This window comes from Corynebacterium sp. CMW7794 (assembly GCF_001563605.1).
Lineage (GTDB): Bacteria > Actinomycetota > Actinomycetes > Mycobacteriales > Mycobacteriaceae > Corynebacterium > Corynebacterium phoceense.
The window spans coordinates 1-224254 of record NZ_KQ961714.1; the positions used below are offsets into that span (position 1 = coordinate 1).

At 64.3% G+C, this 224254-nt stretch carries 214 protein-coding genes, 7 tRNA genes, 2 pseudogenes and 1 riboswitch (1 of these 224 cut by a window edge); of the genes and pseudogenes, 100 read left to right on the forward strand and 123 right to left on the reverse strand.

Features of this window, described 5'->3' with window-relative positions; translation table 11 throughout:
- Positions 1-574: 574 nt before the first annotated feature.
- Positions 575-2191 carry a sensor histidine kinase gene (locus HMPREF3227_RS01645; RefSeq protein ID WP_070593616.1) on the reverse strand — a complete coding sequence of 539 codons (1617 nt, stop codon included), beginning with the start codon at positions 2189-2191 and terminating at the stop codon, positions 575-577.
- A gap of 21 nt (positions 2192-2212) precedes the next feature.
- Complete coding sequence (locus HMPREF3227_RS01650; RefSeq protein WP_066490173.1) at positions 2213-2923, reverse strand: response regulator transcription factor; 711 nt, start codon at positions 2921-2923, stop codon at positions 2213-2215.
- Between the two features lie 183 nt (positions 2924-3106).
- Between HMPREF3227_RS01650 and HMPREF3227_RS01655 the strand changes: the two genes are divergently transcribed.
- Positions 3107-4456: an MFS transporter gene (locus HMPREF3227_RS01655; protein ID WP_066490165.1), complete on the forward strand. Its 1350-nt coding sequence runs from the start codon at positions 3107-3109 to the stop codon at positions 4454-4456.
- 38 nt (positions 4457-4494) lie between these two features.
- Here HMPREF3227_RS01655 and HMPREF3227_RS01660 read toward each other — a convergent pair whose 3' ends face one another.
- Positions 4495-6231, reverse strand: coding sequence for a pyruvate dehydrogenase (locus HMPREF3227_RS01660; protein ID WP_066490158.1), 1737 nt, complete (start codon positions 6229-6231; stop codon positions 4495-4497).
- Positions 6232-6414: 183 nt separating this feature from the next.
- Here HMPREF3227_RS01660 and HMPREF3227_RS01665 point away from each other — a divergent pair, with 183 nt between their 5' ends.
- Entirely contained in the window at positions 6415-7983 is a 1569-nt protein-coding gene (locus HMPREF3227_RS01665) for an MFS transporter (RefSeq protein WP_255356872.1), read from the forward strand.
- A complete protein-coding gene (locus HMPREF3227_RS01670) occupies positions 7967-8512 on the forward strand; it encodes a TetR/AcrR family transcriptional regulator (protein WP_066490155.1) in 546 nt (181 codons plus the stop codon). The genes HMPREF3227_RS01665 and HMPREF3227_RS01670 overlap by 17 nt, the downstream gene beginning before the upstream one ends.
- 192 nt (positions 8513-8704) lie before the next feature.
- Here HMPREF3227_RS01670 and HMPREF3227_RS01675 read toward each other — a convergent pair.
- Positions 8705-8780: transfer RNA gene (locus HMPREF3227_RS01675), tRNA-Thr, on the reverse strand.
- Between the two features lie 292 nt (positions 8781-9072).
- Between HMPREF3227_RS01675 and HMPREF3227_RS01680 the strand changes: the two genes are divergently transcribed.
- From HMPREF3227_RS01680 to otsB, 5 genes are all read left to right on the forward strand, one after another.
- Complete coding sequence (locus tag HMPREF3227_RS01680) at positions 9073-10830, forward strand: threonine/serine exporter ThrE (protein ID WP_231732307.1); 1758 nt, start codon at positions 9073-9075, stop codon at positions 10828-10830.
- Positions 10831-10898: 68 nt separating this feature from the next.
- Positions 10899-11234: a hypothetical protein gene (locus tag HMPREF3227_RS01685; protein WP_066490152.1), complete on the forward strand. Its 336-nt coding sequence runs from the start codon at positions 10899-10901 to the stop codon at positions 11232-11234.
- Between the two features lie 9 nt (positions 11235-11243).
- Complete coding sequence (locus HMPREF3227_RS01690) at positions 11244-12659, forward strand: alpha,alpha-trehalose-phosphate synthase (UDP-forming) (RefSeq protein WP_066509690.1); 1416 nt, start codon at positions 11244-11246, stop codon at positions 12657-12659.
- Positions 12656-13147 carry an META domain-containing protein gene (locus tag HMPREF3227_RS01695; protein WP_066490145.1) on the forward strand — a complete coding sequence of 164 codons (492 nt, stop codon included), beginning with the start codon at positions 12656-12658 and terminating at the stop codon, positions 13145-13147. The genes HMPREF3227_RS01690 and HMPREF3227_RS01695 overlap by 4 nt, the downstream gene beginning before the upstream one ends.
- 21 nt (positions 13148-13168) lie before the next feature.
- The gene (otsB, locus tag HMPREF3227_RS01700) at positions 13169-13939 is read left to right on the forward strand and encodes a trehalose-phosphatase (RefSeq protein ID WP_066509692.1); all 771 of its coding nucleotides are present in this window, start codon (positions 13169-13171) and stop codon (positions 13937-13939) included.
- Positions 13940-14013: 74 nt separating this feature from the next.
- On the opposite strand, the gene HMPREF3227_RS01705 is transcribed toward otsB, so the two are convergent.
- Positions 14014-15105 (reverse strand): LacI family DNA-binding transcriptional regulator, encoded by a 1092-nt coding sequence (locus HMPREF3227_RS01705; protein ID WP_066490138.1) that lies wholly within the window; start codon positions 15103-15105, stop codon positions 14014-14016.
- A 96-nt stretch (positions 15106-15201) separates the two neighbouring features.
- Between HMPREF3227_RS01705 and HMPREF3227_RS01710 the strand changes: the two genes are divergently transcribed.
- From HMPREF3227_RS01710 to HMPREF3227_RS01725, 4 genes are read left to right on the forward strand one after another with little or no spacing between them, the layout of a single operon-like run.
- Positions 15202-16122 (forward strand): metal ABC transporter solute-binding protein, Zn/Mn family, encoded by a 921-nt coding sequence (locus tag HMPREF3227_RS01710; RefSeq protein ID WP_066509695.1) that lies wholly within the window; start codon positions 15202-15204, stop codon positions 16120-16122.
- On the forward strand, positions 16112-16825 hold the full coding sequence (locus HMPREF3227_RS01715; protein WP_066490127.1) for a metal ABC transporter ATP-binding protein: 714 nt from the start codon (positions 16112-16114) through the stop codon (positions 16823-16825). The genes HMPREF3227_RS01710 and HMPREF3227_RS01715 overlap by 11 nt, the downstream gene beginning before the upstream one ends.
- A 14-nt stretch (positions 16826-16839) precedes the next feature.
- On the forward strand, positions 16840-17787 hold the full coding sequence (locus tag HMPREF3227_RS01720) for a metal ABC transporter permease (RefSeq protein WP_066509697.1): 948 nt from the start codon (positions 16840-16842) through the stop codon (positions 17785-17787).
- 9 nt (positions 17788-17796) lie between these two features.
- Positions 17797-18633, forward strand: a complete 837-nt coding sequence (locus HMPREF3227_RS01725; RefSeq protein ID WP_066509699.1) for a CE1 family esterase — start codon at positions 17797-17799, stop codon at positions 18631-18633.
- On the opposite strand, the gene HMPREF3227_RS01730 is transcribed toward HMPREF3227_RS01725, so the two are convergent.
- The 7 genes from HMPREF3227_RS01730 to HMPREF3227_RS01760 all read right to left on the reverse strand — a co-directional run bounded on the left by HMPREF3227_RS01730 (position 18630) and on the right by HMPREF3227_RS01760 (position 24445).
- Positions 18630-19274, reverse strand: coding sequence for an AAA family ATPase (locus HMPREF3227_RS01730; protein WP_066490112.1), 645 nt, complete (start codon positions 19272-19274; stop codon positions 18630-18632). The two genes, HMPREF3227_RS01725 and HMPREF3227_RS01730, sit on opposite strands and share 4 nt — an antisense overlap.
- Positions 19271-20005 carry an AAA family ATPase gene (locus HMPREF3227_RS01735; RefSeq protein WP_066490103.1) on the reverse strand — a complete coding sequence of 245 codons (735 nt, stop codon included), beginning with the start codon at positions 20003-20005 and terminating at the stop codon, positions 19271-19273. The genes HMPREF3227_RS01730 and HMPREF3227_RS01735 overlap by 4 nt, the downstream gene beginning before the upstream one ends.
- Positions 20006-20023: 18 nt before the next feature.
- Positions 20024-20974 (reverse strand): 23S rRNA (guanosine(2251)-2'-O)-methyltransferase RlmB, encoded by a 951-nt coding sequence (gene rlmB, locus HMPREF3227_RS01740; RefSeq protein WP_066490093.1) that lies wholly within the window; start codon positions 20972-20974, stop codon positions 20024-20026.
- 38 nt (positions 20975-21012) lie between these two features.
- A complete protein-coding gene (gene cysS, locus HMPREF3227_RS01745) occupies positions 21013-22473 on the reverse strand; it encodes a cysteine--tRNA ligase (RefSeq protein WP_066490085.1) in 1461 nt (486 codons plus the stop codon).
- A gap of 98 nt (positions 22474-22571) precedes the next feature.
- Positions 22572-23060, reverse strand: a complete 489-nt coding sequence (gene ispF / locus HMPREF3227_RS01750) for a 2-C-methyl-D-erythritol 2,4-cyclodiphosphate synthase (protein ID WP_066490082.1) — start codon at positions 23058-23060, stop codon at positions 22572-22574.
- Between the two features lie 14 nt (positions 23061-23074).
- Positions 23075-23851 carry a 2-C-methyl-D-erythritol 4-phosphate cytidylyltransferase gene (gene ispD / locus HMPREF3227_RS01755; RefSeq protein WP_066509702.1) on the reverse strand — a complete coding sequence of 259 codons (777 nt, stop codon included), beginning with the start codon at positions 23849-23851 and terminating at the stop codon, positions 23075-23077.
- Between the two features lie 3 nt (positions 23852-23854).
- A complete protein-coding gene (locus HMPREF3227_RS01760) occupies positions 23855-24445 on the reverse strand; it encodes a CarD family transcriptional regulator (protein WP_066490076.1) in 591 nt (196 codons plus the stop codon).
- A 247-nt stretch (positions 24446-24692) separates the two neighbouring features.
- On the opposite strand from HMPREF3227_RS01760, the gene HMPREF3227_RS01765 reads away from it, so the two are divergent.
- Both HMPREF3227_RS01765 and radA read left to right on the forward strand, forming a co-directional pair.
- Positions 24693-25286 carry a hypothetical protein gene (locus HMPREF3227_RS01765; RefSeq protein ID WP_066490073.1) on the forward strand — a complete coding sequence of 198 codons (594 nt, stop codon included), beginning with the start codon at positions 24693-24695 and terminating at the stop codon, positions 25284-25286.
- Positions 25287-25398: 112 nt separating this feature from the next.
- Complete coding sequence (gene radA / locus HMPREF3227_RS01770) at positions 25399-26802, forward strand: DNA repair protein RadA (protein WP_066509711.1); 1404 nt, start codon at positions 25399-25401, stop codon at positions 26800-26802.
- Positions 26803-26886: 84 nt separating this feature from the next.
- Here radA and HMPREF3227_RS01775 read toward each other — a convergent pair whose 3' ends face one another.
- A complete protein-coding gene (locus HMPREF3227_RS01775; RefSeq protein ID WP_066509717.1) occupies positions 26887-27609 on the reverse strand; it encodes a hypothetical protein in 723 nt (240 codons plus the stop codon).
- A gap of 54 nt (positions 27610-27663) precedes the next feature.
- On the reverse strand, positions 27664-28290 hold the full coding sequence (locus HMPREF3227_RS01780; protein WP_066509721.1) for a carbonic anhydrase: 627 nt from the start codon (positions 28288-28290) through the stop codon (positions 27664-27666).
- Between the two features lie 25 nt (positions 28291-28315).
- Here HMPREF3227_RS01780 and HMPREF3227_RS01785 point away from each other — a divergent pair, with 25 nt between their 5' ends.
- Positions 28316-29185, forward strand: coding sequence for an HhH-GPD family protein (locus HMPREF3227_RS01785; RefSeq protein ID WP_066509727.1), 870 nt, complete (start codon positions 28316-28318; stop codon positions 29183-29185).
- On the opposite strand, the gene HMPREF3227_RS01790 is transcribed toward HMPREF3227_RS01785, so the two are convergent.
- Together HMPREF3227_RS01790 and HMPREF3227_RS13140 are read right to left on the reverse strand one after the other, a co-directional pair.
- Positions 29182-30459: a threonine/serine exporter family protein gene (locus tag HMPREF3227_RS01790; protein ID WP_156452954.1), complete on the reverse strand. Its 1278-nt coding sequence runs from the start codon at positions 30457-30459 to the stop codon at positions 29182-29184. The two genes, HMPREF3227_RS01785 and HMPREF3227_RS01790, sit on opposite strands and share 4 nt — an antisense overlap.
- 78 nt (positions 30460-30537) lie before the next feature.
- The gene (locus tag HMPREF3227_RS13140; RefSeq protein ID WP_156452948.1) at positions 30538-30708 is read right to left on the reverse strand and encodes a DUF4236 domain-containing protein; all 171 of its coding nucleotides are present in this window, start codon (positions 30706-30708) and stop codon (positions 30538-30540) included.
- 39 nt (positions 30709-30747) lie between these two features.
- Between HMPREF3227_RS13140 and HMPREF3227_RS01795 the strand changes: the two genes are divergently transcribed.
- Genes HMPREF3227_RS01795 through HMPREF3227_RS13145 form a run of 3 tightly spaced genes read left to right on the forward strand, consistent with a single transcriptional unit; the run spans position 30748 to position 33548 of the window.
- Positions 30748-31968: a lipase family protein gene (locus tag HMPREF3227_RS01795; RefSeq protein WP_066509731.1), complete on the forward strand. Its 1221-nt coding sequence runs from the start codon at positions 30748-30750 to the stop codon at positions 31966-31968.
- 48 nt (positions 31969-32016) lie between these two features.
- Entirely contained in the window at positions 32017-33330 is a 1314-nt protein-coding gene (locus tag HMPREF3227_RS01800; protein ID WP_066490043.1) for a lipase family protein, read from the forward strand.
- A 59-nt stretch (positions 33331-33389) separates the two neighbouring features.
- A complete protein-coding gene (locus HMPREF3227_RS13145; protein WP_154666885.1) occupies positions 33390-33548 on the forward strand; it encodes a hypothetical protein in 159 nt (52 codons plus the stop codon).
- 54 nt (positions 33549-33602) lie between these two features.
- On the opposite strand, the gene HMPREF3227_RS13150 is transcribed toward HMPREF3227_RS13145, so the two are convergent.
- The gene (locus tag HMPREF3227_RS13150; protein WP_156452949.1) at positions 33603-33914 is read right to left on the reverse strand and encodes a hypothetical protein; all 312 of its coding nucleotides are present in this window, start codon (positions 33912-33914) and stop codon (positions 33603-33605) included.
- Here HMPREF3227_RS13150 and HMPREF3227_RS13155 point away from each other — a divergent pair.
- Complete coding sequence (locus HMPREF3227_RS13155) at positions 33913-34260, forward strand: hypothetical protein (RefSeq protein ID WP_156452950.1); 348 nt, start codon at positions 33913-33915, stop codon at positions 34258-34260. The genes HMPREF3227_RS13150 and HMPREF3227_RS13155 overlap by 2 nt on opposite strands.
- 125 nt (positions 34261-34385) lie before the next feature.
- Here the strand turns inward: HMPREF3227_RS13155 and HMPREF3227_RS01810 are convergent, their stop codons facing one another.
- From HMPREF3227_RS01810 to lysS, 5 genes and pseudogenes are all read right to left on the reverse strand, one after another.
- Entirely contained in the window at positions 34386-37091 is a 2706-nt protein-coding gene (locus HMPREF3227_RS01810) for an ATP-dependent Clp protease ATP-binding subunit (RefSeq protein WP_066509964.1), read from the reverse strand.
- Positions 37092-37463: 372 nt separating this feature from the next.
- Entirely contained in the window at positions 37464-38870 is a 1407-nt protein-coding gene (locus tag HMPREF3227_RS01815; protein ID WP_066509738.1) for an MDR family MFS transporter, read from the reverse strand.
- A gap of 371 nt (positions 38871-39241) precedes the next feature.
- On the reverse strand, positions 39242-40138 hold the full coding sequence (locus HMPREF3227_RS01820) for a hypothetical protein (protein WP_066490036.1): 897 nt from the start codon (positions 40136-40138) through the stop codon (positions 39242-39244).
- Positions 40135-40332, reverse strand: a pseudogene (locus HMPREF3227_RS01825) (hypothetical protein); the annotation flags it as partial. The pseudogene HMPREF3227_RS01825 and the gene HMPREF3227_RS01820, both read right to left, overlap by 4 nt.
- A 109-nt stretch (positions 40333-40441) precedes the next feature.
- Positions 40442-42037 (reverse strand): lysine--tRNA ligase, encoded by a 1596-nt coding sequence (gene lysS / locus HMPREF3227_RS01830; protein WP_066490021.1) that lies wholly within the window; start codon positions 42035-42037, stop codon positions 40442-40444.
- A 381-nt stretch (positions 42038-42418) separates the two neighbouring features.
- On the opposite strand from lysS, the gene HMPREF3227_RS01835 reads away from it, so the two are divergent.
- On the forward strand, positions 42419-44515 hold the full coding sequence (locus HMPREF3227_RS01835) for a PhoX family protein (RefSeq protein WP_066490009.1): 2097 nt from the start codon (positions 42419-42421) through the stop codon (positions 44513-44515).
- A 137-nt stretch (positions 44516-44652) separates the two neighbouring features.
- Here HMPREF3227_RS01835 and HMPREF3227_RS01840 read toward each other — a convergent pair whose 3' ends face one another.
- Together HMPREF3227_RS01840 and HMPREF3227_RS01845 are read right to left on the reverse strand one after the other, a co-directional pair.
- A complete protein-coding gene (locus tag HMPREF3227_RS01840) occupies positions 44653-45543 on the reverse strand; it encodes a DMT family transporter (protein ID WP_066509742.1) in 891 nt (296 codons plus the stop codon).
- A 3-nt stretch (positions 45544-45546) separates the two neighbouring features.
- A complete protein-coding gene (locus HMPREF3227_RS01845; protein WP_066509966.1) occupies positions 45547-45972 on the reverse strand; it encodes an OsmC family protein in 426 nt (141 codons plus the stop codon).
- 32 nt (positions 45973-46004) lie between these two features.
- Between HMPREF3227_RS01845 and HMPREF3227_RS01850 the strand changes: the two genes are divergently transcribed.
- The 3 genes from HMPREF3227_RS01850 to HMPREF3227_RS01860 are packed head-to-tail and all read left to right on the forward strand — an operon-like array spanning position 46005 to position 49206.
- Positions 46005-47333, forward strand: a complete 1329-nt coding sequence (locus tag HMPREF3227_RS01850) for a C1 family peptidase (protein WP_066509745.1) — start codon at positions 46005-46007, stop codon at positions 47331-47333.
- A 12-nt stretch (positions 47334-47345) separates the two neighbouring features.
- Entirely contained in the window at positions 47346-48659 is a 1314-nt protein-coding gene (locus HMPREF3227_RS01855) for a C1 family peptidase (protein ID WP_066509747.1), read from the forward strand.
- Positions 48660-48663: 4 nt separating this feature from the next.
- The gene (locus HMPREF3227_RS01860) at positions 48664-49206 is read left to right on the forward strand and encodes a GNAT family N-acetyltransferase (protein WP_066489968.1); all 543 of its coding nucleotides are present in this window, start codon (positions 48664-48666) and stop codon (positions 49204-49206) included.
- Positions 49207-49454: 248 nt separating this feature from the next.
- Here HMPREF3227_RS01860 and rplL read toward each other — a convergent pair whose 3' ends face one another.
- Positions 49455-49841, reverse strand: a complete 387-nt coding sequence (gene rplL / locus HMPREF3227_RS01865; RefSeq protein WP_066490407.1) for a 50S ribosomal protein L7/L12 — start codon at positions 49839-49841, stop codon at positions 49455-49457.
- A 79-nt stretch (positions 49842-49920) separates the two neighbouring features.
- Positions 49921-50442: a 50S ribosomal protein L10 gene (gene rplJ / locus HMPREF3227_RS01870; protein ID WP_066509750.1), complete on the reverse strand. Its 522-nt coding sequence runs from the start codon at positions 50440-50442 to the stop codon at positions 49921-49923.
- Positions 50443-50817: 375 nt separating this feature from the next.
- Here rplJ and HMPREF3227_RS01875 point away from each other — a divergent pair, with 375 nt between their 5' ends.
- From HMPREF3227_RS01875 to HMPREF3227_RS13160, 5 genes are all read left to right on the forward strand, one after another.
- Positions 50818-51102, forward strand: coding sequence for a hypothetical protein (locus HMPREF3227_RS01875; protein ID WP_066509753.1), 285 nt, complete (start codon positions 50818-50820; stop codon positions 51100-51102).
- Between the two features lie 177 nt (positions 51103-51279).
- Complete coding sequence (locus HMPREF3227_RS01880) at positions 51280-51507, forward strand: YgaP family membrane protein (RefSeq protein ID WP_231725098.1); 228 nt, start codon at positions 51280-51282, stop codon at positions 51505-51507.
- Between the two features lie 28 nt (positions 51508-51535).
- Complete coding sequence (locus tag HMPREF3227_RS01885; protein ID WP_066489961.1) at positions 51536-51781, forward strand: hypothetical protein; 246 nt, start codon at positions 51536-51538, stop codon at positions 51779-51781.
- 75 nt (positions 51782-51856) lie between these two features.
- Positions 51857-52324, forward strand: coding sequence for a hypothetical protein (locus tag HMPREF3227_RS01890; RefSeq protein WP_141681457.1), 468 nt, complete (start codon positions 51857-51859; stop codon positions 52322-52324).
- A gap of 12 nt (positions 52325-52336) precedes the next feature.
- Positions 52337-52675, forward strand: coding sequence for a hypothetical protein (locus HMPREF3227_RS13160; protein ID WP_141628538.1), 339 nt, complete (start codon positions 52337-52339; stop codon positions 52673-52675).
- A gap of 27 nt (positions 52676-52702) precedes the next feature.
- Here the strand turns inward: HMPREF3227_RS13160 and HMPREF3227_RS01900 are convergent, their stop codons facing one another.
- Both HMPREF3227_RS01900 and HMPREF3227_RS13965 read right to left on the reverse strand, forming a co-directional pair.
- Entirely contained in the window at positions 52703-53224 is a 522-nt protein-coding gene (locus HMPREF3227_RS01900) for a DUF1990 domain-containing protein (protein WP_231732305.1), read from the reverse strand.
- 80 nt (positions 53225-53304) lie between these two features.
- Positions 53305-53589, reverse strand: coding sequence for a type I restriction-modification enzyme R subunit C-terminal domain-containing protein (locus HMPREF3227_RS13965; protein ID WP_353935760.1), 285 nt, complete (start codon positions 53587-53589; stop codon positions 53305-53307).
- A gap of 476 nt (positions 53590-54065) precedes the next feature.
- Between HMPREF3227_RS13965 and HMPREF3227_RS01905 the strand changes: the two genes are divergently transcribed.
- Entirely contained in the window at positions 54066-55838 is a 1773-nt protein-coding gene (locus tag HMPREF3227_RS01905; protein ID WP_066509762.1) for an RNA-binding domain-containing protein, read from the forward strand.
- A 162-nt stretch (positions 55839-56000) separates the two neighbouring features.
- Here the strand turns inward: HMPREF3227_RS01905 and rplA are convergent, their stop codons facing one another.
- The 7 genes from rplA to HMPREF3227_RS01940 all read right to left on the reverse strand — a co-directional run bounded on the left by rplA (position 56001) and on the right by HMPREF3227_RS01940 (position 59269).
- Positions 56001-56705, reverse strand: a complete 705-nt coding sequence (gene rplA / locus HMPREF3227_RS01910; RefSeq protein ID WP_066509765.1) for a 50S ribosomal protein L1 — start codon at positions 56703-56705, stop codon at positions 56001-56003.
- An 80-nt stretch (positions 56706-56785) separates the two neighbouring features.
- Complete coding sequence (rplK, locus tag HMPREF3227_RS01915) at positions 56786-57238, reverse strand: 50S ribosomal protein L11 (protein ID WP_066489931.1); 453 nt, start codon at positions 57236-57238, stop codon at positions 56786-56788.
- 222 nt (positions 57239-57460) lie between these two features.
- The gene (gene nusG, locus HMPREF3227_RS01920; protein WP_066509767.1) at positions 57461-58357 is read right to left on the reverse strand and encodes a transcription termination/antitermination protein NusG; all 897 of its coding nucleotides are present in this window, start codon (positions 58355-58357) and stop codon (positions 57461-57463) included.
- Between the two features lie 108 nt (positions 58358-58465).
- A complete protein-coding gene (secE, locus tag HMPREF3227_RS01925; RefSeq protein ID WP_066489927.1) occupies positions 58466-58795 on the reverse strand; it encodes a preprotein translocase subunit SecE in 330 nt (109 codons plus the stop codon).
- A 133-nt stretch (positions 58796-58928) separates the two neighbouring features.
- Positions 58929-59001, reverse strand: a tRNA-Trp gene (locus HMPREF3227_RS01930).
- A gap of 69 nt (positions 59002-59070) precedes the next feature.
- Positions 59071-59142: transfer RNA gene (locus tag HMPREF3227_RS01935), tRNA-Met, on the reverse strand.
- A gap of 51 nt (positions 59143-59193) precedes the next feature.
- Positions 59194-59269, reverse strand: a tRNA-Thr gene (locus tag HMPREF3227_RS01940).
- Between the two features lie 154 nt (positions 59270-59423).
- On the opposite strand from HMPREF3227_RS01940, the gene HMPREF3227_RS01945 reads away from it, so the two are divergent.
- The 6 genes from HMPREF3227_RS01945 (at position 59424) to HMPREF3227_RS01970 (ending at position 65857) form a co-directional block, all read left to right on the forward strand.
- Positions 59424-60356, forward strand: a complete 933-nt coding sequence (locus tag HMPREF3227_RS01945; RefSeq protein WP_066489924.1) for a sugar-binding transcriptional regulator — start codon at positions 59424-59426, stop codon at positions 60354-60356.
- 116 nt (positions 60357-60472) lie between these two features.
- Positions 60473-61210 (forward strand): purine-nucleoside phosphorylase, encoded by a 738-nt coding sequence (gene deoD / locus HMPREF3227_RS01950; protein WP_066489921.1) that lies wholly within the window; start codon positions 60473-60475, stop codon positions 61208-61210.
- A gap of 23 nt (positions 61211-61233) precedes the next feature.
- Positions 61234-62592, forward strand: coding sequence for an MFS transporter (locus HMPREF3227_RS01955; RefSeq protein WP_066489918.1), 1359 nt, complete (start codon positions 61234-61236; stop codon positions 62590-62592).
- Positions 62585-63250 (forward strand): deoxyribose-phosphate aldolase, encoded by a 666-nt coding sequence (deoC, locus tag HMPREF3227_RS01960; RefSeq protein ID WP_066489917.1) that lies wholly within the window; start codon positions 62585-62587, stop codon positions 63248-63250. The genes HMPREF3227_RS01955 and deoC overlap by 8 nt, the downstream gene beginning before the upstream one ends.
- 1 nt (position 63251) lies before the next feature.
- Entirely contained in the window at positions 63252-64841 is a 1590-nt protein-coding gene (locus HMPREF3227_RS01965; protein WP_066509770.1) for a phospho-sugar mutase, read from the forward strand.
- A gap of 314 nt (positions 64842-65155) precedes the next feature.
- The gene (locus HMPREF3227_RS01970; protein ID WP_082750215.1) at positions 65156-65857 is read left to right on the forward strand and encodes a DUF1648 domain-containing protein; all 702 of its coding nucleotides are present in this window, start codon (positions 65156-65158) and stop codon (positions 65855-65857) included.
- 53 nt (positions 65858-65910) lie between these two features.
- Here HMPREF3227_RS01970 and HMPREF3227_RS01975 read toward each other — a convergent pair.
- Positions 65911-65992, reverse strand: a tRNA-Tyr gene (locus tag HMPREF3227_RS01975).
- Between the two features lie 104 nt (positions 65993-66096).
- Positions 66097-67092 (reverse strand): polyprenyl synthetase family protein, encoded by a 996-nt coding sequence (locus HMPREF3227_RS01980; RefSeq protein WP_066489904.1) that lies wholly within the window; start codon positions 67090-67092, stop codon positions 66097-66099.
- A 112-nt stretch (positions 67093-67204) separates the two neighbouring features.
- Between HMPREF3227_RS01980 and HMPREF3227_RS01985 the strand changes: the two genes are divergently transcribed.
- A complete protein-coding gene (locus HMPREF3227_RS01985) occupies positions 67205-68440 on the forward strand; it encodes a geranylgeranyl reductase family protein (RefSeq protein WP_082750221.1) in 1236 nt (411 codons plus the stop codon).
- A 70-nt stretch (positions 68441-68510) separates the two neighbouring features.
- Here HMPREF3227_RS01985 and HMPREF3227_RS01990 read toward each other — a convergent pair whose 3' ends face one another.
- From HMPREF3227_RS01990 to HMPREF3227_RS02010, 5 genes are read right to left on the reverse strand one after another with little or no spacing between them, the layout of a single operon-like run.
- Complete coding sequence (locus HMPREF3227_RS01990) at positions 68511-69212, reverse strand: demethylmenaquinone methyltransferase (protein ID WP_255357120.1); 702 nt, start codon at positions 69210-69212, stop codon at positions 68511-68513.
- 11 nt (positions 69213-69223) lie between these two features.
- A complete protein-coding gene (locus HMPREF3227_RS01995) occupies positions 69224-70423 on the reverse strand; it encodes a glycosyltransferase family 4 protein (protein ID WP_066509777.1) in 1200 nt (399 codons plus the stop codon).
- A 46-nt stretch (positions 70424-70469) separates the two neighbouring features.
- Positions 70470-70895 carry a hypothetical protein gene (locus HMPREF3227_RS02000; RefSeq protein ID WP_066489884.1) on the reverse strand — a complete coding sequence of 142 codons (426 nt, stop codon included), beginning with the start codon at positions 70893-70895 and terminating at the stop codon, positions 70470-70472.
- On the reverse strand, positions 70864-72504 hold the full coding sequence (gene menD / locus HMPREF3227_RS02005) for a 2-succinyl-5-enolpyruvyl-6-hydroxy-3-cyclohexene-1-carboxylic-acid synthase (protein ID WP_066509779.1): 1641 nt from the start codon (positions 72502-72504) through the stop codon (positions 70864-70866). Before menD ends, HMPREF3227_RS02000 begins: the two co-directional genes overlap by 32 nt.
- 23 nt (positions 72505-72527) lie before the next feature.
- Positions 72528-73040, reverse strand: a complete 513-nt coding sequence (locus tag HMPREF3227_RS02010; RefSeq protein ID WP_066489855.1) for a hypothetical protein — start codon at positions 73038-73040, stop codon at positions 72528-72530.
- A gap of 402 nt (positions 73041-73442) precedes the next feature.
- On the opposite strand from HMPREF3227_RS02010, the gene HMPREF3227_RS02015 reads away from it, so the two are divergent.
- Entirely contained in the window at positions 73443-74333 is an 891-nt protein-coding gene (locus tag HMPREF3227_RS02015) for a hypothetical protein (protein WP_066489852.1), read from the forward strand.
- On the opposite strand, the gene HMPREF3227_RS02020 is transcribed toward HMPREF3227_RS02015, so the two are convergent.
- Entirely contained in the window at positions 74330-75346 is a 1017-nt protein-coding gene (locus HMPREF3227_RS02020; protein ID WP_066490401.1) for an o-succinylbenzoate synthase, read from the reverse strand. The genes HMPREF3227_RS02015 and HMPREF3227_RS02020 overlap by 4 nt on opposite strands.
- Positions 75347-75517: 171 nt before the next feature.
- On the opposite strand from HMPREF3227_RS02020, the gene dcuC reads away from it, so the two are divergent.
- The 11 genes from dcuC (at position 75518) to HMPREF3227_RS02070 (ending at position 85030) form a co-directional block, all read left to right on the forward strand.
- Complete coding sequence (dcuC, locus tag HMPREF3227_RS02025; RefSeq protein ID WP_066489849.1) at positions 75518-76933, forward strand: C4-dicarboxylate transporter DcuC; 1416 nt, start codon at positions 75518-75520, stop codon at positions 76931-76933.
- Between the two features lie 61 nt (positions 76934-76994).
- Positions 76995-77450, forward strand: coding sequence for a DIP1984 family protein (locus HMPREF3227_RS02030; RefSeq protein ID WP_066489845.1), 456 nt, complete (start codon positions 76995-76997; stop codon positions 77448-77450).
- Positions 77451-77846: 396 nt separating this feature from the next.
- Positions 77847-78788 (forward strand): metal ABC transporter substrate-binding protein, encoded by a 942-nt coding sequence (locus HMPREF3227_RS02035; RefSeq protein ID WP_141628533.1) that lies wholly within the window; start codon positions 77847-77849, stop codon positions 78786-78788.
- Positions 78785-79465, forward strand: coding sequence for a metal ABC transporter ATP-binding protein (locus HMPREF3227_RS02040; protein WP_066509783.1), 681 nt, complete (start codon positions 78785-78787; stop codon positions 79463-79465). The genes HMPREF3227_RS02035 and HMPREF3227_RS02040 overlap by 4 nt, the downstream gene beginning before the upstream one ends.
- The gene (locus HMPREF3227_RS02045; protein ID WP_066509788.1) at positions 79462-80325 is read left to right on the forward strand and encodes a metal ABC transporter permease; all 864 of its coding nucleotides are present in this window, start codon (positions 79462-79464) and stop codon (positions 80323-80325) included. Before HMPREF3227_RS02040 ends, HMPREF3227_RS02045 begins: the two co-directional genes overlap by 4 nt.
- Positions 80322-81206 carry a metal ABC transporter permease gene (locus tag HMPREF3227_RS02050; protein ID WP_066509790.1) on the forward strand — a complete coding sequence of 295 codons (885 nt, stop codon included), beginning with the start codon at positions 80322-80324 and terminating at the stop codon, positions 81204-81206. The genes HMPREF3227_RS02045 and HMPREF3227_RS02050 overlap by 4 nt, the downstream gene beginning before the upstream one ends.
- Positions 81148-82095, forward strand: coding sequence for a 1,4-dihydroxy-2-naphthoyl-CoA synthase (locus tag HMPREF3227_RS02055; RefSeq protein WP_066509793.1), 948 nt, complete (start codon positions 81148-81150; stop codon positions 82093-82095). The genes HMPREF3227_RS02050 and HMPREF3227_RS02055 overlap by 59 nt, the downstream gene beginning before the upstream one ends.
- Before the next feature lie 19 nt (positions 82096-82114).
- Positions 82115-82264 carry a hypothetical protein gene (locus HMPREF3227_RS13460; RefSeq protein WP_168164068.1) on the forward strand — a complete coding sequence of 50 codons (150 nt, stop codon included), beginning with the start codon at positions 82115-82117 and terminating at the stop codon, positions 82262-82264.
- A gap of 84 nt (positions 82265-82348) precedes the next feature.
- Positions 82349-82792 carry a DoxX family protein gene (locus HMPREF3227_RS02060; RefSeq protein ID WP_082750217.1) on the forward strand — a complete coding sequence of 148 codons (444 nt, stop codon included), beginning with the start codon at positions 82349-82351 and terminating at the stop codon, positions 82790-82792.
- A 30-nt stretch (positions 82793-82822) separates the two neighbouring features.
- Positions 82823-83956, forward strand: coding sequence for an o-succinylbenzoate--CoA ligase (gene menE / locus HMPREF3227_RS02065; RefSeq protein ID WP_066509795.1), 1134 nt, complete (start codon positions 82823-82825; stop codon positions 83954-83956).
- A gap of 72 nt (positions 83957-84028) precedes the next feature.
- The gene (locus HMPREF3227_RS02070; protein WP_082750218.1) at positions 84029-85030 is read left to right on the forward strand and encodes a CE1 family esterase; all 1002 of its coding nucleotides are present in this window, start codon (positions 84029-84031) and stop codon (positions 85028-85030) included.
- Here HMPREF3227_RS02070 and HMPREF3227_RS02075 read toward each other — a convergent pair.
- Together HMPREF3227_RS02075 and HMPREF3227_RS02080 are read right to left on the reverse strand one after the other, a co-directional pair.
- The gene (locus HMPREF3227_RS02075; RefSeq protein WP_066509798.1) at positions 84945-86252 is read right to left on the reverse strand and encodes a PepSY-associated TM helix domain-containing protein; all 1308 of its coding nucleotides are present in this window, start codon (positions 86250-86252) and stop codon (positions 84945-84947) included. The genes HMPREF3227_RS02070 and HMPREF3227_RS02075 overlap by 86 nt on opposite strands.
- A 171-nt stretch (positions 86253-86423) precedes the next feature.
- The gene (locus HMPREF3227_RS02080; RefSeq protein ID WP_066489795.1) at positions 86424-87101 is read right to left on the reverse strand and encodes a metal-dependent transcriptional regulator; all 678 of its coding nucleotides are present in this window, start codon (positions 87099-87101) and stop codon (positions 86424-86426) included.
- A 61-nt stretch (positions 87102-87162) separates the two neighbouring features.
- Here HMPREF3227_RS02080 and HMPREF3227_RS02085 point away from each other — a divergent pair, with 61 nt between their 5' ends.
- Together HMPREF3227_RS02085 and HMPREF3227_RS02090 are read left to right on the forward strand one after the other, a co-directional pair.
- Positions 87163-88059, forward strand: coding sequence for a 1,4-dihydroxy-2-naphthoate polyprenyltransferase (locus tag HMPREF3227_RS02085; protein WP_066489790.1), 897 nt, complete (start codon positions 87163-87165; stop codon positions 88057-88059).
- A gap of 3 nt (positions 88060-88062) precedes the next feature.
- Positions 88063-88962, forward strand: coding sequence for an AEC family transporter (locus HMPREF3227_RS02090; RefSeq protein WP_066509801.1), 900 nt, complete (start codon positions 88063-88065; stop codon positions 88960-88962).
- Between the two features lie 135 nt (positions 88963-89097).
- Here HMPREF3227_RS02090 and HMPREF3227_RS02095 read toward each other — a convergent pair whose 3' ends face one another.
- On the reverse strand, positions 89098-89421 hold the full coding sequence (locus HMPREF3227_RS02095; RefSeq protein ID WP_066489773.1) for a DUF4229 domain-containing protein: 324 nt from the start codon (positions 89419-89421) through the stop codon (positions 89098-89100).
- Positions 89422-89473: 52 nt separating this feature from the next.
- Here HMPREF3227_RS02095 and HMPREF3227_RS02100 point away from each other — a divergent pair, with 52 nt between their 5' ends.
- Entirely contained in the window at positions 89474-89704 is a 231-nt protein-coding gene (locus HMPREF3227_RS02100) for a hypothetical protein (protein WP_066489764.1), read from the forward strand.
- Positions 89705-89713: 9 nt separating this feature from the next.
- Here the strand turns inward: HMPREF3227_RS02100 and HMPREF3227_RS02105 are convergent, their stop codons facing one another.
- The 7 genes from HMPREF3227_RS02105 to hemL all read right to left on the reverse strand — a co-directional run bounded on the left by HMPREF3227_RS02105 (position 89714) and on the right by hemL (position 96026).
- The gene (locus tag HMPREF3227_RS02105) at positions 89714-89977 is read right to left on the reverse strand and encodes a helix-turn-helix domain-containing protein (protein WP_066489756.1); all 264 of its coding nucleotides are present in this window, start codon (positions 89975-89977) and stop codon (positions 89714-89716) included.
- Between the two features lie 23 nt (positions 89978-90000).
- Positions 90001-90987 carry a c-type cytochrome biogenesis protein CcsB gene (gene ccsB / locus HMPREF3227_RS02110; RefSeq protein ID WP_066509803.1) on the reverse strand — a complete coding sequence of 329 codons (987 nt, stop codon included), beginning with the start codon at positions 90985-90987 and terminating at the stop codon, positions 90001-90003.
- 90 nt (positions 90988-91077) lie between these two features.
- The gene (locus tag HMPREF3227_RS02115) at positions 91078-92709 is read right to left on the reverse strand and encodes a cytochrome c biogenesis protein ResB (RefSeq protein ID WP_066509807.1); all 1632 of its coding nucleotides are present in this window, start codon (positions 92707-92709) and stop codon (positions 91078-91080) included.
- Between the two features lie 26 nt (positions 92710-92735).
- Positions 92736-93515, reverse strand: coding sequence for a cytochrome c biogenesis CcdA family protein (locus HMPREF3227_RS13465; protein WP_066509810.1), 780 nt, complete (start codon positions 93513-93515; stop codon positions 92736-92738).
- Complete coding sequence (locus HMPREF3227_RS13470) at positions 93516-94103, reverse strand: TlpA disulfide reductase family protein (protein ID WP_066489734.1); 588 nt, start codon at positions 94101-94103, stop codon at positions 93516-93518.
- The gene (locus tag HMPREF3227_RS02130; RefSeq protein ID WP_066489722.1) at positions 94093-94701 is read right to left on the reverse strand and encodes a histidine phosphatase family protein; all 609 of its coding nucleotides are present in this window, start codon (positions 94699-94701) and stop codon (positions 94093-94095) included. The genes HMPREF3227_RS13470 and HMPREF3227_RS02130 overlap by 11 nt, the downstream gene beginning before the upstream one ends.
- A 14-nt stretch (positions 94702-94715) precedes the next feature.
- Complete coding sequence (gene hemL / locus HMPREF3227_RS02135; protein ID WP_369799430.1) at positions 94716-96026, reverse strand: glutamate-1-semialdehyde 2,1-aminomutase; 1311 nt, start codon at positions 96024-96026, stop codon at positions 94716-94718.
- A gap of 712 nt (positions 96027-96738) precedes the next feature.
- Between hemL and HMPREF3227_RS02145 the strand changes: the two genes are divergently transcribed.
- On the forward strand, positions 96739-97977 hold the full coding sequence (locus tag HMPREF3227_RS02145) for an HNH endonuclease signature motif containing protein (RefSeq protein WP_066509816.1): 1239 nt from the start codon (positions 96739-96741) through the stop codon (positions 97975-97977).
- Between the two features lie 6 nt (positions 97978-97983).
- Here the strand turns inward: HMPREF3227_RS02145 and HMPREF3227_RS02150 are convergent, their stop codons facing one another.
- Entirely contained in the window at positions 97984-98298 is a 315-nt protein-coding gene (locus HMPREF3227_RS02150) for a DMT family transporter (RefSeq protein ID WP_066489701.1), read from the reverse strand.
- A gap of 9 nt (positions 98299-98307) precedes the next feature.
- A riboswitch (guanidine-III (ykkC-III) riboswitch) is annotated at positions 98308-98372 on the reverse strand.
- Positions 98373-98399: 27 nt separating this feature from the next.
- On the opposite strand from HMPREF3227_RS02150, the gene HMPREF3227_RS02155 reads away from it, so the two are divergent.
- From HMPREF3227_RS02155 to HMPREF3227_RS02165, 3 genes are all read left to right on the forward strand, one after another.
- Entirely contained in the window at positions 98400-99233 is an 834-nt protein-coding gene (locus tag HMPREF3227_RS02155) for an NAD(P)-dependent oxidoreductase (RefSeq protein WP_066509980.1), read from the forward strand.
- Positions 99234-99592: 359 nt separating this feature from the next.
- Complete coding sequence (locus HMPREF3227_RS02160; RefSeq protein ID WP_066509819.1) at positions 99593-99970, forward strand: GntR family transcriptional regulator; 378 nt, start codon at positions 99593-99595, stop codon at positions 99968-99970.
- Positions 99961-101028, forward strand: a complete 1068-nt coding sequence (locus HMPREF3227_RS02165) for a DUF1648 domain-containing protein (protein WP_141681460.1) — start codon at positions 99961-99963, stop codon at positions 101026-101028. Before HMPREF3227_RS02160 ends, HMPREF3227_RS02165 begins: the two co-directional genes overlap by 10 nt.
- Here HMPREF3227_RS02165 and HMPREF3227_RS02170 read toward each other — a convergent pair.
- From HMPREF3227_RS02170 to HMPREF3227_RS02210, 9 genes are all read right to left on the reverse strand, one after another.
- A complete protein-coding gene (locus HMPREF3227_RS02170; RefSeq protein ID WP_066509829.1) occupies positions 100985-102349 on the reverse strand; it encodes a protoporphyrinogen oxidase in 1365 nt (454 codons plus the stop codon). The two genes, HMPREF3227_RS02165 and HMPREF3227_RS02170, sit on opposite strands and share 44 nt — an antisense overlap.
- Positions 102350-102364: 15 nt before the next feature.
- Positions 102365-103387 (reverse strand): uroporphyrinogen decarboxylase, encoded by a 1023-nt coding sequence (gene hemE / locus HMPREF3227_RS02175; protein ID WP_066489692.1) that lies wholly within the window; start codon positions 103385-103387, stop codon positions 102365-102367.
- A gap of 28 nt (positions 103388-103415) precedes the next feature.
- Positions 103416-103892, reverse strand: coding sequence for a hypothetical protein (locus HMPREF3227_RS02180; protein ID WP_066489686.1), 477 nt, complete (start codon positions 103890-103892; stop codon positions 103416-103418).
- Positions 103889-104548, reverse strand: coding sequence for a hypothetical protein (locus HMPREF3227_RS02185; protein WP_066489676.1), 660 nt, complete (start codon positions 104546-104548; stop codon positions 103889-103891). The genes HMPREF3227_RS02180 and HMPREF3227_RS02185 overlap by 4 nt, the downstream gene beginning before the upstream one ends.
- Before the next feature lie 4 nt (positions 104549-104552).
- On the reverse strand, positions 104553-105539 hold the full coding sequence (gene hemB, locus HMPREF3227_RS02190) for a porphobilinogen synthase (RefSeq protein WP_066489668.1): 987 nt from the start codon (positions 105537-105539) through the stop codon (positions 104553-104555).
- A gap of 35 nt (positions 105540-105574) precedes the next feature.
- Entirely contained in the window at positions 105575-107245 is a 1671-nt protein-coding gene (locus HMPREF3227_RS02195) for a bifunctional uroporphyrinogen-III C-methyltransferase/uroporphyrinogen-III synthase (RefSeq protein WP_231725093.1), read from the reverse strand.
- Between the two features lie 139 nt (positions 107246-107384).
- The gene (gene hemC, locus HMPREF3227_RS02200) at positions 107385-108263 is read right to left on the reverse strand and encodes a hydroxymethylbilane synthase (protein ID WP_066489653.1); all 879 of its coding nucleotides are present in this window, start codon (positions 108261-108263) and stop codon (positions 107385-107387) included.
- Between the two features lie 12 nt (positions 108264-108275).
- A complete protein-coding gene (locus tag HMPREF3227_RS02205) occupies positions 108276-109592 on the reverse strand; it encodes a glutamyl-tRNA reductase (RefSeq protein WP_066509831.1) in 1317 nt (438 codons plus the stop codon).
- Between the two features lie 85 nt (positions 109593-109677).
- On the reverse strand, positions 109678-109917 hold the full coding sequence (locus HMPREF3227_RS02210; protein ID WP_066509834.1) for a glutaredoxin family protein: 240 nt from the start codon (positions 109915-109917) through the stop codon (positions 109678-109680).
- Positions 109918-110016: 99 nt separating this feature from the next.
- Here HMPREF3227_RS02210 and HMPREF3227_RS02215 point away from each other — a divergent pair, with 99 nt between their 5' ends.
- On the forward strand, positions 110017-111030 hold the full coding sequence (locus tag HMPREF3227_RS02215; RefSeq protein ID WP_066489644.1) for an HAD family hydrolase: 1014 nt from the start codon (positions 110017-110019) through the stop codon (positions 111028-111030).
- Positions 111031-111126: 96 nt separating this feature from the next.
- Here the strand turns inward: HMPREF3227_RS02215 and HMPREF3227_RS12740 are convergent, their stop codons facing one another.
- From HMPREF3227_RS12740 to HMPREF3227_RS02235, 5 genes are all read right to left on the reverse strand, one after another.
- On the reverse strand, positions 111127-111228 hold the full coding sequence (locus tag HMPREF3227_RS12740; RefSeq protein WP_003855542.1) for a 30S ribosomal protein bS22: 102 nt from the start codon (positions 111226-111228) through the stop codon (positions 111127-111129).
- A gap of 321 nt (positions 111229-111549) precedes the next feature.
- The gene (locus HMPREF3227_RS02220) at positions 111550-111738 is read right to left on the reverse strand and encodes a helix-turn-helix domain-containing protein (RefSeq protein ID WP_005527601.1); all 189 of its coding nucleotides are present in this window, start codon (positions 111736-111738) and stop codon (positions 111550-111552) included.
- A gap of 219 nt (positions 111739-111957) precedes the next feature.
- Positions 111958-112773: a pyrroline-5-carboxylate reductase gene (gene proC, locus HMPREF3227_RS02225; RefSeq protein WP_066489642.1), complete on the reverse strand. Its 816-nt coding sequence runs from the start codon at positions 112771-112773 to the stop codon at positions 111958-111960.
- A gap of 86 nt (positions 112774-112859) precedes the next feature.
- Positions 112860-113750: a hypothetical protein gene (locus HMPREF3227_RS02230; protein WP_066489640.1), complete on the reverse strand. Its 891-nt coding sequence runs from the start codon at positions 113748-113750 to the stop codon at positions 112860-112862.
- Positions 113751-113756: 6 nt separating this feature from the next.
- Positions 113757-114710 (reverse strand): Ppx/GppA family phosphatase, encoded by a 954-nt coding sequence (locus HMPREF3227_RS02235; RefSeq protein ID WP_077210017.1) that lies wholly within the window; start codon positions 114708-114710, stop codon positions 113757-113759.
- A gap of 33 nt (positions 114711-114743) precedes the next feature.
- Here HMPREF3227_RS02235 and HMPREF3227_RS02240 point away from each other — a divergent pair, with 33 nt between their 5' ends.
- Complete coding sequence (locus HMPREF3227_RS02240) at positions 114744-115634, forward strand: DUF3109 family protein (protein WP_141628522.1); 891 nt, start codon at positions 114744-114746, stop codon at positions 115632-115634.
- Here HMPREF3227_RS02240 and HMPREF3227_RS02245 read toward each other — a convergent pair.
- The 3 genes from HMPREF3227_RS02245 to HMPREF3227_RS02255 form a co-directional block, all read right to left on the reverse strand.
- Complete coding sequence (locus HMPREF3227_RS02245) at positions 115631-116326, reverse strand: response regulator transcription factor (RefSeq protein ID WP_066509839.1); 696 nt, start codon at positions 116324-116326, stop codon at positions 115631-115633. The genes HMPREF3227_RS02240 and HMPREF3227_RS02245 overlap by 4 nt on opposite strands.
- 12 nt (positions 116327-116338) lie before the next feature.
- The gene (locus HMPREF3227_RS02250) at positions 116339-117571 is read right to left on the reverse strand and encodes a sensor histidine kinase (RefSeq protein WP_369799429.1); all 1233 of its coding nucleotides are present in this window, start codon (positions 117569-117571) and stop codon (positions 116339-116341) included.
- Between the two features lie 110 nt (positions 117572-117681).
- The gene (locus tag HMPREF3227_RS02255) at positions 117682-118428 is read right to left on the reverse strand and encodes a phosphoglyceromutase (protein ID WP_066490385.1); all 747 of its coding nucleotides are present in this window, start codon (positions 118426-118428) and stop codon (positions 117682-117684) included.
- Positions 118429-118530: 102 nt separating this feature from the next.
- On the opposite strand from HMPREF3227_RS02255, the gene HMPREF3227_RS13835 reads away from it, so the two are divergent.
- Positions 118531-118659, forward strand: coding sequence for a hypothetical protein (locus tag HMPREF3227_RS13835; protein WP_255356869.1), 129 nt, complete (start codon positions 118531-118533; stop codon positions 118657-118659).
- A gap of 24 nt (positions 118660-118683) precedes the next feature.
- The gene (locus tag HMPREF3227_RS02260) at positions 118684-119217 is read left to right on the forward strand and encodes a GNAT family N-acetyltransferase (protein ID WP_066509842.1); all 534 of its coding nucleotides are present in this window, start codon (positions 118684-118686) and stop codon (positions 119215-119217) included.
- Here the strand turns inward: HMPREF3227_RS02260 and mshA are convergent.
- Entirely contained in the window at positions 119214-120479 is a 1266-nt protein-coding gene (gene mshA / locus HMPREF3227_RS02265; protein ID WP_066509844.1) for a D-inositol-3-phosphate glycosyltransferase, read from the reverse strand. The genes HMPREF3227_RS02260 and mshA overlap by 4 nt on opposite strands.
- A gap of 87 nt (positions 120480-120566) precedes the next feature.
- On the opposite strand from mshA, the gene HMPREF3227_RS02270 reads away from it, so the two are divergent.
- From HMPREF3227_RS02270 to HMPREF3227_RS02280, 3 genes are all read left to right on the forward strand, one after another.
- Positions 120567-122276 (forward strand): long-chain-fatty-acid--CoA ligase, encoded by a 1710-nt coding sequence (locus HMPREF3227_RS02270; protein ID WP_066489616.1) that lies wholly within the window; start codon positions 120567-120569, stop codon positions 122274-122276.
- A gap of 115 nt (positions 122277-122391) precedes the next feature.
- On the forward strand, positions 122392-124107 hold the full coding sequence (locus HMPREF3227_RS02275) for a long-chain-fatty-acid--CoA ligase (RefSeq protein ID WP_066509846.1): 1716 nt from the start codon (positions 122392-122394) through the stop codon (positions 124105-124107).
- 207 nt (positions 124108-124314) lie between these two features.
- Positions 124315-125829: an AMP-binding protein gene (locus HMPREF3227_RS02280; protein ID WP_066509848.1), complete on the forward strand. Its 1515-nt coding sequence runs from the start codon at positions 124315-124317 to the stop codon at positions 125827-125829.
- A 285-nt stretch (positions 125830-126114) separates the two neighbouring features.
- Here HMPREF3227_RS02280 and HMPREF3227_RS02285 read toward each other — a convergent pair whose 3' ends face one another.
- Complete coding sequence (locus HMPREF3227_RS02285; protein ID WP_066509850.1) at positions 126115-126654, reverse strand: NADPH-dependent FMN reductase; 540 nt, start codon at positions 126652-126654, stop codon at positions 126115-126117.
- Positions 126655-126922: 268 nt separating this feature from the next.
- On the opposite strand from HMPREF3227_RS02285, the gene HMPREF3227_RS02290 reads away from it, so the two are divergent.
- Complete coding sequence (locus HMPREF3227_RS02290) at positions 126923-135916, forward strand: type I polyketide synthase (protein WP_066509853.1); 8994 nt, start codon at positions 126923-126925, stop codon at positions 135914-135916.
- A 460-nt stretch (positions 135917-136376) separates the two neighbouring features.
- On the opposite strand, the gene HMPREF3227_RS02295 is transcribed toward HMPREF3227_RS02290, so the two are convergent.
- Positions 136377-137537, reverse strand: a complete 1161-nt coding sequence (locus tag HMPREF3227_RS02295) for an RtcB family protein (protein ID WP_066509860.1) — start codon at positions 137535-137537, stop codon at positions 136377-136379.
- 408 nt (positions 137538-137945) lie between these two features.
- Complete coding sequence (locus HMPREF3227_RS02300) at positions 137946-138254, reverse strand: SDR family oxidoreductase (protein WP_066509864.1); 309 nt, start codon at positions 138252-138254, stop codon at positions 137946-137948.
- Between the two features lie 74 nt (positions 138255-138328).
- Between HMPREF3227_RS02300 and HMPREF3227_RS02305 the strand changes: the two genes are divergently transcribed.
- Entirely contained in the window at positions 138329-138715 is a 387-nt protein-coding gene (locus HMPREF3227_RS02305) for a hypothetical protein (RefSeq protein WP_066489590.1), read from the forward strand.
- A gap of 55 nt (positions 138716-138770) precedes the next feature.
- A complete protein-coding gene (locus tag HMPREF3227_RS02310) occupies positions 138771-142025 on the forward strand; it encodes a DEAD/DEAH box helicase (protein ID WP_066509867.1) in 3255 nt (1084 codons plus the stop codon).
- Here the strand turns inward: HMPREF3227_RS02310 and HMPREF3227_RS02315 are convergent.
- Positions 142022-143236, reverse strand: a complete 1215-nt coding sequence (locus HMPREF3227_RS02315; RefSeq protein WP_066509869.1) for an ATP-binding protein — start codon at positions 143234-143236, stop codon at positions 142022-142024. The two genes, HMPREF3227_RS02310 and HMPREF3227_RS02315, sit on opposite strands and share 4 nt — an antisense overlap.
- Positions 143237-143390: 154 nt before the next feature.
- Between HMPREF3227_RS02315 and HMPREF3227_RS02320 the strand changes: the two genes are divergently transcribed.
- Together HMPREF3227_RS02320 and HMPREF3227_RS02325 are read left to right on the forward strand one after the other, a co-directional pair.
- The gene (locus tag HMPREF3227_RS02320) at positions 143391-144473 is read left to right on the forward strand and encodes an alpha/beta hydrolase (RefSeq protein ID WP_066489576.1); all 1083 of its coding nucleotides are present in this window, start codon (positions 143391-143393) and stop codon (positions 144471-144473) included.
- A gap of 38 nt (positions 144474-144511) precedes the next feature.
- The gene (locus tag HMPREF3227_RS02325; protein WP_066489573.1) at positions 144512-144970 is read left to right on the forward strand and encodes an S-ribosylhomocysteine lyase; all 459 of its coding nucleotides are present in this window, start codon (positions 144512-144514) and stop codon (positions 144968-144970) included.
- A 104-nt stretch (positions 144971-145074) separates the two neighbouring features.
- On the opposite strand, the gene HMPREF3227_RS02330 is transcribed toward HMPREF3227_RS02325, so the two are convergent.
- Entirely contained in the window at positions 145075-146190 is a 1116-nt protein-coding gene (locus tag HMPREF3227_RS02330; protein WP_066509872.1) for a UDP-N-acetylmuramate dehydrogenase, read from the reverse strand.
- A gap of 24 nt (positions 146191-146214) precedes the next feature.
- Between HMPREF3227_RS02330 and HMPREF3227_RS02335 the strand changes: the two genes are divergently transcribed.
- Genes HMPREF3227_RS02335 through HMPREF3227_RS02345 form a run of 3 tightly spaced genes read left to right on the forward strand, consistent with a single transcriptional unit; the run spans position 146215 to position 148388 of the window.
- Positions 146215-146709 (forward strand): DUF2505 domain-containing protein, encoded by a 495-nt coding sequence (locus HMPREF3227_RS02335; RefSeq protein WP_066489565.1) that lies wholly within the window; start codon positions 146215-146217, stop codon positions 146707-146709.
- 15 nt (positions 146710-146724) lie between these two features.
- Positions 146725-147555 carry a class I SAM-dependent methyltransferase gene (locus HMPREF3227_RS02340; protein ID WP_066489554.1) on the forward strand — a complete coding sequence of 277 codons (831 nt, stop codon included), beginning with the start codon at positions 146725-146727 and terminating at the stop codon, positions 147553-147555.
- A gap of 20 nt (positions 147556-147575) precedes the next feature.
- On the forward strand, positions 147576-148388 hold the full coding sequence (locus HMPREF3227_RS02345; RefSeq protein ID WP_068801376.1) for an LmeA family phospholipid-binding protein: 813 nt from the start codon (positions 147576-147578) through the stop codon (positions 148386-148388).
- On the opposite strand, the gene HMPREF3227_RS02350 is transcribed toward HMPREF3227_RS02345, so the two are convergent.
- The 8 genes from HMPREF3227_RS02350 to HMPREF3227_RS02385 form a co-directional block, all read right to left on the reverse strand.
- The gene (locus HMPREF3227_RS02350) at positions 148385-148924 is read right to left on the reverse strand and encodes a deoxyribose-phosphate aldolase (protein ID WP_141628512.1); all 540 of its coding nucleotides are present in this window, start codon (positions 148922-148924) and stop codon (positions 148385-148387) included. The genes HMPREF3227_RS02345 and HMPREF3227_RS02350 overlap by 4 nt on opposite strands.
- Complete coding sequence (locus HMPREF3227_RS02355; RefSeq protein WP_068801377.1) at positions 148918-149229, reverse strand: DUF2516 family protein; 312 nt, start codon at positions 149227-149229, stop codon at positions 148918-148920. The genes HMPREF3227_RS02350 and HMPREF3227_RS02355 overlap by 7 nt, the downstream gene beginning before the upstream one ends.
- A gap of 25 nt (positions 149230-149254) precedes the next feature.
- Entirely contained in the window at positions 149255-149650 is a 396-nt protein-coding gene (locus tag HMPREF3227_RS02360) for a hypothetical protein (protein WP_066489551.1), read from the reverse strand.
- 84 nt (positions 149651-149734) lie between these two features.
- Positions 149735-151042: a DUF445 domain-containing protein gene (locus HMPREF3227_RS02365; RefSeq protein ID WP_066509879.1), complete on the reverse strand. Its 1308-nt coding sequence runs from the start codon at positions 151040-151042 to the stop codon at positions 149735-149737.
- A 128-nt stretch (positions 151043-151170) separates the two neighbouring features.
- Positions 151171-151545: a hypothetical protein gene (locus HMPREF3227_RS02370; RefSeq protein ID WP_066489539.1), complete on the reverse strand. Its 375-nt coding sequence runs from the start codon at positions 151543-151545 to the stop codon at positions 151171-151173.
- Between the two features lie 85 nt (positions 151546-151630).
- Positions 151631-152380 (reverse strand): succinate dehydrogenase/fumarate reductase iron-sulfur subunit, encoded by a 750-nt coding sequence (locus HMPREF3227_RS02375; RefSeq protein ID WP_066489533.1) that lies wholly within the window; start codon positions 152378-152380, stop codon positions 151631-151633.
- Positions 152380-154395 (reverse strand): fumarate reductase/succinate dehydrogenase flavoprotein subunit, encoded by a 2016-nt coding sequence (locus HMPREF3227_RS02380; protein ID WP_066509886.1) that lies wholly within the window; start codon positions 154393-154395, stop codon positions 152380-152382. The genes HMPREF3227_RS02375 and HMPREF3227_RS02380 overlap by 1 nt, the downstream gene beginning before the upstream one ends.
- Positions 154396-154412: 17 nt before the next feature.
- A complete protein-coding gene (locus HMPREF3227_RS02385; protein WP_066489516.1) occupies positions 154413-155168 on the reverse strand; it encodes a succinate dehydrogenase cytochrome b subunit in 756 nt (251 codons plus the stop codon).
- Positions 155169-155537: 369 nt separating this feature from the next.
- Between HMPREF3227_RS02385 and ramB the strand changes: the two are divergent.
- Positions 155538-156943: pseudogene (gene ramB, locus HMPREF3227_RS02390) on the forward strand (acetate metabolism transcriptional regulator RamB).
- Between the two features lie 162 nt (positions 156944-157105).
- On the opposite strand, the gene lpdA reads toward ramB, so the two are convergent.
- Positions 157106-158518 (reverse strand): dihydrolipoyl dehydrogenase, encoded by a 1413-nt coding sequence (gene lpdA, locus HMPREF3227_RS02395; RefSeq protein ID WP_066489500.1) that lies wholly within the window; start codon positions 158516-158518, stop codon positions 157106-157108.
- A 280-nt stretch (positions 158519-158798) separates the two neighbouring features.
- On the reverse strand, positions 158799-158957 hold the full coding sequence (locus HMPREF3227_RS13165) for a hypothetical protein (RefSeq protein ID WP_154666887.1): 159 nt from the start codon (positions 158955-158957) through the stop codon (positions 158799-158801).
- Between the two features lie 332 nt (positions 158958-159289).
- Between HMPREF3227_RS13165 and HMPREF3227_RS02400 the strand changes: the two genes are divergently transcribed.
- The 6 genes from HMPREF3227_RS02400 (at position 159290) to HMPREF3227_RS02425 (ending at position 164812) form a co-directional block, all read left to right on the forward strand.
- Positions 159290-160924 carry an alpha/beta hydrolase gene (locus HMPREF3227_RS02400; protein ID WP_066509889.1) on the forward strand — a complete coding sequence of 545 codons (1635 nt, stop codon included), beginning with the start codon at positions 159290-159292 and terminating at the stop codon, positions 160922-160924.
- A gap of 29 nt (positions 160925-160953) precedes the next feature.
- Positions 160954-162042 carry an alpha/beta hydrolase gene (locus HMPREF3227_RS02405; protein ID WP_066489491.1) on the forward strand — a complete coding sequence of 363 codons (1089 nt, stop codon included), beginning with the start codon at positions 160954-160956 and terminating at the stop codon, positions 162040-162042.
- Positions 162043-162104: 62 nt separating this feature from the next.
- Positions 162105-163457 (forward strand): M1 family metallopeptidase, encoded by a 1353-nt coding sequence (locus HMPREF3227_RS02410; RefSeq protein ID WP_066509892.1) that lies wholly within the window; start codon positions 162105-162107, stop codon positions 163455-163457.
- 40 nt (positions 163458-163497) lie between these two features.
- Positions 163498-163764 carry a hypothetical protein gene (locus HMPREF3227_RS02415; RefSeq protein WP_066509895.1) on the forward strand — a complete coding sequence of 89 codons (267 nt, stop codon included), beginning with the start codon at positions 163498-163500 and terminating at the stop codon, positions 163762-163764.
- 33 nt (positions 163765-163797) lie between these two features.
- Positions 163798-164061, forward strand: coding sequence for a hypothetical protein (locus tag HMPREF3227_RS02420; protein ID WP_066509896.1), 264 nt, complete (start codon positions 163798-163800; stop codon positions 164059-164061).
- 37 nt (positions 164062-164098) lie between these two features.
- On the forward strand, positions 164099-164812 hold the full coding sequence (locus tag HMPREF3227_RS02425; RefSeq protein WP_066509898.1) for a hypothetical protein: 714 nt from the start codon (positions 164099-164101) through the stop codon (positions 164810-164812).
- A gap of 98 nt (positions 164813-164910) precedes the next feature.
- Here HMPREF3227_RS02425 and HMPREF3227_RS02430 read toward each other — a convergent pair whose 3' ends face one another.
- From HMPREF3227_RS02430 to HMPREF3227_RS02440, 3 genes are all read right to left on the reverse strand, one after another.
- The gene (locus tag HMPREF3227_RS02430; RefSeq protein WP_066489472.1) at positions 164911-165390 is read right to left on the reverse strand and encodes a hypothetical protein; all 480 of its coding nucleotides are present in this window, start codon (positions 165388-165390) and stop codon (positions 164911-164913) included.
- Positions 165390-165596: a helix-turn-helix transcriptional regulator gene (locus HMPREF3227_RS02435; RefSeq protein ID WP_066490372.1), complete on the reverse strand. Its 207-nt coding sequence runs from the start codon at positions 165594-165596 to the stop codon at positions 165390-165392. The genes HMPREF3227_RS02430 and HMPREF3227_RS02435 overlap by 1 nt, the downstream gene beginning before the upstream one ends.
- 708 nt (positions 165597-166304) lie before the next feature.
- Complete coding sequence (locus HMPREF3227_RS02440) at positions 166305-167528, reverse strand: glycosyltransferase (RefSeq protein WP_066509900.1); 1224 nt, start codon at positions 167526-167528, stop codon at positions 166305-166307.
- 180 nt (positions 167529-167708) lie between these two features.
- Between HMPREF3227_RS02440 and rfbB the strand changes: the two genes are divergently transcribed.
- Positions 167709-168710, forward strand: coding sequence for a dTDP-glucose 4,6-dehydratase (rfbB, locus tag HMPREF3227_RS02445; protein ID WP_066509902.1), 1002 nt, complete (start codon positions 167709-167711; stop codon positions 168708-168710).
- The gene (gene rfbD / locus HMPREF3227_RS02450) at positions 168711-170084 is read left to right on the forward strand and encodes a dTDP-4-dehydrorhamnose reductase (protein WP_066509905.1); all 1374 of its coding nucleotides are present in this window, start codon (positions 168711-168713) and stop codon (positions 170082-170084) included.
- Positions 170085-170382: 298 nt separating this feature from the next.
- Here rfbD and HMPREF3227_RS02455 read toward each other — a convergent pair whose 3' ends face one another.
- Together HMPREF3227_RS02455 and HMPREF3227_RS02460 are read right to left on the reverse strand one after the other, a co-directional pair.
- A complete protein-coding gene (locus HMPREF3227_RS02455) occupies positions 170383-171003 on the reverse strand; it encodes an MBL fold metallo-hydrolase (RefSeq protein WP_066509908.1) in 621 nt (206 codons plus the stop codon).
- Between the two features lie 45 nt (positions 171004-171048).
- The gene (locus HMPREF3227_RS02460) at positions 171049-172143 is read right to left on the reverse strand and encodes an S-(hydroxymethyl)mycothiol dehydrogenase (protein ID WP_066509915.1); all 1095 of its coding nucleotides are present in this window, start codon (positions 172141-172143) and stop codon (positions 171049-171051) included.
- A gap of 103 nt (positions 172144-172246) precedes the next feature.
- Here HMPREF3227_RS02460 and rfbA point away from each other — a divergent pair, with 103 nt between their 5' ends.
- Complete coding sequence (gene rfbA / locus HMPREF3227_RS02465; RefSeq protein ID WP_066509918.1) at positions 172247-173113, forward strand: glucose-1-phosphate thymidylyltransferase RfbA; 867 nt, start codon at positions 172247-172249, stop codon at positions 173111-173113.
- A gap of 145 nt (positions 173114-173258) precedes the next feature.
- Here the strand turns inward: rfbA and HMPREF3227_RS02470 are convergent, their stop codons facing one another.
- Positions 173259-174089 (reverse strand): GDSL-type esterase/lipase family protein, encoded by an 831-nt coding sequence (locus tag HMPREF3227_RS02470; RefSeq protein WP_066489441.1) that lies wholly within the window; start codon positions 174087-174089, stop codon positions 173259-173261.
- Between the two features lie 178 nt (positions 174090-174267).
- On the opposite strand from HMPREF3227_RS02470, the gene HMPREF3227_RS02475 reads away from it, so the two are divergent.
- Positions 174268-175911 (forward strand): AMP-binding protein, encoded by a 1644-nt coding sequence (locus HMPREF3227_RS02475; protein ID WP_066509920.1) that lies wholly within the window; start codon positions 174268-174270, stop codon positions 175909-175911.
- A 130-nt stretch (positions 175912-176041) separates the two neighbouring features.
- Here the strand turns inward: HMPREF3227_RS02475 and HMPREF3227_RS02480 are convergent.
- Together HMPREF3227_RS02480 and HMPREF3227_RS02485 are read right to left on the reverse strand one after the other, a co-directional pair.
- A tRNA-Thr gene (locus tag HMPREF3227_RS02480) sits at positions 176042-176117 on the reverse strand.
- Between the two features lie 64 nt (positions 176118-176181).
- Positions 176182-177399 (reverse strand): DNA polymerase III subunit delta', encoded by a 1218-nt coding sequence (locus tag HMPREF3227_RS02485; protein WP_231725074.1) that lies wholly within the window; start codon positions 177397-177399, stop codon positions 176182-176184.
- 28 nt (positions 177400-177427) lie between these two features.
- Here HMPREF3227_RS02485 and HMPREF3227_RS02490 point away from each other — a divergent pair, with 28 nt between their 5' ends.
- Positions 177428-178942 (forward strand): adenylate/guanylate cyclase domain-containing protein, encoded by a 1515-nt coding sequence (locus HMPREF3227_RS02490; protein WP_066509924.1) that lies wholly within the window; start codon positions 177428-177430, stop codon positions 178940-178942.
- A gap of 104 nt (positions 178943-179046) precedes the next feature.
- On the forward strand, positions 179047-180279 hold the full coding sequence (locus HMPREF3227_RS02495) for a DUF418 domain-containing protein (protein WP_230384090.1): 1233 nt from the start codon (positions 179047-179049) through the stop codon (positions 180277-180279).
- Here HMPREF3227_RS02495 and HMPREF3227_RS02500 read toward each other — a convergent pair.
- The 4 genes from HMPREF3227_RS02500 to HMPREF3227_RS02510 form a co-directional block, all read right to left on the reverse strand.
- Positions 180257-180982, reverse strand: a complete 726-nt coding sequence (locus HMPREF3227_RS02500) for a hypothetical protein (RefSeq protein ID WP_066509926.1) — start codon at positions 180980-180982, stop codon at positions 180257-180259. The two genes, HMPREF3227_RS02495 and HMPREF3227_RS02500, sit on opposite strands and share 23 nt — an antisense overlap.
- Positions 180983-181225: 243 nt before the next feature.
- The gene (locus HMPREF3227_RS12745; RefSeq protein ID WP_197418392.1) at positions 181226-181498 is read right to left on the reverse strand and encodes a hypothetical protein; all 273 of its coding nucleotides are present in this window, start codon (positions 181496-181498) and stop codon (positions 181226-181228) included.
- A 33-nt stretch (positions 181499-181531) separates the two neighbouring features.
- The gene (gene topA, locus HMPREF3227_RS02505) at positions 181532-184492 is read right to left on the reverse strand and encodes a type I DNA topoisomerase (RefSeq protein ID WP_066509928.1); all 2961 of its coding nucleotides are present in this window, start codon (positions 184490-184492) and stop codon (positions 181532-181534) included.
- 124 nt (positions 184493-184616) lie between these two features.
- On the reverse strand, positions 184617-185105 hold the full coding sequence (locus tag HMPREF3227_RS02510; protein WP_181734564.1) for a trypsin-like serine protease: 489 nt from the start codon (positions 185103-185105) through the stop codon (positions 184617-184619).
- On the opposite strand from HMPREF3227_RS02510, the gene HMPREF3227_RS02515 reads away from it, so the two are divergent.
- The gene (locus HMPREF3227_RS02515) at positions 185089-185718 is read left to right on the forward strand and encodes a DedA family protein (RefSeq protein WP_066489423.1); all 630 of its coding nucleotides are present in this window, start codon (positions 185089-185091) and stop codon (positions 185716-185718) included. The two genes, HMPREF3227_RS02510 and HMPREF3227_RS02515, sit on opposite strands and share 17 nt — an antisense overlap.
- A 50-nt stretch (positions 185719-185768) precedes the next feature.
- On the opposite strand, the gene HMPREF3227_RS02520 is transcribed toward HMPREF3227_RS02515, so the two are convergent.
- A complete protein-coding gene (locus tag HMPREF3227_RS02520) occupies positions 185769-185972 on the reverse strand; it encodes a transcription antiterminator/RNA stability regulator CspE (RefSeq protein ID WP_066489419.1) in 204 nt (67 codons plus the stop codon).
- 202 nt (positions 185973-186174) lie between these two features.
- Here HMPREF3227_RS02520 and HMPREF3227_RS02525 point away from each other — a divergent pair, with 202 nt between their 5' ends.
- A complete protein-coding gene (locus HMPREF3227_RS02525; RefSeq protein ID WP_066489416.1) occupies positions 186175-188580 on the forward strand; it encodes a DEAD/DEAH box helicase in 2406 nt (801 codons plus the stop codon).
- A gap of 15 nt (positions 188581-188595) precedes the next feature.
- Here the strand turns inward: HMPREF3227_RS02525 and HMPREF3227_RS02530 are convergent, their stop codons facing one another.
- From HMPREF3227_RS02530 to ssd, 7 genes are read right to left on the reverse strand one after another with little or no spacing between them, the layout of a single operon-like run.
- Entirely contained in the window at positions 188596-188925 is a 330-nt protein-coding gene (locus HMPREF3227_RS02530; RefSeq protein WP_066489413.1) for an Rv3654c family TadE-like protein, read from the reverse strand.
- Complete coding sequence (locus HMPREF3227_RS02535; protein WP_066489411.1) at positions 188922-189254, reverse strand: hypothetical protein; 333 nt, start codon at positions 189252-189254, stop codon at positions 188922-188924. The genes HMPREF3227_RS02530 and HMPREF3227_RS02535 overlap by 4 nt, the downstream gene beginning before the upstream one ends.
- On the reverse strand, positions 189254-189469 hold the full coding sequence (locus tag HMPREF3227_RS02540; RefSeq protein ID WP_066489406.1) for a DUF4244 domain-containing protein: 216 nt from the start codon (positions 189467-189469) through the stop codon (positions 189254-189256). Before HMPREF3227_RS02540 ends, HMPREF3227_RS02535 begins: the two co-directional genes overlap by 1 nt.
- 45 nt (positions 189470-189514) lie before the next feature.
- Entirely contained in the window at positions 189515-190078 is a 564-nt protein-coding gene (locus HMPREF3227_RS02545; protein ID WP_070539261.1) for a type II secretion system F family protein, read from the reverse strand.
- Positions 190075-190851 carry a type II secretion system F family protein gene (locus HMPREF3227_RS02550; protein WP_066489398.1) on the reverse strand — a complete coding sequence of 259 codons (777 nt, stop codon included), beginning with the start codon at positions 190849-190851 and terminating at the stop codon, positions 190075-190077. Before HMPREF3227_RS02550 ends, HMPREF3227_RS02545 begins: the two co-directional genes overlap by 4 nt.
- Positions 190848-192011, reverse strand: a complete 1164-nt coding sequence (locus HMPREF3227_RS02555) for a TadA family conjugal transfer-associated ATPase (RefSeq protein WP_066490359.1) — start codon at positions 192009-192011, stop codon at positions 190848-190850. The genes HMPREF3227_RS02550 and HMPREF3227_RS02555 overlap by 4 nt, the downstream gene beginning before the upstream one ends.
- 59 nt (positions 192012-192070) lie before the next feature.
- Positions 192071-193147 (reverse strand): septum site-determining protein Ssd, encoded by a 1077-nt coding sequence (gene ssd, locus HMPREF3227_RS02560; RefSeq protein WP_066489396.1) that lies wholly within the window; start codon positions 193145-193147, stop codon positions 192071-192073.
- Between the two features lie 245 nt (positions 193148-193392).
- Between ssd and HMPREF3227_RS02565 the strand changes: the two genes are divergently transcribed.
- From HMPREF3227_RS02565 to HMPREF3227_RS02575, 3 genes are all read left to right on the forward strand, one after another.
- A complete protein-coding gene (locus tag HMPREF3227_RS02565; RefSeq protein ID WP_066489393.1) occupies positions 193393-194229 on the forward strand; it encodes an HAD family hydrolase in 837 nt (278 codons plus the stop codon).
- Positions 194230-194362: 133 nt separating this feature from the next.
- Positions 194363-194863, forward strand: a complete 501-nt coding sequence (locus tag HMPREF3227_RS02570; protein ID WP_066509930.1) for a phage holin family protein — start codon at positions 194363-194365, stop codon at positions 194861-194863.
- 79 nt (positions 194864-194942) lie between these two features.
- A complete protein-coding gene (locus HMPREF3227_RS02575) occupies positions 194943-195842 on the forward strand; it encodes an alpha/beta fold hydrolase (RefSeq protein WP_066509933.1) in 900 nt (299 codons plus the stop codon).
- 39 nt (positions 195843-195881) lie between these two features.
- Here the strand turns inward: HMPREF3227_RS02575 and HMPREF3227_RS02580 are convergent, their stop codons facing one another.
- From HMPREF3227_RS02580 to nth, 4 genes are read right to left on the reverse strand one after another with little or no spacing between them, the layout of a single operon-like run.
- The gene (locus HMPREF3227_RS02580) at positions 195882-197075 is read right to left on the reverse strand and encodes a MarP family serine protease (RefSeq protein WP_066489382.1); all 1194 of its coding nucleotides are present in this window, start codon (positions 197073-197075) and stop codon (positions 195882-195884) included.
- A 36-nt stretch (positions 197076-197111) separates the two neighbouring features.
- Positions 197112-197777 carry an NUDIX hydrolase gene (locus tag HMPREF3227_RS02585; RefSeq protein ID WP_066489377.1) on the reverse strand — a complete coding sequence of 222 codons (666 nt, stop codon included), beginning with the start codon at positions 197775-197777 and terminating at the stop codon, positions 197112-197114.
- Entirely contained in the window at positions 197774-198361 is a 588-nt protein-coding gene (locus tag HMPREF3227_RS02590; protein WP_066489371.1) for a TlpA family protein disulfide reductase, read from the reverse strand. The genes HMPREF3227_RS02585 and HMPREF3227_RS02590 overlap by 4 nt, the downstream gene beginning before the upstream one ends.
- Positions 198354-199010, reverse strand: coding sequence for an endonuclease III (gene nth, locus HMPREF3227_RS02595; protein ID WP_066509936.1), 657 nt, complete (start codon positions 199008-199010; stop codon positions 198354-198356). The genes HMPREF3227_RS02590 and nth overlap by 8 nt, the downstream gene beginning before the upstream one ends.
- A 373-nt stretch (positions 199011-199383) precedes the next feature.
- Between nth and glxR the strand changes: the two genes are divergently transcribed.
- Complete coding sequence (gene glxR, locus HMPREF3227_RS02600) at positions 199384-200067, forward strand: CRP-like cAMP-activated global transcriptional regulator GlxR (RefSeq protein ID WP_066489355.1); 684 nt, start codon at positions 199384-199386, stop codon at positions 200065-200067.
- 172 nt (positions 200068-200239) lie between these two features.
- On the opposite strand, the gene HMPREF3227_RS02605 is transcribed toward glxR, so the two are convergent.
- The 4 genes from HMPREF3227_RS02605 to HMPREF3227_RS02615 are packed head-to-tail and all read right to left on the reverse strand — an operon-like array spanning position 200240 to position 202053.
- Complete coding sequence (locus HMPREF3227_RS02605) at positions 200240-201046, reverse strand: MBL fold metallo-hydrolase (protein ID WP_066489350.1); 807 nt, start codon at positions 201044-201046, stop codon at positions 200240-200242.
- 30 nt (positions 201047-201076) lie between these two features.
- Entirely contained in the window at positions 201077-201535 is a 459-nt protein-coding gene (locus HMPREF3227_RS02610; protein WP_066489347.1) for a RidA family protein, read from the reverse strand.
- Complete coding sequence (locus HMPREF3227_RS13170; RefSeq protein ID WP_181734563.1) at positions 201536-201697, reverse strand: DUF4177 domain-containing protein; 162 nt, start codon at positions 201695-201697, stop codon at positions 201536-201538.
- A 38-nt stretch (positions 201698-201735) separates the two neighbouring features.
- Complete coding sequence (locus HMPREF3227_RS02615) at positions 201736-202053, reverse strand: WhiB family transcriptional regulator (RefSeq protein ID WP_066489344.1); 318 nt, start codon at positions 202051-202053, stop codon at positions 201736-201738.
- A gap of 203 nt (positions 202054-202256) precedes the next feature.
- On the opposite strand from HMPREF3227_RS02615, the gene HMPREF3227_RS02620 reads away from it, so the two are divergent.
- Positions 202257-204683 carry a transglycosylase domain-containing protein gene (locus HMPREF3227_RS02620; protein ID WP_181734562.1) on the forward strand — a complete coding sequence of 809 codons (2427 nt, stop codon included), beginning with the start codon at positions 202257-202259 and terminating at the stop codon, positions 204681-204683.
- A gap of 252 nt (positions 204684-204935) precedes the next feature.
- Here the strand turns inward: HMPREF3227_RS02620 and HMPREF3227_RS02625 are convergent, their stop codons facing one another.
- Complete coding sequence (locus tag HMPREF3227_RS02625; RefSeq protein ID WP_066489328.1) at positions 204936-205403, reverse strand: GatB/YqeY domain-containing protein; 468 nt, start codon at positions 205401-205403, stop codon at positions 204936-204938.
- A 60-nt stretch (positions 205404-205463) separates the two neighbouring features.
- Between HMPREF3227_RS02625 and HMPREF3227_RS02630 the strand changes: the two genes are divergently transcribed.
- Positions 205464-206360, forward strand: coding sequence for a metallophosphoesterase (locus HMPREF3227_RS02630; protein ID WP_231725103.1), 897 nt, complete (start codon positions 205464-205466; stop codon positions 206358-206360).
- A gap of 66 nt (positions 206361-206426) precedes the next feature.
- Positions 206427-206503: transfer RNA gene (locus HMPREF3227_RS02635), tRNA-Pro, on the forward strand.
- Positions 206504-206536: 33 nt separating this feature from the next.
- Here HMPREF3227_RS02635 and HMPREF3227_RS13645 read toward each other — a convergent pair.
- From HMPREF3227_RS13645 to HMPREF3227_RS02650, 4 genes are all read right to left on the reverse strand, one after another.
- Positions 206537-206821, reverse strand: coding sequence for a DUF1801 domain-containing protein (locus tag HMPREF3227_RS13645; protein ID WP_066489324.1), 285 nt, complete (start codon positions 206819-206821; stop codon positions 206537-206539).
- A 30-nt stretch (positions 206822-206851) separates the two neighbouring features.
- Positions 206852-207013 (reverse strand): hypothetical protein, encoded by a 162-nt coding sequence (locus HMPREF3227_RS13650; RefSeq protein WP_168164063.1) that lies wholly within the window; start codon positions 207011-207013, stop codon positions 206852-206854.
- Between the two features lie 206 nt (positions 207014-207219).
- A complete protein-coding gene (locus HMPREF3227_RS02645; RefSeq protein WP_066489316.1) occupies positions 207220-208623 on the reverse strand; it encodes a hypothetical protein in 1404 nt (467 codons plus the stop codon).
- Positions 208624-208671: 48 nt separating this feature from the next.
- Complete coding sequence (locus tag HMPREF3227_RS02650) at positions 208672-210219, reverse strand: catalase (protein WP_066489310.1); 1548 nt, start codon at positions 210217-210219, stop codon at positions 208672-208674.
- A gap of 151 nt (positions 210220-210370) precedes the next feature.
- On the opposite strand from HMPREF3227_RS02650, the gene HMPREF3227_RS02655 reads away from it, so the two are divergent.
- A complete protein-coding gene (locus HMPREF3227_RS02655) occupies positions 210371-210922 on the forward strand; it encodes an RNA polymerase sigma factor (protein WP_066489307.1) in 552 nt (183 codons plus the stop codon).
- A 246-nt stretch (positions 210923-211168) separates the two neighbouring features.
- Positions 211169-212587: a YkvI family membrane protein gene (locus HMPREF3227_RS02660; protein ID WP_230384092.1), complete on the forward strand. Its 1419-nt coding sequence runs from the start codon at positions 211169-211171 to the stop codon at positions 212585-212587.
- A 66-nt stretch (positions 212588-212653) separates the two neighbouring features.
- Here the strand turns inward: HMPREF3227_RS02660 and HMPREF3227_RS02665 are convergent, their stop codons facing one another.
- The gene (locus HMPREF3227_RS02665) at positions 212654-213685 is read right to left on the reverse strand and encodes an aspartate-semialdehyde dehydrogenase (RefSeq protein WP_066489301.1); all 1032 of its coding nucleotides are present in this window, start codon (positions 213683-213685) and stop codon (positions 212654-212656) included.
- A gap of 81 nt (positions 213686-213766) precedes the next feature.
- A complete protein-coding gene (locus HMPREF3227_RS02670) occupies positions 213767-215032 on the reverse strand; it encodes an aspartate kinase (protein WP_066489297.1) in 1266 nt (421 codons plus the stop codon).
- 181 nt (positions 215033-215213) lie between these two features.
- Between HMPREF3227_RS02670 and HMPREF3227_RS02675 the strand changes: the two genes are divergently transcribed.
- Entirely contained in the window at positions 215214-216074 is an 861-nt protein-coding gene (locus HMPREF3227_RS02675) for a DMT family transporter (protein WP_066509944.1), read from the forward strand.
- Here HMPREF3227_RS02675 and HMPREF3227_RS02680 read toward each other — a convergent pair.
- Entirely contained in the window at positions 216067-217146 is a 1080-nt protein-coding gene (locus tag HMPREF3227_RS02680; RefSeq protein WP_231732306.1) for a mannosyltransferase family protein, read from the reverse strand. The two genes, HMPREF3227_RS02675 and HMPREF3227_RS02680, sit on opposite strands and share 8 nt — an antisense overlap.
- A gap of 216 nt (positions 217147-217362) precedes the next feature.
- Here HMPREF3227_RS02680 and leuA point away from each other — a divergent pair, with 216 nt between their 5' ends.
- The 5 genes from leuA to HMPREF3227_RS02705 form a co-directional block, all read left to right on the forward strand.
- On the forward strand, positions 217363-219180 hold the full coding sequence (gene leuA / locus HMPREF3227_RS02685; RefSeq protein ID WP_066509948.1) for a 2-isopropylmalate synthase: 1818 nt from the start codon (positions 217363-217365) through the stop codon (positions 219178-219180).
- A gap of 53 nt (positions 219181-219233) precedes the next feature.
- Positions 219234-220091, forward strand: coding sequence for a hypothetical protein (locus tag HMPREF3227_RS02690; protein ID WP_066509951.1), 858 nt, complete (start codon positions 219234-219236; stop codon positions 220089-220091).
- 135 nt (positions 220092-220226) lie between these two features.
- On the forward strand, positions 220227-222791 hold the full coding sequence (locus tag HMPREF3227_RS02695; protein ID WP_156452953.1) for a hypothetical protein: 2565 nt from the start codon (positions 220227-220229) through the stop codon (positions 222789-222791).
- A 58-nt stretch (positions 222792-222849) separates the two neighbouring features.
- Complete coding sequence (locus HMPREF3227_RS02700; RefSeq protein WP_066489276.1) at positions 222850-224037, forward strand: hypothetical protein; 1188 nt, start codon at positions 222850-222852, stop codon at positions 224035-224037.
- Positions 224038-224254, forward strand: the 5' portion of a protein-coding gene (locus HMPREF3227_RS02705; protein WP_066489270.1) for a Mur ligase family protein. It continues 1058 nt past the right edge of the window; 217 of the gene's 1275 nt are visible here — the first part of the coding sequence; its start codon is at positions 224038-224040; its stop codon lies beyond the right edge, outside the window.

The following is a 224254-nucleotide window of genomic DNA, read 5'->3' on the forward strand; positions in this document are numbered from 1 at the left end:
GGACTCCCAGTCCAAAAACCTCATGGACATAACACGTTCAGGCTTCGTCTGACTTGACTAATGGGTCAGGTTCAGGGGACCTGACTCCAGTTGTCCACACCTGACCAACGTGATGACTACGACGGTGCGCAGCGATGTCCCTCCACGCGCACACCGACCAACTCGCAACATGGCCGGAAAGCTGCCTCCCCCCGTCTGACTACATTGAACCAAGGACTAACGCAAACGAGTCCGTGGACAGACCGAGATCAAGACCGTCTCCATCGCTGCGGAGCTGTTGCCCACCCGCTTCTCACCGCGCCGTGCCGCCGCGAGTTAGCCACAACGTCCGAATAAGGCCCGGATTTTTCGAAATCTGGAGCCTTATTCGGGAGTTGTGGCTATTTTCATGCACACTTCGCGACAGCCCAGGCAGGAGTTGTCATCACAGTAGTCATACCCGACTTGCGCAAAACCTGGGGTTTTCTAAGAAGTAACACTGTGACCTAAAAATACTCTGTTGAAGGGGCCTTTTCGCGGTACTCAAGACACAGTGTGAAAGCCAGGTTTGGGGGCCAGTGTTAGGGATCGGGTCCTAACGTGGGCCTTGGGGAGCGTCCGGCGTGTCCGGTGCGGACTCGGCGTTGCCCGACTCCGTAGCAAAGTCGCCGCGCGACTTCTCCTTGGACTTGCTGCGTGACCACGGCTTGGTGCGCAGCTTCTTCTTCGCCTTCTTCTCAGAGACGGGAACCGCGGTACCGGTGAAGGTGGCGGGCTCGGCCGTGGGGTCGGAGGGGGCATCGGCAGGCTGGGGCACGGCCGGCAGCGCGACCGTAAAGGTCGAGCCGACGCCCAGCTCCGAGGTCACTGACAAGGTGCCGCCATGCTGCTCCACGAGGGATTTAGCAATGGCCAGGCCCAGGCCGGAGCCGCCCGTGTCGCGAGTACGCGACGAGTCCGCGCGGTAGAAACGCTCAAAGATATGCGCGGCGACTTCGTCCTCCATGCCCTTGCCGTCATCGATGACGTCGATATAGATAAAGCCTTCTCCATCGCGCAGCTGGATGGTCACCGTCGCGTCATCGCCCGCGTGGCGCATGCCGTTGGACACGAGGTTGAGCAGCACCTGGTGGAGACGGTCCGGGTCGCCGTTAACGAGCGGGATGCCGGAGGTCTTGGGGCGCACATCGATGGTGCGTCCGGCAAACGCGGCGCGCGCAGTCGACCCCACGGACATGCAGAGCTCGAGAAGATCGACGGTATGCATCTCGAGGCGATTGCCCTCCGCGCGGGTGAGTGCAAGGAGATCCTCGACGAGCAAGGACATGCGCTTGGACTCGGCGTCGATCTTGCCCAGCACGAGGTCTACATCATCCGTGGCGCCGGAGCGGTAGAGCTCCGTGTAGCCACGCAAACTGGTAAGCGGCGTGCGCAACTCGTGGGAGGCATCTCCCACGAAACGGCGCATCTGGTTTTCCTTGTCGCGCGCGGTCTCGATGGATTCTTGGAGCCGGCCCAGCATGATATTGAGCGATTTGGAGAGCTCGCCGACCTCGGTATTTTCTCCCAGGACCGGGACACGCTTGTCCAAGTCGCCTGCGGCAATCTGTCGAGCGGTGCGTTCCACCTCGCGCAGCGGACGGAGCGCCGCCTTCACGCAGATGAAACTTATCAAGTAAATGATGATGCTGACGATGAGGCTGATGCCGATCTGCATGAAGGACAGCTGCTGGATCTGCGCGTTTTCACGTGCAATCTTCTTCGCCACGACGATAATAGAGCCGTCATTGCGCGTGGCGACGGCGCGCCACTGCTCGCTGGAACGGCGGACCGCACCGGAATTGTCTGTCCGGACCGTGTCCACCGTCTGCGGCGTGCCGTCCACCACGAGATCTTCCACGCGCGGGATGGCCTCAAGATCCGGATTGAAGTACTTGGCAGTACCGTCCGCGCCATACGAGATGACGGTGTATTCGCTCGGCGGACGGCGGTCATCGCTTTCGCCCAACAGATCTTCGTTGCGTGCCCAACCCCGCGCGGCGGTGATGAGATCCTTGTCGACCTGCGAGTAGATCGCTTCGCGCATGAGCGCAGAAACCGCAGCGGAACTCGCGATAAGTCCCGCCAACGAGACGCCCACCACGATGATGACGAGCAACGTGCGCAGCGAGACCGTGCGGACGAAGGAGGAAAGAGATTTCTGTATCTTCATGAAGCGGCAGTCGGCTTCAACCTAGGAGCGCGGCATGCGCAGAACGTAGCCCACGCCGCGAACGGTGTGGATGAGCGGGGTGTCGCCCGTGTCGATCTTGCGGCGCAGGTACGAGATATAGGACTCGACGACGTTGCCGTCGCCACCGAAGTCGTAGTGCCACACGTTGTCGAGGATCTTCGCTTTGGAGAGAACAACTTCTTTGTTCTGCATGAGGTAGCGCAGGAGGTTGAACTCCGTGGGCGATAGGTCGACGATCTCGCCACCCTTGGTGACCTCGTGCGTGTCATCATTGAGGGTGAGGTCAGCGTAGGTCATGGTGGCGTCAGACGTCATGTCGTCCGCGACGGCGCCGCGGCGCAGAATGACGCGCAGACGCGTGATGACTTCTTCGAGGGAGAAAGGCTTCGTCACATAATCGTCCGCACCGATGGTGAGGCCGTGGATACGCTGATCGACGCTGTCCTTCGCCGTGAGGTAAAGCACCGGGCCGTCAAGGCCTTCTTGGCGAAGCTTGCCGAGTAGCTCAAAGCCGTCCATGCCGGGCATCATGACATCAAGGATGTACGCGTCCGGGTTGATCTCGCGCGCGATGCGCAGCGCCTCCGTGCCCGAGTTCGCGGTGTGCACGTTGAAGCCCTGGAATTTGAGGGACACTGTGAGCAGTTCGACGATATTCGGTTCGTCATCGACCACGAGGATGGTCACGTTGTCATTATGCTTATCGTCCATGATGGAAGGGTGCCTTTCGTAATTTAAGCTCGACTGATTAGTCTGCCACTCGCGTTTTCAAGGGTACTGCCGAAAACCTGAAAGCCGACTGTGAGACTCCGCGGGGATTCCGCGCCCCCGCGCGGGGTAGTTTATGTTCCATTGCGCTGCGCGCCTGTCCCGTGCACCTTAGGCTTACGGTTTATGACTGCGCCTGCTGCTTCTTTGCCCGTGCCTTCCGCGGCTCGCCGCACCGACCGCCTCACCGTCGCTGCGTGGGCTCTGTGGGACTGGGGTTCCGCCGCGTTTAACGCCGTGCTCGTCACCTTCATTTTCTCGGTCTACCTCACCGATTCCGTGGGCAAGCAGATCGATTCTTCGCACACCCCAGCCCAATGGCTGTCCTGGTCCATGACGGCGGCGGGACTCGTTATCTTCGCCGTCACTCCCATCATGGGCCAGCGCTCGGACCGGCGCGGCTCCCGCCGCCGGGCGCTCGCGTTCTGGTCCGCGGCCACCTTCGCCGTTATGGCGTTGCTCTTCTTCGTACGCAACGACGCCCCCGTCTATTTCTGGCTGGGACTCGCGGGACTCGCGGTGGGTTCGGTGACCATGCAGTTCGCAGAAGTCAACTACTTCGCGCAGCTGAAACAGGTCGCCGCCCCGGAGCGCGTGGGACGCGTCTCCGGCCTGGGCTGGTCCGCGGGGTACACCGGCGGCATCGTGCTCCTGCTCATCTGCTACTTCGGGTTCGTCGCCACTGGCAGCACCCCGGAGACGGCAGGCGCGCTCAATCTTCCCACTGATGGTGGCTGGAACATGCGGCTCGTCGCGCTCCTCGCCGCGCTATGGTTTGGCGTAAGCGCCATCCCCGTTCTCCTGCGCGTGCCGGAGATTCCCGCCTCCGGTGAGGACACTGGCGGCATCATCGCGTCCTACCGTGCGCTTTTCGCGACGCTGCGCGAGCTATGGCACGAGGACCGCAACGCCTTCTACTTCCTCTTCGCTTCCGCGGTCTTCCGCGACGGGCTCTCCGCCGTGTTCAGCTTCGGTGCCGTGCTCGGTGTCTCGGTCTATGGCTTGAGCGCCGGCGACGTGCTCATCTTCGGCGTCGCCGCCAACGTCGCCGCGGCACTCGGCGCTGTGCTGGGCGGCCTCCTCGATGACCACGTGGGGCCAAAGGCCATCATCCTCACGTGCTTGGGAATCCTCACCTCCATGGCACTCGTGATGTTCTTCGCCTCGGGCCCGCTCGCCTTCTGGATCTGCGGCCTCATACTGTGCCTGTGCGTGGGTCCGGCGCAGGCCTCGGCCCGCGGCTTCCTCGCCCGCGTCGCGCCGCCGGGCCGCGAGGGCCAGATGTTCGGTCTCTACGCCACGACCGGCCGCGCCGTGAGCTGGCTTGCTCCTCTACTCTTTGGTCTCTTCGTCTCCTGGTTCGGCGACGGCGACCGCGGCGGCGTTCTCGCCATCGGGCTGGTGCTAGCCGTGGGCGCGCTGCTTCTTATCCCCGTCAAGGACCCGACGAAAAACGGCGCGACGCCCGCGGCCTGAGCGGCACGCGGGCGCGGGGCTCGAGCAAGCTCGAGGTTTTAAGGGCGCGGGATGTTGCGCAGGTTGGACTGCGCCAGGTTAATCATCTGGCCCACGCCGCCGCCGAAGACGGTACGGGTTGCGGCCTTGGAGAAGCCGGCGAGCTGCGCGAAGGTCAGCGTCGGCGGGATGGACAGCGCGTTCGGGTCGGTCACCATATCGACGAGAACTGGGCCGTTGAAGGCCATGGCTTCCTGAATCTGCTTGCGGGCCTTCTTCGGGTCCTCAATGCGGATGTGCTTGATGCCAGCGGCCTCGGCGATCTGCGCGTAGTTGACGGCGTCGTGGTCCGTCTCATGCTCCGGCAGGCCCTGGACGAGCATCTCAAGCTTGACCATGCCCAGCGAGGAGTTGTTGAATACGAACATCTTCACGGGCAGATTGTGGAGCTTGACGGTGAGCAGCTCACCCATGAGCATGGACAGGCCGCCGTCACCGGAGAAGGTGATGACCTGGCGGCCCGGGTTCGCGGCCTGGGCGCCGATGGCCATCGGAAGAGCGTTCGCCATGGTGCCGTGGCGGAAGGAACCGATCTGCTCACGCTGACCGTTCGGGGTGATGTAGCGCGCGCCCCAGACGTTGCACATGCCGGTATCGACGGTGAAGATGGCGTCGTCCGCGGCCTCTTCGTCAATGATGTTGGCCACGAATTCCGGGTGGATGGGCTTCATCTTCTCGGCATTCTTGGTGTAGGCCTCAACCACGTTGTTGAGCTTGTTGTAGTGCGACTTGAGCATCCGGTCGAGGAAGCGGCGATCCTGCTTCTCCTCGACGTGCGGCAGGATGTTTTCGATGGTCGCTGCGACGTCGCCGGTGACCGGGTACTTGATCTTGGTGCGGCGGCCGATGTGGGAGCCGTCGATATCGACCTGCGCGACGTTACCTTGCGGCAGGAAGTCGTTGTACGGGAAGTCAGTACCCAGGAGGATGAGCAGGTCAGCCTCGTGGGTGGCCTCGTGCGCGGCGCCGTAGCCGAGCAGGCCGGACATGCCGACATCAAACGGGTTGTCGTACTGGATGTACATCTTGCCGCCGAGGGCGTGGCCAATCGGAGCCTTGATCTTTTCGGCGAGGGCGAGGACCTGCTCGCGGGCGTTCTTCACGCCAGCGCCAACGAAGAGCGCGACGGTCTTGGCCTCGTTGATGGCCTGGGTCAGCGCGGCGGCCTCGGCCGGGTCCGGGAAGACCACCGGGGTGCCGGAGGAAATCTTCGACTGAGTGAAGGCGTCATCGGTAGCCTCCTGCATGGAGACGTCGCCCGGCAGGACGAGGACGGACACGCCCTTGCCCGCCATCGTGGACTGGATGGCGTGGTGCAGGACGACGCCGCCCTGCTCAGCGGAGTTGACCATCTCGCAGTAGCCGGAGCACTCGTTGAAGAGCATCTCCGGGTGGGTTTCCTGGAAGAACTTCGAGCCAATCTGGCGCGACGGGATATGCGACGCAATGGCGAGCACCTTGGCACCGTTGCGATGTGCGTCGTAGAGACCCTGCACCAGGTGCGTGTTGCCCGGACCGCAGGAGGCGGCGCAGACAGCCAGCTTGCCGGTGGTCAGGGAGTCAGCCTCAGCAGCGAAAGCAGCGGCTTCCTCGTTGCGGACGTGGACCCACTCGATGGGTGAGCGACGAACCGCGTCGACGATGGGGTTGAGCGAGTCACCCACCAGACCATAAATGCGCTCGACGCCCTGGGCTTCGAGCACGGCGACGAGTTGTTCGGCGTAATTGCGTGCCATAAGAATAATCCTCGTTTTCTTCGTATTTAAGACCTAAATTTGCCTACGCCCGATTGTCCCCGTCTGTGATTGGAAAAGCCACTATCAGCTCGCTTCTCACAACCGAACGGGCAGCGTGATCCACGAGACAATGCAACCGCTCAGGTTGATTACTGTAACAAACGTTCACTAAAGTAATGCGTCATGACCGAAGAACTCTCGACGCCCCCGACGCTTACCGAACGGCGCCGTGTAGCCCGCACTGAACGCGCCGCACGCCGCCACGATCGCCGCACCGCCCTGCGCTATGCAGAGGACTCCACGCCCGCGCAGCGCTGGACATTTCTTGCCGTGGTATCACTCGGCCTGCTCATGATTGGTCTCGACAACTCGATCCTCTATACGGCACTGCCGCGGCTCACCCACGTGCTTCATGCCTCCGCGCTTCAGTCGCTGTGGATCATCAACGCCTACCCGCTCGTCCTCGCCGGCCTACTGCTGGGCACGGGCACGCTAGGCGACCGCGTGGGCCACCGACGCATGTTCGTCACGGGCCTCGCGATTTTCGGACTTGCCTCGCTCGCGGCTGCGTTCTCACCGTCCGCGTGGGCGCTCGTGGCTGCACGTGCGTTCCTCGGCTTCGCCGCGGCCGTCATGATGCCCGCGACCCTCGCACTTATCCGACTCACCTTCGCCGACGAGAGGGAGCGCAACACCGCCATTGGCATTTGGGGCTCCGTCGCCGTCGTCGGTGCGGCCGCCGGTCCTGTCCTGGGCGGCTTCCTGCTGGAGCACTTCTACTGGGGCTCGGTCTTCCTCATTAACGTGCCCATCTGCGTCATCGCGCTCGGCCTCACGCTGCTCATCGCGCCGCCCAACGTCCCGCACCCGGACAAGCGCTGGGACTTTATCTCCTCGCTCTATGCGCTGTTCGCGCTGGGCGGATTCACCATGACCATCAAGGAACTTGCGCGCGGCTCCTGGACGCTCGCGGGCGTCGCGCTGCTCGTCGCGATATGCGGCGGCTGGGTCTTTGTCCGCCGCCAAAACAAGCTGGTCGACCCGCTCCTCACCTTCGATATCTTCCGTTCGCGCATCTTTGCTGGCGGCGTTGCTGCCGCAGCCGGCGCCATGTTCGTTCTCGCGGGCGCGGAGCTCACCACGACGCAAAAACTGCAGCTCGCCGATGAATGGACCCCGCTCCACGCGGGACTCGTGGTCGCCATCGCAGCGGTGTGCGCCATCCCCATGTCCGCCATCGGTGGCGCGGTGCTCCACAAGGTCGGCTTCCTGCCGCTCATCTCCGGCGGCTTCCTCTCCATTACCGCAGGCGTGTTGCTTGCCGCATGGGCGACGCATACGGGTCTGCAGCCGGCGCTGTATGCCGGCATGATGCTCGTAGGTCTGGGCGCGGGCTCGGCGATGTCCGTGTCCTCGACCGCGATCATCGGCGCCGCCCCGCTTAACCGCTCGGGCATGGCAGCGGGCGTGGAGGAGGTCTCCTACGAGTTCGGCACGCTTATCGCGGTCGCGCTCACCGGTTCGCTACTGCCCATGTTCCTCAGTGCCTACTTGCCGGAGGAGCTGCGCAGCCTGGGCCTTGCCATCATGGATTCGGCGGAGCATGCCTCCGTCGCGGCGCCGGCCTATGCGCAGGCCTACGTCTCAGTACTCATCATTCTGGGCGTCATCGCCGCCGCTTTCGCGGCATACACCGGCTGGGCTTTCCGCGATAATCCCACATCAGGAGGCAACGGTGGCACGCACGAGTAAAAAGAACGAGGCGCTCGTCGCCGCCCTCGACATCGTCCAGGACGCTGGCGTCAACGCCGTGACCTACGACTCCTTGTCGCAGGCGACCGGGATGACGAAGTCCGGACTCATCTACCACTTCCCCACTCGCCACGACCTGCTCGTGGAGATGCACCGCTTCTGTGCGCAGCGCTGGGAGGCCGAACTAGAAAAGCTCGGCGGCGGGCGCGCCGAAGAGCTCACGCGCACGCAGCGTCAGCGCGCGCTTGTGCTCTCCTTGTCGAAGAACGATCCGCTCGTCGAGCTACTCATGTCCATCCATGCGCAGTCCCACCCGGAATTCCAGGCCATCTGGAAAGAGGTCGACGATGAGTGGATGCCCGATCCCTCGCGCGACGTGAGCGACGAGGCCGAACTACAGGAGCTCATCGTCGCCGTGCTTAGCATGGGCTTGTGGGTTCACGACCACGTCTCAGAAACGCACCTGTCCGCGGGCAATCGAAAGAAGATCCTCGAGCACGTGCTGCGGATCCTCGACGCGGACACCTAAAGGCCCGCCCCGAACACGTCGCGACGTCACTTTCGGGCGCTAGAGCTCTTTCCGCGCCAGAACTGCGCGCAACGCGCCCGAAAATACAGCAAAGACGGGCTCCACGGGCGACAAAGTTGGGGCTTAAGGGACATTTGTCCCTTAAGCCAAAGTTGAAGCCCCCTACCCATCAGTGCAGGTAGAGGGCTTCTGTGGGGCTGGAGACGAGACTTGAACTCGCAACCTACGCATTACAAGTGCGTTGCGCTACCAATTGCGCCACTCCAGCCTGTGCGCGCGAAGCGCACTAGGGCTAAATCGTACAATATGGCGCCCGCTGGAACCTAAGCGGCGCGAGCATGGCGCGGCACAGGGGTACAGACACAGGGGTGCAGGTGCAGGGGTGCGCGGCGGTGGGCACTACGGATAGAGTTGCAGGCTAGATACGCATACGCAGTTATTCGACTCTCGACACACGCGGTGGTCGCGCCGGCTCACGGACGCGACCCCCATTTCAACGCAAGGCACACGTAGACACAGTGACACATGTAATAGATCAGTTCCGCGGCTGGGCTGGCAAGCTGGGCGGCGGTTTCTTCGGCGACGCCCGCACGCGCATCGCCACGATTGACGCGGCCCAGGCCGCACCCCCGCCGTCGCCGCTGGCGCCGGTCGATCTCACGGACCCGGCTCAGGTGACGGGCGTGATGGAAATCGCCGCGCGCATCGGCGAAATCCTCATCTGCGCGGGTTCCTCGAACGCGGACGCGCGCTCCCAGATTTACCTCGCGGCGGCGTCCTATGGCCTGCACTACTGCCACGTCGATGTCGTCATGAACACGATCACCATCCACACCAACGTGGGCACGGGCGCGGACCGCCGGCCGATCACGGTATTCCGCGTGGCACCGGGCATTGACGTGAACTTCTCCAAGCTCTCGGCCGTGGATAAGCTCATCCGCTCCATCCACTCCGGCGCCACGCCGCCCGCGCTGGCCGAGCGCATCCTCAACGAAATCGATCAGATGCCGCCGCCGCGCGGTATCCGCTCCGTCCTCGTCGGCTGGGGCGTCATGGGCGCGGCCTTCTCGGTCGTCCTCGGCGGCGGGCTGCTGGCCGCGGCGCTGACGTTTATCATCACCATCCTCATCATGGGAGTCAATGCTCTCCTCGCGCGTTATCGGGTTCCGACGTTTTATCAAAACATCGCCGGCGGATTCATCGCCGTATTCCCTGCCGCGTTGTCCTATAACCTGGCGGCGACGCTCGGCATCCACCTCGTTCCGTCACAGGTCATTGGTTCGGGGATCATCATCCTCGTGGCGGGGCTGACGTTGGTGCAGTCCCTTGTCGACGGCATCACCCGTGCGCCCGTCACCTCCACCGCGCGCTTTTTCGAGGCAGTGCTGGCGACCGGCGCGATCATCGGCGGCGTCGGCTTAGGGATTCAAACTGCCGATGCCCTGGGCTTCCCGCTGCCGCCTCTGGAAACGATGGCAGCGCCGGTCTATCACCAAATCCCACTGCTTATCACTATGGGCGCCATCGGCTCTGCCGCATTCGCGTACTCGCTGTATGCCGCGTGGAAAGAAGTTATCGTCTCCGGACTAACCGCCGGCGCCGGCATGGTCTTCTACTACTTCGTGGTCATCCCCTTCGGCGTGGGCACCGTCGTGGCCTGCGGCATCTCCGCCATCGCGGTGGGACTCGCCGGCGGTCTACTTGCTCGCCGCTACTACATCCCGCCGCTCATTACGATGATCATCGGCTACACGCCGATGCTGCCGGGTCTCATGCTCTACCGCGGCATGTACGCCACGATCAACGAGCAGGTCATCACCGGTTTCACCAACCTCGCCACGGCGATCGCCATAGCGGGCTCGCTGGCCGCGGGTGTCGTGCTCGGCGAGCGCGGCGCACGCCGCCTGCGCCGCCCGCAGTACTTCCGTCCGTACGAAGCCTTCAAGCGCCTGGGGCGCTTCTCCGCGCACCAAGCCCGCGCGCTGCGCCACCGCACCCCGCGTATTCCGCGCGTGCCGCTTTCCCCACGTGCCCCGCGCGTCGAGCGCCCCGTGCCGCCGCCCGTGCAGGCGCCGCAGCCAGCTCCGGCCGAGACCACGGGGGCATCGGAAAGCCCGAGCGTGGCACAGGTCCGTATGGAGCAGGACAAGACGGTACGCGAGCAGCTCAAACAGCTCAACAGCCACGAGGTGCTCGACCTCCTCGAGGCTCTCGACCCAGCCACGGAAACGTGGGAGGCCATCTCCAGCCCGTTGGCGGACGGCTCCTCCTCGCCGGACGACCCAGATTTCCCGCCCCGGATTCCTCACGGCGATTGAGCGGCCTGTCGCGCAATAGCGTAGAATTGCAAGGTCTAAGAACAATCCCGTCAAGCAGGAGGACATTCGTGCCACCCAAGGTCACCGACGTTCAACCCAGTGCGGATAACTCGCACGTCCTCGAGGAAGAGACCGCCCGCGCCGCGCGCCGCATTGTCGCGACGTACGCGGAAGACTTCCTCGACGGCGTCACCCTGATGTCCATGCTCGGTGTGGAGCCCAAGGGACTCATCCACCGCAAGGTCCTCGCGGAGCACGAAGAAGCGCAGCCGAAGAAGGCCACGCGCAAGAAAGCAACGAAGAAGGCCACCAAGAAGGCGACGAAGAAGTCGACCAAGAAAACCGCCAAGGCTGCTAAGAAGACCTCGAAAAAGGCCGCCAAAAAGACCGCGAAGAAGTCTTAAAGCGCAGGTATGAGCGACAACAACTTCGTCGTCGTAGCCAACCGGCTGCCAGTCGACCTCCACACCGCCCCCGACGGAACCCGGACCTGGACCCCGTCGCCGGGCGGTTTGGTCGCTGCGCTCACCCCCGTGCTCGAGAAGCACAATGGCTGCTGGGTCGGCTGGCCGGGCGTCGTGGGGGACGCGCCCGAGCCCTTCCGCACCGAGCGCGGCGTGCTACTCCACCCCGTCAAGCTCTCCCAAGCGGATTTTGAGGGCTTCTACGAGGGCTTTTCCAATGCCACGTTGTGGCCGCTCTACCACGACCTCATCGTCACCCCGGTCTATGACCGCGACTGGTGGCACGTCTACCGCGAGGTCAACCTCCGTTTCGCCGACGAGGTCGCTGCCGTCGCCGCCGAGGGCGCGACCGTGTGGATTCAGGACTATCAGCTCCAGCTGCTGCCAGGCATCCTGCGCCAGCTGCGCCCGGACCTCACCATCGGCTTCTTCCTCCACATTCCTTTCCCTGCGCCGGATCTCTTCGCGCAGCTGCCCTGGCGCATGGAGCTCGTCCGTGGGCTCCTCGGCGCGGACCTCGTGGGCTTCCACCTCGAGGCCAACGCCCGCAACTTCCTGGCGCTGGCCCGCCGCTTTGGCATCGAGGTCTCCGGCGAGATCTCCACGCGCGAGGTCACCGCGCACCTGGAACTGAACAACGGCCGCCGCGTGGGCGTGGGCGCCTTCCCCATTTCCATTGACGCCGCCGCCATGAACGAATGGTCCGCCGCTGACTTGGGCGGCGCGGAACGCCTCCACGCGGACCTCGGCCACGAGCGCACCGTCATCCTGGGCGTCGACCGTCTCGATTACACCAAGGGCATCCTCCAGCGTCTCAAGGCCTTCGAGGAACTCCTCGAGACCGGCGCGCTCAACCCGGAAGATGTCTGCCTCGTGCAGATCGCCACACCCTCGCGTGAGCGCATTACGAGCTATCGCAAGACCCGCTCCCAGGTCGAGGAGGCCGTGGGCCGCATCAACGGACGCTTCGCACAAATCGGCGCACCCGTCGTCCACTACCGCCACACGAGCGTGCCCAAGGACGAGCTTCGCCGCTACTACCGCATGGCAGACGTCATGCTCGTTACGCCGTTCAAGGACGGCATGAACCTCGTGGCCAAGGAATACATCGCCTGCCACGGGGACGACTCGGGCGCGCTCGTGCTCTCCGAGTTCGCCGGCGCCGCCGTCGAACTTACCCAGGCCTACCTGTGCAATCCTTTCGACATTGAGTCCATTAAGAAGGCCCTGCGCGACGCAGTGGTCGGCCTGCACAATCAGCCGGAGGTCCTCGCTGAGCGCATGCATGCCATGCACGCCCAAGTCATGGAGCACGACGTCGACCTGTGGGCGAATTCCTTCCTCGACTGCTTGGAGAAAAAATGAAGAAAATCCTCGCTCCTCTCCTCGCTCTCACGCTCGCGGCCTGCGGCACGCCGGAGGACAACGCCGCGCCCGGCGACCAGGTCCGCTTGAATAAGTCCTGGCAGGTCGTCGGCATCTACACGGCTGCCGATGCCCCCAGTTCTATCCCTGAGACTCTCCACCCCGCGCCCAGCCTCACGCTCGGCACGCAGGGTCTCGTGGGTACGACGGGCTGCGCCCAGTTCCGCGCGGACGCCACGTACCTCAACGGCGAGGAAGAATCCAACGTCGAGGACGCGGACGGCGTGCGCATCGACTCCGTGCAATTCGACGACACGCGCGCCGACTGCACCGGCGAATCCCTATGGGCACACAACCAGCTCACGCGCCTGCTCGCTCAGAATCACGAGTTCACCCTCCGCGTCGACGAGAACAACCAGATGGTCTTCACCCTGCACGACGGCCGCGTGGACTCGCCTGCCATCCGCTTCGTGTCCCTCGCTGCCTAGAAACGCTTAAAAGGAGCATTTATGACCGACCAGCCTGCTTTCATCAACGAACTCGCACGTACCCCGCGGCTCGCGGTCGTCTCCGACTTCGACGGCACGCTCGCCAGTTTTGCCACGGACCCCTACGCGGTCCAGGCCGATCCCCGCTCGCTCGCAGCGCTCGAGCGCCTCGCCCAGCTCCCCGACACGTGGGCCGCGGTGCTCAGCGGTCGCCACCTCGAGGGGCTCGCCCGCGTATGTCCGCTCCACGATCCCGTCATCTTCGGTGGCTCCCACGGCGCGGAGACCGCAGGCCCCGCGGGCGCGACCCCCGTCACGCCCGAACAGCAGGCCTTCCTCGACGACGTCGAAGCTCAGCTTCACCCCATCCTCGCTCAGTTCCCAGGCGCCGAGATCGAGTACAAACCCTTCCAGCGCGTGCTCCATGTGCTCAAGCTGCATCTCCAGGATCCCGCAGCCGCACGCGCCGCGCTCGATGCCGCGCTTGCCCTCGACCTTCCCGGCGTCGAAGGCAAGATGGTCGTGGAATTCTCCGCCTCCTCGGCGACGAAGGGCTCGTGGATTCAGGCCCTGCGCGAGCGTCTGGGCGCCACGGCCGTCGTCTTCCTCGGCGACGACGTCACGGACGAGACCGGCTTCGCCGCGCTCACCCAGTTGCCTGCTGGCCCGGACCTGGGCGTCAAGGTAGGCGCGGGCGAGACCACCGCCGTCCACCGCGTGCCCGGCGTCGACGCCGTGGCGGACTTCCTCACGGACCTCGCCGCCGCTCGCGCGGAGTTCCTCGGCCGCTAAGTGCCAAAAGTGCCGCACTGTGCGCACAACCAAAAATCCTCGCCCGCCGCGCAGGTTTTCACAATTTTCGGTAGTTAGCGCGGCGGGGCGATGGTCGTGCCGCGCTCGAAGGTCGTGGGCAGCAGGCGGCGCGGGCTCTCCTCGGGCGCTTCGGCCTCGCCGCGCGCGATAAGCGAGGAGAGCATGTGGCCCGCGGCCGCGCCTTTCGCCTTATTCGGCTGCACGACGGTCGACAGGCCGCGCAGGCGGGCGGTCTGAATGCCGTCGAAGCCGGTGACAGAGAGCTCGCCTGGGACGTCGATGCCGCGCTCACGCGCCACTGTGAGTACCCCTAGCGCCATGGAGTCCGTGGTGCACAGGACGGCGGTGAGCTCGGGGTGGGCATCGAGAAGCTCAGTAGCTGCCGCGTGCGTAGTCTGCGCATTGTTGAGGTGGCGCGTCAGCACCGGAACGTCCGTAATGCCAGCCTCGTGGAAGACCTGCAGCGCGCCCGTCACGCGCGAGCGCTGCACGTGCATGTCAGCCTCGGCCAGGCGCTCCGGCGAAACGAAACCGTCCACCGGTTCGCGGAAGAGACGGATAGCGAGGATGCCGATCTGCGTGTGGCCAGCCTCCACGAGCGCACGCGCCGCTGGCTGAATGGCCGCAACGTCATCAATGCCCACGAAGGGCAGCCCGGCGTCTGTGGGCTGGTCGCAGACCACCACGGGCAGGCCGCGGCCGCGCACGGCCTCGAGGTACGGGTCGTCTGCGGCGACGGAGTAGACGACGAAGCCGTCGACGGCGGCGCGAGCGACGAGCGAGGGGCCATCGGCAGGCGAGCTGGTGCCGGGGCCGGCGGGGATGAGGGTCAGCGTCGTATCCGCGCCGGCAGAAGCCTCGGCCATGCCCGCCAGGAAGTCGACGGAGGCCTGGTCCTCGAAGGCGTAGGAGAGATGCTCGGTGAGCAGGACACCCACGGAACCAGCGTGGCGGGTGCGCAGGCTGCGCGCCGTGGGATCGGGCCCCGGGTAGCCCCGCGCGGCCGCCGCGGCGAGGATGCGCTGACGCGTAGCTGCGGAGAGCTGATCCGGGCGATTATAGGCGTTCGAGACGGTGGTGGGAGATACCCCCAACTCGGCGGCGAGCGACGCCAGCGTTTTGCGTTGTGGGGTGCGTTTTACCATAAGTGCTACCCTACCCCACCCACCCGCGTCGACCTCCCCTGATTTTCAATTGGTTATCAATTGACATTGAGTTGCAACAACGGAAAACTGGAGCGCATGCTGTACTCGCGTTCCCTGACTCTTGTGTCCGTCGCGGCACTGGCTCTCACGGCCACCGCCTGCTCCTCTGGCTCCTCTGACTCGTCGGCCTCTGGCGACGAGACCATTAAGATTGTCGCCTCCACGCCGATCTGGGCTGACGTCGCCAACGTCGTCGCCGAATCCACGGACGCGGACGTCGAGGTCTCCTCTGTGATTACGGACCCGAGCGTGGATCCGCACCACTTCGAGCCCACTGCAGCCAATATCGCGCAGGCCAACGAGGCAGACATGGTCGTCGTCGGTGGCGGCGGCTACGACGCATGGCTCTACGAGACGGTCAAGGAGCAGGACAAGGTTGTCACCGCCCTGCCGCTTATTGAGCACGGAACGCTCGACGAGCACATGAATGACGAGGGCCTTAAGGTCACGATCATCGACGGTAACGAGCACATCTGGTACGACGTCGAGGCCATCAACATCGTCGCCGAGGAGATCGCGGACGCCATCAACGCCAAGGACCCAGAGGCGGGCGCCTCGGCCGACGGCCTCGAGGAGAAGACGAAGGGCTTTGCCGACCGCATCGCCGCGCTGCCCGCCAAGAAGTACGCGCAGACCGAGCCGATTGCGGACTACCTCCTCGCGCCGTCGGACTCCTGGACTGACAACACGCCGGAGAAGTACCGCGCCGCCACCCTCGACGAGGGCGAGCCGGCCGCAGCTGACCTCGCGCGCTTCCTCGGCGTCATCAAAAACGGCGACATCGACGTCCTCATCTACAACCCGCAGACCGAGACGGATATGACCACGCGCATCCACGATGCTGCGGAGGCCGCCGGCATCCCGGTCGTCGAAATCGGCGAGACCCCGGTGGACGGCGAGAACTTCTTCGATTACTACGAGTCCGTTGTCTCCGCGCTGGAGTCCAATGCCAAGTAAGTCGCTCGTCTCCTTCTGCGACGCCGCGGTCGATCCGCTGTGGTCGAACATGTCCTTCGACATCGAGCCCGGCGAGTTCATCGCGGTGCTCGGCCCCAACGGCGTGGGCAAGTCCACGCTGCTCGGCACCATCTTGCGCACGCGCCAGCTCACCGACGGCCGCGTAGACGTCAATTGCCGCGTGGGCTATATCCCTCAGCAGCGCATGTTCCCGCCTGAGCTGCCGATGCGCGCCCGCGACCTCGTCTCCCTCTCCCTCGCCCATGGCGTGGTGAAGAACCGCCGCGCCGCGCGCGCTCGAGTGGACGAGCTCCTCACCGAGGTCGGCGCGACCGGCATCGCGGACCGCCGCGTAGGCCTGCTCTCCGGCGGCCAGCAACAGCTCATCCGCCAGGCTCAGGCCCTCGCTGCCGACCCGCAGCTTCTGCTCGCGGACGAGCCGCTGCTCTCGCTTGACCCGGCGCGCCAGCAGGCCACCGTGGACAAGCTCGATTTCTGGCGCCGCGAGCGCGACCTGTCCATCGTCTTCGTCACCCACGGCATCAACCCGGTGCTCGGCGTCGTCGACCGCGTGCTCTACATTGCGCCACATGGCCACATCATGGGCACCGTCAACGAGGTCATGCGCAGCGACGTGCTCTCTGAGCTCTATGGTTCGCGTGTCAACGTCATCGAAATCGATGGCCGCATGATCGTCGCGTAGAAGGGGAATCATCCATGCAGAAATATATTGAGGACACCCAGTACCTCCTGAGCATCGACTTCGTGCAGCAGTCGCTTATCGCCTGCGCCCTGCTCGGCATCCTCTCGGGCGTGATGACCTCGCTCATCGTATTGCGTCAGATGTCGTTTTCCGTGCACGCCACCTCGGAGCTCGCCCTTATGGGCGCCTCGGCCGCGCTCCTCTTCGGCCTCAACATCGGCTTCGGCGCGGTCGCCGGCGCCATCGTCGCTGCCATCGTGCTCGCCGTCCTCGGCTTCAAGGGCCAGCAGGACTCCGCCATCGGCGTCGTCATGAGCTTCGGCCTCGGTCTCTCCGTGCTCTTCTTGCACCTCTACCCCGGCAACTCGAACTCCGCGATGTCGCTGCTAACCGGCCAGATCGTCGGCGTCTCGAGCGCCTCCGTCTGGCTGCTCGCCGCGACCATGGTCATCATCGTCGGCGCTGTCGCGCTGTTCTGGCGCCCCATGCTCTTCGCCTCCGCGGACCCCATCATGGCGCAGGCCGCCGGCGTGCCCGTGCGCGCACTGTCCGTCGTCTTCGCCATCCTCGTCGGCCTCGCTGCCGCACAGTCCGTGCAGATCGTCGGCTCCCTGCTCGTCATGGCGCTGCTCATCACCCCGGGCGCCGCCGCCGTGCACATCACGTCCTCGCCGGTGCGCGCCATTATGTGGTCCACCATCTTCGCTGAGGTCTCCGCCGTGGGCGGCCTAGTCCTCTCCCTGGCTCCCGGCCTGCCCGTCTCGGTCTTCGTCACGAGCATCTCTTTTGTTATTTACCTGGTCTGCCGCGGTATCGGCGCGGCCCGCAGCCGCAAGGCCGTCCGCGACGACGTCGCCGCCCGCCGTGCCTCCCAGAAACACTTCGGCGCCGCCACCGATCGCGCCGACGCCGAGGCACACCACACCTCGACGCACGACGAGAGCTGCACGCACCAGGACTAGGCTAGATGCGTGACTTTGGAACGCCGTAGCCTCGAATTACAAGACCGCACCCGCAAGTACCTCGTGTACCGCCCCGACACCGTCGCGGCGAAGCCCGATATCCTCATGTTCTTCCACGGCTCCCTGCAATCCGCGAATGTCATCCGTCGCTTTACCAACGGCACGTTCGATGACCTTGCCACCCGCCACGGCATGCTTGCGGTCTACCCCACCGGCGTGGAACAGCACTTTAACGATGCCCGCGCCACCCTGCCCGTCGCCGCGCGCGAGCTGGGCATCGATGACGTCGCCTTCACGCGCGCCATCCTCGACGAGCTGCGCGCGGAGCAGGAGATTGGCCGCGTGTTCCTCTGCGGCTTCTCCAACGGCGGGCAGATTGTTATCCGCTTGCTCTTCGACGCGCCCGGGCTTGCCGATGCCGCCTGCGTCTTCGCCTCCACTCTCGGCGCCGGCACCAACCATGCGCCCACCAATCCGGACTCGGCGTACCAGCCCACCCCGGTCATGTTCGTCCACGGCACGGGCGACCGGCTCGCGCCCTATAAGGGCGGAACGGCGGGCATTGACCCGAAGCGCACCCGCGGTGCCGTCTCCGGCGCGCAGGAGAATGCCGCACGCTTCGCAGAGCTCAACCATGCCGCCGGCCCGGCGCGCACCCAGCTTTTCCCCGACACCGTTGTCGACCACTGGAAGCCAGCAGATAGCGACGGCGCACCGGTCGAGCTCGTGAGCGTCGAGGGCATGGGCCACGTCATCCCGTCGGGCAACGAGCTGGACCCACGCCTGGGTAAAAACACGGATTCCTTCATCGCTGCCGAGCTCGTGGAGGACTTCTTCGGCCTTTAAACCCGCCGCATCACTTCGGCGAGGGACTGAAACGCCAGCGTCTGTGTCACGTCGCGCATCTCTAAGAAGAACCCATCTTCTGTAATTTCAACAATCCGCGCACCGGGGATGGCTGCCACGATCGGCGAGTGCGTCACCACGATGAACTGCGCACCCGCCTCCGCGGCACGATGGATTTCCGCCATGAGCGTCATCTGCCGCACGAGCGAAAGCCCCGACTCCGGCTCGTCGAGGATATAGAGCCCGCGCCCATCAAAGGAACGCTGCACGACGTCCATGACGGATTCGCCGTGCGACATCGCGGTCGAACCGACGTTGTAGTGCGTCTCCGCGCGCAGGAAGTAGCCGTCCTTCGCCGCGTTACCCAAGCGCAGGCTCGCCCACCCCCGGAGGGGATTGATGGGACCGGCGGAGCGCTGCACACCCCATATCCCGCCGCGCTCAGGAAAGCCGTACTCGAAGGCAATGCCCTCGGCGAGCGTCGACTTGCCCACCCCGTTGTCCCCGGTCAGCACGGTCACCGGCGCACGCAGGTCCAGTCCCTGGCGTCGCAGCGCCACGAAACCAGGAACGGAGGACACCCACTCAGGTCCGTGGCCGCCGTCCACCGCGGCATAGGCGTCGACATAGAAGTCCCTCATTCGCCCTCCCCAATTAGAAACGCGGCGGTCCCCAATGGATCGGCGAGGAACTCGCGCGCGGCGTGAACAGCCTCCGTCGCTTCGGGAGCGACGGGCGCAATCCCATTGTCGCCGAACGCGTAGACGGTCGCGCCTTGCATGCTGAGGAAGACTGGTGAGTGCGTCGCGAGGATGACCTGTGCGCCTTGGGCGGTGAGGCGCTCGAGCTGCGTGGCAACCTCGACCTGCCGGGGATAGGACAAGCCGTCTTCCGGCTCGTCGAGAATGATCATTCCGTCAGAATGGAAGCGTCTCTCGACGAGGGCGAGCAGGCCCTGGCCGTGGCTGAGAAACGGCAGGTCCCTGAGCGGATCGGGATTCTCCGGGCTATGGATCTGGTGGTGATACTCGCTCAAGTTGAGGAAGGTCTCGCCGCGCAAGAAGTACACGTCGCGCGGGTTGTGCGCCCGCGAGCAGATGAGCCACTCGGGATAGTCCTCGTCGCCGGTGGCAAAACGGGCGTGGCGCGAACCGCCCTCGGGATTGACGCCAAGCCCCACGGCGATGGCCTCTAGCAGCGTGGATTTTCCGGCGCCGTTATCCCCCACGACGACGGTAACGGGCGTAGGAAAACGCAAGGCGCCGCCGGGCAGCGCTGCGATGAGCGCGCCCAGGCGGCGCATGTGTTCCGGCACATCGGGCAGTCCCTCCCCGATAAGCTCCGGGGCGGGACGCACGCTCGTGAGAAACATGGCGGCGAAAGCGTGAGCCTATTTCTGGGCCACGCGGCGCTGGCGGGCGAACTCGGACAGCACCGCGCCGGCCGCGACGGAGGCGTTGAGCGACTCGACCCACGGGGTCATGGGGATGGACATGACCTCGTCGCAGTTCTCGCGCACGAGACGGGAAATGCCCTTGCCCTCGGAGCCGATGACGATGACGACGGGATCCGTGCCGCCGTCGTAGGTGTCGAGCGTGTGCTCGCCGCCGGCGTCGAGGCCCACGACCTGGTAGCCGTGCTTCTGGAAGTACTGCACCGTGCGCGTGAGGTTCGTCGCACGCGCCACGGGCAGGCGCGCTGCGGTGCCCGCGGAGGTACGCCATGCCACGGCAGTGACGGAAGCGGAGCGGCGCTCCGGGATGATGACGCCGTGGCCGCCGAAGGCCGCGACGGAACGAATGACCGCGCCGAGGTTACGCGGGTCCGTGATGTTGTCGAGGATGACGAACATGCCCGGCTCGGGCTTGGCCGCCACGTCAGCGACGAGGTCCTCAACCTGCGCGTATTTGAACGGCGGAATCTGCAGGCCAATGCCCTGGTGCATGCCGTTGCCTGTCATGTTGTCCATCTCGTGGCGCTGGACCTCGAGCACCGGCAGGTTGCGGGAGTTCGCGATGGCAACGGCCTCGGAGAGGCGTTCGTCCATGCGGGTGCCCTGCACAATGTAGAGGGAGGTCGCCGGGACCTTCGCGTGGAGGCATTCCACGACAGGGTTGCGGCCCACGACCATCTCTGCGGTCTCCTTGACGTGGCGCCCGGAGTTGCGACGTTCGCGAATCTGCTTCGCCTTGTACTTGGCGTGGTAGACGCGGTCCTCCGCCTTCGGGGTCGGGCCCTTGCCCTCCAAACCCTTCTTGCGCTGTCCGCCGGTGCCCTTGAGCGCACCCTTCTTATTCGACTTGCGTGCGCCTGCGCCGCCACGGCCGTGAGTTCGTGCCATAAAAAATCTATCCTTCTAGAGCGTGTGCAACGTGTAATTTAAGCCAGCGACCAGGTGGGGCCGTCGGGAGTATCGGTAATGGTAATGCCCGCTGCTGCGAGTCGGTCGCGCACGGCATCCGCCGTGGCCCAGTCCTTCTCGGCACGTGCGGTGGTACGTGCCTCGAGCTCGGCGGCGACGAGGACCTCGAGTGCCTGCTCGGCCGCACCCGAATCCGCAGCGGAGCCAGACGCCCACTCGATCGGGTCGAAGCCCAGCACCGCAGCCATAGCGCGCACAGACTGTGCGAGATCCAGCGCGCGGGCTTCGTCCCCCTCGGCGAGCGCCTTGTTGCCAGCGCGCACCGTGGTGTGAATTTCTGCCAGGGCGCGTGGAACGGCGATATCGTCATTCATCGCGTCCTCGAAGCCCTGCGTCCACTCACCCACCTCGACGGTGTCGAAGCGCGCGAGGAAGTCCTCGATGCGCCGGTAGCCCGCGGCAGCCTCGGTGAGCGCGGCCTCGGAGTACTCGAGCACGGAACGGTAATGCGCCGAGCCCAGGTAGTAGCGCAGCTCGACTGGGCGGACGAGCTCCAGCATGGTGGGCACGGAGAGCACGTTGCCCAGGGACTTGGACATCTTCTCTCCGGCCATGGTGACCCAGTGATTGTGCATCCAGTAATGCGCGAAGCCGTCGCCCGCCGCGTGGGACTGGGCAATCTCGTTCTCGTGGTGCGGGAACTGCAGGTCCAGGCCGCCGCAGTGAATGTCGAACTCGGAACCCAGGTAGTACGTGGACATCGCCGAGCACTCCAGGTGCCAGCCCGGGCGACCCTTGCCCCACGGCGTGGGCCACGAGGGCTCGCCGGGCTTCGCGCCCTTCCACAGGGCGAAGTCTTGGGCGCCGCGCTTGCCACGGTCGAGGGCGTCCACGCCCTCCCCTTGGTCCATTTCCTCGACCTTGTTGCCGGACAGGGATCCGTAGTCAGAACCCTCGGCCGCGACCCAAGCATTGACGTCGAAGTAGACGGAACCTGCTCCTTCGGCTTCACCGTCGGTCTTGCCGACGGCATAGGCGAAGCCGCGGTCCATGAGGCGCTGCATGTAGTCGACCATCTGGGTGACGAAGCCGGTCGCGCGCGGCTCGACGGAGGGCGGAAGAACACCGAGCGTGTTGTACGCCTTGGTGAACTCGCGCTCATACGTGGAGACCCACTCCCACCAGGGGCGGCCGTTGTCCGTGGCCTTGGTGAGAATCTTGTCATCGATGTCGGTGACGTTGCGGACGAAGGCAACGTCGAAGCCCTGAGCAATGAGCCAACGACGCAGGATATCGAAGGCGACGCCGGAACGCAGGTGACCGATGTGCGGTTGGGCCTGCGGGGTCGCGCCACACAGATAGATAGACACGTGACCGGGCCGGATGGGCTCGAACGGGCGCTGCGTACGCGCCGCCGTGTCATAGATGTGAAGCTGCGTGGTCGGGGTCTGCTTATCGTTGGAAGTCACGCAGCCCATTCTAGGGGACGCTGGGCTTTTCTTTGCTACCCACCGACATCGGTGGAGGGCACGGCTGCCTGCGGAGCACGAGTTTAGGTGCTGGCTAATGCGGTGGCTTATGCGGTGGCCTTCCACACGACAGCGGTCGCGACGGCGGCGCGGCCTTCCGCGCGACCGGTGAAACCGAGGTGATCGGTCGTCGTCGCGGAGATGGACACCGGGGCGCCGAGGATCTCGGTGAGCACGCGCTCGGCTTCCTCGCGTCGCGGGCCCATCTTCGGGGTCTGGCCTACGAGCTGTGCTGCGGCGTTGCCGATAGTAAAGCCGTTCTCCTCAAGCAACGCGCGGCATTCTTTGAGCAGCTGCGCTCCGGAGACGCCGGCGTATTCCTTACGGCCTACGCCGACGAAGGAGCCGAGGTCACCCAGCTGTGACGCGGAAAGCAATGCGTCGACGACGGCGTGGGAGACAACATCGCCGTCCGAGTGTCCCTCGCAGCCGTCCGCGCCCTCGAAGAGGAGACCCGCGATCCAGCAGGGCTTGCCTTCTTCGATCTGGTGGGCATCCGTGGCGATGCCCACGCGCGGAATAATCGGCTGTTTCATGATGGTCTCCTTATTTATTTCTCGTCGCGCGCCGCAGGCTGCGCGGCGAGGACGGCGCGGGCGAGGGTGAGGTCGAGCGGGGTCGTTATCTTGAACGCCATCGCGTCGCCGGGGACGGTCACGACGGTGACGCCGAACCATTCCATGAGGCTTGCGTCATCCGTCGCGATGAAGTCCTGCTTTCTTGCGAAGTAGGCCTCGTTGACGCAGATGAGCGTCGCGAGATCGAAGCCCTGTGGGGTCTGGACGGCGCGTAGGCGGGAACGGTCTGGGGTCGCGAGAACGGTGTCGCCGTCGACTTCTTTGATCGTGTCGGCGACGGGCAGCACCGGGATGACGGCGGACGCACCGGCCGCGACGCGGTCGACAATGCGCGCGACCATGTCCGGCGGGGTGAGCGCGCGGGCGGCATCGTGGACAAGGACGATGGCATCCTCATGACTCGCGTCGGCGCTAGCCGACGCGCCAGCCGACGCGGCAGTTGACGCAGCATCGGCAGCCGCGGCCCGAAGGCCGGCCCAGACGGAGTCGGCGCGCTCGCCGCCGCCGTGGACGAGGCGCACGGGGGCATCGGCAAGCTGGGCGTCTGCAAGGACCCGCGCAGCGGTGTCCTGCATGTCGGGGCTCACGAGAACGATGACCTCATCAACGCGGCCGGAGTCGAGCAGCAGACGCACGGAACGCGCGAGCAGCGGAACGCCGTCAAGTTCGACGTAGGCCTTAGGGATCGGCGCGCCGAGGCGCGTGCCTTGGCCGGCCGCAGCCACGAGCGCAATGACGCGGCGCGACATTATTTACTCTTCGTCGTCAGAGTCGTCGAAGTTGAGGTCTGCGAGGTCCTCATCATCACCGCCAGTGACGACGGTGGTGTCCTCAACGAGGCCTGCTGCGCGGTGGCGCTCGATGGTGGCCTGGATTTCCTCTTCGAGGGCATCAGCCTTCTTCTCATCGACCGGGGTGGCAAGGGCCAGCTCACCCACGAGAATCTGGCGGGCCTTGGCGAGCATGCGCTTCTCACCGGCGGACAGGCCGCGATCCTGGTCGCGGCGCCACAGGTCACGAACGACCTCGGCCACCTTGTTGATATCCGAGGAGGCGAGGCGCTCCTGGTTGGCCTTGAAGCGGCGGGACCAGTTGCCAGCCTCTTCGACGTCGGTTTCGCGCAAGACGGAGAAGACCTTCTCCAGGCCTTCCTTACCCACGACGTCACGGACGCCAACATGCTCGGCATTCTTGGAAGGAACGCGCACGACGAGATCCGAGTGCTTGATCTGAAGCACGAGGAACTCCAAGGTCTCCCCGCCCATCTCACGCTGTTCGATGGCAGTAATCTCTGCAGCACCGTGGTGCGGGTAAACGACGACCTCGCCGACCTTGAACTCCATGTTTGTCCAGTCACTCCTCGTTCGGGTTCGTTGGCGCGCATCGCACGACGCGACACACGCATATATGGTGAGAAATTTTACCACGCTGGACGGGGGCGGCGTTTGCACCCCGGGTTTACCCCCGGATACCCCCATGTTACGCATGTGGCGTAGCCCCCAACGGGCCCAAAACTGTGTACTTCCCGCCGCTAACGACTAGGCTAAGTCGTTGATAAACGCCTGATCTCTTAATTGGAGGACGCTCGAAGTGAAGTCCCTGAAGTCTGCCGCACGTCGCGGTGCCATCATCTCTGTTGCTGCTATGTCCGCGCTTTCTCTGGCAGCCTGCTCCGCGGGCCAGATCACCCAGACCTCGCAGAAGGTCATCGCAGTGGATGGCACCAACGCCAAGACCGAAGACGGCGCCGTGGCCGTACGTGACGTCACCATCCAGCTGGAGCCGAACGACGGCACCGCATCGCTCAAGTTCAGCGTCATCAACGACGGCTACGCCGACGGCAAGGTCACCCTCCAGTCCATCGACGTCGACGGCCAGTCCGTCAACGTCTCCTCCGCACAGCCCATCGGCCGCGGCCAGTCCATCATCGGTGATTCCAAGGCCAACCTCGACGCCGTCCCGCAGGACGAGACCTCTAATTCCGTGCAGTACATCACCACGGATCTCACCAACGAGGACTACGCCTTCGGCGGCACCCGCCCGGTCACCTTCACCTTCAACAACGGTGAGCTCACCGTGGACGCTCCGGTGTCCGCCTCCCCGCTGACCTCCGGCCAGTACAACCGTGACTCCTCCTCCACCGAGGGCTACACCACGGAGACCGCTAAGGCTGAGCACCACTAATTCTCTCCGTGTGCGCCCCTGCCGCACACGCCTTCGAGCCATTCCCCCGCCCGCGCTGCTGGTCAGCGCCGGCGGGGGTTTCGTGTTGAGGGGCTGGTTTAGAGTAGGCAGCATGGCTAAGAAAGTTCGTCCCATCCACACCTGCTCCGAGTGTGGATACGTCTCGCCCAAGTGGCTGGGGCGCTGCCCCGAGTGTGGTTCGTGGGGCACACTGCAGGAATCCATGCCCGCCGCGCCCGCGTCGGGTGGTGGCCTGGGCGGCGGGGCCGCGGCGCAGGCGGCCGTAAGCGGCCAGCTGGCCAAGGGGCTTACTCCCACGAGTCCGGCGCAACCCATTACGAAGATTGGGGCGTCGGCGACAAAGACGCTGCCCACGGGCATCGGGGAGCTTGACCGCGTGCTGGGCACCGGCATCGTGCCGGGGTCCGTGGTGCTCATGGCGGGCGAGCCGGGCGTGGGCAAGTCCACGCTGCTGCTCGAGGTAGCCTCGCAATGGGCGCAGCTGGAGCGAACGGCACTCTATGTGACGGCGGAGGAGTCCGCGGGCCAGGTACGTGCCCGCGCGGAGCGCACCGGAGCGCTGCATGACACGCTCTATCTGGCGGCGGAGTCCAACCTCGACGTCGTGTTCGGACACGTGGAACAGCTCAAGCCCTCGCTCATGATCGTCGACTCGGTGCAGACCATGCATGCCGCGGGCGTCGAGGGCGTGGCCGGCGGCGTCGCGCAGTCGCGCGCGGTGACGGCCGCACTCACCACGCTGGCGAAGACGACGGGCATTCCCATCCTGCTCGTCGGCCACGTGACGAAGGACGGCAATGTCGCGGGTCCGCGCGTGCTCGAACACCTCGTGGACGTCGTCCTCAACTTTGAGGGCGACCGGCAGTCCAGCTTGCGCATGCTGCGCGGTATTAAGAATCGCTTCGGCGCCACGGACGAGGTAGGTTGCTTCGAGCAGACCGCCGGCGGCATTCGGGAAGTCTCAGATCCGTCGGGGCTCTTCCTCTCCCACCGCGGGGCGACACCGGACGGCTCGGCGGTGACGGTGGCCATGGACGGCGTGCGGCCCATCTTGGCAGAAGTTCAGGCGCTCACGGTGGATCCGGTCTCGAAGAACCCGCGCCGCGTGGTCACGGGCCTGGACAATAACCGTGTGCCCATGGTGCTCGCCGTGCTTCAGGCGCGCGCGGGCCAGAAGTCGAATGAGAAGGACGCGTACGTCGCGACGGTGGGCGGCGTGCGCATCAACGAAACAGCGACGGACCTGGCGGTGGCGCTCGCCACGTGGTCCTCGTTGCATGAGAAGCCGCTGCCCGCGAAGACCGTCGTCATCGGCGAGGTGGGCTTGGCCGGGGAGCTGCGCCGCGTACCCGGCGTGGAACGGCGTCTCGCGGAGGCTGCGCGCCTAGGCTACAAGCAGGCCATCGTGCCGGCGGGCTCGGACGCGAAGGTCGCGGGCATGCACGTCAAAGAAGTCGCGACGTTGGGGCAGGCCATCGCACTCGTCGACGCGTAGCGGGGAGAAAAATGCGCACGCCCCGCGCGGCGCGTGTGTGCTGGCGGGGGCGGAAAGCGAGAGCGACTCGGGGTAAGCGCTTGGCTAGTTCAGATTGAACGTGTAGCCCTCGGAGTAGTTATCGCCAATGATGCCGTGGGCGAAGTAGTGGCCAGCCTCGGCGACGGGGCGGTCGGAGCATTGCCCAGGCTCGGAACCCTTGCGCGACCACGTGGCCTGGAATTGCTGGGTGGCACCGGCCTTGAAGGTCGTGCGACCGGTCTGGACGGAGGGGTAGCAATCCGTGTCCGCCCACACGCGGGCGTTCGTGCCCATCTTATAGACCTCGAAGCGGAGCTTGTTCTGGTCCAAGTCGATATCGCAGTCCACGGCGGTAGGGTTTTCGACGTCCATGACGAAGACAGGCAAGTCGCCGTCTTTGTAGGACGCCTCCACGGCTTTCACGCTCACCTTGAGATCATCCACGGTGCAGGAATTCTTCGGGGCTTCGGACGCTGCGGCGGAGTCGGACGGCGCGGCGGATTCGGACGGCGCGGCTGCAGAGGACTCAGCGGACGGGGCGCCGTCGGAAGCGGGAGCCTCCGCGGCGGAGGACGTGGGAGCCGCCGACGGTGCGGAGGAGGGGGCATCGGCAGGCTGGGCCAGCGAGGAGGTTGCGGCGGCCTGTTGCGACGCATCATCCTTACCGCCTCGGCCCACGGCCCAGGCGATGATGAGCGCGGCGACCACCACGAGGATAAGAATCAGCGCGGCCGCACGGCGGCGCTGATAAATCACGGGAGGCAGTGGCTTACGCGGAGTCGACATGCCCTTATTTTAGGGCGTGACCGGCGCGACCTGCGCCACTGCGGACCCGCGTGTCTACTGCACGCCGTGCAGGACGAGGGGTTCGACCGTGCCGTCATCAAGGAGGTAGCGAATGCCAGCAATGCCGAGCTCACCCGCTTCAACCTTATCGGCGAGATGCGGAATGCGCGCCATGAGCTGCTTGACGGTCTCTACAGTGTTACGACGCTCGAAGTCGTCCGTGGTGTCCTTGCCCTCGGCTTGGGAGGCGATGGCGGCGAGCGCAACCCTTTCCACGATGGTGCGTTGGAAGCCAGCCGGAATGGTGGAGTCGTCCTTGAGGAAGCCCGAGGTCGCCTTCACAGCACCGCAGGACTGGTGCCCCATGACGACAAGGAGGTCGCATTCGAGGTCATCGACGGCAAACTGCACGGAGGCGAGCACGGAGTTGTCCACGATATGGCCAGCATTGCGAATGATAAACGCGTCGCCAAAGCCCATGTCGAAGACAAGTTCCGCGGGGACGCGAGAGTCGCCGCAAGAAAGAATTGCAACGCGCGGGGCCTGGCCGGTGCGCAGGGCGTCGCGGCGAGCAATATCGGAGTGAGGATGTTCCGCCTGGTCAGAGGCGTAACGTTGGTTTCCAGCCAGCAGGGCGTCCCAGACGTCCTGAGGGGTCTTGAGCTCAATGTTTTTAGCCACGGTACATAAGTTTAAACTATCCCTGATGAACTTCGAAGCACTTCTTGCATGGTTTGACGTCAACGAGCGGGATCTCCCCTGGCGCCGACCGGGTACCACTGCCTGGGGCGTGCTGCTCAGCGAAGTGATGAGCCAGCAAACTCCCGTCGCGCGCGTCGCCCCCATCTGGAAGGACTGGATGGTGCGCTGGCCCACGCACGTGGACTTCGCGGCAGCCTCCCGCGCGGACGTCCTCAAGGCGTGGGGCACGTTAGGCTATCCCCGGCGCGCGCTGCGGCTCTGGGAGTGCGCGCAGGCTCTCGGCTCGTCACCCGTCCCCTCTGATGTCGATGCTTTATTGGAATTGCCTGGCATCGGGGATTACACCGCCCGAGCCGTGGCGTGTTTCCACTACGGGCTCAACGTGCCCGTCGTCGATACGAATGTGCGGCGCGTCTATGCGCGCGCTATCACAGGGACCTTCCTGCCACCCACGCCGCGCAAGCGGGAGCTTGCCGATGTCGCCTCGCTCCTCGAGGCCGCACCCGCTGGGCGCGGGCCGCGCGTCTCTGCCGCGCTCATGGAGCTAGGCGCCCTGGTGTGCACGGCGAAGAATCCCTCCTGCGAGGCGTGCCCGCTCAAAGCCGAGTGCGCGTGGCAGCTCGCCGGGTGCCCGGAGCCCTCGGAGGAGGAGACCGCCAAGGCGAAGAAGCGCGTCCAGAAGTTCACGGGCACGGACCGCCAAGCGCGCGGGCGGCTCATGGCGGTACTTCGCGGGGCGACCGAGCCAGTCTCACAGGCGGCCCTCGACGCCGTGTGGGAGGACGCCCCGCAGCGCTCCCGCGCGTTGGCCTCGTTGCTCGAGGACGGGCTCGCGGAGCAGGACCCCGACGGACGGTTCCGGTTGCCTTCCTAGAAGTCTGGGTCCCCCGCACCCGGACGGTGGTGTGAGAAGTCAATGAGGTGCCCCAGCGCCCAATCCTTATCCGTGAGCAGACGCGCGAGGATGAGCCCGGCGCCAATGGAAATGACCACCATGGCCGCCGTCGCGGCGAAGGTGAGCGCCTGCGTCATATCGCCAGCGTTGAGCTGGTAGACGGAACGGAACATCGCGGTGCCGGGAATCATGATGACGGAGGCCGGGACCGTCGTCGTAATGCGGGGCAGATGCACCTGCTTTGAGGCGACGGCGCCGAGTAGGCCCACGATGAGCCCGCCCACGAACGCCGCAAAGTAGGCCGTGGTGCCGGCTTCCACAAGCAGCAGGCGCACGAGGTTGGCCACGGTGCCCACGCACGCGGCGACGAGCACCATGCGCCGCGAGGAATTAAAGAGGAAGGCGAACCCCGCGATGCCGCAAAAACTCGCCGCGGCCGCGAGCAGGAACCATCCCGGCGTGAAGTCCGCCTGCGCCGGCTCCGGCTTGAGATCCGTCAACCAGCTCACCATCGTCACCGTAAACGTCGCCGCAAGGATGACTGTGAGCGCATACGTCAAGCGCGCGAGCCCCGCATCAAAGTCGAAGCGGCCTAAATCAATGAGCGCGGAGAAGAGCGGAAAACCCGGGATGAGGAAGAGCACCGCAGCAACATAGCCGGAGGAGAACCCCGCGGGGTCCGCGAGCCCCGCCGCGGCGAGGGATTCCGTGGTGGCAAAGAAGACGAGCGAGGACACGAGCCCCGCCGCGACGATGCCGCCCAGCTGGTGGACGTGTTGCTTGGCTAGGGTGTGGCGCGTGAGCTGCCCGCAGAAAGCAGCCAGGGCCACGAGCGCGATGGCCACCCAGGAGAAGTAGTTGAGCACCGCAAAGGACGCGCACGCCACGGCCGCAGCAGTCGAGAGAATCCACACGTTCCAGCGCTTCGTCACGCCATGCTCAATCGCATCAAGCTTCGCCGTGAGTTCTTCCGCCGTGGTCCCCCATGGCACCCCGTGGTGCGTGAGGTCCTCAAGCGCCTCGATGCGCGAGGCGTCCACCGCCGGCGAATGTTGCTGCGCAATGATGGTTCGGAAATGCTCACCGCGGTGGAACGTGCACACAATCTGCGTCACGCCTACGGACAGGTCGAGCCGGTCAAAACCCATCGCGCGCGCCGCGCGCTTCATTCCACGCATGACGCGGTAGCCGGATGTGCCCGCGCCCATGAGCAGCATGCCCAAGCGCAGCACGACGTCGGCCTCGACGCCCATCTGCCGATATTCTGCTTGCGACATGCCCATAGGCCGTCGCTCCCTTCGCCCATCTTTTCTCGACTAAAACCGCGTGCTTTAGCGCCAGCGACCGCGGAAGTTGAGTCCGCCGGGCAGGTTGACCCACATGCCACCACGCGAGTTGAGGGTCACGGGACCGATTTTCGTAGACATCGAAGCACCCGAGCCGGAGAGATTGATCCAGCTATTCTTGCCCGTCTTCTTGCGCTTGCGGAAGTAAATACCCATGCAGCAAAGTCTAGCGTCCCGCCCCAATCCGGGTAATCTATGCTCGTGAAAATCCGCTTTCTTCTCTCCTCGCTTGCCCTTGTCGCAAGCCTTGTCCTTCCACCCGCCACGGCTGTCGCCGCGCCTGCCGGTGCCCCCTCTCCCGGCACCGTCACTGCCAGCGCGCCCTTCCAGCACCTGCTGCCCGCCAACTCCTCCGCCCGCGTGCTCACGTACTCCACGACGCGCCAAGATGGCTCCCCCGTCGCGGCTACCGCGACGCTTTACGAGCCCACTGCCGCCTGGACGCACGGCGGCCCGCGTCCCACCATCGTCTTCGCCCCAGGCACCCGCGGTCAGGGCGACCAGTGCGCGCCCTCGCGATCCTTCCTTGGCGTGTCCTCCGCGTGGCCCGGCTCGGTGAATTTCAACTACGAGTACCAGTTCCACCAGGCTGCCGCCGCGGCCGGCATGCGCGTCATCGTGCCGGACTACATCGGGCTCGGCACCCCGGGAGCGCACACCTACGTCAATAACATCGAGGAAGCCCACGCCGTCATCGACGCCGGCCGCGCTGCGCTCCAGGCCTCCGGCGCGCCTGCCGATGCCCCCATCGCCTTCGCCGGCTACTCCCAGGGCGGCGGCGCGGCGGCCGCAGCTGCCGAATTCGCCGAGGCGTATGGCCCCGACCTCAACGTCCGCGGCACCTACGCCGGTGCCCCGCCGGCTGACCTCGAACGCGTCATGCATGCCGTCAACGGCTCCGCCATCGCGCACGTGCTGGGCTACGCCATCAACGGCTTCGCGGAGCGCGACCCGCAATTCCGCGACGCCATCCTCGCCAACTTCAACGACCGCGGCAAGGCCTTCCTGCGCGACGCCGCCACCTCGTGCATCGGCGAATCCGTTGCGACATGGGGCTTTACCCGCACCCAGACGCTCACGGCCCACGGCGAATCCCTGGAGGAACTCTCCCTCAAAGAGCCCATTATCGGCGAGACGCTGCGCCACCAGAAGCTCGGCCAGCACACCCCCAACGCGCCCATCTACATCGCGAACTCCCCCACGGATGATCTCATCCCCTACGGTCAGGCCCGCGCGCTCGCTGGCGCCTACTGCCAGGCCGGCGCGACGGTGAACTTCGTGGCGGAACCCGGCACGGCACTCACCCCCGGCGCGGCCCTCGGCCACGCGGTGCCTCTCATGGCCTCCGTACCGAAGGGCTTGGTTTACCTCTTCGACCTGTTCACGCATAAGCCCGCCCCGAACAACTGCGCATAGACCCAGGTCACACCGCCCATGCCGGCGCCACGCGGTAGTATTTTCACCGTGAAACTTCTCTCCCTCTCTCCCCTGCGTGCGGGCCGTATTCTCGCCGCTTCGTCCCTCGCCGCCCTGACCGCGGCGGCGCTGTGCACTGCCCCTCTCGCCACCGCGGCCCCCGCGTCGGCCTCATCCCTGTCGAGCGTCGGATCCAGCTCCGGTTCCAGCTCCGGTTCCAGCACCGATTCCAGCTCAGCCGGCGAGGACTACGACTTCTACATGACGCCGCCCTCGGCCGTGGGCTACGCCCCGGCGGGCACGCTCCTGCGAGAGAGCACCGTGGGCGTGGGCCGCAGCCGCATTCTCTACTCCTCCACGCTGGAGGATGGCACGCCCACGTACGTCTCCGGAGCGGTCCTGGAGCCCACCGGCACCTGGCACGGTGAAGGGCCCGCCCCCACCGTCGTCATGGCACCGGGCACCCGCGGCCTCGCGGATCACTGTGCACCCACCAAGGGCCCGGGCTTCCGGGGCCAGATCGCCCCGCTCATGTCGTCCATGGGCATTAACTATGAGCTGCCCTATTACGCAAAGTTCCGCGCACGCGGCATGCGTCTCGTGCTCACTGACTACATCGGTCTGGGCACGCCCGGCGTCCACACGTATGCCAACCGTGTCGAGCAGGCCCACGCGGTGCTCGACGCCGCCCGCGCCGTCGTCGGTGACTCGGGCCGCCCCGTCGCTCTCTTCGGGTACTCCCAGGGCGGCGGTGCCGCTGCCGCCGGCGCTGAGCTCGCGGAAGCATACGCCCCAGAGCTCAACCTGCGCGCCACCTATGCGGGCGCTCCCCCGGCTGACCTCATCGCCATGCTCGGCGGTTCGCCGAACTTAGGCCCGAACCTCGCTTACGCCATCGCGGGATTCTCTGCGCGCGACGAAGGCTTTGCCACCGCTGTCAACGGCTACCTCAACTCCAAGGGCCGGTACTGGCTCGCGGAAAACTCCCGCTCGTGCATCATCGACTCCATGCTGCGCTGGGGTGCTACTCCGCTGTCATCGCTCACGGATACCGGCATGTCCATGGCCGAGTTCATCGCCTCGGACGAGCGTGTTTCCTCCGTCCTCGCCCAGCAGAAGCTGGGCACCGTAGCCCCCACGGGCCGCGTCCTCGTGGGCAGCGCTCCCAACGATGACATCGTCAATCATGACCAGGCCATGCAGCTGGCCTCGGACTGGCAGAAGCTCGGCGCGGCGGTGGAGACCACCGAGGTTGCTGGCTCGCCGTTCTCGTCCCGCGTCTCCGGCGGCCACGCCGCAGGCCTCATCGCGCAGTTCGATCCCGCCCTCGACTGGTTGGAGCAGGCTCTGTTGGCGGGCTAGACTCGGTCTCCTTACATGCGGCGAGCCGCGCCGTGTGCCGGAACAAGGAGCTTTCACGCATGCCGAAATTCAGCAATATCAAGACCCAAGATCTTCTCTCCCTCATCATGGCGCTGGCTACGCTCGTGAGCGCCATCATCGGCATCACCGCCAGCAACAACGATGATTCCTCGAGTGGCTCGCTGAGCTCCGAGTCCGCCGCCACCTCGTCGAAGTAACCTCGGAGTAACCCGCGCACTCAGTACACGCCGCGCGGGCTCATCTCCCCTGCGCTAGCCCTGCGCGCGCCAGCTCTCCGTAAATTCTCCGCCCGCCACACGGGCACCGCCCTGGCGCACGCCGAAGCCGCCGTCGCTCACCGTGATGAGTGAGTCGTCCGTGGGAACATAGAACGTTGGGCCTTCCAGATAGGCCGTGTTTGTCAGCGATCCGCCAAACAGCGCGCTGTGATAAATGTACTCGCCGCCAGATGCACACACGACCGCCGCGCCATCGGGGCCACGCCCGGCAAAGGCAAGCGTCTCGCCATCACCGCAGACGGCAGTAGTCCCCGACCATCCGCTCTGCGTAAGTCCCTCCGGCATGCCTGTCTCAGCAGACGCTTCCACCGTTGAGGTCGGCACCACCGACGTCGCGGATGGCGCCGAGGACTCGCTCTCGGGTTCGTCAGTCGGCACCGCCGCCTCCTCGCCCTGCCCCGACGCGGTCTGCGTGACCACAACGGTCGAGCGCTCCGCATTACTGTTCTTTCCGCCACCCCACACGGTCCACGCTACGAACCCCACTGCGGCGAGCACAATACCCGCCAATAGGACAACCCCAGCGATCAGCGGCCAGCCGGACTCACTCGAGCGGGCGGTTGCAGATCCTGTCTTCTTCGACGAAACCATAGTTTTCCTTTCGGTGAGCGAGGATTACACGGGGCTATAAGAGCAACCGAGTTCAGCCTAGAAGACTGCAGCATATCTGGAATAGACCTCCGCAGGCATACAAAGAACCCGCATGCAATGACTGCATGCGGGTTGTGTTGCTCTACACCTCGAGCGGGCTAGGGCTTAGAGCGCCTGGCCTGCACCGGCGGTCGGCGGGTTGTTGCCGTCGTCGTTCGAGTCGTCGTCGAGCGGCAGCTCCGGCTCGGAGGACGTGGACGGCACGTCGGCGGTGACGACCTCTTCGGTCTCACGCACCTCGGCGTCGGCCTCCTCGTCGGTGAAGGTGCCAGCCGGCAGCGGCTTCGGGCTCGGCGAGAAGGTGAACGTCGCCTTCGAGTTGTCCTTGGACTCGCCGTCCCAGTTCTCCACGTCGACCGTCACGAGGTCACCGGCACCAATCTCGCCGAAGAGGATCTTCTCGGAGAGCTGATCCTCGATCTCGCGCTGGATGGTGCGGCGCAGCGGACGAGCGCCGAGAACCGGGTCGAAGCCACGCTTGGCCAGGAGGTCCTTGGCCTTCTGCGTGAGCTCGATGCCCATGTCGCGCTCGGTGAGCTGCTTCTCCACGCGGGCGATGAGCAGCTCGACCATCTGCACAATCTGCTCCTGCGTGAGCTGGTGGAAGACCACAATCTCATCGATACGGTTGAGGAACTCGGGGCGGAAGTGCTTCTTCAGCTCGTCGTGAACCTTGTTCTTCATGCGCTCGTATTGGCCGTCGGCATCCTGCGACGCGGAGCCGGAGAAGCCCAGGCCCACGGCCTTGGAGATGTCCTGCGTACCCAGGTTCGAGGTGAAGATAAGAACGGTGTTCTTGAAGTCGACCACGCGGCCCTGGCCGTCGGTAAGGCGGCCGTCTTCGAGGACCTGCAGGAGGGTGTTGTAGATCTCCTTGTGGGCCTTCTCAATCTCGTCGAAGAGGACGACGGAGAACGGCTTGCGGCGCACCTTCTCGGTGAGCTGGCCGCCCTCCTCGTAGCCGACGTATCCCGGAGGAGCACCGAAGAGACGCGACGCGGTGAAGCGGTCGTGGAACTCGCCCATGTCGATCTGGATGAGGTCATCATCCGAACCGAACAGGAAGTTCGCCAGGGCCTTGGACAGCTCCGTCTTACCAACACCGGACGGGCCGGCGAAGATGAAGGAACCGGAAGGACGACGCGGGTCCTTGAGGCCTGCGCGCGTACGGCGGATAGCGCGGGAGACGGCCTTGACGGCTTCGTCCTGGCCAATGATGCGCTTGTGGAGCTCCTCTTCCATGTTGAGCAGGCGAGAGGATTCCTTCTCCGTGAGCTTGAGAACCGGGATGCCGGTCCAGTGAGCCAGAACCTCTGCAATCTGGTCCTCGCCGACCTCGGCGATGTCCTCGAGCTCACCCGAGCGCCACTGCTTCTCCTTCTCTGCGCGCTCTTCGCCGAGCTTGCGCTCCTTGTCGCGCAGGCCAGCAGCCTTCTCGAAGTCCTGTGCGTCGATGGCCGCTTCCTTTTCCTTGCGGACCTCAGCGATACGGTCATCGACCTCACGCAGGCCTTCCGGAGCGGTCATGCGCTTAATGCGCATACGGGCGCCCGCCTCGTCGAGGAGGTCGACGGCCTTATCCGGCAGGAACCGGTCATTAATGTAGCGGTCAGACAGGTGAGCAGCAGCCTTGAGAGCCTCGTCCGTGTAGGAAACACGGTGGTGTGCCTCGTACTTGTCGCGCAGGCCCTTAAGGATAAGAACGGTGTCCTCAAGCGAAGGCTCGTCGACCTTCACCGGCTGGAAACGACGTTCCAGGGCGGCGTCCTTCTCAATGTGCTTGCGGTACTCATCGAGCGTGGTCGCACCGATGGTCTGCAGCTCGCCACGGGCCAGCTTCGGTTTAAGCAGCGAGGCCGCGTCAATAGCGCCTTCTGCAGCGCCCGCGCCGACGAGAGTGTGGATCTCGTCGATGAACAGGATGATGTCGCCGCGCTGATTAATCTCCTTGAGGACCTTCTTCAGGCGTTCCTCAAAGTCACCACGGTAACGGGAACCAGCAACGAGGGAGCCCAAGTCGAGCGAGTAGAGCTGCTTGTCCTTGAGGGTCTCCGGAACCTTGCCGTTGACGATATCGAGAGCCAGGCCCTCGACGACGGCGGTCTTACCAACGCCCGGCTCACCAATGAGCACCGGGTTGTTCTTGGTACGACGCGAGAGCACCTGCATAATGCGCTCGATTTCCTTGTCGCGGCCCACGACCGGGTCGAGCTTGCCTTCCTTGGCAGCCTGGGTCAGGTTGCGACCGAACTGGTCAAGCACGAGCGAGTTGGAACGGTCGCCACCGTTGCCGCCGCCGGTGCGGCCGCCCGGGGCAGCGCCGGCGCCGACGGGGCCGGAACCCTGGCCCTCGCCGCCTTCCTGTTGGTTGCCCTCGTAACCCGAGAGCAGCTGGATAACCTGCTGGCGCACGCGCGGCAGATCGGCGCCGAGCTTAATAAGAACCTGTGCGGCCACGCCTTCACCCTCACGGATGAGGCCGAGAAGCAGGAACTCGGTGCCAATGTACTTGTGTCCCATCTGCAGGCCCTCGCGCAGGGACAGCTCGAGCACCTTCTTGGCGCGCGGGGTAAACGGGATGTGGCCCGTGGTCGGCTGCGTGCCGTGGCCGATAATCTCTTCCACCTCACGGCGGACATCCTCGAGCGAGATGCCCATGGACTCCAACGCCTTGGCGGCGACACCCTCACCCTCGTGGATCAGGCCGAGCAGGATGTGCTCCGTGCCGATGTAGTTGTGGTTGAGCATGCGTGCTTCCTCTTGCGCCAACACGATGACGCGTCGAGCACGGTCCGTAAACCTCTCAAACATGTCCATAACCTCTTTCGCTCTAATAGTTCTTTGCCCACTCTAACGCGCACCTTCGCCCCGGCATTGCCCTCTGCCTCCACGTGTTCGCCCCGACCCCTCGTTCCCCCAGCTCACAGGGGTGTACGCCGGTAGCGAACAGGGCCTTTTCTGGCCCTGATCGAAGCCTCAGTGTTGTCTTCTGGAGGCGTCCCCACACGGCTCTGCGTCGCCTGTACCAACCCGCCCCGCTTTCCGATGCCCCCTCTCATCGGCTCCCCTGCGATCGCCGCGTCGGCTCCCCTCAACGCACGTGTCCCCGCCGCGATGACCATCGTGGCGGGGACAGGCGTGTTTAGGCACGCTCAGCTGCAGCAGCCCGAGCGAGAAGGACTCCTAGTGGGCTTCCTCCGTGGTCGGGATGCGCTTGACCATCGGCGCGAGGACGCACGCGACGATGCCCACGGCGCCAGCAAAGAGGAAGGCCCAGTGTGCGCCGTGGGCAGTGGCGGCATCGGCAGCCTGGCCTGCGGCCATGCTGGACTCGGTGCCGCGGGTGAGGAACACGACGAGGAAGGCCGTGCCGGCCGCGCCGGCGAGCTGCTGCAGGGTGTTCATGATGGCGGAGCCGTGGCCGTAGAGGTCGCCCGGCAGGGAGGACAGCGCCGAGGTCATCAGCGGGGTCATCATAAGACCCATGCCGAAAGCAAGCAGAATGTGCATGGCGACGACGTGCCAGATGGCGTCATTCTCATCGAGGGTGGACATGAGCCACAGCGAGGCGGTGAGCATGATGACGCCGGGGATAAGCAGCGGGCGCGGACCATAAGAGTCGAAGAGGCGGCCAACGAACGGCGAAATGAGGGCCTGGAGGATGCCGCCGGGCATGACCACAAGCCCGGTCATCGCCGCGGTGGCGCCCAGCGAGGTCTGCAGGTAGATGGGCAGGACGGTGACAGTGCCGAGCATCATGCCGAAAGAGAGCAGCATGATGGCGATGGCGAACGTGTAGTTGCGCACGCGGAACGGACGCAGATCCATAAGCGCCTGGTTGTCCTTCGCGAGGGCGTTCTGGCGGCGCACGAAGATGATGAGCGAGATTAGGCCCACGACGGTGATGATGATTTCCGTGGTGCCCTCGCCCTTGAGGATCGCGTTGATGGAGGACAGGCCGTAGACGAGGCCGCCGAAGGCGAGGACGGAAAGGACGACGGAGAGGACGTCGAGCGGGATGGTGCGCTGCTCGCCGACGTTGGGCAGCTTAATGAGGCCGAAGACGAGGAGGAGCACGACCAGCGGCACCATAGCCCAGAAGATGAAGTGCCACGTGAGCGAGTTAAGAATGAAGCCGCCCACCGTCGGACCGAGAGCGGGTGCCACGGAGATGACGATGGAGATAACGCCCATGACGGAGCCACGGCGCTGCGGCGGCACGAGGGTCATGGTCACCGTCATGAGCAGCGGCATCATGAGCGCCGTGCCGGAGGCCTGAAAAATGCGGCCGAGCAGCAACAGCGGGAAGACCGGAGCCGTGGCGGCGATGACGGTGCCGACGAGGAACACGACGACCGCGAAGAGGAAGATCTGGCGGGTGCGCAGTCGCTCCAGCAGGTAGCCGGTCGCGGGGATAACCACGGCCATGGTGAGCATGAAGCCCGTGGTGAGCCACTGTGCCGAGGTCGCCGGAATGCCGAAGTCCGCCATAATGGCAGGCAAGGCAACGGACAGCGAGGTCTCGTTGAGGATCATGATCATCGCGCCGAGGACGAGCACGGCCAGCGTCATGCCCGTGCCCTTCGGCATGGTCTGTGGTTCAGCCACGAAGTGTCACAACTTTCTTCTCACGCATTAAAAAGGGCGTATCCACGCACAAGGCGCAGATACGCATATTAAAAAGACAAGCGTCTACCTTAACCAGCGACAGCTACCGCTCGTAATTCGAGAATGTGAGTTTGTGAGCAAATCCACAGATAACCGCGGGAGTTAACAGGGTCCACGAGCTTCGCTGGGTAAGGTCACCAGCCACGATAGCGATACCTGAGGTGAAAGCGCTTCATCGGAATTGGCGTGGCATATGACTCCAAGGACGACATCTGGGTCGCCCAACGCCGTGGCGCCCCTGCGGCCTACAAAGACTTCAGGGACGCCATCGGCAGATAGCTGCGGCGCCGCGTCTACTTGATAAGGACGACGCGCTGCTGGCCGTTATCGGCCGAGCACGTAAAGTGGCGATTTTCCGGAGTGTCTGGCTGGCCGTCGAGAGCCGAAACCGAGCAGCCCCAGCCGTTGCTCACCGGCGCGATAAGTGCCTGACCGCCCTTTTCGGCATCCTTGTACTCGTCGAGCGCCGCCATCGCCTCGTTACAGTTGGTGCCGTCCTGGGCGACGTAGACGAGGAAGTCCTGGTTGCCCATGGGGTTCGCCTGACCACAGACCGTGCCCACACGCGCAGTGCCGTCAGCCGCAGGCTTCGGCGGGAAAGTATCAGAGTGGTACTCGCCGCTGCCCGAGATGGTGAACTCGTGGCCGTCCTTCGTGCCCTTGAGGCCGCCACCAACAAGGGCTTCGAAAGTCACGCCCTCGATGTCGACCGACTCGCCCGGCTGCAGCGCGCCGGCCGTGCGGTACTCGCCGCCCACGAATGCGGCTGGACTAAAACCGTAGTCGGACTCGTACTTCAAGCCATTGGATTCCCAGATGGGCATGCCCACCTGGGGGACGAGCGGCGGGTCATTGAAAGCCAGGCGGCAGGAGACGTGGTCATTGTCCGGGATGACCATGCACCCCGAAGAGCCGTCAGCGTTCGTCACGCCGTAGGAATCCATAGTCGAGTGGTCGAGCGGGGCGTTGAGGAATTCGTCCGCGGAGCGCTGGCCAGACTTGTCCTTGGACGTGGCGGAGGCGGCCTCTGCCGTCGAGCTGGGTGCCGGCGCGGACTCGCTGGACGCGGAAGCGGACTGGGACGGCTGGACGACGACGGTCGAGGTGACCGGCTCGCTGGTTCCGGACGAGCAGGCGCTCACAACGAGCGCCATGCCGATGACTGCACTAGGAAAGAGCAGGGATTTCATACGGTCATCTTTGCACACGCCCTCGACATAAACGGGAAAGCAGCGTTGTAGACCCGGCGGTGGGGGTACTCCCCCACGACCGCCGCACCGAGCGAGTCGACGTCCGGGGCCACGACCTTGCCTCCCACGCGCGCGGCCAATTGATTGTGGAAGCGCACGAGCCCGGGCTCCTCGTCGAGGTGGAAGAAGGTCACAATTCTTGCGCCTTATTCTCTTGCGCCTTATTCGGACGTTGCGGCTATTTTCCTCAAGACACACGAAACCCGCCCCGGCACATGGCCGTAGACGGGTCGGCGTCGAAGACTAACGTGCCTCCGGCTTCACCAGCGGGAAGAGCACGGTCTCGCGGATGCCCAGGCCGGTGACGGCCATGAGCAGGCGGTCGATGCCCATGCCGGTGCCGGCCGTCGGCGGCATGCCCTGTTCCATGGCGGCAAGGAAGTCCTCGTCGAGACGCATGGCCTCATCATCGCCGTTGGCGGCCAGACGGGCCTGGTCCTCGAAGCGCTCACGCTGGATGACCGGGTCAATGAGCTCGGAGTAGCCGGTGGCCAGCTCGAAGCCGCGGACGTAGAGGTCCCACTTCTCGGTCACGCGCGGCTGCGAGCGGTGCTGACGGGTGAGCGGCGAGGTCTCGACCGGGAAGTTCTTCACGAAGATCGGGCCTTCGAGCTGGTCCTCGCAGAGCACCTCCCAGATTTCCTCGACGAGCTTGCCGTGGCCCCAGCCACCGTCCTTCGGGACCTCGAGGCCAATGACGTCAGCGATCGCCTTGAGCTCCTCAACAGTGGAGTCGATGGTGACCTCCGGCTGGCCCGGGAACTTGCGCTGAAGTGCCTCGTTGAGCGAAGGATACATCTCGATTTCCTTCCACTCGCCGCCGAAGTCGTACACGGTGCCGTCGGCAAGCGTACGAGTGAGATCCTCCGGATCCTTGCCCTCAGCCTTATTGAGCTCACGGACGATGTACTGGATGGACTCGCGCGTGGTACGTGCGCAGTCGTTGTAGTCGCCCCACGCGGCGTAGGTCTCGAGCATGGCGAACTCCGGCGAGTGCGACTTGTCCACGCCCTCGTTGCGGAAGTTGCGGTTGATCTCAAAGACGCGGTCGATGCCGCCCACGACGGCGCGCTTGAGGAAGAGCTCCGGCGCGATGCGCAGGTAAAGGTCAATGTCGAGCGCGTTGGAGTGCGTGACGAACGGACGGGCAGCCGCACCGCCGTGCAACGTCTGCAGCATGGGCGTCTCGATTTCCACGAAGTCCTGGCTTTCCAGGTAGTCGCGCAGCGCGCGCAGGACTCGGACGCGGGTCATCGCGTTCTTGCGGGCCTCCGGGCGCACGATGAGGTCGTTGTAGCGCTGGCGCACGCGAGTCTCTTCGTTCATGTCCGCGAACGCAACCGGCAGCGGACGCAGGGACTTCGCAGCCATCGTCCACTCGGTGGCCATGACGGAGAGCTCACCGCGACGCGAGGCAATGACCTTGCCGGTCACGGAGATGAAGTCGCCCAAGTCGACGTCAGACTTCCACGCGGCCAGCGCCTCCTCGCCGACCTCGGCGAGGGAAAGCATGGCCTGCACCTGCGTGCCGTCGCCATCCTGCAGCGTCGCGAAGCAGAGCTTGCCGGTGTTGCGCATGAAGATCAGGCGGCCGGCAATGGAGACGACATCCTCGGTCTCGTCGCCCGCGGCCAAGTAGGTCACGCCTTCCTGGGCACCCTTTTCCTCGCCCTCGGCGACCACGACGTACTTGGCGCGCAGGTCAGCCAGGGAGGTAGAACGCGGCACGGTGACCGGGTAGGCCTCCACGCCAGAGTCGATCAGGCGCTCGCGCTTCTCGCGGCGGATGCGCAGCTGCTCCGGAACGTCATTTACTTCAGTATTCTTCTGCTCACTCACGCAGACAAGGATAACCCATCGCTGCCGCAGCGACCGTGTTGAGGACAGGCTTCTCACGGTCCGAGAACCACAACGTACCCCACGACGCTCAGCGTTACGACGACCCGGATCGAGACGCACGCCGCCCCTCCCCACCGCACGCCAGCACCCCGACCTGTCGCTCGAAGACGCCACGGACGAGCACATGGCCCTCGCGGATGAACTCTTCTGGCGCGAACACCAACAGAACTCACAACACTAAGACGCGGGGTTTACGGAGAATTCACGTATCCGACACCTTGTTTCCATGCGCTCGAAACTCACCCCTCCTTTAATAGATGCGTTCTACCCACGTCCCGCGCACCTCCCCACCGCGCGGGCAATAATTTTTGGAGCGCACCCATGGCCCTGCTTGGCAAGAATCTCTTTAGCAACCGTTTTACGTCCTCCCGTTCCTCGCTCACCTGCACCTACAAATGCGGTAACGCCTGCTTCGGGGAATGCGAGAACCCCTCGAGCAACGCCTACTTCGGCGACCAGTTCACTACTCCGTTCTCGCGCCGCTCCGCCCTGCGCGCCGGTGGTCTCACCGTCGTCACCGTGGGCGGCGGCGCGGCCCTGGCGGCCTGCAGCCCGGCGGAGGAGGGGGCATCGGCAGGCTCGGGCTCCACGACGACGGCAAAGGTGGAGCTCACCTCGGCCGAGGGCATGCGCTTCGAGGCCGTCCAACCGAACACCAAGGACGAGGTCGTCATCCCGGCCGGCTACGCGCAGTCCATCCTCATCGCCTGGGGCGACCCGGTCATCGAAGGCGCGCCGGAGTTCGACGTCAACAACCAGACGGCCGAGGCCGCAGAGAAGCAGTTCGGTTTCAACAATGACTTCGCGGGCCTTATCGAGCACCCGGATGACCCGAACCGCATGATCTACATGTGCTCGCACGAGTACACGACCGAGCCGATGATGTTCCCGAACTACGACGCAGACAACCCGACAGAGGAACAGGCCAAGATCGGCTGGGCAGGCCACGGCCACACCATCCTGGAGGTCTCCAAGGTCGAGGGCACCGGCGAGCTCAAGCGCGAGTTCGGCCCGCTCAACCGCCGCATCACGGGCACGACGGAATTTAAGCTGGTGGGTCCCGCCAAGGGCACCGACCTGGTAAAGACCACAGCAGACCCGGCTGGCGAGACCGTCAAGGGCACCTTCAACAACTGCTCCGGTGGTGTGACCCCGTGGAACACCATGCTCTCCGGCGAGGAGAACTTCGATCAGTACTTCGCCGCGGATGAGAACATGAAGGACGAGAAGGCGAAGAAGTCGCTCGAGCGCTTCGGCATCAAGGATCCGGAGACCGACCGCAAGTGGGAGCGCTTCGACGACCGCTTCGATGTCGCCAAGGAGCCCAACGAGCCCAACCGCTTCGGCTGGGTCGTAGAAATCAACCCGCTCGACCCGCAGTCCACCCCGATTAAGCACACTGCGCTGGGCCGCTTCAAGCACGAGGCCGGCAATATCCATATCACGAAAGACGGCACCGTCGTGTGCTACTCGGGCGATGACTCCCGCTTCGAGTACATCTACAAGTTCGTCTCCACCAAGAAATTCGAGGAAGGCAACATCGAACACAACCTCTCCATCCTCGACCACGGCACCCTCTACGTAGCCAAGCTCGAGGGCAACTCCCCGGCAGACGAGATTGACGGCTCCGGCGTCCTGCCCGAGGACGGCGCTTTCGACGGCGAGGGCACCTGGGTCAAGCTGCTCACCTCGGACACGGAGAACAACACGTTCGTCTCCCACGTCGACGGTTTTACCGCCGAAGAGGTTGCGGTCTTTACCCGCGAGGCTGCCGATGCCGTCGGTGCGACCAAGATGGACCGCCCCGAGGACATGGAGGTCCATCCGGACACGGAGAAGGTCTACGTCGCGCTCACCAATAACTCGTACCGCGGCGCGACGGGCGAGAACGCCAAGAAGAACAAGGAAGAGCCCATGGAGTGGGCACCGGTCAAAGAAAACAAGAACGGCCTCGTCATGGAGTTGACCGACGACCACGCCGGCGAATCCCTCAAGTGGAACCTCTTCCTCGTCTGCGGTGACCCGAAGGAGGCCAACACCTACTTCGGCGGCTTTGACAAGGAGAAGGTCTCCCCCATCTCCTGCCCAGATAACCTGGCCTTCGATAACCACGGCAACCTGTGGATCTCCACCGACGGCAACGCGCTCGACACCAACGACGGCCTCTACGCCGTGACCACCGAGGGCGACACCCGCGGCGAGCTCAAGTGCTTCCTCACCGTCCCCGCCGGCGCGGAGACCTGCGGCCCCATCGTCGACGACGACCGCGTCATGGTCAACGTCCAGCACCCAGGCGAAGCTGACGATGCCACCTTCGAGTCCCCCACCTCCCACTGGCCCGACGGCGGCAACTCCACCCCGCGCCCGGCCGTCGTGGTCGTTTGGAAGGAAGACGGCAAGATCGGCACCGACGCCTAAATCGACGCCTCACACCGCTCACACACAACACAAACCGCGCACCCGAATCGTCGGGTGCGCGGTGTACTGAACTTAGTGGCCTGATGACCCCACGCCGGAGGGCACACAGTTCACACAACTACAGCGCAGCGACCGGTTCAGACCAACCGAATAAGCACGACGCCCGCGAGAACGAGAGCGAGCCCCACACACTGCCGGACCGCCACGGTCTCGCCACGGGCGCACTCGATAATGACAGACCCGACCATGGAGCCCAACAGCGTGGCGACGACCGTGAGCCCCGTGCCAATCTGCGGCACGAGCGAGGCCGTGGAGAAGACGAAGAGCGCGCCCAACACTCCGCCCAGCCACATCCACCACGGATTACGCTCCCCGTGCGGACGGTCAAAGTGTGGACGCCACCGCAGCACGGCATTGATGAACAGCAACGTCGCGGTGCCAATAGCAAAGGACGCGAACGCCGCGGACAGGGCCGAGCCTGCCAGCTGCCCCAGATGCCCATTGATGGCGGCCTGGCACGCGTTCAGGCAGCCGAAGACGAAGCCGGCTATCTGCCACGGCAGCAGGCCCCAGCCTGTCTCTTGGGCGCGCGGGCGCCCCACGGTGAGCATGACGCCGGCGAGCACGATGAGCGCGCCCAGCAGGCGTACCCACGTCAGCCGAGCGACCGGCGAGCTAAACAGCCCACAGTGGTCGATGATCAGGCCCATGAGGATCTGCCCTGCGATGGGCAGCACGACGGTCTGCACCGCACCCAGGCGTGGAAAGAGCAGGATATTGCCGGTAAGAAACACCACGCCCAGGAGGCCACCGGCCCAGATCCACGGCGGGGCACCCCACGCGCCCGAGAGCCCAAAGTTCCCGCGCTGGAGCACGAGTACCGCCGTAAGCAGCGTTGCCGTGCCCACCGCAAACGAGATCATGGACGACGAGAACGGCGTGCCAGTCGACTCACGCAGGCGCGTATTAATGACAGTCTGGACCGGCACGACCAGCCCCGCCACGACGCCGAGTAGGATCCACAGCACGCGCTAAACCTTAAACGTCACGTTCGTGGGGTGCTCCACCGTGCGCGAGACGGTGCAGTCCTTGTCGTGGCTTACCTGCACCAAGCGTCCCACCATGGCCTGCGCCTGGCGCCCCTCCGGCGTATCGGGGAAGGTGACGTCGAAGGCGAGACGGACATCGGAAAGCCGGGACGCCCCGGCCTCGTTCACGCGGTCGCCCTCCGCGGTAATACGGAATGTCGAAGGCTCACCCCGGCGCGAGGTCACCACGTCCACGTCGACAGCGGTGCAGCCCGCCACCGCGGCGAGCAAGAGCTCCACGGGACTGAGCAGTCCCTCGCCCGCACCGAACTCCAGCGAGGCGCCCGCGGGGTTGGTTGCGCGGTAGTGCGTCTGGGCGAGGCGTTCGACCTCGACGCCGTAGGTTTTTACAACATTGGGTTCACTCATGCTCATCGAGCCTAGTATGTTAGAACGGTTCTATGACCCACATAACATCAGACTTACTCGCCGAGTTGCGTCACCAGGCAGTAAACGACCCGCAGCTGCACCCGGCCCGCAATGCCGTCACCCAGGTGGGCGTCGGCCGTGCCGCCCTCGATTATGACAAGCTCATCGCCGTCCAGCAGGCCACGCAGATTAAGCTCGACACCCTGCCGGTGACCAACCAGAAGCGCTCCGGGCGCTGCTGGATGTTCGCGGCGCTCAACGTCTTCCGCCACCGCGCGGCCAAGGAATTAAACGTCGAGAACTTCGAGTTTTCTTTTATCTACCTGCAGTACTTTGACAAGCTCGAGCGCGTCAACCTGGTGCTCCACGAGCTCATCGAGCACAAGGACGCTGACCTCGACGATCGCGTCGTCGCCCACATCCTGGACGACGCGAATGCGGACGGAGGCTGGTGGAACTTCTTTACCAGCCTCGTCGCCAAGTACGGCGCCGTGCCCGCCGAGGTCATGCCGGAGACCCACGCCGCCGGCGATACCCGCGAGATGAACCGCACGCTCGCCACCATCGTGCGCCGCGCCGCCCTCCAGGTTCGCGCGGGCGCGGACGCCCAGCAGGCTGCCGATGCCGCCATCGCGGACGCCCAGCGCGTCCTCGCCGTCTACCTCGGCTTCCCGCCCACCGAGTTCGAGTGGTCGTACCGTGATAAGGACACTGAGTTCCACCGCTTGACCTCGACCCCGCGCGAGTTTGCCGCGAAGTTCCTGCCGGACCTCGACGACTACGTCATGCTCGGCGCTGACCCGCGTGAAGAAGCGCAGAACAACCAGCTCTACGTCTCCACCCCTAGCCGCAACGTCCTCGAGGACGAGGGCTACACGTACCTCAATATCGACGTCACGGAACTGCGCGCCGCCGCCCGCCGCAGCCTCGAGGCAGACGAGCCCGTCTGGTTCGCGTGCGACGTCAACCGCAACTTCTCGTTCAACGACGGCGTCTGGGACGAGGGCCTTCTCGCTATCGATCTGCTCTATGGCATCGACACCTCAACGACGAAGGCCGAACGCCTCGCCTCCGGCGACTCGACGCCCACGCACGGCATGGTGCTCACCGGCTTCGATGAGGACGCAGAGGGCCGCGGCCGCTGGCGCGTGGAGAACTCCTGGGGCACGAAGGTTCACGGACCGCACCGCTCCATCGATAACAAGGAGATCCCCGGCAAGGGCTACGGCACCGCCACGGATGACTGGGTGGACAATAACGTCTTCGGCGCCATCGTACGCAAGAAATACCTCACGGAGGCTCAACTCAAGGGCCTTAAGACCCAGCCCATCGAACTGCCCATCGACGACCGGATGATCTAGGAGACCACCCTCATGAACAACGCACAACTAGATCCCCAGTCCATTGCCGCTCGCAACGCGGAACTGGCCCAGGACCCGACGCTCACGCTGCTGCGCAACGCTGCCGCTGGCACGTCGCTCGACCAGGTTCTCCTCGACCACACGCTCGCCACCGAGCTCACTCCAGCCGTGGAGACCAAGGTGGACAAGTGGTCCGCCGCCAACCAGAAGCAATCCGGCCGCTGCTGGATCTTCGCTGGCCTGAACTCCTTGCGCGGCCCTGTCATGGATACCGCCAACATCAAGGACTTCGAGTTCTCGCAGACCTACATCCACTTCTTCGACAAGCTGGAGAAGGCCAACTATTTCCTCACGGCCATGGAGGAGCTCGCAGACCGCGACATCAATGACCGCACCATCAAGCAGCTTCTCGACTCCCCCATCGATGACGGTGGCCAGTGGTCCATGTTCATTGCCATCGTCGAGAAGTACGGCGTCGTGCCGCAGTACGCCATGCCGGAGACCGCCTCCTCCAACCAGACGCGCCTGATGAACCGCAACCTCGAGACCGTCCTCCACCGCGCCGCGATGCGCCTGCGTGCGGCCGCCGAGACAGAGCGCGCCGGCATCCATGAGCAGGCGCTGCGCGACTGCTACCGCATCCTCGTCACCAACCTCGGTGTCCCGCCGGAGAACTTCGAGTGGGCTTATCGCGACAAGGACAATGAGTTCCACCGCGAGGGCACGTTTACCCCGCAGGAGTTCGCCGCACGCATGCTGCCTGCGGATCTCTCCGAGTACGTCTGCGTGGTCAACGACCCGCGCAACGCCTACGGCGAGCTCTACACCGTGGACCACCTGGGCAACGTCGTGGGCAAGGACGTCACGTACTTAAACGCCCCGAGCGATGTCCTCCGCCAGGCCGCATTCGACTCGCTGCAGGACGGCGCCGCTGTGTGGTTCGGCTGCGATACTGACCAGCAATCCAACGGCGACGCCGGTATCTGGGCTGCGAAGCTCTACGACTATGAGTCGGCCTTCGGCATCAAGCTCGACATCGACAAGGCTGACCGCCTGCGCACGCACGAGTCGCTCATGACGCACGCCATGGTGCTCACCGGCGTCGATGCCCCGAACGGCCAGCCCACCCGCTGGCGCGTGGAGAACTCCTGGGGCACGGACAAGGCCGACAAGGGCTTCTGGACCATGCGCGACGACTGGTTCGACGAGTACGTCTTTGAGATTGCCGTCCACCCGTCCCGCCTGCCGGAGGAGTACCAGAAGGCGCTCTCCAGCGAGCACGTGAATACATTGCCTGCTTGGGACCCCATGGGTGCGCTAGCATAATTTTGTGATTCGCCCCGCCCGTCCCGAGGACATTCCAGAAATCCACGAGCTCATCTGTGAGCTCGCCGACTACGAGATGGAACCAGGCGCCGTGCGCGCCACGCCCACTGACCTGGAGCGCGCCCTCTTCGGCGCGAACCCGCAGGTCTTCTGTCATGTCGCGGAGACCCCTCGGGGCGTGCATCAGGACGGCGCACGCCGCGGCGAGCACGACAGTTTCTCCACTGGCACCTCGCTCGATGGCTTCGCATTGTGGTTCATTAGCTACTCCACGTGGGAAGGCGTCCACGGCATCCACCTCGAAGACATCTTCGTGCGCGAGAATCGCCGTGGCCGCGGCATCGGCGGCGACCTCCTCCGCGCACTCGCCCGCGTCGCCCACGAGCGGGACTACGCCCGCATCGAGTGGTCCGTGCTCAAGTGGAACAAGCCAGCCATCGGCTTCTACGAGCACATCGGCGCCGAAGTCCAAGATGACTGGGATACGTACCGTCTCACCGGCAACGAGCTCAAGGCCTTCGCGCGCTCCGCTGACGCCGCGTTCTAACGCAGGTCAACCCGGCAGCGACAACCGTTTCGATTACTAGCTTCGACTCAGTCTCTGCCGGCAATCCCTGCCCGAGTTTCCCCAAACGCTCACCATCGTGACATCACTGTCGCGCTCCCCCGCCGCGCGATAAGGCCCCATCTCCTCACGGGACATCCCCACGGGCGGCAAGAAAACGGGAACGACCCCCAACCGACAGAAGTCGGTGGGGTCGTGGCATTTAAGCCACAAGTAAGTCCGAAAGGAAATTACTTGAGCTCGACGGAAGCGCCAGCCTCTTCGAGCTTAGCCTTAGCGGCCTCAGCGTCGTCCTTGGAAGCACCCTCGAGGATAGCCTTCGGAGCGGACTCAACGAGCTCCTTGGCTTCCTTCAGGCCCAGACCGGAGACGATCTCGCGGACGACCTTGATGACGCCGATCTTCTTTGCGCCAGCGTCGGTCAGAACGACGTCGAACTCGGTCTTCTCTTCCTCAGCAGCGCCGCCGGCAGCCGGGGCACCTGCAGCTGCAACTGCAACCGGAGCAGCAGCCTCAACGTCGAAGACCTCTTCGAATTCCTTGACGAACTCGGAGAGCTCGATGAGGGTCATTTCCTTGAAAGCTTCAATGAGCTCGTCCTTGGTGAGCTTAGCCATGATGGCCATCCTTTCTGTGCGGAACGCCGTGCGTTCCAAAGTGTGTGTGTTTTAATTGTGTGCGCGAGTATTCGCGACTTTAAGCCTCGGCAGCCTTCTTGTCCTGCAGGGCCGCAGCGGTGCGGACCATCTTGGTTGCAGGAGCGTTGAAGACTGCAGCAGCCTTTGCCATAGAACCCTTCATGGCACCAGCCAGCTTTGCGAGAGTGGTCTCGCGGTTGTCCAGCTCGGCGATGGCGTTGACCTGGTCGGCAGACAGTGCGTTGCCGTCCATGTAGCCACCCTTGACGACGAATGCCTTGTTATCATCAGCGAACTTCTTGATAACCTTAGCGGCATCCACTGCCTCGCCCTTAATGAACGCAATAGCGGTCGGGCCGGTCAGCAGCTCGTCAAGACCTTCGATGCCAGCTTCAGCGGCAGCGATCTTGAAGAGGGTGTTCTTGGCGACGGAGTACTCAACGTCAAAGCCGAGATTGTTACGCAGCTCCTGGAGCTGAGCAACGGTCAGACCACGGTACTCGGTGAGCACGACGGAGTTTGCACCCTCGAGCTTCTCCTTCAGAGTAGCCAGGTCAGCGGTATTCTTCGGGTTTGCCATTTTGTTCTCTCGCCTCCTTTCGAAACATCTCTTAATATTTTCCGCCGGAGCCTTTTGCACAAACAAAAAGCCCCGTGCAAGAGCACGAGGCGCACGGCTTTAAGGCCATGTAATCGCAAGTGTCTCCTGCGTGGGCCGTCCCTTTAAGCGGGAACCTTCGGCCTATTTCTAGGCGACCAACGGTCTTCGGTGAAACTTGAGCTCGACCAATCGGTCGTTCAAACTTCTGGGATTACACTACACCCGCTGCTCAAAACAACAAAATCCCGTTCCGCTGAGCCTGCCGATGCCGCCTTTACTCCACCGCCGCTCCCGCCCTGCGCTGGGCTCGTTGGAGATCATTGTCCCTACACAACCTCATATCAAGAAGCCTCCATGGCCCATACTTCGTGCCGACTCCTCGGCGTCAAAGTCAGCTGCGCAGTTACCGTGAGCACCGCCGGCATCGTGCTCGGCGTCGTGGGCGGACTGGCCGCTTACGACCTCATCGCGACGGGTATTCGCTACCGCGATGAGAGTGCAACCACTGGCCAATATGCCATCGCAGCGACGTACACGAGCTCCGCTGCCAGCCAGGCTTTCACGCTGAGCGCGCTGCCAATCGTGAACCCGCAGGGATTCTGGTACTACATCCACAACATCCTCCCGCTGCGCACATGACACAGCGCAAGTTGCGCGCAACTGCGTTGCACGACAGGCGGACGGTTGACACCGCCAAGATCACATCTCATGTGGTTCCGCCCGTTCCTCCCGCGGCCTAATCTAGATGAAGAGGTTGTCTGTACAGCATCGTTTATGTAATTCCGGCGTCTCTTTCATTCTTTAACTCTTTCTTCTGTGAAAGGTCTCGTCATACAACGCAACGAGTCCATCACTGATCGCTCCGTACGCGGCGCAGGCGCCGTTGTCGCTTTCTTGCTTGCGTTCTTCGCAGTCAAGCCCAAGAGCCCAGCAGGAATCGCACTCATCGTCATGGGCACCATCCTCGGTGCCACCGCAGCACTGGGCTTCTGCCCGCTTTACAGGCCCTTTGGCCTCAACACCTGCCCCATCAATCAGCGTTAAACCCACCCCTCACGAAAGGCTCATTCTCATGCGACGCATCTCTCAAGCGCTTACCGCTACCATGCTGGCCACTGCACTCACGGTCTCATCGCCAGCGCTCGCGCATGCACAGACTGCCCCTGTTATCCAGTCCGTAGAGCTCAAGGCCGACAACGACGCAAGCTCAGCCGCCAAAGACACGGCCATCGGTATCGTTGCCGCCATTCTTTTCATCGGCGCGCTCTTTTTGGGCGCCCACGCGAATAACGCCATGCTCGCTCGTAACGCTCAGTAAATCTTCACGCTACAGCCGGTTCACCCAGCTGGCTCGACCACGTCTCTCCCATCTCGCATCTTTCAAGGACCTTCCATGTCACTTCATCTCCCCCGCCGTATCACACTGCTTGTAGCTGCAATGACCGCCACGGCAAGCCTCACCACCACCGTCGTAGCTCCGGCTCCGACAGCCATCGCAGTAGAGGCGCACGCATACGCCACCGTAGAGGCAGCCCAGACCGCCGCGCACCAGGAGGCAGGCACGTCGCCCCAGACTGACGGCAAGAAGTCGGATGAGAGCTCAGACGGAAGTTCCGAGGCCGGTGCCGTCATCGGTTATGTTCTCCTCGGCCTCGTTGTCATGGACGTCTCGCTTAGCGGTCTGGCCTACAACACGTGCTACGCCGGCAACCCCGATGCCCAGTGCGACATCAGGTCGCTCACCAGCAGCTTCATCGGCTCGAGTCTGCTTGGCGGCTATAGCCTCGTCTCGGGTCTCGCCACGATGGCCAATGACTCGCTCGCTGCCAGCTCCTCGCGTCTCGGACTCGGCGCGCGCTAAAAAGGACCCCGCATGCACTACTCCTCACGCTTCGTCGCGGTCGCGACCGCCACAGCACTCGCATTAACCGTCCCCACGGCCACGGCCGACGACTCCTCCGAGAATTCCTCGAACGCCACAGGCACGCTGGGCATCCTCTCCGCAGGAGGCACTCTCATCGGAGTCATGCTGTCCTCAGTAAGCCGCCAATCCGCGTGTATGCAAGGCAACCAGGACGCCTGCGGTTCTTCCCTTTTAGAGCTAAGCTCGGCAGGCATGCCTCTCTCATCCGCAGCGATCAAGCCTGCTGTTGAGGGGATTGTCGCAGCCCGGGCACAACTGGAGAAACTCTCGTCCTCATTCCCACGCTGACGCGTGGCTCGAACCGCTGTCCCTTCGTTATTCCTGCTTCGCCATGCCCGCGAGATAGCGCCGGGTGATGAGGCTCTGAGCGGCTGCCGCGAGGTGCGGGGCCAGCCGCGCGAACCAGCGCTCGGGGCGGGAAAACGCGACACACCTGCCTACGACACTGCCATCGGCGCGATGCTCGATGAGGAACGCCTCTTCGCCACACTCGACGTGCCCGGGCAGCGTCCCGTAGACCAACGCGGTGCGCTGCGGCGTGCGCTCGACATGCAGAATGCGGCACGGCGAGAGCGTCGGACCCACGCGTAGCCACACCACGTCTGGGTCCACAGGATCGCGGCGCACGCGCACCCCGGCATATCGGTGCGCACGAAACTCAAGCAGGTTCGCACTCGCACGCTGGAAGCACTCCTCCCCTGTTCCCAGGACGCGTGACTCATCGACCGCACGCCACGACGCGTTAAGTCCGAGTTCCTCGCGCATCCCGCCGTCGGCGAGAACTAGGCTCGATAGACGCAGATCAGGCGGATACGACATCGAAGATGTTGCTGCCATACCCACGAGTATCCCATACGAGATTAGACACTTTCGAGCTACGGCGTGCCGAACACGGTAGGAAAGTACAAACGCATCCATCAACTCAACGCACCTACGAAACCGCCTCCGCGCTGCGCGTTAGCTGGCGGATTCCCTGTCCGATGGCGCGCGCACCGCATTGTCCGGAAAATGTCGACCACGTTGCCATATTCATCAAACGGTGGCCGCGTTAGCTCTGCTGTCTCAAGAACACCATTGCGCGCAATGTAACCCACCAGCAGATCCACGAATTGAATCTGCACAGAATTCAGCGTGGTATCTGCCGGCACGGCAGAACATTCAGCGCGCACGGCCGGTTCATCCATCCCCACGATTCCGCGCAAAAGCCTCCTATCGACTCATCGACATGAAAATCACGCAGTTGCTCAGCGCCGTCAACGTGGCAATCCACCACATCAATGGACTTGACCCCGTAGCCACGTGCCCCACCACAGATTCGAGCACGAAGCGCGCTTGGAACACGGAACCGCGCGGATTAGTGAGTGCATTTCACTCAACCAATCGGCAGTCGTTAAGCAGGTTCGGCCACACCACGCCGATAAAGCCGAAGTTGCTGGATCGGGGTGTTCCACCACTCATCGTCGCCACGGCGCTCCAGTTCCTCTCTACTAGTTCCGCATCTCATACTGCTTGGTTACAACCATTATGGTGTCTTTTCCGGCGAAAAGAACGCCATTTCACCATCCAACTCGATTTACAACCGTACTGAATTCGTACTGAATTTTCAGCACAATATTTCAGTCACATTTCAATCATATTTCAGTACGATTTCCGATCAAACTTGGGTACACTGCTCCCCATGAGCATCATCGACGTCCCAGAACTCATTGCGCTCCTCCGCGATACGCAAAATGATACGTGGAATGTCGAGGCCAAAGAAGCCTCTCACCAGATTCCCGAATCAATTGACGAGACTCTCTGCGCCTTCGCCAATATGCCAGACGGCGGCACACTCATCCTCGGGGTCGCTGAAAATGGTGGCGCTTTTGATGTCACTGGAGTCTGGGATCCGAAAGCCGCACAGTCCGCAATCGCTTCAAAGGCCCGCGAGCGAATCACGCCGCCCTTGCAACTCGGTGCAGTTGAGGTGACCATCGTGGAGGGGAAACCCGTCGTTGCTGCGATTGTTCCTCCCCAGCCTTCAGAGCATCGTCCCTTCCGCGTCGGTAAGTTTGGCAAGGCCTACATTCGTTCCGGCGACGGCGACTACGACTTATCGCCTCAAGAAGAGCTTTTCTTGGTCGGTGAGCGGCAGCAACCACACGCGGATCGCACACCAGTCGAGGGGGCCACGGTTCAACACGACTTGGTAGACGACCTGCTCCAGCAATACCTCAGCGCGAAAAAGCGTGACTCTCGCCGGCTGCGTGACCTCGACGAACGCACGCTCCACATCCGCACCAACGTTATTGACCCGGACACTGGTTTCGTCACGACTGCAGCCCTTTACGCCTTCGGCGAGCAGCCGCAGCAGTTCCTACCCAACCTCGTGGTCAAAGCTCGCGCCATCAATCCCCAGGTCGACACTGCTCAACGGCTCACCGATCGTCGCGAATTCACGGGTCCCGTACCGGACCTCCTTGACTCGGCAAGGGAATGGGTCTCTGCGCAGCTACGCGTCGGAGTAACCTTCCGCGATGGCAACGGGATCGATGTACCTGAGCTCCCTCCGATCGCCATTCGCGAGATCATCGCCAATGCCCTGGTTCACCGCGATCTTTCCGCTGCAAGTTACGGCATGTATACGCAGCTCATCAAGCAGCCCACCAAGCTCATTGTGGAAAGCCCCGGCGGATTGTGGGGCATCACCAAAAATCAGCTCGGCTACACCTCCCCTCGCGCCCGTAACGCGATCCTCTATTCCATGTGCGCCGCCCTCACAACCGACAATGGATACCGCGTTATCGAGGCTCAAGCTACTGGCATTCCTGCAGCTCGTGCCGCCCTTGCAGAGGCTTTCCTCCCCGCCCCGCACTTCGACGATCAGATTACTAAGTTCACCGCTATTCTCACCTCTTCGTCACTTCTCAGCGATACCGACCTTCGTTGGCTTGGGCAGCTCCCCGGCTCAGACACCCTATCCGTCGCTCAAAAGCACGCTCTCATCGCTATGCGTCACGGCGAGGAGATCACCAATAGCAGCTATCGAAGCGCCTTCCCCATGGACTCCGTTAATGCCCGCGCCGAGCTTCAGCAATTGGTGAAATACGGGCTTGCCGATGCCGCCGGCTCTGGCCGTGGCACCACCTACAGGGCCCCATCCGACAATGACGAAGCCCTAATCGAAACCGTGGCTTCCGGTGCCGCTCAGGCTGCCGCAGCTTCCGCCGACGACCATGCCAAGCGCAGCACATACCTGTCTGCAGCCGAGAAAGACAAGCGCATCTTGGCAGCGTTACGTGCCGCGCAGCACGGGCTCACGCGCAAAGAGCTGGAGCGCGAAACAGGCCTAACTCGAGGGCAAATCAATCCGAGAATTGCAAAACTGAGCGAGAAAGAAATGATACGTAAGACGCCATCCAAATCCGACTCGCGCTCCCAGATTTACTCCATTGGTCCAAGAGAATTTTAGAATACCAGTTTGGGCCTTCCCTCTAGTCATCGATAAGCACTTGAGGTCCTGACTGCATGGCATGGTTGCGGGCCTTCGGCTAGCGGGGGCATCGGCAAGCTCATACACAAGCGCCCAGCCACCGTGAGGTGACTGGGCGCTTAAAAGAAGTGCGCTTAGAAATTAAGCGGTGTAATCCTTGGTGACGGACGCGTCGACCGGGATGCCCGGGCCGGAGGTCGTGGTCATGGTGACCTTCTTGACGTAGATGCCCTTGGAGGAGGACGGCTTCAGACGCAGGATCTCGTCGTAGAGAGCGCCGTAGTTCTCAGCCAGCTTCTCGGCGTCGAAGGATGCCTTGCCGATGATGGCATGCAGGTTGGAAGCCTTCTCCACACGGAAGGAGATCTTGCCGCCCTTGACGTCGGCGACAGCCTTGGTGACGTCAGCGGTAACGGTGCCGGTCTTCGGGTTCGGCATGAGACCACGCGGGCCGAGGACGCGGGCCACGCGGCCGACCTTGGCCATCTGGTCCGGGGTAGCGATGGCGACATCGAAGTCGATGTGGCCCTCGTTGATGGCCTCGATCAGCTCGGCGGTACCGACGATGTCGGCGCCAGCAGCCTTGGCCTCATCAGCCTTCGGGCCCTCGGCAAAGACGGCAACGCGGACGTCCTTACCGGTGCCGTTCGGCAGGGAGACGGTGCCGCGAACGAGCTGGTCAGCCTTGCGCGGGTCAACGCCGAGGCGGAAGACGATGTCAACGGTGGCGTCGTAGTTCTTGGAGGAGGTCTCCTTGGCCAGCTTCGCGGCCTCGAGCGGGGAGTACAGGCGGGACTTGTCGACCAGTTCGGCCGCAGCCTTGTAAGCCTTAGAGTTGGTGCTCATTTAAGCAATTCCTTTTCGTGGATTGTTGTGGTCTGTGCGGGCCGAAAGCTGGCCCTGCCACATGAAGTTGTTGGAGGTTTTTACTGCGGCATGTCGGCCGGAGCACCCTCGACGGTAATACCCATGGAGCGGGCGGTACCGGCGATGATGCGGGCAGCGTTCTCGATGTCGCGAGCGTTGAGGTCCTCGAACTTGGTCTGGCCGATCTCCTTGCACTGATCCCAGGTCACAGAAGCAACCTTGGTGGTGTGCGGGGTGCCGGAGCCCTTCTTCACGCCTGCGGCCTTGAGCAGCAGCTTGGCTGCCGGCGGGGTCTTCAGCTTGAAATCGAAGGAGCGATCCTCGTAGACGGTAATCTCAACCGGGACCACGTTGCCGCGCTGGGATTCCGTTGCAGCGTTGTACGCCTTGCAGAATTCCATGATGTTGACGCCGTGGGCACCCAGTGCCGGGCCGACCGGCGGAGCCGGGTTAGCGGCGCCAGCTTCGATCTGCAGCTTGATGAAGCCAGTAACCTTCTTCTTCGGAGCCATCGAATTACCTCAATTCCTGTGTTACCGGCACCCGCCACGATGAATAACGGGCACCGTCCGGATGCCTGCTTTCGCAGGCCACCGGGGATAAACGATTTACTACGCGCGCAAAAAGCGCACGGTGTTCCATTTTAGAACACCGTGCGTCTGGGACAAAATCGCGTTTGCGCAGGTCGCCGCTTACGCGGCGAGAGTCAAACGAGAGCTCGCTTCCGGACTCGCTTAGGAGATGCGCTCGATTTCGTTCGGGGAGAGCTCGACCGGGGTCTCGCGACCGAAGATGGACACGAGGCCCTGCATCTTGCCGGTCTCCGGGTCGATCTCGGAGATAGTCGCGGAAACCGAAGCCAGTGGACCAGCCAGGATGGTGACGGCCTCGCCCACCTGGAAGTCGTGGTTGAGCTTCGGCGCAGCCGTCTCCTCCGGCATGGCGATGACCTGCTCGCCGTCGGCGGTGGCGGCAGCGGCCTCGCCGGTCGTAGTCGGAGCGACCTGCGGCATGAGGAACTTGGCTACGTCGCGCGGCTTGACCGGGGTGGCGTTGCCCTCGTTGCCCACGAAAGAGGTGACACCCGGGGTGTCGCGAACGACGGACCAAACAGCGTCGTTGATATCCATGCGGACGAGGACGTAACCCGGCAGCAGCTTGTGCTTGACGATCTTCTTCTTGCCGTCCTTGAGCTCCATGCGCTGCTCGATAGGAACGACAACCTCGTAGAGGGAGTCCTCGACCTCAAGGGTCTGGGCACGCATGTCGAGGTTGGTCTTCACCTTGTTCTCGTAACCCGAGTAGCACTGGATGATGTACCACTGGCCCGGCTGCTTTTTCAGCTCGCGGGTGAACGCACGCAGGCGCGTCTTGTACTCGCTGTCGTCCTCAGCGGCAGCCTCGGCGCCGACGGCTGCGGCTGCCTCCTCGGCGGTAGCGGGGGCATCGGCAGCCTCAGCGGGCGTCTCGGCGTCTGCGGACTCTGCAGCTTCAGCGGCCTCGGCAGCTTCTGCCTCAGCGGCGGCCTGGGCCTGGGCGGTCTGGGCCTGGGCGGCCTGCAGATCGTCTTCGAAGCTCGTGCTCTCCGTAGTGGTTTCAGCAGTGTTGTCGGTGGTGTTCTCTTCGCTCATGGGGTGAGTCTCTCCTCTGCGTGCGGGCGTGTACTGCCCAGGGTAATGAATAATCCCGCCGTCCGGACCGGACAGCGGGATGATGAAGTCACTATGCAAGCAGTCTACCTAAGGGGCAAGGACTGCTTCAACTCCCAGGCCGGTGAGCGAATCCACGCCCCACACAAGCGCCGTGAGAACGATGAGGAAGAGGAAGGTAATGAGCGTGTACTGCACCATTTCCTTCGCCGTGGGCCACACGACTTTCTTCATCTCAGAAACGACTTCGCCTGGGAACGCGGCGACGCCGCCGCCCGGCTTTTCGTCCTTCTCCGCCGCGGCGCGCTCCACGCGCTTGTTCTCATAAGCGGCAGAGGACGTGGTCGTCGCCGCGCCGGAGAGCTGGCGCTTGCCGGTCGGGCGGGCTGCGCCGGACTGCGGCTGCTGCTCATCACTCATGGGTGAGATGTCCTCCTGGATTGAAAACCTATAACTTTGTCAACTCTAGCAAAGCTGATAGGAGCGTGAATAATTCCCGCGCGGTCAATAAAAAGCAAAGAACCCGGCGCGTGGCCGGGTTCTTTGCGTTCTGCAGGGGCGACAGGACTCGAACCTGCAACCTACGGTTTTGGAGACCGTTGCGCTACCAATTGCGCCACGCCCCTCTGGGCTTGTAGAAGTTGACTCTAGCAGAGCCCATGGCCCCTGCCCCCGCGTGCGGGGAAAGAAACCTGTAGCGATGGCGAGAATTGAACTCGCGACACAGCGATTATGAGTCGCTTGCTCTACCACTGAGCTACACCGCCATATTCACTTAGAACTCCACGCCCTGGGCCCGGATGAACCCTAGACATGAATGGAGCCCCCTGACAGAATCGAACTGTCGACCTTTTCCTTACCATGGAAACGCTCTGCCGACTGAGCTAAGGGGGCACATCCTCGCCGTTGAAGCTGTGCGATATTTCGCGTGCTCTCCGTTGCGGACTTAGAAAGAGTAACCCACTTTCTTCTCGTTACACAAATCCGCTGTACAGGACGGAAAATATCGGTTTTTAGCCGCCTGTATGCGGTGTGCTTGAATGGATTTATGTTGGATGACAAAGACCGGCAATCAATCGACGCGGCGAAGCTCTATTACGGTTCCGGCCTCTCCCAGGCCGAGGTTGCCGCACGCCTGGGCTTGTCCCGCCCCACCGTCTCCAAACTGTTGGGCCACGCGCTCGAGCGCGGCTTTGTCACCATCACCATCCACGATCCCCGCGAGCGTTCTGACGAACTCGTCGCCCAGCTCACCGCGCGCTTTAAGCTTGCCGATGCCCGCGTGGTCACCACCCCAGCCGGCGGCACCCTCCTCACGGACCTGGGCAGCGCCGGCGCCACGCTCCTCGAGGAACTCGTCCACGACGGCATGACGGTGGGCCTGTCCTGGGGCACGACGATGTGCGCCGTCTCGGAGCATTTGCGCCAGCTACCCCTCCAGGGCGTGCGCGTGGTGCAGCTCAAGGGCGGGCACTCCCACTCGGAACGTTCGACACGCGACATGGAGACCATGCGCGCTTTCGCCCGCGCCTTCAACGCAACGACGGAGCTCCTCCCGCTGCCCGTGATCTTCGACTCCGCAGAAGCCAAGGACTGGGTGACGCGCGACCGTCACATCGCGAGCGTCCTCGAGCTGGGCCGCAGCGTGGACCTTGCCGTCTTTACCGCCGGCGCCATCGCCCCCGAGTCGCTCGCGCTCAACCTGGGCTATCTCTCTGCCGCGGAGACGCAGGAGATCTTGGACCACGCCGTGGGCGACGTGTGCTCGCGCTTCTTCACGCGCACCGGGAACATCGCGGCGCCTGACGTCGACGCACGCACCGTGGGCATCACGCTCGCCGATCTCAAGGGCCGGCCCACCCGCATCCTCGTGGCCGGCGGCGCCGAAAAAGCCCAGGCCATCCGCATTGCCTTGGAGATGGGACTGGCCACCCACCTCGTCATCGATCATCAGACGGCGCAGCGGGTGCTCGACCTGTGACGCACACGCTGCACAACTGTCAATTTAGCTATTGACATTCGTTCTCCACGGTCTAGGCTTGAAGGTGACAGTACTTCTACTTCACCCCGCGTGATCGACTCAAGGAGACACACATCATGGCCGCTTTGCACAGCACCGAAGGTCTTTCCACCCCGCACATCAACCCCAAGGGCGTCGACATCGCAGACACCATTCTGCTGCCCGGCGATCCCCTCCGTGCCAAGTTCATCGCAGACACCTTCCTCGAAGACGTCGTCCAGTTCAACGAGGTACGCAACATCCTGGGCTTTACCGGCACCTACCAGGGCACGCCGGTCTCCGTCATGGGCACCGGCATGGGCATGCCCTCCATCGGCATTTACTCCTGGGAACTCATCCACACTTTCGGCGTGAAGAACCTCGTCCGCGTCGGTTCCATCGGCGCCATGCAGGAAAACATCGACCTCCACGACGTCATCGTCGCCGCCTCCGCCTCCACCGATTCCAACTTCCTGTCGCAGTACAACCTGCCCGGCACCTGGGCGCCCACCGCCTCGTGGCGCCTGCTCAAGGGCCTCGTCGATGAGGCCGAGCGCCAGGACGCCCGCATCCACGTGGGCAACATCTTGAGCTCCGACATTTTCTACAACTTTGACGACTCCGTCAACGCCCGCTGGGCCGCCATGGGTGTCCTCGGCGTCGAGATGGAATCCGCCGCCCTCTACGCCACCGCCGCCGAAGCCGGCGTCGACGCCCTCGGCCTCTTCACCGTCTCGGACAACCTCGTCTCCGACACGCACCTGTCCGCCGAGGAGCGCCAGACGGCCTTCCACACGATGATGAAGCTCGCCCTCCCGCTCGCAGCCCTCTCCTAGCCTTCCGCCTTCAAGGGAAAACCATGTCCAACGTGCAAACCACCCCGGACGGCACTCGGGTCAATCCCAAGGCCGCCGTCCCCATCCTGCTCTTTGTCTTCGTCTTCTCGCTCGTCATTGACAACGGCTTTAAGACGATGACCATGCCCATGGCTGCGGGCCTGGGCATCTCCGATAACACCGCGAGCCTCCAGGCCTCGCTCGCCGGCGTCATCATCGGCATCGGCGCCGTCGTCTACTCGGCGCTCGCGGACTCCATCTCCATCCGCAAGCTCATGCTCACCGGCGTCATCCTCATCGCCGTGGGCTCGGCCATCGGCTTTATCTTCTCCGGCTCGTGGCCCATGGTCCTTGCCGGCCGCCTCATCCAGACCACCGGCCTCGCCGCGGCGGAGACTCTCTACGTCATCTACGTCACCAAGCACCTGAGCGAAGACGACCAGAAGACCTACCTCGGTTTCTCCACCGCCGCTTTCCAGGCCGGCCTGCTCATCGGCGCGCTGACCTCCGGCTTCGTGTCCACGTATATCTCGTGGACCGCGATGTTCCTCATCCCGCTCGTCCTCCTGCTCACCATCCCGCCGATCATCAAGATGGTTCCGGAGGACGAGGCCGTGGAGGGCCACCTCGATGCCCTCGGCCTGTTCTACATCGCGCTGTTCGCGACCTCGCTCATCATGTTCACCCAGGCGTTCAAGCCCCTGTGGCTCATCCCCACCGTGCTGGGCGTCGTCCTCTTTGCCGTCCACATCCGCCACGCACACTACCCGGTCGTAACCACGGAGTTCTTCACCAACGGCCGCTACATCTGGACCATCGTCATGGTCTTCTTCGTCTACTCCACGCAGATGGGTTACATCTTCCTGCTGCCCTACGCGGCCCAGGATTACCACGGTCTGAGCATTGACGAAGCCAGCCTGCTCATGATCCCGGGCTACGTGTGCGCCATCCTCGTGGGCATCTTCTCCGGCAAGATCGGCCACGTCATATCCTCGCGCGCCACGGTGTACACCGGCATGGCCATGATCATCGGCTCGCTCATCATCAATGCTCTTTTCGCCCACGCCCATATCGCGGTCCTCGTCGTTACCACCATCGCGTTCGCCTCCGGCTTCGCGCTGCAGTACGCGCCGCTGGTCAACACGGCTTTGCGCAACATCACCGCGCAGAAGTCCGGCATCGCCATCGGTTTCTACAACCTCACCATCAACATCGCCATCCCGCTGGGCATCGCGTACACCGCGAAGCTGCTCGATGCGACCGAGGGCTACACCACCGCGCTGTGGGTGCTCTCTGCCGTCGCCGCCCTCGGCGCCATCATCTACGTCCTCAGCGACCAGGCTATGGCTAAAAACGAATCTAAGGAGTCCCTCCATGTCTAACCAGATTGCACAGCTCATCGACCACACCCTCCTCAAGCCCGAGGCCACCGCGGACCAGGTCAAGGACCTCATCAAGGAGGCCGCCGAGCTCGGCACCTACTCCGTGTGCATCTCGCCCTCCCAGCTGCCCGTTGAGGTCCCCGAGGGCCTCCACGTCGCCACCGTCGTCGGCTTCCCGTCCGGCGCCGTGAAGTCCGAGATCAAGGCCGCCGAGGCTGCCCGCGCCGTCCAGGACGGCGCCGAGGAAGTCGACATGGTCATCAACATTCCGCTCGCCGTCGAGGGCCGCTTCGACGAGCTGCAGGCCGATATCCAGGCCGTGCGCGACGCCATCCCCGGTAAGGTCCTCAAGGTCATCCTCGAAACCGCCGCGCTTTCCGATGCCGCCATTGAGGGCGCTTGCCGCGCCGCCGAGGCCGCAGGGGCCGACTTCGTGAAGACCTCCACCGGCTTCCACCCGGCCGGTGGTGCCAGCGTTCACGCCATCGAGATCATGCAGGCCACCGTGGGCGGCCGCCTGGGTATTAAGGCTTCCGGTGGTATCCGCACGGCTGCCGATGCCCTCGCCATGGTCAACGCCGGTGCCACCCGCCTGGGCCTGTCCGCGTCGAAGAAGATCCTCACAGAATTCGCAGCACAGGACGCACAGGAGGCATAAAATGCCCATCTCCGAAGAGCTTCTCACCACCGCCTGCACCTGGGCCGAGCACGACCCGGACCCGGAAACCCGCGACCAGATCAACGCGTGGATCGCTGCCGAAGACGCTGAGGCTCTCGCCGCCGCCTTTGCCGGTCCCCTCGCCTTCGGCACCGCCGGCCTGCGCGCCGCCGTGGGCGCGGGCGAGTCCCGCATGAACCGCGCCGTCGTCATCCGCACGACCCACGGCCTCGTGACGTGGCTCAAGAACCAGGTCGACACTCCTAAGGTCGTCATCGGCTGCGATGCTCGCCACGGCTCCGCACAGTTCCAGCAGGACGCCGCCGAGGTCATCTCCGCCGCGGGCGGCCAAGCCCTCGTCCTCCCCGCGAAGAACCCGACGCCGCTCACAGCCTTTACGGTCAAGGCGCTCGGCGCCGACGCCGGCATCATGGTCACCGCCTCGCACAACCCGCCAGCGGATAACGGCTACAAGGTCTACCTTGGTGGCCGCGTCGCCACCGGTGACGCGGAGGGCGTCCAGCTCGTCTCCCCCGCCGACACGGAGATCGCCGCCGCCATCGCCGCGGCGCCCTGTGCGGACGAGGTCGCCCGCGACGACGCCCGCATCGAGCACGTCGACACGCGCGCTGAATACCTCGCTCGTGCCGCCATGCTCGTCGGCCCCAACACGGATGTCACCATCGCACTCACCGCCATGCACGGCGTCGGCGCGACCCTCGGCGAGGCGCTGCTCACCCGGTGCGGATTCACTGTCTCCCTCGTGCCCGAGCAGGCCGAGCCGGACCCAGACTTCCCGACGGTCTCCTTCCCGAACCCCGAGGAGCCCGGCGCCCTCGACTTGGGCAAGGCACACGCGAAGAAGATCGGTGCCGACATCCTCATCGCCTACGACCCGGACGCTGACCGCTGCGCGGCTGCGGTTCCCGACGCCGCCGCCGAGGGCGGCTGGCGGCAGCTCACCGGCGACGAGACTGGCGCCCTCCTGGGCGATTACCTCGCCCGCCGCGGCGTCCCCGAAGGCGCCTCGTTCGCCAACTCGCTCGTGTCGTCCCGCCTGCTTGGCCGTGTCGCCGCGCATTACGGCATCCACCACGAGGAAACTCTCACGGGCTTCAAGTGGATCGCCCGCACGCCGAGCCTCGCGTTCGGTTACGAGGAAGCCATCGGGTTCTGCCCCGACCCGCAGGCCGTGCGCGACAAGGACGGCATAGCGACTTCTGTCGTGCTCGCCAGCCTCGCCGCCGAATGCAAGACCGCCGGCATCACGTTGCTCGACCGTCTCGCCGAGATTCACGAGACCGTGGGGGCACTCTACACGCAGCCGCTCACCTTCCGCGTCGAGGATCTCAGCATCATCTCCACCGCGATGGAGAAGGTTTCCACGACCCCGCCCACCGAGCTGGCCGGCTCCCCCATCGCCAAGGTCGAGAAGTTCGCCCAGGGTTCGAAGTTCTTCACGGAGAACGATGACCGTGTCATCGTCCGCCCGTCCGGCACCGAGCCCAAGCTCAAGTGCTACCTCGAGTCCCCCGACCGCGAGCGCCTCGACGCCATCGCCGCAGATCTGCGCGAGTACTTCGGCATCTAACGTCCTCGCATAAAATCCCCGGCTCTCGCCGGGGATTTTATGCGTCTAGGTCGCTCGTCAACTCCGAAATCCATTGCCGGGCCTCGGCTAAGCACTAAAGCGTTGAGCTCATCACGGAGTTCGGTATCAACGCGGATAGTCGTCATGGTCATACAAAAGTATGACTCTGTCCCAGGTGATCGTCAATACGGTGTCATTATGTGTTGTCGTTGAAGTAGTCATGCCCCATTAGACTGAGCTTCGACGCCACAGGTTTCCGCCCTCGTCAGCCCGCTCTCACCCCACACCGTCGACGTCGCATTCCCGGAGGAAATATGAATTCACACCGTACAGCCTGGGCGTGGGTGCTCGCGACAGCCGCCCTCGCCCTCGCCGCCGGGCTAGCCATCGTCCTAGGCTGGGATGCGCTGCCTGACCCGCTCCCCCAGCACTTCAACGGGAGGGGCGAACCGGATGCGTGGATGGCCAAGACCTATCGCAACGCCGTCGGCATGGCGGTTCTCATGCCCGCCATCCTCACCGTGGTCTCCGCAGGTGCCCTCGCGCTCACACAGCAAGCTGCACAGTCCGCAGAAGACTCCTACCCGAAACCTGACCCGGTCGACCTCGAACGCACGCGCACCCAGACCGCGCTCCTTTTACCGGTGATAGCGCGCTGGATGTTCGCTCTCGCCGCCGTATGCACATCCGCCATCATGGCTGGACTCTTCGGCATTGGCAGCGCTCCTTTCAGCATGCCAGCCTTGTTCTTCACGATCGTAGCGCTATGCGGATGGTTGCTCTGGGATATCAAGTCCATCAACGATCGTCTCGATGCCGATTACCCCACCGCGCAGATGACTGGGAAGATGAAGTGGGGAATGCTCTACTACGACCCCGCCGAGCCGCACGCGATGGTGTCCCACCCCAACGGTTCGTCCTCACTCAATTTTGCCCAGAAGAAAGCATGGTGGCTGCTCGCCGCGTTGCTTGCCCCAACGGCGTTCATACTTGTTCTCGTCATCGTCGCGGCGTGAGCGAACACGCAGAAACCCCGCGCCTTCCTGATGGAAAGCGCGGGGTTTGTCTGTGCCAGGTAGAAGATTCGAACTTCTGAAGGCAATGCCGGCGGATTTACAGTCCGCTCCCTTTGGCCGCTCGGGCAACCTGGCGTGCACCTTGCGGTGCGAGAGATAACTTTACTAAGTGCTGGGACGTTCGCCAAATCGGCAGGGTATCTGCCATTTCAATGCGTCTCCGCTGCGCTTTCAGCAACCTAGCCCACGCGCTTGACGGTGTACTCCGCCAGCTGGCGCAGCGCTGCGGTAGCGGAATTCTGCGGCAGCGAATCGAGCTCGTGCTCCACCTCGTCGAGGTAACCCTGCACGGCGTCGAGCGCCTGCTGGCGTCCCGTGGAGGCATGGAGGAGCTCCAGGGCGCGGTCCACGGCGGCATCGGAAGTCAGCGGACCCGTAAGCAGACCACGCAACTCCTCACCCACCGGGGTGTCTTCCTCGAGCGCGTAGAGCACCGGCAGGGTGAACACGCCCTCGCGCAGGTCCGTGCCCGGGGTCTTACCGGAGTCCTTCGGATCGGAGAAGATGTCAATGATGTCGTCGACGATCTGGAAAATCATGCCCACGAGCGAGCCGATCTTGTGCAGCGCGGTGGCATGCTCCAGAGTGGCACCCGAGTGGTAGGCGCCAAGGTAGGCCGCCGAGGCGATAAGAACGGCGGTCTTCTCACGGATGACGGCCGTGTAGTGCTCGATGGCATTGGCCTCGCCCGCGCCGATGGTCTCACGCATCTGGCCGGTGACGAGTTCCTCGAAGGTATCCGCGAAGTGCGCCACCGTGTGGGTGTCGAGCTGCGACATGAGGCGCGAGGCGTGCGCGAGCAGCGCGTCGCCAGCGAGGATAGCCACGGAATTCGACCACCGGGAGTTCGCGGACTGCACGCCACGGCGGCGGTCAGCCTCGTCCATGACATCGTCGTGATAGAGCGTTGCCACGTGGACCATCTCCACCGAGGTCGCCGCAGTAATGACGTCCGGACACCCCGGACGCTCGCCATACTCGGAAGCCAGCAGCGCCATCATGGGACGGAAACGCTTGCCGCCAGCGGCGGTAAGATGCAGAGCTTTCTCGCTCACAAAGCTCTCGCCGCGGTCGATCTCTTTATACAGGCGAGCTTCCACAGCAGCGACGCCTTCGGCCACACGCGCGGTAAGCTGCGGGTCACCCAGGTCCACGGTGTTGTCGCCGTTGCTCATATCTGTAATGGTCCTTTTGTGGCAGTCGTTGACGTCAATAATCTCCTACTAACCTAGTCCACTCGCAGGGGTTAGACATAGTTGAGGTGCTCGCTCTGCCACAATGGGTTCCATGTCCCAGCTTTTTGATGTAGCAATCGTCGGCTCCGGTCCTGCTGGCGCGGCGGCCGCCATCCACGCCGCCCGCGCCGGACACTCGGTGGCGCTCCTCGATTCCGCCGAATTCCCCCGCGATAAGACCTGCGGCGATGGACTTACCCCGCGCGCTATGCATCAACTGGATCTCCTCGGCATCAAGGTCAACCCGAGCTACCGCAACCACGGCCTCAAGCTCCACGGCTACGGCGGCTCCGTCACGGCGCCCTGGCCCGACACGTACCCGACGAACGAGGGCACTGCGCTTCCCCGTCACGAGTTCGACGCGCTCCTCGTACGTGAGGCCGTCGCCGCCGGAGCAACACTGATCCACGGCACGGCCACCGCGCCTGAGCTGGCCGGAAACCGGATCGTCAGTTTTTCTGTCGTTGATGGGTCGGGCGCCACGGACACCATGAAAGCCCGCTGGATCATCGTCGCCGACGGCGTGCGCTCCACCTTCGGCAAGCAGCTCGGCCGCACGTGGCACAAAGACGAGGTGTACGGCATCGCGGCGCGCTCGTATTCCTCTTCCCCTCGCGCCAGCGAGGGCTGGATGCACTCGCACGTCGAGCTCAAGGACGCCGACGGCGTAGTCCAGCCCGGCTACGGCTGGATCTTCCCGCTGGGCGCGGAGCTCGGCCACGTCAATATCGGCTTAGGCGCGCTGTCCACAAAGTCCCGCCCCGCGAAGATCAACACCAAGAAGTTCCTGGAGACCTACGCCGCGCAACAGCGCGCCGAGTGGGGTCTGGGACCGGTAGAAAAGGTGGCATCGGCAGCGTTGCCCATGGGCGGTGCCGTAAGCACCGTCGCGGGTGCGAACTGGATGCTCATCGGCGACGCCGCCGCGTGCGTCAACCCACTCAACGGCGAGGGCATCGACTACGGGCTGGAGACCGCCGCCATGGCCGTCTCCCTTTTGGGAGGAAAGGACTTCACGCTCGTGTGGCCGGACCGCCTGCGCGCTGCCTACGGCGAGGCTTTCGTGCTCGCCCGCACCGCCGCACGGCTGCTCACGTACCCGCAGTTCCTCCCCGTCGCGGGCCCTGTCGCCCTGCGCGGACCCGTGGGCCGCATGCTCATGCCCGCTGCGGCGCGGCTCATGGGCAACCTCATCACGGACGAGGACCGCGATCTCATCGCGCGCGCCTGGAAACTGGCGGGTCACGGCGTGGCGTGGGCGCGCCGTGACACCCCACTGTGGTCTTAAGGGATTTCACATCAAACAAGCCCTCAGATCCGCGTGGATCTGAGGGCTTCGTTGTCGTGAACTGCCGGAACTACGCCGGTTTGACCGCGCTGTGCAACGCCACGATGCCGCCGGTGAGGTTCTGCCAATTGGCACCCGTCCAACCGTTGCGGTTAATGGCAGCGGCGAGTTCCTTCTGTTCCGGCCAAGCGCGGATCGACTCGGCGAGGTAGACGTACGCGTCCGGATTCGAGGACACGAGGCGCGCGACCGGCGGGAGCAGGCGCATAAGGTATTCCTTGTACACCGTGCCAAAGACCGGAATGACGGGCTTGGAGAACTCCGCCACGGCCAGGCGGCCACCGGGCTTGGTTACGCGAGCCATCTCACGCAGGCCGAGCTCGAAGTCGTGAATATTGCGCAGTCCATAAGAGATGGTCACGGCGTCAAACGTGTTGTCCGCGAAGGGCAGCTGCATGCCGTCGCCCGCGACCTTGGGCACGTTACGGTCCTTGCCCGCCGCGAGCATGCCGCGCGAGAAATCGCAGGCCACACACCAGGCGCCAGACTTGGCCAGCTCCACCGTAGACACAGCGGTGCCAGCGGCAAGATCGAGGACCTTCTCCCCTGGCTGCAGGCCGAGACGCTCACGCGTGCGCTTACGCCACAGGCGGTCCTGTCCGAAGGAGAGGACGGTGTTGGTGATGTCGTAGTTCTTGCCCACGCCATCGAACATCTTCGCCACGTCTGCGGGGTCTTTGTCGAGATCTGCCTTGAGGTTAAATTTCGCCACGGAAAACCAGTCTATGCCACGCGCGCGCCCAGAGCGCGGGCGGCCCAGCGCGGCAGCTCCGGGCGCTGGCCGATGATGGTCAGCGGCACGCGGCGCGTGTCCTCAAGGACTTCCTCGTAGGAGTCCAGGAGCTGGCGGCACAGCGCGTCCCACGTCTTATTCGCAATGGAGGCGCGGGCGTTCTCGCGCAGTTCCGCGTGGATCTCCGGGTTAAGCAGCGCGTCCACGGCGCCGGGCAGATCCTCGACGAAGGTGTCGACGTCGAGGAGCAGGCCGTTGTAGCCTTCCTCAATCAAATCAATAGGGCCGCCAGCGCGCGGGCCGATGGTGGGCACGCCCGAGGCCTGCGCCTCCTGGATGGCCTGACAGAAGGTCTCGAACTCGCCAGCATGAACGAAGATATCGAGCGAGGCGTACGCATGCGCGAGCTCCTCGCCGCCGAGTGCGCCGAGGAAGATCGCGTGCGGCAGCTGGGCCTCGAGGAGCGGGCGCTCGGGACCATCGCCGACGATGACGACCTGAATATCGGAACGCTCATCGAGCCCGGCCAAGCGGTGCACGCCCTTCTCCGCGGCGAGGCGACCAACGAAGCCCACAATCTTCTTCGAGCCCGTGGGATCCCACTGGCGGCGCAGTTCTTCCGAGCGCTTGAAGGGATGGAAACGCACCGCGTCCACGCCGCGGCCCCAGTGGCGCACGTTCTTGATGTTATGTTCTTCCAGGTCCGCGATGGTGGGCGAGGACGGCGCAAGCGTCATCTGGCAGGAATTGTGGATGGTGCGCAGCCACTCCCACACGCCGTGGGCCAGTGCGGAGGCGTGGTACTTCGTGGCGAAGCCGGCCACGTCCGTTTGGTAGAGCGCCACGGCCGGGATGCGCTGCTGACGCGCGACGAAGGCGCCGGCCGCGCCGAGCACGAACGGGCTGGCCAGGTGAATGATGTCCGGCTGAAAGTCACGAATGGCGCCATCCACGGCGGAGGTGGGCACGCCCACCGGCAGGGAATCTACGAGCGGAACCTTCACCGTGGGCACGCGATGGATGGGAAAGCCCAGGTAATCCGGGATTTCTTCCTGACCCTCGCGCGCGCCCGGCGCCACAACGATGGCCTCGTGTCCCTCCGCATGCAGGTGCTCCAGGACGCGCAGCACAGAGTTGGTTACTCCGTTGACGTTGGGCAAGAAAGATTCAGCAACAATGGCGACACGCATGTGTTATACCTTTACACGTCGAAGAAACCAGTGGGTGAACTCAACATTAATTCTTTTTCAGGCTCGTTCCCCGCCAGGCTAGCCCAAAAATGAGGCTCGCTACCACGGCGACGGAGAGCGCCGGGATGATAGACAGCGTCCATTCGCGCCCTTCCACCTTGACCAGGTCCGGATTCGACAGCTTATACGTCACCCAGACCTTTTGGCCCTCGCCCAGGCCCGTGGGATAGATGAGTCCCGTCGGCGGCGAATGGTAAAGACCCTGCGAGTCCTGGAAGTCGACCGAGGTGCGCAGCCAGCCCACGTTCGTCACCGTCGCCAGCGCTCGGCCCGGCTCCACCGCAATGGAGCGGTCATTCATGAAGGGGCCTGCGACCATGGCAAAGGCTCCCAGGAGTGCCACCGCGTAGACCGCGAGCAGCACCTGCCGTACGCGCCTCCTAGACACTGGTCTTCGCGGCGAGCTCGGCATGAAGCGCCCGGCGCGTGCCGCGCGTCGTGTGGGCGTCCACAACGGTAATCCCCGTCGAAGTTTCCTTGAGCTCCGCGAGCAGGTCGAGCAGCTCCTGCGCCGAGTTCGCCTCACGGTAGTCTGCGCCGTAGGCCTCGCACAGCTGGCCGATGCCCACCTCCTGCGGCGTTCCAAAAGCCCGCTCGAAGGCAGGGCGCAGGGATTCCTGTCCGATTTCCAGGGTCTCGAAGATGCCGCCACCGTTATCGTCCGCGACAACGATGGTGAGGTTCTCCGGGCGCGGGTCACCCGGCGAGATGAGCAGAGCAGAAGCGTCGTGGAGGAACGTGATGTCCCCCATGAGCGCGACGGTGCGCGGCGCGCGAATCTCCGTGGCCTCGCGGGACTGGGTGGCCAGCGCCACGCCGATGGACTGGGCCACCGTGCCGTCGATGCCAGCGGCGCCGCGCGGCGAGTAGGTCTCCACGCCGTCGAAAGGAAGACCCACGAAGCTGGCGTCGCGCACCGGATTCGAGGCGCCGAGGACGAGCGCGTCACCCACGGCGAGTGTATCCGCCACGGCGGCCGCCACGTGCAGGCCGGTAAATCCATAGTCCTTATTTTCTAGGACTTCGCGCACCGCGGCGCCGCCCATCTCGGCCGCGCCCTCGCAGACCTTCATCCAGTCGCGCGTGGGCTCGCCGCTCACCTTGACGCGGGTACCCTTCCGGGCGGCCTCGCCGCGCGGGTTCGTGAAGTCCGCCGTGCGCGAGAGCGTCACGAACTCGATATCGGGATCGCTGAGGAGCGCCAGCACCCCGCGGTGCAGCGTCGGATGGCCGACAACGATGACCTGCTCGACACGCGTATTGACCACATAGTCGTTCGCACTCACGTGGTCCTTGCGGAAGATGCTCGCCGCGAGCGGGTGCACCGGATGGTACGGCGCGGGCGCCGTGGGCTCTGCGATGGTGGGCACGTCTTCAAGGCCCTCGACGTCCCAGGCCTCGTCGCCCGCGATGACCAACGTATTGCGGGTGAGGTCGAGCTCGACCTCGCCGTGGTCCACGAAGCGGACGGACGGCGCGCGGCGCAGGGTTCGATCATCCGGCGTAGAGGGAAGCTCCGTGCCCACGAGCGGCACGTCGAGCGCGACATTGATATGCACCGCAAAGTCCTGGGTAAAGCGCTGCGCCATCGCCGGAATATCCTCCGGCGACGCGACCTGCGTCGTGTCCGCGAAGTTGCTAAAGATGCCCTGCTGCTCGATGGTTTGCGAGGCACCCGTGCCCACGAGGCGCTCCGGGCGATCCGCAGAGACCACCGCGAGCGGCGTGTGCGAGTGGCGCGCCTCGACCAGCGCCGGCAACGCGTTGGCCACGGCCGTGCCTGAGGTCATGACGACCGCGACGTGGCGGCGCTGCACTCGCGCCAGGCCCAACGCGAGGAACGCGGCGGAGCGCTCATCGATGCGCGTGTGCACCTTGAGATCCGGGCGGGCGAGCAGCGCCAAGTTGAGCGGCGCGTTGCGCGAGCCTGGGCAAATGACAACGTCAGTACAGTGGCGCGCGAGCTGCGCGGCGACGGCCTGCGCCAGCTCAATGGATTCGGTCTGTGCGGTCTGGTCCATAGCAGCCCAGTCTAGCCCGTGCCCTAATTTCCGCCGAAGATCTCGTTGAGAAGATCGTCGACGTTATCAGCGCCCTCGCCCAAGTCCCTGGGCAGCGAGGTAGGCAGCTCCCGGGTGAGCTCCGGCGTCTCCGTCACTGTCTCGGTGACGGTCTCCGTCTGGGTCTGCGTGACGGGGCTCGGGGTGTCCGTCACCGTCGCCGTGGCCGTCTGCGTAATGGTCTCCGGAGCAGGCGGCTCCTGGTTTGCGGCGCGCGTATACATATAGGCCAACGCCGCGAGCGCGATGAGCGCCAACACGAGCAGGCCGACGAGAATGCCCGTCAAGCCACTTCCCGAGGAGCGCTCCTCCGGCACGTCATAGGAGCGCGGCGGCTCTTGCCGTGGTGCCTGCTGGGACGCCGGTTGGGGTGCCGGTTGCGGTGCTGGCTGCTGGTACTGATAGTTCTGATACTGCGACTGCGCTGGCTGCACACGCGTCTCGTCTTCCGGGAAGACCTGGCGCGGACGCTCGAACTGCTGAGTCTCGTCGCTCATCCGCTCGTTCCGGCCATTATTGGGGGTGTTAGTAGGCATGTATAAAGAGGTACACGGTCAACCTGTGAGTCGGCTGAAAAGTCATCCCCCTTAAAAGCATGCATAAATATGTAAAGCGTCGAGTCTTCCGTTATTGACAGACTGACCGTCCTAGTGTGAACTAGCCACTTAGCCTAGGACCGAGAGATGTGCTGACCTCCCACTCCCCCGCGATAGCTAAAGCCCACACCCCACCCAAACATGGAAATTTCGTACAGGTACCGAGAGTTTGGGTCGGCTCTGGGCGCCAACCCCACACCACACCCCACCCGTACTGTGGATTGCTGTACAGAATCCGTGAGTTCGGGTGGGGTTTCGGCATGCGCGTGGAACCTCCACGCTGCTGGCTCAGTCCAATAGGTCATGACGATCTACACGACGCGACAACTCCGAGAGCTCGGTACAACCAAGACTCGCCAGAACAAGGCGGTAGCCGATGGCCGACTCATTAAACTCAAGGCCGGTATCTACTCAACTACGGGAAGCCTCGCCGACATCGCGAGTCTGTATCCCGAAGGCGCGGTCACCGGTCTCAACGCCCTGGCCCTCCATGACTTGACGGAAGAATCTCGCCCCGTCTTCCTGCGCGTGCCGCACATCAGAACGCCATTGGCGAATTCACACATCCGCCTCATCCGCTCCGAGGCCCCAAGCAGATCCATCAACGACATAAGGACAGTCAACGTCGCGCAAGCCCTCTCTGACGCGCTCGCCCATGAGAAGCTCGAGAATCCGGGAAATCTCCTGCTCAATCACTACACAGGCGTCCGCGGCGGTGAGCGTCTCGAAGCAGATTTAGCCCAACTAAAGCGCCCCAGCGCCATTCGAGAACTTGCGTTTAAGGCAGGCGTGGGCACCGCCTCCAAGTGGGAACGCACAATGCTGTTTCACTTGCGCAAGGCTGGCCTCGAGCCTGTGCCCAATTTCAAGCTCGAGGCCTATTACTGGGACCTCGCCTTCCCCGCAGCCCGCGTCGTCATCGACTGGGATTCGCTGCATTATCACTTGCCGCACAACAACAATGACACCTTTTATATCGGCCTGTGGAAATCCATTCAGGCCGTGCAGCTCGGCTGGGCGCCTCTGAAATTCACCGATACATGCACGAACTATCACTTCGAGTTAGTGCGCGACGTTATCAAGGAGACCGTTGCACACCGCACCACACTGCGCCCGCACTCGCCGGTCCCGGGGACGTTGAAGAGTCCGGCCTGGCAATTCCACGAGGGGATTAGTTTTGGCACAAGCTTCTAGAGATACTGCCAGCTCTCGCGGACACGGTTGAACCACCAGTCGCGACGCTCAGCAGAGGCGGCCAACTCAGTGAGGCGGTCCTCCGACGGCGCGGGGTGCTCCACGCGCAGGAAGCCGTCCACGAGCTCGCGCGGCGGACAGACGTCCTCGATAAAGAGCGAGCCGGTGGCCAGGCCGGCGGCGGCCGGGGTGACGTCGATGTCTTCATCGTCGAGGATCTTGGGGAGCGCGGCCACGGCAGCGAGGCCCATGGAGATTCCCACCGACGTGTCGAGCGCCGAGGCCACCGTGATGTCCATATGGTGTGCACGCAAGTCGTGGGCGATCTGCAACAGTCGCTTAACCCCGCCGAGGGGCGCGGCCTTGACCACGGCGACATCGGCAGCTTGAAGTTCGGCAACGCGGTAGGGGTCTGCGACCTTGCGAATGGATTCATCGGCAGCAACGCGCACAAAAAGCCCAGAGCGCATGAGGCGCGAGCGGACCTCGGCGAGTTCCTCGGCGGTGCGGCAGGGCTGCTCCATGTAGTCAAGCGGCATGAGCGCCTTGGCGGCCTCGATGGCCTCGTCGACGCTCCAGCCGCCGTTGGCGTCCACGCGCAGGACGGGAACGCGGCCCATGTCGTGGACTGCCTCGCGCACGGCCTGAACGCGCGCGACGTCGTCCGCGAGCGTCTGGCCCGGCTCGGCAACCTTGATTTTGAAGGTGCGGCAGCCCGGATAGCGCTGCATGACCTCGGGCACCATCTCCGCCGGCACGGCCGGAATGGTTCCGTTGACCTCGACCTCGGAGCGGACGGGCGAAGGGAAGCCCTCGTACGCGGCCTCGAGGCCAGCGGCCAGCCAGTGCGCGGACTCTTCGGGGCCGTATTCGAGGAAGGGCGCAAACTCGCCCCAGCCGGCGGGCCCCTCGATGAGGAGAGCCTCGCGGGTGGTCACGCCGCGGAATTGTACGGCCAGCGGAAGGGCAACCACGCGCGCGCGGTCAAGGACGTCGTCAACGTTAATCTGCATACGACCCAGAATAATGCACCCCACGAGGTGCGACTGGTCCACACAGGGTGATAACCTAACCAGGAAAGGTTATAACAACCGCGGTTAGCCTTCTATCGCTCCTCGGAGCCCCACCGCCAGCAGCGCATGCCAGGCGGCAGCTCTTCGTACCAGTGAAGGAATTGACTTACCGTGCTCTATCTCATCATCGCCCTCGCGGCCATCGCGGCCGTCGTGTGGCTCATCTATAAAAAGGTTCATGCGGCCGCCGCCATCTTCGGAGTAGGCGTCGCCCTCCTCATGCTCGCCGCACTCACCGGCCGCGCAGACATGCGCACCACCGAAATCGAAGCCACCGGCAACGCCTTCTACGACCAGCTCCTCGTGGTCGACGCCCTGTTCAAGGCTCGTTTCAGCGGCATCGGCATGGCGATTATGGTGCTCTTCGGCTTCGTGTCCTACATGCGTCACATCGGCGCGGACGCGAAGACCGTCGTCGTGCTCTCCTCGCCGCTCAAGCGCTTTAATGGCTCCTATTGGTTGGTGCCCGTCGGCTTCGTCATTGGCTCGCTGCTCTCACTCGTCATCCCGTCCGCCGCAGCGCTTTCCCTGCTCCTTGTGGCGACACTTCTGCCGGCGCTCATCGCCGCAGGGCTCACGCCGCTCACCGTCGCCGCCATCGTCGTGACCTCCTCGACCATCATGCCGACGCCGCTCGAGGCTGGTCTCATTCAAGGCGCGGATCTCACGGACATGTCCGTCACCGAATTCGTCTACGGCTCCGTCGCCCGCGCCACCGTGCCCACCCTGCTCATTACCGCGTTCGTCCACATGTGGTGGCAACACCGCTGCGACAAGTCGGACCGCAAGCACTACATGGAAGAACACGCCGGAGAAGCCACCGAGGAGAGCGAATCCGAACGCACTGCCCGCGAAGCCATCGAGCGCGCCGCCGGACTGCCGGGTTTCTACGCTGTCCTGCCTCTGCTCCCGCTGCTACTTATCATCATCTCGGCCATTCTCAATCGCACCGGCGTCATCCCCTTCGAGGCTGACATCCTGCCTGTCACGGTCGTCTCCCTCTTCATTGCGATGATCATCGAGGCTATCCGCGGCCGCTCCATCGAGACCGCCATGGACTCCACCAAGTCCTTCTTCAAGGGAATGGGCGAAGGCGCAGCCGGCGTAGTCGCCCTCCTCGTGGCCGCCGCAGTCCTCGTCGAGGGCATTACCCAAATGGGCGTCATCGACATGCTCATCGACGCCACCAAGGGTTCGTCCGGCGCCGCCGTCATTATCGTGCTCATCTTCGTCGCCGCGACCGCCGCGATGTCCGCGCTCACCGGCTCCGGCACCGCTCCGTACTTCGCCTTCTCCGAGGTCGTCCCTGGCCTCGCAGCCGAGACGTCCATTCACGCGCCGCAGATGCTCACCGCGATTTGGGGCACCTCCAACCTCATGCGCCAGGTCTCCCCGGTCAATGCCGCGGTCCTCATCGTCTCCGGCGCCATCAAGGTCAACCCCATTCGCCTGGTCAAGCGCACTTCTGTACCGATGATCACCGCGACCATCCTCAACACGCTCTTCGCGTTCATGTTTATTGGATAATCGTGTGTAACGATACGCTCCCCACAGACCACAAGCGAGGGAGAAAGGAAAGGAACTCACCATGTTGTTAGCTGAAGCCCTCGCCGAGCGCGCCGAAGCCCAGGCCCGCCTCGACGAACTACGCTCACGCATCGTCGCCGTGGCCCGCGTCCAAGAGGGCGATACCCCGGACGAGGATCCGGCAGAGCTCCTCGCGGAGGCGGAACACCTCGTGGACCGCATCGACGAGCTGGTCAAAGCAATCAACGCAACAAACTCGGCCACCGCGTTCGACGCTGAGCGCAACCTCACCGCGGCGCTCGCGGACCGCGACGGACTCATCCGGCGTCGCCGCCTGCTTGCCGATGCCGCCGAAGCCGCCGCCGCGCGCCAAGACCGGTTCTCCCGCAGCGAGATTAAGTTCGTCTCCACCCTCGACGTCGCGGCGTTGCGAAAGAAGATCGACGAAGTCTCCAAGGCCTACCGGGAGCTCGACACAAAGATTCAGCAGAAGAACTGGAGCACCGAAGTCGTCTAAACGTAGTTGGTAGTCCACGCCACCCCACATCAGCGAGCGCACCTCGGCCTTGGACGAGAAAACCCAAGGATTCTGTTGGCAGCCTGGTAGCGGAGCAGGCTGGGAAGTTCAAGTCTTCCCACCGTATTGCGCAGTCCGCCGCACATGTCACAGGAGCACAAGCGGGTAACAACCCCGCGCACCGCTCACATATCACCACCACCGCGCTGGGATGAGGGAACGTGGACGAGGGTTGGGCAAGGGGACTACACGTTCAAAACAGCGGGGACGCGATGACGCGTCCCCGCTTTTCGCATACTCACGGGGTCTAAATCACAATCACTTGCAATAAGTGTCGGGAGTATGTACATTTTTCAATGTTCAACAGATTGAACTCTTTACTTCAATTTTAGAGAAATGAGAGATACGCACGTGAAACGCATTCCTGCGCTCGTCACCCTGTGCGCCGCCGCGCTGGCCTTGAGCGCGTGTTCGAGCGATGCGAGCGCCGACAAACCGAAGGACCACCTCACCGTTTTTGCCACGACGGGCTACCTGGCTGACGCCGTGCACAACATCGCGCCGGACGCCGAGATCACCACGATGGTCGGCCCGGGCGGCGACCCGCACACGTACCAACCCACGACGAAAGACATCGAGGCCATGCAGTCCGCGGACCTCGTCGTGTGGAACGGCCTGCACCTCGAGGCACAGATGATCGACCAACTCGAGTCGCTGGGCGACAAGCAGATCGCGGTCGGCGACAAGGTGGACCAGGCGGGTCTGCTGCCCTGGCCGGAGCGCAGCGCGGACGGCGAGAAGCTCTACGATCCGCACATCTGGAACAGCCCGGAGCTGTGGACCCAGGTCGTCGACGCGCTGGGCGCCAAGCTCGGCGAGGTCGATAAGGACAACGCCGCCGCCTACGTCCAGGCCGCGGATGACTATGAGAAGCAGATTCAGGCCGCCGAGGACAAGGCGCGTGCCGAGCTGGAAAACGCCACGCCCCGCGTCCTCATCACCGGCCACGACGCCTTCAACTACTTCGGTAAGACCTTCGACTTCGAGATTCACGCGACGGACTTCGTGACCTCCGAGGCTGCGAAGTCCCCGACGGAAATCTCGGAGCTCGCCGATACCATCGCGGAGAAGAAGATCCCCGTCATCTTCCAGGACAACCTGGCGAACCCGCAGGCGGTGACCTCCCTCAAGGAGGCCGTGCACGCCCGCGGCTGGAACGTCACGGTCTCCTCGGAAGAGCTGTTCGCGGACACGCTGGGCCCCGACGCCCCGAATGACACCTACTTGGGCGCCTTTGAGCACAACGCTCACGCCGTCGCGGAGGCGCTCACCAAGTGATAAGACTTGCAGGTCTCACCGTCGCCTACGGGTACACACCGGTGCTCGAGGATGTAGCCATTACCTTTCGCACTGGAGCGATGACGGGGCTCATTGGCGCCAATGGCGCTGGTAAGTCCACTCTCATCAAGGCGGCGGTGGGCCTGCTACCCGCTCCCGGCGCGCAAATCGACATAGACGGCACCGTGGGCTATATGCCGCAACATGCAGATATCGATTGGGACTTCCCCGCCACGCTTATTGACGTCGCGCTCATGGGCCGCACGCCCCACCTACGCTGGTGGCAGTGGCCGAGCCGCAACGACAAGCAGATCGCGGAGCACATGCTCGAACGCGTCGGCCTAGCTGACAAGCGCAACGATCCCATCAGCGCCCTGTCCGGGGGCCAGCGCCAGCGCACGCTGCTTGCGCGCACCCTCGCATGTGAGCCGGACATCCTCATCCTCGACGAGCCCTTCGCCGGCGTCGACCAACAGAGCCAGGCCACGATCACAACAATCCTCCGGGAGCTGCGAGACCAGGGCACGACCATCATCCTCGTCCACCACGACCTCGCCGAGGTCGCCGAGCTCTGCGATGACGTCGTCCTCGTGGCGAATCGCAAAATCCTCGCCGCGGGCCCCACTGAGACCACGCTCACCGAGTCCGCCATCTCTGAGTTGTTTAGTCTGCCATGATCCTCACCGAGCTCTTCACCAACTACACCTACCAGCAGGCGCTCGCGGGCACCGTCACCATCGGTGCGTGCGCCGGGGCGCTCGGCCCGCTGGTCTATCTGCGCCGGCAATCCTTGCTTGCCGATGCCGTCTCCCACTCCAGCCTGCCCGGCCTCCTCATCGCCTTTGTCACGGCGACCGCGCTTGGCATGAACGGCCGCACTGTCGGAGTCCTCGTGTGCGGCGCCGTGGCCACCGGACTGCTCGCCGTCGCCGCCATCCACACCCTCCCCAAGGTCACCCCCTTGAAACAGGATGCCGTCATGGCCGCTGTGCTCACCACGTTCTTCTCCGTGGGCATGCTCATCCTGCAGTACGTCTCGCGCACGCCGTTGCCGGGCAAGGCTGGCATCCAGGACTTCTTACTCGGCAACGCCTCGACGCTCACCCGCGCCGACGTCGTTACCTCCCTCGTCATCGGCGTGGGCATCCTCGTCGTGCTTGCCGTCGTGCACAACCATCACTCCGTCATGATTTTCGATCCCGCCTTCGCCCGCGTCACCGGCACGCGTACAAGAATCATCAACACACTCGCCTTCGTCGCCATCACGGTCATCACCGTCCTCGGCGTCAAGGTCGTGGGCGTCGTCCTCATGGTCGCCGTCGTCGTGAGCCCTGCCGCCGCGGCCCGTCAGTGGATCCACCGCCTCCCCACCTTCATAGGTCTCGCCTCCTTTCTCGGCGCCGCCTGCGCCGTCCTAGGAACTGCACTGTCAATCCACTTCGCCATTCCCACCGGCCCCACCATCGTCCTCGTGCAGGCGGCCGTTGTCGCCGTGTCGCTCGCCGTCTCCCCGCGCCGCCGGGCGGTGATCGCATGAGTCTCGCACTTGCCGCCTGCCTCCTCGCCGTTGCCACGGCTCTCGCCTGCGCGCTGCCCGGCGTCTTCGTCGTACTCAAGCGCGAATCCATGGTCATCGACGGCATCGGCCACGCGGTCCTGCCCGGCATCGCCGTGGGCTACCTGTTTACTGCGGACATTGACTCGCCAGTCCTGCTCGTGACGGCGGCATCGGCAGGCTTAGCCGTCGCCCTCGGTACGGAATGGCTGGGACGCTCCGGCCTGCTTGCGGGCGATGCCCCGCTGGGCCTTATCTTCCCGGCGCTCTTTGCCGCCGGCGTCATCCTCATCTCCACGCGCATGAGCCACGTCCACCTCGACGTGCATGCGGTCCTGGTGGGCGATCTCAACCTCGTCGCGCTCACGCATCCGGGCTACGCGCTCGTCATGGCCATCATCGCGATTCTCAACGTCACTTTTTGTGCCGTTGCCCTCCCGCGGCTTACAACCAGCACCTTCGATCCCGCCTTCGCACACAGCGCAGGCCTGCGCACTCGCGGACTGCACGTCGCCTTCATGGCGCTCGTCTCACTCACCGCGACGGCCGCGTTTCAGGCCGCCGGCGCCATGCTCGTCATCGCGCTCATGGTCATTCCCGCGTGTGCCGCACGCCTGCTCACCACGCGCGTGATGACCATGCTCGCCGCCGCGTGCGGGATTGGCATCCTGGGCGCCCTTGGCGGGTTTTGGCTGGCCTATCACCTCAACGCGGCGACGTCCGCAGGCATGGCCGTCACCAACGCGGGGCTGGGTGTCCTCGCTTTCCTGATCTCACGGCTGCGAACGACTAGATTTGTGAGTCATGAGCGAGCAGAGAACTTACAGCACGGACAACCCGTTCAAGCCGGAATTGTGGACTAAGGTCCCCGGCTTCGAGGACCTCACGGACATCACGTATCACCGCTTGATCGGTGTCAGCCGCGCCGACGGCATCGTCCGTATCGCCTTCGACCGCCCGGAAGTGCGCAATGCCTTCCGCCCGCACACCGTGGACGAGCTCTACCGCGTCCTCGACCACGCGCGCCGCACCCCCGACGTGGGCACGGTTCTACTTACCGGCAATGGCCCCTCCGTGAAAGACGGCGGCTGGGCCTTCTGCTCCGGCGGCGACCAGCGCATTCGCGGCCGCTCGGGCTACCGCTACGCGGATGGTGAGACCGCGGACACCGTCGATACCGCCCGCGAGAAGGTCGAGGGCGGCCGCCTCCACATCCTGGAGGTCCAGCGGCTTATCCGCACCATGCCCAAGGTTGTCATCGCCGTGGTCAACGGCTGGGCCGCGGGCGGCGGGCACTCCCTCCACGTCGTCTGCGACATGACGGTCGCCTCGCGCCAGGAGGCCCGCTTCAAGCAAACCGACGCGGACGTGGGATCCTTCGACGCCGGCTACGGCTCCGCCTACCTCGCAAAGATGGTGGGTCAGAAATACGCCCGCGAGATCTTCTTCTTAGGCCGCACCTACGACGCCCAGCGCATGTACGAGATGGGCGCCGTCAACGAGGTCGTCGACCACGCCGACCTTGAAGACGCCGCCATCCAGATGGGCCGCGAGATCAATATGAAGTCCCCCACCGCCCAGCGCATGCTCAAGTTCGCCTTCAACCTCACCGACGATGGACTTATGGGCCAGCAGGTCTTCGCCGGCGAGGCCACCCGCCTGGCCTACATGACGGACGAGGCCGTCGAGGGCAAGAACGCCTTCCTCGAGAAGCGCGACCCGAACTGGGACGAGTTCCCGTATTACTACTAGTCAGGTTCCACAGACTGCCATGGTTTATCTCGCCATCGCCTTCGCCGTCGTTGCCCTCTGCGGCATCATCGGCGCCCGCGTCTGGATGATCAAAGGATTGCGCGACGCCCGCGACACGGACGAGCGCCCTTTCGATCATGACGATGAGCTGCGAAATCCCTACCAATAGGGACACGAGTCACTTTATCTTTAAAGTAAAAATCCCGCACAAGGATTGGACGTTGCCCTTACTTCAAGGTTAAAGTCACTCCCCATGAAGTATTCCGGCATTTCCGTATCGACCATGAACCTCGCGAGCTCGTTTGTCATGCTCGCCGCTCGCCTCATCGTGGGCATCGTCCTCGCTGCCCACGGCTGGCAGAAGTTCACCGAGTGGACCATCGCGGGCACCACCACCGCCTTCGAGGGCATGGGCGTTCCGGCCCCGGGCATCGCCGCTCCGGTCGCTGCCATCATCGAGCTCGTCGGCGGCATCCTGCTCATCATCGGCCTACTCACCCGCTGGGTTGCTGGCCTCGTCGCCATCGACATGATCGGCGCCTGGGCCATCGCCCACGCCGGCAACGGCATCTTCGTCGACGGCGGCGGCTGGGAGCTCGTCGGCATGATTCTTGCCGCAGCCCTCATGCTCATCGCCGCGGGCCCTGGCATGCACTCCGCTGACCAGTTCATCGCAAAGGCGCGCGCCCGCGCCTAAACACTTACTGCTCGCGGTAGCCTACATACCGTGACTCATCTTCTCGCCCCGCTATCTGTTAGTCTCCGCGACCCGTCGGCCATCCTGGACGATCTGGAGACAGCGATAGCGGGGCGACATTCCTATGTGCCCGTCCCCGCCGACGATAAGACGAAGGCAGAGCTGCTGCGCAACCACATGCGAGTCGGCGAACCCATCGCCGAGGACATCGCCCTCGTCGTCCCCACCTCCGGCTCCACGGGCACGCCGAAGGGCGCACAACTTACCGCCGCCAACCTCGTCGCGAGCGCCGATGCCACCCACGAGCGCCTCGGCGGCCCTGGCCAGTGGCTGCTCGCCATGCCCGCCCACCACATCGCAGGGATCCAGGTCCTCGTCCGCTCGCTCGTCGCCGGCGTCGAGCCGCTCTGTCTCGATCTCAGCCACGGCTTCGACGTCCCCGCCTTCGCGAAGGCCGCAGCCGAGCTCGCCGCCACAGGCGACCGCATGTACACGGGACTGACCCCCATGCAGCTCGCCAAGGCCATGGATTCCCTCCAAGGCATCGACGCGCTGCGCGAATTCGACGCCATCCTCGTCGGCGGCGCCGCCACGCACCCTCAGCTCCTCGAATCCGCCCGCAAACTGCGCATTCGTCCCGTCACCACCTACGGTTCCTCGGAGACCGCCGGTGGCTGCGTCTACGATGGCGTCTCACTTCGTGATACGGAAATCCAGATCGACGATGACGGTCGCATCCTCTTGGGCGGCCCCACCATCGCGCACGGTTACCGCAATGTGCATTCCGATGCCTTCCACGACGGGTGGTTCGCCACCTCCGACGCTGGCTACCTCAACGGCGACACCCTCACCGTCACCGGGCGCCTGGACAACATCATCAATTCGGGCGGGCTCAAACTCCACCCCGAGGCCCTCGAGCAGCTCCTCCTCCATATCCCCGGCGTCGACGCCGCCTGCGTCGTGGGCATCCCCGATAAGCGCCTGGGGCAGATGATCGTCGCTGCCTACACCGGCTGGGCCTCCCGTACAGACATCCTCATCGCCCTCGACGACCTGCCCCGCTGGCAGGTGCCGAAGGACGTAAAACGCCTGCCCGAGATGCCACTCACTGGCCCCGGCAAGGTCGACCGCCGCGCCGTCACCGCCCTTTTTCAGAAAGCGTAGACACGACCCACAGCTTTTACTAAGGTTACGGGAGTGAAATTTGCTAACTTCTGAGGCCGCGCGAAGACAGCCATGCTCTTCACCGGCCTCCTCTCCCTCGCCGCCCCAATCGCCACCCCCATCGCCACTGCCGCGCCCCTCGATGATCTGCAGCACATGAGCAGCCAAACGGCAAACCAGCTCAACCGAGCCGCCGCCGACCTCACCGCGCAGGTCAACGAGCAGCTCGGCGCCATCCCCGGAAGTTCCCAGGCGCAGCTTCCCGCCGCGCCGGCCCCGCGCGTGGGTAACGCGAAGCCCGCCCCGTTCTTCGTCAACGGCACCGGCGGCCAGGTCTTCACTCAGTCCACCGGCCGCACGCGGCGCTACCTCATCGAGATGCCCACGCACTATAACCCGGCGCGTCCCGCCCCGGTCATCTTCGGCTTCGACGGCTGGCGCGATAGCCCGGAGAATTTCCGCCGCTACTCACGCCTCAACGAGACGGGTGCAGCGCGCGAGGCCATCCGCATCTACCCCGAGTCCATCAACCACGGCTGGGAGGGCGCGCCCTACGCGGTCGTGCGACCCGGCGAGGACCTCGCGTTCATCACGCAGATCATCGATGAGCTCGACCGCACCTACAACGTGGACCGCCGGCGCATCTACGCCACGGGTCACTCCAACGGCGGCGGCATGACCGCGGTCGTCGCGTGCCACCTGCCCCACGTCTTCGCGGGCGTGGCCGCCGTGGGCGGCGCTTACTACGACCCCGTCAACATGAATTGCCGGAACGAGGCCATCCCGTTCCTCATCATGCATGGCACCGGCGACACGATGATGTTCTATCACGGCGGCTACCGCCACAACGGCGCGCACTTCCTCGACGTGGACCACCTCATGAGCAGCTACATCAAGCGCAATGCCTGCGCGTTCCCGCCACGCATCGAGAACATCCCCGGCGGCCAGCGCCACGTCTACGCGTGTGCGAAGGAAGAACTGCAGCTCATCACGAACTCACAGAATCATACGTGGAATCGGACGCCGGACGCGTCGCAGGAGGTGTGGAACTTCCTGTCGCGCCAGCGCCTCTAATAGCCCGCCACACGGCGTCCACGACGAGGAAGACCACGAGCGAGATGCCAAAGAGCGGCGCGATAATGGCGTAGATGACCAGGCACAGCACGAGCGTCACCAGCGCCGGCTTCGAGAGCTTGCCGAAGCCCTGGGGGCCCGCGAAGCGCCGCCCCCTCCGGAACCACATGACAAGGCCCAGAATGCTCACGACGAGCAGCGCGAGCGCGATAAGCGCCAGCACAATCTGATTGACCAGTCCAAAGAGGAAGCCCATGTGGAGATTGATAAGCCACTCGGTGAGCTTCGCCGCGAGCGGCCACTCAGAGAAATTGACACGCTCCACAACGTGGCCGTCCACCACGGCGATGGCGTCGTTATGGAAGACAAAGGGAGCGCGCGCCTCCGTGATATTCCACGCGGCACCGTTCGGCTGCAGGTTGAGGATTCCGCGCAGCCCAGCCTCGCGCGCCACGTCATAGGCGCCATCAAGCGACGCAAGATCCGGCCCCATGTCCATGTGCTCCATGGAACCCGCACCGTGACCAGCATGCTCGCTGGCCGAGGCCGAGAGCTGCGGCGCCTTCCAGTGGAGCAGTGTGCGTAGCTTGCCAATGTTCCCGCCGGCCACGGAGGACCATGTCAGTCCCGTCACCGTGAGGAAGAGAAATCCAGCAGAGCACAGGGCACCCAACCACGCATGCGTGCGCAGCGTGCCGCGAGTGCGCTTCCGGCGGCCAAGCCAGAGCACAAGTCCGCCGATGGTGAGTGCGCCCATCCAGCTCGCGGCGAGCTCCGAGTAGAGCCGGCCTGGCTCGCCGAGCCACAGCGAGCGGTGGCCATTGGATAGCCACGCGCGCAGCGGCAGCGCACGGGAGCTGCCGTACTGGACCTTTTCGCCGCGCACCTCACCCGTCGCCGGGTCCACGAAGACCGCGTGCGTGTAGCTCTTCGAGGGCAGCGCGTCATCCGCAAACAGCACGCGAGTGTTCTCCCCCGGGATGACCTGGACGGTGTTGAGCGCGAGATCCGGATACACCTCGCGCGCTGCCTCGACCTGGTCCTCGAGCGAGACAACTGCTTCACCCGAGGGCCGGGTGAGGTCGGCATAGACGAACTTCTCCAGGCTCGGCGCGAGCGCATAGAGCACGCCCGTGAGCGCGGCAGCGATGAGGAAGGGCGCAACGATGACGCCCGCGACAGTGTGGAGCCTTCTGAGAACGCCGAAGCTCCTCGGCGACAAATGAATTATTGAAATCACGTGTCAGTTGTCGACAGGGAAACCCCAATGGTTCCCAACAATTTTCCTCTATTAACCCCCACCGCATAGTTCAACGTGCTGAACACCCTACTTCAAACATGGATAACCTGCAGGTATAAGCGGCACACGAGGAACCGTGCAGCCGCAAAAAATCTACATTCCCGAGACCGTAACCTCGCGTGCCGCGTCAAGCGCGAGCGGCATCACGGCGTCTCCGACCCGTACCCGCACGAGTCCCGCGACGACCGCCTCAACGGTCACGCTCTCGCCCACGCGCACCCCATGTTCCTGGAGATAGCGCAGCAACTCGGCGTCCTCGTCGCGGACCCGCTCGATGGCGACGGTGGCGCCCACGGGGGCATCGGCAAGCGTGGCTGTGCCCAGGTCCTCGATGCGACCCTCCGGATCTGGGATGGGATCGCCATGCGGGTCGCGCGCGGGCGAGCCGAGCAGCGCGTCGAGACGCTCAACGAAGAGATCCGAGCACGCATGCTCGAGCTGGTCCGCGTCCTCGTGGACCTCGTCCCACGTGTAGCCCAGCGTCGTGACGAGGAAGGTCTCCAGCAGCCGGTGGCGGCGCACCATCCCCATGGCGAGGCGGCGGCCTTCCTCCGTGAGCTGCACGCCCGAGTAGCGCTCGTGATAGACGAGCCGCTGCGCCGCCAGACGCTTCACCGCCTCCGAGGCCGTGGGCAGCTTCTGGCCCGTGCGCCGCGCCAGTTCGCCCAGCGGCACCGCGTCCCCGCCGGTATGCTCCGCAATATCCCACAGGACCTTGAGATAATCCTGGGTGCGCTCGGGCAAGTCCGCCAGCCGAAGGTGTTCATCCATGAATAACAGTCTAGCGATCCTGCATTCAGAGCCCGCACCCGCGCGTGGCACAATATGTTCCATGACCACACCCGCTCAGAAGTATCCCGCGACCGCTCATGACTGGCTCGAAGGAGCCCGCCCGCACACATGGGCCAACGCCTTCGCCCCCGTCGTCGCGGGCACGGGCGCTGCCGCAGCGCTCGGTGGATTCCACATCGGGCGCGCGCTCCTCGCGCTCCTCGTCGCATGGGCTCTTATCGTGGGTGTCAACTACGCGAACGACTACTCGGACGGCATCCGCGGCACGGACGAAGACCGCACCGGCCCGCAGCGCCTTACCGGTGGCGGATTAGCGAAACCGCAACACGTCAAGTACGCGGCCTTCGCCTGCTTCGGCGTCGCCGCACTCGCGGGTATCGCGCTGTCTATCTCCGCGGACGCCTGGTGGTTCATCCTCGTCGGCGCCCTGTGTATCGCGGGCGCGTGGTTCTACACCGGCGGCAAGAACCCCTACGGCTACATGGGACTGGGCGAGGTCGCCGTCTTCGTCTTCTTCGGCCTCGTCGCCGTCCTCGGCACGCAGTTCACGCAGGCTCACGCCACCTCCTGGACCGGCGTGCTCCTCGCCATCGGTGTGGGCGGCATGAGCTCCGCGGTAAACCTGGCGAACAATATCCGCGACATCCCCTCGGACACCGAGGCCGGCAAGATCACCCTCGCGGTGCGCCTCGGCGACCAGAAATCTCGCCTGCTCTTTACCGCGCTGCTGCTCTTGCCCACCGTGTACACGATCATCATTGCGTTCGGTTCCTGGGCAGCGCTCGCGGGCCTGCTCTACTTCCCGTTCGCGCTGCAGGCGGTGCGCACCGTCAACCGTGGCGCCCGCGGCCCCCAGCTCATCCCGGTCCTCGGCCTCGCTGGCCGCGCGATGCTCATCTGGGCACTGCTCACCGCAATCGCCGTGGCTTTCATCTAGCGCATGCAGGGCGTTCTCACGGGCTTCGCCATCATCCTGGCGGTCATCTTCATTGGTTGGTTCCTCGCCGTGCGCGGGGTCATTGCCAGCGACCGAGAGCGTCTCATGTTCAACCGCGTGGCGTTCTACGCGGCGACCCCGGCGCTTCTCTTTGACTCCGTCGCGCGTTCCGATCCGGCGAATGTCTTCACACCGGTCACACTCATTATCATCGTGACGACCGTCATCGTCTCCGGGCTCTACCTTGCGCTCTTCTGGCGCAAGGGCCTCGCCAACGCCACCTCCGGCGCCGCCGCCGCGAGCTACTTCAACTCGGTCAACATTGGCCTGCCGGTCTCCATTTACGTCCTCGGCGACTCGACGTACGCCATCCCCATGGTCTTTATCCAGATGGTGCTCTTCACGCCCATCATCCTGGGCGCGCTGGGCGGAAAGTCGCTCCTCGGCGCGGTGAAAACCGGACTGCTCTCCCCCATGGTCGTGGCGAGCATCCTCGGCTTCATCGTCGCTTACACAGGCATCCACGTCCCCGAACCCATTACGGAACCCATTCATCTGCTGGGCGGCGCCTCCATCCCCATGATCCTCATGAGCTTCGGCGCCTCGCTCAAGACCTCCGGTGTGCTTTCCGATGCCACCGTGCGCACCCAGGTGCTCGTCTCTTCTGGTCTCAAGCTCGCTGGCATGCCCGCCATCGCCTTCGCCGTAGCCACCCTCGTTGGCCTCGACGCTGACGCGGTCTATGCGGCCACGATCCTCGCCGCGCTACCGACGGCGCAGCAGGTCTACAACTATGCGGCGACCTTCCAAGCGGGCCAGACTGTCGCGCGCGACACCGTCTTCATCACGACCTTCGGCGCGCTGCCGGTCATGCTCATTATCGCCGCACTCTTCGGACGTTAGTTTTTCTGTTCGGTCGCGCCCGCGAAAGTAAAAGGTGTACCTGAGAAGGTGTAATTCATCTTCTAAGGACCACAATGCACCATCTCAATGACACCCTCTTGGGCTCCACGCTTGGGTTCCACGCGGAAGCCAGGTTTAACGGCCCGCGAGCTCCTGTTCGACCCACGCCTTGTGCGCCTTGCGCTGCGCGGAGTACGCGGCGAGCGATTCGGTGGCCTCCACGCGCCACCTGGTGAACATGAGCATGGACAGCGGCAGCGCAAGGAAGAGCGCAAGCATCGCCGAGATGAGCAACATGACGGGGGCGTTCACGAGCAGCACGATGCCGTGAATGATAACCGTGAGCACGAGGAAGAGTCCCAGGCGGGCCAGGCCGTATTTCACCATGGCGCGACGCGACTTCTTACGCAGCTCCGGATCCGGTGCCGGCGGCTCGGGGTTCGTATTCTCCTCAATCATTCGTATGATTCTACGCGCCCCGCGCGAAACCCGAAAAGCTAGAATGGCCCCCATGGGTAGAATCCTCCTCCTCGTCCTCATCGTCGTTGCCGTCATCCTCGTCTGGAAGGCCTTTGGCCCCGGCACGTGGAACAACAACCGGAAAAACGTGCAAGGCCCGGCCACCCCGCAGATCAAGGGGCCGGACGATGATGAGAACTTTTTGTGGGAGCTCGACAAGAAGCGCTTCAAGGAGCGCCGCGCACGCGAACGGGAGCAGAAGAAGAACGAAGACGAAAAATAGCGCTGAAGATTAGCGCTGTGTGAAGGTCATCTCGAGGCCCAGCGCATCTGCAACGGCCACGACTTTTTCCCAGCGCACGCCCGTGCCACCATGCTCGATGGTGTGGAGGGTGGAGCGGGAGATACCGGCGGCATCGGCAAGCTGTTGCTGCAAAATGCCCAGTTCACGGCGGCGCGCGGCGAGCTGCGCGCCAAGGTCAAGCAACGCCGGATTATCGCCAGCAGGCTTGCCTTGTTTATTGCGCGTACGGTTTAACGGGCTTTCCTCAGACACGGGGAACCTCACTCAAGCAGAAGCTAGTTCAGGCCCGCGTAGGAATGCAGGCCGGAGACGACCATGTTGATAAAGAACAGGTTAAAGACCATCGTAGCCATAGCCACGATATTTATCCACGGAGCAGCCTTCCGCATTGATGGAGTAGCGCGTGCGTGGAGGTACGCGGCGTACAGAACCCACGTCGCAAAGGAGACGGTTTCCTTCGGGTCCCAACCCCAGTAGCGGCCCCAGGCGGCCTCGGCCCAGATGGCGCCGAGCACGATACCCAGGCCCAGCGTGGGCAGCGTAATGACAGCGGTACGGTACGCGAGAGTATCCAGCTTCGTCGCGGTGGGCAACGGCTTGACGATGCCCCCAATAAAGCCATGCTCCTTCCCCTTCGGCTGCCAGCTGCGCAGCATGCTCAGCAGCGAGGACAGACCAGAGAAGAGGCCGATGGCAGCGCCGAGGGAGACGACGGTGACGTGCACCGGCAGCCAGTAGGAGCGCAGCGCCGGGACGACGGGGGCGGACTCGGCGTAGAGCTTCGTGCCGCCGAAGAACATGAGTGCCAGGACCGGGACGAGGATCCACGGCCACAGGGTGCGCCACTCCTTGCGCTGCAGCGCGATGGAGGAGACGATCATGACGCCCGCGGTGACCATGAGGACGTACTCGTAGAGGTTGCCGAACGGGAAGCGGTGCGCAGACAGGCCGCGCAGCACGATGGCGACGACGTGGACGGCAATGCCGATCCACAGCAGCGACTGCAGCATGCCACCAATCTTGTTCGCGGTAGCCTCGGCCTTCTCCGCATTTTCTTGCAGGTTGCTGGGGCGTTCCTCAAGGAGAACGCCGCCCGACTGACCCGCGGCGGGCACCGCCGCCTTCAGGGCGCGCCGTGCGTCGATGACGGCTTGGATGCGCACGTAGTAAAAGAGGGACAGGAACAGAGAAATCACGTAAAGGACCAGCGCAGTCCTAAACGATAAGTCCGAGAAATTGGACAGGTTCTGATCGACGAGCATGGTTACACAGGCTACCCCGCCCCGGCGACCGAGTCCAACTTTTGACGGAGTTTTATATCCTGCTAATGACCTGGATACGGGGGTAAGACGCTAGTCGTCGACCCAGATATCGTCTTCTTCAACCTCGTCCGCGTCCGGCAGCTCCATGAGGATGCGGTAGAGTTTGTCGAATTCTTCGGACCAGCCAGCGCGGTCCGTGCGCGCGAGACCGCCCATCTCGACTTGGGTGGTGCCATCATCGTTCGGGCGCAGGCGCACCCACACGCGGCGGCGCTTGATGACGAGCGAGCCCACGAGCGAGAGCAGCATGGCGAGCGCCGCAATGAGCAGCGGTGTCTGGGCCGGGTTGTGAGAAATCTGGTAATTCGCGAACTCGGAGGCGCCGTCGAAGGTGAGCTTCGTGCCGTCGTCGAGCGTGACCGACTCGCCCTGTGTGAGGTTGACGCGGTCGACTTTCTGGAGCTGACCCGAGTGCATGAGCGATGAGTCGAGCGAGAAGATGGACTGCGCGACACCTGTGTCGAGGCCCGCGTCGCCGCGGTAGATGTCAATAGCGAGCGCCGGGTCTGTCAGTGCCGGGTATGCCGAGGCGAGCATCTTGCCGTTCTCGCCGGTCCACTCGGCCGTCGGTGCAAAAAGGCCCTGCAGCGCGATCTGGTTCTGGCGACGCTCATAGAGGTCCGGGTACATGCCCGCCGGCGGGTCGAAGCGCATAGCGCCCGAAGAGAGGAAGCGGGTCGTCTCCGTGGGCTGGAACTGCATGGTCTGCGTGCGCTTTTCGCCATTCGGCCATTCGATGGTCACGGTTGGTGCGTAGCCGTGCCCCTGCAGGTAGACGCGGTCCGTGGACAGGCGCAGCGGGTGATTGACCTGCAGCTGGTAGTCCTGCCACTCAGACTCGTCCTTGTAGATATCCTGGCCCTCGGCATACGAGATATTCGAGGTGAACATCTCGGCCTGGCCATTGGACAGGTACTTCGCGGTGAAGTCATGCGCGATGAAGCAGAAGGGGTTGAGGCCTGTGCCGTCGAAAAGCGCTCCGGCACGGAAGGAGTCGAAGTTCGAGGTCGAGGTATTGCAGAACTCCGTGGACTGGTCGACCTTCGTCGCGTTCTCGTAGGAGCCGGACTGCGTCACGACGATGACCATGCCTTCGTAGGAGAAGAACTTGCCCAGCGCCACCGCGGCAAGGATAGCCACGAGACCGATGTGGAAGATGAGGTTAAACAGCTCGCGGGCGTAGCCGCGCTCGGCGGAAATGGAATACGCCCCGGCGCGATCCTCGTCCGGCTGCACCTCCGTGAAACGCCACTTGCCCAGCATCTTCTTTGCGGAGGCCTGCAGCTCGTCGAAGGAGCGTTCCGAGGTCGCGGCCGCATGCAGCGGCATCTTCTCCAGGTAGCGCGGGGCACGCGTGGGCTTGGAACGCCACGCCTTGTAGTGATCCCATGAGCGCGGGATGATGCATCCGATAAGCGAAATGGCCAGCAACAGGTAGATGGCTTGGAACCACACGGATTCGAAGACATCGAAAAGCTGAAGCTTGTCGTAGATCTCCGCGACCTTGCCGTTGGAGGCAATGTACTCGTTGACGTTCGTCTCGTTGAGCGAGCGCTGTGGCAACAGAGACCCCGGAATGGCGGCGGCGGCGAGCAAGAAAAGCAGGGCCAGTGCCGTGCGCATACTGGTGAGCCAGTGCCACGCCTTGCGCAAATATTTCACGAAGTCTCCTTACATAGACGCGACTGCTAGATAAGCGTCGCGCCGTAGTTGAAAGTCCACTGCTGGATGAGGTTAATAAACTCTGCCCACAGCCCCGTCACGAGGGAGAGGCCGACGAGGATCATGAGCACGCCGCCGAAGATCTGGATAGCGTGGGTATGGCGCCGCAACCAGTCGACGGAGCGCACTGCCTTAGCCGAGCCCAAGGCCACGAGCACAAACGGCAGTCCCAGGCCCAGGCAGTAGGCAACAATGAGGAACGTGCCCCGCACCGCCGTCATGCCCGCGGTGCCAGCGCTCACCGAAATGATGGCCGTGAGCGTCGGCCCCAGGCACGGGGTCCAGCCGAGGGCAAAGACGCCACCGAGGAGCGGCGCGCCCAGCCACGTGGTCCAGCGCTTGGGCGCCATGCGCGTGTCCTTCTGCAGGACCGGCACGATGCCCATGAAGACGATGCCCATGAGGATCGTGATGACGCCGCCCACGCGCATCAAGGAGTCAGCATTGAGCCGGAGCGCCGAGATCGCGCCGAAGACGGAGACCGTCGCGAGCATGAAGACCACGGTAAACCCGAGCACGAAGAGGATTGCCGCGAGCGTCACGCGGCCGCGACGACCCGACACGCGCACGCCCGCCGCGTCGTACTCCACCGAGCCGCCGACGACGGAGGCGAGGTATGAGATATAGCCCGGCACGAGCGGCACGACGCACGGCGACGCGAAGGACACGAGTCCGGCCGCGGCGGCGGCGAGCAGGCCCAGCAGCAGTGGGCCGCTCGCCGCGGCATCAGCGAAAGCCTCGCCCATCTATTCCTGCTCCAGTTTGTCGATGATCTCGAGCAGCTCCTTGTCCGTCGTCTCCTTGAGGAGGACGGCGGCGGGACGGTGCTGCTTGTCGAGCACGATGGTGGTGGGCACGACGGACGTGGGCACGCCGCCGAGCGCAGCGGCCGTCTTGAACGGCGGATCGTAGATGGACGGGTAGGTAATCCCGTTATCCTTCACGAAGTCGCGCGAGATGTCCGGGTTGTAGTCGCGGACGTTAATGCCCAGGATGGTGCCGGTGCCACGCTTGTCCAACTCCTCCTGGACGCGCTGCAGGTCATCCGACTCGGAGCGGCACGGCGCGCACCACTGGCCCCACGAGTTGAGCACGACGATCTCATCTTTGAAATCGGAGAGCGAAATCGTCCTCCCTTCTTCCAGGAGGGACTCGCCCGAGAAGTCCTGCAGCGGCTTGCGCTCTTCCGCGGGATACTCGATGACGGTCTGGCCGCCGGGCGAGATGAACTCGAAGGTTCCCCCCTGGGCGACGGCTTGGTCCGCGTTGTCCGAGGTGCAGGCGCTCAAAGTAAGGCCGGCGACTACAACGGCGATAGCGATCTTAAATTTCATGTGCCGGTGCGGAGTAGAAGATGTCAGTGATTTCGGAGCCCTTAAACACGAGCGAGGTCACGGAGGCGAGCTCGCATTCGCGATTCCAGGGGGCATGGGCCAGGCGCTTGCCCAGCACAGTGCGCTGCACCATGACGATGGGCAACTGGTGCGACACCAGAATGGCTTCGTGGCCCTCGGCGGCGACGCGGCCACGCTCGACGGCGGCCATCATGCGATCCGCGATGACGTCGAAGTGCTCGCCCCACGACGGCTCCAGCGGGTTGCGCATGAGCGGCCAGCGCTTGGGGTTCCACAGCTGCGAGTTCCAGCCCTTGGTGCGCAGGCCCTCAAACTGGTTGCCGGACTCGATAAGGCCCTTGTCCGTCTCCACGTCGAGGCCCACGACCTTGGCGATCTCACCCGCGGTCTCCTGGGTGCGCTGCAGAGGCGAGGCCACCAAGTGCTCCACGTCGTGACCCAGGAAGGACTGCGCGGTACGCGCAGCCTGGGAGAAGCCGCGCGAGGACAGATGGTAGCCCGGAATGCGCCCGTAGAGAAGCTTCTCCGGGTTGTGCACCTCGCCGTGGCGCACCAAGTGCACGATGGTCGTCGACATAGTGTGTTCTCCTTTTAGGATGCCGGCTGCGCAGCGGCCGCGGCCTTCGCCGCCACACTGGCGGCCTTCTCGATTACCTCAAAATCATCGTCGGTGAGCGCGTCAGATACAAACCACGTCTCGAACGGCGACGGCGCAGCGTAGACGCCGTTCTCCAGCAGCGCGTGGAAGAACGGGGCAAAGCGGTACGTCTCCGCGGCCTTCATCTCCTCGAAGTTGTGACCCTCGCCCTCCGCGAAGCGCAGGGAGAACATCGTGGACGCGCGCTGGATATGGTGCGCGACGCCCTCGGCGGACAACGCAGCAGACAGGATGCCGGTGAGACGGTCCGCATGGGAAGCCAAGCGGTCGTAGAGGGGGGCATCGGCAAGCTCCAGCGACTTGAGGCCAGAGGCCATCGCCACGGGGTTACCGGAGAGGGTGCCCGCCTGGTAGACGGGGCCCAGCGGCGAAAGGTAATCCATGATCTCGGCGCGGCCGCCAAAGGCCGCGGCGGGCAGGCCGCCGGAGATGACCTTTCCGAAGGTGACGAGGTCGCCTGCAACGCCATCCACGCCGTACCAGCCCTTGTAGGAGGTACGGAAACCGGTCATGACCTCGTCGAGGATGAGCAGCGCGCCGTCCGCGTGCGCAATCTCCTTGAGCGCCGCGTTGAAGCCCTCAGCCGGAGCGACAGTGCCCATGTTGCCGGCGGCGGCCTCCGCGATGATGCAGGCAATCTCGCCCGGATGCTCAGCAAAAGCCTTCTTCACGGCCTCCAAATCGTTGTAGGGCACGACGATGGTATCCGCCGCCGTCGCACCCGTCACGCCCGGGGAATCCGGGAGCGCGAACGTCGCAACGCCGGAGCCCGCGGCGGCAAGCAGCGCGTCCACGTGGCCGTGGTAGCAACCATCAAACTTGAGGACTTTAGAACGGCCCGTAAAACCGCGGGCCAGACGCACGGCGGACATGGTGGCCTCCGTGCCGGAGTTGACCATACGGACCTTCTCCGCAGCGGTGCGCTCGACGATAGCCTCCGCGAGGAGAGCCTCGCCCTCCGTGGGCGCGCCGAAGGACAGGCCATCCACGGCCGCCTTCTGTACGGCCTCGATAATCTCCGGGTGTGCGTTGCCGTGAATCATGGGGCCGTAGGAGCTCACCAAATCGACGTACTCGTTACCGTCCACGTCCCACAGGCGCGAGCCCTTGCCCCGTGCGATAACGCGGGCTTGACCGCCCACCGAACCGTACGCGCGGACCGGCGAATTCACGCCGCCGGGGATGACTTGGGAAGAACGCTCGAACCACTGCTGGGACTGGGAGATATTAGGCATGGGAATCATTGTAACTATTTAAGCGCCATACAAAAGTCTGATATTGCCACCGCGCCTCACCTCGCTTAATCTGGGGTCACACACTGTCACATACCCGGGGGGATATCGTGCTCACACGCACCGTCACTTTTTCTGCCATTACCGCTCTCACCTTGTCCTTGTGTGCCTGCGCTGCACCTGCGCCGTCGCTCGCACCGCGCCACACCACCACGCCCGTCTTCGCCGAATGGACGCCCGCTCTTTCTCCCACGCCCCTGCGCCCGCGCCCTTCCACACCCCCGCCCACGCTTTCCGATGCCCCCTCTCCCACCCTCGCGCACACATCCACGTCTACATCGGTCCGCATATCTGCGCCGGCCCTTTCGACACCTCCGCCCGCCCCGGCTCCGGCTCCTGCGCCGAAGCCCGCACGACCCAAGGCTCCCGCGCTCCCTCGCATGCCCGAACTTCCTGCTCTGCCCACCGTCCCCACCTTGCCGCCGCCACCTCCCGCTCCGACCCTGCCGCCGCTTCCTGCGCCGCCCACCCTGCCGCAACCTACTCTGCCGCCACCACCCCAAATGCCGAACATCCCTGCGCTTCCTGCCCCCCGCATGCCAGACCACCTGAACTTCACATAACCGCTGTTCAACGCATATACATGCGTTCATGTTGACCCCCTGTTTTAGAGTGGCATTCGTACGTTAGTTCCCCTCCTTCATATCTCTCCCGGAGCCGAATCATGACGACCGCCACCACTACTTCCACCCCGCCCACCCGTTTCTACGCTCCCACCAACCCCGACTGCCCCGAGACCCGCGAAGCCGCCCGCATGCACCGCGAAGAATTCGCATTCTGGGAAAAGCATCTCCCGGAGCCCTCTCTCGACATCGATCTCGTCCTGCGCCGCCTTCAGGCCATCACGGGCAAGGATCTCACCGAAATCAATAACTACATCTCCGCCCTCTACCGCCTGCGCGAGCTGCCCAAGCTGGCTGCCCTCCAGGCAAAGTATTTCTTGCTCGACTTCAATCGTCTCATCGGCATTGACAAGGCGCTCGACCGCCTCGGCGTCGCACCGCAGTTCCTCTACGACCAGGTCGATCAGGCGCTCATCGACTACCTCACGCCCCGGCGCGCCAACCAACATCTGCCCACGCGCGCCAATATCGTGCGCCGGGTCCGCGAAATCATCACGGCGCTCGATGACACCATCGCCATGCGCAAGGGGCACAAGAAGCGCCGCTTCCGCTCCGATTCCGAATTCATCTCCCTCGAGGTCGAGGAAGAAACCCGCGCCATCATCGACCAGCAGGTCCGCGAGATGGCCAAGGAGCTCGGCGTCCCGCTTGCCGATGCCGCCGTGGCGCTGCTTACTGGCGCCGTCAAGCCCACCGCGCACGTCATCCTCCACACATACCGCGCGACGGACGTGGAATTCGCGCCCACCTTCATCGAGGGCTATGGCACGACGTTAGAAAATCTAACGCCCACCGTGGTTCGCGACGAGTCCCAGGTCGAGGAGTCTTGTTCGTACAAGACACCGGACGTCATGGCGAAATTCATCGAGGGCCGCGACGGCACGTGTCGCTTCCCTGGATGTAAGCGCCCCGCACACAAGTGCCAGAAGGATCATTGCGTCGATTTTTCTGACGGTGGCCCCACGCACCCGTCGAACCTGTTCTCCTTCTGCCAGCACCACCACAATATGAAGACGGACGGGCGTTTCTATTACATCCCTCACCCGGAAACGGGAGATCTTGTCTTCCTTTTCGAGGACGGCACCTGGGAAATCACGGAGCCCTCGGGCCCGCTCTCGCCCAAGCAGAAGCACTGGGTCCAGTCCGTCTCCCAGAACATCCAGGCCCGTCGCCGCAGCTCCCGCGCCGAGGCCCAGGCCCTCAAGATCGAGCTCGACGGCCAGATTGTTGAAATTTACGAGGCCCCGCAGCCCGACCCGGACGAGCCCGCGCCGTTCTAGTTCCGCCTAGCCGGTGACCTTCAGCCCGATAATTCCGCCCACAATCATCGCCACGAACAGCAGTTTCACCGCGGTCATCGTCTCAGCACCCGTGAGGAAGGAGTAGCCCAGCGTCGCCACCGCGCCGATGCCCACCCACACGGCATACGCAGTTCCCACCGGAAGCGACTTAAGCGCCCACGCGAGCCCGCCCATAGACACCGCGAGCCCCGCAAAGAAAATGACAGTGGGCCAGAGCTTCGTCATGCCTGCCGAGCGGTCGAGCGCGGTCGCCCACACCGCCTCAAACAAACCGGAGATTACCAACACGAGCCAAGACATAGCTATCCTTCTGGCCGTCTTGTCGCGTGGCCGGGTACGGCTCCCTCGTCCGGGGCGCAAAACTCTGCGCGCCTGCGCACCATTCTGGCACACTCGATTCCATGAAGATCGCATTTTTAGGTACTGGCCGTATGGGCACTGAATTGGCCCGTCATCTTTTGAAGGACCACGAGGTCACCGTGTGGAACCGCACTGCCGAGCGCGCGCAGCCGCTCGTCGACGAGGGCGCTACACAGGCCGCGACTCCGCAGGGCGCTGTCAAGGACGCCGAGGTCATCATCACCTCGCTCTTCAGCCCTGACGATGTGCGCGAGGCCGTCATTAAAACTGACGTTATCCCCGCCGGTATCCCGTGGATCGACACGACGACTGTCTCCCCTGCCGCCGCCCGCGAGTTCGCAGAGGCCGTGCCCACGTACGTCCACGCGCCCGTCGTGGGGTCGCTCGGTCCGGCCCGCGCGGGCGAGCTGGGCGTCTATGTGGGCGGCGCGAATCGCGAGATCAGGGATCTCGCCGTCGAGATCGCCCGCCCCTGGGCCCACCCCGACAAGCTCATCCCCGTCGACTCCGGCGCGGCCGCCGCGACCGGCAAGCTGCTCGCCAACATGGCGCTCTCTGTCATGGCCGAGGGCGTCAAGGAAGCCCTCGTGCTCGGCGACGCCGAGGGCTTCAGCGAGGAGCAGGTCCTTGACATGCTCTCCATCACAGGCCTCAACTTCATGGCCACCATGAAGGGCCCATTCATCCGCGGCGAGCGTTCGACCGATCCGGGCGACTTCACGGTGGACGCACTGTGCAAGGATTCCAAGCTCATGGTCGCCACGGCCACCGAGCCGCTGCCCGCCGTCGAGGCCGCCATCGCACGCTTCGAGCACCAGCAGGAACTCGGCCACGGCAACGAGGACTTCTCGTCCATCTTCGTCCACAAGGATTAAAAAGGACGCGCGCCCGACCGTCAGAAAAAGTGACGCCGGCACTCAGCTCACTACTAGCCCTCGGCACAAGGCCACCGCCCCGACAAATATGCCTCAACGGCCTTGTTTTGAAGCCGTAACGTGTGCCGCGCGAGATGATCCCCTCAAAATCTCAAGACGTCGGGCAGTGGTTCCAATCTCTGTAGCCTGCAACTTACCCATCTAGCGGGCACTAGCCGTTGCCGATCGCTCGTCGTCCGGCAGGGCCGCATTCAACGGGGAGTCGCAAGTCGTTAACATTAACAAACCCATTCTGTACCACTTGCATCAATACAGTCTGTACCATAAGATGTGGCACAAAATAGATTGGGGAGTTTCGCATGTTTATTACCCTCGAACCCGACTCCGAGGTCCCGCTGTACCAGCAGATCCATGACCGCATCCTAGAAGCCATCGCAAGCGGCGAGCTTAAAGAGGGCGACAAACTCGATCCGGTGCGCCGCGTCGCCGCGGAGTTCGGCATTAACCCGGCCACAGCGAAAAAGGCCTACGACGCGCTCCAAGCAGACGGCGTCATTGAGACCCGCGGTCGCTCAGGCAGCGTCATTAAAAAGCGCGTTCCTACTCCGCAGCAGCGCGCACGTCTTGCGAGCGACGCGCTTCGCTTGGCCACGAAGGCCCGCGCCCAAGGGTTTAGCGACGCCGATATTGAGGCCATCCTTGCCACCCTCAAGAAGGGACTCGTCCAGTGTTCATAATCTCTATGGCCGCGCTCACCCTCGCGCTCACATTCATCCTTGCAGCAGCGCCGCGGTTCACCCCGACCGCCCCGCTCGGCGTTCGCGTCCCGCATGCCCAGCTTTCCGATGCCGCCGTCACCTCCGCGCTGCGCTCCTACCGCACCATCGTGTGGAGCGTTGGAATCGCAGCCACGGTGCTCACGGTAGTGCTGTGGGAGTACCCCGTTCTCGCCTCGCTGACCTCGATGCTCGTCGTGGCGGGATCGCTCGTTGCTTACGTCATTGAACGCCACACAATCCTCAAAGCTAAGGCCGAAGGCGGGTGGTTCGAAGGCGTCGACACCGTCATCGCTGGCAGCGTCACCTCCGAGCCACGGTTTTCTTTTCCTTGGGCTGGCATCGCGGCGTCACTTTTTCTGACTGCGGCGGGTGCGCTCATTGTGGTCGCGCGGTGGGACGAAATCCCGGATGTCGTCGCTACGCACTGGAACGGGGCCAACGAGCCCGATGCGTGGGCCGATAAGTCTGTGGGCTCCGTCTTCCTGATGAGCTTCGTTGCTCTGGGAATGGTAGTGACGTATGCCCTGGTCGCGTTGCTCATTCGCTACTCATTCGTGCACGTTCGCTCGGACCGCACGCCGGCCGGGCAAGTGCGCACGCACGCGATGCTCGCAGCGAGCATTGATGGCACGGGCGTCCTCGTCGTCCTACTCAACGCGGCGCTCGCGGTGGCGCAGGTTGTCACGGTACTGCCACGGTACGCGGACTACACGTGGGTGGGGTTCACGTCGATTATGGCGGCGAGTGTGCTGGGCATCATCGGGATGCTCGTGGTCTTCATCAACGCGCAGAAAGACATGCCCGCCGCCGAAGCCGAATCCCCCGATAACGACCATCTCTACAAGGCAGGCATGTTCTACTACAACCCAGACGACCCAGCCGTGCTGGTGGAGAAGCGTTTCGGGGTGGGCATCGACTTCAACTACGCGCGCTGGCAGGCCAAGGCGTTCTTGGCCGCCATTGCGGTGCTCATTATTGGATCAATCGCGCTGCCGCTGCTCGTGAGTCAGCAATAACCGCGGGCACGCCCACGCCGCCGGCCCAGGCGCCGGTGACGTCGATGCCGGGAACCTCGGCGATGGCTGCGCGCGTGGCCTCGACCGTTGCAAGGTGGGTCTCGTCGTAGCGCGGCAGGCCACCGAACCAGCGCTGGGTGTAGATTTCGTTCACTCCGGTCGCGCGGCCATCGAAGCCGGTGATCTTCTGCAGATCGTCGAGCGCGTAGTCGACGAGGTCGTCTTCCTCGGCGCGGACGAGGGCGTCATCGCCATAGCGGCCGAAGGAAGCACGGACGATGAAGCCGGGGCGCTCGCCGATGTGCGGCCACTTGTTAGACGAGATGGTGAATGCTTTTGCATGCAGGTCGGGCTCGTCAGCGGCGATGAGGATGCCGGTGGCGTCCGGAATCTTATTGCCCTCCGGGTCGACGTTGGACGCGAAGTTGAAACCAACGACGGCGGAGCTGGCGAGCTTGACGGACTTGAGGGCATCGGCAGCCTTGGGGGCGACCTTCGGTAGCAGGCGCGCGGTGGTGGGAGCCGGGGTTGCGAAGAGGACACGGTCGAACTCGCCCAGCTCAGCGGGGGCACCGGCGACCTTGAAGCCAGCGTCAGTTTTTGTGACACCCGAAATGAAGGTGTCGAGGTGGATCTCGGCGCCAGATTTCTCGGCGAGGGTCTCGTAAAGCGTCGCGTAGCCACCCGGGAACGCGGCGAAGACAGAGCCCTCGGCCGGCGAACGGTTGGACTCGATGTGCGTGATGGCAGCGGAGAGGGTGACGGGGCCCTCGGCGGCGAGGGTGTCGAGGGCATCGGCAAGCTGTGGCACCGTTGCGCGGACGCCGAGGTCATCAGCGGTGCAAGAGTACACGCCGCCAAGCAGCGCCGAGCCCACGTGGTCGACAACGTCATCGCCATACTGCTGGCGAATGAGTTTGCCCACGGAGACGTCCTGGCCCGGGGTCCACTCGAAGGGCTGCTCGTTTTCGATGCGGGCGTTGGTCTCATCAGAAACCAGGTCAATGGGCTGCGACGGGATACCCATCATGCCGCCCTTGGGCAGGAAGTGGAGCTCGCCGCCGGAATAGATGCGGGGGCGCAGCTCCCGATTCGGACGCGCAAAGTCAGTGAGGCCGAGTTCCTCGAAGAACGCGACGGCGTCCGTGCGGCGAGCGATGAAGGCCTCGGCGCCCATGTCCATAGGACCGTCGTTGAAGGGCACGGTGTGCAACTTGCCGCCGATGCGCCCCGCCGCCTCGAACACGTACACCTCGTGGTCGCGCAGCTCATAGGCCGCAGTAAGCCCGGCGACGCCGGCTCCGATGATGGCAATCTTCATTATTAGCCTTCTCCTCTAGCCTTCGTTGTGAATGATGGCGACGGCGCGAGTGATAGCGTCGGCGTCAGTGGTGGGCAGAACCCCGTGGCCGAGGTTCCAGATGTGGCCGACGCCGGCGGCGTCGACCTCGCTCTTGATCCTTTGTACCTGTTTGCGGACGGCATCGTCGCCAGCGAAGAGCAGCGCCGGGTCGAGGTTGCCTTGGAGGACCTTGGTGTTGACTCTGTGCGCAGCAGCGTCCATGGAGACGCGGTAGTCGACGCCCATGACCTCGGAGCCGGCCTCGGACATGGCCGTGAGCAGCTCACCGGTGCCGACGCCGAAGTGAATGCGGGGAATCCGGCCTGCGGCAGTAGCGAGAATGCGGGTCGAGTAGGGCAGGACAAACTCGCGGTAGTCCGCCTCGTTGAGGAAGCCCGCCCAGGAATCGAAGAGCTGCATGGCGTCGATGCCGGCAGCCATCTGCTGCTCGAGGAACGCGATGATGGTCGGCGTGAGTCGTTCCATGAGCGCATGCCACAGCTGGGGCTGGGAGTGCATGAGCGCCTTGGTGCGCTCGTGGTTCTTGGAGGGGCCGCCCTCGATGAGGTAGCTGGCGAGAGTAAACGGTGCGCCGACGAAGCCGATGAGGGCTTGGGTCTCGGTGAGTTCGTCGTTGATGATCTGGATACCTTGGGCGACCTCGGTGATCTCGTGGTCAAGAATGGGCAGGTTCGCGATGTCGGCCTCGGTACGGACCGGGGCGTCCATGACAGGGCCGCGGCCGGGGACGATCTCGACGTCGACGCCCGCCGCCTTGAGCGGGACCACGATGTCCGAGAAGAGGATGGCAGCGTCCACGTCGTGGCGGCGCACCGGCTGGAGGGTGATCTCAGCGAGCAGCTCCGGCATGAAGCAGGAGTCGAGCATGTCGATGCCCTCGCGCACCTTCTTGTACTCCGGCAGGGAGCGCCCAGCCTGGCGCATGAACCACACCGGCGGGCGGGACGGCGTGCGGCCATAGGCGGCCTCGATGATCGGGGCATTGCGAGTGGTCATGCTGGGATCCTTTGTGTTGTGAAGAGAGTTAATCAAGCGTCGGGCGATTGTTTTCGCGAATGAACTCATTCGCGTCGGGGCGGTACATGAGCACCGTCGCGCCGAGGAGGAGGAACGGGATGGCGACGAGCAGCAGGCCACCCGCGCCGATGGCGATAGCCGCGATATTGAAGAAGCAGGACAAGCCGACGACGGCTGCGAGAATGGTGCGCGCGTGCTTCATTGCGCGGGCGAGCTGTGGCGCGACGAGCGCGATAATGATGGCGGCGGCGAGATTCGTCCACGACACGAAATGGCGATTCTCGGCGAGGAACTGGGAGAAGGCGGTATTCGACGAGTCGCCCGGGCCGAAGAAGCCGGCGAGTCCGGTGAGCGCCAGGTAGACCGCGGCGACGACGAATACCCAGTAGGCGTACTTCAGTGAGTTGGGCCAGATCCCAAGATCGACGGGTTTCTTCTGTCCGCGCGCAGCTCGGTTGTAGTCGTGGGGAAAGGCGTTCGTCATCGCGGGGCGTCGTCTTTCTTTTTCTCTTCGGCTTCGCGCTTCTTTTCTTCCTCGCGCTTCTTCTGCTCCTCCTCGAGCTCCTTCTGGAGCTTGCGGATTTGCTCGTACTCGCCGGTGTACTTGATGACCGGCTCGCGGGAACCGAAGTAGACGCCGAGACCACCGGCGACGCCAGCGACGATTTGGATCATGCCGTCAATGGCAAAGAGCCAATCGGGGGCATCGGAGCCCGCGGGCGAGGTGACGAAGACGAAGACGACGCGCAAGGCGTAGTAGAGCCCGAAGATGAACAACAGGCGGCGCGCAGTTCCCGCCCACTTGTGCTTCGCACGGAAGAGGGTGAGCATCCAGGCGAGCACTCCCAGGATCACAAACGCGACGAAGGCGGAAAAGCCGATGGACAGGTACGCCGAGAGCCGCACGAGTCCGTCCGAATACGCGGTGGGGTCCTCGTCGCGCAGGAACTTCGACATCTGAGCGACCATGACGTCACGGTTGAGAATGCCGAGGATGACCTGCAGGATCTGGTGGACGACCTCCGCGCCGAGAGCGACGGCCCACACGCCCATGGCGTAGACCGCGGCCTCGGGCCACGGGGACTTCTCCTGCTTCTTCGCAGCAGTCGTGTCTGGGGTCTGGTCTGGAGTCTCGCTCAAAGTGTTAAGCCTTCAGCTCGCGGGCGGCCTCGACGGCGTAGTACGTGAAAATTTGGTCAGCGCCCGCGCGCTTAATGGCGGTAAGCGACTCCATCATGACGGCGTGCTCGTCGATCCAGCCGTTGGCGCCGGCCGCCTTGACCATCGCGTACTCGCCAGAGACCTGGTACGCGGCGACAGGCACGGAGGAGAACTCGGCGATGGCAGAGAGCACGTCGAGGTACGGCAGGGCGGGCTTGACCATCACGAAGTCGGCGCCCTCGTCGATGTCGAGCTCGACTTCAAGCATGGACTCGCGGAAGTTGCGCGGATCCTGCTGGTAGGTGCGGCGGTCGCCCTGGAGGGAGGAGCCGACGGCCTCGCGGAACGGGCCGAAGAACGCGGAGGCGTACTTAGCGGAGTAGGCCATGATGGCGACGTCCTCGTGACCACCCTCGTCAAGAGCTTCGCGGATCACGCCAATCTGGCCGTCCATCATGCCGGACGGCGAGACGATGTGGGCACCGGCGCGGGCCTGAGCACGCGCCATGTCGGCGTAAAGCTGCAGGGTGGCGTCGTTGTCCACGCGGCCGCGGTCGTCGAGGACGCCGCAGTGTCCATGGTCGGTAAATTCGTCAAGGCAGGTATCGGCCATGATGAGCAGGTCGTCGCCGAATTCCTCGCGCAGGGCCTGAATGCCGCGGTTCAAGATGCCGTCCGGCTGCCAGGCAACGGAGCCCGTGGCGTCCTTGTCCTCGTCGAGCGGCACGCCGAAGAGATCGATGCACGGCACACCCGCGTCGAGCGCTTCGTGGGCGGCGGCCTTGAGCGAGTCGATGGTGTGCTGGTAGACGCCCGGCATGGCGGAAATCTCGCGCTTTTCGGAGATTCCATCCGCGACGAACATCGGGAGGATGAGGTCGCTCGGGTGCAGGTGCGTCTCGGCAACGAGCTCCCGCATGGCGGGCGACTGGCGCAGGCGGCGCGGACGACGGACAGGGAAGGTGCTCACAGCGTGAATGCTCCTTTTACACAAGTAGTTAATGCCTAATCGACTTTAGTAGCCTTCTTGCGCGCACGGCGCTTCTTCCGCGGCGCGGGAAGATTGCCGGCGGCGCGCAGGGCAGCGACGTGCTCCGCGAGGGCATCGATAAGCGCGGGCACTTCCGCAACCTCCGGGACGACGTCGACGCGCAGGCCCATCTCTTCCGCGGCGGCCTGCGTAGAGGGGCCGATGCAGGCGATGATCGTGCGGGCGTGCGGTTTGCCGGCGATGCCCACGAGGTTGCGCACGGTCGAGCCGGACGTGAACGCCACAGCGTCAAAAGCGCCGGACTTAATCATGTCGCGGATTTCCGCTGACGGCGGGGCGGCACGGACGGTGCGGTAGGCAACGACATCGTCGACTTCCCAACCGAGGGCCTCGAGGCCCTTGGGCAGGGCCTCGCCAGCAAGATCGGCGCGCGGCAGGAGGATGCGGCCCACGGCGTCGATGTCTTCCACGTAATTGGGGAAAACCTCGAGCAGGCCTTCGGCATTCTGCTTCGTGCGATCTGGGAGCAGCTCGGGGACCATGCCCTTTTCACGGATGGCGTCGGCCGTCTTCTGGCCCACGGCGGCAAGGTGAACGCCGGCGAAATCGCGGGCGTCGAGGCCGAGCTCGAAGATCTTGTCCCAGACTGCTTTCACCGCATTAACGGAGGTGAAAATGATCCACTTGTAGCGGCCTTCGACAATGCCCTTGATGGCGCGATCCATCTGCGCCGGGTTGCGCGGCGGCTCGACGGAGATAGTGGGCACGGACTGCGGAATAGCACCGTAGCCGGCGAGACGCGCGGACATCGCGGCGGCCTGCTCCTTGGTGCGCGGCACGAGCACGCGCCAGCCGTAGAGCGGGCGGTTTTCCCACCACGAGTATTTCGTGCGGTCATCGAAGCTACGGCCCAGGGTCACGACAAGCGGGCCGGGAAGTTCGGCGCAGAGCTTGCCCAGGGTGCCAAGCGTGGTCTCGTGGGTGCGCTGGAGACGCGTGGTGCCATGCACCGTCACGTAGGCCTCCGTGTCCGCAGGCATGCCGCGGGACTGCAGCTCGCGCGAGATATCCGCGAGCTGCTCCTGCGTGGTCTGCAGGACGAGCGGCTGGGTGGCGTTGGCCAGGGCGTCCCAGTCGGCACCGTCGCTGAGATCAGCTTCGGTGTAGGCCGAGCCGAGCGCGAGACCAGCAAAGGAGGGCACGGTGGACGGCAGGGACATACCCGGCACGACCTGGAATTCCATGCCTGCTGCGGCGACGGACGAAATCTCGTCCTTAATGGACTCGCGGCCCAGCGGGTTGCCAGCCACGAGACGGATGACGTCCCCGCCTTGGTCGAGCGCGGACTGGAACTGCGCGATGAGATCCTCTGCCGGGTCTTCGATGATGGCGGCAGTCGGGGCGGCGGGGCGCGGCGGCTTGCGACGCGCGCCGTTGGCCTTTGCCTCGGCGCAGATGCGGGCGTACTCCTCCTCGGCGGCATCAAGAAGCTCTTGTGGAACCGGGAGCGCGGACGCGATGGTCTCGCGAATACCGCCCGTGACCTCCGGATCGACGACGGCAAGCGCGTTATGCGCGAGCACCTCACGGGCACGAATGGTCAACAGGTCAGGGTTGCCTGGACCAGCGCCGACGAAGATGACTTTGCCCAGTGGCTCCGGGGAGTCAGAAATAGACGCTGACACGGGGTTGCTCAATGTGAAGGTTCTTTTCTATGTACGGGCTTCAAGTTCAGGGCGACACGCTCTTACACGGGGGTCATGCCGGGATCAGATCGCGGCATGTGGTATCCACACTTTAATTTAAAACCTGCAGTAAGCGAAATTAGCTCAGGAGCTCTGCCGCGCCGCGAGCGAAGAGATCCTCGGCCACGCGGTGACCCAAGGCGCTGGCGTCTGTGCCTGTCGCCTCGGAAATGAGCTGGCGTGATCCGTCGAGCGCGAAGACGCCGCCGCGGACCGTGAGCTGGTCGCCGTCCCAGTGGGAGGTCGCCGCGACGGGCGCGGTGCAGCCGGCCTCAAGGCGCGCGAGCACCTGGCGCTCGGCCTGAGCTGCGGCGAGTGCGCGCGGGTCCACGATGGCATCCAAGGCTTCCGATGCCGCCGTTCCCACCTTGGCCTCAATCGCCAAGGCACCCTGCGCCGGGGCGGGCATGAACGTGTCAGGATCGAAGACCTGGGTTGCCGCGTCCGCACGACCCGCGCGGGAAAGGCCAGCGTAGGCAAGGATGACGGCGTCGAGTTCACCGGAGGTCACCTTGCCCATACGCGTATCGATGTTACCGCGGAGGGGGCGGATGTCCAGGTCGGGGCGCAGGGCCTTGAGCTGCGAGATGCGGCGCGGGGCGGAGGTGCCCACGGTGGCACCCTCGGGAAGCTCGGCGAGGCTAAGGCCGTCGCGAGCGATGAGGGCTTCGCGGTTATCTTCACGCTGCGGCACGATGAGGCGGAAACGCTCATCGGCTGCGGTGGGAAGATCCTTGAAGGAGTGGACTGCGATATCGCACTCGCCACGGTCGAGTGCCTCGCGCAGCGCCTGAGTAAAGACGCCCACACCAATGCGCTCGACGGGCGCCATGTTGGTATCACCCGCCGTCGTCACGATGTGGAGCTGCACCGGGTAGCCCGCCGCCGCGAGCCAATCGCGCACGTGGCCGGACTGCGTGGTGGCGAGCATGGAGCCGCGCGTACCGATTTTGAACATGGTGTTTATCTCCTAAATTTCGGTGGGCAGTTCGGCAGCGTTGACAGCAACGCCCTCAGAGCCGGTGTCCTCGAGGTTGAGGCCAAAGAGCTGCTGCAAGGCGGTCTCATGGCTCACGGTGCCAGACGTCGCGGCGAGCTGTTTAGCACGCACCGTCGGCTCGTGGAGCAGCTTGTCCACCACACGCTTGAGGGCGCGGTTGACGTCCTTGAGTTGTGCTTCCGTGAGTTCTGGGTGCTTCTGCTCGAGGCGCGCGGCCTCACAGTGCACGAGGTCCGCGGCATGCTTACGTAGTGCGGAGACCGCAGGTGCCACGTCACGTACGCGCTGTGCCGAGCTGTAGGAATCCAGCTCCTCACGCACGATATCGCGCGCCTGGGAGTGCGGCCCCTCGTGGACCTCGCCGCTGGTGAGGTCGTTGGACAGGCGGTCGATATTGACGAGCTCGATGCCGTCCTTCTTAGCGCAGGCCTCATCAATGTCGCGCGGAAGCGAGAGATCGATGAGCATGAGTTCGCGGTCCGGCATGTCGGACGCAGCGATGGTAAACCCCTGCGCGCCCGTGGCGGAGACGGCGACGTCGACGCGATCAAGGACAGTGGCGCGATCCGCGAAGTCGACGACCTCAGCCTTCACGCCAGCCTGAGCGGCGTGGTCGGCGACGCGCTCGGCGCGCGCACGCGTGCGGTTCGCGATGATGAGGCTCGCGCCCAGTCGGCCCGCGTGCGTCGCGGCGAGCGAAGCCATGGCGCCGGCGCCGAGGATGAGCACGGTCTTGCCTGCGAGATCCGAGGTACCCATGACCTGCAACGCACGGTCAAAGGAGAAGGAGACCATGGACGCGCCGGCGTCATCGATGGCGGTTTCCGAGTGCACGCGCTTGCCGGCGTGGAGCGCGGACTGCGCGAGCGCGTGAATGCGCGGACCCACCGTGCCCTGATCCGCGGCCTTCTGGTACGCCGTGCGCACCTGGCCAATGATCTGCTGCTCTCCCACGACCATTGAGTCCAGGCCCGAGGTGACGTTCATGAGGTGCTCCGCTGCCGCGTCCGCGTAGCGGACATACAGGTAGTTGCGCAGCTCATCGGCCGTCACGCCGGACTGCTTCTCCAGCACGTCGACGACATCCTTGACACCCGTGTGGAAGGAATTGGTGACGGTGTAGACCTCCATGCGGTTGCATGTGGAAATGATCATCGCTTCGCTGAGAGAGCCCTGGCCCACCAGCTTGCCGCATGCGTCGTTTTGGATCTCATCGGCCATGCTCAGCCGCTCCAGTAACGCAACCGGCGCCGACTGGTAGGACATGCCTACGACCAGCACGCTCATGAACGCTCCTTATCAACCCTTTGGATGAGAAAAATCAACCAAAAGACTACTAGCTGTGCCTACCCTAGGGGTAGTAAGGGTGGGCTTAGTCTACCGCAAGTTCGGCAGCGAGCTCATCGTTGTCGACTTCCCAACAGGCGAATTCTTCGCCATCTATCACCACAACCGGAATGCGGTCGCCATATTCCATCGCCAGCTCTTTGTCCTCGTCAACGTCGCGCGCGGTCAGGCTCGCGCCAGCGGCCGCGACCACGGGCTCTATCTGCGCATAGACGCGCGTGCAGGATCCACACGTGGCGCGCACCATGAGTTCGACTTGTCGCATTTTCCCTCACCCTTCGCGCTGAGCTGTTTCGTCCTAAGATGTACACGATACCGCCGCAGTCCAAGGAGCCTCGTGTCCGCCACCCCTACCCCACCGTCCATGCCGCCCTCACCCCGCGACTTCCTCGCGAATTGGACGGCCAGCCGCGGCAATCTGCGCAATTTCCTTGAGAACACGGCGCTCGCCCCGCTTGACGATGCCGCCCAGCGTACGGCCGGCGAAGCCGCCGCGGCCGCCGCAGCGGATCTCTTCGACATCACGCTTGATAACTACACGGCCGGCGTGGACTCGGTCGAGGGTTCGTTCACTTCGGCCGGACGCGCCCGCATCACCCCGCCCGACCCCGATATCCCGCAGGATGCCGGGGCGGCCGCCTTCTTCGACGTGGATAACACGCTCATCCAGGGCTCCTCGCTCATCGTCTTCGCCATGGGACTGTTCCGCCGCCGCTATTTCCGCATCCGCGAAATCGCCCCCATCGCGTGGAAGCAGGCGAAGTTCCGCTTCTTGGGCCGCGAGAACGCCAACGACGTCGCCGCCGGGCGCATCCAGGCCCTCGAGTTCATCAAGGGCCGCTCCGTGGAGGAAATGGTGCAGCTCTGCGAGGAAATCGTGGACGAATCGCTCGCGCGCAAGGCCTACCCCGGCACACGCCAGCTCGCAGAAATGCACTTGGACGCCGGCCAGCAGGTCTGGCTCGTCACCGCGACCCCGGTCCAACTCGCACAAATTCTGGCACACCGCTTCGGGTTTACTGGCGCGCTCGGCACCGTCGCAGAGGTCAAGGATGGCAAGTTCACCGGCCGCCTCGTGGGTGACATCCTGCACGGCCCCGGTAAGAAGCACGCCGTTGCGGCGCTCGCGACGATGGAGGGGCTCGACCTGGATCGCTGCACCGCCTACTCAGATTCCGCGAATGACGTGCCCATGCTGTCCATGATGGGCACCGCCGTGGCGATTAACCCGGACGCCAAGCTGCGCGATATCGCGGAGGCTCGCGGATGGCTCATCCGCGACTACCGCAGCGTCCGCAAGGCCGTGCGTACCTACGGCGTGCCTGCACTGGTCACCGCGCTGTTCTCTTATGGCGGCTGGAAGGCTTTCAAACGCTAGACGCTAAGGAAACCTTTAAAAAGGGGGCATCGGCAAGCGCATGCGAAAGGTCCCGGCCACACCGAGGTGTGACCGGGACCTTTCGTCGACCAAGATTTACTTGCCGAGCTTACGACGCTGGACGCGGGTGCGGCGCAGCATCTTGCGGTGCTTCTTCTTGGACATGCGCTTGCGGCGCTTCTTGATAACAGAACCCATAACGGTTTCCTCACTTTCACGATCAGTACGTACTAGACCTGCCGGCGCCGCCTGGATTACTGGGCCGCGAAGGTGCACTCTTTGCGTCCACCGCCCGCTACCAGAACCGAAGTCCTTGAGACACAGGCGAAAGTCACAGGCATGCAGATGCCGACACGAATGGTCACCATCTTACCTACCGGCCCCAGTCCAACAAAAATGACCACCGGCAACGCAGACGCGACCGTCACTTTTTCTCACGGCGAGATTCAGCACCAGCACGCATGACAAAGGCGCCCACTGTGAGAGACAGTGGGCGCCTTCTGGCGACTAAAAGTAACTCTAGGCTCCGTAGACGGAAGCCTCGAGGTACTCGTTGACGGCAGACTCGTGGACGCGGAAAGAGCGACCGACGCGGACTGCCGGCATTTCGCCAGCGTGAACCAAACGGTAGACCGTCATCTTCGAGACGCGCATGATTTCCGCGACCTCAGCGATGGTCAAGAAGGTTCCTTTATCTTCATTAGCCATAGTTGTATAACCCTTCAGCTCGTGGCGCGCTGCAAGGCTTCCCCTCCTGCAGGAGTACACGCACGTGCTTGTTCTAGCCTAGCGTGAAACCTGTGACTAATGCGACTCAATAGCCGATATTTTTCTCATTAGTTTCTCACGACAACTTCTTACCGGGCAGACGCATGTGTCACAGGCTTCCCTACACCCCCACGCGGGGGGCTGTTCTTCGCGGCTGCACTAGCCCAATTCGGCCGCTCGGTTCGCGCAAGCCTCCGCGGCACGATAGAAGGCGCCTCGCAGGCCCGACTCTTCAAGCTCGCGGACGGCTGCGGCCGTCGTGCCGCCCGGCGAGGTGACGTTGGCGCGCAGCGTCGACGCCTCGGAGCCGGAGTTGATGAGCATCTCTCCGGAGCCGGCCAGGGCGTAGTTGACGAGCTTCGACGCCGTATCCCTCGGCACGCCGAGCGCGACGCCAGCGTCAATGAGGGCGTCGGCCACGAGGAAGAAGTAGGCGGGCGAGGAGCCCGACAGCGCCGTTGCGGCATCCATGTTCTTCTCCTCGACGATCGCGGTCTCCCCCACCGCATCCATGAGTTCGCGCACGAGGGCCAGCTGCTCGTCGCTCACGCGCGAACCCGGCGTCACGATGGACATGCCACGGCCCAACAGCATGGGCGTATTGGGCATGACGCGCACCACAGGGTTGGCGACGGCGGCCTCAAGGGCCTCCAGACGCACGCCCGCCGCCAGCGACACCACAACAGCGTCCTGCGGCAGCGCGTCCGCAATCTCCTTGGCGACGTCGACGATGGCGTAGGGCTTCACGCACAGGAAGACTACGTCGGCGTCTTTGACCGCCGCCGCGTTGTCGTCCGTCGTGGACACGCCGTAATGGTCTGCAAGCTCGGCGCGACGTTCGGCGCGGCGGTTAGTCACCGTCATGGCAGTCTCTCCCGACGCGGCGAGACCAGAGACGAGCGCCTCGCCAATCTGGCCGCCGCCAATGACGGTGACGGTGTGCTGGGCAGTGGAAGTTGATGCGTTCTCAGTCATGCTGCCACCCTATAGCGAAACCCCCGGGGCCGTACACATCGTGTCGGTCCCGGGGGTTAGCCGCGGCGGCGCTTCATGCCGTGACTTTATGCCGTGAGCAGCGCGCCGAACGTGAGCACCAGGCCCACGATGATGGACAAGACAATCGCCGCCTTGTCGCGATCCGTGCGCAGGGCGTGCACGACGCCTGCCATCGCGGCGGTCACAGCCACGGCGAGCGCGGCCACAAGGCCCTTGTTGAAGTTGGTCCACAGGATTTCGAAGCCCTTGTAGACCACGGCGCCCAGCACGATGCCCACGAGTGCGAGCAGGATGATGGACACGGGATTGAGCTTGCCGTCGTCCTCGGCATCCTCGTACTCGGCAGGATCGGCGTCCTCGGCATCATCCACTCGGTCGATTTCGGTGGTCGCAGCATCCTCGAGCTGCGCCGCCGGCTCGTCCTCGACCTTCTTGATGACGGTGGTATCCCCCGTCGACGGCGTAGACGCCGCCTTCACAGCATCGCGCTCGCGCTTCTCGGCGAGAATGCGGCGGTCTTCCTCAACCTTGGGATCCAGCGGTGCCTCGTCGATGGACGACGCAGCAGCCTTGTCCTCGGTCGCCTTCTTTTCGGCAGCCTTCTTCTTGGCTTCCTCCGCCTTCTTCGCGAATTCGGCCTTCTTCAGAGCTTCGATGCGCTCAGCTTCGGACTGCGCCGGAGCAGACTTCGCAGCGTCCGACTGTGCGGCATCGGACTGCGCGGCCTCAGGCTTGGGCGCCGGGATGACCGGAGCGGTCTCGTCAATGTCGACGTTCGAGTGCTTCGCCTGCGCCGGAGTAGCCTCGACCTTCTTGAGCGAGCCGGTGAGCTCGGCGACGGAAACGCCGCCTTCTTCCAGGCTGCGGCGGCGACGGCGCGGCTTGTCGCCGCCCGTGCGCTCCTGCTTGTTGCGGGCAAGGAGCTCCGCAACAGTCAATTGCTTCTCTTCAGCCATGTCTTACTAAACCAATTCTTTCTGAGGGTCTGCGCCGAGACCTTTGTCGAGACGTCTCAGGATAACACCCTCGCGCAGAGCCCAGGGACAAATCTCCAGTTGTTCCAAGCCTAGAGCGCGCATGGACGCTTCCGCTACTAAGGCACCGGCAACAATCTGGTGCGAGCGGTTGGAGCTAACACCTTCGAGGTCCGCGCGGTCCGCAGCTGTCATGCGCGAAATGAAGGAAATTAGCTGGCGCAGACCCGCAGCGGTAAGGGTTCGCTTGACGAAAGGCCCAGCTGAGGACGGTGCGGCGCCGGTAAGGCGGGCCAAGCTGCGGAAGGTCTTCGAGGTACCCACGGCTAGGCGCGCGGAGCCCACGGTCTTCATTGCCGCGGTGGGCTCGGCAAGCTCGGCGTCGATGTAGTCGCGCAAGGCGTTGACGTCCTTCTTGCTCGGCGGATCCGTCTCAAACCAGTTATGGGTCAAGCGGCCAGCACCCAGATCAAGGGAGAACGCCATGTCCGGCTCCTCGTCTGTGCCAGTGGACAGCTCCAGCGAGCCGCCGCCGATGTCGAGGTTGGTAATGCGGCCAGCAGACCAGCCGTACCAACGGCGCACGGCAAGGAAAGTAAGGCGCGCCTCGTCCTTGCCGGAGAGGATCTCCAGGCGGACGCCGGTTTCCTTCTCCACGTGGTCGAGAACTTTGGCGCTATTGGGCGCCGAGCGCACCGCAGACGTCGCAAATGGAATGAGCTCGTCGCAGCCCAGCTTCTTGCCGAGCTCGGAGGCTTCGGCCACCGAGTCCGTGAGCGCCTTGAGGCCCTTGTCATGGATATTGCCCTGCTTGTCGAGCTGCTCCACGAGGCGCAGAGGGGTCTTCCAGTCGCTCATCGGAGTTGGACGGCCGCCCAGTTTGGCGTCGACCGCCACGAGATGGACCGTGTTGCTTCCCACGTCTAATACACCTAATCGCACACATACAGAGTAATGGGTCTACCGTGGTTAAGTGTGAATCGCCCGAAAACAAAACCCGTGTATCTTGGCTTTCCTGCCACTTCACCTGCGGGAATATCGATTGCATCCGGTCGCGAAAAAGCCCCGGATTTTCCGCGCGAATGGTTTGAATTTACTGATCCGAACGATCCTGAGCACGTCTTTTCCATCGATCTCACGTGGCTCGAGTCCCATTACGCGTGCCAATTTGGCACCGAGCGCTGCCCCGGCATCGACTCCAACAATCCTGATGTCGGCTGCTGCGGGCATGGTGCCTACATGGCAGACGAGCAGGACCGCGACCAGCTTGCCGATGCCGTCTCGCGCATGCCCGCCACATATTGGCAGCGTCGCGAGGAGGTTACGGGCCGCACGCCCTCCGAAGAGATTGTGCTCGAGGGCGACGAGCTGGAGCCGTGGCTCATGTGGGACGAACTCGATGGTGACGATGGCGAGCCGGAGCCCGCGTTGAAGACCCCGGTCGTCGAGGGCGCCTGCATCTTCGCCAACCGCGCGGGCTGGGAGACCGGTGCCGGTTGCGCCCTCCACCAATGGGCGCTCGCCGAGGGCGAGGACCTCACCGTGGTCAAGCCGGAAGTGTGCTGGCAGCTGCCGCTACGCCGCTACGAGGACTACGAAGAGCGCCCCGACGGCGTGGAGATTCTCCGCACGCAGATCGGCGAATACGACCGCCGCGGCTGGGGCAACGGCGGCGAGGACTTCGACTGGTATTGCTCGACGGACCCCGCCTGCCACAACAACCCCGAGCCCATGTGGAAGTCCCAGAAGAACGAGCTCATAGCCCTCATGGGCGAGGACGCCTACGCGATCCTCGCCAAGCACTGTGCCAAACGCGCGGCCGCCGGGCTCGTCTCCGTGCACCCAGCCAGCGAGCGCTGGGTTTAAAGCTCGAATTTGTACCCGAGGCCGCGCACCGTGACGAGGTGCTCTGGGCGCGACGGCGTCGCCTCAATCTTGGATCGCAGGCGCTTGACGTGGACGTCGAGCGTCTTCGTGTCGCCCACGTAGTCCGCGCCCCAAATGCGGTCAATGAGCTGGCCACGGGTGAGTACGCGTCCGGCGTTGCGGAGCAGGTATTCGAGGAGATCAAACTCTTTGAGCGGCATGTTGACGGGCTCGTCCTCGACTGTCACGATGTGGCGCTCGACGTCCATGCGCACGCGGCCGCCTTCGAGGATCTGCTCCTCGAATTCTTCCTCGTCCTCGTGGTGGCGGACGTCGCCACGGCGCAGGACTGCGCGGATGCGAGCGATGAGCTCGCGGGAGGAGTAGGGCTTCGTCACGTAGTCGTCTGCGCCGAGCTCCAGACCCACGACCTTGTCGATTTCCGAGTCGCGCGCGGTGACCATGATGATGGGCACGCTGGACTGTGCGCGCAGCTCCTTGCACACGTCCGTGCCGGACATGCCGGGCAGCATGAGGTCGAGGAGCACGATGTCGATGTCCTCGGCCTCGAACTTGGCGAGCGCCTCAGGGCCGTCGTAGGCGATGACAGCCTCGAAGCCTTCCTTCCGCAGAAGAAAGGCGAGCGGATCCGCCAGGGATTCTTCGTCTTCAACGATGAGGATGGTAGTCATGTGCTTTACTCTCTAGTCCTTCCGGCGAGCGCTCACGCGCCCGGCGTTTCCGGCCGTCGCGGAAGCGACGCCGTGTCCATTATCCCCCGTCGAGGCCGTATCTGTCTCGCATACAGGGTGATGAACGGGCAGTTCAATGGTAAAAGTCGATCCCGTTCCCGGGCGCGACCACAGTTTGATGTTGCCGCCGTGGTTCGCCACGACGTGTTTGACGATGGACAGGCCGAGACCCGTGCCGCCGGTCTGACGTGACCGCGCCTTGTCGACACGGAAGAAGCGCTCGAACACGCGCTTTTGGTCTTCCGGCGCAATGCCCACGCCGCGGTCCGTGACGCGGATGAGCACGATGTCCCCACCCACGACCTTCTGCGATACGGACACCGGCGCCGCCTCCGGCGAGTAGTTGATGGCGTTGGAGATGAGGTTGGTTACGGCCGTGACCAGCAGCGGCTTGTCAGCGAGTACCTCCACGCCGGTGTCCTCGCCGCGAAGGAGCTCGATGCCATGCGAGTCCGCTGTGAGCTGGTTGCGCGAAATAGCCTCGGAGACGATGTCGTCGACGCGGACCGGCTCCATTCTGGGCAGACGCTCGGCGCCCTGCAGCTTGGACAGCGCGATGAGCTCCTGGACCATGTTGCCCATGCGCGAGGCTTCCTTCTGGACGCGCTCGCCGAAATACTTGACGTGCTCCGGATCATCCGGGTCCTGCAGGAGTGCCTCGGCGAGCAAGCCGATGCCGCCCACCGGGGTCTTCAGCTCATGCGAGACGTTGGCCACGAAGTCGCGGCGCGCTGCCTCCATGCGCACCGACTCGGACTCGTCCGTGCCGTAGATGATGACAAAGCGAGCATCACTCGGAGTAAGCGGCTTGACCACAGCCTGCACCTGGGTGACGCGGTGGCCCGTGCGGCGCTTGCGGATGACAACGTCGAGACGGCGTTCCTCGCCGTCCTTGAAGACCTCCTGAGCCACCTTCCACACGTCCGGGTTGAGGACGCGATCGTGCACGAGCGACATGCTGTGCGCCGAGCTATTGGACAACACGACGTCGCCCGCCTGCGCCACGACGATAAGTCCCGTGGGCGATCCCTGCACGCCAAGGTGGAGCACCTGGCTGATGGTGGTGATCTGGTTCGGGGCGTCGACGACGCCTTGGCGCATGAGACGTGCGTTGACGAGACGCCACACCAGCTGCGCCAGCAGCGTCAAAATCACGCCTGCGACCAGGCCAAAAATAATATCCACTAGTACTGTGTAAGTTCGTTTCTCTTCTCCCGGCATTGAACGCCGGGGACACAAATATATCCCCAGGGAGTATAGGCCCCCTGGGGATAGTTCGCAGCGCGAGCTGTTATTTACTTGCCGCCCTGTGCCGCGACAGCGGCGGCGCCGGCAGCGGCTGCCTCCGGGTCGAGGTAGGTGCCGCCCGGGTTGACGACGGAGCCGTCTTCCGCGATTTCGTAGACCAGCGGGATGCCGGTCGGGATATTGAGACCCGCGATGTCATCATCCGAGATGTTGTCGAGGTGCTTGACCAGCGCGCGCAGGGAGTTGCCGTGTGCGGCGATGAGGACGGTCTCGCCCTTCTTGGCGCGCGGGAGGATTTCCGACTCGAAGTACGGGACGAAGCGCTCGACGACGTCCTTGAGGCACTCGGTACGCGGAACCTGGTCCAGATCCGCGTAACGCGGGTCGTTCGCCTGCGAGTACTCCGAGGAGTCCTCGAGCTCCGGCGGCGGGGTGCCGTAGGAGCGGCGCCATGCCATGAACTGCTCCTCACCGTACTTGTCCTTGGTCTCAGCCTTGTTCAGGCCCTGGAGAGCGCCGTAGTGACGCTCGTTGAGACGCCAGTCGCGGACGACCGGGATCCAGTGACGGTCCGCGGCGTTGAGAGCGATGTTGGCAGTGCGGATAGCACGGCGCAGCAGGGAGGTGTAGACGACCTCAGGCAGGATGCCCTGCTCGCGCAGCAGCTCGCCGCCGCGCTTGGCCTCGCCCTCGCCCTTGGCGGTGAGGTCAACGTCGACCCAACCAGTGAACTGGTTGGATTCGTTCCACTGGGACTGTCCGTGACGAAGAAGAATGAGTTTTCCGTTAGTCATGGTGTCCAGCATGCCAGGTTTTCCTGCGGCGCGCTTGTCTGATTGGTTACTCTTTTTACCCGACCAGACATCCTGTAACACACCTCACACCCAAAGGATTTCATGCCCCTTATCCGCATCTCCTCCGCGCACCTCGACACGAACGACCAGCCGTCGACCGCCATTGCCGCCTACGTGGAGGCCACCCGTGCACAATCCATTGCGCCACTGGCCACGATGACTTTGCGGTGAGCACTGACCACGCCGGGCCGCACGGTGCTCTCGCTGTGGACGCAGTTACCGATAAGCGAGAACTCGCTCGAGGAACATCCACGCGCACGCATCCTGCGCGCGGCAGGCTGCAACCTGGGGCTGGTGGAGCAAGCGTCGGAAGTGGGCATCGGCAAGCTGGGCACCCCGGCAGTCCCGGAGGGACTGCGCGCGGAATTCTTCACCGGAATTATGCCGCTGGGCGGAATTATGCCGCTGGGCGACCTCATCGATTCGTTCCTCGACATCGTGAAAATCGCGGACGTGGACGGCGTCGTCGCATTCACCGCGGCGAATGTCTACCCCGACCATCCCCACGCGATGGAGCAGGGCCCCACAGTCGCACACCGGCGCGCCCGCGGACGCGGCCTCGCCACACTGGTCAAGCAGGTGCTCGCGGACGAAGTCGCGCAGCGCTATCCCGACATCGAGCGCGTGACGACGTATAACGCGCTGGACAACGCTCCCATGCTCGCCATCAATAACAAGCTGGGCTTGGTGCTGAAGTTCTATGAAACGAATTGGCTCAAGCGAATCTAGTAGCCCGTCGCCCGGCGCGCGTGACAGTCCGGGATCTGAATGCTCATGGCATCGGCATAGATGGCCTCGAGCTGCGTCGCGGCGGCGGCCCAGCTGAAATTCTGTGCATGATCGACGGCGGCCTCGCCCATCGCGATGCGTCGCTCATCGTTGTCGAGGAGCTGTTCCAGCGCGTCCGCCCAGGCCTCAGGGTCGTGGTTGTCCACGAGCAAGCCCGTCTCCCCGTCGTCCACGGCAATAGGCAGCCCGCCCACGCGCGCGGCGATGACGGGCGTGCCGGATGCCTGCGCTTCCACGGCGACGAGGCCGAAGGACTCGTTGTAGCTGGGCACCGCCACGATATCCGCGGCCTGATACACGGCAACGAGCTCGGCCGGCGGGCGCGGCGCAATGAAGCGGACATAACGCTCCACGCCCAGCTCACGGGCGAGGTTCTGGTAGGTCTCCGGCGTCGCGTTCGCGCCCGAGGGCCCGCCGCAGAAAATGACGCGGACGTTGCGGAACGGGTCGCGCTTGATGAGTTCCGCCGTGGCGCGCACGAGGACCTCGGGGCCCTTAAATTTCTGAAGGCGACCCACGAAGGCCACGACCTTCATATGCAGCGGAATGCCGAGCAGGCGGCGCGAGCGCTCCGTGTTGCGGTCCGTGCCGGGAGTAAAAAGCTCGGTGTCGGCACCGGGCGAGACGACGACGATGCGCTCCGGCGGGGCATCGTAATGCTCAATAAGGTCCTGAGTCTCCTGCGCCGTATTGACGACGAGGAGATCCGCGTTATCCACGATCTGCTGCTCGCAGATGCGGCGGGCCTCGGACTCCTGCGTGTCATCTGCCGTACGGTGCGCGTTCTTCACTGCGGCAAGCGTGTGCGCGGTATGAACGAGGGGGACCTCCCACAGGTCACGCAGCAGCCAGCCCACCTGGCCCGAGAGCCAGTAGTGCGAGTGGATAACGTCATAGTCCAAGTCAAAGCAGCGCGCGAAGGTAATCATGCTGCCGGCGAACGCGGCGAGCTGCGTGGGCAGCTCTTCTTTGCTCAAACCTTCGTAGGGACCCGCCACGATGTTGATGACACGCAGTCCCTCTTCGACCTCCACGATCTCGCCCTGTGAGGGCCGCGTGGCGAGGGTAAAGACGTCTACCTCGATGCCTCGGCGCGCGAGTTGGCGTGCGGTGTTGAGGACGTAGACATTCATGCCGCCCGCATCCCCGGATCCGGGCTGTTCCAGGGGCGAGGTGTGCATGGAGATCATCGCGATACGCATAGACGCCCATCCTAGCGCCGCGAGTCCGCCGAGCGTGCGCGTTATACTGGGTGGTCGCTAGAACCTACGCAACCGAAAGGTCATTTTATGTCGGCTTATGAGTCCAAAGCCTGGCTCCAGTACTACCCCGAGTGGACGCCGCATACCCTCGACTACGGCGACACAACGCTGTTGGACATCTACGACAACAACCTGGCCATCAATGCGGACAAGCCGGCCACCTACTTCTTCGGTAAGACCCAGACCTACACGGAGCTCGACCGTCAGGTGCGCCGCGCCGCCGCGGGCCTGCGTGCCTTCGGCGTCCGCGAGGGCGACCGCGTCGCCATCGTCGCCCCCAACGCCCCGCAGACCGTCGCCGCGTTCTACGCCGTCCTCAAGCTGGGCGCCACGGTCGTGCTCCACAACCCGCTCTACACCGCCCACGAGCTCGAGAGCCTCTTCCAGGATCACGGCGCCCGCGTCGCCATTTCCTGGGATAAGACGGCCTCCACGCTGGAGAAGCTGCGCGCCACCACCCCGCTGGAGACGGTCGTGTCCATCAACATGATCGACGCCATGCCCACGGTGCAGCGCCTCGCCCTGCGCACGCCGTTCCTCAAGTCAACGCGCGAGCAGCTCACTGGCGATGCCCCCAATACCGTCCCGTGGGACACGCTCATCGGCAACGCCATTGGCGGCGACGGCTCCGATGTGAAGTCGCCCGAGTCCATCACCAAGGACTCCATCGCGCTCATCCTCTACACCTCCGGCACGACCGGCAAGCCCAAGGGCGCGCAGCTTAGCCATGGCAACCTCTTCGCCAATATTCTGCAGGGCAAGGCATGGGTTCCGGGCCTGGGCGACCAGCCCGAGCGCATGCTCGCCGCGCTCCCCTTCTTCCACGCTTACGGCCTCACCATGAACCTGACCCTCGCTCAACTCATTGGCGGCGAGCTCGTGCTTCTACCCAAGCCGCAGATCCCGCTCATCATGGGGCTGATGAAGAAGCACACCCCCACCTGGATTCCGGGCGTGCCCACGCTCTACGAGCGCATCGTCGAAGCAGCGGAGAAGGATTCCGTGGAGATCAAGGGCGTGCGCGCGGCCTTCTCCGGCGCGTCTACTCTGCCGGTTCAGACCGTCGAGAAGTGGGAGGAGTACACCGCCGGCCGCCTCGTTGAGGGCTACGGCCTCACCGAGTGCTCGCCGATCATCGTGGGCAACCCCATGAGCGATGACCGCCGCCCTGGCTACGTGGGCATCCCCTTCCCCGATACCGACATCCGCATTGCGAACCCCGATAACCTCGACGAGACCATGCCGGACGGCCAGGAGGGCGAGGTCCTCGCCCGCGGCCCGCAGGTCTTCAAGGGCTACTTCAACAATGCTGAGGCTACCGATGCCGCCTTCCACGACGGGTGGTTCCGCACCGGCGACCTCGGCATCATGGAAGAGGATGGCTTCGTCCGCCTCGTGAGCCGCATCAAGGAAATCATCATCACCGGCGGCTTCAACGTCTACCCGGGCGAAGTCGAGGAAGTCCTGCGCACCCACCCGGCCATCGATGACGTCGCCGTGGTCGGCCGCCCGCGCTCCGACGGTTCCGAGGACGTCGTGGCCTGCATCGATCTGGCTGACGGCGCCGCACTCGACCCCGAAGGCCTCAAGGAATTCTGCCGTGAACGCCTCACCCGTTACAAGGTCCCGCGCACCTTCTACCACTTCGAGTCCCTGGCCAAGGATCAGATGGGCAAGATCCGCCGCCGTGAGGTTCAGGAGGACCTCATCAAGCGCCTCGAAGCCGAAAAGAAGTAGGACTAAGTCTGCACGAATAGGCCGCCCCAGCGCTCCGAATGCGCAAAGGCGGCTTTTTTCATAGCTATACTAATCGCAATAGATAGTTCACTTTAAGAAATAAAAGGGGATCGGTATGGGTGCCTATGAGTCCAAGGCCTGGCTGCAGTACTACGCAGACTGGACGCCGCACACGCTCGAGTACGACGACACCACGCTCATCGACAGCTACCGCGAGAACCTCGAGGCCCACGGCACGTGGCCGGCCACCTGGTTCTTCGGCCGCACGCAGACCTATGCCGAGCTCGACGCGCAGGTGCGCGCTGCCGCCGCGGGACTCAAGGCCCTCGGTATCCGCAAGGGTGACCGCGTAGCCATCGCGCTGCCCAACTGCCCGCAGCACATCGCGGCGTTCTACGCCATCCTCAAACTCGGCGCTGTCGTGGTCGAGCACAACCCGCTCTATACGGCACGCGAGCTCGAGGAGCTTTTCATCGATCACGGAGCCCGCGTCGTTATCGCATGGGACAACCGCTCCGAGGTCTTCGAGGAACTGCGCGAGACCACGCCGCTGGAAACCATCGTCTCCGTGAACATGACGGACGCCATGCCACGCATGAAGGCGCTGTTGCTGCGCATTCCGCTCCCACCGATTGCGGAGAAGCGCGCACAGCTCACCTCGCCCGCCCCGAATACCGTGCCATGGTCCACCCTGGCCAGCCCCGCAATGGGAGGCGACGGCCACGCCTTCATCGACGCCGAGGACGTAAGCAAGGATGACCCGGCCATCATCCTCTACACCTCCGGCACGACAGGCAAGCCCAAGGGCGCGATCCTCACGCACGGCAATATCGTGGCTAACACCAAGATGGGTGTCGCTTGGGTGCCTGGCCTGGGCGAGAACCGCGAACGCATGCTCGCGGCGCTGCCCATGTTCCATGCCTACGGTATGACGCTCATCGCGGCACTCGGGGTCGCCATCGGCGGCGAGCTCGTGCTCACCCCGGCGCCGAAGATGGATCTCATCATGGACATCATGAAGAAGCACACGCCCACCTGGATTCCGGGTGTGCCCACGCTGTACTCGAAGATCATCGCCACCGCGCATGAGAAGAACATCAGCATCCACGGCGTGCGCAATGCGCTCTCCGGTGCGGCCGCCCTGCCCACGGAGACCGTGAAAGAGTGGGAAGAGCTCACCGGCGGTCTCCTCGTCGAAGGCTATGGCCTCTCCGAGACCTCACCCGTCATCGTCGGTAACCCTATGAACAGCAACCGCCGCCCTGGCTACATCGGCCTGCCTTTCCCGGATACCGAGATTCGCATCGGCAACCCCGATAACCTCGACGAAACACAGCCCGACGGCACGCCCGGCGAGGTCCTCGTCCGCGGTCCGCAGGTCTTCACAGGCTACCTCAACAAGCCGGAGGCCACCGCCGAGTCCTTCCACGGCGACTGGTTCCGCACCGGCGACATGGGCATCATGGAAGAAGACGGCTTCATCCGCCTCGTGAGCCGCATCAAGGAGATCATCATCACCGGCGGCTTCAACGTCTACCCCGCCGAGGTCGAAGAAACCATGCTCGCCCACCCCGACGTCACAGACGTCGCCGTGGTCGGCCGCCCGCGCGACGATGGCTCCGAGGACGTCGTGGCCTGCGTCATCCTCCGCGACGGCGCCGCACTCGACCCTGAGGGCATGAAGGAATTCGCCCGCACGCGTCTCACCCGCTACAAAGTCCCGCGCACCTTCTACCACTTCGAGGAGCTCGCCAAGGACCAACTGGGCAAGATCCGCCGCCGCGAGGTCCAAGCCGACTTGCTCAAGCTGCTGGAGAAGAACGAGAAGTAGTGTGGACTTACCCGCGCGACGCACGCCGGTGATGATCCGAACCCTGTCGCCGGCGAGTGGACGCGTGAGTGTGCCGAGGTACGTCTCCCGCGGAAAGAGCGGTTACGATAGCGCGGCATGTGCCATATCTGAAATCGTCTTTGAAGATCTTGCTCTAGGTTGCCCGCGCGTTAGGATACTTTCGTCCGACAACAAGAAAGGCGACGCGTGGAAACTCAACCCTGGCACCGGTTCTACGGTTCGTGGACGCCCGCATCCCTCGACTACGGCGACGCCACCTTGGTAAGCCAGCTCGCCGAGACCGTCGCCACCCACCCAGACCGCATCGCACTGCGCTACGTAGACCAGGTCGTCACCTACGCCTCGTTGGATCACGAGATCGATCGTCTCGCCGCAGCACTCGCTCAACTGGGCGTCAAGCCCGGCGCGTTCGTCGCTCTCGCGCTGCCCAACCGCCCCGAGCATGTCATCGCCTTCTACGCAGTACTCCGCCTCGGCGCGACCGTAGTCGAACACAACCCCCAGTTCACCGCGCATGAGCTCGCCCCCATGGTCGCCGACCACGGCGCACGTGTCGCCATCGCGGCGGGCCCCGCCGTGACCATCTTCCAGGATCTCGATGAGATCGAGCACGTCATCAACGTCGACGATGACTGGAATGAGTTCCTCTCCCGCGGCACTGAACTGCCGGAACGTGTCACCGTCACTAAAACTGACGTTGCACTCATCCTCTATACCTCGGGCACGACAGGCACGCCCAAGGGCGCCATGCTCACGCACGGCAACCTCGCGGCCAATGCCCTCCAGATGGCGGCGTGGCGCCTGCCCGAGGAGCACCCACAGGCGCTGGCCGTCCTGCCGCTCTTCCATTCCTACGGCCTCACCATGTCACTCACCGTCGGAATCCTCTCCGGCGCGACAATCACCTTGTTGCCCGCGCCACGGATGGAGTTCATTCTCTCCGCGCTATCTGCACACCCACCCACGTGGATGCCCGCCGTGCCGACCATCTATCAGCGCGTCATTAGCGCGGCGCCGCAGGCACACGGCATTAAGCAGGCCATCTCCGGCGCCGCCACGCTGCCCGCCGCGACCGTCGCCGAATGGGAAGAACTCACCGGCGGCATCCTCGTCGAAGGCTACGGGCTCACCGAGGCCGCACCCGTCGTCGCCTGCAATCCCCTCAATGAACACCGTCGCGCCGGATGCATTGGCCTTCCGATGCCCGATACCGAGGTCCGCATCTCTCCGGAGTCCGGCGAACTCCTCGTCCGCGGGCCCCAGGTCTTCGCGGGCTACCTCCACAACGAGGAAGCCACGCGCGCCGCGTTCGAGGACGGCTGGCTACGCACGGGCGACGTCGCCACGCAGGACGCGGACGGCTTCCTCACTCTCCACGCGCGACTCAAGGAGACCATCATTACCGGCGGGTTCAACGTCTACCCCGCCGAGGTCGAGAACGTCCTCACCGCGCATCCCGCGCTTTCCGATGCCGCCGTCCTCGGCCGCGCACGCGAGGATGGGTCCGAAGACGTCGTCGCATGCATCGTCATTAAAAATGACGGTGCACATTCCGCGCCCACCAATGACGAGTTGCGCGCGTGGTGCCACAGCATGCTCGCCCGCTACAAGGTGCCGCGATCTTTTGTGCGCGTCGACGATCTCGGCCGCGATGCCCTCGGCAAGCTGAGGCGCCGATCCGTCGCGGAGCGCTTTCTGTGATTCCGCCCAAATAAGACCGTCAGAAAACTGACGGCGCCCAAACCCCACCCACAATTCGGAATTGTGTACAGGATTCCAGAGTTGTGGTGGGGTTTGGGCGCGACATTGAGGGGCTAGCCTTCAGCTCGCGGACGGCCCCGGAGCAAAGGTGTCACAGCCCAGGACTGAGTCAGGGGCGTTAGAAAAAGTGACGGTGCCCAGGATCAGCAGAACCCACCCACAACTCAGAGAATCTGACAGATTTCGGGAGTTACGGGTGGGTTATGCAGAGGTGAGCGGAGGCGCTTACTTGACTGCAGCCTCAACCTCAGCGAGGACGCCGTCCACGAGGCCCGACTTGAAGTCGGCCGGGGTGAACTCGCCGTCGGTCATGTCGGTGATGAGGTTGACCTCAACCTGGGCACGAATCTGGTGCATGGAGAAGTTCGCGACGGCTAGGCGCCATGCCTCGACGGCACGGACGCCACCGGAGAAGCCGTAGCCGATGAAGGCGACGGTCTTGCCCTGCCACTCAGCGATGGAGTCGAAGGCGTTCTTGAACGGGCCCGGCACGGAGTGGTTGTATTCCGGGGTGACGAAGATGAAGCCGTCGCAGGACGTGATGGCGTCGGCCCAAGCCTGAACGTTGGCGTTATCGTACTGACCGTTGGCCATGCCCGGGACGATGGCGGACTCGAGCAGCGGGACGTTGAAGGACTTGAGGTCGAGCAGCTCGTACTCGACGCCGGACTCGCGCTTGTCAGCGATCTCCTTGACCCAGTTCGCGATGGCCTCGCCGGAGCGGCCTTCGCGGATGGACCCCAGGATGATGCCAATCTTTGCCATATTTCTAAAGCCTTTCAGCACTTTTAACCTGCACAAATGCGCAGTTTCTAACTTGAATCCTTAAGTCTACCCCTCATGGTCGGGTTGCGCACACGACAACTAAGTTTCTAAAGATTTCCTGAAAGTTGAGTAAAACCTCACGTTTTGGGCCGTCATAGCTAGAAAGTTACGGAGCAGTAGGCTACGGTAGCGTAATTGCGATTTGTTTGTTGTTGCTAACAATCCTTTTATCGCGCACGATCCCCGAGAATCACAGAGGTTTCCTTACATGCCGCTTTCGTCGTTGACACCGCTCAACTCCATGCAGCGCCCCGCCCTCCTCTTCGCAGGCCAGGGTTCCGCATGGCAGGCGTCGCTTGCCCAGGCCACCACGGCCCCGCACGTTGCCACGCGCTTGCGCGAGCTTCTCACTGCCGCCCGCGCCACCGCCGCTCCCATCGCCCGCCAGATCGCCTCGACCTGCCCGGGCGTTTTCGATCGCCTAGAGGAGCTCCTCGCTGGCGACGCAACGGTCAAGCCGGTGGACGTCTTCCCGGCGTACTCCATTCCCGGCATCGTCCTCGGCCAGATTGCAGCCATCGAGCACCTCGAGCAGCTGGGACTCAAGCCAGAACTCGCCGCCGGCCACTCCCAGGGCTCCCTCGGCGTGCTCGCGCTCAAGGATCCGCAGGAAGCCCTGACTCTTGCCATCCTGATGGGGACGGCGGCATCGGCAAGCCATGGCGGCTCGGACGCACGCTCGCACATGCTGGCTGTGCGGGGCCTGTCCCGCGAATTCATCGAAGCCAATATCGCGGGCGATGCCGCCATCGCCGTCATCAATGGCCGCCGCGCGTTCGTGCTCGCTGGCGCGCCGGAGGACCTCCAAGCAACGCAGTCCGCGCTCGAGGCCGCCGCCCAGGCCTTCAACGACAACTTGGAAGAGCGTCCGGTGGGTGGCGACGAACTCGTCGCGACCTTCAACGAGCTGCCGGTAGCACTGCCCTTCCACCACACCTGCCTGCGTGACGCGGCCAAGCTCACCGAAGAGTGGGCGAAGAACTGCGGCATCAATGACCATGCGCTGGCCCGCGCCATCCTCGTCGAGCCGCACGATTGGCCCGCACAGGTCCGCGCCCTCGACGCGGATTACTTCCTCTCCCTGGATCCCTCCCTCACTCGCCTCACCACTCCCCTTATCGCCGGCTCCGGCGCCGCCGTCGTCGAGGTTGCGTCCCCTGCGCAGCGTGACGCGCTGGCCACGCCGGGCAACTCCCTGCCGGAAGCGGTGAACTACGACGACTTCGCTCCCCGCCTCGTCCGCCTGCCGGACGGCCAGGAGTATACGCAGACCCGTTTCTCGGATCTCACGGGCCTGTCCCCCATCATGCTTGGCGGCATGACGCCGACCTCTGCCGACGGCGAGATCGTCGCCGCGGCCGCCAACGCCGGTTACTGGACGGAGATGGCCGGTGGCGGCATGTACTCCGACGAGGTCTTCACCAAGCACCGTGAAGTCATGGAGTCGAGACTCAAGCCGGGCCGCACCGCCCAGTTCAACACCATGTTCTTCGACCGCTTCCTGTGGAACCTGCAGTTCGGCCAGACCCGCATCGTGCCCAAGGCCCGCGCGGCCGGCGCTCCGTTCAACGGCGTGTGTGTGTCCGCCGGTATCCCGGAGGTCGACGAGGCCACCGAGCTCCTCGCACAGCTACACGAGGACGGCTTCCCCTTCATCTCTTTCAAGCCGGGCACCGCGAAGCAGATTCGCGACGTGCTCAAGATCGCCGCCGCGAACCCGGAGGATCAGATCATCATCCAGGTCGAGGACGGCCACGCTGGCGGCCACCACTCGTGGGTCAACCTCGACGACATGCTGCTCGAGACCTACGCCGAGGTCCGCCTGCACCCCAACGTCTACCTCGCCGTGGGCGGCGGCATCTACTCCCCGGAGCGCGCCGCGACCTACCTCACCGGCTCCTGGGCTTCCCAATATGATGTGCCCGCCATGCCTGTCGATGCCGTCTTCATCGGCACCGTCGCCATGGCCACCAAGGAGGCCAAGGCCACGGACTCCGTCAAGGAACTCCTCGTCAACACCCCGGGCATTGGCTACGACACGAACGGCGGCTGGGTTGGCCGCGGCACCGGCACTCACGGTGTGGCTTCCTCCCAATCCCACCTGCTCGCGGACATCCACGACCTGGACAACTTCTTCGCCGCGGCATCGCGTCTCATCACGTCTCTGCCGCTCGAAGAGTACGACGCCCGTCGCGACGACATCATCGCGGCGCTGAACAAGACGTCCAAGCCCTACTTCGGCGACGTCGAGACCATGACGTATGCGCAGTGGCTGAACCGCTTCGTCGAGCTGGCGCACCCCTTCGTCGACCCGACGTGGGACGACCGCTTCTTCGACCTTCTTCACCGCATCGAGGCCCGCCTCAACGACGCCGACCACGGCGAGATTGAGACCCTCTTCCCTTCCATCGAGGAGATCGCGGATGCCCCGGCCGCCGCGGCAAAGCTACTCGCGGCGTACCCGTCCGCTTTCGAGACGACAGTCTCCCCGCGCGACGCCGCATGGTGGATTTCGCTGCACTACAAGCACGTAAAACCCATGCCGTGGGTCCCCGCCATCGATGGCGACCTCAAGGTCTGGTTCGGCAAGGACACCCTGTGGCAGGCCCAGGACGAGCGCTACACCGCGGACCAGGTCCGCATCATCCCGGGGCCCGTCGCCGTGGCCGGCATCACGAAGAAGAACGAGCCGGTCGCTGACCTGCTCGGTCGCTTCGAAAAGGCTGCCACGGACGAACTGCGTTCGTCCGAACACAAACCGGAAGAGATCTTCGCTCGTCTCCACGCCGCTAAGACCGCCGAGGACTACATCCTCCATGCGCCGACCATCCAGTGGCACGGCCACCTCATGGCCAACCCAGCCTACGAAATGGACAACGACGCCTTTGACCTCATTCAGGACGAGAACGGCAACTGGGAAATCCGTATCAACGCGGACTCCTACTGGGACGACCTGAAGCCCGACGATCGTCCGTTCTACGTCGAACACGTCTCCGTACCGCTCGACCTCCCGGCGGACGTGTCCACCGGCGGTTCCCCGGTCGTCTCCGACGAGCGCCTGCCCAAGGCCGTCTTCGAGCTCCTCGAGGGTCTCGCTGGTGTCGGCTCCACCGCCGAACAGGGCGACGCCATTGAGAAGATGCCGGTCATCGAAGAAGGCTCTGTTTCAGAGGACGCTCCCTTCGGCGTCGCGCACTACTCTTTCACCCTGCCGGCTTCCCTGCTGCAGGCCCACACCAACGTCACTGGCGCCGCTCTCGACGGCGAGTCCCCGGTAGGAACGCCGGATGTGTTGGTCGGCCCATGCTGGCCCGCCATTTACACCGCGCTCGGCTCCGGCCAGCTCGCCGATGGCTACCCGGTCATCGAGGGCCTGCTCAACGCGGTGCACCTCGACCACGTCGTCGACGTCAAGCTGCCGCTTGACGAATTAGCGGATGGTCGCACCATCGACGTCACCTCCAAGTGCACCGCCATCGACGAGTCCGTCTCCGGCCGTATCGTCACCGTCGAACTCGAACTGCGCGACCATGACACCCAGGACGTCGTCGCTACGCAGATGCAGCGCTTCGCCATCCGCGGCCGCGCCACTGGCACCGCGATGCCGGTCCCGGCTCCGGAGTGGGGCGGCGGCGCGGCGTACGCCGCGCGAGCAGTGGTGTCCACGCCGCGCTCCTTCGTGGATCGTGAGACCGTCACCGCGCCGCACGACATGACTCCGTTCGCGCTGGTCTCCGGCGACTACAACCCCATTCACACCTCCTACAACGCGGCGCAGCTGGTCAACCTGCAGGCGCCGCTCGTCCACGGCATGTGGCTGTCGGCCACCGCGCAGCACCTCGCCGCGCGCCACGGCGAGGTCGTGGGCTGGACCTACTCCATGTACGGCATGGTCCAGCTCGATGACGAGGTCGAAATCACCGTCGAGCGCGTGGGCCGCAAGGGCATCCACGCCGCGCTCGAGGTCACCTGCCGCATCGGCGGCGAAGTCGTCTCTCGCGGCCAGGCGCTGCTCGCAGCACCGAAGACCGCTTACGTCTACCCGGGCCAGGGCATCCAGGCCGTCGGCATGGGTCGCGGCGACCGCGACGCGTCCCCGGCCGCCCGCGAAATCTGGCGTCGCGCGGACCGTCACACCCGCGACAACCTTGGCTTCAGCATCCAGCGCATCATCGACGAGAACCCCACGACCGTCAAAGTCAAGGGCGTCGAGTTCCGCCACCCGAACGGCGTGTTGCACCTCACCCAGTTCACGCAGGTGGCCCTCGCCGTCGTCGCCTACGCCCAGACCGAGCGCCTGCGCGAGAACGACGCGCTGGCTCCAACCAGTTTCTACGCCGGCCACTCCCTCGGCGAGTACACCGCCTTGGCTTCGCTCGCGAACATCTTTGAGCTCGAGGGGGTTATCGACATCGTCTACTCCCGCGGCTCCGCCATGGGCTCTCTCGTCGAGCGCGACGCGGAGGGTAACTCCAACTACGCCATGGCAGCGCTGCGCCCCAACATGGTGGGCATTTCCGGCGACGAGGTCGACGCCTGGGTCAACGCGCTCAGCGAAGAGACCGGCGAATTCCTCGAAATCGTCAACTACAACATCAAGGGTCAGCAGTACTCTGTGGCCGGCACCAAGGCCGGTCTCAAGGAGTTGGTCCGCCGCGCAAATGCCATCACGCCGCGCGCCGCCGTCATGGTCCCGGGCATCGACGTCCCGTTCCACTCCCGCGTCCTGCGCGACGGTGTTCCGGCCTTCGCTCAGAAGCTCGACGAGCTGCTCCCGCAGGAATTCGATCTGTCGAAGCTCGTGGGCCGCTACATCCCGAACCTTGTGGCCCGTCCGTTCGAACTCACCCAGGACTTCGTCGACGCGGTCGCGCCGCTCGCCCCGTCCGGCAAGCTCGACGGCCTCAAGGTCGAGGACATGGACGAGCAAAAACTCGCCCGTCTCCTCGTCATCGAGTTGCTGTCTTGGCAGTTCGCTTCCCCGGTCCGCTGGATCGAGACGCAGGACTTCCTCTTCGACCACGTCGAGCAGATCGTCGAGGTCGGCCTCGCTGCCTCCCCGACGCTGGCCACCATGGCGAAGCGCTCCATGGCCGTCGCCGGAGTCGACGTGCCCGTCTTCAACGTCGAGCGCGACCAGGACCAGGTCATGCTGCAGGACGTCCAGGCCGCCCGGGTCGAGGAGGCCCCGGAGCCTGAGCTTTCCGATGCCCCCTCGGCTGAGCCCGAGCCCGCCGCCCCTGAGCCCCAGGCTGCTGCGCCGGCTCCCGCTCCTTCCGCCGGCGGCTCCGCCGCCGACGCGCCGGAGCTGCCCTTCGGCCCGGCACAGGCCATCGACGTGCTCTTCGCGTTCCAGAACAAGATTCGCGTCGACCAGATCACCAACTCAGACACCATCGAGGAGCTCACCAACGGCGTGTCCTCGCGTCGTAACCAGCTGCTCATGGACATGTCTGCGGAGCTGGGCGTGCCGGCCATCGACGGCGCCGCCGACGCAGACGTGAAATCCCTGCGCGAGAAGGTCACCGCCGCCGCCCCGGGCTACGCCCCGTTCGGTTCCGTCCTGGGCGAGGCCGTGCAGGGACGCCTGCGCCAGATTCTCGGCGCCGCTGGCCTCAAGCCCGCCTTCGTCGGCGAGCGCGTCACCGGCGCGTGGGGTCTGCCGGCCTCCTGGACCGCCCACGTCGAGGCTGAGATTCTCCTCGGCTCCCGCGAGGAAGACTCCGTGCGCGGCGGCTCACTGGGCACCGTTCCGTCTGCGGCGACCTCCAAGTCCGCTGCCAACGACCTCGTCGACGCCGCCATCCACGCGGTCGCGTCGAATAACGGCGTGAGCGTTTCGCTCACCTCCGGCGGTTCCGCTGCTGGCGGCGTGGTCGATTCCGCCGCGCTCGACGCCTACGCGGATACCGTCACCGGCGAAAACGGCGTGCTCGCCACGGCCGCACGCCAAGTCCTCACGCAGCTGGGTCTCATGGACGAGCCGGAGGCCTTCGAGGCTCCGGACACCACGGTCATCGACACCGTCGAGGCCGAGCTCGGATCCGGCTGGGTCAAGTCCGTGACCCCGTCCTTCGACGCGGACAAGGCCGTCCTCTTCGATGACGCCTGGGCTATCGCGCGTGAGCAGCTCACCCGCGTGGCACTGGGCGAGGTCGACACCCCGGCGCGCTACTTCCGTGGCACCGGCGCCACCATTGCGGCCCAGGCCACTTGGTGGGCGGCCAACGGCGGCCAGGGCGATCTCAAGGCCATCGCGAAGGAGGCGGAAACGAAGTTCGAGGGCGAATTCGCCGGCGAGGTCGCGCTCGTCACCGGCGCGGCGCCGGGCTCGATTGCCACCGCACTTGTCGAGCGCCTGCTCGAGGGCGGCGCCACCGTCATCATGACGGCGTCTCGCGTCTCCCAGGCCCGCAAGGAATTCGCGCGCAAGCTTTACGCCGCGCACGGAGCCGCGGGCTCCGCGCTCTGGCTCGTTCCGGCCAACCTCTCGAGCTACCGCGACATCGACGCGCTCATCGAGTGGATCGGCAACGAACAACGCGAATCCGTGGGCAACGAGGTGAAGATCCTCAAACCCGCGCTCACACCGACGCTCGCCTTCCCGTTCGCCGCACCGTCTGTCTCCGGCTCGCTGGCCGACGCCGGTGCGTCCACCGAGCAGCAGGCACGCCTGCTTCTCTGGTCCGTCGAGCGCACCATTGCAGGTCTCTCCGAGTTGTCGCGCCGCGACGGAGGAGCGGCGCGCACCCACATCGTGCTGCCGGGTTCCCCGAACCGCGGTATGTTCGGCGGCGACGGCGCGTACGGCGAGGTCAAGGCCGCGCTCGACGCCATCCTCGCCAAGTGGCACGCCGAAGCCGGTTGGCCCGCTGGCGTCACCCTGGCCCAAGCCAAGATCGGCTGGGTCGCGGGCACGCACCTCATGGGCGGCAACGACGGCCTTGTGCCTGCGGCCGAGAAGGCCGGCATCCACGTGTGGTCGCCGGAGGAAATCTCCTCCGAGATTATGGGTCTCGCATCCGTTGAAAACCGGGCGCGAGCTTGCGAGCGCCCGCTCGAAGCCGACCTCACCGGTGGCCTCGAGGGCGTGTCCCTCAAGGAGCTCGCGGCCCAGGCTGAGGCTCCGGCCGCCGAGCCGGAGGTTGAGGAAACGCCAGTCATTAAGGCCCTGCCCAACACGGTGAGCCCGGTGCAGCCGGGCGGCCTTGAGGGCATCGGCAGCATCAGCACCGACCTGGACGACATGGTCGTCATCGCTGGTATCGGTGAGGTGAGCTCCTGGGGCTCCGGCCGTACCCGTTTCGAGGCCGAGTTTGGCATGCAGCGCGACGGCTCCGCCGAGCTCACCGCCGCGGGCGTGCTGGAGCTGGCATGGATGACGGGTCTGGTCCACTGGGCCGAGGATCCGCACCCGGGCTGGTTCGACGCCGAGGGCACCGAGATCGCCGAGGAAGAGATTTACGACCGCTTCCGCGACGAGGTCGTCGCCCGTGCCGGCGTGCGCACCCTGACGGACAAGTACCACCTCGTTGACCAGGGTTCTATCGACCTCACCACGGTCTTCCTTGACCGTGACATCACATTCACCGTCGCCACCGAGGCCGAGGCCAACGACATCGCCGAGGCGGATCCGGAGTTCACCCAGATCCGCGAGGCCGACGGCGAGTGGGAGGTCACCCGCTTGAAGGGTGCGACCGCCAAGGTCCCGCGCAAGGCCACGCTCACCCGCACGGTCGCGGCCCAGATACCGGACGACTTCGACGCTTCTCAGTGGGGCATCCCAGACCACATGCTCGACGCGCTCGACCGCATGGCGGTGTGGAACCTCGTCACCGCCGTCGACGCGTTCACGCAGGCGGGCTTCTCACCCGCGGAGCTGCTCCAATCCATCCACCCGGGCCAGATTGCCACGACGCAGGGCACCGGAATTGGCGGCATGGAGTCCCTCCACAAGGTCTTCGTGGCCCGCTTCCTCGGCGAGGAGCGTCCGTCCGACATCCTGCAGGAAGCCCTGCCGAACGTCATCGCGGCGCACACCATGCAGTCCCTCGTTGGCGGCTACGGCTCGATGATTCATCCCATCGGTGCCTGTGCCACCGCGGCCGTCTCCATCGAGGAGGCCGTGGACAAGATCACGCTGGGCAAGGCCGACCTCGTGGTCGCTGGCGGTATCGATGACGTCCAGGTCGAATCCCTCCAGGGCTTCGGTGACATGAACGCCACCGCAGAAACGGCCACGATGACCGCCAAGGGCATCGATGACCGCTTCATCTCCCGCGCCAACGACCGTCGCCGCGGCGGCTTCCTCGAGGGCGAGGGCGGCGGCACCGTTCTCATGGTGCGTGGCTCGCTCGCCGCGGACCTGGGCCTTCCGGTCCTCGCCGTGGTCGCCCACGCCGCTTCCTACGGCGACGGCGCCCACACCTCCATTCCGGCTCCGGGCCTCGGCGCCCTGGGCGCCGGTCGTGGCCGCGAGAACTCCCCGCTGGCCAAGGGTCTGCGCGGCCTGGGCCTGACCCCGAACGACGTGACGGTCCTGTCCAAGCACGACACCTCCACCAACGCCAACGACCCGAACGAATCCGAGCTGCACTCCATCCTGTGGCCGGCCGTGGGCCGCGACGCGGATGAGCCGATGTTCGTCATCTCCCAGAAGACGCTCACGGGTCACTCCAAGGCGGGTGCCGCGCTCTTCCAGACCGGCGGTCTCATCGACGTCTTCCGCACCGGCCGCGTTCCCGCGAACGTGTCCCTGGACTGCGTCGATCCGCTTATCGCGCCGAAGGCGAAGAACCTCGTGTGGCTGCGCTCCCCGCTCGACCTGGGGGCCGCTGGCCGCCCGGTCAAGGCCGCGGCACTCACCTCGCTGGGCTTCGGCCACGTCGGTGCCCTCATTGTCTACGCCCACCCGGGCGTGTTCGAAGAGGCCATCAAGCAGCAGCGCGGTGCTGCCGATGCCGCCGCCTGGCGCGAGCGCGCCGAGGCACGCCTGGCCGCAGGCCACGCGCACTTCGAGGCCGGCATGCTCGGCCGCGCGCCGCTCTTCGAGGTCATCGACGGCCGCCGCCTGCCGCACGCCGACGCCAAGGTGATGATCGACGGCTACGGCCTCGTCGACGCCGACAAGGCCGCGGAAATCTCCATGCTCCTCGACGCCGATGCGCGCCTGGGCGCACACGGGGAGTTCCCGAGTGCGTAATCGTTAGCTAACTGGCGTTAGCTAACTGGCTGACTAGACCAGCCAGTAGTAGATAGAGCTCAGGCCCGCTTCCTGAAAAGGGAAGCGGGCCTGAGCTTTGTGTAGCCGCCATCGAATCGGCCACTACGTTTCAGCTAACGCTCGACCAACTTTTGCTTCTCAACTCCGTTAATCTTTTCCACTCATCCAGCGGCCGAGTGTCATACGAAGCAAAGGACCGTATCAAGCGTCTTTAACAAAACAGTGACTCACGATAAGAGTTATCTGGCGCATTGCGCTCGCAGTCCACCGGGATAACAGCTATCCCGGTGAACTAAGATATCGATCTACCGGGATAAGTCTTATCCCCAATGCGTCGAGCGCATGAGATGAGTCAGCTGTAATGCGACGCTGCAAGAGGGGCCATCGGAAAGCTCACAAGGGACCGTCACTAAACGTGACGGTCCCATCATGGCGCAGGTTAGGTGCCCTTGACGTTGAGGATCTGGCGCAGGGTGTGCTTGACCTCGACGAGCTGGGCGGCATCGGCCATCACGCGGTCGATGTCCTTGTAGGCGTCCGGAATCTCATCGACGAACTCGGCGCCGGGACGGTAGACGATGCCTTCCATGCGTGCGGCAAGGTCTGCCTCGGTGAAGCGGGCCTTGGCCTGAGTGCGCGACATTACGCGACCTGCGCCGTGCGGCGCAGACTTGAGGCCCGGCGCGTAGCCCTTGCCTTCTACGACGTAGCTGGCCGTGCCCATCGAGCCGGGGATGAGACCGCGGTCGCCCTCATCCGCCTTGATGGCGCCCTTGCGCGTGAGCCACACGTTTTTGCCGTAGTGGTTCTCGCGCTGGGTGTAGTTGTGGTGGCAGTTGATGCGCTCGAGTTCAAGCGTCTCCCGGTCCGCGCCGGACCAGGTGGCGACGCAGTCGAGGAAGCGGTCCATCATCTCATCGCGGTTGAGCAGCGCAAAGTGCTGTGCCCAGTGGAGATCCGCAATGTAGGAGTCGAACTCGGGCGTGCCCTCGACGAGGTAGGCCAGGTCCTTGTCCGCGAGCTGGATCCAGTGCTTCTCGCAGTGGCGCTGCGCGGCCTTGATGTGCTTCTGGGCAATCTTGTTACCCACGCCGCGCGAGCCGGAGTGTAGGAACAGCCAGACGCGGTCCGCTTCGTCGAGGCAGAGCTCGATGAAGTGGTTGCCACCGCCCAGGCTGCCCAACTGCTGGCGCCAGTTTTTGGAGTGGCCGAGATCCACGCCGGTGTCCTGGGCCAGCTGCGCGAGCTCGCGGGTTCGGGCCTCGGTGCGCGGGTCCATGATCCAACCGTTGTAGTTTCCGGGCGAGAGCGGAATGGAGTCTTCGACCGCGGTGCGCAGGTCCTCGAGAGCGAAGTCCTGGATATCCGCGTGCGTGAGGTGGGTCCGCACGGCAATCATGCCGCAGCCGATGTCCACGCCGACGGCCGCTGGGATGACGGCGCGCAGCGTGCCGAAGACGGTGCCGACCGAGGAGCCCTTGCCAAAGTGGGCATCAGGCATGAGCGCCACGTGTGGGTAGACGAAGGGCAGGTCAGCGACGAGTTGTGCCTGCGCCACCGTCTTGTCTTCAACAATGGAGGCGAAGTTGTGCAGGCGCATAAGAGAGCCTTTCTCTGCGTTTGCGTAACGCAGTTCGTGAGAAAGGGCCTGCTTGGGCGGCTGACTTATAAGTGCGCGCGGGTCGCGCGGCTGGCACCAACGTCCGGGATAAGCAGGGCCGCTTTCCCGGGAAATGGTCAAGTCAGCCTGTTAGAAGAGTTGCTTAAAGAAGCGTCCTAGCGGCTGATTGTTATAGGTCATCATCGCGGTTCGCCTCCTTTATGCTTTCTTGTTCTTCTTTCGGGCTATTAGTGCTGCGTGTGAGCCTACACCATCGGTGTACAGAATGCGCGCATAAAGAACCCGGCTGGTGACCTTTCGGGTGCCAGCCGGTTTCAGAGTCGCACCGTCAGTTTTTCTGACGGTGCGCTCGCGGCGCGTTGACCTGTGGTTTAGTGAGACTGCGGTTTAGTGGAAGACCATGCCGCCGTCGACGATGATGGTCTGGCCGGTGATGTAGTCAGAGTCGGAACCAGCGAGGAAGCCGATGATCTTGGCGACATCCTCGGATTCGGAAAGGCGCCCCAAGGAGATGTCCTTGGTGAACTGCTCCCAGCCCCACTCGGCAGGCTTGCCAGCGTTTTCTGCGAGTTCCTCAGCAAGGCCCTTCATGAGTGGAGTACGCACGATGCCCGGCGCGATTCGGGCGGCGGCACGCGAGGGGGCATCGGCAGCGCTGACGGCGCATGCGGAATGCTCGAATTCGTCGCAGCACACGTAACGTATACGCAGTTGAAGGTCCTCTTTCGAATCCCACAACGCCGCAGCAAGGGTGCCAGTACGATGAGAGAATGTCCGCTCTCACTTGCTCGGCACGGCTCGCCCAGGCCGCCGCTGCCTCATTCCTTGCCCTCGCGGCGCTCGCCCCGACCACGGCGTCCGCTCAAGAAGCTGCACCGCTGCCTGCACTGTCCTCGACAAGCCTCACCGAGGTCATCGACTCCTATGCGGGCGCGTCCATGTTTATCAATATCAATGCCGGCTATCGGGTCATTCATCCCACGAGTCCCGCCGAGGAGCAGCTCATCCGCTGCATGGATTCGGCACCCAGCAGCTCGCGGGACCGCTGGAGCACTGCCGGCATGATGAGCAGTTATGCCGCAGGCTGGTGGTGCATTCTGAGCAACCCGCAGCTCTCTCTGGCGTTAGATAGGCAAATCGCTCGCCCCATGAATTAGCAGCGCTTTCGCCGTCAGCGACCTCGTGTCGGCACCCTCCCGTAGCATGTGCGGTGTGAGGACAGAGACACTCAATAGCTTCGTAGACCCGCGGGTCGTCCAGCGCGGGGTAGCGCTGGCCACGCAGGATGCCGCGCGCATCGAGTCCGTCGAGGCTGCCCGGGGCGAGGGCGCCAAGGTGTCGGGCTACTGCACCGGGTCGCGTGGGGACGAGTACTTCGTCACGGTCGACTACACGCTGGGCACCGACGGGGTGGTCGCGGCATTTAACTCGTGGTGCGCGTGCCCATATGGCGAGCGGTGCAAGCACGCGGTGGCGCTGGCACTCAAGCACCACCGTGACTATCGCGGGATAGACAAGCGCGAGCCGTTGGGCGCGTTCGGCGCGTTTGTTGACCACCTTGTGGAGCACACGGACAGCTTCCGCGAAACACGGGAGGTGCTCAGCGAGGTACTGGGGTGGGGACGGCGCCGCCGGCCTGTACGACGCGAGCCGACGTGGCAGGAATTGTTAGAGGAATACCTGCCTGTGGAATCCGCAGAGTCCTCGGCCGCCACGCCAGTCGCGGTGGTCTTCGAGACCGACTTTGACGTTGTGGGGGATCATGCGGTGCTGCGCAACCTCAGCGTCACCGGCGGCCGACCGCGTAAAAACGGACGCGGGTGGGTGAGCTCTGACATGACGCTGGCCAAGCTGGAGAACGGCACCGGTCATCCGGTGGCAGAACGCGACCGCGACAGGCTCATTGAAATTCTTTCCGAGGCCGGTTCTTACGACGTTCATAGCCAGCCTCAGTCATTGCGTAGTCTCCGCAATCCCGAGTTCTTTGCGCTTCTGGACGAAGCCCAGGGGCACGGCATCGAGCTCGCCACGGCAGACGGAGGGCTCGTCATCCTCCATGAAGATCCGCTCACCCCAACCGTGCACGTCACCGAAAATGATGAGGGGCTGCGCATGCACGCCGCGATCGTAGAGTCCGGCGACCATCCCCCACTCATTCTGGGATATGAGGCGCGCGGTGCGGCATGGTTCGATGATGACGGGTATCTGAACCTGGGACGCTTCCGGCACCGCGCACCAGTGGAATGGCAGCGCCTGCGGGAAGCCCGCCGCCCCATCACGGTGCCGCCGGAGGGCCGCGCCGAATTCGAAGAGAAGTTCCTGCCGCGACTGCGTGCAACCGGGTGGAGCAGTCCGGACGAGTCGTTTGTGCCCACGCCACCGGCACCGCCCGTGGTGCGGGCGTTTGTCACGGCCACGGCCCATCTGTTGCGCGGGGCCGTCGAGTTCTGCTTCGCCTACTCCGATGGGCGCACGTACGCGCTGGGGACGGACGCGGACCCGACGCGCAACGGGGAATCGGAAAGCGAGCTGCTGGCGGGCCTGGAGGGCTTCGACCTCACGGATCGCGAGATGATCGGCGCGGAGCTCATGGAATTCCTGCATGAGACGCTGCCGCAGCTGGAAGCCGCGGGCGTCGACGCGCGGTTATCGCCCGGCGCGCGGGAGCTCCTTGGACTGGAGGCGGCCGAGTCCATCGAGCTCCACGCGGGGCTCGAGGGGCAGGACAAGGACTGGCTCGACTTGTCGATGGAAGTCCGTGTCGACGGCCAGGGCGTGCCGCTCGCGGAGGTCATTCGGGCGCTGCGCTCGCAGGCGCGCATCCTCATCGTAAACGGGCACTACGCGCACCTCGACTCGCCACAATTCGATAAGTTTGCCCAGCTCCTCGAGGAGGCGCAGGGGCTTTCCGATGCCCGCCGCAGCGCCGTCCGCGTGCCGAAGACGCGCGTGGACTGGTGGGACCAGCTAGGCGAGCTCGACGCGCTCCAGGTCGATGAGCGCGCGTGGCTCGACAAGGTCGTGGCAGCGGCGCACACGGAGCTGCCCTCGTTCGACGTGCCGGCTGCGTTGGACGCGACGCTGCGCCCGTACCAGGAAGACGGTTTCCGCTGGCTGGCAAGCCTGCGGCGGCGTGGATTCGGCGGTGTGTTGGCTGACGACATGGGCTTGGGCAAGACCATCCAGATTTTGTCGATGATCCTCGATTCTGGCGCCGGTCCCTGGTTGGTCGTGGCGCCGACGTCTGTGGTTTCCAACTGGAAGGCCGAGGCCGCGAAATTCGCGCCGTCACTGCGGGTGGCGGTGGTGGACGCGACGTCGAAACGACGCCAAGATTCTCTGGAATCTCTGGCGGAGTCGGCGGATGTGCTCGTCACCTCGTATACGCTTCTGCGTCTCGAGGCATCCGAGTACCAGGCGTTGGGCGTGGCGGGCGTGGTGCTCGACGAGGCACAGAACGTGAAGAACCCGACATCCAAGATCTACGCAGCGGTGCGCGACCTGCAGGCGCCGGTGCTCTACGCGGTGACGGGGACCCCGATTGAGAACTCGCTCAAAGACGCATGGAGCCAGTTCTCCCTCGCCGCGCCCGGTTTGTTGGGGAGCTTCCAGCAGTTCCGTGAGCGTTTCGAAAAGCCCATCGCAGGCAACGACACGGAGCTGTCCAAGACGCGCATGGCGGAGCTGCGCCGCCGCGTCGAGCCGTTCCTGCTGCGTCGTCGCAAAGCTGACGTGGCGCTCGACCTGCCGCCCATCCAAGAGCAGGTCGTGCCGGTGGAGCTCGCGCCCGCGCACCGCAAATTGTACGACGTGCACCTGGCCCGCGAGCGCCAGCGCGTGCTTCACCTGCTCACCGAGGATCCCGAGTCCAACCGCGTCGAGGTGCTCGCCGCGCTCACCCGTCTGCGCCAGCTCGCGATTTCTCCGACGCTCGTGGAACCCGAGTCCGCCGCACCCAGCTCCAAGCTCGACGCAATGACCGGGCTTCTGCGCGACATCCTGGCCGAGGACCACCGTGTGCTCATCTTTAGCCAGTTCACGAGCTACCTCGCAGAGATTCGTACTCGGCTAGAAGCCGAGGGTGTCTCCTTCTCCTACCTCGACGGAGGCACGCGCGACCGCGACACCGCCATCCGCGCGTTCACAGAAGGTAACACGCAGGTCTTCCTCATTAGCTTGAAGGCCGGCGGTGTGGGCCTCAACCTCACACAGGCGGACTACGTTATCGTCGCCGACCCGTGGTGGAACCCGGCGGCGGAGGCCCAGGCCATCGACCGCGCCCACCGCATTGGCCAGACGCAGCCCGTCACGGTCTACCGGCTGGTCTCCGCGAACACCATCGAGGACAAGGTCGTCGCCCTCCAGGACACCAAGCGCGCGCTGTCCAGCGCCTTCCTCGAGCCCACCGGTTCCGCGACCGGCGGGGCGGCGCTCGATGCGGCGGCGATTAGGGACCTGCTGGCCTAACGCAACGGGGCGCCGTCCAGGAAATCAGCGGCATGGAGATGTACTACCTCTCCAGTGCTCAGAGGCATTGCATCGAATGTGAGGAGAATGCAATGGCTGCCAGCGGGCAGGCCCCGGAAAGAAGACAGCTCCCGATGCAGCGTCTTATCATCCATGGCCGTGAGCGCGACCTGCACATAATAGCGTTCCTTATCCCGCGTCACCACGAAGTCGATTTCTCCCTGCGGCGCATTTCCTACTGCGACCGAGAATCCCCGGCGAAGCAGCTCGAGATAGACCATATTTTCCAGATCGTGCCCGGTATTCGACGAGTTCGCTCCAAGTAACACGTCACGCAGTCCTGGGTCGACGAAATAATACTTGGCACCGCCTTTGAGATGTGCTTTCCCACGGACATCAAAGCGGTCACAGCGATAGAGCATGTGCGCATCGACCAAAAGACCGAGGTACCGCTCCACCGTTGGTTGCGTCGTTTTTGCACCCGCAGATGTCAGGTAATTGGCAATCTTGTGAGACGACAGCTGCGATCCCACATTATCGAATACGAAGCTCGCAACCCTCATGAAGATGTCAGGATCTTTAATTGCACCTCGCAGTGCAATGTCACGCGCGAAAATAGAGTCAAAAATGGCGTTGTTGATCTCCCGTCGGATTTTCGCAGATCCTGCTTGCGCCGCGGCTGGCAGCGTACCCCGCATCCATTCCGCATAACGAGCCGCAGGCTGAGAAGGAGCTTCCGGAGCGAAAGAGGAGTACTCATGAAGCGAAAGAGGAAACATCTCCAGCTGTATATAGCGCCCAGCTAGGTATGTAAGTCCCTCGCCCACGAACATGGAAGCATTCGAACCTGTCACCGTGATGGTGAGATTCTCGTGAAGCCGCAGCGAGTTAATAACCTGTGGCCAATCGTCGAGCTCCTGAACCTCATCCACATGAAGATGCGTCGCCCCCGTTGCTGCAATTCGTGTCGTCATTTCCTCGTGAAACCGCTGGGCTTCACGAAGCCCCAGAGTGGAAAAATCCTCAAAGTTGACAGACACGACCTTATCGGAACCAACGTGTTGCTTATAAAGCTCCAGTAGAGACGACTTTCCCGAACGTCGCACACCACTTATTACTCTCACCATGCCGTTAGTTGCCGGATCCGCGTCCCAATCCACCAATGTCTGCAGGTAGTCCTTGCGGGTGCGAAGTTCATGTGCGCGAGTCATGACTTAAAGTTTACTTCAGATTTTCACCAATGGCGCCGACAATTTAAAGTTAACTTTGATTTTCCGCCTATTCCGGACGGAATTTAAAGTTAACTTTGGTTCGGCTGCTGTGCTGCCATTAGGAAAGGACCCCGCCACCGGCTACATTCGTGGCATGTCTCTTACTTTCTCCCGCGCGGCCGTAGCCTGCGCTGCTGCGCTCCTTGCTGCGTCGACTGCCGCTCCGGCGCTCGCGCAGTCCTCGAACTTCGCTCCTTCGGAAATCCTGTCTGGACTCGCCCCGGGATTTGAGCCTTCGCACTTCCCGCAGGGCTCTTCTACCGTACTGCCCCAGGTTGGAGGTTCGAATACGCCGACCACGGACGGCTCGGGTGCACGGCTGGTCGATACCCGCCACGTAGAGAAGAACGTCTACGAAATCGACGTCTACTCGCCGTCGATGGACCGCACCATCACCAACTACTACGTGAAGCCGACCACCGATGCCCCGCGTCCCACGGTGTACCTCATGCAGGGCTCCGAGGGCGGCGAGTTTGGCTCCACGTGGTACACGCAAACCAACTACGAAGACTTCTTCGCCGACAAACCGGTCAACGTCGTCTCCGCCGTGGGTGGGCGTGGCTCGCAGTTCGCGGACTGGCGCCGCAACGATTCCGGATTGGGCATGAACAAGTGGATCACGTATTACTCTCAGGAGCTGCCCTACGTCATGGAGCATGAGTTCCACGGCGATGGCCGCTCGGCCATCGCGGGCTTGTCCATGTCCGGTTCGGCTGCGTTGAACATCGCGACGAAGTCCAATGGCAAGTTCGCAGCCGCCGTGGGCTTCTCCCCGTATCCGGCGCCGTCGTCCGTCATCGGCCGCGCGTTTAACACGGTCATGACCGCGCGCTTGGGCGGCGACCTCGTCAACGCCTTCGGCTGGCCGGATGACCCGGCGTGGGATGACAACGATCCGTCCGCACACCCGGAGCGCCTGCGCGGCATCAAGGTGTGGGTGACCACCGGAAACGGCACGCCCATGACAAAGGATCCGTACGACGTCGACGACTTCCAGGAGATGCTCGCGGAGACAGTCTCGCGCCCCATGACCGACCAATTCGTGGCCAAGGCCCGCGCCGCCGGCGTGGACATCACCTACGCACGCGAGAACTACGGCTCGCACTCCTATGAGTTCTTCGAGCACCAACTGCCAAAGGCGTGGTCGCAGGCCATCGCCCCGGCGCTGGGACTTTAAATCGGGATTCGCGGAAGTCGAACGATAGACTCGAGACCATGACAAAGAGCAACGTGGAATCCTTCGAACTCGACCACCGCCTGGTCAAGGCCCCATACGTACGCGTGGCCAAGCGCGAGCGCCTCAGCGACGACGTGGAGATCATCAAGTATGACCTGCGTTTTTGCCAGCCCAACGAGGAGCACCTGGAGATGCCTACGATGCACTCCATTGAGCACATGATGGCCAACTTTATGCGCGACTACACGGATAAGCTCATCGGCTTCGCGCCGATGGGCTGCCAGACCGGCTTCTACGCCATCACCTACAACATGGAGCAGGACGAGCTCCTCATGGCGCTCGAGAACGGCCTAAACGATATTCTCACCGCCACTGAAGTTCCCGCCGCCAACGAGCGCCAGTGTGGCTGGGGTGCCAGCCACTCCCTCGAGGGCGCGCAGGAAGCAGCCCGCGCGTACCTCGCGAAGAAGGACGAGTGGCTCGAGGTCATGGCGTAGCGCCACGACTTCACACCGAGCCGGATTTCAGAACAACGAAGCCTCAGATTTTCGAAAAATCTGAGGCTTCGTTGTCGTGAAATGCCGTTGCGAGCGCTTGAAAACTACTCGTCGATGGACACACCCAACCAAATGGGCTCCGGCACGAGCTCGACACCGAAAGCGGCGAGGACGCCAGCCCGGATTTCGCGGGCCAACGCCACGATATCGGCGGCTTTCGCATCGCCGCGGTTCGTGAGCGCGAGCGTGTGCTTCGTGGACAAAGTCGCGGGACCGGAGCCCGGGTAGCCCTTCGCGAACCCGGCGCGCTCGATGAGCCAGGCTGCAGACAGCTTTACTTCCTCGCCGTCCGAGCCTGCGGGGACGGCGTGGCGGGGCATGCGGTCCGCATCCTCGTCGCCGCGGGCTACGCGCACCTTCGACTGAATCACGTCAGCCGTAGAAGAAGAAACGATCGGGTTGGTAAAGAAGGAGCCAGCGGACCACGTGTCGTGGTCGGCGGGGTCGAGGACCATGCCCTTCGAAGCGCGCAGGCGCAGGACGTCGTCGCGCACGGAAGCAACGGGGCGACGCTCGCCGGGGTTCTGCGTAAGTTGGCCAAAGCGCAGGGGCTTGGACAGGCCGTCGGTGGTGAGCTGCAGCTCGATGGCGAGCACGACGCCGCGGCCGGTGAACTTGAGGTTCGAGTAGCGGTAAGACAAGTCCAAAGACGAGGCAGGAACCCAGGCCGCGGAGCGGGTGGCAGATTCATAGAGGTAAATCTGCGTGAGGACGTCGGAAGTTTCCGCACCATACGCCCCGACATTCTGGACAGGCACGGCGCCCGCGTCGCCGGGGATACCGGAGAGGCACTCGATGCCGCCCAGGCCGCAGTCGACGGTCATCGCGACGACGTCGTCCCAGGTAGCGCCCGCATCCGCACGCACGAGGCCGAAGGCGACATGGACGTCGATGTCCTCGAAGGCAAGGCGCACGACGACGATGTCCTGCGGATCATCGGAGACGAGCAGGTTGGATCCGCCACCCACGACCATGTAGCGCGTGGACGTTGCGTCGAGTTCGCGCAGGGCGGACACGGCGGCTGCGGCGGACTCACAGACCACCGTGACCTGCGGCGCGCCACCCACGCGCAGCGTCGTGAGATCGGCGAATGTCTGAGAATCGTCCAAGGAAACGCCGTCAATTGCGGACAGTCGCTGGGTCAGAAATGAATCAAGCACGCCTACCAAGGTAGTCTGAAAACCATGTCAACCCGTAGCGAAAACACCGTAATCATCAATCAGCCGCTCGAGAAGGTCCACCAGGCCTTCACCACCAAGGCATACTGGGAGCACATCGTGGCTACCCTGTCGCCGGAGCCGGGCCAGGTCCACGAGTTCACCGAGAACCAGGCCGTCCTCTTCGAGGTTCTGCCCACTACCCTCCTGCCGGAGGCCGTGCGCGCCATGGTGTCCCAGGCTCTCAAGGTCAAGCGCACCGTCACCATCGGCGAGGTCGCCGCTGACCAGCTGTCCAACTCCTTCGTCGCTGACGTCAAGGGCACCCCGGTCGACTTCAAGGGCGATATCACGTACAAGGCAGAAGGCGAGGATAAGACTGTCGCCTCTTACGTCTCCGAGGTCTCCGTCAACATCCCGATGATGGGCGCTGCCATCGAGCCCAAGGTCGCCGAGGCTCTGGGCGAGCTCTACCAGAACGAGGCCGACCTCACTTCCCAGTGGATCGAAGCAAACCTCTAAAAATCTGTACCCCGAATGGCCGACCACGCGCATAATCTCCGGGCCACCGCCCGCGCGGGTCGGCCTTTTGGCGTCATTACCCGCGGTACCACCAACCAGAATCGCCTTCGCAAGTGCGACCGCTGGATGGTCGCACACCCACAGATTTCGTCTTTACTCCGGGCACAGCTTGCTGGGCCCGCCGATGCCGCCCCCTTGGCGTTGGATGTCGGCTACGGCGCGTCCCATACAACGACATGTGAATGGGCACGGTGGCTACGCACCGTGCGCCCCGACGTGCGGGTCACAGGCCTAGAGATCTCGCCGGAGCGTGTGTTGCCGCCGCGCGAGGGCGTGACGTTTGAACTCGGCGGATTCGAGCTCGCGGGCTATCGTCCACAGCTGGTGCGAGCGTTTAATGTGCTGCGTCAGTACGACGTGGACCAGGTCCACGAGGCGTGGGAGACCGTAATCGAGCGCCTAGCGCCCGGCGGGTTCTTCGTCGAGGGCACGTGCGACGAGCTGGGGCGGCGGTGCGCGTGGATTCTGTTGAACGCAGAGGGACCACAGACGCTCACGCTCGACTGGGATCCGTTCGAGCTCGAGACGCCGTCTGAGGTCGCGGAGCGCCTGCCCAAGGTACTCATTCACCGCAACGTGCCGGGCGAGCCCATCCACGAGTTCCTCGCGGCAGCGGACCAGGCATGGGCGAATAACGCGGGCTGGGCGCCGCACGGGCCACGGGTGCGGTGGCGGCACACGCATGCGGAGCTCGTGGCCGAAGGCTGGCCGCTTGTGCCGCAGCGCCGCCGTTACTCCGACAATTGGCTCACCATCGACTGGGCAGCAGTTGCGCCACGGGCGTAACACGGGCACCATTGTTAACCATGTCTGCTTCGTCTGGAAAGAAATCCGTGGGTGCACGCGTCTGGCGCGTTGTTCTCATCGTGCTCGTCGCTCTCCTCGTGCTCGCCCTTCTCGTGGAGTTCGGCCTGCGCTGGTTCATGTCTTCACAGATGACGAAGCAGTTCGACGAACAAGGCGCAGAAGGCGCCAACGTAAGTTTTGGCGCGACGCCGCTCCTCTTCGGCCTCGCTCGCGGCGAGATTAGCGAGATGAACATGGACACGCCCTCAACGCTCACGATCGACAAGGAAGCGAAGACCATCGAGGGCCAGCCCGCCACGAAGATCCACATGGAGGGCATGACCATGAGCCAGGATCCGGTCGCGCGGTCGTTGCAGACGACCACGACGCTGCCCACGGACTACCTGCTCGTCACGCTCCAAAATGAAATCGCGAGCCGCTCCGGCCAGGACATGCTCGGCGATATCGTCATGACGAACCTCACCACGAATGACGCGGAAGACGTCGTCGACGTCGAGTTCGCTGGTGGCCTGTTCACGCTCACCCTCAAGCCGGAGGCCCGCCACGGCGCGCTCGCCTTCGAGGCCACCGGCTCCAAGTTGCTCGCGTGGGATCTGCCGGAAGAGGTCACCAACCAGATTTCGGATGCCCTGAGCGAGGGCCTGAAGAACCAGGTTGCGGGCGATACCATGCGCATCGACCGCGTGGACGTTGGCGCCGGCGACATCACGATCGATATCTCGGGCGAGAACGTCAAGCTCAACGAGATGGGCGAGCAATTCGGCGGCGCAGCGCCGACGGAGGCGCCGGCCACCGCGCCTGCGAACACCTAAGGACGAACGAGCGCCGCGGCGCCAGCCCCGAGAGCGGCGACGGCGGCATCGTCGTCAGCGGCCCAGGCGACAACCTCAAGGGCTGCGTCGACTGGGGCGTCCGCGATGACGCGCTCATAGCCCGCGGTCGCGGCGAGCTCGGCGAGTTGAGCTGCGGAAAGCGCTCCCTCTGCGGGGAGCAGGAGACCGAGTTCAGCGGGGCGGGGGCAGGCCTCACGCACCGCGATGAGATCGGCAAGGACAGAATTGGGATCGGCGTTCGTGTCGTCGACGCTCACCCATGCTTCGTGCGCACCTTGTTGGATGGCGAGACGGGCTTCGGAGGCCTTAATGAGGCTGTGGTGGCGGCCGGTGGGATAGCCTGCGACGGCGACTACACGCTCATCACCAGCACGCAGGGCGTGTGCGATATGCGTGGGCGGGACGACGATGCCGCGGTAGCCGGTGGCGTCCCAGGCGAAGCTCGCCTGGGCGTCTGCCGCCCAGCGGTAGGTGCGGGCGGCGAGCCAGGCGGCATCGGAAAGCTCGGCTACCATGCGTTGTTGGCGCCGCCGATGATGTCCTTGAGCTGCGGGCGCACGTCAAACCAGTACAGACCGACGATGACGGCGCCGACCCAGGTGAAGATGGACAGGCCCGGCATGGGGATGAGCAACACGAAGGCGGACACTCCCACGAGCGCGGCCCACACGGCCTTGGGCTGGCGGTCGCCGACCTCAAAGGCGTCTGCGCGCGTCATAAGGATGAGGACAAAGCCGACGAGGCCGGCGATGCCCACGGCGGCGTAGAGGCCGTAATAGAGCAGGTTCATGCCGTTGAGGACGGCCGAAGTAAAGGACATACAGTGCTTCCTTTGCGAGAGGGGTCTAAGCGTACGGGGACTGCCCGGGATCGTCACTAGAGATTACTTCGCCCTCGACCACGCTGTCATCTGCGCTGGGCTTGGGCTGCTGCACCCCCTTGGTGCCGAAGGTAGTGCGCACCTCCGTGGCGGCCTCGGAGAGGGAGTCCTTGGCCTTGGCGACGGACTCGGAGCCCGCGGTGGCCTCGACGCTGCGGCGGAGGACGCCGCCCCACTCCTTGGCTGCGGCCGTGGCCTTGTCCGTCAGCGAGGCATCGGCCGGCGTGGCCTCCTGCGGGTGGGCGGCGCGATCTGCCTTGACGTTCTCGCCGAAGGTCTTCGCGACCTCCGCGACGGAGGCACCGGCGGCCTTGACTGTTTCAGACTGGGACAGTTTCTTGAGGTTGTCCATGACACTCATGGCTGGTCCTTTCTCTGTGGGTATTTAGTACCAAGTGTAGGCGGGACGCGGGCAGACGGGACGATTGAAGCCATCCCAGATGACTTAAGTGAGAAGGAGGAAGAGTTGGTTCGCGCTGTAGATGGCCAAGCCCGCGAAGCCACCCACGAGGGTGCCGTTCAAGCGAATGAACTGGAGGTCCTTGCCCACCATGAGCTCGATATTCTCGCTGGCTTCCGTGGCATCCCAGCTCTTGATGGTCTCGGGGATAATGCTCACAAGGTCCGGCGCGAACTTCTCAGCGAGGTAGCGGGCAGCCTGGTCCACGAGCTCGCCCAGCTCCGCCATCTTTTCGGGGTCCGCGAGCAGGCGCTGGCCATACGCGTCGAGCTCGGTCTCGATCTTCGTGCGCAGCAGCGAGGTTTCGTCCTCGAGCATCTCCACGAGCGTGGCGGAGACGGACGTCCAGATGGCTTCAGGAGCGCGCTGCATGCGATCGGAGGCGAGAACGTCGGCCTTGATGTCCTCGACCTTGGCGATGAGCTGCGGGTCCCACTGGAGATCCTGCGCGAGCTTGGAGAGGTTCCGCCGGATGGCCAGGCGCGCGTCATGGTTGGAATCCGCGACGACCTCGTCCGCGAAGCCGACGAGCTCCGCGTAGACCTTCTCGCCCACGAGGTTGCGAGCAAAGCGCGGGGCCCAGCCCGGCATGCGTTCATCGATAGTCGTGACCACCGTGTCCTCCATGGTGAGGATCTTGGCGTGAGCCCAGGCGATGAGATCATCCTCGAGCGGACGGGCCTTGCCTTCGGCGATGAAGGATTCCAGCACGCGCCCGGCGGGCGGTCCCCACTCCGGTTCCATGGCACGGTCGATGATCTGGGATTGGATGATCGTCGCCGCATCCTGCGGATCGATGTCGCGGATGACGGAGGCCAGACGCGTACCGATGATCTCCGAGGCGTAATGGGCATTGCCCTCCCCTGTGATCCATTCTGCGGCCTTGCGGGGCACGTCCCACTCGTGGATCTTGCCACTCAATGCATCAGGCGTCAGGAAGTTCTCCTCGACAAACTCGCTCAGCGCGTCGCCCACCTTGTCCTTGTTTTCCGGGATGAGCGCCGTATGCGGAATCTTCAGGCCCATGGGATGCCGGAAGAGCGCAGTCACCGCAAACCAATCCGCGAGGCCACCCACCATGCCGGCCTCCGCGAAGGCGCGCAGGTAGCCCACCCAGCCCGGGGCGCCCCCGGCCGCGTTCTGCCACCACGAGCAGCTGAGGAACACCACGGCGGCGAGCACGAGCAGAAGCAGCATGTAACGCTTCCAGCGGCGCAGCTCGGCGCTGCGGGCCTCCTGGTTACTCGGGGAAGGAACGAACGTAGAGGTGGGCTCGGCGGCGCGGTGCGTCATGGTCATCCTTTCGCGCCCTCGCGGGGACACGGGGCAGGGGCCTTGTCAGTGGCGAAAATCTCGAGACTCGGGTGCATAAAACCCCCGCGCCCGGGGTGGGCAGCGGGGGTGAATGCGTGCGTGAGGAATTAGTTCACGCGGCCGGTCTCCTGACGGTACTGGCGGTAGAAGCGGCGACCAAAGTGCACCAGCGCCACAGCGGCGACGGAGACGATGATGGTCGCAGCGATACCGACGTACAGGGTGATCTGAGCCTGGTTGCCCTCGGACGAGGAACCGCCCCAGAACATGCCCGAGGACAGACCCCAGATGACGGTACCGACTGCGGGCAGAATGCCCAGGATAAGGCCCATGCCGATCCACGTAGAAATGCGCAGCAGGGAGGAGTGCGGAGCACCGAAGGAGACGGGATCATAACCCTCGATGTAGCCGTCCTGGATCTTGTAGGAGAAGTCGGGGTAGGTCTCCTCCAGGTAATCAGCTACTGCATGATTGTCGCTCATGGCTGACACTTTCTCTCGTTTCTTTTAACTTCAGTAACAGACTATAGCACCCGCGCGAAAGCTTTTCGCACGGGTACAGCGTCTTTTAGTCGTCCTTGCCACGCAGAGCCGCGCGAGCGCGCTCACGGGTGACGGCGCTCACTGCGGTCAGCGGAACGCCGGCCGGGCAGACATCGGCGCACTCGCCGTAGAGAGAGCAGTGACCGAAGTTGGTCTCCAGGTCATCGACCATGTTGCGGGCGCGACGGCCACGCTCTTCCTTGCCCAGCGGCATGAGGGAGAGGTGAACCAGCTTGGCGCCGGTAAACAGGTGGGCTGCGCCGTTCGGGCAGGCGGCAACGCAGGCGCCACAGCCGATGCAGGCCGCGTGGTCGAGGGCGTACTCAGACGTCTCGTGGTTGATGTGGAGGGTATCCGCATCCGGGGCGGTACCGCCCATGATGGAGACGTAGCCGCCCTGCTCCATGACGTGGTCGAGCGCGGCGCGGTCGACGATCATGTCCTTGATGACCGGGTATGCGGCGGAGCGCATCGGCTCGATCTTCAGGGTGTCGCCGTCCTTGAATTGGAACAGACGCTGCTGGCAGGTCGGAGTGTTCTGGCCCGGGCCGTGGGGGCGGCCGTTGACCTGCAGACCACAGGTACCACAAATACCTTCGCGGCAGTCAGAGGCGAACGCAAACGGCTCCTCGCCGCGCTCGATGTAGCCCTCGTTGACGTGGTCCAGCAGCTCCAGGATGGACATCTGCTCTGCGGCGTCATCGACCTGGACATCCTCAAAGTGTCCTTCTTCAGTCGGTCCGGCCTGACGCCAAATCTTCAGGTTAAGTTTCATTACTTGTAGTTCCTTGTCATCAGCGGAATCGAATCGAAGTACAGCGGCTCAGCGTGGCGAATGAACTCGCCCTCAGCCGCACCGGGCTCCCATGCGGAGACGAAGCACCAGTTCTCGTCGTCACGCTCGGCCTCGCCATCCTCGGTGAGGTGGTCGTCGCGGAAGTGGGCGCCACAGGACTCGTCGCGGTCGAGAGCGTCAACGCACATGAGCTCACCCAGGTCGATGTAGTCGGCCACGCGCAGGCCGTACTCGAGAACCTGGTTCATGTCGTTGGCAGCACCCGTGATGCGGACGTTGGCCCAGAAGTCAGCGCGCAGGGCGCGGATCTTCTCGATGGCAACCTTGAGGTCCTCGATGTTGCGGGACACGCCGCAACCCCAGTAGAGGATCTCACCCAGCTGGCGGTGGTAGTACGCCGGGCCGTGCGGGTTCTCGCCGCGAATGCCCATGAGGCGGTCGATGCGCGCCTGTGCGCGGTTCAGAGCCTCGACAGCCTCAGCGGAATCCTCAGCCAGCTTAGCCTCGCCAAGGTGGTCAGCCAGGTAGTTCGGGATGGTGAACGGCAGGGTGAACCAACCATCGACGGAAGCGGACAGCAGGGAGTTGGCGCCCAGGCGGTTCGCGCCGTGGTAGGTCCAGGAGCACTCACCGGCGGCGAAGAGACCGTCGATGGCGGTCATCTCGTTGAAGTCCGTCCACAGGCCACCCATGGTGAAGTGGCAGGTCGGTGCGATACGCATCGGCGTCTCGTACGCGGACTCACCGATGGCCTCTTCGTACATCTCGATGAGGTTGGAGTAGCGCTCACGGATGACATCCTTGCCCAGACGCTCGATGGCGTCACGGAAGTCGAGGTACACCGAGTTGTGCAGCGGTCCAACACCCAGGCCCTTGTTGATCTGCTGAGAGATGGCACGGGACGCAACGTCACGCGGGACGAGGTTACCGAAGGCCGGGTAGCGACGCTCGAGGAAGTAGTCGCGCTCCTCTTCCGGAATCTCGTTGGCCGGGCGGTCGTCGCCTTCCTTCACCGGCGACCAAATGCGACCGTCGTTACGGAGAGACTCAGACATGAGGATCGTCTTGGACTGCCACTCGGAGTTGACCGGCAGGCCCGTCGGGTGGAACTGGATGAACGCCGGAGATGCGAAGTACGCGCCCTGCTCGTAGGCACGCATGATGGCGCCTGCGTTGGAGTTCTTAGCCAGCGTGGACATGTGGTAGACGTTGCCGTAACCACCAGTGCCCAGGATGACGGAGTGACCGGTGAAGGTCTTGAGCTCACCCGTAATCAGGTTGCGGGTGACAATGCCGCCCACGCGCTTCTTACCACCGTCGTTGTAGGTGATGATGTCCTGCATGTCGTGGTGCGCGAAGAGCTCCACGTTGCCCAGACCGATCTGACGGTAGAGCGCCGAGGTCGTGGACAGCTGCAGCTGCTGACCCGTTTGGCCACGGGTGTAGTAGGTACGAGAGACCTGAACACCACCGAAGGAACGGGTAGCGAGGGTTCCGCCGTACTCACGAGCGAACGGAGCGCCAATAGCGTTCATGTGGTCGATGACGCGCACGGACTCGTAGGCCAGGCGCCAGCAGTCAGACTCGCGGCAACGGTAGTCGCCGCCCTTGACGGTGTCCTTGGTGTGGCGGTACGCGGAGTCATTGTCGACCTTCTTGTGACGCGAGGAGTTCACGCCACCCTGGGCGGCAATGGAGTGCGCACGGCGCGGGGAGTCGTGGTAGGTGAAGACCTTCACGTTGTAGCCCAGCTCGCCGAGGGCAGCGGCGGCAGCACCAGCGGACAGGCCGGTACCGACGACGAGGATCTCAAACTTGCGGCGGTTGAGCGGGGAGACCAGCTGCATGTGGTCCTTCTGGTGGTCCCACATGTCGCGCATCGGCACGCCGTGCGGCTCGTGAGATTCCAGAATGGTGCCTGCGGTCACGCCCGGAACGATGGACTGCGGGTGCGTGAACTTCGGGTGCTCGCGCTTCAATTCAGTAGTAGTCATGGGTTTACAACGCTCCTTTAAGAGACCCAGCCAAAGGCGACGGACAGCGGCATGATGATGTTGCCCAAGCAGACGACCGCCGGGATGATGTAGGCCAGAACCAGGAAGGTCTGGCGCCACTTACGGCCGGTGATACCCAGGTCAGACGCAGCAAGGCGGATGCCGTGGGTCAGGTGCAGGAACAGGCAGCACATCGCGATGACATAGACGATGGTCACGGGCCAGCGGCTAAACGTTGCCAGCATGTTGGCCTTCACGGCGCCGTGCTCGAAGGCCGCGGATGCGACCGGGGCTGCGCCAATGGTCAGGTCCAGCAGGTGGAAGATGACGAAAAGCAGCAGGACAACGCCGGTGACGATCATGGTCTTCGTGGCGAAGGAATCCAGGCCACCCATGAGATTCGTGCGCTTGAACTTGCCGCGCGACTGCTTGGACCGGGCGGTAAGAGCGAATGCGCCATAGACGTGGCCCACCAGGCAGGCGAGCAGCACAATACGGAACATCCACAGGAACGCGCCGTGCGGGAGCAGCGGCTCACCCAGGGAGCGAAGGTACTCGCCGTAGACGTCGAGCGCCGGGGCGCCGTCGTGGTTCGGCAAGTAGAGCTTGAGGTTGCCGGCCATGTGACCGACAACGAAAAGCGCAAAGATGAGGCCAGTGATGGCCATGGTCAGCTTGAGTACCCAGCTCGGAACGCCCGGCTTGGTACGCACAGTTTCATTAGTGATGCGGCCGTGAGCGAGAGCCTCACGGTCAGGATTTCTTACAGTCATGACACCTCCATAGTCGCCCCTTAGATTAACCCGCTTAACTGCTGGTTACTATTCGATTTTGAGTCAAGAATGAGCGATCCCGGCGCATGCCCATTTCCGTATTAAATACATTAGGCATGGATCGCCTAAGTCACAGATGTTAAAACTCGCAACACGCTTGGGGACTTAGATTTACGAAACGGTTGTGTTGCGTATTTACGTGCACTGATGTGACTTTCCTCACCCGATTAGCGAAACGTGAAAGTCTTCCCCCTTTAGGTATCAAACTTTCGCACGATCCAACCCCGAATGCCCGGCTCGCAAACTTGCTTCACAGCAGTTTTGCAAATTTTGCGGATCGTTCACGGGGTTCCAGGTAACCTAGCTCACATGTCCAAGACCTACGTCGGCTCCCGCCTCCGCCAGCTCCGCCGCGAACGCGATCTTTCCCAGGCCTCGCTCGCATCGACGCTCGGCCTGTCCGCCAGCTACGTCAACCAGATCGAGCATGATGTCCGTCCACTCACCGTGCCGGTCCTCATGAAGATCACGGAGGTCTTCGGCGTCGACGCCACGTTCTTCTCCCGCGACGATGATTCCCGTCTCCTCGCCGAAATCCAGGACGTTATCCAGGACCAGGAGATCTCCCCCTCGCCGGTCGAGCTTCAGGAACTGTCGGAACTCGTCTATAACCACCCGTCCGTCGCACGCACGCTCGTCGACGTCCACCGCCGTTACCGCACCATACGCGACAAGCTCACGCTGGTCACGGACACGCGGCGCAGTGGCCCCGGTGCGCAAACGCTGTCCATGCCACATGACGAGGTCCGCGATTTCTTCTATGCCCGGCAGAACTATCTCGACGATCTCGACCACCAGGCCGAGCGTCTCGCCCACGACCTGAACATTGCAGAATTCGGAATCCGCGACACCGAGGCGGCCATTGCCACGCGCCTGCGAAGAAACACAATATTGAGATCCGCACACAGCCCAACCTCGGCGATACGCTCCACCGCTTCAACCCGGAGACCGGCACGCTCGAGCTCGCCGCGCGGCTGAGCACCGGACAGCGCGCTTTCCGCATGGCCGCGGAGCTCAGCTACCTCGAGGCCGGCTCGGATATCTCGCAGCTCGTGTCGCACGAGCCCTTCACATCCGAGGCCTCCGTGAATCTTGCCAAGCGTGGCGTCGCCAGTTACTTCGCGGCCGCCACTCTCCTGCCCTACGGCCTCATGCATTCCCAGGCTGAGACAGCCGGCTACGACATCGAGTACCTCTGCCAAGTCTTCGGCGTGGGCTATGAAACGGTCGCCTCCCGTCTCTCCACGTTGCAGCGTCCCAATAAGCGAGGAATCCCCTTTACCTTCGTTCGCGTCGACCGCGCCGGCAATATGTCCAAGCGCCAGTCCGCAACTGGCGTGCACTTCGCCAACTCGGGCGGCACCTGCCCGCTCTGGTGCGTCTACGAGTCCTTCGCCCAGCCTGAGGTCATCGTCCGCCAGCTCGCTCAGATGCCCGACGGTCGCAACTACCTCTGGGTCGCTCGCGCCGTCCGCCACCACCAGGGCCGCTTCAGCGACACCAATAAGCTCTTCGCCATTGGCCTCGGCTGCGAGTCCCGCCATGCAGATCGCACGGTCTACGCCGCGGGGCTGGAGCTTTCCGATGCCGCCGCAACGCCCATCGGCGCCGGATGTCGCACGTGCCCGCGCACCAATTGCGCCCAGCGCGCCTTCCCCGCCATCAACGAGTCGCTCGACATCGACGCGCACTCCTCCACCATCGCCCCGTACTAGCGCGCTTCCAGGCTCACGCGCCCTCCCACTCCACTCCCCTTGATCGATTCGCCGCACCCCGGACGGCATCCCCCCGCGGCGCCAGTCCCCGCGCAGAGATAAGGCCCTTCCGGGTAGTTCAGATAAACTACCCGGAAGGGCCTTTTGTTCTGCGTGCGCAGTTTAGAGGTTGATCATGTGGCCGCCGATGCCCTCGGCAGCTTCCTTCATAGCCTCAGACAGCGTCGGGTGGGTGTGGACGTTGCGTCCGATTTCCTCAGCCGTGAGGTCGAAGCGCTGTGCCAGGGTGAGCTCCGGAAGCAGCTCGGAGACGTTGGCGCCGACCATGTGTCCACCGATGAGCTCGCCGTACTCGCCATCAGCAATGAGCTTGACGAAGCCTGCGGTCTCGTTGAGACCGGCAGCCTTGCCGTTTGCGGAGAACGGGAAGGTAGCGACCTTGATCTCGCGGTCCGGGAACTTCTCGCGAGCGGCTTCTTCGGTGTAGCCGAAGGAGGCGACCTGCGGGTTGCAGAAGGTCGCGCGCGGCAGGTTCATGTAATCGCCCAGGACCTGGGTCTCCGCGCCAGCGATAACCTCGGCGGCGATGACACCCTGCGCCTCAGCCACGTGTGCCAGCTGCAGCTTGGCCGTGACGTCGCCGATAGCGTAGATGTGCTCGACGTTCGTGCGCATGTAGTCGTCGATCTCAATGGCACCGCGCTCGGTGAGCTTGACGCCAGTGTTCTCCAAGCCAAAGCCCTCAACGCGCGGGGCAAAACCGATGGAGACCATGCAACGCTCAACGGTAAGCGAGTCCGTCTTGGAGCCGTCCTTGGACTCGACCTCGACGGTAACGTCGGAGCCGTTGTCCGTGATGGACGTGGTCTTGTAGCCGGTGAGCAGCTTAACGCCAAGCTTCTTGTACTGCTTGGCGATTTCCTTGGAGACGTCCTTGTCCTCATTCGGCAGGACGCGGTCCATGAATTCGACGATGGTGACGTCCACACCGTAGTTAGCCAGGACGTAGGCGAACTCCATGCCGATCGCGCCGGCACCCACGATAACCATGGACTTCGGAGCCTCTTCCTTGAGGATCTGCTCCTCGAAGGACACGATGTTGCCGCCGATTTCCACGCCCGGCAGGGAGCGGACGACGGAGCCAGTGGCGATAATGCAGTCGTCGAACGTGACGGTCTTGCCCTTGTCGTCACCCTCGGTGATCTCGATGGTGTGTGCGTCCTTGAACGAGCCCAGACCGTTAATCTCCTGGATCTTGTTCTTGCGCATGAGGAAGTGCACGCCCTTGACGATGCCTGCAGAAACCTTGCGGGAGCGCTTGTGCGCCACACCGTAGTCGAAGGACACCTCACCCGAGATACCAAAGTCCTTGGCCTCAAAGTTGAAGGTGTGGGCAACCTCAGCGTTCTTGAGCAGCGCCTTGGACGGGATGCAGCCCACGTTGAGGCAGACTCCGCCCCAGTACTGCTTCTCGATAACGGCAACCTTCTTGCCCAGCTGTGCTGCACGGATGGCGGCAACGTAGCCACCAGGGCCCGCGCCGAGTACTACAACGTCATAATGTTCATTAGTCACGCACTACAGGATACTTACCCTCTCCCCCTTTTGTCTTTTCTTCCCCCAAACGCGCCCCCTCCCGCGCCGCGTCCCCGCGCACAGGCACCACCAAGAGACAACAAACGCGCGTCGCCACCCCTCGAAACGGGGGCACGCGACGCGCGGAAACGGGGATTCAAGCCCCCAGGCGCTGAAACCGAATTAGATGAGGCCGAAGTCGAGCAGCGCCATAGAAAGGTTGGAGGAGCCCATGTGGACGAACGGGCCGAGAGCGTTGTTGATAGCCAGAATGATGCTGTCAAAAGACATGATGAAATTTCCTTTGGAAGGTCAGGTGTTCTTCGCCGACATAGAGCGACGCGGCCTCGCGCAACACGGGGTCTCTATCTTTATTTGTCGCTACCGCCAGCGCGGGCGTTACCTCCTGGCGCGAACGCGCCACGGCGATGTCACCCACAAATGGTCCCTGAAATTATGACACAAACGCCACTTCAGTACCAGGGGTAACGATTTTTACCTGTTAAACTCTTGTCACAATCGCGTGGACTGCGGCACCAACCAGGTCGCCGCCAGCCCACACGTCTCCTCGCCCACCAGATCTCGTCGCTCCACCATCAGGCGCACCACCCCCGTCAAGCCCGGTCGCGCCTGAGATTTCATAAAGGCTTGATAACGATGGACGGATAGACAACGATGTTTCAAGAAGATGCACATGGATCTCTACGTGCCCGTCAAGGTCGCCCACCAGCGCCACACGGACGCGCCAGGACATACACAGGAAGCCACCACATGAAGTTCTTGAGGACTCTCACCACGACCTCCGCCGCGGTCGCGCTCACCCTCGGCCTTGCCGCTGCTCCCCTTGCCCAGGCCGACGACAAGATGGCCCCGAACGAGAAGGCCGCCTCCGCTGCTAGCCGCTGGAACGTCGACAGCTTGGACCAGGTCGACCGCTCTCAGCTCTCCGTCATCAAGCAGTACGACGACGTCCTGCCGTTCATGGCAGAGAAGGGCCTTATCACCAAGGACGGCAACAGCTACGTCCGCGGCGCCGATGGCAAAATCAAGATGACGGTCACCTCGAAGAACGAGAAGTGGCGCTGGCTTTCTGACGTCAACAACTCAAAGGGCAAGGTCAAGTTCATGACGGCCACCTCGCCGTCCATGAACAACCGCGAGGTCCCGCTCGCCGTCATCACGCCGACCGGCAACTTCGATGCAGCACGCCCGACCATCTACCTGCTCAACGGCGCTGGCGGCGCAGAGCAGGGCATGGAATGGCTCTACATGACCAACGGCGAGAAGGGTAAGACCAACCTCATCGACTTCTACACGTCGAAGAACGTCAACGTCGTCGTGGTCGAGGCCGGCGCCTTCTCCTACTACACGGACTGGTACAACTCGCCGCACCCCACGGACACGGTAGAGGACCGCACGTACCTGCCTGGCCCGCAGCGCTGGGAAACCTTCCTCACCAAGGAGCTGCCGGGACCGCTCGAGGGCGAGCTGGCCAAGGATGCTCCGGAGGATCAGTCCACCGCCACTGACGGCGCAACCGTGAACGCCAACATCAACGGCAACGGCCAGCGCGCCATCGCCGGCATGTCCATGTCCGCGACGTCCTCGCTGCTCCTCGCCGAGCACAACCCGGGCTTCTACAACGCCGTCGGTTCCTACTCCGGTTGCGCCGCGACCTCCACGCCGATGACGAACTTCTACGTTGGTCTCACCGTCAACCGCGCCAATAACGCAACGCCGGAGCAGATGTGGGGCCCGCGCGGTGGGGAGTACAACCGCTTCAACGACGCGCTCATCAACTCCAACAACCTGAAGGGCACGCACACCTACGTCTCCGCTTCGACCGGCCTGCCGGGCGAACACGAAAACCTGTCCTCGATCGCGGAGAAAAACGGCGGCGACCTGTCCTCCGCATTCAAGTCCTCGTCCACGCTCGTCGTCGAAGGCGGCGCCATCGAGGCCGCAATGTTCGACTGCACCACCCAGCTCAAGCGCAAGATGGACCGCGAGGGCATCGACGCTGACTGGAACTTCCGTGCAACCGGCACCCACTCCTGGCCGGGTTGGAAGGAAGATATCTGGAAGTCCTGGCCGACCTACGCTGCCGCGTTCGGCCAAGATGCGTCCACCGAGGTGCCGACCGCAACTCCGGAGGCATCGGAAGACCGCTCTGCCGCCCCGCAGGCTGCCAACGCCGAGACCGTCGAAAAGCTCTCGCCGACCGCTGAGGAAGAGAACGAAGCCAACGCTGCCGAGCGCAACACCGGCGCGCTCAACAACGTCACCGACGCTGCCGCGGCCGCCGCAGACGCCCTCACCAACGGCACCGACACCGCAGCCGACGCTCTGACCGACGAGGCCGCTGCCCGCACCGACACCGCTGACGATCTCGCCGCGACCAACTAAACCTCTCACTGCAAGGAATATTGACCCTCATGAAGCGCTTTACGTCCTTCCTCGCGGCAACGTCTGTGGCCGCCACGCTGGTTACCGCCACTCTCGTCCCGGCGAACGCTGCGGTTCTCACGCCGCAGCAGGTCGCCGGTGCCACCCCGGTCTCGCAGGTGGGCGATCTTCAGGTCACCGACGCCGTCGCTGGCCAAGCGTGGTTTAAGAAGTTCGGCAACGACCCGCGCGTGCTCAAGCTGCAGGCCACCTCGCCGGCCATGAACGGCCGCGCCATCCCGCTCGCCGTCATCCCGGCGGGTGAGGCGAACCGCCCGACCATCTACCTGCTCAACGGTGCCGGTGGCGCCGAGCAGAACTCTGACTGGGCCACCCTGTCCCAGGTCGTGGACTTCTACGCCGATAAGAAGGTCAACGTCGTCATCCCGCAGGCTGGCGCGTTCTCCTACTACACGGACTGGGCCCAGGACCCGAACGGCAAGTACTTGAACGGACCGCAGAAGTGGGAGACCTTCCTCACCAAGGAGCTGCCGGGACCGCTCGAGCAGCGCCTGGAGGCCAATAACAAGCGCGCGATTGCCGGCATGTCTATGTCCGCGACCTCCGCGCTGCTGCTCGCCGAGCACAACCAGGGCTTCTACGACGCCGTCGGCTCCTACGCTGGCTGCGCGCAGACCTCCGCGCCCATGCAGTACGAGTTCCTGCGCCTCACCGTCAACCGTGGCGGCGGCCAGCCGGAGCAGATGTGGGGCCCGCGCGGCGGGGACTACAACCGCTACAACGACGCGTTCCTCAACGCTGAGAAGCTGCGCGGTTCGGAGCTCTACATCTCCGCGTCCTCCGGCCTGGCGTCCGAGACTGACCTTCCGGAGTACTACCTCAAGCAGGGCATGAACCCGGCCATCGTCGCTGCCGGTGTCACCCAGCTCGTCGTCGAGGGTGGCGTCATCGAGGCCGCCGTCAACCACTGCACGCACAACCTCAAGGCCAAGCTGGACAAGTCCGGCATCGGCGCGGACTACAACTTCCGCACCACCGGCACGCACTCCTGGCCGGGCTGGCGCCAGGACCTCGAGGCGTCCTGGGGCACCTTCTGGCGCGCGTTCTACGCCAAGTAAATCCGGCGTAGCCTCCACCGACTCACAGTCGGCACTCCGCGGGCGGTAGAGTTTCAAGCATTATGACAACGCTTGACTCTCTCGCCCGCGCGGGCGTTTTTCACAAGGAATCTGCCCGCGATCCGTACACTTCTGTCGAGTACAACCTGGGTTTTACCGTCGAGCATTATCGCCTCGATCTCACCTATAACGTCGAGCCTAATCGTCTCCAGGGCGAGGCCACGTTACACCTGCGCGTCGGCGACGAGCCGCTGGACAAGCTCACCGTAGATCTCGCAGGAGCGATGGTCGCCCGGCGCGTCAGCGCGAAGGGTGCGCACGTCGCGAAGTTCCGCCAGTCGAACGGCAAGCTGCGTGTCTCCTTCGGCGATGAGCTCGCCGCCGGAGCGGAGCTCGATCTTGTGATTCGCTACGGCGGTACCCCGCGCCCGCTGCGCACAGCTTGGGGCGAGATCGGCTGGGAGGAGACGGAGTCCGGCTCCCTCGTGGCGAGTCAGCCGTGCGGCGCGCCCAGCTGGTTCCCGTGCGATGACACGCCCAGCGCGAAAGCGCCCTACGACATCATCATCACGGCGGACTCCCCGTTTACCGTCGTGAGCAATGGCAAGCTCGTCTCCCGCAAGCACTTCGGATCTATGACGCGCTGGCATTATCGGACCGCGCACCCCATGGCGACGTACCTCGCCACGGTCATGGTGGGCGAGTTCACCGAGATGAAGCTTGGGCCGGATACCCGCGCCTGGACCCCGGCGGAGCTCCAGTCTCAGGTCCGCGAGGCCTTCGCGCAGCAGCAGGAGATGCTCGACTTCTTTGCGCAGACTTACGGCGACTATCCCTTCAACGATTACCAGGTCGTCGTCACCGAGGACGAGCTCGAGATCCCGTTGGAGGCCCAGGGCCTGTCCATCTTCGGCGCCAACCACACGAACGGCAGCTACGAGCGGCTCATCGCCCACGAGCTCTCTCACCAATGGTTTGGCAATTCCTTAGGCCTTGCCGCCTGGCGCGATATTTGGCTCAACGAGGGCTTTGCCTGCTACTCCGAGTGGCTCTGGGGCGAGCATTCCGGCGGCCCCACCGCGCATGAGGCCGCACGTTCCCACTACGACGTCCTCGCCCGGAAGAAGGAGGACATTCTCGTTGCCGATCCCGGCACGCGTGCCATGTTCGACGACCGCGTCTATAAGCGCGGGGCGCTCACCCTCCACGCACTGCGCCGCCAGCTTGCCGATGCCCCCTTCTTCCAGGCCGTCCGCGCCTACGTCGCAGCCTCCCAGCATGGCACGGTGACACCGGAGGACTTCATCCGTGAGCTCCACAGCGTCGCCGAGGACGCGGGTGTGGCTCCCGCCGATATCGACGCGACGCTCGCGGCCTGGCTCGATGAGACGGCGCTGCCTCACTTCCCCGCGTAAGGGTCTGAGAGAATTCCCCCGGTTTTATTAGTCTAAACGGGTGAATAACGCTCTGCTCTCTCTTCCCAAAGCTGCCGTCGCCGTCGCTGCCTCGGTCGTGCTTGCCTGCGGCCTCGCACCGGCGGCATCGGCAAGCGGCTCCGGCATGGCCGCCGCGTTCCTCGCCAAGCAGGGATTCAACTCGGTACGCCGAGGCATGAGCTGGGCCGCCATCGAGACGTGTAACTCCTACGGCATCTCCGCCTTCCTCGAATCTCACCGGGACTTCTACACGGAGTCCCGAGGCTGCGAGGGCGCCCCGCGCTAGGCGACGTTCACGAACGGTCTCTACGACCCAGACATGGGCCTGGCCGACGCACAGTTCTCCCCCGCCATCCAGGGTGCCTTCGATAACTTCTTCAATAACCGCACAGCCTCGGACAGCGTGGGCATCCGCAACCACGACGTGAACATGTGGGACCACACGGCCGCCTACTTCGCTAACACCCCGAGCATCATCGGCTACGGCCCCATCAACGAGCCCCTCGGCCAGCGCGGAGACCATCCCCTGCGCGCTCGACTTTTGTTCCGAATCCACGCTGCAGAAGCTCCGCAACCTGAATAAGCAGGTCCGCGACGTCATCCGCCGCCACGACTCGGAGGTGGGCATCTGGCTCACCGGCTACGTCACCACCGTCATGGGCGCGCCCGCGCACATGGGCACGAAGCCGGATGCAAATACCGTCTACGCGTTCAACTCGTATGCGCAGGTGTGCACCATCCCGCTCGAATTCCCCGAGGCCGTCTGCGAGCCGGATCACCGCAAGGCCATCAACCAGTCCTGGGCCTACGCCAACTCGCAGAACATGCCGGCGGTCCTCGCCGAGTTCGGTGCCTCGAAGAACCCGAACCTGCTGCGCAACCAGGCTCGCCTGTCTGACGAATACATGCAGTCGCGCTTCCACTGGCAGTACGGCGGCTACGACCCGGCCACCACGGCGTCCTCCTGGAAGGATCAGGCTTTGGGCATCAATCCGGCGCGCCCCATCACCGAGCCCGGCAACACCAACTGGTCCAACGTCAAGCAGCTGGCTACCCCGTACCCCTCTGCCGTCGCGGGCACGCCCACCGGCTGGAAGACGGACGGGGCCTTCACCGCGACGTGGAACACCGCTCGCGCGGACGGCTCCGGCGCCTTCGAGCCCGGTGCTGAGTCCACCATTAAGGTGCCGAATATCTGGGCACCCAATGGCTACCGCGTCCACGTCGAAGGCGGCCACACCGTGAACACCCCAGCCGACGGTATCTTCCGTGACGTCGACCTGCGCATCGCCGCCGACGCCGGCGCCGTGAAGGTCACGGTTACCCCGGCCTAGCCGCTTCATCTGCGCAGAAGGTGTGTGGCACATGGTGTATTTCACCCTCCAGGGAATGAAATACACCATGTGCCACACACCTTCTGTGTTTTCGCTCCTTAATCCTCCAGCTGTGCGTCCAAACGGCGTTGGTCGCGACCATGCTGCCAGCGCCGGAAGACGGGGACAACGAGGAAGGCGATGGCCACGCCCACAAACCCACCACCCACGAAATTGTCAGCGAAGTCGCTATTGGCCTGCATAAGGCGTACGTAGAGCCCCACGAACATGATGAGCTCGACGACGAGCAGCGGAATCATAAACGACCACCGGCGTGTCACCGACGGACGCGGCATCTGGGTCTTCAGCCACGTGGAGGAGATAATCTCTCCTGCCACCAAAGGCACAAAGACGGCCAACGCCCACAGGGCATGCGCACCAGGCAGGACCCAGGCGAGCACGGCGCCGGTCACGATGGTCATTACCTGGATAACCAGGAAAGCCACGGCGAAGGACTTGTACAGGGAATCACGCTCGAACTCGTCGCGGGCCGCGCGGTCAACCTCGTTGAATGAATAGCGTGCAATCGTGTTAATCATTATTCTTCGTCTCCTCCAAATATCTCCTCGACGGTCTTGCCCAGTTCCTGACAAATTGCGAGAGCCAAGTAGACCGATGGCGAATAGTTTCCTCTTTCGATATTGGCGATGGTCTGGCGTGAGACACCGACCTTGTCTGCAAGCTCCGCCTGGCTCAGTTCGTGCCACCGGCGCCACTTGCGCACCATGTTTGCGTGCTCTGGCATTGTCACCTCCATATCAACCTTTCATGACCAAGTGTAAAAGAAACTTGTCATTATGGCAAGGGAACTCCCGGTTTTGTTGAGCTTCCTGGCGGAATGCCTACCGACGGGGAGACTGGGATACAGTAAAAAGCGGCCTGTTTCTCCCTAGTACACGTGGGGAGAAGCAGGCCGCTTTCATTGCCGCTATTCATTTACAGCGCAGGTACAACATCCGCGCAAAGGGACCGACAAGACTCTGTACACCGTGACCTTCGTTGAAGGTCGCATACCGTTCTAGAACGGAAGATGGAGCTCCGGCTGCGAGGCCGGGGTGGGAACCGGAAGCTGGAACTGTGCAAAATTCTGGGGGGAACATGATGTCTCCTTCTGAAGTGTGATGGATATGTACTCGGCAGCGTGGACCGGTGTGACCCGACGGCCCGCTGCCGATGACTCACAATCTAGCGCCGTTTCCGCTCCAGCAGAATCCCGCGGCACGAGCCGCGACCTGCGGAAATACCGATCTTTGGAATTGCGTGGAAGCCTTCCCAGGCATGGCGTGGCCAGCACAGATTCCCGTTGCGCGCGTTGCTCGTACGAGCCAATCTGGGAGTTGGCACATAATGACTAAGGGTTCCCTGACACCGCAGAAAAGGCGAGGTCAGAGAAAAATAAATCCCCTCGCATGACACTCAACGGCGACATGCAAGGGGGGGGCGAACAGAGCGGCTAGAAGCGCTCCTCGATGAGCGTTGCGGCGCGCGGCGCACCGCCGGCGGCCTCGCAACCCTCGAGGATGGCGTCCAGGCCGTGGCTGACGGTGAGCGCGGCGACAATCTTCTCGTAGAGTTTCTCCGGCGTGACATCACGGCCGGGGATTGCCTGGCCTACGCCCGAGGCGAGGACGCGCTGTGCCACCTCGTGCTGGTCGCGACCGAAGGGCACGATGACCATAGGGACGGAGCGCATGAGAGCCTTCTGCATGACGCCCATGCCGCCGTGGCCGATGAGCAGCGCCGCGTGGTCCAGAATCTTCGCGTGGTCGCCCAGGCGCACGATGGTGCAATTACTATTCGGGCGCAAGAGCTTGGGCTCGATGGCACCCGTCGTGACCACGACGTGCATCCCCGTGCCGTCGAGCGCGTCGAGTGCGGACTGCGCGAGCGCCGTGTCGTTCTGGAACTCCGTGGACAACGTGACGAGCACGATGGGATCCGTAATGCCCTCTGTGGGATCGACGATGCCCTCACCTGGCTCCGGAGACCACAAGCCAGGTCCGACTTCCACGATGTGGTTCGGCCAATCCGGGTGCGAGTACTCGAAAGGCTCTGCCGTGTAGCTAATGATGAGCGGCGGAATGTCGAGGATATCGAGCACGTGCTCGAGGGGATCCACACCATGTTCCTCGCGCACGGCGTTGACGCGCTTCTTCAGCTGTGTGTCCCACAACAGCGGGATGGCCCTGCGCAGCACCGCCGCCTTTGCCTTCTCAGCACGCGTGCGCGGAATGCCCATGCCCACGCCGTACGGCGGCGCGACGTTGGAAGGATATGGCAAGAAGGTCGGCGACCACACGGCCCACGGCAGGCCGGACGTTTCCGCGGCCAGCTGCGCGCCAAAGACAGTCACGTCGCAGAGCAGGAAGTCTGGCTTCGTCTCCGCGATGAAGAGCTCGAACTCGTCGCAGTCGTAGGGAATGCGCTCGGCCAGTTGGTCGAAGACGAGTTGCAGCGCCGCAAAGCCGGAGGGCGCGTCCCAGTCATGGAGTTCCTTATTATCCGAGCGGTCTTCGTGCGGGCTCGCGTGGAAGCCCAACGCGTTCATGCGCTCGACCTCGTTGGGAATCGTGCGGAGGAAAATCTCGTGGCCACGCGACTGCAGCTCCAAGAGAGTATCGACCACCGGGTACAGGTGCCCCTTCGCCGGCGATGTCATAACGGCAATGCGTGCCACGGGAAAATCCTTTTCATTCGTTAACTTTGTGCAAACCCCCATTTCCTGAGATTTTCTTCATCAGTCAATGCGAATACTTTCTTGGAAGCATTCTCACAGGTAACGCGCGCCCCGCCACGCATCTCCCTATGCAACTGTGGTCAGAGAAGCGTCCCCGCGTGGCGACTAGGATGGACAACCATGCACAGCATGCTCGTTACCGGCGGCGCCGGCTTCATCGGCGCCAACTTCGTCCGCCTCGTCAACGCTACGCGTGACGAGATCAAGGTCACCGTCCTCGACAAGCTCACCTACGCGGGCAACCGCGCGAACCTCGCCGGGCTGGAGGGGGTCGAGTTCGTCCACGGCGACATCGCGGACGCCACCCTCGTCGATGAACTGGCGCAGAAGAATGACGTCATCGTCCATTTCGCCGCCGAGTCCCACAACGACAACTCGCTCGAGGACCCCTCCCCGTTCATCCAGACCAACCTCGTAGGCACGTTCACGCTCCTCGAGGCCGCGCGTAAGCACGACGTGCGCTTCCACCACGTTTCCACAGACGAGGTCTTCGGCGATCTGGAGATCGGCGCGGACACCAAGTTCACCGAGGCCACGCCGTATGCGCCGTCCAGCCCCTACTCCGCGTCGAAGGCGGGCTCGGACCACCTCGTGCGCGCCTGGGTGCGCAGCTTTGGTCTGCGCGCCACAATTTCCAACTGCTCGAATAACTACGGGCCGTACCAGCACATCGAGAAGTTCATCCCCCGCCAGATCACCAATATCGTGGACGGGCGCTCGCCGAAGCTCTACGGCACCGGCGAGCAGGTCCGCGACTGGATCCACGTGGACGACCACAACCGGGCGGTGCTCGACATCCTGGACAAGGGCATAATCGGCGAGACCTACAACATTGGCGCGGACCAGCCAGATATCAACAACAAGCAAGTCATCGAGCTCATCTGCACGCTCATGGGCCTCGATCCCGCTGACGGCTACGAGCACGTGAACGACCGCCCGGGCCACGACCAGCGCTACGCCATGGACGCGACGAAGCTCAAGCGCGAACTCGGCTGGCGGCCGCGCTTCACGGACCTGCGCGCAGGCCTCGAGCAGACCATCGCGTGGTACCGCGACAATGAAGAGTGGTGGCGCCCGGCCAAGGACGCCACAGAAGCAACCTATGCACAGCGAGGACAGTAAATGCACATCGAGAACACCACCATCGACGGCCTGCTCCTCGTCCGCCTTGACGTCCACGGTGATAACCGGGGGTGGTTCAAAGAGAACTGGCAACGCGAGAAGATGGTCGCCGCAGGCCTGCCGGACTTCAAGCCGGTGCAAAACAACGTCTCGCTGAGTGCGAAGAAAGGCGCCACACGAGGCCTCCACGCCGAGCCCTGGGACAAGTTCATCTCCGTAACTACCGGTCGTGCGTTCTGCGCATGGTGCGACCTGCGCGAAGGTTCGGAGACTTACGGACAGCTCGTCACCGCCGAGGTCGGCCCCGACACAGCCGTCTTCGTCCCGCGCGGCGTCGCCAACGGCTTCCAGGCCCTCGAGGACGACACGGCATACACCTACCTCGTCACCGCGCACTGGTCGTCGGACGCGCGCTACGCCGCGGTTAACCTCGACATGGTCGATTGGCCGCTCGAGCCCACCGAGATCTCCGAGAAAGACCGCGCCCATCCCCAGCTTGCCGATGCCCCCTCCATGGCCCCACGCCGCATCCTCGTCACCGGCGCCAACGGCCAGCTCGGCCGCGCGCTGCGCCCGCTCCTTCCCAACGCAGAGTTCGTCACCCATGCGGAGTTCGATATCACGGATGACTCCGCGTACGCGGCGCGCGATTGGGAGCAGTACTCCGCCATTATCAACTGTGCGGCGTATAACGACGTCAACGGCGCGGAGACCGACCGCGCGGGCGCCTGGGCCGTCAACGCCCTGGCCCCGGGCAAGCTCGCCCGCGTAGCCGCCGACCACAATCTCACGCTCGTCCACGTCTCCACGGACTACGTCTTCGACGGCTCCCACGAGGTACACACGGAAGACGAGATTCCCTCCCCGCTGTCTGCCTACGGCGCGTCGAAGGCAGCGGGCGAGGCGGCGGCATCGGCAAGCCCGAAGCACTACATTGTGCGCACGTCGTGGGTCTTTGGCGACGGCAACAACTTCATTAAGACCATGGCGAACCTCGCGCGGCGCGGCGTCGAGCCCGCCGTGATCCATGATCAAAAGGGCCGTCCGACCTTCGCGGAGGACCTGGCGAAGGGAATCACCCACCTTCTTCGCGTCGGGCCCGACGCGGCTCCTTACGGGATTTACAACCTGTCCTCCGAGGGCGACGCCGTGGGCCGCGACGAGATGGCCATGGCCACCTTCATCGGGCTCGGACACGACCCCTCCGAGGTCACGCCGGTCTCCACGGAGCAGTACGCCGAGATTGCCGGCCCCGAGGCCCCGCGCCCGGCCCACTCGACCTTCGACCTCTCCAAAATCGAGGCCACCGGCTTCACACCCATGAACTGGCGCGCGGCGCTCGCACTCTACCTCGCGCTCTTGCCCGAAGACTAACGACCTGCGGATTTCCCCCTTAATTCTGCAAAATACCGGTTACGATCCTTGCATTGCAGGGATCGTAACCGGTCAATTGCAGAATCATGAACGGTTCTGCCGAATATTGGCCGCGCGTCGTTGACGGCCCCGCCCCGCCTTCCGTGCCGTCATCACGGGCACCGGCCCGTGTCTCACCCTCGACGACGGAACGGTGACGTTCCCCCTCGCCGCGTTCCGTCCGTAGGCCCCTCCCACAAGACGACCGGCGCCGAGCACCGCAGTCGCGGGCCCGGCGCCGGTCGCACGATCAGAGGCGTTAGTAGCCGCGCTCGACGTATTCGTCGATGCGCTCGGCCTCCGCGCCGACGGTCGTCTGATCCCCGTGGCCCGGCAGCACCTTCGTGGCCGGCGGCAGGTGGAAAATGACGTTACGCAGGGACTCGACGATCTGGTCGAAGTCGGAGTACTTGCGCCCCGTGGCGCCCGGGCCGCCATTAAAGAGCGTGTCGCCAGAGAGCAGCGCGTTCTCGTTCTTGATGTAGAGCACCACGCAGCCCGGCGAGTGACCCGGAGTGTGGAACACGACGACATCCTCACCGTCGATGGTGAAGGTCTGGTTGTCCGCGAGCGGCGTGTAGTGCGCGTCGCCGTTGGATTCTTCCCACAAGGGCTGATCATCCGGGTGGAGGTACACCTCGACACCGTAATGCTCCGCAATCTCTGGGGCGAGCTCACAGTGGTCGTTGTGGGCGTGGGTAAGGAGGATCCCACGCACGGGGCGGTCGCCGACCTCGTCGTAGATGCGCTCGGCGTTGTGAGCCGGGTCCACGATGTAGCAGCCGCCCTTGCCGCCCAGGATGTAGACGTTATTGTCTACGTCCCACTCGTTGCCGTCGAGGCGGAACTTGCCAGAGGTAACAAAGGAATCGATCTTCATGGTCTACCTTTCTTCCTGAGTTTGGGTCGTTTACCCGCAGGATACCTAAAGCTCCACAACCGAGCGCAGGACCTTGCCCGCCTTCATCGTCGCGAAACCTTCCTCGACGTCGTCGAGACCAATGCGTTCAGAGACGAACTTATCCAGCGGGAACTTACCCGCCTGGAACAGTGCCGTGTAGGCCGGGAAATCGCGCTCAGGCAGGCAGTCGCCGTACCACGCCGGGCGGATGGAGCCGCCGCGGTCGTAGACGTCGATGGCCGGGATATCGATATGGTCGGTGAGGTTCGGTACGCCCACCATAACGAGGCGTCCTGCGAAGTCGCGCGAATAAAATGCCTGGCGCCAGGTGGGCTGGATGCCCACCGCGTCAATGGCGACGTCGGTGCCGAAGCCATCGGTGAGCTCACGGACGGCATCGATAACTTCTTGCTCCGACTTGCCCTTGGAATTGATGGTGTGGGTCGCGCCGAATTCCTTCGCGGTGGCGAGCTTTTCGTCATCAAGGTCCACCGCGATGATCTTCGCCGCGCCCGCGAGGTGCGCACCGGCCACCGCGGCCGTGCCCACGCCGCCGCAGCCGAAGACCGCGACGGACTCGCCGAGCTGCACATCGCCGGTGTTCACGGCAGCGCCGAGACCCGCCATGATGCCGCAGCCAAGCAGGCCTACCGCGGCCGGATCAGCACTCGGATCGACCTTCGTGCACTGCCCCTCGTGGACGAGGGTCTTCTCCGCAAAGGCACCAATTCCCAGCGCCGGGGTGAGCTCCGTACCGTCTTCAAGCGTCATCTTCTTCGACGCATTGTGGGTATTAAAGCAGTACTTCGGCTCGCCCTTCTTGCATGCACGGCACTCGCCGCACACCGCGCGCCAGTTGAGGACAACGAAATCGCCGACCTCGACGTGGGTTACCGCGTCGCCCACGCGCTCCACGATGCCAGCGGCTTCGTGGCCGAGCAGGAACGGGAACGCGTCCTCGATATCGCCGTCGCGGTACGCCAAGTCCGTATGACAGACGCCGCAGGTCTGGATCTTGACAATAACGTCGTTGGCGCCTGGGTCCGGGATAACGACAGAGACGGTTTCAACTTCGGCGCCCTTCGAACGGGCGATGACTCCTTGTACAGTTTCACTCATGTGGCCCACTCTACTGATGGCCCAGGTCACATGCTGAAAATCGTTTTCGTCTCGAACCCGTGCCGCGCCGTGCGACGCGACGCGTGGGATAAGCTAAACCCCCATGAAGGGAATCATCCTCGCCGGCGGGTCTGGCACGCGGCTCTACCCCATCACCAAGGGCATCTCGAAGCAGCTCATGCCCATCTACGACAAGCCGATGGTCTACTACCCGCTCACCACGCTCATCCAAGCGGGCATCCGCGAGATCCTCATCATCACCACGCCCGAAGACCAGGCCGCGTTCCAACGTCTCCTCGGCGACGGCTCACACTGGGGCCTCATGCTTGACTATGCCGTCCAGCCCCGCCCCGAAGGTCTCGCCCAGGCTTTCCTCATCGGCGAGGACTTCATCGGTGACGACGACGTCGCCCTCGTCCTCGGCGACAATATCTTTGACGGACACGGCTTCTCCTCCGCGCTCACGCACTGCCAACACCCCGACGGCGGCACCATCTTCGCCTACGAGGTCTCTGATCCCCAGCGCTACGGCGTCGTGGAGTTCGATGCCGAGGGCAACGCTCTGTCCATCGAGGAGAAGCCCGCAGCACCCAAGTCCAATTACGCGGTGGTGGGACTCTATTTCTATGACAACTCCGTTGTCGATATCGCCCGTTCCATCACACCCAGTGCCCGCGGGGAGCTCGAAATCACCGCCATTAATGAGGAATACCTCCGCCGTGGCCGCCTGCACGTCCAAACCATGCAGCGCGGCGACGTGTGGCTCGACACCGGCACCATCGACTCCATGAGTGAGGCCGCGTCCTACGTCGAGGTCCTCCAAAAGCGCACCGGCACCATCATCGGCTCACCCGAGGTCGCCGCATTCAGGGAAGGCTTTATCTCTCGCGAAGCCCTCGCTGCCCTAGCCGCACCCCTCCAGAAGTCCGGCTACGGGGACTATCTCCTCGCCTCCGCACGGGACGACTAACCACGCAACGCGCCCAGCCCACCTCGAGCCGTGCGGGTTTGTCATTCTTATGCCAATGGTCAAACGCTCCGCAAACGTACACAAGGCGGACACACGTGGTGTCCGCCTTGAGCGGTGTTGCTGTGGCCTTCTTTAAGGCCTGACTTTAAGACGCAGCGACGACGTTAGCTACATGCTCGTGTCCGCGAGCATTGATGTGGATGGGCAGGTTGCCCGGGCCACCGCTGAAATCAATGAGGCCTGCCCACATGCGGTTGTTATCGCCGGCGCACATGCCGTTGTTACGCGTAGAAGGCTTCAGGTCGAGGAACTCCGTGCGCGTAGCTGCGGCAAGATCCACCTGCATCCACTGAGCCTTGTCCTCCCAGGAACGCACCTCGGGCAGCGCAGTAGCGTCAAGGACGCCACCGTTGACGTGGAACAAGCAGTAACGGTCGCCAGAGCCAATCGTCGGGTAGCCGACAATCTGAATGCGTGCGTTCGGGGCGGCAGCACGGATACGATTGACGATGGGCGCGTTGTAGGCCACCCAGCGGTTACGAATATCCTGCATACTCAACGAGCGATTGTTGTACGTGTCGTTGAAGCCGGTCGCGTAGATCACGCGCGAGGTGGCGCCAGTGAGGGCACCGGTGCGGATGGCTTCGTCGACCTGCGTGGACATCTGCGGGCCCGGGGCCATCGACACAGCACCAGAGCAGGAGAAGTCACGGACAGGGAGGCCAAGCTTCGCGCCCGCGCGCTTGGCAAAGTTAAAGGACTGCGGGCAATTCGTGCCAAGGGGGCTAGTGGAGCTCATCTTGGCACCCAGGTAGACATCGGCGCGCGGATCCGCAAGGACGGAGTCACCGAACGCAACGAGGTTGCGCTCCTGGGCGACGGCCTGCGGGGCAGCAACACCGAGTGAGACAGTCGCGAGGACTCCGGCAAGCGTCGCCGTGAGAGACTTCTTCAACGATTTCTTAGTAAAGAGCATGAGTTACTTCCCTGCTAGGTACTGGGACGGCTATGTTCCGAAACAAAACTACACTATATTGTCACACGAGTAACGTGCGCAACACTCCATCTGGTGAATGCAACGGTGCTTATGCCTACGGCGATAGTTAGATATACCCTGATTGACACCCGTCACTTTAATTAAAGGATGATCCCTCATGACCCTCTCGCTCTCTAGCGTGCCGTTCTATGCGAAGGCTTTCGGCGCTTTAGCGAAGACCCTCGTCAGCAGCGGCATCGTCAGCCCCGAGGGCGGACCGCGCGCCATGGCATCGCTGCCGGGAGTTCTTGCCCGTTACAGGTTCACCACCGCACGCGAGCTCGAGCAGGGCTACCTCACGTGCCCCGAGCGTATTGCTCTCATTGACGATGACGGTGCTTTGACCTACCGTCAGCTCCGCAACGAGGCACGCACGTTTGCGCGTCACCTGCGTCACCACCACGGCGATGACATCCGCCTCGGCGTCATGGCGCGCAACGGCCGCGGCATCATCACGCCGCTTGGTGCAAAGGGCTACGCAGGTGCCACCATCTACCTGCTCAACATCGGCTCCTCTGCAGAGCAGCTGCTGGGCTCCATGGAAGAAAACCGCATCAATGTGCTCGTCGTCGACGATGAGTTCTTGCCGCGCGTGCCGAAGAACTACAGCCACGACCTCGAGCTCATCGTCGCCCACGAGGGCGACGGCGCAGCCGACCATGGCCTGACAACGCTGGACTCCATCGTCCGACGCCCGGAGCTCGTTGCCGACGAGAAGCTGCCGGCGTTCCCTAAGCACGGCGATATCGTGCTCATGTCGTCCGGCACGACGGGCATCCCCAAGGGCATCATCCGCCCCGAGCCGAAGTTCCCGTTCGTGCTCAGCACCGTCATGGGCAACGTGCCGTGGCGCGCCGACCAAAAGATTCAACTCACCGCGTCGATCTTCCACACGTGGGGCTGGGCATGCCTCAACATCGCGCTGGGCGCACGCAACACCATCGTGACGCACCGCGTCTTCGACCCCGTCCAGTGCCTCGATGACATCCAGCGCTACCAGTTGGACGGCCTCATTTCTTCGCCTGTGTTCTACCGCCGCATGGTCGAGGCCGATCCTGAGGGCACGTATGACACGTCCTCCCTGCGCTTTATCTGCTCTTCCGGCCACGCACTCACGCCAACCCTCGTCGAGGAAACCATCGATCGCTTCGGCCCCATCCTCGCCAACATCTATGGCTCGACGGAGCTCACGCTCGCCGCAGCCGCGAATGCCGAGCAGGTTGCCTCGGATCCGACGCTCGCGGGTTCCGTCGCCACGGGCACACGCCTGAAGATCCTCGACAAGGATGGCAACGAGCTGCCGCGCGGCGAGGAAGGCGAGATCTACCTACATAACTCCATGACGCTCACGGGCTACACGAAGCCCGGCATGGAGGTCAAACGCGTGCAGGGTCTCGTGTCCATCGGCGACTTGGGCTACATCGACGAGGAGGGTTACCTCCACGTCGTGGGTCGCGCCGACAACATGATCATCGTGGGCGGCGAGAACGTCCACCCGGAGTCCGTCTCCGAGGTGCTGGAGTCCATGCCAGGCGTCCATGAGGTCTACTCCGGTGGCGTCGATGACGAGGACCTGTTCAAGCGCGTGGCAGTCTGGGTTGTCCGCACGAAGGACAAGCTGGGCGAGGCACTCACCGAAGACGCCATCCGCGAATTCGTCGAGGAGAACCTGGCGTCACATTCCGTCCCGCGTGACGTCCACTTCTTGGACCGCCTGCCGCGCAACCCCACCGGCAAGGTCGTGCCGCGCCTTCTGGGTTAGGCTTTCTGGACCGCATCCGGTACCACCCCCAGTCGCTTCGGCGACTGGGGTGTGCTCGTTTTGTGCGCGGCGTGACACCGCGAAACCCCCAGCTAGAGAAGCTATCTAGGCTTTCTAGCTGGGGGTTTAGTGGAGCCGCCTGTGAGAATCGAACTCACGACCTTCTCATTACGAGTGAGATGCTCTACCGACTGAGCTAAGGCGGCACGCTGCATGTAACAGCGTGCATAAGCTTAGCGGACAACCGTCCCAGTTAAAAAATCGGGCCGGTCAACGGGCGCGGCAGGCTATGCGCAGGCGTCCTACCAGCCCGTTGAGCGCCATCGTGGGATCGAGGTTGACGAGCAAACGCTCGCGGCACAGGACAATGGCGTTCTGCGCCGCGACGAGGCCTTCCTCGCTCACGCGCGCGGCGAGATCGCCTGCGAGACCAGAGAAATCGGGGTGCGTGGCCTCCACCGCAGCGCCAACTTTAAGCATGAGCGCGTCGCGGTAGATACCCATGAGGTCAACCAAGGCGGTATCGAGCAAGTCGTATTGCGTACGCTTCTGGCGCGAGCGGCGCGCTGGCTCCCGTTTCTTGATCTCTTTCTTAATCTCGCTCTGCACCTTCGCCGCGCCCTTGCCCTTCGCGCCGGCGCCGAAGGCCATGGCGATTTCCTCGTCCTCCTTCGCGTTTTTGGCCTCGTTGATGGTCTTCGCCTCGTTGGTCACGTTGGTGATAAGCCGCGAGGCCGCGACAAAAGCGCCCGAGCCATGAAAGATGTCCTCGGCCAGGTTGATGGCCATGGTGCGGCGGCGCTGGGCGTCCGTATTCTGCACAAGCTGGCGTGCCCTGCCGACGTTGCGCAGGCTGGTGACGGCGGCGAGGCGGGCATCGGCAGGCGAGGCTCCTTCCGCAACGAGATCCTCGACGATCTGATCCACGGTCGGCGCAGGGATATAGAGGTGGCGGCAGCGCGAGCGCAGGGTCTGCGAGAAATCCTCCGGCGCCGTCGAGGGCGCGCACAAAATGAGTACCGTCGTCGACGAAGGCTCCTCGACGGTTTTGAGCAAGGAGTTGGCCGCGGAGTCCGTGAGACGATCCGCCTTGTCATAGATGACCACGCGCCACGGTGCGACGGTGGGACGCGTCGCGGCGTCACGGATCATGTCGCGCACGCCGTCGACGCCAATGGTGAGCCCCTCAGGGCGGATGAATACCAAGTCGGTGTGCCGTGGTTCCGGCCCAAGAATGCCGCGGCAGGTCTCGCACGTGCCGCAACCGCGACCGGGCTCCGCAGGACACATGAGCGCGGCCGCGAACGCCTGGGCCGCCAGCGCACGACCGGCGCCGGGCGGGCCGGTAAACAGCCAGGAATGCGTCATTGCACGAGGGTCGGTACCAGGCAAGCCATGCGCCGCGGCGGCCGCGGCGAGGATGGTGTCGCGGACCGAGGGGGCATCGGCAAGCCGGGCAGCGACAGAGAGATTTTCGGGGGAACTCACCCGCTCCAGCCTAGTAGAGTATGAAGTTATGAACAGACTCCTGCGCGCAGCCGGCTGGCTCCTGCACACCTCGTGGCCGAAATACGCGGCGCTGGTGCTGGGCGGCAATATCGCGGGAGCTATCGCCGTCATGCTGTTTGTGGTGGCGCTGCCCATGCCGGAAGTACGCGCATTCGCGGAACGCTTTGACAGCCTGTGGGCTATCGGCGTCGCTTACGTTGTCTTTGCCGTGCTCGTGGGCATGGTCGTGACGAGCTTTATTTTCCGGCCGGTCCTCGATTGGCAACGCAGTCCAGATACGCACGATCCCAACATGGTGCGCGGCTTGGTGCTGCGCATTCCTATCTATCAAGCGGGCGTGGCCGGACTCGTATGGGGCCTAGGCATCATGCTCACCGTCATCATTGCGGCGGCCGATTCCGGGCGGCTTGCGGTCATCATCGGGGTTTCGGGCGCGCTCGCGGCGATGATCGTCTGCCTACTCACGTACCTGCAGGCAGAGAACCTCGTGCGTCCCATCGCGGCGGAAGCGCTCGCCCGCCGCTTTGAGGACTCCACGCTCGAGCCGCCCGTGAAGTATCGCCTCATCACGGCATGGATCATGACCTCAGGCGTGCCGCTCGTGGGCATCATCTTGCTCATGAGGGCGCGCTACGCCGGGTGGTTTGATGGGGACCTCTCCATTCTTATCGCGGGCCTCGCCGCCGCCGCACTCATCACGGGTTTTGCCGGCACGTATTTTTCCATGCACTCCGTCGTCGACCCCATCCTCGAGCTCCAGGACGCCATCCGGCGCGTGCGCCTGGGCGACAAGGGCGTCCAGGTCGATATCTACGACGGCTCGGAGCTGGGCGTGCTGCAGGCCGGCTTCAACGAGATGATGAAGGGCCTGGCCGAGCGCCAGCGCGTGCGCGATATCTTCGGCCGCTACGTCGGCACCGAAGTCGCCCAGCGCGCGCTCGAGGAAAAGCCGCAGCTCGGCGGCGAGGACCGCAAGGTCGCCGTCATTTTCGTCGACGTCATCGGCTCGACCACCTTCGCGGTCAACCACACCCCGGAGGAGGTCGTGGAGGCGCTCAATGAGTTCTTTGAGCGTGTCGTGGCTGTCGTGCACCGTAACAAGGGCATCATCAACAAGTTTCAGGGCGACGCGGCCCTGGCCATCTTCGGCGCGCCACTCACGGTCTACGACTCCACGTCGCTGGCACTGCAGGCCGCGCGTGAGCTACGCCTGGAGCTGCGCGATCTGGAGCTGCAGGCAGGCATCGGCGTCGTGGCTGGCCACGTGGTCGCAGGTCACATCGGCGGCGCGGACCGCTTTGAGTACACCGTCATCGGCGACGCGGTAAACGAAGCCGCGCGCCTCACGGAGCTCGCCAAGGACACCCCGGGCCGCGTGCTCACCAACGCTGCCACGCTCAAGACCGCGAACGAGGCGGAACAAGCCCGCTGGACGCTCATGAAGTCCATCGAGCTGCGTGGCCGCCGCCGCATGACGCAGCTCGCGCGCCCCATTCGCGCGACGCTCGCGGACCGTTCCTAGCCCGCACGAGCTGCCAAAATCCCCGCCGCACTCGACCATTTTCTACCGTTTTGGCAAGCCGCATGCCACGACAGTTCCCCACTAATTAGGTATGCTTAACGGCCATGAGTGCCGATAACCAGCCTGCCGATACCCCCACTCGCCCACCCCGCATGCTCGTCCCCGACGTCGCACGCGGACTCGCTTTGCTGGGCATTGCGCTCGCCAACGCACCCACGGCGTGGTTCCTCGATGACGACACGACGGAGCGCGCCGACTACTTTGGCGGCGCCGTCTCTAGCGCGGATGACGCCGCAGTCCTCTTCACAGCGGTGACTTCTCACGTGCGCGGGCTGCCCATGTTCTCCACGCTGTTGGGCTTTGGCGTGGGCCTTATCGTCATGAGCCTGTGGCGCCGCGGCTTTCCCGTGGGGCGCACGCGCGCGGTGGTCGTGCGCCGCTACGCCTTCCTCGCGCTCTTCGGTGCCCTCCACGGCATCGTCCTCTTCCATGGCGACATCATGTTCTTCTACGGTGTGGCCGGCATTGTGCTCGGTTTGATCTTCACGTGGACCGATAAGGTGCTCATGAGGGTCGCGTTAGGCATGCTGTGCTTCTGGACGCTCATGGGAGTGAGCATGTCCATCGGCGCGTTCTTTGAACCGGAAGCACTGGCGTTCGGCGGCGGCGCCTATACGCCTGCGGATACCTATCCCGCGATGCTCCTCAACAACCTGTCGTACTTCGCCTTCCAAGCCCTGTCCACCCCGTTCTTCCTCATCCAGCTCTTCCCGGTGATGATCATCGGCTTCGTGTGGGCGCGCCGCGGCACGCTCAGCGACGTCGCCGCGCACCGCCGTGAGCTTCTCATCTGGGCTGGCGTGGGCGTGGTCATCGCCGTGGGCATCGGCCTGCCCTGGGGCCTCAGCGCGCTCGGCATCGTCCCGGCAGACATGGAGCCGTTCTTTATGTTCCTCAACAATGCACTGGGCGTTTTCACCGGCCCCGGCATCCTGGCTGCCCTCGCGCTTCTCATCGACGGCGTCCAGCGCCGCGTGTGGGACGGCGCCGCCGCACCCGCCTGGTTGTCCATCCCCGCAGCGCTGGGCAAGCGCTCCATGAGCGGCTACCTCGTGCAGTCCCTCCTCTTCTTCATCGTCGCCAGCCCCTTCCTCTTCGGGCTCGACCTAGACGCCTTCGGCATGTCGATCATCGCCTTCTTCATCTGGGTCGCCACACTCGTGGGTGCCGCCGTACTCGAGGCGCTGGGCAAGCAGGGCCCCTTCGAGCACCTGCACCGCCGCCTGTCCTACGGTCCGACGGGCCGCGCGGAGCTTAGCGCGCCAGGCCGCGCATAAGCAGTAGCTTTCCGATGCCCCGCGTGGCGACCTCTGCCGCGCCCGCCACGCGCCAGGTCTTCTTGTCATTCCGCTCGCGCCACGCACGCAAGAAAGTGAGCGCCTCCGAGGCTGCGAGCAGATTGGCACCGTGGCTCAGCCCCGCGGCGGCCGGGCTTTGTGCGCGCAGCATTCCGTCATTCGCGAGCGCGACGAGCACCGCCGTGGACAGCGCCCCCACGCCCGTGGCGGTGCGCAGCGGGCCATCACTCACTGCTGCCTTGGACAAGCCAATTGCAGCAACGAGGCCACCCATGACGTAGCTCGCGGCGTCCCCGCGCGCGCCGCGCTGGCGCAGAGAGTTCGCATACGCGAGCTGACTGCTCACCACGCCGGCCGCGCCCCACGTCGTGGGATGGGCGAGGGAACGGTTCTTTTCTTCAACGCCGAGGCTCGCGGCCAATCCCGCGGCGACGATCTCCGGGTGGCGCTGCGGGTCCCCGTAGGCGGCGCCCACGGCGGCTGGCATGACGACCTCGATGGCACGCGTCCAGCGCCAGTCAAAGAGGCGGCCCCACGCGGGCAGCTCGATGGCGGCAAGTGCCGCGATCTTAGCGGGGCTGGTGAGAGCCTCCTCGAGCGCCGCGATGAGCGCTGCGACGCCCTCGTTGTTGCGGGCCCACAGGTCGGCCAGGACGGAGGAATTGGTGTTCTTCACGGTCATGACCGCCAGCCTACCGCGCAGCCACGACATGAGAGAGTGGGTCACCGCGGCACCGGTCGAAGACGCCAGCTGCGCGAAGAATTCAGAAGTATCTAGAAGTATCTAGAGGAATTTAGTTTTTTAGATAGTGCTAGATACTTCTAGATACTTTGAAATTCCGCAGGTCAAAGCGCCAGGATGAGAGCTCGCGAAGGACACGCGCGGGCACGCCGCCCACGACGGTATTCGCAGGGACGTCCTTGGTTACGACGGCGCGGGCGGCGATGACGGCGTTCTCGCCCACATGGATGTTCTTGCCAAAGTCGGCGGGAAGATGGTGAGCGAATCCGGAGCCGGGCGGCCGGTGAACTCGCCAAAGAGGGCGCGAACCTCCTCGGGCGCGTGAGAGCGGGAGTTGAGTTCCGCGCACACGCGCAGCGACTCTTGCGCCGCGACGTGCTGGAACTGCGCCTCGGGGCTACCAGCCGCGACGGGGCGGCCAGCGTCATCGTGGGCGAGAAAATCCTGTAATTCCATGACCTCCCAGACCACCCCGGCTAAGGTGACGGCTTACTTGGCAGCCTTGGTCGTCTTCTTCGTCGACTTTTTGGTTGCCTTCGAGGTCTTCTTGGTCGACTTCTTCGCAGCCTTGGAGGTCTTCTTGGCACCCTTCTTCGCCGCCTTCTTGCCAGCCTTCTTCGTGCCGCCGGCAGCTTCCTTAGCACGACGCTCGGAAAGTAGCTCGTTGGCGCGGGCATCCGTGAGCTTTTCCGGATCGTCGCCGCGGCGCAGCGAGGCGTTCGTCGTGCCATCGGTGACGTACGGGCCAAAGCGGCCGTCCTTGACGGTCATCGGCTTGCCGGACACATCGTTGTTACCCAGCTGCTTGAGTGGCGGCTGCGCGGCTTGGCGGCCACGACGCTTGGGCTCGGCGTAGATGCGGCGGGCCTCGTCGAGGGTGATGGTAAACAGCTGCTCCTCGTTCGCGAGCGAGCGGGAGTCGTTGCCCTTCTTCAGGTACGGACCGTAGCGGCCGTTCTGCGCGGTGATGACCTCGCCGTCGTCGTCCGTGCCCACCTCGCGCGGCAGGCTGAGCAGCTTGAGGGCTTCCTCGAGGGTGACGCTGGCGGGCTCCATGGAGCTAAAGAGCGAGGCCGTGCCCGGCTTGAGTTTGTCGTCGATGTACTCGGCGACGCGCTTTTCTTTCTGCTTGGCGGCGGTCTTCGTCTCCCAGTTCTTGGCGCGCTTGCCCTCGGCGGCACGCTGAGCGTCCTCCTCAGCGCGCTCTTTGGCGACGATCTCCTCGGCTTCCTTCTCCGCGATGGCACGCTCGTCCTCGCGGACAACCTCGGTGACGTACGGGCCGAAGCGACCTTCCTTCGCCACGATCATGCGACCGTTGGCAGGGTTGGTGCCCAGCTCGCGGCCGCCCTGCGGCGTCGCGAAGAGCTTCTCAGCGAATTCCTCGGTGAGCTCGTCCGGGGTGACGGTCTCCGAGAGGTTCGCGCGCTGGTACTCGATGGTGCCGTCCGGGTTCGTGCCCACGGCGCGCTCGATATAGGGACCGTAGCGGCCGACGCGAACGAAGACGTCGCGACCCTCAGAGTCCGTGTAGAGCTTGAGCGAGTTCACCTGGCGGGCGTCAATGGCCTCAAGGTTAACGTCGATAAGCGACTTGAGGCCGCCGTGGCGCGCGATGGACGCGGCCTTTTCCTTGCTCGCCTCGGCGTTACCGAAGTAGAAACCGTTAAGCCACTCGGTGCGATCCTCGTTACCTGCGGCGATGGCGTCGAGCTCGTCCTCCATGGAGGACGTGAAGTCGTAGTCGACGAGCTCGCCAAAGTTGTTTTCCATCAGGCCGATGACGGCGAAGGCGACCCAGGACGGCACGAGCGCGTTGCCGCGCGAGAGCACGTAGCCGCGGTCCTGGATGGTCTTGATGATCGACGCATACGTCGACGGGCGGCCGATGCCCAATTCTTCCATCTTCTTCACCAGGCTGGCCTCGGTGTAGCGCGCCGGCGGATTGGTGGAGTGGCCGTCCGCGGTGACTTCCTTGGCACGGAGCTGGTCGCCCTCGTTCAAGTGCGGGAGGCGAGCCTCAGGCTCCTTGCCGCCCTTGCCCTTGCCATCCTTGGGCTTGGAGGGGGCATCGGCAAGCGCTTCGTACGCCTTGAGGAAGCCCGGGAAGGTGATGGTGCGGCCGGTGGCGGAGAACTCGACCTCTTCGCCAGTGGTCGATAGACCACTGATGGTGACCTTCATGGACGTGCCCTTGGCATCGGCCATCTGGCAGGCGACGGTGCGCTTCCAGATGAGGTCGTACAGCTTGAACTCCTCGGCGTCGAGCTGGCCCGCGAGCTGGCCCGGGGTCGCGAAATTCTCGCCGGCGGGGCGGATGGCCTCGTGGGCCTCCTGGGAGTTCTTCACCTTGCGGTCGTAGACACGCGGGGAATCCGCGACGTACTCAGCGCCGTAGATGCTCGAGGCCGCCGAACGTGCGGCGTTGAGGCCCTGCTGGGACAGCGCCGTGGAGTCGGTACGCATATAGGTAATGTGACCGTTCTCGTAGAGGCGCTGTGCGATGCGCATGGTGCGCTCCGAGGTGAAGTGCAGGCGGCGGCCGGCCTCCTGCTGGAGCGTCGAGGTCATAAACGGCGCATACGGCTTGCGGGTGTACGGCTTGTGCTCGACGTTGGCGACGTTCATGGTGCCGCCTTCAAGGCCCGCGGCGAGTTTTTCCGCCAGGGCCTTGTCCACGACGGTGACGTCGTCCGTCTTGAGCTGGCCACGATCGTCGAAGTCGCGGCCGAGCGCGACGCGGCGCCCTTCGACGGAGGTGAGGCGTGCCTCGAACTCCGTGGTGTCGCCGGACAGCGCGGCGAGCTTGGCGCCCAGGTCCCAATAGTCGGCGGAGATGAACGCCATGCGCTCGCGCTCACGCTCGACGATGACGCGGGTCGCAACGGACTGGACGCGGCCGGCGGACAGGCGCGGCATGACCTTCTTCCACAGCACCGGAGAGACCTCGTAGCCGTAGAGACGGTCAAGAATACGGCGGGTTTCCTGCGCGTCGATGAGGTTGACGTCTAGGTCACGGGTATTTTCCGCGGCTTCGAGGATGGCGGACTTGGTGATCTCGTTGAAGACCATGCGGCGCACCGGCACCTTGGGCTTGAGCACCTCGAGCAGGTGCCACGCGATGGCCTCGCCCTCGCGGTCCGGGTCTGTTGCGAGGTAGAGCTGGTCGCACTGCTTGAGCTTGGACTTAAGGTCCGCGACCTTCTTCTTCTTGTCTGGGGAGATGACGTAGAGCGGCGTGAAGTTGTCCTCGGGGTTGACGCCAAGGCGGGCCCAGGACTCTTTCTTATAGGCAGCCGGAACGTCGGCGGCACCGCGGGGAAGATCGCGGATGTGTCCGACGGAGGCCTCGACGATGTAGTGGTCGCCGAGATAAGGCTGAATCTTCTTCGCCTTCGTCGCCGACTCCACAATCACCAAGGTCTTTCCCTGGCCAGCTCCTGTTGCCACTTGTTGTTCATCCCTTTCGCTCGGACGCGCCGCCTTCTCCGTATGAAAAATCTTTAACAGTTTCCACCGAGAAAGGTCAATGGTTCCTTAGCGTACACATTTTCATAGCCGTGCAAACAATAGATCAAACAATACTGTATCTATTGGGTGCGCCACACTGTCCAACTGGACGCTCCCGCTCCCCTCCTAGGGGGAGAGTCCGAGCAACGAGAACCCGCCGCTCGGCACCGCGGACGCCGGTGGCTTCGGTGCCGCAGCATTTCCAGCCGTGCGCACCGGTGGCGGTGTTCTGGAAGCAGTGGCGCGCGGTGAGCACCCACCGATCGTTGAGGAGAGAACCGGTGCACGCCGCGCGCCCCGGGTAGCGCGTGGCACCCAGGAGGACCTGGGAGGTGGCCGAGTACATGGCCGGCGCGTTATGTCTCACCCCGCCCCGGGCGTCAAGCCCCGACGCGGCACCCAGCACGGCTGCCGACACGGCGCTTACCTGTACGGCGCTTACCTGCGCGAGAACGCCCGCGCGTGTGGCGCGTGTATTCTGCTGGGATAGGTCACGCGGCACTCGGCCGGCGTAGAAGCAGACGTAAAGGAGCGACATGGTCGACGCAGTCATGGGGTGGATTGAAACCCTCATGCTCACCGAGTGGATCTATCCCATCGTCGGCTCCATGATCTTCCTCGACTGTTTCATTCCCGTCATGCCCTCCGAGGTCCCGCTCAACATGGTGGGCGCGTGGGCCGGCTCGCAGGGCGTGCCGCACATCCCGACCATGTTCTTCGTCGCGGTGGGCTGCGCCATGCTGGGCGATAACCTCTGTTACGCCTTGGGCGGGCGGCTCATGCCACTCATCAACCGCGCGCAGAAGGGCTCCAAGCCTTATGAGGCGCTCCAGTGGGCTAAGCGCAATATGCGCCGCGGTGCCGGTGCCGCCATCATCATCGCGCGTTTTATCCCCTCGGCCCGCCTGTTTATGACGATCTTCCTCGGCGCCATGCGCTACTCGTGGCCGATGTTCTTCTTCTTCGACACCATCGGCGTCATGCTCTGGGCCGCCCAGGCGCTGGCCGTGGGCTACCTCGGCGGCGTCCTCTTCGGAGGCAATCCCGCCATCGCCATGATCATCTCCATCATCGCCGCCTTCGCCTTGGGCTGGGCGCTACAGAAGGCCCAGAATTCCATCGCCAACTGGTGGGACACGCGCCGTGGCTTCGCGGAGACGCCCTAAACGACAACAACCGCCCTCCCCGAAGGGAAGGCGGTTGTTGTCAAAGAGTCTTAGAGCGCGGTGACGTTCTGAGCCTGCGGGCCCTTCTGGCCCTCGCCCACCTCGAACTCAACCTTCTGGTTCTCTTCGAGGGAGCGGAAGCCCTTGCCCTGGATCTCGGAGTAGTGGACGAAGACGTCAGCAGAGCCGTCGTCCGGCGCGATGAAGCCAAAGCCCTTCTCTGCGTTGAACCACTTTACAGTTCCCTGTGCCATAATATTTTCCTTCTTTCGGAATGGGTGAAACCGGTCGACGCCGAACTCCCGAATTCCGGGTGCTCGCCTTTGTGAAGCCTTTTACCTGCGAGCACTTATTACAACACTGCACTTAAAGGGGCGTCAGCCTTATGCCCTAGTGTGCCAGGTTATGGGCTACAGCGATAGGCTAAGGGAAGATTAATGGACAAAAGGGGGTGGCATGACGGCTTCTAACCCGCTCGGTGACGAGCTCATGGCCCTGCTCACAGCACGTTTTCCCGAATCCGAGGCTACCCACGTCGAAACTCTGCCGCCGCGAGAATCACAGCATGCGGCCTGGCCCAGCTGGGTCCTTCCGGCGCTCCGAGCAAAGCTTGTCGATGCCTCCATTTCCGCACCGTATGCTCACCAAGCTCAGCTTGCCGATGCCGCCTGGGCCGGCCGCGATGCCGTCATCGCCACTGGCACATCCTCGGGCAAGTCCCTGGGCTACCAGCTCCCCATCTTGACGCGCTTAGCGGAGGATTCCACGACCTGCGCGCTCTACCTCACGCCCACCAAGGCGCTGGGCTCAGACCAGCTCCATGCCGTGATGAACCTCGTCCAGGGCATCCCGGAGCTGCGCGGCGTGGCACCCGCGCCCTATGACGGGGATACCCCGCAGGAGGCCCGCGCTGGCATTCGCGACCACTCGCGGTTTATCTTTACGAACCCGGACATGCTCCACATGTCCCTGCTCGCCGCGCACCAACGCTGGGCGCGCGTGCTGCGCCATCTCGAGTTCATCGTCATCGACGAATGCCACTCCTACCGCGGGGTCTTCGGCGCGAATGTCGCGCTCGTGCTCCGCCGTCTGCTGCGACTGTGCGAGCACTACGGTGCGCACCCCGTCGTGTTGCTCGCTTCGGCGACGATGAAGGACCCGGCGCGCCACGCCGCGCGCCTTACGGGGCGTCCCGCCGCGGACTTCGTGGAGGTCACCGAGGACGGTGCGCCCACGGGCGCACGCACCGTCGCGCTCTGGGAGCCGGGGTTCGTTGAGGGCGCCGAGGGCCAGAACGGCGCACCCGTGCGCCGCGCCGCGACGACGGAGGCGGCCGGAATCATGGCCACACTCATCGCGGAAGGCGCGCGCACGCTCACCTTCGTGCGCTCGCGACGCAACGCGGAGATGGTCTCGTTGCGCACGCAGGAGGAACTCTCCGGACGCCTGGGCCGGCCGGACTTCGCACAGCGCATCGCCGCCTACCGCGCGGGCTACCTGGCCGAAGACCGCCGCGCGTTGGAAAAGTCCCTCGACGATGGCTCGCTGCTGGGCGTGGCGACGACGTCGGCGCTCGAGTTGGGCATCGACGTGGGCGGCCTCGATGCCGTCGTCACCGCGGGCTTCCCGGGCACGGTGGCGAGTTTTTGGCAGCAGGCCGGCCGCGCCGGACGCCGCGGCCAGGGCTCCCTCGTGGTCCTCGTCGCGCGCGATGAGCCGATGGATACCTACCTCGTCCACCACCCAGAGGCGCTGCTCGGACGCCCCGTGGAGGCGAGCGTCTTCAATCCTGAGAATCCGTATATCCTCTACGGCCACGTCTACTGCGCGGCCATCGAAAAGCCTCTCCAACCCGCGGATATCGAGGCGTGGGGCGCAGAGGGCGTTGTCCGCGCGCTCGAAGCCGACGGGCTCATTCGCCGCCGCGAGCGCGGCTGGTTCGCCGTACCCTTGCCGGCCGGATCCTCGCCGGTGACCCCGGAGAACGCCCACGCGCAGGTCTCGCTGCGCGGCGGCTCAGGCGAGGAAGTCATGATCGTCGACCACACCACGGGCCGGTTGCTCGGCACCATCGACGCCGCCCGCGCCGCTGGCCAGGTCCATCCCGGCGCGGTCTACTTGCACCTGGGAGAGTCCTACGTGGTCGACGAACTCGACTTCGGCAATTACGTGGCGCTCGTGCATCCGGAGATCCCGAATTACACGACGCAGCCGCGCTCGACGACGGATATCCGGATTCTCTCGCAGGCCGATGGTCTCGTGAATTACTCACCTGGCCTGTGGGTCGCCAACCTCGAGGTCGAGGTCACCGATGCCGTGACCGGCTATCAGGTGCGTTTCCCCGATGGAACGGTGGGCGACGACATCCCGCTCGACATGCCGGAGCAGACCCTGCGCACGCGCGCAGTGGCCTACACCATCGATCCGCTGGTGCTCGCGGAGCTGGGTATCAACGCCGCCGCCATCCCCGGCACGCTGCACGCGGCGGAGCACGCCGCCATTGGTCTGCTGCCGCTCATCGCGACGTGCGACCGCTGGGACATCGGCGGCGTGTCCACGGCACTGCACATGGACACGCAGCTGCCCACGGTCTTCGTCTACGACGGCCACCCCGGCGGCGCGGGCTTCGCGGATGAGGGCTTCCGCCGCTTCCCCGAGTGGATCGAGGCCACCTACGAGGCCGTGCGCTCCTGCCCGTGCGAGTCCGGCTGTCCCTCGTGCGTCCAGTCGCCCAAGTGCGGCAACGGCAACAACCCGCTCGATAAGGCGGGCGCCATCGAGCTGCTTGGTGCCTTGGTCGCCATGACAGCCAACGGGCCTGTCGAGCCCGAGCCGGTCGATGAGGCACCGCCTGAGGACTAGCCGCGAGGCCGGGTTTTAGAGCGGCCCGGCACGAGCACGCGCCTCGGAGCCGCGCACGGTCGCGGTGAGCACGACGTCCGCGCCCTCCACTGCGCACACGGCAATCCTCGCGCCGTTGCGCTCGGCGATATCCGCGGCGACCGCGCAGCCATCCTCGCCGCGATAGACGGCAAAGGCCCCGGCCACCGCAGCGACATCGGCGGCGACCTGGGCCTCATGACGTGCAACGACGACGGAGGCGAGGCCCGCCACGGTGAGCAGCAGACCCGTGAGCGCCGCGATGACGCCCGCCGTAACGACGCTCGCTGAGCCGCGATCGTCCGCCAGGATGTCGCGCCACTTCACGGCGCCTCCTGTGGGAAGACCGCGGTGGCGCTCACCTCGCCCAGCGGCGCCGGGATGGTGGCCGTGACTGTCATGAATCCACCCGCTTCCGAGGTCGCGATGGTGCCCCGCGTTGGCTCGAATTCCAGCCCGATGGCCACCGAACGCGCGGCTGCGCCAGCGGTGTCCACGGCGGCGAGATACGAGCCCAGCGTGGCGATGGCACCGACGAGGGCGATGAGCACGATGACCAGGCTCGACATGCCGAGAGCGGCCTCGACGCTCACCGAGCCACGGTCACTCGTGAGCAGCGCTGCGAGGCGGATCTTCACACGGTCACGGCGTGCCATTAGCCGGGGGTGTTGCTCAGGGCATCGGTGAGGATGGATTCGAACGCCTCGCTCACCCCGCCATTATTAATGACGAGGTAGAGCACCCCGGCGAGTGCTGCCGCGGCGACTGACCCCATGGCATATTCGATGGTCGACATTCCCTGGTCGTTGCCAAGCAGAGCGCGCACGCGGCGGTGTACTGCCTGACGGATTCGGACGTGATGGTTCAACATGATGGATTCCTTATTCGATGAGTTGGTGTGTGATGGGTTGGTTGTTTAGAGCATCTGCGCGCTGAGACTCACCACGATGGGCACGAGCCCCAGCACGATAAAAGCGGGTAAGAAACACAGCGCGAGCGGGAGGGAGATGAGCACTCCGGCGCGCTCGGCGCGAGCGGTGGCGGCATCGGCGGCATCGGCACGCAATGCCGCCGCCAGCCGCGTGCATCCTGGTACGATGGATGCACCTGAGTTCTGCGACATGACCACGAGCCCCGCCAGCTCCTCGAGCCCCGGGACGGCACGCAGCGGTTCCCATGCGCGCGCCGCCGGAACGCCCAGGCCCAGGCGGGCTGCCGTCGCTGTCCATGCGGATCGCGCGGCAGGGTGTGCCACGGTGGCGACCGCAGCCGCGGCCCCGGCTGGGCCCAACCCGGCGCGCAGGCACGCCGCGAAGAGTTCGATGTCGAAGGCCGCCCCGATATGGTCAGGTGTCGGTTGCGAAGCGAAGCGCCGTATCCACGCCGGGCCATCTCGTGGTCGCTTGGGGTTAGACCGCGCGGCATCCTCGACGGTGAGCGCCAAAGCCGCGGCAGCGAGGAGGATAAAGCTCAGCGTCATGACGCCGCCTTCCGCAGGAGTGTGCGCGACCAGATAAAGCCGCCACATACGAGGGCCACGCCGACGACGAGGAGGATGCCGCCGAGCCCACCGCCGAGAAGGAACCCCAAGGGATTGGCACCCATGACAACGCCCATGCCGATGCCCGCGAGCGGCAGACACGTGAGCACCACCGCGGTGGACTGCGGTCCCTGGAGTTGCGCCGTCGTCGCAGCAGCATGGCGGCGCCGAGCATCGAGGCGTTGTTGGGCGCGCTCTGCTAGCTCCGCGAGCGGGATGCCGTGGCGCTCCCCCAGCTCGACGAGATCCGCAAACTCGGTCACTGGACCGTCCTTGTCTTCCCCGGCGCGCAGCGACTGGGAGACGGTGCCGCCCCGCACAGCGACATAGCCTGCGGTGCGCAACACGCGGCGAAGAGCACCGGCGGTCTCGGGCAACCGATCTGCTGCGTGGACGAGCGCGAAAGGAAAGCTGCTCCCTGCGCGCAGCTCTGCCGTGACAGTGCCCAGGTAGCCCGCCATGGTCTCTTCCGTCCGCCGCTGCGCGCGGGTCCGCACGATATCGCGGACGACCCAGGCGGTAGTCGCACCGGCCATGAGCAGAGCAGCGACGATGCTCAGCCGGCCGAGTGCCACAGCCAGTCCCACCATGCCTACTGTCGCCGGAATGAGGACGAGCCGCAGGCTGCGTGTAGGGTGCGCGCCGGGACGCTCAGCCGTTCCCGGCGCGCCCACTGCGACGGCCGCGGCAGCACACAACAACGCGATAGTCATGGCGCCTCCTTGTGCGCGCCGTCCACGAGGCGAAGGAAATCCTCGAAGCCCGGCTGCGGTCCCTCGGAAGAACTCCACACCACCTGGGCGGTGACAGGATTGCCGGTGAGCAGCCCAATCTGCGCGATCTCCCGTACCCCGTCCGCGCGACGATGCATAGCCAGCACCACGTGGACGGCGGCGGCGAGCTGGGAGTGCAAGCCCACGCGGTCGAGACCACCCAGCGCAGCGAGAGCTTCCATGCGCGCCGGGACCTCGTGGAGCGAGTTGGCATGCAAGGTGCCGGCGCCGCCATCGTGCCCCGTGTTGAGGGCCGCGAGCAGGTCAACAACCTCGGCGCCGCGAATCTCACCGACCACGATACGGTCGGGTCGCATGCGCAGCGCCTGCCTGAGCAGCAGCGACATGGAAATTTCACCGCGCCCTTCCGCGTTGGCGCGCCGGGCTACAAGGCTCACCACATGCGGATGCTGCGGCGCAAGTTCCGTCGTGTCCTCAATGATGAGCACGCGTTCGGTCGCCGGAGCTTGTGCGAGCAGCGCGGAAAGCAGCGTGGTCTTACCCGAGCCTGTGCCGCCGATGACGAGAAAAGACACACGGGCGGCGACGAGCTCGCGGAGGTGCACCGCAATGTCGCTGGGCACAGCGCCGCGCTCGACGAGCGAGTCGAGGCTCACCTGAGCCTGGCGTAGAACGCGCAGGCTCAGATGCGGGCCGCCCACCGCTGGTGGCGACAGCAACGCGTGGATGCGCACCATCGTGCCGTCGGGGCGAGGAAGCCGGCCATCGGCGCACGGCTGTGCATCATCGAGGCGCGCACCCGCCGCGATGGCCAACCGCGTAGCGAGGCGCCGGAGCTCTTCTTCGTCGGAAAAGCGCACGGAGCTGAGCTCTAACCCGGAACCGCGGTCGATAAAGACGCGCTCAGGCCCATTGACCACAACGTCAGTGACCGCTGGCTGCGCGAGCAGCGGCTCGAGGACACCGAGCCCTGCAGTGTCGTGCCGGAGCGTTCGGAGAATATCGAGCAGATCGACGTCCGAGATAACTCCTGCCTCGGCGCGCACGCGGCGGGCGAGCGCGGCAGCATCGTGCGCAAGGTCTGGTTCAGCCGCGAGGATGTGCTGGAGGCGCTCCGACAACTCGGAAGGGGTCGTTATCTGGCCGTGGCCGCTCGCGGTCTCCGCTCCGACCGACCCCGCGCGCTGGGTCCATGTACTCATGCCACGCCCCGCTCATCCCAGGGATCCTCGACCCAGCCGAGGTCCTCAATGACGCGTTCACATGCCTGCCGCAGTGGCCGTGGCAGCTCTAAAGGCAAGCCGCCAAGCTCCATGTCGCGGGCGAGGCGACGCAGGTGCGGCAGCTCCGCCACAATGTCGGCATGGATGATCTTCTCCACGTCCGAGGTAGCCAGCGAAGACCAACCGCGGTGCCGGAGGACGACACTCACGGGGATGCCGTGGGCTGCGCATCGCGCCGTAATCTGCGCCGCCGCGGCCGCAGCTCGGACCTCAGCCGGCACAACAATGACGATGTGGTCGACATGGTCGTACCACCCTGCCCCAAAGAAGGCGGCGGGTCCCGCCCCGCCGTCGAGGACGACGCGATGACTCTGCAGCGACTCCAGAACTGCCGTGAGGGTTTCGTCGCTCAGCTCAAAGGGATCGTTCACGCCACTGCGCGTTCCCGAGACAAGGCGAATCCCGTCGGCGGTGACGGGCAGAGCCGCAAGCAGATCCGCGGCGTCGAGTTGCCCTGGGCCTAGGTGCAGTTCCGGCCACCGCACGCCCGGCGTTTCTTCAGCGCCGAGGACCAGGTCGAGGCCTCCTGCGCGAGGGTCGCCATCGATAAGCACGGTTGCTTCGAGGGTGCGTGCCAAGCCAGCTGCAAACGTCGACGTTCCTGCGCCGCCCGTCGCGCCAACGACGGCGACGCATCTCCCGCTCACCGACGCCGGTGCAAGCAATTCCCCCGCAGTGCTCAGTGCCGCGAGAAGGTCGCGCGACTCGGCGGGGAGGAGAAAGGCCTGCGCAGCATGCGCCCGCAAGGCGGCTTCGAAGTCGATCGGGCCTGGGTCAGCCGCGACGAAGAAGATGTCGCGGGCGCGACCGCACGCCGCAACGTGGCTGGCCGTTGTGCGGTCGGTAATGACGGCACGCGCTCGTGGTACGTGGCGGGCGATATCGCGCGGGTCGTCACACGTGATGACGTCGAGACCCGTCGCTGCCGCCGCGTGGGTGGCCTCCGGTCCGACGACGGGGTCAGTTACAGCAATGAGGATGAAATCGTTCATGCCTTTCACTCAACGCAGGGCGCCGAGTTTCGACAAGGGTGTGCAGGTCAGCCTGTGGATAACCCCCTGTTTTCTTGCCAAATAAATTGTGCAATTGTCAGCACTGTGGATACGGAACCGTAACTTTTCGCTGGGGCATACCGATAGGAAGGGTGTACGCACGCATACCCACTGGTACAACACGCATCACAATTTTCACATTTACAACAGACAACCTTGGCCTTTAGGGGCTACAATCGGAATCCATGACTGCCCAGAACCACCCGGAAACCCCGGCAACGCGCACGCCAGCACGGCGTCTCGTCGCGGCGTTTTTCGATCTGGACAAGACCATCATCGCAACCTCGTCGGCGTACGCCTTCGGCAAAGAGTTCATGCACAACGGACTCATCACGCCAGCTAACGCGCTGCAGATTTCTCTCGCCAAGGCAACGTACATGATGATGGGCCAAACGAGCGAGCAAATGGATTCCTCGCGCGACCAGCTCACCGCCATGGTGCGCGGCTGGAAGGTCGACGAGGTCGAGCACATCGTGCACGAGACGCTCCACACCGTGGTCACCCCGGCCATTTATGCCGAGGCGCGCGAGCTCATCGACTTTCATAAGGCAGCAGGCCACACCGTCGTCATCATCTCTGCCTCCGCGGAGACCCTCGTGCGCCCCATCGCCGAGGAGCTCGGCGTTGACGTCATCGCAGCCACGGAGCTCGAGGTCATCGACGGCGAGTTCACGGGCGAAATCCTGCACTACCGCAAGGGCCCAGCCAAGGCCGAGGCCGTCCTCGAGATTGCAGAAGAACTGGGCATCGCGCTCGAGGACAGCTTCGCCTACTCGGACTCCGCAACAGATATCCCCATGCTCGAGCTCGTGGGGCACCCCGTGGCCGTCAACCCCGACCGCCCACTGAAGAAGCACGCGCTGGAGAATTCCTGGGATATCCGGGCGTTTAAGGACCCAGTTCCGCTGTTTACGTTGCCCAACGCCCGCGAGGTGGGCATCGGCGCCGGCGTCGTTGCCGGCGTGGCCGCAGTCGTGGCGGCGGGATTCTGGCTCTTTTCGGCGCCCAAGAACACGGCTTGACTCCGCGTGCTCGCGCACGCGCTGAACGGCGGCATGCAGGGTCGCGCGATCATTTTCACAGTGAATTCGCTAGGATGGTGGTCGCGTAACTTTTAGAAATAAGCTCATAAGAACACAAGGCAGGTTTTTCACCGTGAGTAACGACGGACTCTTCACTGACGGTTCCAATCAGTTCGCCCCGCGCGCGAACGCTATTCCGCTCAGCGATGTCGACACCGCGAAGACTGGTGAGGCCTCCATTGGCCAGCTGGTCTCCAACGCGACGGAGCAGATTTCCTCGCTCGTGCGCTCGGAGATGGAGCTTGCCAAGACTGAGCTCGCTGCATCCGCGAAGAAGGGCGGCATCGGCGCTGGCTTCTTCGGCGTTGCAGGCATCGTCGCAGGTTTTAGCTCTTTCTTCTTTTTCTTCTTCCTCGCGGAGCTCCTCGCCAAGTGGCTGGACCGCTGGGCAGCGTTCCTCATCGTCTTCCTTATCATGCTGGTCATCGCCGGTGTTGCCGCGCTGATCGGCCTTAAGAACGTGAAGAAGGTCAAGGCCCCGGAAAAGACCATCGCCTCGGCCAAGCAGCTGCCGGAGGTCATCCCGGGTTCCCGTGGCTCCAAGGAGCTGAACTCTAAGGGTCTGTACACCTAAATAATCTGCACTCCCTCCCCCGTCTATCGCCCTACACTGTCTCGGCGATGGGCGGGGTTTCGCACTTTAAAGGACTCACATGAACTCACCCTCCGTCGTCGAGCTGGACGGCCCGTGGCGCCACGAGATGCTCCATACCCGCGGCATTCGTTTGCATGCGGCCACACTGGGACGCGCGAACGATCCGCTCATTGTCTGCATTCACGGCTCGATTGGCGGTTGGTTCGATTACAAGGATGTGTTGGAGCCCCTCGCGGCCGCTGGCCATCACGTCGCCGCAGTGGATCTGCGCGGCTATGGCATGTCGGATAAGCCGCCGGTTGATGCGGGCCAGGACATGCGCACGCTCATCGGGGATATCACGGGGCTCATCCAGGCCCTGGGCCACGACTCGGCAACGCTCATCGGCAACGACACCGGCGCAGCCTTGGCGTGGTGCGTCGCGTGCGAGCGCCCTGAGCGTGTGGATGCCGTGGTGTCGGTATCCGGCGCGCACCCGGTGGACCTGCGCCGCGCCATCGCCGCACGCCCCTGGGATTTTGGTTGGCTCCTCCTGCGCACGGTTGTCTTCCGCCTGCCGCTGCCCATCGTGCGCGTCCTCGTGAAGAACCCGCGCATTGGGCTTGATACGAAGCTCAATACCCTCACCCAGGGGCCTGCAGAAGAAGCAAACCAGCATCTGCGCGAGCAAGCCATGGCCATCGATCATTCGCTGCGCGGCACGGTATGGAACCACAGGCTCCTCACCGCGCCCATTCCGCGCGCTGGGCTTGACGCCAAGGCGCAGGCACCGGTGCTCTTCGTCCACGCAAGCCAGAGACTGTGGTGGCCTGTCATTCGGCGCGCACGACGCCGCGCGGAATCACTCGTGACGGCGTATATCCCTAAGACAAAGAACTTGCCGCATATCGAGAATCCCGAGAAGTTCGCCCGCACCGTCACGTTGTGGCTGGGGCGCTATCGCCGAAACCACAACTAAAAGGCAGCCACTAAGAAACAGCGATGTAGCCGCCGCGGTTTACTTGGACACACACGTCCCGGTATCGACGGTATCGACAAGCTGCGTGACGTCCCCGATATGGGACTGGACTTCCTCAGCGGTGAGCGCGTAGCCGGTGTCCGAGTCGTCAACGGAGGCGCCGAAGACGACGCCTAAGACCTCACCCGTCGAGTTGATCATCGGGCCACCGGAATTGCCCTGGCGAATGGTGCCGCGCACGGTGTACGCGTGGCGCTCCACACGGCCCTCTGCATAGATGTCAGGCCCCACGATGGTGAGCTCCTCCCGCACGCGGGCAGGCGAGGCAGTGAAGGGGCCGGAGAGCGGGAAGCCCATAACCACGGCATCATCGCCCGTCTGCGCCTGCTCCGGCGCCCAGCTCAACGGCGCAATGCCCAGGCCGGTCGAGTGCAGTACCGCGATATCCACGTCCGGGTTGTAGTAGACGACCTCAGCGTTCTTCATACCCAGCGTGGTATCGAGCGCCACCACATTGGTGCCCGCCACGACGTGGGCGTTGGTCACCACGTAATCCTCGGCCACCACGAAGCCCGAGCCCATGAGGCGGCGGCTACACGTCTCCGCGTCACCGAGCACATGGATGACGGAGGGGCGCAGGCGCTCTACGAGCTCCCTGTCCTCGACCTCAATGCGCGGGGCTTCGACCTCAACGGTGGACTGATCCGTCCACGGTGAAACGAGCGGCGGCAAGCCCGAGTCGTTGAGCAAGGCCGCGATGCCGGACGGCAGGTTGGACAGCTGCGAGGGCGCGACGCGTGACATAGCGCCGAGGATCTCAGACTCCGAGATTCCCTTGGAAACCTTACTGCCCAGCCCAGAGGCCAACGGGATGGACACAAGCCACGTGATGAGCAGCATGGCCACGACCTGGAAGACCGCGCCCACGATGGAGTCGACGCGCTGCTGGGAGCGCGCCCGCATGCGGTCGCGCAGCGTCGTGCCCAGCATGCCGCCGATGATTTGGCCCACACCCACGAGCAGGATGACCACGCCAAGCCCCAGCAGGAAGCGCAGCGCCGTCTGCTCCGTAAGTTCCATGACGGCGGGTGCAGCCACCATGCCCAGCACGAGGCCAGACACGATGCCGATAAAACTCAAAATCGAGCTCCACGCGCCTTGCCGCCAGCCGCTCCACCACGCCGCCAGCGCGCCAAGAACGATGACGGCATCAACGGTAAGGGCGGCGGTCACAAACAATCCTTCGGGTCAGATGGTTTCGTGGAAGAATTACATCTTCTCACGATTACGCGAGGATCGAAGTACCGACCGGAGGTCGTGGCGATTCTCGCGGTCCCAATCTTCCTCCCACCCGGCATGCGCAAACAAACTCGACAGCAGCCCGCCGGTAAACCCCCAGATGAGGTAGCCATTCGCCCAGAACGCTGGGCCTGTCCAATCGCCCCAGCCAATCGTGAGTCGGTTCTCCGGATCCAACAGCTCGCGCAGTGAAGCCGTGAAAACGTCATCCGTCTCCGCCGGGCTTGCCGGCCACAAGTGCATGGGCGCATGCCAGTGCGCGAGCACCGGGCTCACCGGGTGGCCCGAGACCCGAATGGTCACGGGATCCAGCTCTTCGACGACCGTCGTCGTATCGGCCTCCAGACCGGTCTCCTCCCACGCCTCGCGCAGCGCGGCATCGACAGGCGTCTCGCCCTCCTCCAAGCGCCCGCCGGGAAACGCAATCTGCCCCGAATGCGATCGCATGCTCGGCGAGCGGTGCGTAAGCACTACTTCGCCGTCGTCGAGGCTCGTGCCTGAAAACAGCATGAGCACCGCCGCAGGCTTGAGCACCTTCGGCGCGTCCTTCACAAACAGGCGGTTGCCCAGTACCTCGTCAATCTGCGGCGTACTCAGCCCCATGGCAGGGCGCAGCCACGCGGCGTCGTTGCTCATAGGTACTCCTCGATGCTCGTTTCAATTTCCTCGGCGCTCGTCATGGCCTTAATGATTCGGCCCTGCACCTCGCCATCTTTGAGCACCACTGTAATGGGAATCACGCCAGGCAGCCCGAGCGCGCCCGCAAACTTATTGTCCGAGTCCTGGAAACTGGGCATCTCCGCCCCGATATCCTCGAGGAACGCCGCGCCATTGCCTGCGTTGGTGTCCGCATGCACGCCCACGATCTTCCACTCCGGGTGTGCCGCGGCGACCTCCATGAGGTGCGGCATCTCAGTCCGGCAGGGCTCGCACCACCAGGCCCACACGTTGACGATGGTGATTCCCTCGTCCGCTGCGGGTCCCGTCGCCTCGCCACCCAAGCACGGCAGGTCCACGCCCGCCACAGTGCCGCTCAGGCAATCCGGGCGTCCCGTCACGCTTGCCGATGCCCTCTCGTCCTCCGGCGCCGCAGTACTCACGGTCGGCTGGCCTGCGGCCTGGTCCGCAGGCCCCGAGGACAGCGCGCCACGCGCCGCGAAGACGACGCCCACGCCGAGCACGAGCATCGCCGCAATCGAGCCAATGACGGTCTTATTCATCAGCATCCGTCCTCGGGTTCGTACTGGAGGGGCAGATATCGGCAAGGACGCACTCGCCACAGCGTGGGGAGCGAGCGGTGCACACGCGACGGCCGTGGAGGATCACACGGTGGGAAAACAGGGTGCGCTCGGCCTCGGGGATCTGTGCGTTGAGGTCGCGTTCAATGGCCAGCGGCGTCGACGCGTCGCTGAGCCCCAGCCGATGTGACAGGCGTGTGACGTGCGTATCGACGGTGATGCCGGGCAGGTCGAAGGCGTTGCCGCGCACGACGAGCGCCGTCTTCCGACCCACGCCAGGCAGCTGGGTGAGGTCCTCGACCGCGCATGGGACCTCGCCGCCGAACTGCGCGACGAGGGTCTCCCCCATCCCGATGAGGTGCCCCGCCTTAGAACGCTGGAAGCCGAGCGGCCGGATGATCTCCTCCACGTCGCCGCGGCGCGCCTGTGCGTAGTCCGCCGCGGTGGGATAGCGCCGGAAGAGCTCCGGGGTGACCTGGTTGACGCGCTCGTCCGTCGTCTGTGCCGAAAGCAACGTGGCGACAGTGAGCTGCAAAGGGTTCTCAAAGTCGAGCTCGCAGCGCGCGTCTGGGTATTCCTCCGCGAGCCGCGCATTAACCTCCTGCGCATCCGCCGCCGTGTTTCTAGCCATAATCACCCATCCTAGCGACCTCACGGCGCAACTCGGTGGAGACCGGGTAGGCTTGATAGCATGATTTCTCTCGTTGTGATCGTGCCTATCGCCCTCGCTCTCTTCGCCATGGGAATGGAAAGACTCGAGGAGAAAGCGCTGTAGAATACTCGCGACAGCGAGTTGTACACACTCTTCACGAAAGATTTAGTGATTAACGGTCGCGATATTTACATTCGTGACCAATTCCACGGTAGACTGAGACGCGTTACATAGTGACGCGTCGTACCCTGCGGCGTGACATGATTTTTGGATCGAGCTTTCGGCCCCACACGGCCCTAGCCGGCTCGCGGGTAAACGACGGCTCGGTCCACGATAAGCCAAGGAGCGATAAGTGGAAGGCGTACAGGAAATTCTTTCGCGCGCCGGCATCTTCCAAGGTGTGGATCCGGTTGCAGTGCAGAACCTGATTGAGCAGATGGAAACGGTCCGCTTCCCGCGCGGCACCACCATCTTCGAGGAGGGCGAGCCGGGCGATCGCCTGTATATCATCACCTCGGGCAAGATTAAGCTCGCCCGCCACGCGCCGGACGGCCGCGAGAACTTGCTCACGGTCATGGGCCCGTCTGATATGTTCGGCGAGCTTTCCATCTTCGATCCGGGCCCGCGTACCTCCTCGGCCGTCTGTGTCACGGAGGTCCAGGCCGCGACCATGAACTCGGAGATGCTCAAGCACTGGGTCGCCGATCACCCGGCTATCGCCCAGCAGCTGCTCCGCGTGCTCGCCCGCCGCCTGCGCCGCACGAACGCCAACCTCGCGGACCTCATCTTCACTGACGTCCCAGGCCGCGTCGCCAAGACGCTCCTCCAGCTCGCCAACCGCTTCGGTGTTCAGGAAGGCGGCGCACTGCGCGTCAACCATGACCTCACGCAGGAAGAGATCGCCCAGCTCGTCGGCGCGTCCCGTGAGACCGTCAACAAGGCGCTCGCCACCTTCGCCCACCGCGGCTGGATTCGCCTCGAGGGCAAGTCGGTGCTCATCGTCGACACCGAGCACCTCGCCAAGCGCGCTCGCTAAACCCGCGCGTTTCTTCCCCGGCCGCGTGCCGGGGTTTCGCATTTTTCAGCCGACCGCCGCCTACAACGTGAATGAGTCGCCCGAAAAGCCCAGGTTTTTCGATCACTCATTCATACTTCGCGGCAGCAGGCATAAAAAATGGCCCCCGAAGGGGCCACAATGAGCGCGAAATTTAAGCGTCCAAGTACTTGAGCGCCGTGCGCGTGGACTGCTCTGCGGCGTGGCGCAAAACCGGGTCCACATCGTCGTACATCTCGTCGATCAGCGTCTTCAGGTCAACGTCGTTGCCCAGACGGCTGCGGATCTCCTTGATCTGATCCAAGCGGAAATGGCGGCGGTCGATGTACTTGCGGGCGACCTGCGAGACGTCATCCAAGTCCGGACCGTGGCCCGGCAGCAGCGGTACGTCCTTACCGCGCTCCTCGAGCACGTCGAGCGTCTTCAAGTAATCAGCCAAGTCGCCGTCCGTCTCGGACAGCAGCACGGTGTGGCGGCCTACGATCGTGTCGCCAGTAATTATGCCCTCAAGACGGGACTCCTTGGGCTCACCGGACCAGACGAAGAAGCTCGTCGAATCCGCAGTGTGGCCCGGAGTGTGAACGACCTCGAGACGCGGCGTGACATCGTCCAAAGCGATGATCTCGCCGTCTTCGAGGGCCTCGCCACCGTTGCAGTAACTCGGATCAAAGGAACGGATCGGGGCGCCGGTGAGCTGGCGCAGGCGCTGAGCGCCGGAAGCGTGATCGTCGTGGCGGTGGGTGATGAGGATGAGCGCTACCTCGCCGGCCTTGGCGGTGACGACGTTAAGGTGACCCTCGTCCTCTGGGCCCGGATCCACCACGATGGCGCGGTCATCTTCAGGGGCACGCACGATCCAAGTATTCGTGCCCTCGAGAGCAGTGTATGAAGGGTTATCGCACAAAACTACGCCCACGGATTGGGTAACGGGGCGCAGCTGACTATATGCAGGATGTTCCATGTCTTTCAGCCTATCTCAAACGAGCGCGTCTTATGCACTGACTTCCACAATAAGCTCGATTTCCACCGGTGCGTCCTTTGGCAGGACGGCAACGCCGACGGCCGAGCGAGCATGGTTGCCCGCCTCGCCGAAAAGCTCACCAATGAAGTCCGAGGCGCCGTTGATAACGGCCGGCTGCTCCACAAAGTTCGGGTCCGAGGCCACAAAACCCACGACCTTGAGGACGCGGGTGACGTTATCGAGTCCTACCTCGGCGTCCACGGCCGCAAGGGCATTGAGGACGGCCGTGCGGGCGGCATCGGCAGCCTGCTCGGACGTCACTGCACCGCCGACCTTGCCCGTGATGGGCAGGGCGCCGTCGACGAGAGGCAGCTGGCCGGAGGTCCAGACCTGGTTGCCCACGCGGGTGGCAGGCACATAGGACGCAAGCGGCTTGGCCACCGGCGGGAGGGAGTAGCCGAGTTCTTTAAGGCGCGCGAGGTGGCTCATTTAAGCCTCCTCAACCGGACGCTTGAAGTAAGCGACGACGTTTTCCGGATTCATGCCGGGAGTGATCGTGACGAGCTCCCAGCCGTCCTCGCCCCACGTGTCGAGGATCTGCTTGGTGGCGTGCGTAAGCACCGGTGCGGTGGCGTATTCCCATTGTGTCATGGGGCCAATCCTACCTTTTCCCGCACGCTCGGTGCAGGCTAAATGCCGACGAGCTCGCCGCCCTCGGCTAGGTACTGTGCCCACGAGGTGATGTGCGGGTTCTTACGCAGGAGCGCGCGGCGCTGGCGCTCGGTGAGGCCACCCCACACGCCGAACTCGACGCGGTTATCGAGCGCATCGGCGCGGCATTCGGTGAGCACCGGGCAGTGGCGGCAGATAACGGCGGCCTTGCGCTGTTCCGCGCCGCGCACGAAGAGGGCGTCCGGATCTCCGTTACGACACTTAGCTTGGGTAACCCACTCTCCGCGCTCGACGTAGTCGGATACATTCTGGGAAGTTGTCACGCTGACAGCCATAGGGGATGCGCTCCTTCCAACGTTGGGTCTACGCTGGGAGCGGGCGCACCCAGACGCAGACCGTGCGGGGCACCACCCGCACAAATTCAGGGAACCTAACACAGGTAAGTGTATTCACAGGGCCTTTACGTTGTCTAACAGGTCACACTTTAGGGGGGTCTTACGCGTTTCGCTTCACAGGAAAGCAACGTAGTGTATGGAAGGTGACTTATATTAAGGCCCTGTTGAAGATGGTCTGCGCGACCGCCCTCGTAGGACTTCTTTGCGCACTCGCCATGGCGCCCGTCGCCGGTGTGGGCGGCGTCGCCATCGCGCGCACGCAAGAGGCGATGGAGTCTGACATCAACGACCTCGAGGCCGCCAACATGCCCGGCGTGACCACTATCAAGGACGCGACCGGCGAGGACATGGCGTACCTGTTTACGCAGCGTCGCTACCCCGTCGCTCCTGACAAGATCTCGCAGACGATGAAGGACGCCATCGTCTCCATCGAGGACCGCCGCTTCTATGACCACGAAGGCGTGGACATCCAAGGCAACTTCCGTGCGGTAGCCACCAACGTCCTCGCCGGCGGCGTGTCCCAGGGCGCGTCGACGCTCGATCAGCAGTACGTGAAGAATTACCTGCTGCTCGTCACCGCCGAGGACGAAGAGGATCAGCAGGCCGCCACCGAGCAGTCCGTCGCCCGCAAGCTGCGCGAGATGCGCATGGCTACGCAAATCGACAAGACACTGAGCAAGGAGCAGATTCTCGCCAACTACTTGAACCTTGTCTCCTTCGGCAACCACGCCTACGGCATCGAGGCCGCTGCACGCACCTACTTCGGCGAAAACGCCAGCGAGCTCACGCTGCCACAGTCGGCCATGCTCGCCGGCATGGTCCAGTCTTCGGAGTACCTCAACCCGTACACCAACGAGGAGGCCGTCACGGAGCGCCGCAATACGGTCCTGCAGTCCATGGCCGCCAATGGCTACATCTCGCAGGCCGAGGCTGACGATGCCGCCGCACAGCCGCTCGGCGTGAATTCCGAGCCGTCGCTGCTCACCAACGGCTGCATCGGCGCCGGCGACCGGGGCTTCTTCTGTGACTATGTACTCGAGTACTTGGATGCCAAGGGCCTGGATGTAGATTCGCTCGCGCGTGGCGGCTACACCATCACCACGACGCTCGACCCGAAGGCACAGGATGCCGCGAAGAAGGCAGTAAGCGATCAGACCTCGCCCACCGCTCCTGGCGTCGCCGAGGTCATGAACGTCGTCGAGCCCGCCGCCGATGACCGCGACGTGCTTGCCATGGTGTCCTCGCGCACCTACGGCCTGGACCAGGACAACTACGAGACGATCCTGCCGCAGCCGTATTCCCTCGTGGGCAACGGCGCGGGCTCCGTCTTCAAGATCTTCACGGCGGCGGCCGGTCTCGAGGCCGGGTACGGCATCAAGGATCAGCTCTCCGTCCCGGCGCGTTACGAGGCCTCGGGCCTGGGTCACGGCGGCGCGCAGAATTGCCCGGCTGACAAGTACTGCGTCGAAAACGCTGGTTCCTACCAGGCGTCTATGACGTTGCAGGACGCACTCGCTTACTCGCCGAATACGACGTTCGTGCAGATGCTAGAGCAGCTCGGCGTGTCCTCCATCGTCGACACCTCGGTCAAGCTGGGCCTGCGCAGTTACATCAAGGACGGCTCGTTTAGCGAGGACTCCTCCATCGCCCAGACCGCGAAAGATTCCTCCATGGGCTCCTACACGCTGGGCCCCACGGCCGTGAATCCGCTCGAGCTGTCCAACGTGGGCGCAACCATCGCGTCCGGCGGCATGTGGTGCGAGCCAAACCCCATCGAGAAAATCACTGACCGCGACGGCAACGAGGTCTACCTCGACCCCACCCCGTGCGAGCGCGCCATCGACAAGGACGTGGCCGATGCCCTGTCGAATGCGCTCAGCCAAGACGCCGTCAAGGGCACTGCGGCCGACTCGGCGCGCGCCTACGGCTTCAGCGGCACCACCGCGGCGAAGACCGGTACGACTGAGTCCAACCAGTCCTCCGCCTTCTTGGGCTTTACCTCGAAGTGGTCCGCGGCACCCTACATCTATAACGACGGCACAACGACCACCCCGCTCTGCACCGGCCCCGTCCGCCAGTGTGGCTGGGGCGATCTCTTTGGCGGCAAGGAACCGGCCGCGACCTACTTCGAGCTCGCAAGCCAGCTTGGCGTGGGTGCCCTCCCCGGTTACAACAATGCCTACGACAAGGGCACGTCCGGCGACGCGACGCTCGATGGACTGAAGAATAAGTCCGAGGCCGAGGCTCGCCGCACGCTGGAGTCCAAGGGCTACAGCGTCAAGGTCAATCGAGTGCCTGGGATGGGCGTGGGCTACGGCCAGGTCGTGCGCGCGCTCAAGCCCGCCGGCGGCCTGAAGAAGGGCGCCGAAGTCACGCTGCAGGTCTCTGACGGCACCGGCGCCGCCGCGCCCACGAGCGGCTCGTGGCGCGCCGAGGGAACCGGCGGGGCGGCTGCGAACGCGGCCAACGTGCCCGCCGCGCCGGCCGCGCCTGCGGCGCCAGCTGTCCCCAACCTCGAGCAGCAGTTCAACGACCTCGCGGACAGCGTCCGCAATGCCTTCGGCCTCTAACGCTGGCTCTCACGCTCCGTTCGTTTCACGCCCGTCCCGCCCACCGCGGGGTGGGCGTTGGCGATCCTCGGCGCGCTTCCTCTTCGGCTCGTGAGCGGTGCCCTCATCACCGTGCTCCAGCTCGTCTCCCTGAGCGTGAGCCCCATGGAGGTGAGCTCCGGCGAGGCCAGCTAAGTACACAAAGCCCGCGGGAGAATCTCTAATTCTCCCGCGGGCTTTAAGCCATTCCAGCGGCGAGCTGGCGCTGCAGAACTAGCCCTGCAGGCGTGCCTTGACGGCATCGGAAAGCCGCTTGCCGTCCACGCGGCCGGCGGCCTTGGCGTTGGCAGCCTTCATGACGCCACCCATGAGCTTCATGGAGGCAGGCTCGCCCTTCTCGGCCTCGACCTCGGCGACGGCCTCGTCAACGAGGGCCGTGACCTCGTCGTCCGAGAGCTGTGCGGGCTGGTAAGCCTCGAAGAAGGGGACATCGACAAGCTCGGCCTCAGCGAGTTCTGGGCGGCCGTTCTCGGCGTAGACCTCTGCGGACTCGCGGCGCTTCTTAATCTCGCGGGCGATGACCTTGAGTACGTCCTCGTCGGTAAGATCGTGGCGGGCACCATTCGTTTCCTCGGCCTGGATGGCGGCGAGCAACGAGCGGATGGCGCTCGTGCGCTCCTTTTCACGGGCCTTCATGGCGGTCTTCAGGTCGGCGCGGATGGTTTCTTTCAACTGACTCATGCCATCCAATCTACGCGTCTGGGGACGCCAGGTAGGGTTAAGGCCGTGAAGAATTCAGCAATTGCAGGCACCCTCGCCGCCGCCGCAGCAGCCACCATCGCTGCCGGACTGGGCACGCTGGCGCTCGCCTACCGTGAAACCTCCCGCTTCGAACTCAAGGACATCACGGTGCCGTTGCTACCCAAGGGCACCCTGCGGGGTGCCCGCGAGTTCAAGCTGCTGCACATCAGCGACCTGCACATGATTCCGGGTCAAGAGCGCAAGATCGCGTGGGTCTCGGCTCTCGACGCCCTCGACCCAGACCTCGTCATCAATACCGGCGATAACCTCTCGGACGAACGCGCCGTGCCTGACGTACTGCGCGCGCTTGGGCCGCTACTCGCCCGCCCTGGCCTGTTCTGCTTCGGCACGAACGATTACTGGGCGCCGCGCTTGCCTAACCCGTGTAATTACCTCATCGGCAAAAAGAACACGCCCTCCTACGTCGATCTGCCCTGGCAGGGCATGCGCGCGGCGTTTATCGAGCACGGCTGGCGCGACGCCAACCAGGCACGCCACGAATTCAAGGTGGGCGACGTACGCCTCGCCGCCGCCGGCGTGGACGACCCACACCATGACCTCGACGACTACGCAGAAATCGCCGGCACCCCCAATGAGGACGCGGACCTCGCCCTTGCGCTCCTCCACGCCCCGGAGCCCCGCGTCCTCGAGCGTTTCGCCGCCGATGGCTACCAGCTCTCCCTGTCCGGTCACACCCACGGCGGTCAGCTGTGCTTGCCGGGCTCGCACGCCATCGTGACCAATTGCGGCATCGACCGCGCCCGCGTCCAAGGCCTCCACGATTTCGGGCCAATGAAAATGCACGTCTCCAACGGCCTGGGCCAGTCCAAGTTCGTGCCCTTCCGCGTCTTCTGCCGCCCGTCCGCCACACTCATTCGCATCACCGAAGTGGATTAACCTGCCGTTTTGTTGTTTGTTCAGGGTGTGAGATAAGGTATCCCAGTACCGCTTAGAGCGGGCGACCGGGATATGGCGCAGTTTGGTAGCGCGCTTCGTTCGGGACGAAGAGGTCGCAGGTTCAAATCCTGTTATCCCGACCATCTCAATCCGGCTAGTTTCGACTAGCCGGATTTTTATTTTTCACCCGCCACGCCCGCGACCCACGCGTCCGCGATGAGCTCAGCAAGTGCCTCCAGATCAATGTCTTCCGGCTTATTGACGTAGACGCACGACGCACCAGTGGTGAACTTCCCGAGGCGCGCGGACAGCTCCTCCCAGCGCGGGGCGTCCTGGAGTCCGTAGAGGCTGAGCTTGGCCTTGCGCGGGGCAAACCCCACGCGGAACGTATCGCCCTCGCGGCCGGTGGCGTAGCGGTAATGCGCTTCCCCGTAGCCCACCATGGACGGGCCCCACAGCACGCCGGTGACCCCGGTAGCGCTTTCAAAGATCTAGGCGAGGAGCTCGCCGTGCGCCCGGCGGCGCGGCGTGAGCGTCGCGAAGAACACCGCGACCTCGGCGGCGGTGCCCTGCGTGGTTTTAATATCGGGTGCATTGACGCCCGTATGCCCGACGGACCACGAACCACGGCCGGTGGAGGGGGTAGAAGCCATAGCCCCACCGTACAGCCGAAAACGGGGAAACGACGCGGCGCCCCTACAGCTACCGCGTCGTCCCTATTCCCTATCACTCACTTGCAGCGCCACAGCACTGCGCGCCCGCCCCCTAAGCGGGCTTACGTGAGCATCCATAATAGTAGCACTCCTAGGGAGGGAAACCTACTCGTTTTTAGGTCACGCTTCCTTGTGTCCAGAAGGAACTACTCATCGTTCGTCACCACCGCCGTTTGCACAGGTCGCACGGCGCGGCTCACAGCGATTCCGCAGCACACTATCACCGCAAGCACACCCACAGCGGTCCATTGCAAGGCCGCATCGCCACCGTTGATGGCGACCGCAACACCCGATGTCGCCCAGGCCAACGGAAAGAGATTGGCCGCTACGAGCGCCGCGCCCGTGATACCGGCCTTCCAGACCCAGCCGGTGAGCAGCAGCTGCGCCAGTCCGCCCACGCCAGCGAGGCTAAGACCCCAGCCAATCCCGGTAGCGGCGATGAGCACGCGCGTGGCGACGGCGCCAGCCAGGGTGGCCAGGACGAAGACACCAGCGGCAAGCCCCACGGCAGGCGCCGCGGCAGCCAGGGAGGCGCCGTCGAGCGCGGGGAGCGCAAAGAGTGCCAGGCCCGCCGTGGCCGTGATCGTAAGCCCCAGGGTGCCCAGTAGAAGGACGTGCCACACGCGCGCCCCGGCACGCGCGGCCGCGGCCCAGTACACGCCCATGCCCGCGCCGCCCAGCAGCGTGAGCGCGGAGAGTAGCACTGCGAGCAGCGGGTCGAGTGCCACGGCGGGCGCGGAGTGCGCGGCCGGAGCAGGCATGGCTTTCTGCACGGCGTCGATCTTGGCGGAGTTCTGTTCTGCCATTGTCTGCAGGCGCTGGGCGCCCGAGTCGAGTTCATCCACGCCCGAGAGCGCCTCGCCCGTGCCCTTCTGCAGCTCCCCTAGGCCGGCCGCGAGATCGTTCGCGCCCTGCGTCGCCGTGTACACGCCGTCGTGATAATCGTAGCCAGAGACGGCCAACTGGTTGGCGAGGTCGCGCGAGCCCTTCTTCAGCTCAGTGAGCTGTGCTGCCACGTTCGCATCGAGTTCAAAGTTCTGCGCCTGCGCCTTCAAATCCGTAAGCTGCCCCTTGATCGCGCGCGCATCTGCGGAATTATTGCCCTTGAGATCCGCGAGCGTCGAGTCAATCGCAGCGATAATCTGCCCGCGCACCGCGTTGACGCCCACAATGTTGTCCACGGCCGTACCCACGCCGTCCGCGATCCTCGTCGCGCCATCGCCCAGCTGTCCCGTGCCGGACTGCAACTGAGTGAGTCCCGCGGCCAAATCATCCGCGCCCTTCTTCGCAGAATCAACGCCCTCCCCCAGCGGCTTGGCCCCCTCCACGAGCTTGCCCGTGCCATCCGTAAGCTGTCCTGTCCCGGCCTCCAGGAACCCGGCCTGCGCCCGTGCTTCCGATGCCGCCCGCGCTGCCTCAGCCGTCCCCGGGGCGCTCTGCGGCGCTGCCGCGGGGGCATCGGCACGCCAGCCGAAAAATGCCTGCAGTCCTGCCCCTACGGCAAGGGGCAGGACGAGCAGGAGGGATAACAGGAGGGCACGGAGTTTCATGCCCTTTAACCTATCGACCAGCGGGGACGCGGCCGGTCAGGCGCGCCGTTACTTCTTGGTCGCGAAGACCTCGCGCACGCGGCGGCCGAGCTCCGGGTCGACGTTCGTGAAGTACTCGTAGACGCGCTCCTCGGTCTCCGGGTGGACGCCCACCATCGCGTTCGTGATGTTGGTGACGAGGTGCTCACGGCCTTCATCGTCGAGGACCTCGCGGTAGAGGATGCCCGGCTGCATGAAGTCATCATCGTCGCGGTGCTTCACGTAACCCGCGCGGGTGAGATCCGCGCCGTGCGGATCCGGGTTGATGTACATATCCGGGGCATCCTGTGCCTCGTGCGCACCCTCGCGGATGTTGACCTCCTCGTCATCGAGGTAGCCGTTGCCCTTATCAAAACGGTTCGGGGAGTACACGGGCTCCTCCGGCGCGTTGAACAGGAAGGACATGGAGCCCTCGTGTTCGTAGGTGTTGACCTTGTTGAGCGGCTGATTCACCGGCAGCTGACGGTAGTTGGTGCCGATACGGTAGCGCTGCTGGTCCGAGTATGCGAAGACGCGCGCCTGGAGCATCTTGTCCGGGGACAGGCCCACGCCCGGGACCAGGTTGGACGGGTCGAGTGCGAGCTGCTCAATCTGCGCGAAGAAGTTGCGCGGGTTGCGGTTGAGCACGAAGTAGCCCACCGGAATGAGCGGGTAATCCTTCTGGGACCAGACCTTGGTCAGATCGAACGGGTTCCAGCGGTAGTCCTCCGCCTCAGCCATGGGCATGATCTGGACCTTGACGTCCCAGATGGGGTAGTCGCCGCGCTCAATGGCGTCGTAGAGGTCCTGGCGGTGATAGTCGGCGTTGCGGCCAGCCATCATGGCAGCCTCATCGTCCGTGAAATTCTCCCAGCCCTGGCGGGTCTTGAAGTGGTACTTCACCCAGAATGCCTGGCCCTCTTCGTTAATCCACTGGAACGTGTGGGAGCCGAAGCCGTCCTGGTGACGGGTGGTCTTCGGGGTACCACGGTCGGTCATGAGGTAGGTGACCTGGTGGGCGGTCTCCGGGTTTCGGGTCCAGAAGTCCCACTGCATGTCCGCGTCGCGCAGACCGGAGGAACCGAGGCGCTTCTGGGAGTGGATGAAGTCCGGGAACTTCATGCCGTCGCGGAGGAAGAACACCGGGGTGTTGTTACCCACGATGTCGTAGTTGCCATCCTCGGTGTAGAAACGCAGCGCGAAACCGTGGACGTCGCGCCAGGTATCCGGGGAGCCCTGCTCGCCGGCGACGGTGGAGAAACGGCCCACCATCGGGGTCACGGTGCCCTTCTGGAAGAGCTTGGCCTTGGTGTACTGGGAGACATCCTCGGTGACGTGCAGCTCGCCGAAGGCGCCGTGACCCTTGGCGTGCGGGGTACGCTCCGGGACGCGCTCGCGGTTAAAGTGCGCGAGCTTATCAATGAGGTGGGAGTCGTTGAGCACAACCGGGCCCTGCGGGCCAGCGGTAATGGAGGTGTTCTCGCTCGGCACGGGCTGGCCGGACGCGCGGGTGGTGGACTCGCCGGGTTGTGCCGCCGGGCGCTCGCCCTGGGTGAGGATCTTATCGAGGTCGGACATGGTGTCTGCCTTCTTCCTTGGGATTACTCGCCCGAAATCTTTCGGACGAAATTATTAATCATGGGATACCCATAGAATAGCGCTGTCAATAGGAGGGTGCAACCAATGACAGGTAATTAATAGGTTGCCCGCAGCTGGTAGATTAAAGCGGGTGAAACACCACTCCGAAGCTGATGACGCACGCGTCACCGACCTGGCCCTCAAGGCCGGCCGTGGCGACCGCACAGCTCTCACGGAGTTCATCCGCGCCACCCAAGATGACGTGTGGCGGCTCATCGCCCACCTCGGCGGACCGGAAATCGCTGACGATCTTACGCAAGAAACGTATTTGCGAGTCATGAGCGCACTCCCCCGCTTCGCCGCCCGCTCCTCCGCGCGCACCTGGCTGCTCTCCCTCGCCCGACGCGTATGGGTGGACAACATCCGGCACGACATGGCGCGTCCCCGCAAGTCCGCCACCCAATACGAGGACGCCGCCGCTGGCGCGTCCACCGGCGAATCCTCCGCCGCGTGGTCCGAATGGATCGACGCCCGTGCGCTTATCGATGCCCTCCCGGAGGACCGCCGCGAAGCCCTCATCCTCACCCAGGTCCTGGGCTATACCTACGAGGAAGCCGCCAAGATTTCCGGCGTGCGCGTGGGCACTATCCGCTCGCGCGTGGCGCGTGCGCGTAAGGATCTCATCGACGGCGCAGGAAAATAGCGGGCGGCTGCTCCCCACCAATCGTTACAAACTAGTTACTTAGCGTCCGTTTGTACTAGCCAGCCGCATTTCTGGCGTCTTATTTCGCGAGTGAATTAGTTACAACGCTCACATGTCAATGGAGCTAGTTCACAAAAACGCACGTATCGTGGAGGGAAGACATGCGTGCAAAATCGATAGTCGACCCGGGGCCGCAACCACTAGAACGCTGGCCCCGGCACGCATGAGATAGAGAGAAACTCCCTCATGTTCAAACGCGCAATGGCGATCTCCATGGCGTTTATCGGTGTCATCGTTGGTGCGGGCTTCGCCTCGGGCCAAGAGGCCCTCCAGTACTTCGTTGCTTTCGGTAACTGGGGGCTTGCGGGCGTCGCGCTCACCGCACTTCTCGTGCTGATTACCGGCGTGGCGACCCTCCAGCTGGGCTCCTATTTCCAGGCCAATGAGCACACCGCCGTCTTCGAAGAAGTCTCGAACCCGATCATCTCCAAGATCCTCGACTGGGCGACCATTGTGACGCTCTTTTCCATCGGCTTTGTCATGTTCGCCGGTGGCGGCTCGAATATTGCGCAGCAGTTCCCTGCCGTCCCCATCTGGGTCGGCGCCGTGGTCATGCTCGTCCTCGTGCTTCTCGTAGGCCTCCTCGACGTCGACCGCGTCACGACGGTCATCGGCGCGATTACCCCGTTCATCATCCTCTTCGTGCTGGGTACCACCATCTACGCCATTGCCACGAACGACATCGATTTCGGCGCAATGAATGACTTCGCCTCGTCCAACGTATCCTCGCCGCTGCCTACATGGTGGATCTCTTCGCTCAACTACACCGGCCTGACCATTATGACGGCGGTGTCCATGTCCATCGTCATCGGCGGCAACTTCCTCGATAACCGCGCCGTTGGCTTGGGCGGTGCATTCGGCGGCATCGTCTTCTTCATCATGATGACCTTGCTTGTCGTCGCCCTCTACATTGTTGCCCCGCAGGTCATGCACGCTGACATGCCGGTGCTCGAGCTCATTAACACCATCAATCCGGCCTTGGGCTACGTGATGACGTTCATCATCTACGGCATGGTCTTCAACACTGCCATCGGTATGTTCTACGCGTTAGGCAAGCGCCTAACGCGCAACAACCCCAAGCGCTTCTACCCGGTCTATGCCGTCTCCTGCATCATCGGTTTCGGCCTGTCGTTTGTAGGCTTTAAGGACTTGGTCGCTTTCGTCTACCCGATTCTCGGCTACTTGGGCATCCTGATGATTGCCGTGCTCTCGGCCTACTGGCTGAAGAACTTGGGCCCGATGCGCAAGGAAACCAAGCGCCGCCTCCGCGCGCGCGTTCTGGTGCAGCGTCGTCTGGACCCGCGCAAGCGTTTCACCAAGAAGAATGAGCGCGAGCTGTCGAAGCTGGCGGCCGGCTCCAACATGGAGACCACCGAGTTCGTAGCCGTCGTCGCAGACGAGATTCACGAGGAGCTCGAAGCCGATGCTGACCTCGATTACGACCGTGAAGATCCAGAACCCACTGTCACCTACGTCCAGCACACCAAGCCGGTTGCCGTCGACACCGAGCCTTCCGATGCCCCCTCCACCGCCAGCTCCAATTCAGTCACGTCCGATGACCTCGACTTCGGCGCTGCGCACGGCAACAAACCTGCCACTCACTAATCACCCCCTATAGCAAAGGCCGCGGTCCCCACAGGGACCGCGGCCTTCGCCATTCGATATGCACGCTTAGACGAGCAGCTCCGCAATCTGAATCGTGTTGAGTGCAGCGCCCTTGCGCAGGTTGTCGCCCGCGACAACGAGGACGAGCCCCTTGTTGTTGTCCACGGACTGGTCCTGGCGAATGCGGCCGACCAGAGACTCGTCGATGCCGGCGGCAGCGAGCGGGGTGGGGACGTCGACGACCTTGACGCCAGGGGCATCGGCAAGCAGCTCGCGAGCCTGGTCCGGGGTAATCGCCTTGTCGAACTCGGCGTGGATGGTGAGCGTGTGGCCGGTAAAGACCGGAATGCGCACGCAGGTGCCCGCGACCTTCAGCTCCGGATGGCCCAAGATCTTGCGGGACTCGTTGCGCAGCTTCTGCTCCTCGTCGGTCTCCTCGGAGCCGTCATCGACGAGGTTGCCCGCGAACGGCAGCGCGTTGTACGCGATGGGCGCGACGTAGGGGCCGAGCTCCTCCGGGGCGAGCACGGAGCCGTCGTGGGCGAGCTCGACGTTGCGGTCACCGACCTCGGCGACCTGCTTGGCCAGCGTCTCCACGCCGGCCAGTCCGGAACCGGAGACTGCCTGGTAGGAGGAGATGTGCAGGCGCTGCAGCCCGGCGGCATCATCAAGCACCTTGAGCACCGGCATGGCAGCCATGGTCGTGCAGTTCGGGTTCGCGATAATCCCCTTCGGCGGGTTCTGCGCGTCCTGCGGGTTGACCTCGGAGACGATAAGCGGGACGTCCGGATCCTTACGGAACGCAGAGGAGTTATCCACGACAGTTGCGCCGGCGGCCGCGAAGACCGGGGACCACTGCTTGGAGGTGGCGCCGCCCGCGGAGAAGAGCGCGATGTCGACGTCCGCGACGGACTTCTCGGTCACCTGGGCGAGGTCTTCCACAACGATCTTCTCGCCGCGGAACTCAAGCTCCTGGCCCGCCGAGCGCGAGGAGGCGAAGAAGCGGACCTTGTCTGCCGGGAAATTACGCTCTTCGAGGATGGAACGCATGACGCGGCCGACCTGGCCGGTGGCGCCTACAACTGCAACAGTGGTCATGGTAAAAAGTCTCCTTTGAGGTGGGTCGTAGACCCGGGGTGTATCCGGTACGACGTCGCGCACCGGAGAATTATTCGTCCTTTAGCGGCCGGTACCGGCGTAGACAGTGGCAACCTCGTCGCTGCCGAGCTGGAACTTCTCGTGCAGGGCCTGGGCGGCCTTGTCGAGGTCGGACTCGCGGGTGAGCACAGAAATGCGGATCTCCGAGGTGGAGATGAGCTCCATGTTGACGTCCACGTCGCGCAGGGCCTCGGTGAAGTCTGCGGTGACACCCGGGTGGGACTTCATGCCGGCGCCGACGAGGGAGACCTTGCCCACCTGGTCGTCGTACAGGATGTTGGTCCAGCCGCCCTCGGCCTTGAGCTTGGTAAGCAGCTCCATCGCGCGCGGGCCGTCAGCGCGTGGGCAGGTAAAGGTGATGTCCGTGGTGCCGTTCTCCAGGGAGGAGACGTTCTGGAGCACCATGTCGATGTTGATCTCGGCATCCGCGACGGCGCGGAAGACCTTGGCGGCCTCGCCCGGGCGGTCCGGGATGCCCAGCACCGTCACCTTAGCCTCAGAGTTATCGGTAGCGACACCAGTCAGTACTGCTTCTTCCACGGGAATATCCTCCATCGAACCGGCAATGAGCGTGCCGGGGTCATTTGAATAAGACGAGCGAACTCGCAAGGGAACGTTGAATGCGCGGGCGTACTCGACGCTGCGCAGGACGAGAATCTTGGAACCGACGGCCGCCATCTCGAGCATCTCCTCGAAGGAGAGCTTCTCCAGCTTGCGGGCGTTGGGCACGATGCGCGGGTCGGCCGTGTACACGCCATCGACGTCGGAGTAGATCTCGCAGACGTCGGCGTTTAGGGCGGCGGCCAGCGCGACCGCGGTGGTATCGGAACCGCCACGGCCCAGCGTCGTGACGTCGCGCGTGTCCTTGTTGACGCCCTGGAAGCCGGCGACGATGCAGATCTGGCCCGCTTCGAGGGCTTCCGTAATACGGCCCGGCGTCACGTCCACAATGCGCGCGTTGCCGTGACGCTCGGTGGTGAGCACGCCCGCCTGCGAGCCAGTGAACGACTGCGCGTGCGCGCCGAGAGACTCGACGGCCATGGCGACGAGCGCGTTGGAGATGCGCTCGCCGGCAGTGAGCAGCATGTCCATCTCGCGCTGCGGCGGGACGGGGTTGACCTGCGCCGCGAGGTCCAGCAGGTCATCGGTGGTATCACCCATGGCGGAGCAGACCACGACGACGTCGTGGCCCTGCTTTTTCGTCGCCACGATGCGCTCCGCGACGGCGCGAATGCGCTCGGCGCTCTCGAGGGACGAACCACCGTATTTCTGTACGATCAGGGCCACTGAAACTCCTGCCGCCTTCCTAACTCGAATTCCTCGCGTCCGCGGCGCGTGAGCGCCACGAATACCTGTTGCCTAGTAGTCAACTTCTCCAGACTAACGTTTTCCCGCGCGATTAGAAACATGACGTGCATATAAATGCGTCACACCGGACGCGGTCTGCGGATCGGGTAGCGTGGGGCGGGTGTTACACAACGTTATCGCCGTATTCTTCGCCTTGGCGTCGGCGATCGTCGTCGCATGGGGCACCGTCATCCGCCACCGTATCGCACTCGAGGCCTCCGGGGCGGTCATGCGCACCGCCATGGGCAATCCGTTGTGGTGGGTAGGCACCGGCGCTGCCGTGCTTGCCTATGCCCTCCAACTCATCGCGCTCGCGTTCGGTACCCTCCTCGTCGTGCAGCCCGTGCTCGTGCTCTCCCTCATGTTCACGCTGCCCCTGTCCGCGTGGTACTCCAAGCGCCGCATGCCGGGCCACGAGATTTTCTGGTGCGTGGCACTCACCCTCGCCGTGGGCATCCTCGTCCTCTACGGTCGCCCCCGGGCCGGCGAGGATAATCCCACGTGGTCGGACTGGTGGCCAGCCCTCCTCGTCGGCGCGGTCCTGCTCATCGGCTTAGCCATCGCGGGCGTGCAGTGGCACAAATACCGGGCGCTAGCCTTCGGCACCGCCTGCGGCATCATCTATGGCTACGTCGCGTTGCTGGCGAAGGGGGCGACAACCGAGCTCACCCACGGGGGCATCAGCAGCCTGCTCACCTCGTGGCATCTCTACGCGCTCATCGCGCTCGCGGGCACCGGCACGGTGGTTCAGCAGTATTCCTTCCACGCCGGGCCGCTCACGCACTCGCTGCCCGCGATGACCATCGCGGAGCCCATCCTCGCCTTCGGCATGAGCTACTGGGTGCTCGGCGAGAAATTCTCCGTGTCCTCCGCCGCGGGCTGGGCAGTCATGGCCACCGCGCTCGCAGTGATGATTCTCGCGACCATCGTGCTCGCGCGCGTGCCGGTCGGGCCTAGGCCAGCTCAGAGCTCAGTTAAATAGCCCACTCGAAAACCACCAGCATGTAGGCGCTCACCCACGCCCCGAGGAGTGCCCACGCGCCCACCAGAGTCCAGGCCACCGCCGGGCGCAGTAAACGCACCGCGCACACAGCCCACGGCATGAGCACGAGGGCGGCGGGCAGCAGCAGGCGCGGGCGCGAGTGCATGAGGCCATCGGAAAGCAAAATATTGGCCTCGAGCGCCGCTGCGAAGAGCCACACGGGCGGATCCAGGCGCCGCCACGCGAGCGCCAGGCACACGGGCGCTGCGATAATGACGCACGTAGCAAGCAGATAGCCCACGTTTTCGCCCGCGGTGAGCGTGTTCCAGACCCAGCGCGCCGTGGCCAACCCCATGTCGAACTCGGAATGCCAATTCTCCCGCTGCAGCGCGAAGTAGCCGCGCGGCAGGTGCGCGTTGGCCCAGATGAGGAACCCCAGCAGGCCCAACGGGGAGACCGCGACGCCCACCCAGGCGCGCCACTCCCGGCGCGCGGCCCACACGACGTAGACGAAGAACGCCGCCACGAGTGGTACCGCCGTGAGTCGCACGAGGCCCAGCGCGCAGACCATCGCGCCGGCGGTCAGCCACCGCCGGTCGACGAGCGCCACGAGCGCCCAAAACGCCAAAGCCCCAAAGAGTGCCTCCGTATACGGCATGGTGAACACGATGGACAGGGGCGCGCTCGTCACGACCGCCGCGGCGGCCAGCTGCCCGGCGCGCCCGGCGCCCCTGCGTTGCGCGAGCGCCATAACGCCCGCGGTCATCACCACCGTCAACACGACGTTGAGCGCGATGCCCGCCGCCGCCGAGCCACCCAACACCCGCAGCAGCAGCGGGAACGCCGGGAAGAAGGCGAAGGATTCCTCTTGCGCGTAGCCTTCGGAGGCAATCCGCAGGTAGTGCTGCGCGTCCCACGCCACGAGCTGCTCCCCCAGCGGCTTGCCATTCGCCGCCGCGAGCACCGCAAGCACGGCCACGCGCAGCACCGTCAGCACGCCAGCCAGCGCCGCCGCATCCATCCAGCCGCGCTTGCCGATGCCCCCGTGGGTTCCTGTCGCCTCGATCGTCACCCCAGGCACTTTACCCGCTTCTCGATCATCTCACTACGTGAGATTTCTTGCCACGACGTGAAACGTAGGGTAGTCTGCGCCACATGACGATCGCGCGCCTTCTCCTTATCGGCCGCGGCGGGATTTAGGCCCTTAATCCTTGTGGGGCCGGCGCCCGTCGCGGATATTTCGCCGCGCCGGCCTCCCCCACACCTTTCAACCGATAGGATTTAAGCCATGTCCCCGAATGACGCATACATCTCTGCACCCCGCGAAATCACGACCCCGGCCGGCCCGGCGCGCGACGGCCAGCCCGCCTGGAATAAGCAGCGCGGCTCCTCCATGCCGTTTCACCGCTACCTGCCCTTCGAGCAGGAAGTAGAGGTCGTCGACCTGCCAGACCGCACCTGGCCGTCGAAGAAAATCACCCACGCCCCGCAGTGGTGCGCGGTCGACCTGCGTGACGGCAACCAGGCACTCATCGACCCGATGAGCCCGCAGCGCAAGCACCGCATGTTCGACCTGCTGCTCAAGATGGGTTACAAGGAGATCGAGGTCGGCTTCCCGTCCGCGTCCCAGACGGACTTCAACTTCGTGCGCGAGATCATCGAGCAGAACAAGATTCCGGACGACGTCACCATCCAGGTCCTCGTTCAGGCCCGCGAGCACCTCATCCGCCGCACCTTCGAGGCCTGCGCGGGCGCGAAGAACGTCATCGTGCACTTCTACAATTCGACGTCCAAGCTGCAGCGTCGCGTCGTCTTCCGCAAGGACAAGGCGGCCATTAAGAAGCTGGCCACGGACGCCGCAACGCTGGTTAAGACCATCGCCGCGGACTACCCGGACACCAACTGGCGCTGGGAGTACTCCCCGGAGTCCTACACCGGCACCGAGCTGTCTTTCGCCAAGGAGGTCTGCGACGCCGTCGTAGACATCATGGACGCCACGCCCGAGCACCCCATGATCATCAACCTGCCGTCCACGGTCGAGATGATCACGCCCAACATCTACGCGGACTCCATCGAGTGGATGCACCGCAACCTGGAAAAGCGCGACTCCATCATCCTCTCGCTGCACCCGCACAACGACCGCGGCACCGGCGTCGCCTCCGCCGAACTGGCCTACCTGGCCGGCGCGGACCGCATCGAAGGCTGCCTGTTCGGCAACGGCGAGCGCACCGGCAACGTCGATCTGGTCACCCTGGGCCTCAACATGCTCACCCAGGGCGTCGACCCGCAGATCGACTTCTCCGACCTGCCCACCATCCGCGAAACCGTCGAGTACTGCAACCAGCTGCGCGTGCCCGAGCGCCACCCCTACGGCGGCGACCTCGTCTTCACCGCCTTCTCCGGCTCCCACCAGGACGCCATCAACAAGGGCCTCGACGCCCTGGCCAACGAGGTCCGCCCCGGCGCCATCAACACCGAGGTCTCCTGGGACGAGCTGCGCGAGACCACGTGGGAGGTCCCGTACCTGCCCATCGACCCGAAGGACGTGGGCCGCGACTACGAGGCCGTCATTCGCGTCAACTCCCAGTCCGGCAAGGGCGGCGTCGCCTACATCATGAAGACGGACCACGGCATCAACATGCCGCGCGCCATGCAGGGCGAGTTCTCCGCCGTCGTCCAGGAAGTCACGGATTCCGAGGGCGGCGAGGTCAACTCCAAGAACATGTGGGACATCTTTGCGACCGAGTATCTGGACCGCACCACCCCGCTCGAGCAGGTCTCCACCTCCATCAAGAACGCGGAGACCCCGGACGCGGACACCACGCTCAACGTCGACGTCATCTACAACGGTGAGAAGAAGTCCATTACCGGCACCGGCAACGGCCCCATCGCCGCCTACGCGAACGCGCTGGAGTCCCTCGGCATCGACTTCGAGGTCATCGAGTACTCCCAGCAGGCCCGCACCGCCGGCGACGACGCCGAGGCTGCCTGCTACGTCGCCGCCGATGTCAACGGCTCCAAGATCTGGGGCGTCGGCATCGCCGGGTCCACTACCACCGCGTCGCTGCGCGCCATGACGTCCGCCGTCAACCGCGCCCTCGCGTAATTTCCGCCCCGCCTAGCGCCCTGGTTATCCTGACTTAAAAGGAAAGGGGCGCCATGGCGGACACGTACACAATTCCCGCGACGGGGCTGGGGGCCATCCGGTCCATCGCTCTCCACGAGCTCCATGGCCCTACCCTCGCGCGGCTTTCCGGCACCCAAGACCTGCCGGTCACCCTCCACGCCACGCCCCACGCGCTCCAAGCCCAGCTTGCCGATGCCCCCTTAGGCCTCCTCCCCGCCGCCGACCGCGCCGAATACCCCGAACTCGATTGGCTCCTGGACCAGGGCTTTACCCCGGAGGTCACCGCCCGCATCACGGTCGACGGCCTCGCCTCTTCCGCCGCGTTGCGCTTGCCCCGCCCAGGTCTTCTTCTGCCCGCAAACAACCCGCCGGCCCAGGCGTGGACGCTCCTGCCACCCGGCTCGCCTGCGGACGCCGTGACGCTCATGGACCTCCCGGACGATATCGGCATCGACAAGCGCTCGCGCCTGCAGCTGCTCACCCGCCTGCGCGCGCTGCCTGATGGCGGCGTCGAGGTCTACCTGGGCAATCACCTCGCGGGGCGTTTGCCCGATGCAGCGGCCGCGCGCCTACACTCCACCATCGTGGCGCACCGCGAGCACGGCGTCATCGCCGTCGCCCGCGCCTACTACGCCCCGCGCCGCGACGAGCGCACACTCACCCTCTACGCCGCGCCCGCGGAGTTCGACCCCACGCACGTCTCGCCTGCCTCCCCACACCAGGACGCGGCGAGCTCGTTTGAGACCACCACCTTCCTCGCCGCGCAAGGCCCCCGCAACGCGGACCTCGGTACTCCCACCGCGGACACGTCACGCACGTGGATCTGGTGGCTCGTTGCCGCACTTATACTGCTCTTGGTTTTCGCCGGCGTCGCGTGGTATTACGTATAACACCCAGCTGTTCTTTCCACTTTTCAAGCCTGAGAAAGATTAGAAAATACCCAAAAATTGGCGTAAAGTCTCAAAAGATAAGATGTGGTTCCTCTCTCCCGCGTCGTCTACGCACCAACCCAAAGGCAGTTAGTTATGAGTCATACTCCGTATGTGGTCCCTGACCACGGCTTTGGTGCTGCCCGCACGCTGCCCATCAACGGCATCGACGCCGAGGTTTTCGCTAATCTTCTCGGCTCCGCAGACGTGCGAACCATCTCCGTTATTTTGGGCACCCCCTCCGCGTCTGCGGATGACACCGTGGGGCTTACCGTCCGCCACGACGGCGTCCAGATCGGCACCATCGACGCCCACGACTCTGCCGAGTACACCGAACTCGACTGGATCCTCGGCGCCGGACTGTCCCCCGAGGTCTCCGCGCGCCTGACTCTCGACGACAACGGCTGGCCGCTCGCCTCCGTCGTCCTGCCCGCTCCCGGTCTGTGCGTGCCGGCGAACAACCCGCCCGCCGTGCGCTGGGCCATGCTCGATGGCGGCGTCGGCATTCCCGTCCAGGGCATTCCCACGTCGCTGGCGTCCTACCCGCGCGAGCCCCAGCACTTCCTCGTCACGCTGCGCGCCCGCCGCTTCCTCGGCCATCGTTCCGTGTCGGCCTACGTCGACGGCGCTTTCATCGGCACCCTCGCGCGCGAGGACGCACTCCAGCTTGCCGATACCATCATTTCCTACCACTACTCCGGTCTCGTCTCCGTCGCGCGCGGCTACTACAAGTACAACGAGGGTCACCCAACCCTGACCATCTACGCCGACGCAGAGGCGCCCGCCCGCAAGCACTTCGCCGCCGTCGCAGGCACCGCCGCCACGACCGGCATGGTTCTCTCCGCCGCCGCTGCCGCGCGCGCCGAGGCCGCCGTCCCCATGACGGGCTTCTTCACCGGCGGCGCTGGCACCGCCGCAACCGGTGCCTCCGCCGGCGCCACGCTTGCTTCCGTGACCTCGCTGGGGTCATCCGCCACGGGTTCGACGTCCGCGACCTCCACCGCTGGCGCATCCGCCGCCACCACCTCCGCAGCCGCGACAACTGCCACGACGACCGCCGCGACCACGGCCGCCGCCTCGGGCGTGAGCCTCCAGGCCATCGCCGCCGCCTCGACCGCCATCCTCACCGTGGGTGGCCTGGGCGTCGCGACGAACAACATCGTCAGCAACCAGCCTTCCGATGCCCCCCTCACCGTCGCGTCCGGCCCCTCCACCGCCGGCTCCGCGAGCGACCCCAACGGCGACGTAAACACCGACGCACAGGCCTCCGCGTCCTCCCGCGCAGACTCGTCTGCCGACTCCACAAGCACAAACTTCACGGACTCCGACTCCTCGGCCCGCACGAACGGCGATCGCACCGCAGGCCAGGGTTCCACACGCGAGGCCACCACGCGCGCAGCACGCTCCGCCGCGGCGAACGACGCCTCACGCCAGGGCGACGCTGAGACCGCCCAGTGCTCAGCCACCGGCGCCACCGCCACGGGCACCACCACGACCGGCACCGCCCCCCGCGGCACCGCACCAGCCGCCGTCAACCCGAGCGTGTCCAACCAGGACGCCCGCCCCGACACGAACTCCGGCATCTCGCTGGACGAACTGCGCCGCCTCACGCGCGACGGCAACCTCATCCTCGCCCAGGACGCCCCGTCCACCACCGCGGCAGCCAGCCCGACCACCACAACGACTGCGGCCTCCGCCCCCACGACCGCGTCCCCGCTGCCCAGCACCATCGCTGTGGCCCCCACCGACAAGGCTCTCGCTGCCCCCACGCCCACCTCCACCGCGCAGATCGAAGACACCACGATCGACTCCGGCGACGTCATCATCAGCGACGACAACGGCGAGTGGGCTTTCGACGTCGTCACGCCCGCGACAACCACGATGACGACCGTGGCCGAGCCGACGGACGCCACAACGACCACGACGGCCCCCGCCGCGACATCCTCTACCGCGACGTCGCCTGCCGAGGCCACGACCACCGCCGCCCAGACCTCGGCCGTCACGCCGACCGCCAGTGCTGCGCCGGCCACCGCGACGGCAACCACGACTGCCACGACCACCTCGGCCACCGCGACGGCAACCACGACTACGACGACAGCCGAGCTGACGGACGCCCCCGCGACGTCCCCTGTCGAATCCACGACCACCGCCGCCCCGACCTCGGCCGTCACGCCGACCACCACCGTCACCGCAATTGCACCCACCACGCCCACCACGGCAAAGGCGACCCCGACGACCGTCAGCTACTCGTTCCGCGACAACGACCCCACTACCTCGACGAAGACGACCGCCACCACGAGTGCGCAGCCGTCCACCACGGCCCCCGCCACGAGCGCACAGCCCACGACGGAGACCACGCCCGCCACGACGACCACCACGGCCGCCGACACCGCGGACAGGAACGCCGGCACGAAGGAATGCGGCACGGGCTTCTGGTTCACCACCATCGTCAACTGCATCATCATTCCGTTCTTCCGCGGCGCCGACGCGGCAACCACCACGGATGAACCCACCACTGAGGCCACCACGTTCGAGGTCATCGAGGACCCCGCCACGAAGTCCCCCACAGTGCTCGAACCGACGCCGCTCGAACCGACGCCCGCAGTCGAAGACACCCCGCAGGAACTCGCCGTCGAAACCCCGACCGAGACCGTCTCCTAACCCTCCTCTGGGCGAGTAGCGCACGGGATTCGAGTCCGCGTCCGTTAAACTCGGAACAATGACAGATTCCCCGCGCGAGCACGACCGGCTCACTGATATCGCGGACTACCCGTATGTCGCGGTGACCATCCAAACCACCGGCATCCATCCGTCGACCGGGCGCCTGCTCACCCTCGACGCCCTGACCTTCAACGACGCCGGCGAGACCGGCCGCGACTTCCACGCGGTCCTCAACCCCGACACCGACCGCGGCCCCCGCCACCAGCACGGCCTCGAAGCCGACGCCGAGGGCCAGCAGTTCTCCAAAATCCTCAAGCCGCTCGATCGGCTCATCGACGGACGCACCCTCATCGTCCACGACACCCCGTACACGTGGGGGTTCCTCGTCGCCGAGGCCCGCCGCGCCATGACCGCCGCCGCCCGCGCCAACCGTTCCCGCGGCCGCAATCGCCGCCGCCGCCAGCGCGTAGGCCACGTTCCCACGCCCGAGCGCATCATCGACACGCTCGCCACCGCTCGCCGCGCCGAGCAGGACTTCACCGACATCCGTCTCGCCGCCGTCGCCGGTCACGACGCCGCCGCGACCACCGAGCGCGCAGCCCAGCCCGAGGCCGAGACCTCCCGCGCCGCGACCCAGATGCTCATCGAGCTCTACCGTTCCCAGGACGAGCACTCGAGCTACGCCCCGGACGACCTGCGCGCCGACCGCTTTGGCCTGCAGCGCTCCGAGGTCCGCGTCGACGCCGCCCAGGCCCCGCGCCTGCATCACAACTCAGGCTTCTGGCGCCGCGGCGAACAGGTCCGCAAGGGCATGGAGTTCGTCGTCGCGCCCGAGACCCGCATCGACCCGGACGAGCTCATCGCCGCCGGCGTCACCGCGGAGCTCAACTACGTGGAAAAACTCTCGCGCGAGACCTCGCTCGTCGTGTGCAACCGCCGCCACGACCTCGTGGGCAAGGCCATGCACGCGCACCGCAAGGACATCGAGCTCGTCACGGACGAGGAGTTCCTCGAACTCCTCCAGGACGTCGCCGAGCCTGCCGATGCCCCCGAGCCCGCAGCGCCGTCCCAACACCCCATCCCCAATGCGAATAACCGATCGCGGTCCCGCAATGCGCAGGGCGGCAAGTCCGGCGGCAAGCGCCGCCGCGGCTCGCGCGGTGGCAATCGCCGGCGTCGCGGACGCGGCAGCAACAACCGGAATAAGAACCATGGCGGCAACGACAGCCAGAAGAAGGAGAGCTAAATGGGTGTCCTAGGAAAGGCGCGCACCGCGGTCGCGAAGACCGCAGCCAAGGCCGCGACGTACGCCTCGCGTGCGACCGGTCGCGGCGCGGGCGGCATGATCGGCGGCCTCATCGCCGGAGCCATCGACCCGCACATCATGGGCGAACTCGCCGGCGGACGTCCGTCCGTCCTCGTCACTGGCACGAACGGCAAGTCTACGACGACCCGCATGCTCG

Bases quoted from the DNA above. Each gene is read 5' to 3' on its own strand.
- HMPREF3227_RS01645 (WP_070593616.1), bottom strand. From the start codon at position 2,191: ATGAAGATACAGAAATCTCTTTCCTCCTTCGTCCGCACGGTCTCGCTG.
- HMPREF3227_RS01650 (WP_066490173.1), bottom strand. From the start codon at position 2,923: ATGGACGATAAGCATAATGACAACGTGACCATCCTCGTGGTCGATGAC.
- HMPREF3227_RS01655 (WP_066490165.1), top strand. From the start codon at position 3,107: ATGACTGCGCCTGCTGCTTCTTTGCCCGTGCCTTCCGCGGCTCGCCGC.
- HMPREF3227_RS01660 (WP_066490158.1), bottom strand. From the start codon at position 6,231: ATGGCACGCAATTACGCCGAACAACTCGTCGCCGTGCTCGAAGCCCAG.
- HMPREF3227_RS01665 (WP_255356872.1), top strand. From the start codon at position 6,415: ATGACCGAAGAACTCTCGACGCCCCCGACGCTTACCGAACGGCGCCGT.
- HMPREF3227_RS01690 (WP_066509690.1), top strand. From the start codon at position 11,244: ATGAGCGACAACAACTTCGTCGTCGTAGCCAACCGGCTGCCAGTCGAC.
- HMPREF3227_RS01695 (WP_066490145.1), top strand. From the start codon at position 12,656: ATGAAGAAAATCCTCGCTCCTCTCCTCGCTCTCACGCTCGCGGCCTGC.
- otsB (WP_066509692.1), top strand. From the start codon at position 13,169: ATGACCGACCAGCCTGCTTTCATCAACGAACTCGCACGTACCCCGCGG.
- HMPREF3227_RS01705 (WP_066490138.1), bottom strand. From the start codon at position 15,105: ATGGTAAAACGCACCCCACAACGCAAAACGCTGGCGTCGCTCGCCGCC.
- HMPREF3227_RS01710 (WP_066509695.1), top strand. From the start codon at position 15,202: ATGCTGTACTCGCGTTCCCTGACTCTTGTGTCCGTCGCGGCACTGGCT.
- HMPREF3227_RS01715 (WP_066490127.1), top strand. From the start codon at position 16,112: ATGCCAAGTAAGTCGCTCGTCTCCTTCTGCGACGCCGCGGTCGATCCG.
- HMPREF3227_RS01720 (WP_066509697.1), top strand. From the start codon at position 16,840: ATGCAGAAATATATTGAGGACACCCAGTACCTCCTGAGCATCGACTTC.
- HMPREF3227_RS01730 (WP_066490112.1), bottom strand. From the start codon at position 19,274: ATGAGGGACTTCTATGTCGACGCCTATGCCGCGGTGGACGGCGGCCAC.
- HMPREF3227_RS01735 (WP_066490103.1), bottom strand. From the start codon at position 20,005: ATGTTTCTCACGAGCGTGCGTCCCGCCCCGGAGCTTATCGGGGAGGGA.
- rlmB (WP_066490093.1), bottom strand. From the start codon at position 20,974: ATGGCACGAACTCACGGCCGTGGCGGCGCAGGCGCACGCAAGTCGAAT.
- cysS (WP_066490085.1), bottom strand. From the start codon at position 22,473: ATGGGCTGCGTGACTTCCAACGATAAGCAGACCCCGACCACGCAGCTT.
- ispF (WP_066490082.1), bottom strand. From the start codon at position 23,060: ATGAAACAGCCGATTATTCCGCGCGTGGGCATCGCCACGGATGCCCAC.
- ispD (WP_066509702.1), bottom strand. From the start codon at position 23,851: ATGTCGCGCCGCGTCATTGCGCTCGTGGCTGCGGCCGGCCAAGGCACG.
- HMPREF3227_RS01760 (WP_066490076.1), bottom strand. From the start codon at position 24,445: ATGGAGTTCAAGGTCGGCGAGGTCGTCGTTTACCCGCACCACGGTGCT.
- radA (WP_066509711.1), top strand. From the start codon at position 25,399: ATGGCTAAGAAAGTTCGTCCCATCCACACCTGCTCCGAGTGTGGATAC.
- HMPREF3227_RS01775 (WP_066509717.1), bottom strand. From the start codon at position 27,609: ATGTCGACTCCGCGTAAGCCACTGCCTCCCGTGATTTATCAGCGCCGC.
- HMPREF3227_RS01785 (WP_066509727.1), top strand. From the start codon at position 28,316: ATGAACTTCGAAGCACTTCTTGCATGGTTTGACGTCAACGAGCGGGAT.
- HMPREF3227_RS01790 (WP_156452954.1), bottom strand. From the start codon at position 30,459: ATGGGCGTCGAGGCCGACGTCGTGCTGCGCTTGGGCATGCTGCTCATG.
- HMPREF3227_RS13140 (WP_156452948.1), bottom strand. From the start codon at position 30,708: ATGGGTATTTACTTCCGCAAGCGCAAGAAGACGGGCAAGAATAGCTGG.
- HMPREF3227_RS01795 (WP_066509731.1), top strand. From the start codon at position 30,748: ATGCTCGTGAAAATCCGCTTTCTTCTCTCCTCGCTTGCCCTTGTCGCA.
- HMPREF3227_RS13145 (WP_154666885.1), top strand. From the start codon at position 33,390: ATGCCGAAATTCAGCAATATCAAGACCCAAGATCTTCTCTCCCTCATC.
- HMPREF3227_RS13155 (WP_156452950.1), top strand. From the start codon at position 33,913: ATGCCTGTCTCAGCAGACGCTTCCACCGTTGAGGTCGGCACCACCGAC.
- HMPREF3227_RS13150 (WP_156452949.1), bottom strand. From the start codon at position 33,914: ATGCCGGAGGGACTTACGCAGAGCGGATGGTCGGGGACTACTGCCGTC.
- HMPREF3227_RS01810 (WP_066509964.1), bottom strand. From the start codon at position 37,091: ATGTTTGAGAGGTTTACGGACCGTGCTCGACGCGTCATCGTGTTGGCG.
- HMPREF3227_RS01815 (WP_066509738.1), bottom strand. From the start codon at position 38,870: ATGCCGAAGGGCACGGGCATGACGCTGGCCGTGCTCGTCCTCGGCGCG.
- HMPREF3227_RS01820 (WP_066490036.1), bottom strand. From the start codon at position 40,138: ATGAAATCCCTGCTCTTTCCTAGTGCAGTCATCGGCATGGCGCTCGTT.
- HMPREF3227_RS01835 (WP_066490009.1), top strand. From the start codon at position 42,419: ATGGCCCTGCTTGGCAAGAATCTCTTTAGCAACCGTTTTACGTCCTCC.
- HMPREF3227_RS01845 (WP_066509966.1), bottom strand. From the start codon at position 45,972: ATGAGTGAACCCAATGTTGTAAAAACCTACGGCGTCGAGGTCGAACGC.
- HMPREF3227_RS01850 (WP_066509745.1), top strand. From the start codon at position 46,005: ATGACCCACATAACATCAGACTTACTCGCCGAGTTGCGTCACCAGGCA.
- HMPREF3227_RS01855 (WP_066509747.1), top strand. From the start codon at position 47,346: ATGAACAACGCACAACTAGATCCCCAGTCCATTGCCGCTCGCAACGCG.
- rplL (WP_066490407.1), bottom strand. From the start codon at position 49,841: ATGGCTAAGCTCACCAAGGACGAGCTCATTGAAGCTTTCAAGGAAATG.
- rplJ (WP_066509750.1), bottom strand. From the start codon at position 50,442: ATGGCAAACCCGAAGAATACCGCTGACCTGGCTACTCTGAAGGAGAAG.
- HMPREF3227_RS01875 (WP_066509753.1), top strand. From the start codon at position 50,818: ATGGCCCATACTTCGTGCCGACTCCTCGGCGTCAAAGTCAGCTGCGCA.
- HMPREF3227_RS01885 (WP_066489961.1), top strand. From the start codon at position 51,536: ATGCGACGCATCTCTCAAGCGCTTACCGCTACCATGCTGGCCACTGCA.
- HMPREF3227_RS01890 (WP_141681457.1), top strand. From the start codon at position 51,857: ATGTCACTTCATCTCCCCCGCCGTATCACACTGCTTGTAGCTGCAATG.
- HMPREF3227_RS13160 (WP_141628538.1), top strand. From the start codon at position 52,337: ATGCACTACTCCTCACGCTTCGTCGCGGTCGCGACCGCCACAGCACTC.
- HMPREF3227_RS01900 (WP_231732305.1), bottom strand. From the start codon at position 53,224: ATGGCAGCAACATCTTCGATGTCGTATCCGCCTGATCTGCGTCTATCG.
- HMPREF3227_RS01905 (WP_066509762.1), top strand. From the start codon at position 54,066: ATGAGCATCATCGACGTCCCAGAACTCATTGCGCTCCTCCGCGATACG.
- rplA (WP_066509765.1), bottom strand. From the start codon at position 56,705: ATGAGCACCAACTCTAAGGCTTACAAGGCTGCGGCCGAACTGGTCGAC.
- rplK (WP_066489931.1), bottom strand. From the start codon at position 57,238: ATGGCTCCGAAGAAGAAGGTTACTGGCTTCATCAAGCTGCAGATCGAA.
- nusG (WP_066509767.1), bottom strand. From the start codon at position 58,357: ATGAGCGAAGAGAACACCACCGACAACACTGCTGAAACCACTACGGAG.
- secE (WP_066489927.1), bottom strand. From the start codon at position 58,795: ATGAGTGATGAGCAGCAGCCGCAGTCCGGCGCAGCCCGCCCGACCGGC.
- HMPREF3227_RS01945 (WP_066489924.1), top strand. From the start codon at position 59,424: ATGTTGGATGACAAAGACCGGCAATCAATCGACGCGGCGAAGCTCTAT.
- deoD (WP_066489921.1), top strand. From the start codon at position 60,473: ATGGCCGCTTTGCACAGCACCGAAGGTCTTTCCACCCCGCACATCAAC.
- HMPREF3227_RS01955 (WP_066489918.1), top strand. From the start codon at position 61,234: ATGTCCAACGTGCAAACCACCCCGGACGGCACTCGGGTCAATCCCAAG.
- deoC (WP_066489917.1), top strand. From the start codon at position 62,585: ATGTCTAACCAGATTGCACAGCTCATCGACCACACCCTCCTCAAGCCC.
- HMPREF3227_RS01965 (WP_066509770.1), top strand. From the start codon at position 63,252: ATGCCCATCTCCGAAGAGCTTCTCACCACCGCCTGCACCTGGGCCGAG.
- HMPREF3227_RS01970 (WP_082750215.1), top strand. From the start codon at position 65,156: ATGAATTCACACCGTACAGCCTGGGCGTGGGTGCTCGCGACAGCCGCC.
- HMPREF3227_RS01980 (WP_066489904.1), bottom strand. From the start codon at position 67,092: ATGAGCAACGGCGACAACACCGTGGACCTGGGTGACCCGCAGCTTACC.
- HMPREF3227_RS01985 (WP_082750221.1), top strand. From the start codon at position 67,205: ATGTCCCAGCTTTTTGATGTAGCAATCGTCGGCTCCGGTCCTGCTGGC.
- HMPREF3227_RS01995 (WP_066509777.1), bottom strand. From the start codon at position 70,423: ATGCGTGTCGCCATTGTTGCTGAATCTTTCTTGCCCAACGTCAACGGA.
- HMPREF3227_RS02000 (WP_066489884.1), bottom strand. From the start codon at position 70,895: ATGCCGAGCTCGCCGCGAAGACCAGTGTCTAGGAGGCGCGTACGGCAG.
- menD (WP_066509779.1), bottom strand. From the start codon at position 72,504: ATGGACCAGACCGCACAGACCGAATCCATTGAGCTGGCGCAGGCCGTC.
- HMPREF3227_RS02010 (WP_066489855.1), bottom strand. From the start codon at position 73,040: ATGAGCGACGAGACTCAGCAGTTCGAGCGTCCGCGCCAGGTCTTCCCG.
- HMPREF3227_RS02015 (WP_066489852.1), top strand. From the start codon at position 73,443: ATGACGATCTACACGACGCGACAACTCCGAGAGCTCGGTACAACCAAG.
- HMPREF3227_RS02020 (WP_066490401.1), bottom strand. From the start codon at position 75,346: ATGCAGATTAACGTTGACGACGTCCTTGACCGCGCGCGCGTGGTTGCC.
- HMPREF3227_RS02030 (WP_066489845.1), top strand. From the start codon at position 76,995: ATGTTGTTAGCTGAAGCCCTCGCCGAGCGCGCCGAAGCCCAGGCCCGC.
- HMPREF3227_RS02035 (WP_141628533.1), top strand. From the start codon at position 77,847: ATGAGAGATACGCACGTGAAACGCATTCCTGCGCTCGTCACCCTGTGC.
- HMPREF3227_RS02045 (WP_066509788.1), top strand. From the start codon at position 79,462: ATGATCCTCACCGAGCTCTTCACCAACTACACCTACCAGCAGGCGCTC.
- HMPREF3227_RS02050 (WP_066509790.1), top strand. From the start codon at position 80,322: ATGAGTCTCGCACTTGCCGCCTGCCTCCTCGCCGTTGCCACGGCTCTC.
- HMPREF3227_RS02055 (WP_066509793.1), top strand. From the start codon at position 81,148: ATGAGCGAGCAGAGAACTTACAGCACGGACAACCCGTTCAAGCCGGAA.
- HMPREF3227_RS13460 (WP_168164068.1), top strand. From the start codon at position 82,115: ATGGTTTATCTCGCCATCGCCTTCGCCGTCGTTGCCCTCTGCGGCATC.
- HMPREF3227_RS02060 (WP_082750217.1), top strand. From the start codon at position 82,349: ATGAAGTATTCCGGCATTTCCGTATCGACCATGAACCTCGCGAGCTCG.
- HMPREF3227_RS02070 (WP_082750218.1), top strand. From the start codon at position 84,029: ATGCTCTTCACCGGCCTCCTCTCCCTCGCCGCCCCAATCGCCACCCCC.
- HMPREF3227_RS02080 (WP_066489795.1), bottom strand. From the start codon at position 87,101: ATGGATGAACACCTTCGGCTGGCGGACTTGCCCGAGCGCACCCAGGAT.
- HMPREF3227_RS02085 (WP_066489790.1), top strand. From the start codon at position 87,163: ATGACCACACCCGCTCAGAAGTATCCCGCGACCGCTCATGACTGGCTC.
- HMPREF3227_RS02090 (WP_066509801.1), top strand. From the start codon at position 88,063: ATGCAGGGCGTTCTCACGGGCTTCGCCATCATCCTGGCGGTCATCTTC.
- HMPREF3227_RS02095 (WP_066489773.1), bottom strand. From the start codon at position 89,421: ATGATTGAGGAGAATACGAACCCCGAGCCGCCGGCACCGGATCCGGAG.
- HMPREF3227_RS02100 (WP_066489764.1), top strand. From the start codon at position 89,474: ATGGGTAGAATCCTCCTCCTCGTCCTCATCGTCGTTGCCGTCATCCTC.
- ccsB (WP_066509803.1), bottom strand. From the start codon at position 90,987: ATGCTCGTCGATCAGAACCTGTCCAATTTCTCGGACTTATCGTTTAGG.
- HMPREF3227_RS13465 (WP_066509810.1), bottom strand. From the start codon at position 93,515: ATGGGCGAGGCTTTCGCTGATGCCGCGGCGAGCGGCCCACTGCTGCTG.
- HMPREF3227_RS13470 (WP_066489734.1), bottom strand. From the start codon at position 94,103: ATGAAATTTAAGATCGCTATCGCCGTTGTAGTCGCCGGCCTTACTTTG.
- HMPREF3227_RS02130 (WP_066489722.1), bottom strand. From the start codon at position 94,701: ATGTCGACGACCATCGTGCACTTGGTGCGCCACGGCGAGGTGCACAAC.
- hemL (WP_369799430.1), bottom strand. From the start codon at position 96,026: ATGATTCCCATGCCTAATATCTCCCAGTCCCAGCAGTGGTTCGAGCGT.
- HMPREF3227_RS02145 (WP_066509816.1), top strand. From the start codon at position 96,739: ATGACGACCGCCACCACTACTTCCACCCCGCCCACCCGTTTCTACGCT.
- HMPREF3227_RS02150 (WP_066489701.1), bottom strand. From the start codon at position 98,298: ATGTCTTGGCTCGTGTTGGTAATCTCCGGTTTGTTTGAGGCGGTGTGG.
- HMPREF3227_RS02155 (WP_066509980.1), top strand. From the start codon at position 98,400: ATGAAGATCGCATTTTTAGGTACTGGCCGTATGGGCACTGAATTGGCC.
- HMPREF3227_RS02160 (WP_066509819.1), top strand. From the start codon at position 99,593: ATGTTTATTACCCTCGAACCCGACTCCGAGGTCCCGCTGTACCAGCAG.
- HMPREF3227_RS02170 (WP_066509829.1), bottom strand. From the start codon at position 102,349: ATGAAGATTGCCATCATCGGAGCCGGCGTCGCCGGGCTTACTGCGGCC.
- hemE (WP_066489692.1), bottom strand. From the start codon at position 103,387: ATGACCACTCGCAATGCCCCGATCATCGAGGCCGCCTATGGCCGCACG.
- HMPREF3227_RS02180 (WP_066489686.1), bottom strand. From the start codon at position 103,892: ATGACGAACGCCTTTCCCCACGACTACAACCGAGCTGCGCGCGGACAG.
- hemC (WP_066489653.1), bottom strand. From the start codon at position 108,263: ATGTTCAAAATCGGTACGCGCGGCTCCATGCTCGCCACCACGCAGTCC.
- HMPREF3227_RS02205 (WP_066509831.1), bottom strand. From the start codon at position 109,592: ATGAGCGTGCTGGTCGTAGGCATGTCCTACCAGTCGGCGCCGGTTGCG.
- HMPREF3227_RS02210 (WP_066509834.1), bottom strand. From the start codon at position 109,917: ATGCGACAAGTCGAACTCATGGTGCGCGCCACGTGTGGATCCTGCACG.
- HMPREF3227_RS02215 (WP_066489644.1), top strand. From the start codon at position 110,017: ATGCCGCCCTCACCCCGCGACTTCCTCGCGAATTGGACGGCCAGCCGC.
- HMPREF3227_RS12740 (WP_003855542.1), bottom strand. From the start codon at position 111,228: ATGGGTTCTGTTATCAAGAAGCGCCGCAAGCGCATGTCCAAGAAGAAG.
- HMPREF3227_RS02220 (WP_005527601.1), bottom strand. From the start codon at position 111,738: ATGGCTAATGAAGATAAAGGAACCTTCTTGACCATCGCTGAGGTCGCG.
- proC (WP_066489642.1), bottom strand. From the start codon at position 112,773: ATGACTGAGAACGCATCAACTTCCACTGCCCAGCACACCGTCACCGTC.
- HMPREF3227_RS02230 (WP_066489640.1), bottom strand. From the start codon at position 113,750: ATGGCTGAAGAGAAGCAATTGACTGTTGCGGAGCTCCTTGCCCGCAAC.
- HMPREF3227_RS02245 (WP_066509839.1), bottom strand. From the start codon at position 116,326: ATGACTACCATCCTCATCGTTGAAGACGAAGAATCCCTGGCGGATCCG.
- HMPREF3227_RS02255 (WP_066490385.1), bottom strand. From the start codon at position 118,428: ATGACTAACGGAAAACTCATTCTTCTTCGTCACGGACAGTCCCAGTGG.
- HMPREF3227_RS13835 (WP_255356869.1), top strand. From the start codon at position 118,531: ATGCCCCTTATCCGCATCTCCTCCGCGCACCTCGACACGAACGACCAG.
- mshA (WP_066509844.1), bottom strand. From the start codon at position 120,479: ATGCGTATCGCGATGATCTCCATGCACACCTCGCCCCTGGAACAGCCC.
- HMPREF3227_RS02270 (WP_066489616.1), top strand. From the start codon at position 120,567: ATGTCGGCTTATGAGTCCAAAGCCTGGCTCCAGTACTACCCCGAGTGG.
- HMPREF3227_RS02275 (WP_066509846.1), top strand. From the start codon at position 122,392: ATGGGTGCCTATGAGTCCAAGGCCTGGCTGCAGTACTACGCAGACTGG.
- HMPREF3227_RS02285 (WP_066509850.1), bottom strand. From the start codon at position 126,654: ATGGCAAAGATTGGCATCATCCTGGGGTCCATCCGCGAAGGCCGCTCC.
- HMPREF3227_RS02290 (WP_066509853.1), top strand. From the start codon at position 126,923: ATGCCGCTTTCGTCGTTGACACCGCTCAACTCCATGCAGCGCCCCGCC.
- HMPREF3227_RS02295 (WP_066509860.1), bottom strand. From the start codon at position 137,537: ATGCGCCTGCACAACTTCGCCTCCATTGTTGAAGACAAGACGGTGGCG.
- HMPREF3227_RS02305 (WP_066489590.1), top strand. From the start codon at position 138,329: ATGTCCGCTCTCACTTGCTCGGCACGGCTCGCCCAGGCCGCCGCTGCC.
- HMPREF3227_RS02315 (WP_066509869.1), bottom strand. From the start codon at position 143,236: ATGACTCGCGCACATGAACTTCGCACCCGCAAGGACTACCTGCAGACA.
- HMPREF3227_RS02320 (WP_066489576.1), top strand. From the start codon at position 143,391: ATGTCTCTTACTTTCTCCCGCGCGGCCGTAGCCTGCGCTGCTGCGCTC.
- HMPREF3227_RS02325 (WP_066489573.1), top strand. From the start codon at position 144,512: ATGACAAAGAGCAACGTGGAATCCTTCGAACTCGACCACCGCCTGGTC.
- HMPREF3227_RS02335 (WP_066489565.1), top strand. From the start codon at position 146,215: ATGTCAACCCGTAGCGAAAACACCGTAATCATCAATCAGCCGCTCGAG.
- HMPREF3227_RS02340 (WP_066489554.1), top strand. From the start codon at position 146,725: ATGGCCGACCACGCGCATAATCTCCGGGCCACCGCCCGCGCGGGTCGG.
- HMPREF3227_RS02345 (WP_068801376.1), top strand. From the start codon at position 147,576: ATGTCTGCTTCGTCTGGAAAGAAATCCGTGGGTGCACGCGTCTGGCGC.
- HMPREF3227_RS02350 (WP_141628512.1), bottom strand. From the start codon at position 148,924: ATGGTAGCCGAGCTTTCCGATGCCGCCTGGCTCGCCGCCCGCACCTAC.
- HMPREF3227_RS02355 (WP_068801377.1), bottom strand. From the start codon at position 149,229: ATGTCCTTTACTTCGGCCGTCCTCAACGGCATGAACCTGCTCTATTAC.
- HMPREF3227_RS02360 (WP_066489551.1), bottom strand. From the start codon at position 149,650: ATGAGTGTCATGGACAACCTCAAGAAACTGTCCCAGTCTGAAACAGTC.
- HMPREF3227_RS02365 (WP_066509879.1), bottom strand. From the start codon at position 151,042: ATGACGCACCGCGCCGCCGAGCCCACCTCTACGTTCGTTCCTTCCCCG.
- HMPREF3227_RS02370 (WP_066489539.1), bottom strand. From the start codon at position 151,545: ATGAGCGACAATCATGCAGTAGCTGATTACCTGGAGGAGACCTACCCC.
- HMPREF3227_RS02375 (WP_066489533.1), bottom strand. From the start codon at position 152,380: ATGAAACTTAACCTGAAGATTTGGCGTCAGGCCGGACCGACTGAAGAA.
- HMPREF3227_RS02380 (WP_066509886.1), bottom strand. From the start codon at position 154,395: ATGACTACTACTGAATTGAAGCGCGAGCACCCGAAGTTCACGCACCCG.
- HMPREF3227_RS02385 (WP_066489516.1), bottom strand. From the start codon at position 155,168: ATGACTGTAAGAAATCCTGACCGTGAGGCTCTCGCTCACGGCCGCATC.
- HMPREF3227_RS02400 (WP_066509889.1), top strand. From the start codon at position 159,290: ATGAAGTTCTTGAGGACTCTCACCACGACCTCCGCCGCGGTCGCGCTC.
- HMPREF3227_RS02405 (WP_066489491.1), top strand. From the start codon at position 160,954: ATGAAGCGCTTTACGTCCTTCCTCGCGGCAACGTCTGTGGCCGCCACG.
- HMPREF3227_RS02410 (WP_066509892.1), top strand. From the start codon at position 162,105: ATGACAACGCTTGACTCTCTCGCCCGCGCGGGCGTTTTTCACAAGGAA.
- HMPREF3227_RS02420 (WP_066509896.1), top strand. From the start codon at position 163,798: ATGGGCCTGGCCGACGCACAGTTCTCCCCCGCCATCCAGGGTGCCTTC.
- HMPREF3227_RS02430 (WP_066489472.1), bottom strand. From the start codon at position 165,390: ATGATTAACACGATTGCACGCTATTCATTCAACGAGGTTGACCGCGCG.
- HMPREF3227_RS02435 (WP_066490372.1), bottom strand. From the start codon at position 165,596: ATGCCAGAGCACGCAAACATGGTGCGCAAGTGGCGCCGGTGGCACGAA.
- rfbB (WP_066509902.1), top strand. From the start codon at position 167,709: ATGCACAGCATGCTCGTTACCGGCGGCGCCGGCTTCATCGGCGCCAAC.
- rfbD (WP_066509905.1), top strand. From the start codon at position 168,711: ATGCACATCGAGAACACCACCATCGACGGCCTGCTCCTCGTCCGCCTT.
- HMPREF3227_RS02455 (WP_066509908.1), bottom strand. From the start codon at position 171,003: ATGAAGATCGATTCCTTTGTTACCTCTGGCAAGTTCCGCCTCGACGGC.
- HMPREF3227_RS02460 (WP_066509915.1), bottom strand. From the start codon at position 172,143: ATGAGTGAAACTGTACAAGGAGTCATCGCCCGTTCGAAGGGCGCCGAA.
- rfbA (WP_066509918.1), top strand. From the start codon at position 172,247: ATGAAGGGAATCATCCTCGCCGGCGGGTCTGGCACGCGGCTCTACCCC.
- HMPREF3227_RS02470 (WP_066489441.1), bottom strand. From the start codon at position 174,089: ATGCTCTTTACTAAGAAATCGTTGAAGAAGTCTCTCACGGCGACGCTT.
- HMPREF3227_RS02475 (WP_066509920.1), top strand. From the start codon at position 174,268: ATGACCCTCTCGCTCTCTAGCGTGCCGTTCTATGCGAAGGCTTTCGGC.
- HMPREF3227_RS02490 (WP_066509924.1), top strand. From the start codon at position 177,428: ATGAACAGACTCCTGCGCGCAGCCGGCTGGCTCCTGCACACCTCGTGG.
- HMPREF3227_RS02495 (WP_230384090.1), top strand. From the start codon at position 179,047: ATGAGTGCCGATAACCAGCCTGCCGATACCCCCACTCGCCCACCCCGC.
- HMPREF3227_RS02500 (WP_066509926.1), bottom strand. From the start codon at position 180,982: ATGACCGTGAAGAACACCAATTCCTCCGTCCTGGCCGACCTGTGGGCC.
- HMPREF3227_RS12745 (WP_197418392.1), bottom strand. From the start codon at position 181,498: ATGGAATTACAGGATTTTCTCGCCCACGATGACGCTGGCCGCCCCGTC.
- HMPREF3227_RS02515 (WP_066489423.1), top strand. From the start codon at position 185,089: ATGGTCGACGCAGTCATGGGGTGGATTGAAACCCTCATGCTCACCGAG.
- HMPREF3227_RS02510 (WP_181734564.1), bottom strand. From the start codon at position 185,105: ATGACTGCGTCGACCATGTCGCTCCTTTACGTCTGCTTCTACGCCGGC.
- HMPREF3227_RS02520 (WP_066489419.1), bottom strand. From the start codon at position 185,972: ATGGCACAGGGAACTGTAAAGTGGTTCAACGCAGAGAAGGGCTTTGGC.
- HMPREF3227_RS02525 (WP_066489416.1), top strand. From the start codon at position 186,175: ATGACGGCTTCTAACCCGCTCGGTGACGAGCTCATGGCCCTGCTCACA.
- HMPREF3227_RS02535 (WP_066489411.1), bottom strand. From the start codon at position 189,254: ATGGCACGCCGTGACCGTGTGAAGATCCGCCTCGCAGCGCTGCTCACG.
- HMPREF3227_RS02540 (WP_066489406.1), bottom strand. From the start codon at position 189,469: ATGTTGAACCATCACGTCCGAATCCGTCAGGCAGTACACCGCCGCGTG.
- HMPREF3227_RS02545 (WP_070539261.1), bottom strand. From the start codon at position 190,078: ATGACGCTGAGCTTTATCCTCCTCGCTGCCGCGGCTTTGGCGCTCACC.
- HMPREF3227_RS02550 (WP_066489398.1), bottom strand. From the start codon at position 190,851: ATGACTATCGCGTTGTTGTGTGCTGCCGCGGCCGTCGCAGTGGGCGCG.
- ssd (WP_066489396.1), bottom strand. From the start codon at position 193,147: ATGAACGATTTCATCCTCATTGCTGTAACTGACCCCGTCGTCGGACCG.
- HMPREF3227_RS02565 (WP_066489393.1), top strand. From the start codon at position 193,393: ATGACTGCCCAGAACCACCCGGAAACCCCGGCAACGCGCACGCCAGCA.
- HMPREF3227_RS02575 (WP_066509933.1), top strand. From the start codon at position 194,943: ATGAACTCACCCTCCGTCGTCGAGCTGGACGGCCCGTGGCGCCACGAG.
- HMPREF3227_RS02585 (WP_066489377.1), bottom strand. From the start codon at position 197,777: ATGAGCAACGACGCCGCGTGGCTGCGCCCTGCCATGGGGCTGAGTACG.
- HMPREF3227_RS02590 (WP_066489371.1), bottom strand. From the start codon at position 198,361: ATGAATAAGACCGTCATTGGCTCGATTGCGGCGATGCTCGTGCTCGGC.
- nth (WP_066509936.1), bottom strand. From the start codon at position 199,010: ATGGCTAGAAACACGGCGGCGGATGCGCAGGAGGTTAATGCGCGGCTC.
- HMPREF3227_RS02605 (WP_066489350.1), bottom strand. From the start codon at position 201,046: ATGGAACATCCTGCATATAGTCAGCTGCGCCCCGTTACCCAATCCGTG.
- HMPREF3227_RS02610 (WP_066489347.1), bottom strand. From the start codon at position 201,535: ATGAGCCACCTCGCGCGCCTTAAAGAACTCGGCTACTCCCTCCCGCCG.
- HMPREF3227_RS13170 (WP_181734563.1), bottom strand. From the start codon at position 201,697: ATGACACAATGGGAATACGCCACCGCACCGGTGCTTACGCACGCCACC.
- HMPREF3227_RS02615 (WP_066489344.1), bottom strand. From the start codon at position 202,053: ATGGCTGTCAGCGTGACAACTTCCCAGAATGTATCCGACTACGTCGAG.
- HMPREF3227_RS02625 (WP_066489328.1), bottom strand. From the start codon at position 205,403: ATGAGTCAGTTGAAAGAAACCATCCGCGCCGACCTGAAGACCGCCATG.
- HMPREF3227_RS13650 (WP_168164063.1), bottom strand. From the start codon at position 207,013: ATGGCTTCTACCCCCTCCACCGGCCGTGGTTCGTGGTCCGTCGGGCAT.
- HMPREF3227_RS02645 (WP_066489316.1), bottom strand. From the start codon at position 208,623: ATGAAACTCCGTGCCCTCCTGTTATCCCTCCTGCTCGTCCTGCCCCTT.
- HMPREF3227_RS02650 (WP_066489310.1), bottom strand. From the start codon at position 210,219: ATGTCCGACCTCGATAAGATCCTCACCCAGGGCGAGCGCCCGGCGGCA.
- HMPREF3227_RS02660 (WP_230384092.1), top strand. From the start codon at position 211,169: ATGTTCAAACGCGCAATGGCGATCTCCATGGCGTTTATCGGTGTCATC.
- HMPREF3227_RS02665 (WP_066489301.1), bottom strand. From the start codon at position 213,685: ATGACCACTGTTGCAGTTGTAGGCGCCACCGGCCAGGTCGGCCGCGTC.
- leuA (WP_066509948.1), top strand. From the start codon at position 217,363: ATGTCCCCGAATGACGCATACATCTCTGCACCCCGCGAAATCACGACC.
- HMPREF3227_RS02690 (WP_066509951.1), top strand. From the start codon at position 219,234: ATGGCGGACACGTACACAATTCCCGCGACGGGGCTGGGGGCCATCCGG.
- HMPREF3227_RS02695 (WP_156452953.1), top strand. From the start codon at position 220,227: ATGAGTCATACTCCGTATGTGGTCCCTGACCACGGCTTTGGTGCTGCC.
- HMPREF3227_RS02700 (WP_066489276.1), top strand. From the start codon at position 222,850: ATGACAGATTCCCCGCGCGAGCACGACCGGCTCACTGATATCGCGGAC.